At 71.7% G+C, this 226247-nt stretch carries 201 protein-coding genes, 5 tRNA genes and 2 pseudogenes (1 of these 208 running past the window's edge); 111 read left to right on the top strand and 97 right to left on the bottom strand.

The genetic code is table 11. The annotated features are described in order from the left end of the window. Positions 1-39 precede the first annotated feature (39 nt). The 3 genes from ABTZ58_RS04735 to ABTZ58_RS04745 form a co-directional block, all read right to left on the bottom strand. Positions 40-360, bottom strand: coding sequence for a hypothetical protein (locus ABTZ58_RS04735; protein ID WP_351350418.1), 321 nt, complete (start codon positions 358-360; stop codon positions 40-42). Between the two features lie 63 nt (positions 361-423). After that, positions 424-2508, bottom strand: coding sequence for a 4-alpha-glucanotransferase (malQ, locus tag ABTZ58_RS04740; protein ID WP_351350420.1), 2085 nt, complete (start codon positions 2506-2508; stop codon positions 424-426). After that, on the bottom strand, positions 2509-2766 hold the full coding sequence (locus tag ABTZ58_RS04745; RefSeq protein ID WP_351350422.1) for a hypothetical protein: 258 nt from the start codon (positions 2764-2766) through the stop codon (positions 2509-2511). A gap of 223 nt (positions 2767-2989) precedes the next feature. Here ABTZ58_RS04745 and ABTZ58_RS40100 point away from each other — a divergent pair. The 6 genes and pseudogenes from ABTZ58_RS40100 to ABTZ58_RS04770 form a co-directional block, all read left to right on the top strand. Further along, positions 2990-3817: pseudogene (locus ABTZ58_RS40100) on the top strand (glycoside hydrolase family 20 zincin-like fold domain-containing protein); the annotation flags it as partial. A 28-nt stretch (positions 3818-3845) separates the two neighbouring features. Next, the gene (locus tag ABTZ58_RS40105) at positions 3846-4526 is read left to right on the top strand and encodes a discoidin domain-containing protein (protein ID WP_502996007.1); all 681 of its coding nucleotides are present in this window, start codon (positions 3846-3848) and stop codon (positions 4524-4526) included. Between the two features lie 254 nt (positions 4527-4780). Further along, positions 4781-5200 carry a hypothetical protein gene (locus ABTZ58_RS04755; RefSeq protein ID WP_351350424.1) on the top strand — a complete coding sequence of 140 codons (420 nt, stop codon included), beginning with the start codon at positions 4781-4783 and terminating at the stop codon, positions 5198-5200. Positions 5201-5269: 69 nt separating this feature from the next. After that, complete coding sequence (locus ABTZ58_RS04760; protein WP_351350426.1) at positions 5270-6550, top strand: hypothetical protein; 1281 nt, start codon at positions 5270-5272, stop codon at positions 6548-6550. Continuing rightward, on the top strand, positions 6505-7125 hold the full coding sequence (locus ABTZ58_RS04765; protein WP_351350428.1) for a hypothetical protein: 621 nt from the start codon (positions 6505-6507) through the stop codon (positions 7123-7125). Before ABTZ58_RS04760 ends, ABTZ58_RS04765 begins: the two co-directional genes overlap by 46 nt. Continuing rightward, a complete protein-coding gene (locus ABTZ58_RS04770) occupies positions 7122-7865 on the top strand; it encodes an ATP-binding cassette domain-containing protein (RefSeq protein WP_351350430.1) in 744 nt (247 codons plus the stop codon). The genes ABTZ58_RS04765 and ABTZ58_RS04770 overlap by 4 nt, the downstream gene beginning before the upstream one ends. Before the next feature lie 70 nt (positions 7866-7935). On the opposite strand, the gene ABTZ58_RS04775 is transcribed toward ABTZ58_RS04770, so the two are convergent. Then, positions 7936-8472 carry an HNH endonuclease gene (locus ABTZ58_RS04775; RefSeq protein WP_351350432.1) on the bottom strand — a complete coding sequence of 179 codons (537 nt, stop codon included), beginning with the start codon at positions 8470-8472 and terminating at the stop codon, positions 7936-7938. 312 nt (positions 8473-8784) lie between these two features. On the opposite strand from ABTZ58_RS04775, the gene ABTZ58_RS04780 reads away from it, so the two are divergent. The 14 genes from ABTZ58_RS04780 (at position 8785) to ABTZ58_RS04845 (ending at position 27838) form a co-directional block, all read left to right on the top strand. Beyond that, complete coding sequence (locus tag ABTZ58_RS04780; RefSeq protein ID WP_351350433.1) at positions 8785-9894, top strand: mechanosensitive ion channel family protein; 1110 nt, start codon at positions 8785-8787, stop codon at positions 9892-9894. Positions 9895-10097: 203 nt separating this feature from the next. Beyond that, complete coding sequence (locus ABTZ58_RS04785; protein ID WP_351350435.1) at positions 10098-11309, top strand: ROK family transcriptional regulator; 1212 nt, start codon at positions 10098-10100, stop codon at positions 11307-11309. Between the two features lie 55 nt (positions 11310-11364). Then, the gene (locus ABTZ58_RS04790) at positions 11365-12687 is read left to right on the top strand and encodes an ABC transporter substrate-binding protein (RefSeq protein ID WP_351350437.1); all 1323 of its coding nucleotides are present in this window, start codon (positions 11365-11367) and stop codon (positions 12685-12687) included. A gap of 3 nt (positions 12688-12690) precedes the next feature. After that, positions 12691-13635, top strand: a complete 945-nt coding sequence (locus tag ABTZ58_RS04795; RefSeq protein ID WP_351350439.1) for a carbohydrate ABC transporter permease — start codon at positions 12691-12693, stop codon at positions 13633-13635. Continuing rightward, complete coding sequence (locus ABTZ58_RS04800; RefSeq protein ID WP_351350441.1) at positions 13632-14528, top strand: carbohydrate ABC transporter permease; 897 nt, start codon at positions 13632-13634, stop codon at positions 14526-14528. Before ABTZ58_RS04795 ends, ABTZ58_RS04800 begins: the two co-directional genes overlap by 4 nt. Positions 14529-14532: 4 nt before the next feature. Next, on the top strand, positions 14533-15798 hold the full coding sequence (locus tag ABTZ58_RS04805; protein ID WP_351350443.1) for a 6-phospho-beta-glucosidase: 1266 nt from the start codon (positions 14533-14535) through the stop codon (positions 15796-15798). After that, positions 15789-16760, top strand: coding sequence for an N-acetylglucosamine kinase (locus tag ABTZ58_RS04810; RefSeq protein WP_351350445.1), 972 nt, complete (start codon positions 15789-15791; stop codon positions 16758-16760). The genes ABTZ58_RS04805 and ABTZ58_RS04810 overlap by 10 nt, the downstream gene beginning before the upstream one ends. Before the next feature lie 265 nt (positions 16761-17025). Then, on the top strand, positions 17026-18498 hold the full coding sequence (locus ABTZ58_RS04815; RefSeq protein WP_351350447.1) for a GlnX family signal transduction membrane protein: 1473 nt from the start codon (positions 17026-17028) through the stop codon (positions 18496-18498). Between the two features lie 29 nt (positions 18499-18527). Further along, a complete protein-coding gene (locus tag ABTZ58_RS04820; RefSeq protein ID WP_351350449.1) occupies positions 18528-19565 on the top strand; it encodes a glutamate ABC transporter substrate-binding protein in 1038 nt (345 codons plus the stop codon). Between the two features lie 70 nt (positions 19566-19635). After that, positions 19636-20970 carry a coiled-coil domain-containing protein gene (locus ABTZ58_RS04825; protein WP_351350451.1) on the top strand — a complete coding sequence of 445 codons (1335 nt, stop codon included), beginning with the start codon at positions 19636-19638 and terminating at the stop codon, positions 20968-20970. A 17-nt stretch (positions 20971-20987) separates the two neighbouring features. Next, the gene (locus ABTZ58_RS04830; RefSeq protein WP_351350969.1) at positions 20988-23651 is read left to right on the top strand and encodes a serine/threonine-protein kinase; all 2664 of its coding nucleotides are present in this window, start codon (positions 20988-20990) and stop codon (positions 23649-23651) included. Between the two features lie 3 nt (positions 23652-23654). Then, positions 23655-25070, top strand: coding sequence for a PP2C family protein-serine/threonine phosphatase (locus ABTZ58_RS04835; RefSeq protein WP_351350453.1), 1416 nt, complete (start codon positions 23655-23657; stop codon positions 25068-25070). 99 nt (positions 25071-25169) lie between these two features. Beyond that, the gene (locus ABTZ58_RS04840; protein WP_351350455.1) at positions 25170-26516 is read left to right on the top strand and encodes a vWA domain-containing protein; all 1347 of its coding nucleotides are present in this window, start codon (positions 25170-25172) and stop codon (positions 26514-26516) included. A 32-nt stretch (positions 26517-26548) separates the two neighbouring features. Continuing rightward, positions 26549-27838: an FHA domain-containing protein gene (locus ABTZ58_RS04845; RefSeq protein WP_351350457.1), complete on the top strand. Its 1290-nt coding sequence runs from the start codon at positions 26549-26551 to the stop codon at positions 27836-27838. 20 nt (positions 27839-27858) lie between these two features. Here ABTZ58_RS04845 and ABTZ58_RS04850 read toward each other — a convergent pair whose 3' ends face one another. Beyond that, positions 27859-28839 carry a methyltransferase domain-containing protein gene (locus ABTZ58_RS04850; RefSeq protein WP_351350459.1) on the bottom strand — a complete coding sequence of 327 codons (981 nt, stop codon included), beginning with the start codon at positions 28837-28839 and terminating at the stop codon, positions 27859-27861. Positions 28840-28910: 71 nt separating this feature from the next. On the opposite strand from ABTZ58_RS04850, the gene ABTZ58_RS04855 reads away from it, so the two are divergent. Further along, positions 28911-29324 carry a globin gene (locus ABTZ58_RS04855; protein WP_094055540.1) on the top strand — a complete coding sequence of 138 codons (414 nt, stop codon included), beginning with the start codon at positions 28911-28913 and terminating at the stop codon, positions 29322-29324. 27 nt (positions 29325-29351) lie between these two features. Here ABTZ58_RS04855 and ABTZ58_RS04860 read toward each other — a convergent pair whose 3' ends face one another. The 7 genes from ABTZ58_RS04860 to ABTZ58_RS04890 all read right to left on the bottom strand — a co-directional run bounded on the left by ABTZ58_RS04860 (position 29352) and on the right by ABTZ58_RS04890 (position 38689). Beyond that, the gene (locus ABTZ58_RS04860) at positions 29352-30020 is read right to left on the bottom strand and encodes a DUF8010 domain-containing protein (RefSeq protein WP_351350462.1); all 669 of its coding nucleotides are present in this window, start codon (positions 30018-30020) and stop codon (positions 29352-29354) included. Then, positions 30017-30430 carry an acyl-CoA thioesterase gene (locus tag ABTZ58_RS04865; protein ID WP_351350464.1) on the bottom strand — a complete coding sequence of 138 codons (414 nt, stop codon included), beginning with the start codon at positions 30428-30430 and terminating at the stop codon, positions 30017-30019. The genes ABTZ58_RS04860 and ABTZ58_RS04865 overlap by 4 nt, the downstream gene beginning before the upstream one ends. A 2-nt stretch (positions 30431-30432) precedes the next feature. Then, positions 30433-32097 carry an energy-dependent translational throttle protein EttA gene (gene ettA, locus ABTZ58_RS04870; protein WP_037765916.1) on the bottom strand — a complete coding sequence of 555 codons (1665 nt, stop codon included), beginning with the start codon at positions 32095-32097 and terminating at the stop codon, positions 30433-30435. A gap of 799 nt (positions 32098-32896) precedes the next feature. Then, a complete protein-coding gene (locus ABTZ58_RS04875) occupies positions 32897-34303 on the bottom strand; it encodes a Cys-Gln thioester bond-forming surface protein (RefSeq protein ID WP_351350466.1) in 1407 nt (468 codons plus the stop codon). A gap of 275 nt (positions 34304-34578) precedes the next feature. After that, positions 34579-35055, bottom strand: coding sequence for a single-stranded DNA-binding protein (locus ABTZ58_RS04880; protein ID WP_351350468.1), 477 nt, complete (start codon positions 35053-35055; stop codon positions 34579-34581). 202 nt (positions 35056-35257) lie between these two features. Beyond that, positions 35258-37078, bottom strand: a complete 1821-nt coding sequence (locus ABTZ58_RS04885) for a YfjP family GTPase (protein ID WP_351350470.1) — start codon at positions 37076-37078, stop codon at positions 35258-35260. A 3-nt stretch (positions 37079-37081) separates the two neighbouring features. After that, entirely contained in the window at positions 37082-38689 is a 1608-nt protein-coding gene (locus ABTZ58_RS04890; protein WP_351350472.1) for a dynamin family protein, read from the bottom strand. Between the two features lie 321 nt (positions 38690-39010). Here ABTZ58_RS04890 and ABTZ58_RS04895 point away from each other — a divergent pair. Both ABTZ58_RS04895 and ABTZ58_RS04900 read left to right on the top strand, forming a co-directional pair. Beyond that, a tRNA-Arg gene (locus tag ABTZ58_RS04895) sits at positions 39011-39086 on the top strand. 524 nt (positions 39087-39610) lie between these two features. Further along, positions 39611-40576 (top strand): D-2-hydroxyacid dehydrogenase family protein, encoded by a 966-nt coding sequence (locus ABTZ58_RS04900; protein ID WP_351350474.1) that lies wholly within the window; start codon positions 39611-39613, stop codon positions 40574-40576. Positions 40577-40900: 324 nt separating this feature from the next. Here ABTZ58_RS04900 and ABTZ58_RS04905 read toward each other — a convergent pair whose 3' ends face one another. The 3 genes from ABTZ58_RS04905 to ABTZ58_RS04915 form a co-directional block, all read right to left on the bottom strand. Then, complete coding sequence (locus ABTZ58_RS04905) at positions 40901-41767, bottom strand: tyrosinase family protein (protein ID WP_351350476.1); 867 nt, start codon at positions 41765-41767, stop codon at positions 40901-40903. Then, complete coding sequence (locus ABTZ58_RS04910; protein ID WP_502996008.1) at positions 41751-42158, bottom strand: tyrosinase family oxidase copper chaperone; 408 nt, start codon at positions 42156-42158, stop codon at positions 41751-41753. The genes ABTZ58_RS04905 and ABTZ58_RS04910 overlap by 17 nt, the downstream gene beginning before the upstream one ends. A 302-nt stretch (positions 42159-42460) precedes the next feature. Beyond that, positions 42461-42742, bottom strand: coding sequence for a hypothetical protein (locus ABTZ58_RS04915; RefSeq protein ID WP_351350480.1), 282 nt, complete (start codon positions 42740-42742; stop codon positions 42461-42463). Between the two features lie 482 nt (positions 42743-43224). On the opposite strand from ABTZ58_RS04915, the gene ABTZ58_RS04920 reads away from it, so the two are divergent. The 8 genes from ABTZ58_RS04920 to ABTZ58_RS04955 are packed head-to-tail and all read left to right on the top strand — an operon-like array spanning position 43225 to position 52642. Beyond that, complete coding sequence (locus tag ABTZ58_RS04920) at positions 43225-44436, top strand: glycosyltransferase (protein WP_351350482.1); 1212 nt, start codon at positions 43225-43227, stop codon at positions 44434-44436. Beyond that, positions 44433-45905, top strand: a complete 1473-nt coding sequence (locus tag ABTZ58_RS04925) for an exopolysaccharide biosynthesis polyprenyl glycosylphosphotransferase (RefSeq protein WP_351350484.1) — start codon at positions 44433-44435, stop codon at positions 45903-45905. Before ABTZ58_RS04920 ends, ABTZ58_RS04925 begins: the two co-directional genes overlap by 4 nt. Positions 45906-45910: 5 nt before the next feature. Continuing rightward, positions 45911-47266 carry an O-antigen ligase family protein gene (locus ABTZ58_RS04930; RefSeq protein ID WP_351350486.1) on the top strand — a complete coding sequence of 452 codons (1356 nt, stop codon included), beginning with the start codon at positions 45911-45913 and terminating at the stop codon, positions 47264-47266. Then, positions 47263-48900, top strand: coding sequence for a murein biosynthesis integral membrane protein MurJ (gene murJ / locus ABTZ58_RS04935; RefSeq protein ID WP_351350488.1), 1638 nt, complete (start codon positions 47263-47265; stop codon positions 48898-48900). The genes ABTZ58_RS04930 and murJ overlap by 4 nt, the downstream gene beginning before the upstream one ends. Beyond that, positions 48884-49651, top strand: coding sequence for a polysaccharide deacetylase family protein (locus ABTZ58_RS04940; protein ID WP_351350490.1), 768 nt, complete (start codon positions 48884-48886; stop codon positions 49649-49651). Before murJ ends, ABTZ58_RS04940 begins: the two co-directional genes overlap by 17 nt. 8 nt (positions 49652-49659) lie before the next feature. Next, positions 49660-50853 carry a glycosyltransferase gene (locus ABTZ58_RS04945; protein ID WP_502996009.1) on the top strand — a complete coding sequence of 398 codons (1194 nt, stop codon included), beginning with the start codon at positions 49660-49662 and terminating at the stop codon, positions 50851-50853. Next, positions 50850-51524 (top strand): YveK family protein, encoded by a 675-nt coding sequence (locus tag ABTZ58_RS04950; protein WP_351350492.1) that lies wholly within the window; start codon positions 50850-50852, stop codon positions 51522-51524. Before ABTZ58_RS04945 ends, ABTZ58_RS04950 begins: the two co-directional genes overlap by 4 nt. Before the next feature lie 5 nt (positions 51525-51529). Then, positions 51530-52642, top strand: coding sequence for a GNAT family N-acetyltransferase (locus ABTZ58_RS04955; protein ID WP_502996018.1), 1113 nt, complete (start codon positions 51530-51532; stop codon positions 52640-52642). A 40-nt stretch (positions 52643-52682) separates the two neighbouring features. On the opposite strand, the gene ABTZ58_RS04960 is transcribed toward ABTZ58_RS04955, so the two are convergent. The 17 genes from ABTZ58_RS04960 to ABTZ58_RS05040 form a co-directional block, all read right to left on the bottom strand. Next, entirely contained in the window at positions 52683-53930 is a 1248-nt protein-coding gene (locus ABTZ58_RS04960; protein WP_351350496.1) for a glycoside hydrolase family 26 protein, read from the bottom strand. 238 nt (positions 53931-54168) lie between these two features. Then, entirely contained in the window at positions 54169-54987 is an 819-nt protein-coding gene (locus ABTZ58_RS04965) for an LPXTG cell wall anchor domain-containing protein (RefSeq protein ID WP_351350498.1), read from the bottom strand. A 664-nt stretch (positions 54988-55651) separates the two neighbouring features. Next, positions 55652-55915, bottom strand: coding sequence for a hypothetical protein (locus ABTZ58_RS04970; protein ID WP_351350500.1), 264 nt, complete (start codon positions 55913-55915; stop codon positions 55652-55654). A gap of 79 nt (positions 55916-55994) precedes the next feature. Continuing rightward, positions 55995-56255, bottom strand: coding sequence for a hypothetical protein (locus ABTZ58_RS04975; RefSeq protein WP_351350502.1), 261 nt, complete (start codon positions 56253-56255; stop codon positions 55995-55997). Positions 56256-56456: 201 nt separating this feature from the next. Then, a complete protein-coding gene (locus ABTZ58_RS04980; RefSeq protein WP_351350504.1) occupies positions 56457-56714 on the bottom strand; it encodes a hypothetical protein in 258 nt (85 codons plus the stop codon). Between the two features lie 276 nt (positions 56715-56990). Further along, on the bottom strand, positions 56991-57248 hold the full coding sequence (locus ABTZ58_RS04985) for a hypothetical protein (RefSeq protein WP_351350506.1): 258 nt from the start codon (positions 57246-57248) through the stop codon (positions 56991-56993). Positions 57249-57453: 205 nt separating this feature from the next. After that, positions 57454-57798: a hypothetical protein gene (locus ABTZ58_RS04990; protein ID WP_351350508.1), complete on the bottom strand. Its 345-nt coding sequence runs from the start codon at positions 57796-57798 to the stop codon at positions 57454-57456. A 394-nt stretch (positions 57799-58192) separates the two neighbouring features. Further along, entirely contained in the window at positions 58193-59059 is an 867-nt protein-coding gene (locus ABTZ58_RS04995; protein WP_351350510.1) for an ABC transporter permease, read from the bottom strand. After that, a complete protein-coding gene (locus ABTZ58_RS05000) occupies positions 59056-61713 on the bottom strand; it encodes a CocE/NonD family hydrolase (protein WP_351350512.1) in 2658 nt (885 codons plus the stop codon). Before ABTZ58_RS05000 ends, ABTZ58_RS04995 begins: the two co-directional genes overlap by 4 nt. Before the next feature lie 186 nt (positions 61714-61899). Next, positions 61900-63297, bottom strand: a complete 1398-nt coding sequence (locus ABTZ58_RS05005; protein WP_351350514.1) for an APC family permease — start codon at positions 63295-63297, stop codon at positions 61900-61902. A gap of 198 nt (positions 63298-63495) precedes the next feature. Next, on the bottom strand, positions 63496-64998 hold the full coding sequence (gene mmsA / locus ABTZ58_RS05010; protein WP_351350516.1) for a CoA-acylating methylmalonate-semialdehyde dehydrogenase: 1503 nt from the start codon (positions 64996-64998) through the stop codon (positions 63496-63498). 14 nt (positions 64999-65012) lie between these two features. After that, positions 65013-66890 carry a 3D-(3,5/4)-trihydroxycyclohexane-1,2-dione acylhydrolase (decyclizing) gene (iolD, locus tag ABTZ58_RS05015; RefSeq protein ID WP_351350518.1) on the bottom strand — a complete coding sequence of 626 codons (1878 nt, stop codon included), beginning with the start codon at positions 66888-66890 and terminating at the stop codon, positions 65013-65015. After that, positions 66887-67699: a 5-deoxy-glucuronate isomerase gene (iolB, locus tag ABTZ58_RS05020; RefSeq protein ID WP_351350520.1), complete on the bottom strand. Its 813-nt coding sequence runs from the start codon at positions 67697-67699 to the stop codon at positions 66887-66889. The genes iolD and iolB overlap by 4 nt, the downstream gene beginning before the upstream one ends. A gap of 10 nt (positions 67700-67709) precedes the next feature. Then, positions 67710-68591 (bottom strand): Cgl0159 family (beta/alpha)8-fold protein, encoded by an 882-nt coding sequence (locus ABTZ58_RS05025; protein ID WP_351350522.1) that lies wholly within the window; start codon positions 68589-68591, stop codon positions 67710-67712. Then, positions 68588-69538, bottom strand: a complete 951-nt coding sequence (gene iolC / locus ABTZ58_RS05030) for a 5-dehydro-2-deoxygluconokinase (RefSeq protein WP_351350524.1) — start codon at positions 69536-69538, stop codon at positions 68588-68590. The genes ABTZ58_RS05025 and iolC overlap by 4 nt, the downstream gene beginning before the upstream one ends. A gap of 146 nt (positions 69539-69684) precedes the next feature. Then, positions 69685-70074, bottom strand: coding sequence for a cupin (locus ABTZ58_RS05035; protein WP_351350526.1), 390 nt, complete (start codon positions 70072-70074; stop codon positions 69685-69687). A gap of 47 nt (positions 70075-70121) precedes the next feature. After that, positions 70122-71018 (bottom strand): alpha/beta hydrolase, encoded by an 897-nt coding sequence (locus ABTZ58_RS05040; RefSeq protein ID WP_351350528.1) that lies wholly within the window; start codon positions 71016-71018, stop codon positions 70122-70124. Between the two features lie 94 nt (positions 71019-71112). Here ABTZ58_RS05040 and ABTZ58_RS05045 point away from each other — a divergent pair, with 94 nt between their 5' ends. Further along, positions 71113-72147: a helix-turn-helix domain-containing protein gene (locus ABTZ58_RS05045; RefSeq protein WP_351350530.1), complete on the top strand. Its 1035-nt coding sequence runs from the start codon at positions 71113-71115 to the stop codon at positions 72145-72147. A gap of 262 nt (positions 72148-72409) precedes the next feature. After that, positions 72410-72610, top strand: a complete 201-nt coding sequence (locus ABTZ58_RS05050) for a helix-turn-helix transcriptional regulator (protein ID WP_094052395.1) — start codon at positions 72410-72412, stop codon at positions 72608-72610. 89 nt (positions 72611-72699) lie between these two features. Here ABTZ58_RS05050 and ABTZ58_RS05055 read toward each other — a convergent pair whose 3' ends face one another. Then, positions 72700-73743, bottom strand: coding sequence for a zinc-dependent alcohol dehydrogenase family protein (locus tag ABTZ58_RS05055; protein ID WP_351350532.1), 1044 nt, complete (start codon positions 73741-73743; stop codon positions 72700-72702). 185 nt (positions 73744-73928) lie between these two features. Between ABTZ58_RS05055 and ABTZ58_RS05060 the strand changes: the two genes are divergently transcribed. Beyond that, positions 73929-74168: a heavy-metal-associated domain-containing protein gene (locus ABTZ58_RS05060; protein WP_351350534.1), complete on the top strand. Its 240-nt coding sequence runs from the start codon at positions 73929-73931 to the stop codon at positions 74166-74168. 137 nt (positions 74169-74305) lie between these two features. Then, positions 74306-76543 (top strand): heavy metal translocating P-type ATPase, encoded by a 2238-nt coding sequence (locus tag ABTZ58_RS05065; RefSeq protein WP_351350536.1) that lies wholly within the window; start codon positions 74306-74308, stop codon positions 76541-76543. A gap of 651 nt (positions 76544-77194) precedes the next feature. Here ABTZ58_RS05065 and ABTZ58_RS05070 read toward each other — a convergent pair. The 4 genes from ABTZ58_RS05070 to ABTZ58_RS05085 form a co-directional block, all read right to left on the bottom strand. Next, positions 77195-78484 (bottom strand): citrate synthase, encoded by a 1290-nt coding sequence (locus ABTZ58_RS05070; RefSeq protein WP_309095463.1) that lies wholly within the window; start codon positions 78482-78484, stop codon positions 77195-77197. A gap of 178 nt (positions 78485-78662) precedes the next feature. Further along, on the bottom strand, positions 78663-80948 hold the full coding sequence (gene recD2, locus ABTZ58_RS05075) for an SF1B family DNA helicase RecD2 (RefSeq protein WP_351350539.1): 2286 nt from the start codon (positions 80946-80948) through the stop codon (positions 78663-78665). Positions 80949-80982: 34 nt separating this feature from the next. Further along, positions 80983-81186, bottom strand: a complete 204-nt coding sequence (locus ABTZ58_RS05080) for a DUF397 domain-containing protein (protein WP_351350541.1) — start codon at positions 81184-81186, stop codon at positions 80983-80985. Continuing rightward, positions 81173-81997, bottom strand: a complete 825-nt coding sequence (locus ABTZ58_RS05085) for a helix-turn-helix domain-containing protein (protein WP_351350973.1) — start codon at positions 81995-81997, stop codon at positions 81173-81175. Before ABTZ58_RS05085 ends, ABTZ58_RS05080 begins: the two co-directional genes overlap by 14 nt. 339 nt (positions 81998-82336) lie before the next feature. Here ABTZ58_RS05085 and ABTZ58_RS05090 point away from each other — a divergent pair, with 339 nt between their 5' ends. Further along, the gene (locus ABTZ58_RS05090) at positions 82337-82627 is read left to right on the top strand and encodes a hypothetical protein (RefSeq protein ID WP_351350542.1); all 291 of its coding nucleotides are present in this window, start codon (positions 82337-82339) and stop codon (positions 82625-82627) included. Positions 82628-82629: 2 nt separating this feature from the next. Here the strand turns inward: ABTZ58_RS05090 and ABTZ58_RS05095 are convergent, their stop codons facing one another. Beyond that, the gene (locus tag ABTZ58_RS05095) at positions 82630-83277 is read right to left on the bottom strand and encodes a dihydrofolate reductase family protein (RefSeq protein WP_351350544.1); all 648 of its coding nucleotides are present in this window, start codon (positions 83275-83277) and stop codon (positions 82630-82632) included. Between the two features lie 82 nt (positions 83278-83359). After that, positions 83360-83725 (bottom strand): cupin domain-containing protein, encoded by a 366-nt coding sequence (locus tag ABTZ58_RS05100; RefSeq protein WP_351350546.1) that lies wholly within the window; start codon positions 83723-83725, stop codon positions 83360-83362. A 215-nt stretch (positions 83726-83940) separates the two neighbouring features. On the opposite strand from ABTZ58_RS05100, the gene ABTZ58_RS05105 reads away from it, so the two are divergent. The 5 genes from ABTZ58_RS05105 (at position 83941) to rbsD (ending at position 89781) form a co-directional block, all read left to right on the top strand. Beyond that, a complete protein-coding gene (locus ABTZ58_RS05105; RefSeq protein WP_351350548.1) occupies positions 83941-84957 on the top strand; it encodes a LacI family DNA-binding transcriptional regulator in 1017 nt (338 codons plus the stop codon). Then, the gene (locus ABTZ58_RS05110; RefSeq protein WP_351350550.1) at positions 84954-86480 is read left to right on the top strand and encodes a sugar ABC transporter ATP-binding protein; all 1527 of its coding nucleotides are present in this window, start codon (positions 84954-84956) and stop codon (positions 86478-86480) included. Before ABTZ58_RS05105 ends, ABTZ58_RS05110 begins: the two co-directional genes overlap by 4 nt. Further along, positions 86470-88419: an ABC transporter permease/substrate-binding protein gene (locus tag ABTZ58_RS05115; protein ID WP_351350552.1), complete on the top strand. Its 1950-nt coding sequence runs from the start codon at positions 86470-86472 to the stop codon at positions 88417-88419. The genes ABTZ58_RS05110 and ABTZ58_RS05115 overlap by 11 nt, the downstream gene beginning before the upstream one ends. A gap of 73 nt (positions 88420-88492) precedes the next feature. Further along, positions 88493-89395, top strand: a complete 903-nt coding sequence (locus tag ABTZ58_RS05120; RefSeq protein WP_351350554.1) for a ribokinase — start codon at positions 88493-88495, stop codon at positions 89393-89395. Beyond that, complete coding sequence (gene rbsD, locus ABTZ58_RS05125) at positions 89392-89781, top strand: D-ribose pyranase (protein ID WP_351350556.1); 390 nt, start codon at positions 89392-89394, stop codon at positions 89779-89781. Before ABTZ58_RS05120 ends, rbsD begins: the two co-directional genes overlap by 4 nt. A 1501-nt stretch (positions 89782-91282) precedes the next feature. Here rbsD and ABTZ58_RS05130 read toward each other — a convergent pair. Both ABTZ58_RS05130 and ABTZ58_RS05140 read right to left on the bottom strand, forming a co-directional pair. After that, on the bottom strand, positions 91283-92086 hold the full coding sequence (locus tag ABTZ58_RS05130) for a sugar phosphate isomerase/epimerase family protein (protein WP_351350558.1): 804 nt from the start codon (positions 92084-92086) through the stop codon (positions 91283-91285). Positions 92087-92667: 581 nt separating this feature from the next. Next, positions 92668-93717, bottom strand: coding sequence for a LacI family DNA-binding transcriptional regulator (locus ABTZ58_RS05140; RefSeq protein ID WP_351350975.1), 1050 nt, complete (start codon positions 93715-93717; stop codon positions 92668-92670). A 278-nt stretch (positions 93718-93995) separates the two neighbouring features. Here ABTZ58_RS05140 and ABTZ58_RS05145 point away from each other — a divergent pair, with 278 nt between their 5' ends. The 4 genes from ABTZ58_RS05145 to ABTZ58_RS05160 all read left to right on the top strand — a co-directional run bounded on the left by ABTZ58_RS05145 (position 93996) and on the right by ABTZ58_RS05160 (position 98490). Further along, positions 93996-95147: a Gfo/Idh/MocA family protein gene (locus tag ABTZ58_RS05145; protein ID WP_351350560.1), complete on the top strand. Its 1152-nt coding sequence runs from the start codon at positions 93996-93998 to the stop codon at positions 95145-95147. Then, positions 95144-96313, top strand: a complete 1170-nt coding sequence (locus ABTZ58_RS05150) for a dihydrodipicolinate synthase family protein (RefSeq protein ID WP_351350562.1) — start codon at positions 95144-95146, stop codon at positions 96311-96313. The genes ABTZ58_RS05145 and ABTZ58_RS05150 overlap by 4 nt, the downstream gene beginning before the upstream one ends. Before the next feature lie 35 nt (positions 96314-96348). Continuing rightward, entirely contained in the window at positions 96349-97146 is a 798-nt protein-coding gene (locus ABTZ58_RS05155) for a sugar phosphate isomerase/epimerase family protein (RefSeq protein ID WP_351350977.1), read from the top strand. A gap of 159 nt (positions 97147-97305) precedes the next feature. Further along, on the top strand, positions 97306-98490 hold the full coding sequence (locus ABTZ58_RS05160; RefSeq protein WP_351350564.1) for a hypothetical protein: 1185 nt from the start codon (positions 97306-97308) through the stop codon (positions 98488-98490). Here the strand turns inward: ABTZ58_RS05160 and ABTZ58_RS05165 are convergent. Continuing rightward, positions 98456-99376: an EamA family transporter gene (locus ABTZ58_RS05165; RefSeq protein WP_351350566.1), complete on the bottom strand. Its 921-nt coding sequence runs from the start codon at positions 99374-99376 to the stop codon at positions 98456-98458. The genes ABTZ58_RS05160 and ABTZ58_RS05165 overlap by 35 nt on opposite strands. Before the next feature lie 87 nt (positions 99377-99463). Here ABTZ58_RS05165 and ABTZ58_RS05170 point away from each other — a divergent pair, with 87 nt between their 5' ends. From ABTZ58_RS05170 to ABTZ58_RS05180, 3 genes are all read left to right on the top strand, one after another. Then, positions 99464-100381 carry a LysR family transcriptional regulator gene (locus tag ABTZ58_RS05170; RefSeq protein WP_351350568.1) on the top strand — a complete coding sequence of 306 codons (918 nt, stop codon included), beginning with the start codon at positions 99464-99466 and terminating at the stop codon, positions 100379-100381. A 376-nt stretch (positions 100382-100757) separates the two neighbouring features. Beyond that, a complete protein-coding gene (locus ABTZ58_RS05175; protein ID WP_351350570.1) occupies positions 100758-102593 on the top strand; it encodes a glycoside hydrolase family 3 protein in 1836 nt (611 codons plus the stop codon). Positions 102594-102705: 112 nt separating this feature from the next. Continuing rightward, positions 102706-103368, top strand: a complete 663-nt coding sequence (locus ABTZ58_RS05180) for a hypothetical protein (protein ID WP_351350572.1) — start codon at positions 102706-102708, stop codon at positions 103366-103368. Between the two features lie 54 nt (positions 103369-103422). On the opposite strand, the gene ABTZ58_RS05185 is transcribed toward ABTZ58_RS05180, so the two are convergent. From ABTZ58_RS05185 to ABTZ58_RS05195, 3 genes are all read right to left on the bottom strand, one after another. Further along, on the bottom strand, positions 103423-104853 hold the full coding sequence (locus ABTZ58_RS05185) for a S28 family serine protease (protein WP_351350574.1): 1431 nt from the start codon (positions 104851-104853) through the stop codon (positions 103423-103425). Positions 104854-104938: 85 nt separating this feature from the next. Continuing rightward, positions 104939-105331 carry a hypothetical protein gene (locus ABTZ58_RS05190; protein ID WP_351350576.1) on the bottom strand — a complete coding sequence of 131 codons (393 nt, stop codon included), beginning with the start codon at positions 105329-105331 and terminating at the stop codon, positions 104939-104941. A 109-nt stretch (positions 105332-105440) separates the two neighbouring features. After that, the gene (locus ABTZ58_RS05195) at positions 105441-109160 is read right to left on the bottom strand and encodes an ABC transporter ATP-binding protein (RefSeq protein ID WP_351350578.1); all 3720 of its coding nucleotides are present in this window, start codon (positions 109158-109160) and stop codon (positions 105441-105443) included. 291 nt (positions 109161-109451) lie between these two features. On the opposite strand from ABTZ58_RS05195, the gene ABTZ58_RS05200 reads away from it, so the two are divergent. Continuing rightward, positions 109452-109577 (top strand): hypothetical protein, encoded by a 126-nt coding sequence (locus tag ABTZ58_RS05200; protein ID WP_351350580.1) that lies wholly within the window; start codon positions 109452-109454, stop codon positions 109575-109577. Here ABTZ58_RS05200 and ABTZ58_RS05205 read toward each other — a convergent pair whose 3' ends face one another. After that, on the bottom strand, positions 109578-110543 hold the full coding sequence (locus tag ABTZ58_RS05205) for an esterase-like activity of phytase family protein (protein ID WP_351350581.1): 966 nt from the start codon (positions 110541-110543) through the stop codon (positions 109578-109580). A 58-nt stretch (positions 110544-110601) separates the two neighbouring features. Beyond that, positions 110602-111453, bottom strand: coding sequence for a serine hydrolase (locus tag ABTZ58_RS05210; protein WP_351350583.1), 852 nt, complete (start codon positions 111451-111453; stop codon positions 110602-110604). 266 nt (positions 111454-111719) lie between these two features. Here ABTZ58_RS05210 and ABTZ58_RS05215 point away from each other — a divergent pair, with 266 nt between their 5' ends. Then, positions 111720-112340 carry a DUF7691 family protein gene (locus ABTZ58_RS05215; protein WP_502996010.1) on the top strand — a complete coding sequence of 207 codons (621 nt, stop codon included), beginning with the start codon at positions 111720-111722 and terminating at the stop codon, positions 112338-112340. A gap of 123 nt (positions 112341-112463) precedes the next feature. Further along, the gene (locus ABTZ58_RS05220) at positions 112464-112871 is read left to right on the top strand and encodes an ATP-binding protein (RefSeq protein ID WP_351350587.1); all 408 of its coding nucleotides are present in this window, start codon (positions 112464-112466) and stop codon (positions 112869-112871) included. A 61-nt stretch (positions 112872-112932) separates the two neighbouring features. Here the strand turns inward: ABTZ58_RS05220 and ppk2 are convergent, their stop codons facing one another. The 5 genes from ppk2 to ABTZ58_RS05245 form a co-directional block, all read right to left on the bottom strand. Beyond that, complete coding sequence (gene ppk2 / locus ABTZ58_RS05225) at positions 112933-113889, bottom strand: polyphosphate kinase 2 (RefSeq protein WP_351350589.1); 957 nt, start codon at positions 113887-113889, stop codon at positions 112933-112935. A 30-nt stretch (positions 113890-113919) separates the two neighbouring features. After that, entirely contained in the window at positions 113920-114162 is a 243-nt protein-coding gene (locus ABTZ58_RS05230) for a DUF6411 family protein (protein WP_351350591.1), read from the bottom strand. A 101-nt stretch (positions 114163-114263) separates the two neighbouring features. Beyond that, the gene (locus ABTZ58_RS05235; protein WP_351350593.1) at positions 114264-115949 is read right to left on the bottom strand and encodes a thiamine pyrophosphate-binding protein; all 1686 of its coding nucleotides are present in this window, start codon (positions 115947-115949) and stop codon (positions 114264-114266) included. Further along, positions 115946-116926, bottom strand: coding sequence for an agmatinase (gene speB, locus ABTZ58_RS05240; RefSeq protein ID WP_030838119.1), 981 nt, complete (start codon positions 116924-116926; stop codon positions 115946-115948). The genes ABTZ58_RS05235 and speB overlap by 4 nt, the downstream gene beginning before the upstream one ends. A 57-nt stretch (positions 116927-116983) precedes the next feature. Further along, positions 116984-118450: a sodium:solute symporter family protein gene (locus ABTZ58_RS05245; protein ID WP_351350595.1), complete on the bottom strand. Its 1467-nt coding sequence runs from the start codon at positions 118448-118450 to the stop codon at positions 116984-116986. A gap of 132 nt (positions 118451-118582) precedes the next feature. On the opposite strand from ABTZ58_RS05245, the gene ABTZ58_RS05250 reads away from it, so the two are divergent. Beyond that, positions 118583-120061 carry a PucR family transcriptional regulator gene (locus tag ABTZ58_RS05250; RefSeq protein WP_351350597.1) on the top strand — a complete coding sequence of 493 codons (1479 nt, stop codon included), beginning with the start codon at positions 118583-118585 and terminating at the stop codon, positions 120059-120061. 198 nt (positions 120062-120259) lie between these two features. Next, on the top strand, positions 120260-121048 hold the full coding sequence (locus ABTZ58_RS05255) for a phosphatase (protein ID WP_351350599.1): 789 nt from the start codon (positions 120260-120262) through the stop codon (positions 121046-121048). A gap of 124 nt (positions 121049-121172) precedes the next feature. On the opposite strand, the gene ABTZ58_RS05260 is transcribed toward ABTZ58_RS05255, so the two are convergent. The 3 genes from ABTZ58_RS05260 to ABTZ58_RS05270 all read right to left on the bottom strand — a co-directional run bounded on the left by ABTZ58_RS05260 (position 121173) and on the right by ABTZ58_RS05270 (position 124164). Continuing rightward, positions 121173-122057, bottom strand: coding sequence for an acyl-CoA thioesterase (locus ABTZ58_RS05260; protein ID WP_351350601.1), 885 nt, complete (start codon positions 122055-122057; stop codon positions 121173-121175). A 45-nt stretch (positions 122058-122102) separates the two neighbouring features. Continuing rightward, entirely contained in the window at positions 122103-123260 is a 1158-nt protein-coding gene (locus ABTZ58_RS05265) for an acyl-CoA dehydrogenase family protein (protein ID WP_351350603.1), read from the bottom strand. Between the two features lie 304 nt (positions 123261-123564). Next, on the bottom strand, positions 123565-124164 hold the full coding sequence (locus ABTZ58_RS05270) for an SACE_7040 family transcriptional regulator (RefSeq protein ID WP_351350605.1): 600 nt from the start codon (positions 124162-124164) through the stop codon (positions 123565-123567). A gap of 86 nt (positions 124165-124250) precedes the next feature. Between ABTZ58_RS05270 and ABTZ58_RS05275 the strand changes: the two genes are divergently transcribed. From ABTZ58_RS05275 to ABTZ58_RS05325, 11 genes are all read left to right on the top strand, one after another. Further along, positions 124251-125867 (top strand): carboxyl transferase domain-containing protein, encoded by a 1617-nt coding sequence (locus ABTZ58_RS05275; RefSeq protein ID WP_351350607.1) that lies wholly within the window; start codon positions 124251-124253, stop codon positions 125865-125867. 14 nt (positions 125868-125881) lie between these two features. Continuing rightward, entirely contained in the window at positions 125882-127798 is a 1917-nt protein-coding gene (locus tag ABTZ58_RS05280) for an acetyl/propionyl/methylcrotonyl-CoA carboxylase subunit alpha (protein WP_351350609.1), read from the top strand. Beyond that, positions 127795-128745 (top strand): hydroxymethylglutaryl-CoA lyase, encoded by a 951-nt coding sequence (locus tag ABTZ58_RS05285; RefSeq protein ID WP_351350611.1) that lies wholly within the window; start codon positions 127795-127797, stop codon positions 128743-128745. Before ABTZ58_RS05280 ends, ABTZ58_RS05285 begins: the two co-directional genes overlap by 4 nt. A gap of 5 nt (positions 128746-128750) precedes the next feature. Next, a complete protein-coding gene (locus tag ABTZ58_RS05290; protein WP_351350613.1) occupies positions 128751-129911 on the top strand; it encodes an acyl-CoA dehydrogenase family protein in 1161 nt (386 codons plus the stop codon). Between the two features lie 279 nt (positions 129912-130190). Continuing rightward, entirely contained in the window at positions 130191-130424 is a 234-nt protein-coding gene (locus ABTZ58_RS05295) for a hypothetical protein (RefSeq protein WP_351350615.1), read from the top strand. A 197-nt stretch (positions 130425-130621) separates the two neighbouring features. Then, the gene (locus tag ABTZ58_RS05300; RefSeq protein ID WP_351350617.1) at positions 130622-131665 is read left to right on the top strand and encodes an ABC transporter substrate-binding protein; all 1044 of its coding nucleotides are present in this window, start codon (positions 130622-130624) and stop codon (positions 131663-131665) included. 123 nt (positions 131666-131788) lie between these two features. Next, positions 131789-132643 (top strand): siderophore-interacting protein, encoded by an 855-nt coding sequence (locus ABTZ58_RS05305; RefSeq protein WP_351350619.1) that lies wholly within the window; start codon positions 131789-131791, stop codon positions 132641-132643. A 155-nt stretch (positions 132644-132798) separates the two neighbouring features. Then, positions 132799-134241, top strand: a complete 1443-nt coding sequence (gene desA, locus ABTZ58_RS05310) for a lysine decarboxylase DesA (RefSeq protein ID WP_351350621.1) — start codon at positions 132799-132801, stop codon at positions 134239-134241. Continuing rightward, on the top strand, positions 134225-135502 hold the full coding sequence (locus ABTZ58_RS05315; protein WP_351350623.1) for a lysine N(6)-hydroxylase/L-ornithine N(5)-oxygenase family protein: 1278 nt from the start codon (positions 134225-134227) through the stop codon (positions 135500-135502). Before desA ends, ABTZ58_RS05315 begins: the two co-directional genes overlap by 17 nt. Then, entirely contained in the window at positions 135499-136029 is a 531-nt protein-coding gene (locus ABTZ58_RS05320) for a GNAT family N-acetyltransferase (protein ID WP_351350625.1), read from the top strand. The genes ABTZ58_RS05315 and ABTZ58_RS05320 overlap by 4 nt, the downstream gene beginning before the upstream one ends. Beyond that, entirely contained in the window at positions 136026-137798 is a 1773-nt protein-coding gene (locus ABTZ58_RS05325; RefSeq protein ID WP_351350627.1) for an IucA/IucC family protein, read from the top strand. Before ABTZ58_RS05320 ends, ABTZ58_RS05325 begins: the two co-directional genes overlap by 4 nt. Before the next feature lie 110 nt (positions 137799-137908). Here ABTZ58_RS05325 and ABTZ58_RS05330 read toward each other — a convergent pair whose 3' ends face one another. After that, on the bottom strand, positions 137909-139507 hold the full coding sequence (locus ABTZ58_RS05330) for a beta-N-acetylhexosaminidase (protein WP_351350629.1): 1599 nt from the start codon (positions 139505-139507) through the stop codon (positions 137909-137911). 80 nt (positions 139508-139587) lie between these two features. On the opposite strand from ABTZ58_RS05330, the gene ABTZ58_RS05335 reads away from it, so the two are divergent. Beyond that, positions 139588-140472: a DUF4429 domain-containing protein gene (locus ABTZ58_RS05335; RefSeq protein WP_351350631.1), complete on the top strand. Its 885-nt coding sequence runs from the start codon at positions 139588-139590 to the stop codon at positions 140470-140472. A 26-nt stretch (positions 140473-140498) separates the two neighbouring features. Here the strand turns inward: ABTZ58_RS05335 and ABTZ58_RS05340 are convergent, their stop codons facing one another. Next, positions 140499-140657, bottom strand: a complete 159-nt coding sequence (locus ABTZ58_RS05340; protein ID WP_351351003.1) for a hypothetical protein — start codon at positions 140655-140657, stop codon at positions 140499-140501. 147 nt (positions 140658-140804) lie between these two features. Here ABTZ58_RS05340 and ABTZ58_RS05345 point away from each other — a divergent pair, with 147 nt between their 5' ends. Together ABTZ58_RS05345 and glmS are read left to right on the top strand one after the other, a co-directional pair. Then, on the top strand, positions 140805-141062 hold the full coding sequence (locus ABTZ58_RS05345) for a hypothetical protein (protein WP_031130491.1): 258 nt from the start codon (positions 140805-140807) through the stop codon (positions 141060-141062). A 12-nt stretch (positions 141063-141074) separates the two neighbouring features. Continuing rightward, complete coding sequence (gene glmS, locus ABTZ58_RS05350) at positions 141075-142892, top strand: glutamine--fructose-6-phosphate transaminase (isomerizing) (RefSeq protein ID WP_351350633.1); 1818 nt, start codon at positions 141075-141077, stop codon at positions 142890-142892. A gap of 177 nt (positions 142893-143069) precedes the next feature. Here the strand turns inward: glmS and ABTZ58_RS05355 are convergent, their stop codons facing one another. Continuing rightward, complete coding sequence (locus tag ABTZ58_RS05355; protein ID WP_351350635.1) at positions 143070-143630, bottom strand: GPR1/FUN34/YaaH family transporter; 561 nt, start codon at positions 143628-143630, stop codon at positions 143070-143072. Positions 143631-143750: 120 nt separating this feature from the next. After that, a complete protein-coding gene (locus tag ABTZ58_RS05360; protein WP_351350637.1) occupies positions 143751-144278 on the bottom strand; it encodes a universal stress protein in 528 nt (175 codons plus the stop codon). A 353-nt stretch (positions 144279-144631) separates the two neighbouring features. Here ABTZ58_RS05360 and ABTZ58_RS05365 point away from each other — a divergent pair, with 353 nt between their 5' ends. The 4 genes from ABTZ58_RS05365 to ABTZ58_RS05380 all read left to right on the top strand — a co-directional run bounded on the left by ABTZ58_RS05365 (position 144632) and on the right by ABTZ58_RS05380 (position 147869). Next, entirely contained in the window at positions 144632-144964 is a 333-nt protein-coding gene (locus ABTZ58_RS05365) for a hypothetical protein (protein ID WP_351350639.1), read from the top strand. A gap of 377 nt (positions 144965-145341) precedes the next feature. Continuing rightward, positions 145342-146586: a helix-turn-helix domain-containing protein gene (locus tag ABTZ58_RS05370; protein ID WP_351350641.1), complete on the top strand. Its 1245-nt coding sequence runs from the start codon at positions 145342-145344 to the stop codon at positions 146584-146586. Positions 146587-147078: 492 nt separating this feature from the next. Further along, on the top strand, positions 147079-147681 hold the full coding sequence (gene orn, locus ABTZ58_RS05375; protein WP_309093962.1) for an oligoribonuclease: 603 nt from the start codon (positions 147079-147081) through the stop codon (positions 147679-147681). Between the two features lie 115 nt (positions 147682-147796). After that, positions 147797-147869, top strand: a tRNA-His gene (locus ABTZ58_RS05380). A 113-nt stretch (positions 147870-147982) separates the two neighbouring features. On the opposite strand, the gene ABTZ58_RS05385 is transcribed toward ABTZ58_RS05380, so the two are convergent. Next, a complete protein-coding gene (locus ABTZ58_RS05385; protein WP_351350643.1) occupies positions 147983-149038 on the bottom strand; it encodes a LacI family DNA-binding transcriptional regulator in 1056 nt (351 codons plus the stop codon). Between the two features lie 411 nt (positions 149039-149449). On the opposite strand from ABTZ58_RS05385, the gene ABTZ58_RS05390 reads away from it, so the two are divergent. The 4 genes from ABTZ58_RS05390 to ABTZ58_RS05405 all read left to right on the top strand — a co-directional run bounded on the left by ABTZ58_RS05390 (position 149450) and on the right by ABTZ58_RS05405 (position 154261). Continuing rightward, positions 149450-150772, top strand: a complete 1323-nt coding sequence (locus ABTZ58_RS05390) for an ABC transporter substrate-binding protein (protein WP_351350645.1) — start codon at positions 149450-149452, stop codon at positions 150770-150772. A 5-nt stretch (positions 150773-150777) separates the two neighbouring features. Next, the gene (locus ABTZ58_RS05395; protein ID WP_309093959.1) at positions 150778-151791 is read left to right on the top strand and encodes a carbohydrate ABC transporter permease; all 1014 of its coding nucleotides are present in this window, start codon (positions 150778-150780) and stop codon (positions 151789-151791) included. A 12-nt stretch (positions 151792-151803) separates the two neighbouring features. Beyond that, positions 151804-152709, top strand: coding sequence for a carbohydrate ABC transporter permease (locus ABTZ58_RS05400; protein ID WP_351350647.1), 906 nt, complete (start codon positions 151804-151806; stop codon positions 152707-152709). A gap of 115 nt (positions 152710-152824) precedes the next feature. After that, a complete protein-coding gene (locus tag ABTZ58_RS05405) occupies positions 152825-154261 on the top strand; it encodes a GH1 family beta-glucosidase (RefSeq protein ID WP_351350649.1) in 1437 nt (478 codons plus the stop codon). A gap of 105 nt (positions 154262-154366) precedes the next feature. Here ABTZ58_RS05405 and ABTZ58_RS05410 read toward each other — a convergent pair whose 3' ends face one another. Both ABTZ58_RS05410 and ABTZ58_RS05415 read right to left on the bottom strand, forming a co-directional pair. Next, positions 154367-155752 carry a HAMP domain-containing sensor histidine kinase gene (locus ABTZ58_RS05410; protein WP_351350651.1) on the bottom strand — a complete coding sequence of 462 codons (1386 nt, stop codon included), beginning with the start codon at positions 155750-155752 and terminating at the stop codon, positions 154367-154369. Beyond that, on the bottom strand, positions 155749-156453 hold the full coding sequence (locus tag ABTZ58_RS05415; RefSeq protein ID WP_351350653.1) for a response regulator transcription factor: 705 nt from the start codon (positions 156451-156453) through the stop codon (positions 155749-155751). The genes ABTZ58_RS05410 and ABTZ58_RS05415 overlap by 4 nt, the downstream gene beginning before the upstream one ends. Before the next feature lie 133 nt (positions 156454-156586). Here ABTZ58_RS05415 and ABTZ58_RS05420 point away from each other — a divergent pair, with 133 nt between their 5' ends. Continuing rightward, the gene (locus ABTZ58_RS05420) at positions 156587-157108 is read left to right on the top strand and encodes a hypothetical protein (RefSeq protein WP_351350655.1); all 522 of its coding nucleotides are present in this window, start codon (positions 156587-156589) and stop codon (positions 157106-157108) included. A 15-nt stretch (positions 157109-157123) separates the two neighbouring features. Here the strand turns inward: ABTZ58_RS05420 and ABTZ58_RS05425 are convergent, their stop codons facing one another. Together ABTZ58_RS05425 and ABTZ58_RS05430 are read right to left on the bottom strand one after the other, a co-directional pair. After that, the gene (locus ABTZ58_RS05425; protein ID WP_351350657.1) at positions 157124-157993 is read right to left on the bottom strand and encodes a spermidine synthase; all 870 of its coding nucleotides are present in this window, start codon (positions 157991-157993) and stop codon (positions 157124-157126) included. Positions 157994-158535: 542 nt separating this feature from the next. Next, on the bottom strand, positions 158536-158931 hold the full coding sequence (locus ABTZ58_RS05430; RefSeq protein WP_351350659.1) for a hypothetical protein: 396 nt from the start codon (positions 158929-158931) through the stop codon (positions 158536-158538). 300 nt (positions 158932-159231) lie between these two features. Between ABTZ58_RS05430 and ABTZ58_RS05435 the strand changes: the two genes are divergently transcribed. Beyond that, positions 159232-160683 carry an NsdA family TPR-like regulatory protein gene (locus ABTZ58_RS05435; RefSeq protein ID WP_351350661.1) on the top strand — a complete coding sequence of 484 codons (1452 nt, stop codon included), beginning with the start codon at positions 159232-159234 and terminating at the stop codon, positions 160681-160683. A gap of 8 nt (positions 160684-160691) precedes the next feature. Here the strand turns inward: ABTZ58_RS05435 and ABTZ58_RS05440 are convergent, their stop codons facing one another. After that, on the bottom strand, positions 160692-161285 hold the full coding sequence (locus ABTZ58_RS05440) for a histidine phosphatase family protein (protein ID WP_351350663.1): 594 nt from the start codon (positions 161283-161285) through the stop codon (positions 160692-160694). A 189-nt stretch (positions 161286-161474) separates the two neighbouring features. Here ABTZ58_RS05440 and ABTZ58_RS05445 point away from each other — a divergent pair, with 189 nt between their 5' ends. The 7 genes from ABTZ58_RS05445 to ABTZ58_RS05475 all read left to right on the top strand — a co-directional run bounded on the left by ABTZ58_RS05445 (position 161475) and on the right by ABTZ58_RS05475 (position 167691). Next, positions 161475-162428: a phosphatase PAP2 family protein gene (locus ABTZ58_RS05445; RefSeq protein ID WP_351350665.1), complete on the top strand. Its 954-nt coding sequence runs from the start codon at positions 161475-161477 to the stop codon at positions 162426-162428. Beyond that, positions 162379-163500: a hypothetical protein gene (locus ABTZ58_RS05450; RefSeq protein ID WP_309093948.1), complete on the top strand. Its 1122-nt coding sequence runs from the start codon at positions 162379-162381 to the stop codon at positions 163498-163500. Before ABTZ58_RS05445 ends, ABTZ58_RS05450 begins: the two co-directional genes overlap by 50 nt. Then, entirely contained in the window at positions 163491-165083 is a 1593-nt protein-coding gene (locus ABTZ58_RS05455; protein WP_351350667.1) for an amino acid adenylation domain-containing protein, read from the top strand. Before ABTZ58_RS05450 ends, ABTZ58_RS05455 begins: the two co-directional genes overlap by 10 nt. Continuing rightward, positions 165080-166414 carry an AAA domain-containing protein gene (locus tag ABTZ58_RS05460; protein WP_351350669.1) on the top strand — a complete coding sequence of 445 codons (1335 nt, stop codon included), beginning with the start codon at positions 165080-165082 and terminating at the stop codon, positions 166412-166414. The genes ABTZ58_RS05455 and ABTZ58_RS05460 overlap by 4 nt, the downstream gene beginning before the upstream one ends. Positions 166415-166536: 122 nt before the next feature. After that, a complete protein-coding gene (locus tag ABTZ58_RS05465) occupies positions 166537-166887 on the top strand; it encodes a DUF8844 domain-containing protein (RefSeq protein WP_309093945.1) in 351 nt (116 codons plus the stop codon). A 143-nt stretch (positions 166888-167030) separates the two neighbouring features. Next, positions 167031-167627, top strand: coding sequence for a bifunctional DNA primase/polymerase (locus ABTZ58_RS05470; RefSeq protein ID WP_502996011.1), 597 nt, complete (start codon positions 167031-167033; stop codon positions 167625-167627). Next, positions 167618-167691, top strand: a tRNA-Lys gene (locus tag ABTZ58_RS05475). The genes ABTZ58_RS05470 and ABTZ58_RS05475 overlap by 10 nt, the downstream gene beginning before the upstream one ends. A 68-nt stretch (positions 167692-167759) precedes the next feature. Here ABTZ58_RS05475 and ABTZ58_RS05480 read toward each other — a convergent pair. Next, entirely contained in the window at positions 167760-169055 is a 1296-nt protein-coding gene (locus ABTZ58_RS05480; protein WP_351350671.1) for a M6 family metalloprotease domain-containing protein, read from the bottom strand. Between the two features lie 277 nt (positions 169056-169332). On the opposite strand from ABTZ58_RS05480, the gene ABTZ58_RS05485 reads away from it, so the two are divergent. Then, complete coding sequence (locus ABTZ58_RS05485) at positions 169333-171198, top strand: putative bifunctional diguanylate cyclase/phosphodiesterase (protein ID WP_351350673.1); 1866 nt, start codon at positions 169333-169335, stop codon at positions 171196-171198. On the opposite strand, the gene ABTZ58_RS05490 is transcribed toward ABTZ58_RS05485, so the two are convergent. Both ABTZ58_RS05490 and ABTZ58_RS05495 read right to left on the bottom strand, forming a co-directional pair. Continuing rightward, entirely contained in the window at positions 171168-172265 is a 1098-nt protein-coding gene (locus ABTZ58_RS05490; RefSeq protein WP_351350675.1) for an LLM class flavin-dependent oxidoreductase, read from the bottom strand. The genes ABTZ58_RS05485 and ABTZ58_RS05490 overlap by 31 nt on opposite strands. 95 nt (positions 172266-172360) lie before the next feature. Further along, a complete protein-coding gene (locus tag ABTZ58_RS05495) occupies positions 172361-172630 on the bottom strand; it encodes a hypothetical protein (RefSeq protein WP_351350677.1) in 270 nt (89 codons plus the stop codon). Between the two features lie 297 nt (positions 172631-172927). Here ABTZ58_RS05495 and ABTZ58_RS05500 point away from each other — a divergent pair, with 297 nt between their 5' ends. Both ABTZ58_RS05500 and ABTZ58_RS05505 read left to right on the top strand, forming a co-directional pair. Further along, the gene (locus tag ABTZ58_RS05500) at positions 172928-173092 is read left to right on the top strand and encodes a hypothetical protein (RefSeq protein WP_351350679.1); all 165 of its coding nucleotides are present in this window, start codon (positions 172928-172930) and stop codon (positions 173090-173092) included. Further along, positions 173092-173361, top strand: a complete 270-nt coding sequence (locus ABTZ58_RS05505; RefSeq protein WP_351350681.1) for a hypothetical protein — start codon at positions 173092-173094, stop codon at positions 173359-173361. Before ABTZ58_RS05500 ends, ABTZ58_RS05505 begins: the two co-directional genes overlap by 1 nt. 24 nt (positions 173362-173385) lie before the next feature. Here ABTZ58_RS05505 and ABTZ58_RS05510 read toward each other — a convergent pair whose 3' ends face one another. Together ABTZ58_RS05510 and ABTZ58_RS05515 are read right to left on the bottom strand one after the other, a co-directional pair. Next, complete coding sequence (locus ABTZ58_RS05510) at positions 173386-174117, bottom strand: maleate cis-trans isomerase family protein (RefSeq protein ID WP_351350683.1); 732 nt, start codon at positions 174115-174117, stop codon at positions 173386-173388. After that, positions 174114-174451 (bottom strand): annotated as a pseudogene (locus ABTZ58_RS05515) (maleate cis-trans isomerase family protein); the annotation flags it as partial. The pseudogene ABTZ58_RS05515 and the gene ABTZ58_RS05510, both read right to left, overlap by 4 nt. 258 nt (positions 174452-174709) lie before the next feature. Between ABTZ58_RS05515 and ABTZ58_RS05520 the strand changes: the two are divergent. The 8 genes from ABTZ58_RS05520 (at position 174710) to ABTZ58_RS05555 (ending at position 181372) form a co-directional block, all read left to right on the top strand. Further along, on the top strand, positions 174710-175657 hold the full coding sequence (locus tag ABTZ58_RS05520) for a D-2-hydroxyacid dehydrogenase (protein WP_351350685.1): 948 nt from the start codon (positions 174710-174712) through the stop codon (positions 175655-175657). Between the two features lie 17 nt (positions 175658-175674). Next, entirely contained in the window at positions 175675-177078 is a 1404-nt protein-coding gene (locus ABTZ58_RS05525; RefSeq protein WP_351350687.1) for an amidase, read from the top strand. 106 nt (positions 177079-177184) lie between these two features. Then, positions 177185-178114, top strand: a complete 930-nt coding sequence (ehuB, locus tag ABTZ58_RS05530; protein ID WP_351350689.1) for an ectoine/hydroxyectoine ABC transporter substrate-binding protein EhuB — start codon at positions 177185-177187, stop codon at positions 178112-178114. Continuing rightward, a complete protein-coding gene (gene ehuC, locus ABTZ58_RS05535; protein ID WP_351350691.1) occupies positions 178111-178812 on the top strand; it encodes an ectoine/hydroxyectoine ABC transporter permease subunit EhuC in 702 nt (233 codons plus the stop codon). Before ehuB ends, ehuC begins: the two co-directional genes overlap by 4 nt. Then, the gene (ehuD, locus tag ABTZ58_RS05540) at positions 178809-179459 is read left to right on the top strand and encodes an ectoine/hydroxyectoine ABC transporter permease subunit EhuD (RefSeq protein WP_351350693.1); all 651 of its coding nucleotides are present in this window, start codon (positions 178809-178811) and stop codon (positions 179457-179459) included. The genes ehuC and ehuD overlap by 4 nt, the downstream gene beginning before the upstream one ends. Further along, entirely contained in the window at positions 179449-180246 is a 798-nt protein-coding gene (gene ehuA, locus ABTZ58_RS05545; RefSeq protein WP_351350695.1) for an ectoine/hydroxyectoine ABC transporter ATP-binding protein EhuA, read from the top strand. The genes ehuD and ehuA overlap by 11 nt, the downstream gene beginning before the upstream one ends. Before the next feature lie 197 nt (positions 180247-180443). Beyond that, positions 180444-181202, top strand: coding sequence for an IclR family transcriptional regulator (locus tag ABTZ58_RS05550; protein WP_351350697.1), 759 nt, complete (start codon positions 180444-180446; stop codon positions 181200-181202). A gap of 96 nt (positions 181203-181298) precedes the next feature. Then, positions 181299-181372: transfer RNA gene (locus tag ABTZ58_RS05555), tRNA-Lys, on the top strand. Between the two features lie 85 nt (positions 181373-181457). On the opposite strand, the gene ABTZ58_RS05560 is transcribed toward ABTZ58_RS05555, so the two are convergent. From ABTZ58_RS05560 to ABTZ58_RS05575, 4 genes are all read right to left on the bottom strand, one after another. Then, on the bottom strand, positions 181458-181925 hold the full coding sequence (locus ABTZ58_RS05560) for a hypothetical protein (RefSeq protein WP_351350699.1): 468 nt from the start codon (positions 181923-181925) through the stop codon (positions 181458-181460). A gap of 98 nt (positions 181926-182023) precedes the next feature. Continuing rightward, on the bottom strand, positions 182024-182629 hold the full coding sequence (locus ABTZ58_RS05565) for a lytic polysaccharide monooxygenase auxiliary activity family 9 protein (protein WP_351350701.1): 606 nt from the start codon (positions 182627-182629) through the stop codon (positions 182024-182026). Positions 182630-182730: 101 nt separating this feature from the next. Beyond that, positions 182731-183852, bottom strand: coding sequence for an SPFH domain-containing protein (locus ABTZ58_RS05570; RefSeq protein ID WP_351350702.1), 1122 nt, complete (start codon positions 183850-183852; stop codon positions 182731-182733). 194 nt (positions 183853-184046) lie between these two features. Next, positions 184047-185354, bottom strand: a complete 1308-nt coding sequence (locus ABTZ58_RS05575; protein WP_351350704.1) for a peptidoglycan-binding protein — start codon at positions 185352-185354, stop codon at positions 184047-184049. 200 nt (positions 185355-185554) lie between these two features. Between ABTZ58_RS05575 and ABTZ58_RS05580 the strand changes: the two genes are divergently transcribed. From ABTZ58_RS05580 to glxA, 4 genes are all read left to right on the top strand, one after another. Further along, positions 185555-185628: transfer RNA gene (locus ABTZ58_RS05580), tRNA-Lys, on the top strand. 136 nt (positions 185629-185764) lie between these two features. Next, complete coding sequence (locus tag ABTZ58_RS05585; protein WP_351350706.1) at positions 185765-186478, top strand: FadR/GntR family transcriptional regulator; 714 nt, start codon at positions 185765-185767, stop codon at positions 186476-186478. A gap of 324 nt (positions 186479-186802) precedes the next feature. After that, positions 186803-188800: a glycosyltransferase family 2 protein gene (locus tag ABTZ58_RS05590; RefSeq protein WP_351350708.1), complete on the top strand. Its 1998-nt coding sequence runs from the start codon at positions 186803-186805 to the stop codon at positions 188798-188800. Then, positions 188797-190737, top strand: coding sequence for a radical copper oxidase GlxA (gene glxA / locus ABTZ58_RS05595; RefSeq protein ID WP_351350710.1), 1941 nt, complete (start codon positions 188797-188799; stop codon positions 190735-190737). Before ABTZ58_RS05590 ends, glxA begins: the two co-directional genes overlap by 4 nt. 77 nt (positions 190738-190814) lie before the next feature. Here the strand turns inward: glxA and ABTZ58_RS05600 are convergent, their stop codons facing one another. The 6 genes from ABTZ58_RS05600 to ABTZ58_RS05625 form a co-directional block, all read right to left on the bottom strand. Beyond that, positions 190815-191855 carry a glycoside hydrolase family 6 protein gene (locus ABTZ58_RS05600; protein WP_351350712.1) on the bottom strand — a complete coding sequence of 347 codons (1041 nt, stop codon included), beginning with the start codon at positions 191853-191855 and terminating at the stop codon, positions 190815-190817. Between the two features lie 330 nt (positions 191856-192185). After that, positions 192186-192857, bottom strand: coding sequence for a class F sortase (locus tag ABTZ58_RS05605; RefSeq protein WP_351350714.1), 672 nt, complete (start codon positions 192855-192857; stop codon positions 192186-192188). Positions 192858-192859: 2 nt separating this feature from the next. Beyond that, on the bottom strand, positions 192860-193792 hold the full coding sequence (locus ABTZ58_RS40110; protein WP_502996012.1) for a hypothetical protein: 933 nt from the start codon (positions 193790-193792) through the stop codon (positions 192860-192862). 124 nt (positions 193793-193916) lie between these two features. Next, entirely contained in the window at positions 193917-194696 is a 780-nt protein-coding gene (locus ABTZ58_RS05615; RefSeq protein ID WP_309093920.1) for an HAD-IIA family hydrolase, read from the bottom strand. Between the two features lie 133 nt (positions 194697-194829). After that, positions 194830-195603 carry a hypothetical protein gene (locus ABTZ58_RS05620; protein WP_351350716.1) on the bottom strand — a complete coding sequence of 258 codons (774 nt, stop codon included), beginning with the start codon at positions 195601-195603 and terminating at the stop codon, positions 194830-194832. A gap of 333 nt (positions 195604-195936) precedes the next feature. Next, positions 195937-197388, bottom strand: a complete 1452-nt coding sequence (locus ABTZ58_RS05625) for an ROK family protein (RefSeq protein WP_351350981.1) — start codon at positions 197386-197388, stop codon at positions 195937-195939. A 96-nt stretch (positions 197389-197484) separates the two neighbouring features. Here ABTZ58_RS05625 and ABTZ58_RS05630 point away from each other — a divergent pair, with 96 nt between their 5' ends. The 3 genes from ABTZ58_RS05630 (at position 197485) to ABTZ58_RS05640 (ending at position 200031) form a co-directional block, all read left to right on the top strand. Beyond that, positions 197485-198552: a Gfo/Idh/MocA family oxidoreductase gene (locus ABTZ58_RS05630; RefSeq protein ID WP_351350718.1), complete on the top strand. Its 1068-nt coding sequence runs from the start codon at positions 197485-197487 to the stop codon at positions 198550-198552. Beyond that, positions 198549-199076 carry a heme-degrading domain-containing protein gene (locus ABTZ58_RS05635; RefSeq protein ID WP_351350720.1) on the top strand — a complete coding sequence of 176 codons (528 nt, stop codon included), beginning with the start codon at positions 198549-198551 and terminating at the stop codon, positions 199074-199076. The genes ABTZ58_RS05630 and ABTZ58_RS05635 overlap by 4 nt, the downstream gene beginning before the upstream one ends. Before the next feature lie 88 nt (positions 199077-199164). Beyond that, complete coding sequence (locus ABTZ58_RS05640; RefSeq protein WP_351350722.1) at positions 199165-200031, top strand: LLM class F420-dependent oxidoreductase; 867 nt, start codon at positions 199165-199167, stop codon at positions 200029-200031. 106 nt (positions 200032-200137) lie between these two features. Here ABTZ58_RS05640 and ABTZ58_RS05645 read toward each other — a convergent pair whose 3' ends face one another. The 3 genes from ABTZ58_RS05645 to ABTZ58_RS05655 form a co-directional block, all read right to left on the bottom strand. Continuing rightward, positions 200138-200989: a fumarylacetoacetate hydrolase family protein gene (locus ABTZ58_RS05645; RefSeq protein WP_351350724.1), complete on the bottom strand. Its 852-nt coding sequence runs from the start codon at positions 200987-200989 to the stop codon at positions 200138-200140. A 147-nt stretch (positions 200990-201136) separates the two neighbouring features. Then, positions 201137-201850, bottom strand: a complete 714-nt coding sequence (locus ABTZ58_RS05650) for a YidC/Oxa1 family membrane protein insertase (RefSeq protein ID WP_351350726.1) — start codon at positions 201848-201850, stop codon at positions 201137-201139. Between the two features lie 89 nt (positions 201851-201939). Further along, positions 201940-202251, bottom strand: a complete 312-nt coding sequence (locus tag ABTZ58_RS05655) for a DUF6412 domain-containing protein (protein WP_351350728.1) — start codon at positions 202249-202251, stop codon at positions 201940-201942. A gap of 253 nt (positions 202252-202504) precedes the next feature. On the opposite strand from ABTZ58_RS05655, the gene ABTZ58_RS05660 reads away from it, so the two are divergent. From ABTZ58_RS05660 to ABTZ58_RS05670, 3 genes are all read left to right on the top strand, one after another. Beyond that, positions 202505-203980, top strand: a complete 1476-nt coding sequence (locus tag ABTZ58_RS05660; RefSeq protein WP_351350730.1) for a glycoside hydrolase — start codon at positions 202505-202507, stop codon at positions 203978-203980. 118 nt (positions 203981-204098) lie between these two features. Beyond that, the gene (locus ABTZ58_RS05665; RefSeq protein ID WP_351350732.1) at positions 204099-205115 is read left to right on the top strand and encodes an SEC-C domain-containing protein; all 1017 of its coding nucleotides are present in this window, start codon (positions 204099-204101) and stop codon (positions 205113-205115) included. 276 nt (positions 205116-205391) lie between these two features. Further along, positions 205392-205856 (top strand): very short patch repair endonuclease, encoded by a 465-nt coding sequence (locus ABTZ58_RS05670; RefSeq protein ID WP_351350734.1) that lies wholly within the window; start codon positions 205392-205394, stop codon positions 205854-205856. Here the strand turns inward: ABTZ58_RS05670 and ABTZ58_RS05675 are convergent. The 4 genes from ABTZ58_RS05675 to ABTZ58_RS05690 form a co-directional block, all read right to left on the bottom strand. Then, a complete protein-coding gene (locus tag ABTZ58_RS05675; RefSeq protein ID WP_351350736.1) occupies positions 205785-207134 on the bottom strand; it encodes a DNA cytosine methyltransferase in 1350 nt (449 codons plus the stop codon). The two genes, ABTZ58_RS05670 and ABTZ58_RS05675, sit on opposite strands and share 72 nt — an antisense overlap. Before the next feature lie 93 nt (positions 207135-207227). Beyond that, entirely contained in the window at positions 207228-209099 is a 1872-nt protein-coding gene (locus tag ABTZ58_RS05680; RefSeq protein ID WP_351350738.1) for a DEAD/DEAH box helicase, read from the bottom strand. Next, the gene (locus ABTZ58_RS05685; RefSeq protein ID WP_351350740.1) at positions 209096-210532 is read right to left on the bottom strand and encodes a hypothetical protein; all 1437 of its coding nucleotides are present in this window, start codon (positions 210530-210532) and stop codon (positions 209096-209098) included. Before ABTZ58_RS05685 ends, ABTZ58_RS05680 begins: the two co-directional genes overlap by 4 nt. A gap of 18 nt (positions 210533-210550) precedes the next feature. After that, positions 210551-211249 carry a KpnI family restriction enzyme N-terminal domain-containing protein gene (locus ABTZ58_RS05690; protein WP_351350742.1) on the bottom strand — a complete coding sequence of 233 codons (699 nt, stop codon included), beginning with the start codon at positions 211247-211249 and terminating at the stop codon, positions 210551-210553. 292 nt (positions 211250-211541) lie between these two features. On the opposite strand from ABTZ58_RS05690, the gene ABTZ58_RS05695 reads away from it, so the two are divergent. Together ABTZ58_RS05695 and ABTZ58_RS05700 are read left to right on the top strand one after the other, a co-directional pair. Next, complete coding sequence (locus ABTZ58_RS05695) at positions 211542-212462, top strand: hypothetical protein (protein WP_351350744.1); 921 nt, start codon at positions 211542-211544, stop codon at positions 212460-212462. 329 nt (positions 212463-212791) lie between these two features. After that, the gene (locus ABTZ58_RS05700) at positions 212792-213490 is read left to right on the top strand and encodes a KpnI family restriction enzyme N-terminal domain-containing protein (RefSeq protein ID WP_351350746.1); all 699 of its coding nucleotides are present in this window, start codon (positions 212792-212794) and stop codon (positions 213488-213490) included. A 150-nt stretch (positions 213491-213640) separates the two neighbouring features. On the opposite strand, the gene ABTZ58_RS05705 is transcribed toward ABTZ58_RS05700, so the two are convergent. Continuing rightward, complete coding sequence (locus tag ABTZ58_RS05705; protein ID WP_351350748.1) at positions 213641-214285, bottom strand: ATP-binding protein; 645 nt, start codon at positions 214283-214285, stop codon at positions 213641-213643. A gap of 204 nt (positions 214286-214489) precedes the next feature. Here ABTZ58_RS05705 and ABTZ58_RS05710 point away from each other — a divergent pair, with 204 nt between their 5' ends. Together ABTZ58_RS05710 and ABTZ58_RS05715 are read left to right on the top strand one after the other, a co-directional pair. Further along, complete coding sequence (locus ABTZ58_RS05710; protein WP_351350750.1) at positions 214490-215338, top strand: helix-turn-helix domain-containing protein; 849 nt, start codon at positions 214490-214492, stop codon at positions 215336-215338. Between the two features lie 32 nt (positions 215339-215370). Next, positions 215371-215550, top strand: a complete 180-nt coding sequence (locus ABTZ58_RS05715) for a DUF397 domain-containing protein (RefSeq protein ID WP_351350983.1) — start codon at positions 215371-215373, stop codon at positions 215548-215550. Between the two features lie 181 nt (positions 215551-215731). Here the strand turns inward: ABTZ58_RS05715 and ABTZ58_RS05720 are convergent, their stop codons facing one another. The 5 genes from ABTZ58_RS05720 to ABTZ58_RS05740 all read right to left on the bottom strand — a co-directional run bounded on the left by ABTZ58_RS05720 (position 215732) and on the right by ABTZ58_RS05740 (position 218766). Further along, positions 215732-216106 carry a VOC family protein gene (locus ABTZ58_RS05720; protein ID WP_351350752.1) on the bottom strand — a complete coding sequence of 125 codons (375 nt, stop codon included), beginning with the start codon at positions 216104-216106 and terminating at the stop codon, positions 215732-215734. Between the two features lie 77 nt (positions 216107-216183). Continuing rightward, positions 216184-216672, bottom strand: coding sequence for a MarR family winged helix-turn-helix transcriptional regulator (locus ABTZ58_RS05725; protein ID WP_351350754.1), 489 nt, complete (start codon positions 216670-216672; stop codon positions 216184-216186). A gap of 57 nt (positions 216673-216729) precedes the next feature. After that, positions 216730-217542, bottom strand: a complete 813-nt coding sequence (locus tag ABTZ58_RS05730) for an alpha/beta fold hydrolase (RefSeq protein WP_351350755.1) — start codon at positions 217540-217542, stop codon at positions 216730-216732. 235 nt (positions 217543-217777) lie between these two features. Beyond that, positions 217778-218227, bottom strand: a complete 450-nt coding sequence (locus tag ABTZ58_RS05735) for a DUF2267 domain-containing protein (RefSeq protein WP_309098050.1) — start codon at positions 218225-218227, stop codon at positions 217778-217780. A 116-nt stretch (positions 218228-218343) separates the two neighbouring features. Further along, positions 218344-218766 (bottom strand): Hsp20/alpha crystallin family protein, encoded by a 423-nt coding sequence (locus ABTZ58_RS05740; RefSeq protein WP_351350758.1) that lies wholly within the window; start codon positions 218764-218766, stop codon positions 218344-218346. A 178-nt stretch (positions 218767-218944) separates the two neighbouring features. On the opposite strand from ABTZ58_RS05740, the gene ABTZ58_RS05745 reads away from it, so the two are divergent. After that, the gene (locus ABTZ58_RS05745; RefSeq protein WP_309098048.1) at positions 218945-219256 is read left to right on the top strand and encodes a hypothetical protein; all 312 of its coding nucleotides are present in this window, start codon (positions 218945-218947) and stop codon (positions 219254-219256) included. Between the two features lie 501 nt (positions 219257-219757). Here the strand turns inward: ABTZ58_RS05745 and ABTZ58_RS05750 are convergent. Beyond that, a complete protein-coding gene (locus ABTZ58_RS05750; protein WP_351350760.1) occupies positions 219758-221221 on the bottom strand; it encodes an MFS transporter in 1464 nt (487 codons plus the stop codon). 53 nt (positions 221222-221274) lie between these two features. After that, a complete protein-coding gene (locus ABTZ58_RS05755; protein ID WP_502996013.1) occupies positions 221275-222615 on the bottom strand; it encodes a DUF445 domain-containing protein in 1341 nt (446 codons plus the stop codon). Between the two features lie 193 nt (positions 222616-222808). Here ABTZ58_RS05755 and ABTZ58_RS05760 point away from each other — a divergent pair, with 193 nt between their 5' ends. Further along, positions 222809-224140: an SGNH/GDSL hydrolase family protein gene (locus ABTZ58_RS05760; RefSeq protein WP_351350764.1), complete on the top strand. Its 1332-nt coding sequence runs from the start codon at positions 222809-222811 to the stop codon at positions 224138-224140. A 657-nt stretch (positions 224141-224797) separates the two neighbouring features. Here the strand turns inward: ABTZ58_RS05760 and ABTZ58_RS05765 are convergent. Together ABTZ58_RS05765 and ABTZ58_RS05770 are read right to left on the bottom strand one after the other, a co-directional pair. Continuing rightward, positions 224798-225490, bottom strand: a complete 693-nt coding sequence (locus ABTZ58_RS05765; RefSeq protein WP_351350766.1) for a DUF1707 SHOCT-like domain-containing protein — start codon at positions 225488-225490, stop codon at positions 224798-224800. 33 nt (positions 225491-225523) lie between these two features. Further along, positions 225524-226247, bottom strand: the 3' portion of a protein-coding gene (locus ABTZ58_RS05770) for an ABC transporter ATP-binding protein (protein ID WP_351350768.1). 254 nt of this gene lie beyond the right edge of the window; the window shows 724 of its 978 coding nt (coding positions 255-978); its start codon lies beyond the right edge, outside the window — the gene reads right to left on this strand; it ends in the stop codon at positions 225524-225526.

A 226247-nucleotide genomic window follows, 5' to 3' on the forward strand; every position in this document is an offset into this window, starting at 1 on the left:
GTTCTGGAAGCAGTGCGCCGGTGTCTTCGGTGTCCTCGCCTACTCCCTGGTCGTCTCCGCGGTCCTCGCCTTCCTCCTCGACAAGACGATCGGGAAGTCGGCCTTGGTGGTGATGTTGGAACTCGTCGGGTCCTTCTTCTTGTGCGACTTGTCGCCGACCATCACCAGTCCGGCGATGACCAGGTACAGCACGATCGGGGCCACGACGAACAGACCCAGCGTCTCGATGACGCTCAGGCCCGTGCCGGGGTCGTCACCGTCGTCGCGCGTGAGCGCGGAGGCGGGGGACGACATGAGCAGCATCATCAGCGTCGTTCCGGCTGCCAGGGCGCCGGCGCGCAGGGCGTTCTTCTTGTCCACGGTGTCAAAGTATCCAACGCCCCCCGGGCCCGCGCGCCCGGGGGTGCCGTAAGAGGCCCGGCGTCAGGGTCCGGCCTCCCCGAGCACCTCCATCAGCGCGCGCAGCCGCGGCGAGGCAGCCAGCTCCTCCAGCGTCACCGGGCGCCCCTCGGCGTCCGCGACCGGCAGGCGCCAGTTCGGGTACTGGTCCCACGTCCCCGGGAGGTTCTGCGGGCGGCGGTCGCCCACCCCGTCCGGGAGCCAGACGCCGACCATGCGGGCCGGGGTGCGCAGCAGGAAGCGGTGCACGGCCTGGATCCCGGCCTCCTCCGAGGAGGTGTCGGTGCCGCCGCCGGTGCCGTGCAGCAGGCCGAGTTCGGACAGCAGGGACAGCCACTCCGCCGTGTCGGCGGCCGCCTCGGCGCGCTCCTCGGCGAGCGGGCGGGTCAGCAGTCCGAGGCTGTCGCGGAGCTCCACGTGCTCGCCGGTCAGGCGGGCCGCGGTGGAGGGCAGGTCGTGGGTGGTGGCGGTGGCCAGGCAGTCCGCGCGCCAGCTCTCCGGGGGCAGGGGGCGGCCGTCGCCCTCCCAGTCGCGTTCGAACCACAGCACGGACGTACCGAGCACCCCGCGCTCGCGCAGCGCCTCGCGCACCCCGGGCTCGACGGTGCCGAGGTCCTCGCCGATCACCAGCGCCCCGGCCCGGGATGCCTCCAGGACCAGCACCGCGAGCATGGCCTCGGCGTCGTAGCGGACGTAGGTGCCCTCGGTGGGCGGGTGGCCCTGGGGGACCCACCACAGGCGGAACAGGCCCATGACGTGGTCGATGCGCAGGGCCCCGGCGTAGCGGAACAGGGCGCGCAGCAGCTCGCGGAAGGGGGCGTAGCCGGAGTCGGCCAGCCGGTCGGGCCGCCAGGGCGGCAGGCCCCAGTCCTGACCGCGGGCGTTGAAGGCGTCCGGCGGGGCGCCGACGGACATGCCGGCGGCGAAGTGGTCCTGCTGCGCCCAGGCGTCGGCCCCCGCCGGGTGCACGCCGACCGCCAGGTCGTGCACGATCCCGACGGGCATGCCCGCCTCCCGGGCGGCGCGCTGCGCGGCGGTGAGCTGGGTGTCGGTGAGCCAGGCGAGCCGGGAGAAGAAGTCGACCCGGTCCATCAGGCCGTTGCGGGCGCGGGCCGTCTCGGCCGAGCGCGGGTCGCGCAGGCCGGTGGGCCAGCGGTGCCAGTCCGAGCCGTGCACCTCGGCGAGGGCGCACCAGGTGGCGTGGTCCTCCAGGGCCTGGCCCTGCTCGGCGAGGAAGTCGCAGTAGGCGGCGCGCCTGCCGGGGCCGAGGGGGACGTCGCAGAGCAGTTCGAGCGCCTCGCGCTTGAGCTCCCAGACGGCGTCCCGGTCGATCAGGGCGCCCTTGTGCAGCACCGCCTCGCGCAGCCGGGCCGCCCGCTCCAGCAGCGCGCGCAGCCGGTCGGGGTCCTCGACGTGGGCGGCCTCGGGGACGTCCTCGATCCGCAGGTGGACCGGGTCGGGGAAGCGGCGGGAGGAGGGGCGGTACGGGGAGGGGTCGGTGGGGTCGCCCGGCACGGCCGCGTGCAGCGGGTTGACCTGGACGAAGCCGGCACCGAGCGACCGCCCGGCCCAGCCGGCCAGTTCGGCGAGGTCGCCGAGGTCGCCCATGCCCCAGGACCGGCTGGAGAGCAGGGAGTACAGCTGGACGAGGAGTCCGTACGAGCGGCCGGAGGCGGCGGGCAGGCGCTCCGGCGCGACGATCAGGTGGGCGTGGGCCGTGCGGCCGTCGGGGGCCGTGGCGGTCAGCCGGTGAACGCCATGCGGCAGTTGCCCGGCCGAGGCGCGGGTCTCGCCCTGCTCGGTCTCGACGCGCAGCCGGGTCCCCTCGGGGAGGGCGGCCAGGGCGGCCGGGGGGGTCGCGCCCCAGGCGACGACGGTCGGCGGCAGCAGCCGCGCGGCCAGTTCCCGCTCCCGGGCCGCGAGCGCGGCGCGGACGGCGCCGGGCGTGCTCGCGTCCACGCCGAGCGCGGCCAGGACGAGGGTGACCGCGGTGGCCGAGGTCTCGACCGTGCGGTCCGGGGAGGGGCTGTAGGAAGGGGCCACGCCGTGCAGGGCGGCGAGGCGGGACAGGTCCTCGGAGAGCGGTTCGGCCGCCCGGGGAGCGGTCATCTAGAGCCTCGTGAGGTCCGGGACGAAGGCGGGGGGCTCGCTGGTCAGGGGGGCGGCTTCGGCGAGCGGCGGCTCGCTGGTGAGGGGCTCGGCGTCGGGCAGCGGCGGCTCGCTGGTCAGCGGCGGCTCGGTGCAGGCGCTCTCGGAGCTGAAGACGCAGTACCGCGGGTCGTGGTGGGGGTCGTCGAGGTCGGCGGACGGGTCGTCCGCCACGGGTTTGGACGGGGCCGGGAGCGGGAGGAACGTCATCGCAGCCACGGGGGCTCCTTTTTCGGGTACGGCTTGCGGGTTATCGCAGCCCTACCCAGTCGGCGCGCGGGCAGACGCCCTTCGCCGAACATCGTGCTCCTGCTCACATTCCACTCCCCTCCACTCCTTCCATACTCCGGGCAGAAGCCGTCACATCGGCCACTCTCGTTGACACCCTCGCCGGGACGGTGGTGGGCTCGTTCCGCTGGTCGAACACACCTGGAGGGGGCCTGTGGGACTGCGGCACGGGAAGCGGGTGGCGGCCCTCGCGGTCGCCGTCGTGGCCGGAAGCCTCGGGGCCGTGCCCGCCGCGGTGGCGGCCCCGTCCCCGCCCGGCACGGCCGCGTCCCCGCCCGGCCCGGCCGCGGCGCCGGCCCTCGGCGTCACCGACGCGGGCCCGTCCGTCTGGCCGCGTCCGCAGTCCCTGCGCCGCAACGGCGCCCCCGTCGCCGTGCCGGACCGGGTCGCGCTGCTGTCCGATGCACACGCCGATCCGTACGCCCTCGACGCACTGCGTGCGCTCCTGCGGCACGCCGGGGCACGCCGGATCACCGGCACCGCCGAACCGGGCGCCCTGGTGGTGCGCGCGCGGACGCAACCCGCCCGCCCGGGCGACCGGCACGCCCTGCCCTCCGGCGGCTACGAGCTGTCGGTGGGCGGGAACGGCGTCTCCCTCACCGGCACCGGCGCGGACGGCCTGTTCCACGCCGTGCAGACGCTGCGGCAACTGCTGCGCGCGGACGGCACGATCGCGGCGGCCGTCGTGCGCGACTGGCCCGGCACCGCCGTCCGCGGGGTCACCGAGGGCTTCTACGGCACCGCGTGGACGCACCGGCAGCGCCTGGCGCAGCTCGACTTCCTGGGGCGCACCAAGCAGAACCGCTACCTGTACGCCCCGGGCGACGACCCGTACCGGCAGGCCCGCTGGCGTGAGCCGAACCCGGCGGCGCAGCGGGCGGCGTTCCGGGAGCTGGCCGAGCGGGCGCGCCGCAACCACGTCACGCCGGGCTGGGCGGTGGCCCCGGGCCAGGCGATGTGCTTCTCCTCCGACGACGACCTCCCTGGGCCTGGACCGGGACCGCGCGGACGTGGAGACCGGTCGCACCGAGCGGCTGACGGCGCGGCTGGACTCCCCGCGGCCCGCCGGCACGCGCGGCAGGCTCACGGTCGAGGCACCGCCGGGCGTGCGGGTGCGGGTGCCGCGCGCCGAGTGGGTCGTACCGCGCGGCACGACCGTCGAGGTGCCGGTCGAGGTGACCGTGGAGCGCGGCGCCCCGACGCGGTCCTACGACGTCCGGCTGCGTTTCGCGGGAGCCGCCCGCACCCTCACCGTCCGGGCGTTCCCGCCCACCGGCGGACCCGACCTGGCCCGCACCGCGACGGCCCGCTCCTCGGCCGACGAGACGCCCGACTTCCCCGCGTCGGCGGCGAACGACGGCGCCCCGGGCACCCGCTGGTCGTCCCCGGCCGACGACGGCGCCTGGTGGCAGGCCGAGCTGCCCCGCCCGGCGCGGCTCGGGCGGCTCGTGCTCCGCTGGCAGGACGCCCACCCCTCCGCCTACCGCGTCCAGGTCTCGCCGGACGGCCGCCGCTGGCGGACGGCGGCCATGGTGCGCGACAGCCGGGGCGGCCGCGAGAGCGTCCGCATGGACGAACGGGACGTGCGCTTCGTCCGCGTGCAGGGCGAGAAGCGGGCCACGCCGTACGGGTACTCACTGTGGTCGGCGGAGGTGTACGCGGTCACTGGTGGGCATCCGCCCGAAGCCTGAGAAGCATCACCGGACATCAAGGTCAATACTGACCACGCCGACATATTGTCCCGACGGGAAAACGAACCCAAACAGGGCACCGAGTGACGGAAATGCAACCATGCAGAGAATATAAAGTTGACGCTCTGTGAACTCCGTCGGTAGAGTTCACCGCAGGTCATACCCCTTGGCCTGCACGGGGGAAAGGGGACGTGGGGGGATAATGTTCTCACAAACACCTGTCCCGTGCTCTACACACGAAGGGACGGGGAAATATGAAGCGCGGCGCGCGTTTTTCCATGGTGATCGGTACGGCAGCGGCGGCGACTCTCGCACTGGCTCCGATAGCCGAGGCCAACTGGAGCAGCTCCATCAGTGGCGCCAGCGTGGGCTTCGAATCTCGGCGCTGGTCGGACGAGCTGTACTCGCAGGTGCTTTTCACCGGCTGCACCACTGACGGCTCGAAGAGCACCGACGTTCAGATGTGGAACGACATCTCGTTCCAGCCTGACGAGGCCTACGACAACAAGACGTTCACCGCTTGCTTCAGCGGCGGCACCAGCAACGGCGAGTGGACCGACCTTCCGTCGGGTATGCGCGACTACTATTTCAAGATTGCGAAGATCGGCGGTTCGACCTTCGGCCCGCAGCTGAGCGTGAGCTCGGTTTCGGTCGACACGACCAAGGCCGACTGACAATCCAGCATTCAGGGGTGCCCCGCCGGGGCACCCCTCTTCGGCCGAAAAGCGGTTCGGTGAGATTCCATGAACTTCAGCACCGCCCTGCGCAGCGGTAGCGTACGGTGGGCTGCTCCCATCGTTCTCCTGTTGACTGCTCTTTACTATCTCTCAGGAGAAAAGGCCCCCCTTTCAAGCTATTACCATTACGCGCCTACCATCGTCGCAGAGCCTCTGATGACTCTTTATGCATTGGCTTATGCGACGGCCGCCGCACTGGCCTGCTGGGAGAGCGGACGTCTCAAGAACGCACGGATTTGGGCACTGGCACCCGCCCGCACCCGCTACCGGATCGCAGCCAATGTCCTAGCCCCGGTGATCATGCTTTCGTGGCTGGTGCTGCTCGTTCCTCCGGCCGTATCGCTGGCCAGGTCGGCGACCATGCCCAGTCTCGACAGTATGCGTCTGCCCCTGGCCGCGATGACGGTGGCCGTCGCGCACGCCGTCATCGGATTCGCCGTCGGCTGCTGGGTTCCCCGCATCATCGCCACACCGATCCTCGCCGTGGCCGACTGGGTCGTCGTCGCCTTCACCAGGGCGGTACTGCCTTACTGGCCTCGCCATGTCTCCGGCCAGTTCGGCAGCATCGGTTTCGGTGAGGTTCCCGAACTCGTCACCGTAGTGGTACCCGTACTGCTGGCTGGGGGCATAGCAGCGGGGTTGATGATCCTTTGGTTGCCCTACGGATGGCGGGTGCTGCGGGTTGCGGTCGCGGTCGCCGTAGCGGCGAGCGGTGCTCTCGGCGCCTACCGCACGGCCGCTGACTGGCCAGCCGCCCCACCGTTGACCACGGGGAACGTCGCCATGGAGTGCGCCGGCAGTTCGCCGCGCATGTGTGTACCGGAGTTCAACGCGCGGCATCTACCCCAGGTCCAGCGTGACACCGCCAACGCCCTGCGGGTGCTTCGCGCCGCAGGGGCGACGTCGGCGAAGCCCCGCCTCATCACCGACGGCTACGTCAACGGCCGTCACCAGAAACCCTCCACGGATACGGTGTGGCGCATGATGCTGACCCGCCCGGTCCCGAGGGGCGATGCCGTGTACCAGGTCGTGGTGCGCGCCTTGCGCTTCCACTGCAAGGAAGTCGACGTCCGCACCGCCCACTCCGTGTGGCTGTGGGCGGCAATGAAGACCGGTCAGGAGAAGGCCTACCAGATGCGCCGGGAACAGGAAGGTCTGAATCCTGCGGGCCGACAAGTCGAAGAGCAGGTCCGGGCCGACGTCGCCCGGGTGCTGGCAAAGCCGCAGACCGAGCAGACCAAGTGGATCAAGCGGACTCTTGCCACCTGCAAGGCCAAGACGTCGTGAGTTGGTGGTTCAAGGCCCGCAAGGGCCACATCCTGCTGCCACTCGCCCTGGTCGTCTTCGCCGTCGCGTTGTTCGCCGTCCAGGACACCACGGTGCTGCTGCCCTCGATCACCGGGAGCCCTCGGGTCGCGCTCTCCCTGTTCGTGCCCGTGCCGCTGCTCGCCCTCTTGATGGCGATGTTGGAGTCTCGGCTCCCCGCGGCGGAGGTCTCCGGAACACGACCCATCACACGGATGGACAATGCCCTCGTCATTGCAGTCATGGGCGCGGCAGTGCTGTGCAGTGCTGTCATCGCCGCCCTGCAGGGCACAGCAGCAGCCACCACCGGGGGACGTAACGCCGTCTTCCTGACCGGCCTGATGCTGCTCGGACGGGCGTGGGCCGGCTCGGCGGCCGTCATGTTCCCCGTGGGATGGCTGGTCACCGTAGCGGTCGTCGGATTCCGCGGAAACATTCCGCGCCCTTGGACCGTCATCGCACTCCCCGCGGACAGTACGTTCGCAGCAGCCGCCTCCCTGGCAGCGTTCGCCATCGGCCTCGCCGCCCAGATCCGCTCGTCGAGGAAAACAGCGTGACACTGGAACTCAGCAACTGTACGTACGGCTATCGGCGCTGGAAGCAGCCGGTTCTACAGGATTTCTCGTACGCCCTGCCGGACGGCCTGACGGTCCTGCTGGGACCCAACGGCGCCGGCAAGTCGACCTTGCTCAGGCTCGCTGCGTCGGTGACCAAGCCACAAAGGGGGCACATCACCCTGTCCGGTGCTCCCGCGGGTACCTCCGCGTACCGGCGGGCAGTGGCCTGGATGCCGCAGGACATCGTCCCCATGCCGACGCTCACGGCGCGCGAGTACGTCGCCTACATCGGCTGGCTCAAGGGCATGCCCCGCGCCGACGCCTGGAAGCAGGCCCGCAGAGCCTTGGCACGGGTGCAACTGACCGACAAGACCGACGCCCGCACGGGCCAGCTCTCCGGCGGCCAGCTGCGGCGCGTGGGCGTCGCCGGAGCTCTCGTGCACGGGGCCAAGTTCCTGTTGCTGGATGAGCCGACCGCTGGTATGGATCCCTACCAGCGCCGCGTGTTCCGCGACATCCTGCGCGGTCTGACCGACGACGTGCGGGTTCTGCTGTCCACCCATGACGTCGCCGACCTGGCGGAAGAAGCGGACCATGTCACTGTTATGTACGGAGGGACGATCCTGCATCATGGGAACACCCGTACGTTTCTGACCCACACCCCGCCCGGAACCGTTGAGGGACGCGCCGCCGAGGCGGCCTACACCGCCCTGCTGAGAAGCCGGGGCGTAGCCGCCTGAGCCCGCGGCCTCCCTGTCGGGGGCGACCGCGGACGGTCCGGACGGCGCCTACACGAAAGCCCGGATCGTCTCAGGCGGAAATGCCGTCGATCCGGGCCAAGGCGTCGTCCGCGCCGTACGGCTGCAAGTACGGCAGCCAGCGCGGGTCCCTATGACCGGTCCCGATGATGCGCCAGGCCAGGCCGGTGGGCGGGGCGGGTTTGTGACGCAGCCGCCAGCCGATCTCGACCAGGTGCCGGTCGGCCTTCACGTGGTTGCAGCGGCGGCAGGACGCCACCACGTTGTCCCAGACGTGCTTGCCCCCGCGGCTGCGCGGGATGACGTGGTCGACGCTGGTTGCGACGCCACCGCAGTACATGCACCGGCCCCCGTCGCGGGCGAACAGCGCCCGGCGGGTGAGCGGAACGGGCCCCCGGTAGGGAACCCGCACGAATCGCTTGAGCCGGACCACGCTGGGTGCGGGGACTGTGACGGACGCGCTGTGCAGATAGGCGCCGGTCTCCTCGAGGCAGACGGCCTTGTTCTCGAGGACGAGGACGAGCGCGCGGCGGAGCGGTACGACGCCTAGCGGCTCGTACGACGCGTTGAGGACCAGGACATGCGGCACGGATGCCTCCTTGGACGCCGGCGGCGCGTGGCTCGCGCCGGGACGATTCGTAGCCAGTCTCCCCTCATGCCTGGTGGAAGCGCCACCATGTCCCCGTAACGGGCTGGGAGTGTTTTCGACCACATCCGAAGGATCCCCCGGAGCATGGCCTGTTCAAGCCCAGGTGAGCCCGGTCTCTCCTTCACACATCCGTCAGAGGCACACACAATGCCCCGTTAGTGTGGTGGTTCTGCCCCTTCGGTGACCCAGCCGTGACCTTGACCCCCCGAACCACCGCACCGGGGCAGACCGCTGCACCTGGAGGTACCTGCCGTGTCCTTGTCCGTTGTGGACGCCGTCCTGTCGGCCGCCGGCCCGTCGCCGTCGCCGTCGCCGACCCCGTCGGATACGCAGTCCCCGAGAGTGCCCTCGCTCCAGGACGCCCAGGAGAGCGCGACGAACGCCGCCGGCTGGGTCGAGCAGAACTGGTCGACCTGGCTCGCGATCGGTCTGCAGGTCCTGCTGGTCCTGGTCATAGCGGCCGTGCTGAGGGTCGCGGTACGGCGGGCGATCACCAAGCTCATCGACCGCATGAGCCGCGCGGCGCAGAGCTCGGACGGGAGCCCGCTGGGCGGCCTTCTGGTCAATGTCGAGCGCCGCCGTCAGCGCTCGCAGGCGATCGGCTCGGTGCTGCGCTCGGTGGCCAGCTTCCTCATCATGGGCACCGCGGCCCTGATGATCCTGTCCGCGTTCAACATCAACCTGGCCCCGCTGCTGGCCTCGGCCGGTGTCGCGGGCGTGGCGATCGGCTTCGGCGCGCGCAACCTGGTCACGGACTTCCTCTCGGGCGTCTTCATGATCCTGGAGGACCAGTACGGCGTCGGCGACACGATCGACGCGGGCGTCGCCTCCGGCGAGGTGATCGAGGTGGGCCTGCGCGTGACCAAGCTGCGCGGCGACGACGGCGAGATCTGGTACGTCCGCAACGGCGAGGTCAAGCGCATCGGCAACCTCTCCCAGGGCTGGGCGACGGCCAACGTCGACGTCACGGTCGCCGCCTCGGAGGACCTGGACAAGGTCAAGGCCACGCTCGACGAGGTCGCCGAGAAGATGGGCGCCGAGGAGCCCTGGAACGAGCTGCTGTGGGGCCCGATCGAGGTCCTCGGCCTGGACAGCGTCCTGCTGGACTCCATGGTCGTGCGGCTGTCGGCCAAGACGATGCCGGGCAAGTCCCTGACCGTGGAGCGCGAGCTGCGCTGGCGCGTGAAGCGGGCCTTCGACGCGGCGGACATCCGGATCGTCGGCGGCGCCACGGCCCCGGTGGAGGAGACGCCCGCCGACCCGACGGCGGGCATGGCCGCGCCGTCGGCGTACGCCAGCACCACCTCGCCGCAGTCCCAGGCGGCGACGCCCCTGACACCACCGCCGAGCGTCACCAAGTAGCGACCAGCGCGGCACGGAGGGCCCCCGGCATCGCCGGGGGCCCTCCGTCGTTCCTGCGCCCCCGGTCATCCGGCCCCTTGACGCGGGCTTCGCGGCACCCTACGGTCCTCGCATCCGATAGGTAAGTTTCCTAACAATGATCGGTGGACTTCCCTCCCCGATCACTGAGAAGCTGAGCAGCCGAAGGGCAGGTGTGGACACGCATGGCAGGATTCGCCGGAACGCCGGGCACCCCGCGCGTCCTGCGCGCCATGAACGACCGGGCCGCCCTGGACCTGCTGCTGGAGCACGGGCCGCTGTCCCGCACGCGGATCGGCAAGCTCACCGGCCTGTCCAAGCCGACCGCCTCGCAGCTGCTGGCCCGCCTGGAGGCGGCGGGCCTGGTCCTGGCCACCGGCACCACCGCGGGCCGCCCGGGGCCGAGCGCCCAGCTCTACGAGGTCAACCCGGCGGCCGGGCACGCCGCCGGACTCGACGTCACCCCCCAGCGGATCCTCGCCGCGGTCGCCGACATCACCGGCCGCACGATCGGCCGCTTCGAACTGCCCACCCCCGGCAGGCGCACCGGCACCCCGGTCGTCCAGCAGGTCACCGACGCCCTGGACGGCGCGGTGAAGGCGGCGGGCCTGGCCCGGGACGACATCCACCGCCTCGTCATCGGCACCCCCGGCGCCTTCGACCCCACCACGGGCCGTCTGCGCTACGCCTCCCACCTGCCCGGCTGGCACTCCCCGACCCTCCTGGACGAGCTCGCCGCCGCCCTGCCGATGCCGTTCGAGTACGAGAACGACGTCAACCTGGTGGCGCTCGCCGAACAGCGCCTGGGCGCGGCCCGGGGTCACGAGGACTTCGTACTGCTGTGGAACGAGGAGGGCCTGGGCGCCGCCCTGGTCCTGGGCGGCCGGCTGCACCGCGGCTGGACCGGCGGCGCCGGCGAGGTCGGCTTCCTGCCGGTGCCCGGCGCACCCCTGGTCCGCCAGGTCACCAAGGCCAACAGCGGCGGCTACCAGGAGCTGGCCGGCTCCCAGGCCGTCCCGCGCCTGGCCCGTGAACTCGGCATCGACGACATCCCCCAGGGCCCGTACGCCGAGGCCGCCGCCCACCTGCTGGCCCGGGCCGCGCAGTCCGGCGACGACGCCCACCGCGCCCTCCTGAGCACCTACGCGACACGCCTCGCCACCGGCCTGGCCTCCCTCGTGTCGGTCCTCGACCCCGAGCTCGTCGTCCTGGGCGGCGCGGCCCTCACCTCGGGCGGCGAGCCGCTGCGCGCCCTCGTCCAGGCCGAGCTGGAGGAACTGGCCGCGTCCCGCCCGCGCCTGGTCGTGGGCGACGTCCGTGAACACCCCGTGCTGCGCGGCGCGCTGGAGAGCGCGCTGACGACGACACGGGACGAGGTCTTCGACACCTCCCGCTGACCCCACCCCCGCCCGCGTCCCCCCTTCCTTCCCCCGCACCTCAGGGAGCTTCGCCATGCCCGGAATGCCCCGAAAAGCGGCCCTCGCCCTCGCCGCCTCCCTCGCCACCGCCTGCACCGGCCGGCCGGACTCCGGCGCGAACGACGACGCCTCCAAGGAGACGACCCTCACCTTCTGGCACGCGTGGAGCGCGCCCTCGGAGGTGAAGGCCGTCAGGGACCTGGTGGCCGGTTTCGAGAAGGCGCACCCCCACATCCGCGTCGACGTCGTCGGCAACATGACGGACGACAAGATCAACCAGGCCCTGCGCGCCGGCGGCGGCAAGGCCCCGGACGTGATCTCGTCGTTCACCACGAACAGCGTCGGCAAGTTCTGCTCATCCGGCGCCCTGGTCGACCTCGACCCGTTTTTCGAGAAGTCGGGCGTCGACCCGGCCAAGACGTTCCCGAAGGCGATGAACGAGTACACCCGGTTCGAGGGCAACCGCTGCGCGGTGCCGTTGCTGGGCGACGCGTACGGCCTCTACTACAACAAGACGGCCTTCGAGAAGGCCGGCGTCACCGCCCCGCCGAAGACCTGGTCGCAGTTCGAGCGGGTCGCGAAGAAGCTGACGATCCATCAGGGGGACACCTTCGAGCAGCTCGGCTTCATGCCGAACTACCACGGCTGGGAGACCACCACCGAGCACTACCTGGGCCAGTTCTCCCCCACGTACTTCGACAAGGACGGCAAGTCGAACGTCGGCAAGGACCCCGCCTTCGAGAAGGCCTTCAGGATGCAGAAGAGGCTGGTCGACACCCTCGGCGGCTACCGCAAGCTGGAGACCTACCGCTCCGGCCTGGGCGACGAATGGGGCCCGAAGCACCCCTTCCACACCGGCCAGGTCGCCATGCAGCTGGACGGCGAGTGGCGCCTGGGCATGGCCCTGGCCACCAAGCCCGAGTTCGAGATAGGCGTGGCCCCGCTGCCCGTCCCCGACGACCAGGCCGACCAGTACGGCAAGGGCTACATCACCGGCACCATCGCCGGCATCGCCGCGACCAGCGAGAAGCAGAACGCGGCCTGGGAGCTGGTGAAGTACATGACCACGGACACGGACGCGGTGGTGAACTTCTCCAACGCGATCCACAACGTACCCTCGACCCTCCAGGCCCTGAAGTCCCCGAAGCTGAAGTACGACCCGCGCTTCAAGACGTTCCTGGAGATCGCCGCGAACCCGAACTCCACGACGGCCCCCGCCTCGGTCAACGGCGGTGTCTACCTCACCACGATCCAGCAGTTCGGCTACGACTACGAGAGCGGCAAGGCCACCGACCTCAAGGCGGGCCTGCGCAGGACGGCCGAGCAGATCGACACGGACATCGCGCAGGCGAAGTAACCCATGAGCACCCTCACGCTGCGCGCCAGACACCGCCGCTCGGCCCTGCGCACCCTGGCGTTCCTGTCCCCCTGGCTGGTCGGCTTCTCGGTCTTCTTCGCCTACCCCCTGGTCTCCACCGTCTACTTCTTCTTCATGCGCTACGACGGCTTCGAGCCGCCGGCGTGGGTGGGCACGAGGAACTGGGCGTACGTCTTCGAGCACTACCCGCTCTTCTGGCCCGCCCTGCGCAACACCCTCTGGCTGGTCGTCGTCACGGTCACGCTCCGGGTCGCCTTCGGCCTGGGCGTGGGCCTGCTGATCACCAGGATCAGGACGGCGACGGGCGTCTTCCGCACCCTGTTCTACCTGCCCTACCTGGCCCCGCCCGTGGCGGCCACGATGGCCTTCGCCTTCCTGCTCAACCCGGGCACGGGCCCCGTCAACTCGATCCTGGAGGGGGCGGGCCTGCCGGCCCCGGGCTGGTTCAGCGACCCGGCCTGGTCCAAACCGGCCCTGACCCTGCTGGCCCTGTGGGGCATCGGCGACCTCATGGTCATCTTCATGGCGGCGCTGCTGGACGTACCGAGGGAGCAGTACGAGGCGGCGGAACTGGACGGCGCCTCCCCCTGGCAGCGCTTCCGCTACGTCACGCTCCCGAACATCTCCCCGATCGTCATGTTCGCGGTGGTCACGGGCGTGATCCAGACGATGCAGTACTACACCCAGCCACTGATCGCCGGGAAGGTCGCCTCGGGCGTGATCCAGGGCGCGGGCACGCAGTTCGAGCCCGGCTACCCGGACAAGTCCACCCTCACCCTCCCCCAACTCGTCTACAACCTGGGCTTCCAGCGCTTCGACTACGGCTCCGCCTGCGTGGTCGCCCTGGTCCTGTTCGCCCTCTCCATGGCCTTCACGGCACTTCTGATGCGCCGCAGGGGCGGCCTGATCCAGGCAGGTGACCGATGACCCAGGTGCTCGACACACCCGTGGACCTGAAGAAGGCACCGCCCACCCCGGCGGAACGCAGCGCCCGCCGCAGGGCCCTGCTGGAATGGATCGCCGTCCACTCCCTCGGCATCGCGGCGGCCCTCTTCTTCACGCTGCCCTTCGTCTTCGTGTTCCTGACCTCCCTCATGAGCGACTCCCAGGCGCTCAGCCGCGACCTGGTCCCGCACACCTGGGAGTGGGGCAACTACGCCAAGGTCTTCGACACCCCCGGCTTCCTCACGTGGTGGCGGAACACCCTGCTCTACGCGGGCCTGGGCACGGTCCTCACGGTCGTCTCCTCGATCCCCGTCGCCTACGCCCTGGCCAAGTTCCGCTTCCGCGGCCGCAACCTCGCCCTGATGCTGGTCATCTCGATGATGATGCTGCCGCCGCAGGTGGTCGTCATCCCGATGTACCTGTTCTGGGCGAAGCAGCTGGACCTCTCCGGCACGCTGTGGCCCCTGATCATCCCCATGGCGTGCGGCGACGCGTTCTCTATCTTCCTGCTGCGCCAGTTCCTCACCACGATCCCCGACGAGTACGTGGACGCGGCCAAGGTGGACGGCTGCGGCGACCTGCGCACGCTGCTCCGGGTCGTTCTCCCGATGGCCCGGCCGGGTATAGCGGCGGTGGCGCTCTTCCAGTTCTTCTACGCGTGGAACGACTACTTCGGCCCGCAGATCTACGCCTCGGAGAACCCGGGCGCCTGGACGCTCTCCTACGGCCTGGAGTCGTTCAAGGGCGCCCACCACACCGACTGGAACCTCACCATGGCCGCCACCGTGCTGGTCATGGCCCCCGTGATCCTCGTGTTCTTCTTCGCCCAGAAGGCGTTCGTCGAGGGTGTCACGCTCACCGGAGTGAAGGGTTAGGCATATGAAACTCACCGTGGTCGGCGGAGGCTCGACCTACACCCCCGAACTCGTGGACGGCTTCGCCCGTCTGAGGGACACCCTGCCCATCGAGGATCTGGTCCTGACCGACCCGGCGCAGGACCGCCTGGACCTCGTCGGCGGCCTCTCCCGCCGCATCCTCACCCGCCAGGGCCACCCCGGCCGCATCACCACCACGACCGACCTCGACGCGGCGGTCGACGGCGCGGACGCGGTCCTGCTGCAACTGCGCGTGGGCGGTCAGGCCGCCCGGCAGCAGGACGAGACCTGGCCCCTGGAATGCGGCTGCGTGGGCCAGGAGACCACCGGCGCCGGCGGACTGGCGAAGGCCCTGCGCACGGTCCCGGTCGTCCTGGACATCGCGGACCGCGTCCGCCGCGCCAACCCGCACGCCTGGATCATCGACTTCACCAACCCCGTCGGCATCGTGACCCGCGCCCTGCTCCAGGCGGGCCACAGGGCGGTCGGCCTGTGCAACGTGGCGATCGGCCTGCAGCGCAAGTTCGCGGCCCTGCTCGCCCTGGAGCCGTCCGAGCTCCACCTGGACCACGTGGGCCTGAACCACCTCACCTGGGAGACGGGCGTACGCCTGGGCGGCCCCGGGGGCGAGGACGTCCTCCCCCGGCTCCTCACGGACCACGGCGCGACGATCGCGGCCGACCTGCGCCTGCCCCGCCCCCTGCTCGACACACTGGGGGTGGTCCCCTCCTACTACCTGCGCTACTTCTACGCCCACGACGAGGTCGTACGGGAACTGCACACCAAGCCCTCCCGGGCGGCCGAAGTGGCCGACATGGAACGGCGTCTGCTGGCGATGTACGCCGACCCGGCCCTGGACGAGAAGCCGGACCTGCTCGCCCAGCGGGGCGGGGCCTACTACTCGGAGGCGGCGGTGGACCTGGCCGCGGCCCTGCTGGGCGGCGGCGGCACGCCGTACCAGGTGGTGAACACCTACAACCAGGGCACGCTCCCGTTCCTCCCCGACGACGCCGTGATCGAGGTCCAGGCAGCCGTCGGCGCCAAGGGCGCGGCCCCACTCCCCGTACACCCCGTCGACCCCCTGTACGCGGGTTTGATGGCCGACGTCACGGCCTATGAGCACCTCGCCCTCGAAGCCGCCCTGCACGGCGGCCGGAACCGCGTCTTCCGCGCCCTGCTCTCGCACCCCCTCATCGCCCAGTACGAGTACGCCGAGACGCTCACCGACCGACTGATCGCACACAACCGGGAGCACCTGGCGTGGGCCTGACCGCACATGTCCTCGCGATCGACGCGGGCAACAGCAAGACGGACGTGGCGATCGTGACGGCGGACGGAGAGGTCCTGGCCACGGCACGCGGGGGCGGCTTCCGCCCGCCGGCCGTGGGGCTGGACACGGCGATGCGGGACCTGGCCGCGCCCGTCACCCAGGCCCTCACCACCGCCGGGCTCACCTCGGTCACCCACGTCTCGGCCTGCCTGGCCAACGCCGACTTCCCCGTGGAGGAGGAGCAACTGGCGAGAGCGCTCCGGGCCCACGGCTGGGCCGAGACCGTGACGGTCCGCAACGACACGTTCGCCATCCTGCGGGCCGGCGTCACCGAACCGCGCGGCGTGGCCGTCGTCTGCGGCGCCGGCATCAACTGCGTCGGCATGCGCCCCGACGGCCGTACGGCCCGCTTCCCCGCGCTCGGCCGCGTCTCGGGCGACTGGGGCGGCGGCTGGGGCCTGTCCGAGGAGGCCCTGTGGCACGCCTCCCGGGCGGAGGACGGCCGCGGCGCCCCCACCGCCCTGACCCGCACCCTCCCCGCCCACTTCGGCCTCGCCTCCGTGTACGCCCTCGTCGAGGCACTGCACCTGGAACACATCCCGGCGCCGCGCCGCCACGAGCTGACACCGGTCCTCTTCGCGACGGCCGCCGCCGGGGACGAGACCGCCCGAGCGCTCGTGCGCCGCCAGGCCGAGGAGGTCGTCGCCATGGCGGTGGTGGCCCTCACCCGCCTCGACCTGCTGTCCGAGGAGACCCCGGTCCTCCTCGGCGGCGGTGTCCTGGCGGCCCGTCACCCTCAACTGGACGACGACATCCGCCACTTGCTCACGGAGCGCGCCCCCAAGGCGGTCCCCCAGGTGGTGACGGCGAGCCCGGTCCTGGGAGCGGCGCTGCTGGGCCTGGACAGCGTGGGCTCCAACGCGCAGGCACAGCAGCGGCTGCGCGGGCACTACGAGGGGTGAACCGGCGCGAAACGCACCCGCACCCGCAGGACGACGGAAGGGGCCACCACCGGCGTCAGGCGAAGACGCGACGCGCCCCACCCCACCCGCACAGGCCGCCGCAGGCACCCCCAACCACCACGGGAACCGAACACCCACCCCGCACGTGTACCTGGACAGGGGTGGTACTCCACGCTGCGATCGGATCAAGATCAGGCAAGCCCGGTGCGAATGTCAGTCCCGGCGGCGATACTTGCGGCGACGGATGACCATGGGGGAGGTCACAGTGACGTACACGCCGAAGAGCAGCGCACCACCACCAGCGGGCTCCGGCCTGCCCATCCTGCCGGCCGTACCGGCCCAGACCGGCCCCCCACCACCCCAGGCCCTCCAGTCGTCCCAGCCACCGCACGCACCGCAGACACCGCAGGCACCGCAGTCCCCCCGCCGCACCGCCTTCGCCGAGGGCCTGGACCAGCTCCGCACCGCCGCCACCACGGAACCGGGCCGCCTGCGCATCATCGGCGCCCTCCTGGCCCTGCTCGTCATCGCCTTCGGCTCCGTCACGGCCTGGCAGATGACCGACCGCGCGGCCGCCGCCGACGACGTCCTCACCAGCAGCCAGCCCCTCACCTCCGACGCGGCCGACATCTACCGCTCCCTCGCGGACGCCAACACCGCCGCCTCCAGCGGCTTCCTCGCCGGCGGCCAGGAATCGGCCACCACCCGCGACCGCTACGAGAAGGACATTCGCACGGCCGCCGGGAAACTCGTCAACGCGGCCGCCAACGCGAACCCCGACTCCCCCTCCACCGCGACGATCGCCGAGCTCAACCGACTCCTCCCGGAGTACAAGGGCCTGATCGAACGCGCCCGCACCTACAACCGCCAGGGCTTCCCCGTCGGCGGCGCCTACCTCCGCTACGCCAACGAGAAGATGCAGCAGCAGATGCTCCCGGCGGCGGAGGACCTCTACACGAAGGAGAACCAGCGCCTGGAGGCGGACTACGCGGACGCCCGCCCCTACCCCTGGGCGGCCATCGCCCTCGGCGTCCTCGCCCTCGCCGCCCTCGCCTGGTCCCAGCACCGCACCTACCGCCGCACGAACCGGGTCCTGAACCACGGCCTGGTCGCCGCCACGGCCACCGCCACGGTCGTCCTGCTCTGGCTGGTCGTCGGCCACAGCGTAGCCCGCGCCGCCCTGGACGACTCCTACGACCACGGCGTCCGCTCGCTGAACGTGCTGAACGACGCCCGCATCGCCTCCCTCAAGGCGCGGGGCAACGAGAACCTCACCCTGGTCGCCCGGGGCGCGGAGACGAAGAAGGTCGGCGACCGGACGTACGACGCCTACGACCACGACTTCGGTGCGGACATCAAGGCCCTCGGCGCCCACCTCGCGGCCGCCGGGAGACTCGCCGACGACGCCCCGGGCGAACGCCCCGTCGCCACGGCCGTGGGCAGCATGAAGGAGTGGCAGAAGCGTCACTCGGCCGCCCGCGAACAGGACGAGAACGGCAACTACCAGCAGGCGCTGGACCTGGTCATCGGCGCCAGGGGCGCGACCGGAGAGTGCTTCGACAGCGTCGACGCGAACCTGCGCGCGGCACTGGCGCACGAGGAGACGGAGTTCAAGCACGCGGCGCGCGACGGCCGGGACGCGCTGACGGGCCTCCCGGCGGGCGCCGCGGTCCTGGCGGTCCTGGGCGCGGCGGGCGCGGTGCTCGGCATCGGCCGCAGGCTCTCGGAGTACCGGTGAACGGGCAACGGGCGAAAGGAGGAGGCACGATGCGGAGCAGTCTCAGGGGCTGGGGCGGAGTGACCGCGATGGCGTTCGTCTGCGTCCTGGTGGCGGTCCTCGCGCTCTGCCTCCCGAAGTCGGCCGTGACCCCGGACTCCACCCGCACGGCGGGCAGCACCGCGACCACCTCGACCGGGACCGCGACCACCGGATCGGCGGCGGAGGAGTGCGACGATCCCGAGAAGCAGACCCTGTCCCCCTCCTCCGCCGACGGCCCCGTTATCCAGAAGATCAAGAACCGCAAGGGCGAGAAGCGCAAGCTGGTCGTCGGCGTCGACCAGAACAGCTACCGCTGGGGCTACCGCAACCCCAACAGCGGCGAGACCGCGGAGCTCGAAGGCTTCGACATCGACCTGGTCCGCCGCATCGCCGCAGACATACTCGGCGACGCGGAGGCCGTCCAGTTCAAGGCGATCCCCACCGACCAGCGCATCCCGGCGATCCAGGCCGGCCGCGTGGACATGGTCGTCCGCACGATGACGATCAACTGCGCGCGCATCGAGGACGTCGCCTTCTCCGCGCCGTACTTCAAGACGGGCCAGCAGGTCCTCGCCCCCAAGTCCTCTCCCGTCAAGGGCTACGACGGCACCCTCGCGGACAAGAGGATCTGCACGGCGGCCGGTTCGACGGCGTACTCCACGCTGGAGGCGGACAAGAAGAGCGGCGACCTCCCCGCGACGACCGACATCTCCACCACCGTCGCGAACCAACTCGACTGCCTGGTGCGGCTCCAGCTCGGCGAGGTCGACGCGGTCGTCACGGACGGCGCCCTCGCGGCGAGCCAGGCGGCACAGGATCCGACGGTCCAGCTCAAGGGTGACGCCTTCACTGCCGAGTACTACGGCGTGGCGATGAAGAAGGACGCCGACGATCTGGTACGCCGGGTCAACCAGATCCTGGTGGACTACCGCAAGGACACCGCGAACGGCTGGCAGGCGTCGTACCGGAAATGGCTGTCGGCGACACTGGGCAAGGATGCGAAGAAGTCGGAACCCCCGGCACCGGAGTACCTCCGCACCGGCTGAGGGTGGCCGGGACCGAAGAGTGAACAAGCCCCAACCCCCCGACCGGCACGAAGGCAGCGAGAGGTGATCGATGGGCGTCACGGGACCCGCCGGGCCGGTGATGGACCGGGACGAGGTGGACCGTGCGCTGGCGCGGCTCGGCGCGGAGCACGAGGCGATCGAGACCTCGCTCCTCGCCCTGCAGGACCACGCGGGCCGCAGACTCCTGGAGGGCGCCGAACTCACCGGCGTGACCCGGGAGCGCTGGGCGTCCACGGAGGCGTCGATCACGCTGCTGTGGACGTACTTCGACGCGTACACGGACGCGCTGCGCTCCGCCCGCGACATCCGTGCCCGCCGCCGCTGGTCCAGCCGCGAGGACCTGGCGGAGCTGACGGAGCTCCTCAACGGCGAGTCGGTCACGGTGGCGGGCAGCGCCGCCGCGACCGCCGGCGCCACGACGCCGCACGGCACCGCGGGCAAGCTCAGTGAGCGCTACTCGCTCGCCACGCTCGTCGACCGGATGAACGAGCTGTACGCGACGAGCCTGGACATGGTGGTCGCCGCCGACGCGGTCTGGTCGGCGCTGCCGGCCCGGATCGACCTGCTGGCGGCCGAGTTGCAGCGCACCCGCCGGCTCGCCCACTCGGTCGGGGTGCGGCCCGGCGAGCATCCGGCGGGCGACGACCTGGAGCGCATCACGCGCACCCTGACGAAGCTCCGGGAGCAGGTGGTCTCGGACCCGCTGGCGTTCTGGCAGCCCGCCGAGGGCAGTTCGGCGCCCGGCGGCGGCCGGCCGGACACGACGGTGTACGACCGTGAGGCCCGCGCCCTGGAGGACGTCCGGCGCGAGATCGACGCCGTACTGACGGTCCGTCAGGACGCGGAGAAGCGGATCGTCGCGCTGCGGGACGTCCTCAGCCGCGCGGACCGCACGCTGGCCGAGGCGCGCACCGCGCGCGGCGAGGTCCTGGCGAAGATCGCCGCGACGGAGGTGCCGGTCGTCAGCGGCCCGCCCACGGCGCTGCAGGAGCAGCTGGCGACCGCCGCGGAGTACCGCCGGCAGGGGCAGTGGCACCGCCTGTCCCCGCTCCTGGAGTCGCTGGAGCAGAAGGCGGAGGACGAACTGCTGCGCGCCCGGGAGTCGTTGACGGCCGTCACCGCGCCGCTGGCGGTCCGCGCCGAGCTGCGCGGCCGGCTCGACGCGTACAAGGCGAAGGTGGCCCGGCACGGCTTCGCGGAGGACACGCTGCTGGTGGAGCGCTACGAGAAGGCGCGCCGCATGCTGTGGAGCGCCCCCTGCGACCTGCGCGCCGCCGAGCAGGCGGTGCTGCGCTACCAGCAGGCGGCCGCCGAGCTGCTCGGCGGCCCGCGGGTGCCGGACCAGGGCGGGCCCGAGGACGACCGGAGGGGGCCGGGCGCATGAGCGACGAGGGGGAGTCCATGAGTCAGGCACCGCAGGAACCACCCGGCCCCGCGCGCGGCTGCCAGCGCCCCTCCTGCGAGGGCGCGTACGAGGACGTGGGCGGCGGCGAGCTGTACTGCGACACCTGCGGTCTCGCCCCGGTCGTCGCGCCTGCCCCCTCCGGGGAGGGCATGGTCGGCTCGCCCCCCACCGGCATCACCGCCGGCGGCAGGGGCGGCTCCCGCGGCTCCGGCAGCGCCGGCTCCCGCTCCAGCGGCCGCAGCTCCCGCACGTCCTCGCAGTCGTCGAAGTCGCGCCGGTCGGTGTCGGGACGGCTCTCGCGCTCCCTGTCGGGCCGGTCGACGGGCCGCTCGGTGTCGGTGCGCAGCTCGGGATCCGCGGCCGGTTCGTCGTCCCGGGGGCGGCTGGGCGCCGGGCTGGTGCAGGTGCCGCCGATCCCGCGGCCCGATCCGCGCGCGATGGTCCTGGACCGCCCCGAGGTGCCCGAGCGGAAGCGGTTCTGCTCGCGCTCGGACTGCGGCGCTCCGGTGGGGCGGGCGCGCGGTGACCGGCCGGGGCGTACGGAGGGCTTCTGCACCAAGTGCGGCCACCCGTACTCGTTCGTGCCGAAGCTCAAGGCCGGGGACGTGGTGCACGGCCAGTACGAGGTGGTCGGCTGCCTCGCGCACGGCGGTCTGGGCTGGATCTACCTCGCCGTCGACCGGGCGGTCTCGGACCGCTGGGTGGTCCTCAAGGGCCTGCTGGACACGGGCGACCAGGACGCGATGGCGGCGGCGATCTCCGAGCGGCGCTTCCTCGCGGAGATCGAGCACGCCAACATCGTGCGGATCTACAACTTCGTGGAGCACCTGGACCAGCGCACGGGCTCGCTCGACGGCTACATCGTCATGGAGTACGTCGGCGGCAAGTCCCTCAAGGAGATCGCCAACGCCCGCCGCACGGCGCAGGGCAGGCGCGACCCGCTGCCGGTGGAGCAGGCCTGCGCGTACGGCATCGAGGCGCTGGAGGCACTCGGCCACCTGCACAGCCGCAACCTCCTCTACTGCGACTTCAAGGTCGACAACGCCATCCAGACCGAGGACCAGCTGAAGCTGATCGACATGGGCGCGGTGCGCAGGATGGACGACGAGGAGTCGGCCATCTACGGCACGGTCGGCTACCAGGCCCCGGAGGTGGCCGAGGCGGGCCCGTCGGTGGCCAGTGACCTGTACACGGTCGCGCGCACCCTCGCCGTCCTGGCCTTCGACTTCCAGGGCTACACGAACGTCTACGCCGACTCCCTGCCCGACCCGGACCACATCGAGGTCTTCCGGCAGTACGAGTCGTTCTACCGCCTGCTGGTCCGCGCCACGGACCCCGACCCGGCCCGCCGTTTCGCCTCCGCGCAGGAGATGACCGAGCAGCTGACGGGCGTGCTGCGCGAGGTCGTCTCCCTGCAGACGGGCCGCGCCCGGCCCGCGCTGTCCACGCTGTTCGGACCGGAACTGCGGGTCACGGACACGGAGTTGTTCCCGACGCTGGACGGAGAAGTGTCCCGGCTGGGAGCCCGTACGGTACGCACCGGGCGCCGCCCCACCGCCGCGCTCCCCGCCCCCGGCACGCCCGCCGCCGCGCTGTCCACGGCGGCCCCGGCTCCCGCGCCCCCGCTCCCCGCCGGGGCCGGCCGGTACGGCGTCGCACCCGGTGCGGCCCGCACGCACAGCCCGCCCCCGGCCGCCGGCCCCGCCGCACCCGGCCTGGTCAAGCCCGTCGACACGGCCGCCGCCGCCCTGGCCCTGCCCGTCCCCCGCGTCGACCCGACCGACCCCAACGCCGGTTTCCTCGCGGGTCTGATGACCTCGGCCCCGGCCGAGCTGCTCGGCGCCCTCGCGGCCGCCCCGGCGCCGTCGACCGAGACCCGGCTGCGGCAGACCCGGGCATGGCTGGAGACGGGCGATCCGGGCGCCGCCCTGCGGACGCTGGCCGCCCTGGAGGGCGAGCGGCCCGACGACTGGCGGGTGGTCTGGTACCGGGGCCTGGCCGCCCTGGTCACGGGCGACGACGAGGGTGCCGCGCTGGCCTTCGACGCGATCTACGACGCCTTCCCGGGCGAGATCGCGCCCAAGCTGGCGCTGGGGCTGTGCGCGGAGGTGCTGGGCCAGCTCGACAACGCCGCCGAGTACTACCGGCTGGTGTGGTCGACCGACCCGAGCTATGTGAGTGCCGCGTTCGGCCTCGCCCGGGTGCAGCTGGCGACCGGGGACCGGCGCGCCGCCGTACGGACACTGGAGTCGGTGCCGGAGTCGTCCATCCACTACACGGCCGCGCGGGTGGCGGCGGTCCGGGCCCGGCTGCGGCAGCGCACGGCGACGGCGCCGGACGGACCGTTCCTGGAGGACCTGACGGCCGCCGCCGCGCAGGTCGAGGCGCTGGAGGCGTACGGTCTGGATCCGGCGCGCCGCGAGCGGCTGTCCGCCGAAGTCCTCGGTTGCGCCCTGGACTGGGTACTCTCCGGGGGCCAGGGTTCCGCCCCTCCCGCCGCCGGAGGACGGACGCTGCTCGGCAGCGGCCTGGACGAACGGGGCCTGCGCTTCGGCCTGGAACGTTCGTACCGCACGCTGGCCCGGCTGGCGCGGGGCGGCGAGGAGAGGATCGACCTGGTGGAACGTGCCAATCGTTACCGCCCCCGGACGTGGGTGTAGTTGATGTCGCAGATGCCCCAGTTGTCCGCCTGCCCGAGTTGCGAGGAACCGCTCGAATCGGGTGACCGTTTCTGCGGCGCGTGCGGATACGACCTGTCCGCCGTGCCGTCACGGCCTCAGGACAACCCGACCATCGCCATGAACGGTTCGGTGCCCGCGCAGGGCGCTCCGGCCGGCGCGTACCCCGAGCCCCCGTCGGCGCCCCCGGGCGACGTGGCCTGGCCCGCCCCCGGGCCGGGCGGCCCGGGCGCCCCGGGTCCGGTGCACCTGCCGACGGACCTCCCGGGCACCGAATCGGGCGGCTCCGCCCTGCCCCCGGGCACGCCCCCGCCCCCGAGCGCCCCGCCGGCCCCGGCCGCCGGCGTCCGCTTCGACCGGCCGGCGGAGCCCGGCGGTCACACCGTCCCGGCCGGCGCCGGGCGGGCCCAGCCCGACGAGTACCTCCTCCAGGCACCGGACCCACGGGTGTCCGCCGACCCGGCGGCGCGGGCCGACGGCGCCGGCGGCAAGGTCTGCGTCGCCTGCCGAGCCGGCCGCGTGGACGACGACGGCTACTGCGAGAACTGCGGCCACGCCCAGCCGCGCGAACGGGACCACATGGAGCAGGAGTCCGGCCCGGTGGCCGCGGTCAGCGACCGCGGCCTGCGCCACCACCGCAACGAGGACGCGTTCGCCATCGGCAGCACCGCGCTGCCCGACGGCTCCCCCGCCTCCGTGGCGATCGTCTGCGACGGCGTCTCCTCGGCGACCCGCCCCGACGACGCCTCGCTGGCGGCCTCGAAGGCGGCGAGCGAGTCCCTGCTGGCCGCGCTGCCCCGGGGCACGCACCCGCAGCAGGCGATGCACGACGCGATCGTCGCCGCCTCCCGCGCGGTCAACTCGCTGGCCGAGGAGCCCGCCACGGCCCGCGAGCACGCCCCGCACCAGAACGCCCCCGCGTGCACCATCGTCGGCGCGGTGGTGACGTCCGGCCTGCTGATCGTCGGCTGGGTCGGCGACAGCCGCGCCTACTGGGTGCCGGTCGACCGCGCCGCTCCCCCCGCCCGGCTCACCGAGGACGACTCCTGGGCCGCGCAGATGGTCGCCGCCGGCCTGATGAACGAGGCCGAGGCCTACGCCGACGAGCGCGCCCACGCGATCACCGGCTGGCTCGGCGCCGACGCCTACGAACTGGAACCGCACACGGCCGCGTTCAAGCCGGACCGCCCGGGCGTGGTGGTGGTCTGCACGGACGGTCTGTGGAACTACGCGGAGGCGGCCGACGAGATGGCCCGGGTCGTGCCGCTCGACGCGGCCGCGCATCCGCTGCACAGCGCCCGGGTGCTCGTCGGCCACGCCCTGGACGGCGGGGGCCACGACAACGTAACAGTGGCCCTCGTGCCGTTCCCGGCCGTCTCCCAGGGGGCAGGATCGGCCTGAGGCCACGTACGGGGACGCCTCTGCGGACCGGAGGGGACTGGTCCGCGTCCTGTCGTCACCCCGCCGCGGCGGGGGCTTTGAAGGGGGAGCGAAGCAGGCATGGCCAATTTCTCGAAGTCGAACGTGCCGCGGTTCTCGGTGGACGTGTACCAGAACGAGTACCTGCCGGAGGGCTCCGGCGAGGTCAACGCCATCGTCACGGTGACGGCGACCGGCGGCGGCACGATCGGCAGCGCGGTCGCGTCGCCCCACCTCTACGCGCCCGGCCAGGGCCCGTCCGCCGCCGTGGCGATCATGGTCGACTGCTCGGGGTCGATGGACTATCCGCCGACCAAGATGCGCAACGCCCGGGACGCCACTGCCGCCGCGATCGACACCCTGCGCGACGGTGTGCACTTCGCGGTGGTCGGCGGGACACACGTGGCCAAGGAGGTCTACCCGGGCGGCGGCCGGGTCGCGGTCGCCGACGCCACGACCCGGGCCCAGGCCAAGCAGGCGCTGCGTTCGCTGAGCGCGGGCGGCGGTACGGCGATCGGCACCTGGCTGCGCCTGGCCGACCGCCTGCTGTCCTCCGCGGACGTCGCCATCCGGCACGGCATCCTGCTCACCGACGGCCGCAACGAGCACGAGTCGCCCGAGGACCTGAAGGCCGCGCTCGACGCGTGCGCCGGGCGCTTCACATGTGACGCGCGCGGCGTGGGCACCGACTGGGAAGTGAAAGAAGTCACAGGGATCGCCTCCGCCCTGCTCGGCACGGCCGACATCGTCGCCGATCCGGCCGGGCTCGCCGCCGACTTCACGCGGATGATGGAGACGGCGATGGGCAAGGAGGTGGCGGACGTCTCCCTGCGGCTGTGGACCCCGGTCGGCACGACGGTGAAGTTCGTCAAGCAGGTCGCCCCCACGGTCGAGGAACTGACCGGGCGGCGCACCGAGCCGGGCCCGCGCGCGGGTGACTACCCCCTGGGTTCCTGGGGCGACGAGTCCCGTGACTACCACGTCTGCGTCGAGGTGCCGCCCGCCGGCCTCGGCCAGGAGATGCTGGCGGCCCGGATCTCGCTGGTCGTCCCGCAGCCCGACGGCAGCGTCCAGAACCTCGGCGCGCAGGGCCTGGTCCGGGCCGTGTGGACGGACGACATGGTCGCCTCGACGTCGATCAACCCGCAGGTCGCCCACTACACCGGGCAGGCCGAACTGGCACAAGTCATCCAACAGGGGCTTGATCTGCGCAAGTCAGGCGATATCGACGGAGCAACGGCCAAACTGGGCCGGGCCGTTCAGCTCGCGAGTGCCTCCGGGAACGCCGATACTGCGAAACTGCTTGCGAAGGTGGTGGACGTGGTCGACGCCGCGACCGGTACTGTGCGACTGAAGGCGAAGGTCGAGGAGGCCGACGAGATGACGCTCGAAACCCGGTCCACCAAGACTGTTCGCGTGAAGAAGTGACCTAGAAGAGATCGAAGGAGGGACGCGCCGACATGCCGACCTGCCCGAACGGACACCAGTCGGGTTCCGACGACTGGTGCGAGGTCTGCGGTCACCGCATGGCGGGTGCCGTGCCTCCGCCTCCCCCGCCGCCCCCGCCCGGCGGCGGCTACGGCTTCCCGCCGGCCGCCGGTCCCGGCGGCCCGGGTGGCCAGCCCGGCGGTCGCCCGCCGCACCTGTCCGCCGTGCCGAACGCCGAGCCGGAGCTCTGCCCGCAGTGCCGTACGCCCCGGGAGGGCGGCGCGCCGTTCTGCGAGGAGTGCCGGTGGAACTTCCTGACGAACACGGCGACCTCGTACACCCCCGCTGCCCCGCCTCCGCCGGCGCCCGGCCAGGGCGTGCGCTTCCAGCAGCCGGGCCGGCCCGGTCCGGCAGGCCCGTCGTACGGCGGCGGTGACGGGTTCGACTACCAGAGCTCCCGCCCCTCGCAGATGAACCGCCCGGCCGAGCCGATCCCGCCCTTCGGCGGCGACCCGTCCGGCCGGCCCGGCCAAGGCGGCCCCGGCGGCCACCCCGGACCCGGGGGTCCCGGCGGCCCGCCCGGATTCGGTCCCGACCCGTCCCGCCCGGTCCCGCCCCCGCCCGGTCCCGGTGGACACGGCGGTCCCGGTGGACACGGTGGCCCCGGCGCTCCGCAGGCCTACCACCAGTCCGGCCCGCCCGCCCCGCCCGGCTACCCGCAGGAGACCCGGCGTCCGCCGCAGCAGGGCGGTCCGTCCTTCGGCGGCGGTGACGACGACTGGGTGATCTCCCCGCCCTCCGGCGGCCCGGGCGGCCCCGGTCAGGGCGGTGGCTACGGCTACCCGCAGCCCGGCACGACCCAGGCCCCGCCCGGACCCGGCGGCTTCCCGCAGCAGCCCCAGGCCCCTCAGGGCCCGACGACGTGGACCGCGACGATCGGCCCGGACCGCGAGTACTTCATGGCGATGATGCAGCGCTCCGGCCCCGAGGCAGCGGGTCTGAACCTGCCCGCGTACTCGCCCGAGCAGCAGCGCACGCTCACCGGCAACCAGATCACGATCGGCCGCCGCCGGCACTCCACCGGCGACACCCCCGACATCGACCTGTCGACGCCTCCCGAGGACCCGGGCGTCTCGCACCAGCACGCGGTGCTGGTCCAGCAGCCGGACGGCAGCTGGGCGGTCGTCGACCAGAACTCGACGAACGGCACGACGGTCAACGGCTCGGAGGAGCCGATCCAGCCGTTCGTCCCGGTACCGCTGCAGGACGGCGACCGGGTGCACGTGGGCGCCTGGACGACGATCACGATCCGCCGCGGCTAGAGCCGGCCCGTACATACGGGTCAGGAGGGCGGGAGGGGCCAGGCGTACGGCCCCTCCGGGTCGTCCAGCCAGGCCCACTCCCGGTCCCCGCTGACGGTGATGCCGTAGCGCTCGCGCTGTGGCCTGCCCTCCTGCTCCCACAGCGCGTGCGCCTCCTGCGGGTCGAGGCTGCCGCGGGTCAGGGCCAGCAGGAAGCGGAACAGGTCGTCCTCCCGGGCCCGGTGCGGCACCCCGCCCAGCTGGAGCGGTTCGCCCACGGGCCGGCCCCCGCCGCGCAGCGGGACGAAGTAGGCGGGCGTGTGCAGGAACCGCCCCTCGGCGTGCCCGGCGTCGCCGACCGTGAGCACGATCAGGCCGGTGGCGAGCGGCAGCAGGACGCGGCCACCGGGACGGCATTGGGCGAGCCAGGCCCGCGGCACCGTGCTCAGGGCGCAGGTGGCGATGATCCGGTCGAACGGCGCCCGCTCGGGCACGCCCCGGGCCCCGTCGCCGGTGACGACGACCGGGCGATACCCGGCCGCGGCCAGGTGCCGGCGGGCCGACTCGGTGATCTCCGGGTCGAGGTCGACGGTGGTGACCCGGTCGTCACCGAGCCGGTGGGCCAGCAGCGCGGCGTTGTACCCGGTCCCGGCCCCGATCTCCAGCACGCAGTGCCCGTCATGCACGTCCAGCGCGACCAGCATGTCCGCCATCAGGGACGGCTGGCTGCTGGACGACAGCAGCTCACCGTCGCGCAGCCGGGTCGCCAGCGGGGTGTCCTCGTAGGCGCCGCGCAGCCACCGCTCGCGTGCCTCGCGCTCCGGGCTCTCGCCCCAGCGGCGTTCGAAGCCCCCGGCGACGCCGACGTAGTAGTACGGCACGAAGAGGTGGCGCGGCACCGCCGCGAACGCCTCCCGCCAAGCCGGGTCCGCGGCCCAGGCTCCGCTCGCCTCGATCCGCCGTACCAGCGCCGCCCGCGCGGAGGCGGCGAGTGAGTCGAGTTCCCTGCCGTGGCCGCCCATGTCTCCACAGTAAGGCGAGGATCTTCGGGCCGGTCCTAGGTCTTGAGTCCTATGTCTGCGCGTCTGAGACCATGGACGGCGTGAAAGAGATTCGGCGCGGCACGCTTCAGGAGCAGACCTTCTACGAGCAGGTCGGCGGGGAGGAGACCTTCCGTCGGCTCGTCCACCGTTTCTACGAGGGAGTCGCCGAGGACCCGCTGCTGCGGCCCATGTACCCCGAGGAGGACCTGGGCCCGGCCGAGGAGCGCCTCACGCTCTTCCTCATCCAGTACTGGGGCGGCCCCACGACGTACAGCGAGAACCGCGGCCACCCGCGCCTGCGGATGCGGCACGCGCCCTTCACGGTCGACCGCGCGGCGCACGACGCCTGGCTGAAGCACATGCGGGTCGCCGTCGAGGAGCTCGGCCTGTCCGAGGAGCACGAGCACACGCTGTGGAACTACCTGACGTACGCGGCGGCGTCGATGGTGAACACCCCGGGCTGACCGGACCGGCGCCCACCGAGGAGCCGGTCAGCGGACACTGACGTCCAGCGCCCCGAGCCCGGCCCGCCGTACGGCTGTCGACCCGTAGGGCGTGCGCAGCCGGAGCCAGGCGCCCGACGAGAACAGGGCCGGCGGCGCCCCGGGCCGCAGGAAGCCGAGCGACTGCGCCGCGTGCACGGCCCGGACGGGGAGCCGGGTGTCGCCGACCGTGCGGGACCAGATGTCCCGGCCGATCCGGTCCAGCTCGCCGCGGGTGCGCCGCTCGTCGGGCAACTCCTGCGTGCGGGAGCGGAACTCGGCGACCGCGGCGGCCACCAGGGACCGCAGCGCCTCCGGCGCGGGCAGCCCCGGCTCGGGCCGCCAGCCGCCGCGCGGCGGCAGCACACCGGCCCACGGCGGCCCGGTCACCGCGCCCGGCACGACGGCCGTGGCGCCCTTCTCGTCCACCGACTCCAGCAGCTCACCGGCGGACACGGTCACGTCCAGCGTGACGTCGAGCCCGTTCTCGTACGGCTTCGCCAGCCGGACCGCGCGGATCGCCAGCACCTCGAAGGACGGCGGCCGCCCGAAGGCGGCGAGCGCGGTGCCCGCGGCCTGCAGACGCACCGCGGCCCCGCGGTCGTAGTGGAGCAGCCGGGAGAGGAAGGCGGCGAGATCCGCCGCCTCCCCCTCGTCGGCGAGGTGGAGCACCGTCATGCGGCGACGGCCTCCTCCTCGTCGTCGTCCATGTACTCGCGGAGGAACTCCCGCTCCTCCGCGGTGATCCGGCGCGGGCGCTGCGCCTCGAAGTCGAACGGCACGATCACCGTCGAGGCGCGCACGTAGATCTGGTCGCCGTCCTTCACCTCGTAGGTGAGGGTGAAGGACGCCGCCCTGATCTCCGTGACCCACAGCTCGACGTCCACCGGGTGGTGCCGGTGGACGAGCTGCCGCTTGTAGTCGATCTCATGGCGAGCCACCACGGACCCCTGCTGAAAGTCCTTGTCCGGGCGGAACAGGAAGTCGATACGGGCCTCCTCCAGGTAGCGGAGGAACACCACGTTGTTGACGTGGCCGTACGCGTCCATGTCCGCCCAGCGCAGCGGGCAGCGGTAGATGTGCCGCAAGATCAGCCCCGGGTCAGCTTCTTGTAGGTGGCGCGGTGCGGACGGGAGGCGTCCGGGCCGAGCCGCTCGACCTTGTTCTTCTCGTAGGACTCGAAGTTGCCCTCGAACCAGAACCACTTGGACTCGCCCTCGTAGGCGAGGATGTGCGTGGCGATGCGGTCCAGGAACCACCGGTCGTGGGAGACGACGACGGCGCAGCCGGGGAACTCCAGCAGCGCGTTCTCCAGGCTGGAGAGGGTCTCGACGTCGAGGTCGTTGGTCGGCTCGTCGAGGAGCAGCAGGTTGCCGCCCTGCTTGAGGGTGAGCGCGAGGTTCAGCCGGTTGCGCTCACCGCCGGAGAGCACGCCGGCCGGCTTCTGCTGGTCCGGCCCCTTGAACCCGAAGGCGGAGACGTACGCGCGGCTCGGCATCTCGACCTGGCCGACGTTGATGTAGTCCAGCTCGTCGGAGACGACGGCCCACAGGGTCTTCTTGGGGTCGATGTTCTCGCGGCTCTGGTCCACGTACGAGATCTTGACGGTGTCGCCGACCTTGATGGAGCCGGAGTCCGGCTCCTCGATGCCCTGGATCATCTTGAACAGGGTGGTCTTGCCGGCGCCGTTCGGGCCGATGATGCCCACGATGCCGTTGCGCGGCAGGGTGAAGGAGAGGTCGTCGATGAGCAGCTTGTCGCCGAAGCCCTTGGTGAGGTTGTTGACCTCGACGACGACGTTGCCCAGACGCGGGCCCGGCGGGATCTGGATCTCCTCGAAGTCCAGCTTCCGCATCTTGTCGGCCTCGGCGGCCATCTCCTCGTAGCGGGCCAGACGCGCCTTGGACTTGGCCTGACGCCCCTTGGCGTTGGACCGCACCCACTCCAGCTCTTCCTTGAGCCGCTTCTGCCGCTTGGCGTCCTTCTGCCCCTCGACCTTGAGGCGGGCGGCCTTGGTCTCCAGGTACTTCGAGTAGTTGCCCTCGTAGGGGTAGAGGCGACCGCGGTCGACCTCGCAGATCCACTGGGCGACGTTGTCGAGGAAGTACCGGTCGTGGGTGACCGCGACGACGGTGCCCGGGTACTTGGCCAGGTGCTGCTCCAGCCAGTTCACCGACTCGGCGTCGAGGTGGTTGGTGGGCTCGTCGAGCAGCAGCAGGTCGGGCTGCTCCAGCAGCAGCTTGCACAGCGCGACGCGGCGGCGCTCACCACCGGAGAGGTTGGTGACGGCCCAGTCGCCGGGCGGGCAGCCCAGGGCGTCCATGGCCTGCTCCAGTTGGGCGTCGAGGTCCCAGGCGTTGGCGTGGTCGAGCTGCTCCTGGAGCTTGCCCATCTCGTCCATGAGCTCGTCGGAGTAGTCGGTCGCCATCTGCTCGGCGATCTCGTTGAACCGGTCGAGCTTGCCCTTGATCTCGGCGACACCCTCCTGGACGTTCTCCAGGACGGTCTTCTCCTCGTTCAGCGGCGGCTCCTGGAGCAGGATGCCGACCGTGTAACCGGGCGTGAGGAAGGCGTCACCGTTGGACGGCTGCTCGATGCCGGCCATGATCTTCAGGATCGTCGACTTGCCGGCGCCGTTCGGGCCGACGACGCCGATCTTCGCCCCCGGCAGGAAGCTCGTCGTCACGTCGTCGAGGATCACCTTGTCGCCGTGCGCTTTGCGCGCCTTGCGCATGGTGTAAATGAACTCAGCCAAGAGAAACCGTCCGGCAGCTTGAAACTGGCAGTGGGCAGATACACCCCATCTTGCCGTACCGCCACCCCTGGGTGGAAACGCGTATGGGCGGGGGTCTGTGACCTGGGGGTTCGTGACCGGCGCCCGGTGCGAGCACCTCGGCTGCGTTCCGGCCGGTGGTTGTACTGTGCCGCCCAGCAAAGGGGCGCCGGCGGGCGTCAGGGGGTTGTGTGTACACGGACATGGCCCGTCCGCCGGGCCGGGCGGCGCGGCGCGTGGTGCTCTCCGTCCGGTCGGACGTCACCTCTGCGCCATGCATCTGAGCGGTGCGATCCTGCTGCTCACCTACCTCGTCCTCCTGCCTCAGCCGTCGACGCCTACGGCGCCGCACCGGCCGGCGACCCCGTCGGCGGGACGTGCCCCGTTCGTGATCTTCGCCGTGATGCTGCTCCACTGCGCGGGCGTCCACCTGCTCGTGCAGATCCCCTCCGGTCCCCTGGGGACGAGGCTGGGCCTCCGCCACGGTGGCTGGACCAGCTACGCCGCGGCCATGGCGACCGCGAGAGTCCTCACCGTCCTGGTCCTGCCGGTGGCCCTGCGGGGGTGCCGGGCAGCTCCCGCACCTGCGGGCCGACTTCATGGCGTTGCTCACTCGGACTGGCGGGCTGTGTGTGGACGGTCCGGCGATCGCGAGAGGAGAGGTCGAGGACGACGTGAGGCGGGACGGGTGTCCCTTCTCGGATCCGCGCCGCCGGCCGGCGCACGGCACCGGAGTCTCCCGAATCGGCAGGGTGCGGAACCGTGAGTCGTGCGCCCCGGGTCAGTCCCCCGCCGTCGTCTCCCTGCGCCGCAGCACGATCAGCGTCGCCCCGCCGATCACGACCAGGCCGATGGCGATGCCGCCGATCAGGGGCGTCAGACCCGAGCCGCCGGTCTCGGCGAGGTTGCTGTCCGTGGCGGAGCCCTGCACGGCCGGGCTCGGTTCGGTCAGGGTCTGCGTGCTGGTGTCCGGCTCGGCGCCCTGGACCTGGCAGTCCAGCAGGCCCGTGAAGCGCTGGGTGAGACCGCCGGGCCCGTGGACGGTGAAGTCGTAGGCCTGATCCTCCTGGAGCGGCACCGTGATCGTCCTGGTCTCGCCGGGCGCGATCGTGTGCTCCAAGCCCACCAGGTCGAACGTGAACGGCTCGTCGCCCTTGTTGGCCGCGGTGACGTCGACACCGCCCTCAGCGCAGTTCTTCACCGCCGACAGGGCCGGTATCGCGCCCTCCTTCGCCCAGCTCGCCCCCGCCGTCGCCGACACCGTCGACTCGCTGGAACCGGCCAGGATCTGCGTCTGGCTGCGGCTCTCCGAGGCGAAGGCGCGACCCACCGGCACGGTCGTCGAGGCCTGCACGGTCAGTTCCGCCGAGCCGGCCACCGCGTCCTCGGGCACCTCGAAGAACACCTGCCCGCCGTCGGACGCCGACGTGACCTCCTCGCCACGCCGGTCGACGATGCGCACCCCGGTCGTGGCGGCGTCCGCGGGCGGGGTGAGCGTCGCGGCACCGGCGTTGGTGCGCACCGTCACCGGGCCGATCCGCTCGCCCGGCCGGCCGGAGACGGCCGGCGGGTCGAGGGTCAGCGAGGCCTGGGGCTCGGGCAGGGCGCGGGCGTTCTTCTGCAGGTAGTCGGCGAGCTGCTCGGCCTGGGGGTCGAGCGCGTCGACGGCCACGTCGTCCGAGTAGCGCCAGATCGCCACCTGCGTGCCGGCCGCCGCGTCCTGCTCGGTCAGCGCGCCACGGACCCCGGCCTTCCGGGCCAGTGCCGCGAGGTCGTTGACCTGCGGGTAGGAGTTCTGCAGGATCCAGCGGATCCTGCCGGCGTCCCGGTTGACCCCCAGGGACGTCCCGCTCCAGGGCGTCTCGTGGTACTTGGCGTCCCGCTGGGTGGGGTTGTGCAGGTCGACGCAGTACGTCTGCAGCGTGCCGCCGCCCTCGACGGACATCTCGAACAGGCCCGCCGAGACCTGCTGTTCGCCGGTGGCGCCCTGTATGACGGCGGTGCCGTACGTCTTGAGCCCGGCTATCGTCGCGGTCGCTCCGCCCTGGCTGCGCGTCGTCTCGTCGGCGGCCGCCGGGCCGGCACCGGCCAGCGCGCCCGCGGCGACGAGGCCGGTCACCAGCGTCGTGGCGGCGAAGCGGGCCGCCCCTCGCCTGCGTGCGAACACCGCCGACACCGAAGCAAACACCACATCTCCTTCGAGCGGGACCTGTGACGTGGGGGGACGGTCCCACCTGCAGATTTCGAAAGCCTCTATGGCCCCAGGAGCCTCAAGAGCCATTCCGGCATCCTAGGGAGGCTGCGGAGCCCGCCCGCCGGTCAGACGGTCCGATGAGTATTCCGACTCGGAATCGTTATCGCCGAGACCCCTGGTGAGCAGGGCTTATCGACTTGTCCGCCCTGGTCGTTCGGGTGCGGACCCGTCGATAAGCCGCAGTTCGGACGGAGCGGCGGTGACTGACGTCACGTCAAGAGCGCTGCCTCGTCAGCCCGTTGCGGGACGGCCTCCCGGGAATCGCCCGAACCGTCCGGCGGTGTCTCCCAGTTGGGTTCCGGCCGGGGCGGTGGCGCCGTCGCCTCCTGCTTGCCTCCGCGCCGGAAGGCGGAGGTGCCCCAGGCCAGGTCATGGCCGATCGCGACCGCGTCGATGTCCGCCGAGGTCCAGCTCTGCCCCTCGCGCACATCGGTGCGCACCTTGAGCCTGCCCTGCACGATCACCGGCTCGCCCACCGTCAGCGACGCCGCCGTGTTCGTGGCGAGCTGGCGGTTGGCCCACACCGTGAAGAAGTTGGTGTGCCCGTCCGTCCACGTGTTCTTCTCGCGGTCCCAGTAGCGCGCGGTCACCGCCAGCCGGAACCTCGCCGACGGCCCGGACGCCATCTCCCGGTACACCGGCTGCGTCGCCACCCTGCCGACCGCGCACACCATCGTCTCGTTCATCGCGTACCCCTCCCTCGCCCGGCTCCGACTCCGGGCCGGCACACCTACGGGCCCGCCCCGTACGGCTGTGTCCCCCAGACTGCCGCCGCCGGGCCCGGCCCGCTGAACGCTGTGGACCGCCCTCTCACCTGTGAATAACTCCGTCACCCGCACGGGTGACGCGGAGCGGCATCAGAGGAGGGGCGGGCTCCCCGCCGGGGCCTCAGGCCCCGACCACCCTCCCGTACTGTTCCCGCACCTCCTGGTACCGCAGCAGCTCCGCCGCCACCGGATCCAGCACCCGCGCCCTGCCGCACCCGGCCGCCGCCTCCCGCAAGCGCCGCTCGGCCTCCAGGCCGTAGCGCCGGCCCGGGCCGCGGGCCGCCATCTTGCAGCTCCACTCGATGAGCGGGCCGCCGACGATGCCGACCACCATCAGCAGCACCGGCACGCCCAGGTTCGACGCCATGATCCCGACGATCTGGCCCAGCAGCCACAGCCCGCCGGCGAACTGCAGGATCGTCATCGATGCCTGGGCCAGCACGGCCACCGGCCACCACCCCGGCCGCGGTGGCCGCCCGGAGGGCACGCCCGCGCGCACGGACAGTTCGTCCAGCGCCTCGGGCAGTCCCTGCGCGCCGCGGGCGGCCGCCTCGCGCACCGCCTGGGCCCACGGCGCGGGCAGTCCGGCCGAGGCCCGGTCGGCCACCGTGCGCACGGCCTGCTCGACCCGCTGCCGCGCGGTGGCCTCCTCGTCGGCCTGCGTGCGGGAGGTGATCCGGCCGGTGGCGGGTTCGCCACGGTCCTGGTACCAGCGCCACAGCCGCAGCCAGGGCGTGCCGCAGGCGCGGTTGGCGTTGCGCAACCAGGCCCGTTCGGCCGCCTCGCCCGCGGCGGTGGCCCCGACCGCGTCCGCGAGCCGGTCGGCGAACTCCTCCCTGGCCTGTTCGCTGAGCCCGGTCCGCCGCCGGGTGGCGTAGACGGGCCACAGCCGGGCCGCCGCGATGTCCACGTCGGCCGCGATGCGCCGGGCCGGTGCGCCGCGCTCGGAGACGAACTGGCCGAGTGCCTCGCGCAGTTCGCCGACGCCGTCCCCGGTGAGCGCGGAGAGCGCGAGGACGGTCGTACCGGGCTCCCCGTACTCCCCGAGGGCGATGCCGTCCTCGTCGAGGAGCCGCCGCAGGTCGTCCAGGACCTGCTCGGCGGCCTCCCCGGGCAGTCGGTCGATCTGGTTGAGGACGACGAACATGACCTCGGCGTGTGCCGCCATCGGCCGCAGGTACCGCTCGTGCAGGACGGCGTCGGCGTATTTCTCCGGGTCGACGACCCAGATGACCGCGTCGACGAGCGCCAGGATGCGGTCGACGTGCTCGCGGTGCTGTACGGCGGCGGAGTCGTGGTCGGGCAGGTCGATCAGGACGAGTCCGCGCAGCGGCGACTCGCCGTCCCCGGCGGGCAGCGGCCGACGGCGCAGCCGGGGCGGGATGCCGAGCCGTTCGATGAGGCTCGCGGCCCCGTCGCTCCAACTGCACGCGATGGGCGCGGCGGTGGTGGGACGACGTACTCCCGTCTCCGAGATGGCCACCCCGGCGAGCGCGTTGAACAGCTGTGACTTGCCACTGCCGGTGGCGCCCGCGATGGCGACGACGGTGTGCTGACCGGACAGTCTGCGCCGGGCGGACGCCTCGTCGAGGACCCGGCCGGCCTCGGACAGGGTCCGGCTGTCGAGCCGGGTACGGGAGAGGCCGACGAGCTCGCGCAGGGCCTCCAGCCGGGAGCGCAGCGGTCCGTCGTAGACGAGCGGGGTGACCGTCGCCGGGGCGGCGGAGCGGCTGTCCAGCGCGGGGAACGCGGGCCCTTCGGGGCTCTCGGTGACCCGGCGGGCGATGAGTCCGTCGTCCCAGGACTCAGGGGAGCCCGTACGGGCCGCGCGCTCGCCCGGCGCGGTGCCCGGGGCCGGGCTTCCGGCGCCGCGTGCCCGGTTCGCCTCGCCGTCCGGCTGATCGGCGTGCTCGGTGGGGTCCTGGTCAGTGATGGCGGTCACCGGTCACCTCTCCTTCTGCAGTACGGACAGTGCGGCGATGAGTTCGGCCTGCGGTTCGGGATGGACGTCGAGGGCGTCGAGGGGGGCGAGCCGGCGCTCGCGTTCGGCGTGCAGGACCCGGTCGACGTGCTCGGCGAGCAGCCGTCCGGCCCGGTCGCGCAGCCGCAGCGCGCCGTGGGCGCCGATGCGTTCGGCGAGCCCCTCGCCGGCCGTCCGGCCCCGGCGGCCGCCGAGCAGGGAGGTGGCGACCAGGGCGGCGACCACCTCAGGATCCGGTGCGAGGGCACGGTCCAGTTCGCGCACCTCGTCCTCGGCGTGTTCCTCCAGCTCGCGCCGCCAGCGCCGGACGGCGAGCCCGATCCGGTGCTCGACGCTGTCCGCCGCGGGTTCGCGCGCGGCGAGTTCCGGGGCTGCCGAGGCGGGTTCGCGCCGCCAGGCGTCGTCCACGCGCTCGTCGGCGGCGGTGACGGCGCACAGCAGCAGCGCGCTCAGGCTCTCCACCAGCGCGTCGAGGAGTTCGCCGGCGGTGCAGTCCAGGGGGAAGGCACGCCACCGCTTGAGCGCGTCACCGGCGAGCACGGCCCCGGCCTGCAACCGGCCCCGCACGCGCGCTCGCTCGCTGTCGTACGCCGACTCGACGGCGGAGGTGAGGCGCAGCGCGGCGGCGTACTGCGCGGCGGCGGCACCGGCCAGCTCGGGCATCCGGGAGGAGAGGGAGTCGAGGACGCCGTACGCCGTACGGGCCAGGACCTGCCGCCGGGCCGCGGGGTCCTGGGCCTGGTGCAGGAGCCAGTTGCGCAGCTGGGCGACGGCGGAGGCCGGCAGCAGACCCCCTCCCCAGGCTGACTCGGGCAGTTCGGGCACGGTGAAGCGCGGCACCTCGCCGAGCCCGGCCTTGGTGAGCAAGGCCCCGTACTGCCGCGACACCTCGTTGACCACCTGGTGCGGCACCCGGTCGAGCACGGTCACGAGGGTGACGTCGTACTCCTTGGCGGTGCGCAGCATGTGCCAGGGGACGGCGTCGGCGTAGCGGGCGGCTGTGGTGACCATCACCCAGATGTCTGCGGCGCAGATGAGTTCGGCGGCCAGAACACGGTTGTCGGCCACCAGGGAGTCGATGTCGGGAGCGTCGAGCAGGGCGAGGCCGGGGGGCAGGGTCTCGACGGTCTCGACGCGCAGCACGCGCGCCGGGTTCTCGCCCGGGAGCAGCAGGTCGTCCATGGCGTCCTGCTGGGGCACCCACACGCGGGTGAGGTCGGGCAGCACGCGCATCCCGCTGAACCAGTGCTGGTCCTCCGGATGGCAGACCAGCACCGGGGTCCGGGTCGTCGGCCGCAACACGCCCGCCTCGCTGACGCGCCGCCCCACGAGGGAGTTCACCAGGGTGGACTTGCCGGCCCCGGTGGAGCCGCCGACGACGGCCAGAAGTGGCGCTTCGGGGTCCCTCAGCCGGGGCACCAAGTAGTCGTCGAGCTGCGCGAGGAGTTCGTCGCGGTTGGCACGCGCGCGTGGGGCCCCGGCCAGGGGCAGCGGGAAGCGTGCGGCGGCGACACGGTCGCGCAGGGCGGAGAGTGCGTCGAGCAGCTGAGGCCGTACGTCCAAGGTCACCACATGTGAAGAATGCCCAATTTTAGGGGAATTCGGAAGCATATGAGCATGCCTGCGCGCCGATAGGACACAAGGGGCGGAAGGGACGACTGGGACGCGGGCACAGTCCAGGCATAACGAGTGCACAACACCCGATGCGTCAGGCGCCAAAAGCGATGCACGATTCGTACCTGCCTGCGATTATCAGGACCGCTTCACCGAACCTCCACATCGAGCCACGGAGGTGAAGCAACAGGGACGAGGACGCGGGAGCCCTATCCTTGTCCCCGGCAACGTCACGGATCGGCCCACACCCGGGCACCCAGACAGAGGCCACCACACCCGGCCCCCGTAGCTCAGTGGATAGAGCAGGCGCCTTCTAAGCGCTTGGCCGCAGGTTCGAGTCCTGCCGGGGGCGCCACCTCCTACCAGTAAAAACGTCCCAGAGGGGATCTCCCCTCCAGGGCGTTTCGTGTCTCTGACGGCAACGCTGACGGCAACGACCCCGTCACTCGCCGGACAGCAGGTCTCCCAGCTCGTCCAGAGCGGCCCGGTTCTCCGTCATGGCGGCGTGCGCGCAGATGTTCATGGTCACGTTCAGGGCGCTGTGCCCGGACGATGTACGGCGGGCTCCTCAGGCCCGGCAGCAGGGACACGCAGGTGGGGCGCAGGTCAGGGAAGCGGACGTCCAGACCGAGCCGTTCGGGGGACGGATGGAAGTGCCGGTTCAGGTTCCTGTCGCGACGGGCACCCTCGCGGGGCCGTCCGGCCCTGCGGAGCGCCACGGCCGCACCGAAGGTCCCGGCCAGGGCTGTCTCCCCTGTCCACCCCCGTCCGCCCCCGCCCCTCGACCGCTCCCCTCCACGCTGCCAGCAGCCTTCCCACCGCCCCGTACATCCGCGATCATGGTCCGTGGAAGCGGATCAGGCTGTGAAGAGGTGTGCCGTGCGGTTGCGCTGTGCTGTGCTGGACGACTTCCAGAAGGTGGCGACCGAGGTCGCCGACTGGTCGGTGGTCGCGGACGACGTGGAGGTCGTGTCCTTCGACCGGCACATCGACGGCGAGGGCGCCCTGGCCGCGGTCCTGGCCGACTTCGACATCGTGGTGACCCTGCGCGAGCGCGTGCCGTTCCCCGGGTCGCTGATCGCCAGGCTGCCCCGGCTGAAATTGATCGTCGCCTCCGGCATGCGGAACTCGGTCATCGACTACGCGGCCGCCGAGGCGCACGGCGTCACAGTGTGCGGTACGGCCAGTTCCTCCACCCCGCCCGTCGAGCTGACCTGGGCGCTGCTGCTGGGCCTCGCCCGCGGCATCGTCGAGGAGAGCGGCGCCCTGCGCTCCGGCGGCCCATGGCAGAGCACGGTCGGCGCCGACCTGTACGGACGGCGTCTCGGGCTGCTCGGCCTGGGGAAGATCGGCAGCCGCGTCGCCCAGGTCGGCCTCGCCTTCGGCATGGAAGTCCACGCCTGGAGCCAGAACCTGACCCGTGAGCGCGCCGACGAGGCCGGCGTGGAACTCGCTCCCTCCAAGGAAGACCTTCTCGAAAACAGCGACTTCGTCTCGGTCCACCTCGCGCTGAGCGACCGCACCCGCGGCCTGCTCGGCCCCGCCGAACTCGCCCTCCTGAAGCCGACCACGTACCTGGTCAACACCTCACGCGCGGCCATCGTCGACCAGGACGCCCTGCTCGCCGCACTGTACGAGGGCCGGATCGCCGGCGCCGGCCTCGACGTCTTCGACATCGAACCCCTGCCCGCCGACCACCCGATGCGCAGGGCTCCCCGCCTCCTCGCCACGCCGCACCTCGGTTACGTCTCCCGCGCCAATTACGCGACGTACTACGGCCAGGCGGTGGACAACATCCGCGCCTACCTGGCCGGTTCGCCTGTGCGACTCCTCTCGGCAGGCTAGGCGTACCGACCCACGGGCTTGTCGACGCGGCTGATCGGTGGGGGTCCGCCGCGTACGGTGTGGCAGCGGTGGCAGGGGCGAGCCGGGCCCGGCGGTTGGGGCCGTTCCGGACCAGGAGGTGTGCGCGGTCGAGGCGGGCAGGAGCCGGGCCGATGCGGGCCGGGTCCCGGGCCCGTGCCCGGTCCGCGGGCGCAGACGTGGGCCTCGACCGCGGCGGGCGTCCGGTGCGGTGTCGTGCGACCAGGGACGTCGTCCGAATCGTCCAAGGACCGCGGGATGGTCAGGCACTGTCATTCGGAGTCGGGCTGATCTCGAGCGAAAGCCCTAGGCGTACCGGTAGATCCGGCTGTGGTCCTCCAGTTCGCCGGGTGTCACGTCCCACGGCGGCAACTTCTCCTGCCGTGCGACGACCCGGCCGCGTTGGGCGTCGCCCCGGGCGAGCGGCTTCGCCGGGAGATAGCGTGCGCCCCGGTGCCTGCGCTGCCAGCGGGACCAGAGGAGGTCGACGAAGGCGTGGTGCATCCAGAAGACGGGGTCGTTGACGGAGGCGCCGCCGACCATGTGGCCGCCGACCCAACGGTGGACCCGGTTGTGGGTGTGCCACGAAACGGCGCCCCGCCCTCGCCCCCACCCCTCCAGCTTGTTGCGGAACCCCTTGACGGACGTGGAGTCCCAGGGGGCCGTGTCGTAGACGGGGTCGTCGAGGGCCCGCTGCACGTCGTCGGCCGTGGGCAGAGCGATCGGGTCCCGTGAGCGGCCGAGGTCGCGCGTGAGGAACTCCGTTTTGGTGATTCCCACCTTGATCGTCCACTTGCCGTTGCGGTAGGCGAAGGGGCCGGTCATGACCTGCCGGTCGGACCGGCGCCCGGTGCCGCCGAGCAGGTCCTCGGTCCAAGGTACGGCCGTGGGGGTGCGGGTGCGCGTCCAGTCCCAGTACGGCACGGTCACCGACTCGTCGACCCGGCGCAGCGCGGCCTCCAGGTCCAGCAGGAACCTGCGGTGCCAGGGCAGGAAGGAGGGTGCCATGTGGGCTGTCCGCAGTCTGCGTTCACCGTCGGAGACGTAGTACTCGATGTGCGTGCGCACGAACTCGTCGTACTCGCCGCGGCGTTTGACCTCGAGCAGCGCGTTGACGAACCGGCGCCGCTCGGACCGGGTGAAGGTGCTGACGTCCTTACGCGTGTACACCATGGTGATGCTCCCCCTCCATTCCCTTGCCTCCGCCCGCCGTACGGCAGTGCTCCGTGCCGCTGCCCCTGTCGTCCGGCGCGCCCAGTTGTTCGGTGGGGCCGAGTTCGTCGACGGCCGCGCGTGCGGCGGCGAGCGGGGTCGGATACGAGCAGTAGTGGTCGACCATGCTCAGCCAGCTCCCGTCCGCCCGCCGCATCAGATGCAGCGGCCGCCCGTCCACGGTGACGTGCCACGCGCCGGAGCCGTCGCCCCCGGCCCGCTCGTCGCCGTCCCTGACGCCGACGACACGGCGCCCGCGATACGTCTCGGCGAACCGCGCTTCCTCCGCTCCGGCCGGCCTCGACGCCACCAGGAACGGCGCGAACACCCCGCCGACCGCCGACGCGGACAACCCTCGCAGCACCCGCCGCCGTCCGGTGGCACGCGGGAGACCGGCGACGGCTGACGGGCGGTCGTCAGCGGACCCGGCCTCACCCTGTGCCGATGGACGCCGGAGTGGTCTGTCGGTTCGCAACGGTCTGTCTCCTCCTCGGCACAACAGGCACCTGACAGCCAAACGGCTGACACTCTCAGGGCCGATTCCGCACGCGACAGAATCGGCCCTGGGACGGTCATAGCGCCCACCACAAGTCCAGCAAAAAGCCCGGATGAAGGTCCGAGCGAAAGCCTGAGACGAAAGAGCGCCTGAACCGCTCAGACCTGCAGGGTACGGCCGTCCAGCAGCTGGCCCTTGCCCTTCTGGTTCAGGGTGTCCTTCGCGCCCTCGACGGCGTCGGGCAGGAGACCGCCCTTCCCCGTGCCGAGCCCCTTCGCCTGGTCCAGCAGCCTCAGGTCGGCCGGGTCCTTGGCGAGCGTGTTCACCACTCCGGTGACGTCGGGATTGATGTCCACCGCGTCCAGAGCGACGGCGGGAGCCGCGATGCCGGCCACGACCATCGAACCGGCAATGACAGCGGCAACCTTCAAAGACTTCATCGTGTTCCTTTCTTCGGCAACTGGAAAGTCACCAGGGGGAATTGCGTCATCGCCTCTAACGAGCCCCGGACGCCGTGGAAACCCTGTGCACAGAAAATTCCGGCACCCGCGAGCAATCTCACCCGAATGAAGGGCATGTCTTATCTGGGTTTCTCATCCTCTTATGAACGCGGGATCTTGCGCCTTGCGCAGATCGGGAGCGCATCGACTCCGACGGGGCGAACCCCTCCCCTGCCGGCAGGGCGGGAACCCGGCGTGAGGCAGGGGGATTTCGACACACCTACCCCTCTTGCCCGTTAAGGGAGAGAATCCGGGATAGAGTGATGTGTCCTGATTCAGTCAAGAGTTGATGTCCATCGCGAAAGGGCAACGCCGGTCATGCGTCCCGCCCGGAGTCTTTCCACTGCGACACGTACGTGGATCCATCTGTCCGACGGCCCGCCAGCGCGGGACGCCCGCCGTTCACGTCGTCCCGCACAGTGATGACCGTCCGGTCTTCAGGATCGTTGTGCGGAGCGACACGGGCGGCTACGCCACACGTCCTCCATGTGACCCAGCCGGTGGACGGCGGCGTCGCCCGAGTGGTCACCGAACTGGTGCGTGCGCAACGTGCGGCCGGTTTCGGCGTCACGGTCGCGTGCCCCGAGAGCGACCTCGCACAGACGCTGCGCGAACTCGGCACGAACGTACGGCACTGGACCGCCACGCGGGCACCGGGACGGTCGCTTACCCGTGAGGTGCGTCGGCTCGCGCGCGTCGTCGACGAGGTCCGGCCCGACGTGCTGCACGCGCACAGCGCCAAGGCCGGTCTCGCGGCCCGGCTTGCGGTACGGGGGCGCGTCCCGACGGTGTTCCAGCCGCACGCCTGGTCGTTCGAGGCGGTCGGCGGAGTCACGGCGGCGACCGCGGTGGCATGGGAGCGGTGGGGGGCACGGTGGGCCGCCCATGTGGTCTGTGTCAGCGAGGCGGAGCGGGAGCGAGGTGTGCGCGCCGGAGTGCGTGCCCACTGGCGGGTGATCCCCAACGGTGTCGACCCGGCGCGCTTCCATCCCATCCCGGTCACCACCGCACGAGCCGCCCTCGCGCCGCTCGCCGGCCTCGATCCGGCCGCTTTGCTGGTGGTCTGCGTAGGGCGGCTGTGCCGGCAGAAGGGACAGGATGTGCTGCTCGAGGCTTGGTCCTCGGTGGTGCGGCGGGTTCCCGAAGCCCGGCTGGCGCTCATCGGGGACGGGCCGGAGGAAGCACGACTGCGGCAGCGCGCGCCCGAGGGCGTCCTGTTCGCCGGGGCCGTGGCCGATGCCGTCCCCTGGTACCAGGCGGCCGACCTGGTGGTGCAGCCGTCGCGCTGGGAGGGCATGGCGCTGGCCCCGCTGGAGGCGATGGCGTGCGGGCGTGCCGTCCTGGTCACGGACGTGGTCGGAGCGCGCGAGAGCCTGCCTCCCGGCCACCGGGCGCACTGTCTGGTGCCCGCCGGCCGGCCGGGCCCGCTGGGCGACGCGCTCACCCGGGCTCTGCTCGATCCGCTGCTGCGGGAGTCGCTCGGCCATCAGGGGCGCCGCCACGTACTGACCGCGCACGACGTGCGGCACTCGGCCGAGGCGGTCGCGGCTCTCTACCGCGAACTCCTCGGCGCCGGGCCGGCGGTGACCCATCGCGCGGAACACACCGAGTGCAGGGAGTCCATCCGCTCGTGACCGCCGAACGTACCGTCGCTCCTCCCGGCAACCAGCCACCGGAGCACGAATTCCCACCCGTCTCGGTCCTTCCCCCACGCGGGACCTCCGACGGCTTGCGGCGCGCCGCAGTACAACGCCCCGCGGCGCGGCACGCCCCGAAACTGCCACTGCTCGCCGTGGACGCGACCGCCGCGCTCACCGCCGCTCCCGCGCTCCCGCATCCCCTGCTGACCGCGCCCCTGCTGCTCGCCGTCCTCTTCCTGAACGCACGGGCGGCGCTGTACCGCCCCGCCGCCGTGCCCGCCCTGCTGAGCGAAGTCCCCGCCCTGTGCGCCCGGATCACGGTGAGCTGGTGTGCGCTCGCGGCCCTGGTCGCGGCGCTCTCCCCGGCGCATGCCCTGTCCGTCCGTACGCTGCTGACCGGCTGCGCCCTGCAGGCGGCGGCGAGCTGCACGGGCCGCGGCATGGCGCACTGGCGCCGCCGCCGGACACTGGTCCGCCACCCCGCCGCGGCCCTCGTCGTCGGCCCCGCCGCCACAGCCCAGCGCGTGGCCGCCGCATTCCTGCGGCACCCCGTGTGTGGCCTCAGGCCGGTGGGCGTCCTCGCCGACGACCCGGCCGGCGGCGAGGGACTGCCGGTGCTCGGCACCGACGAGGAGGTGCACCGGGCCGTCATCCAGAATGGCGTGCGGGCCGTGCTCGTCGTGGGCCCGGTCGGCCAACGCGGCGCGCTGCTGCGGGCGTTGGCCGACTCGGGCTGCGCGTTGTGGGAGGTCGACGCGGACGCACCGGCGTACGACGGGGCGACGAGCACCGCGTATGACGAGGCCGGACGCGCGGTCCGCGGCCGGGTGCCGCGTGAACGGATCGCCGGCTTCTCCTGCCGCCGCCTGGAGGCGGGCCGGCACCGCGGTGGCCCCGCCAAGCGCGCGATCGACGTCCTGGTCTCCGGGACCCTGCTGCTGCTGGTCAGCCCGGTGCTGCTGGCGTGCGCGCTCGTGCTGCGGGTCAGCGACGGGCCGGGCGTCGTCTTCCGTCAGGAGCGCGTCGGCAGGGACGGCCGCCCCTTCACGCTGCTGAAGTTCCGCACCCACCGCCCGTCCGACGCACACGAGGCCGCCACCCGCTGGAGCGTGGCGGGCGAGCGGGACATGAGCCGCTTCTGCCGTTTCCTGCGCCGCAGTTCGCTCGACGAGCTGCCCCAGTTGTGGAACGTCTTCCGGGGCGACATGTCCCTGGTCGGGCCGCGCCCCGAACGCCCTTACTTCGTCGCCGCGTTCAGCGAGACCTACCCTGGTTACGCCGCCCGCCACCGTGTGCGGACCGGCATCACCGGGCTCGCTCAGATCCACGGGCTGCGCGGCGACACCTCCATCGAGGACCGCGCCCGGTTCGACAACGCGTACATCGACGACTGGTCGCTGTGGCAGGACACGTGCATCCTGCTGCGCACGGCCGCCGCGCTGGTCCGCGGGACGGGGAGCTGAAGCCCGTGAGCCACGCATCCACCCTGCCCGGCGCACGCCGGCCGGCGCCCGTCCTGCCGGTGGTGGCGGTGATCGCCCTGCTCGCGGTGCCCGTCGCACCGGGCGGTGAGGGAGGCGCGACCCCCGCGGACGCCGCGTCCGGTGTCCTCGTGCTGTGGTGCGTGGTACGTCTGCTGCTCCACCGGCGGCGCCCCCTGTCGCGTGGAGCGGCCGTGGTGCTGGGCCTGCCCGTGGTCGCTTTCGCGGCGGCGGCGGGGGCCGCCGTGCCGGGCGCGGGGGTCACCGGCTTCGTGCGCTGGGTGCAGGTCTTCGTCCTCGTCCCGGCCGCCGTCCTGCTGCTCATCCGTGACCGGCGCGACGTCCGGCTGGTGGCCTGGGCGATGGTGGGGCTCGCGCTGTGGCAGGGAGCCGTCGGGGTACACCAGTACGTGACCGGGACCGGCGCCTCGTACATGGGCCGGGAGATCCGCGCCGTCGGCACTTTCGGGCCGGGCGACGTCATGGCGATGGCGAGCGTGGTCGCCTTCGGACTGGTGTGCGCGGTGGGGCTGGCGCTGGGGCCCACGCCGGTACGGAGGGAGCACCTCCCTGCCCGAGCGCGGCCAAGAGCCTGGGGCCGGGTGTGGGCCGTGGTGTGCGCGCTGCTGCTGGTGGTGCCCCTGGCGGTGTCCTTCAGCCGGGGCGCCTGGATCGCCACCGCCCTGGCCTGCGGGGCACAGCTGGCGCTGGCGGGCATACGGCGGGCGGTGAAGGCGGGAGCGGTCGTGGCCGCCGTCGCCGGGCTCCTCGTCGGCGGGTTCGGTGTCGGCTCCGCGCTGCTCCAGGAGAGGTTGAGCACCATCGGGCAGGTGGCCGACGCACCCGACCAGTCGGTCACCGACCGGTACACGATGTGGGCGGCGGCCGCCGGCATGTGGCGCGAGCGGCCGCTGACGGGCGTCGGCCTCAAGGGGTTCCCCGAGCACCGCGACGGGCACGCTTCGCTGGCCCTGTCCTCAGGCAGCGACACCGAGGGCGCGGGTGCGGCGTACCGGAAGCAGCCGCTGCTGTCGCCGCACAACATGTACCTGCTGGCACTCAGCGAGCAGGGACTCGTCGGGCTGCTGGCGCTGGCGGGGAGCTGGCTGGCCCTGCTGGTGCTCGGGCTGCGGCGGCTGGTCCGCGTGCGCAGAACGCAGGGCCCCGGCCTCGACTGCGCGCTCATCGCCTGCGGGCTGCTGATCTGGCACCTGATCGACTTCGCGTACGCCGACATCGGCGGGCCCACGACCGTCCTCACCGCCGTCTGCTTCGGGGTGACGGCTTGGTGGGCGCTGGCGAGTGACGGCCCGGCCGCCTCCCGGAAGCCCGTGGCACGATGACGACCATCCCTCCCGACGCCAGGGACGCAACGCTCCCCCCGGCACGCGCCGGCACGGACACCGGCAGCCCCGGACCCGTCCCGCGGGGTTTCCTCGCCCGGGCCGCCCTCGTCACCGTCGGCCTCTCCCTGGCCGGTGCGCTGCTGGGTCTCGGCCGGGACCAGGCGCTGGCGCACCTCTTCGGGGCGGGGAGCGAGACGGACGCCTTCCTGGTCGCCTGGACCGTGCCGGAGTTCGCAGCGACGCTGCTGATCGAGGACGGGCTGGCCTTCGTGCTCGTACCGGCGTTCAGCGCCGCCGTGGCCCGCCGCGCCCAGGGCGGTACGGGCGACCCGGTGCGCACCCTGGTCCGCAGTACGCTGCCCCGCCTGTCGCTGGCGTTCGCCGCTGTGTCGGCGCTGCTCGTCTGGGGCGCCCCGTACGTGGTCGAGACCCTGGCGCCGGGGATCCCGGAGCCGGGGTTCGCGGTGGACTGCACCCGGCTGACCGGCACCTGTGTCCTGACCTTCGGTCTCGCCGGTTACTGCAGCGCGTTCCTGCGCGCACACCGCCGGTTCGTCGCGCCCGCGGCCATCTACGCCGCCTACAACGCCGTCATCATCGCGGCGATGTTCGCCCTCGGCGCCCGTTGGGGCGTGAGGGCGGCGGCGGTCGGCGTAGCGGTGGGCGGGGCCATCATGGTCGTCACCCAATTGACGTCCGCGGTAGGCCAATTGCGCCGCAAAAGGCCCTCCCTCCCGACGGACGTGACGGACCCGGCGGACCGGCACGCCATGAACCTCACCCTCATCGTCACCGTCCTGCTCTTCGCCCTGTGCCGCCAGTCCCAGGTCCTCATCGAGCGCTTCCTGGCCTCCCCACTCCCCGCCGGCGCCATCTCGCACCTGAACTACGCCCAGAAGGTGGTCCAGATGCCGATGGTGCTCGCCCTGATGCTGTGCACGGTCACCTTTCCGGTAGTGGCGCAGGCGCTGGCCGAGGGCGACACCGAGCGGGCCCGCGACCGCGTCGAACGCGACCTCTCGGTGGTGTCGTGCGTCGTGCTGCTCGGCGCCGCAGCCGTCGCCGCGTGTGCCCCGCAGCTCATCCAACTGCTGTTCCAGCGCGGCGCGTTCACCGCACAGGACACCGCGGCCACCGCCGCCGTCATGCGCGTCTACGCGCTCGGGCTGCTCGGCCACGCACTGGTGGGTGTGCTCGTCCGCTCGTACTTCTCGGCCGGGCGGCCCACCTGGTACCCGCTGGCTGCCATGGCCGCCGGGATCGTCACCACCTCATGGCTGGGCTCGGTGACGGCCGGCTCGTGGGGCGTGCTGGGGATCGCCGCGGCCAACGCCGCCGGCATCACCCTCACCGCCCTGATCCTGCTACGCGGCATGAAGACGCGCGGAGTGCCGATCCGCACGCGGCCGGTACTGACCGAGATGGGCAAGCTGCTGCGGGCCGCGGTCGTCGCCTGCGGTGTGGGCGGGTTCTGCGCGGGCCGCATCGACTCCCCCGCGCTCGGGCTCGCGGCAGGTGGCACGGCCGTGATCGTCGTCTTCCTCCTGCTCGCCCGGCCCTTGGGCGCGCACTACCTCGCACCCGCACTGCGCACCGTCTCCCGGAGGCTTCCGCATGCCCGTTTCCGTTGACCGCGACCCTTCCACCGCACCCACGCCGCCGTCCAGGATCGGCCCTCCCCCGTGGGTGGCGATGTACCACTCCGTGGGCGACTGTTCCCACGACCCGTACCGCGTCACCGTCTCGCCCCGCCGTCTGGACCGGCAGCTGGGCTGGTTTCGCCGCCGGGGCCTGCGCGGCGTCGGCATGCGGGAGCTGCTCGCCGCGCGCGCCCGGGGCGCGGGACAGGATCTGGTGGGGCTGACCTTCGACGACGGGTACGCGGACTTCCTCACGCACGCCCTGCCGCTGCTGCATCGCCACGGCTGCGGGGCCACCCTGTTCGTGCTGCCGGGCAGGCTGGGCGGTGACAACGCCTGGGACCCGCTCGGCCCGCGCAAGCCGCTGCTGTCGGCGGAAGGCATCCGGCGGGCCGCCGCCGAGGGGATCGAGATCGGCTCGCACGGCCTCACGCACGTCGACCTGACCCGGGCCGACGACGCGCTGCTCCGCGCCGAGGTGAACGACAGCAAAGATCTGCTCTCCGACGTGACCGATGCTCCCGTCAGTGGCTTCTGCTATCCGTACGGGAAGGTCGACCGCCGCGTCATCGACACCGTGGACAAGGCGGGCTACGCCTACGCCTGTGCCACCGACCCCGGCCGCCTGGCGGGCCCCCTCGCCCTGCCTCGCGTCCACGTCGGCGAGCGGGACACGGCCTGGCGGCTGTACCTCAAGCGGAGACTGCACCGGTCGCTCCGCCACCCCGTCGAAGGGGTGTGAACTCCGCGATGCCCGTGCTGAAGGCCCTGCACATCATCACCGGCCTCGGCGTCGGTGGCGCGGAACAGCAACTGCGGCTGCTGCTGGGCCACCTGCCCGTCGACTGCGAGGTCGTGACGCTCACCAACCCCGGCGCGGTCGCCGCGGGCCTGTCGGCGGACGGCGTCCGTGTCGTCCACCTGGGCATGGCCGGCAACCGCGATCTGACCGCCGTGCCGCGCCTGGCCCGCCTGATCCGGTCCGGCGGCTACGACCTCGTGCACACCCACCTCTACCGGGCCTGCGTGTACGGCAGGATCGCCGCCCGCCTGGCGGGTGTCCGGGCCGTGGTGGCCACCGAACACTCCCTCGGTGCCTCGCAGATGGAGGGCCGCGCCCTGACCGCCGGCGTGCGCCGTCTGTACCTGGCCAGCGAGCGGCTGGGGCACGCCACGATCGCGGTCTCCTCCACGGTGGCCGACCGACTCACTCGCTGGGGCGTACCGGAGCCGCGCATCGAGATCGTGCCCAACGGCATCGACGTGGCCCGCTTCCGATTCGACCCGGTCAGCCGCGCACACACCCGCCGTCGGCTCGGGTTGCCGGAGAGCGTGTACGTCGTCGGCGGCATCGGCCGGCTGACCGCGGGCAAGCGGTTCGACGTCCTGATCGGCGCTCTCGCCCGACTCCCCCGCGACTGCGTGCTGTTGCTGGTCGGCGACGGCCCGGAGGAGAAGGCGCTGCGGCGCACCGCCCGGCGGGCCGGAGTGAGCGACCGGGTGATGTTCACGGGCGAACGGCCGTACCTGCCCGACGGCACCTGCGGCCCCGACCTGGCGTCGCTGACCTCGGCGATGGACGTGCTCGTCTCGCCGAGCCCCGAGGAGGCCTTCGGTCTCGCCGTCGTGGAGGGCTTGGCGGCGGGGTTGCCGGTGCTGTACGCCTCCTGTCCGGCCGTCGAGGATCTCCCGACGCGTCTCGCCGCCGGGGCCCGCCGGGTGCGGGGCGGCGCGGACGCGTTCGCCCGCGCCCTTACCGAGACCCGCGCCTCGACCGGGCCCCCCGCCCGGGCCGAGGCCGGCCGGCCGCGCCCGCAGGTCCGCCCGCCCTCGGCCGCCGCCCGCCACTACTGCATCACGCGCAGCGCCGCACGGCTCATGGACGTGTACGCGGCCGCCCTCTCCTGCTCGTCCCCGTCACCCCTGGGAGTGATCCCCCGATGACCTCCACCACCTCCAAGGCCGCACCCCCGGCACCCCCGGCCCGGCGGCACCCGGCGCTCCGGCGCCTGAAGGCGCTGCCGCCGTGGTCCCTGATCGTGGCCGGCACCCTCGCCGGAGGGCTCGCCGCAGGCACGTACGGCGTCCTCACGCCGCCCGCCTACTCGGCCACGGCGTACGTCATCGCCGTACCGACCGCCACGTCGGACCCACAGACGGCACTCGGCTTCGCCCAGGCGTACGGCCGGGTCGCCACGCAGCCCGCGGTGCTCAGGGACGCCCAGGTGCGGGCGGGCGTGCCAGTGAGGACGCTGCGGGAGAGCGTGCGGTCGGCGACCTCACCGGACGCGCCGATGCTGGCCGTGACGGCCACATCCGCGCACGCCGGTCTCGCCGCCGACATGGCCAACGCGGTCGCCCGCTCACTGACCCGGCACGCCAACGACGCCAAGCGCGCCACGCACGTCGAACTCCTCCCGTTCACCCGGGCCGTCAAGCCCACCGAGCCGTCCTCGGCGTCCCCGGCACTGACCGGCCTGGTGGGCGCGAGCGCGGGCGGCCTGCTGGGCGGTCTCGCGCTGCTGGTCCGTCCCCGGCGCGTCGCCGCCCAGGGCGCGCGCCCGGCCACCGTGCCCGGTCCGGCCCCCGCCGCCGATGCACAGGGGCAACTGTGAGCGCGCTGCTGCGGACCGACGTCGACACGCTTCGGGCCGAACTGTGCACCGACGATCTGGAATTCGCCGCGCTGGGCCCCGCCTGGGAGCGCCTGTACCGCAGGTGTGCCGCGGCGACTCCGTTCCAGAGCCACGCCTGGCTGCACTCGTGGTGGACGTCGTACGGAAACCCCGGCCGCCTGCGGCTGGTGCTGGTGCGCGACGGCGACGAACTGCGGGCGGCGGCGCCGCTGATGCGGGTCGGACGGACGCTGCCCCGGCTCGTCCCGCTGGGCGGGGCGATCTCCGACTACGGCGACGTCCTGCTCGACGACGAGCACGCCGACCGGGCGGCGCCCGCGCTCGCCGCAGCGCTGTCGTCGGCCGCCCGCACCGCACTGATCGACTTCCGCGAGGTCCGTCCAGGCGGCGCGGCCGAAAGCCTCTACGCGCACTGGCGAGGACCGCGCCGCCGGGTGGGCGACTCGCTCTGCCTGGAACTGCCCGCCGTGCCGCTGGAGGAGCTGACGGCCCGGCTGCCCGGGGTGAAGGCCCGGCGGGCGCGGGCCCAACTGCGGAAACTGACCGCACTGGGCGTGACGCACCGGACCGCGCCCCCCGACCAGGTGAACGCGGCACTGGGGCGGCTTCTCGCCCTGCACCGGCTGCAGTGGGAGAGCCGCGGGGTGACACCGGAGCACCTCCGGGAACGGTTCGCCGCGCACCTCGAGCGCGCGGTCGGGTCTCTGGTGCGCTCAGGAGATGCGGTGATCACCGAGTTCCTGCTGGACGGCGAGGTGGTGGCCGTCGACCTGACGCTGCTGTCGCCACGCCTGGCGGGCTGCTATCTGTACGGCGTCCATCCGCGGCTGCGGGAGCGGAAGGCGGATGTCGCCGTGATGCTGCTGAACGCGGGCACCCGGCACGCCGTCGCCGGGGAGCGCTGCACGCTCAGCCTGCTGCGCGGCGACGAACCGTACAAGCGCCGCTGGCGACCCGAGCCCGTGGTCAACCAGCGGCTGCTGCTGGCCCGGCGGCGCACCGTCCCGCTGCTCTGGGCGGTCGTCTGCGAGGTCGCCGCGCGCGGCCGGGGCAGGGAACTGGTGCGCGGGTGGAAGGCACGGGGCGGCAGGGCCTGAGCCTTCCGCCGCCCCTGTCCGGCCGCTGAGGACAACGGGGTCACCGGGTGCGCGACCACCGGTCGAGGCGGACGCAGAGCCTCCCGCCGTGCCAGTACTCGACCCAGTCGCCAAGGTTCAGCGGCCAGCAGCCCGGTCGGTACAGCGCCGTCGGCACGGACTGGGGCGTCGGAACGGGGCTGAGCAACGGCACGGGCTCGGGTTCGGGCTCGGAGCGACCGGAGAGCACGGTCCGGTACACCTCGGCCGCCTTCGGGTTCTGCCCGCACTGCCACACGCCGTGCGGGCAGTAGTCGGTGATCGTGTGGTACAGCGGCCTGTGTGCGTCCATCCAGGCGAGCATGCCCCGCATGTACTCCGGGTTGTCGCCGTTGCGGAACAGGCCCCACTCCGGATACGAGATGGGTTTGCCGTGTTCCTTCGCGAACTCCACGTGCTCTTGCAGGCCGTACGGCTCCGTCACCTGTCCGTCGAAGGACAGCCCCTGCGGCTGGTCGTACGCGTCCATGCCGATGATGTCGACCGTGGCGTCCCCCGGATAGCAGTCGGTCCAGGGGACGGCGTCACGCCCGCGGCTCGGTGTGAAGTCGAACCGGAACCTCTGACCCGGCACCGAGCGCATGGCGGTGACGATCCTGTTCCAGTACGTCTTCCAGGCCTCCGGGTCCGGTCCGCATCGGTGAGTGTAGGTGATGCCGTTCATCTCCCAGCCGAGCACGAGGATGGTGTCCGGCACCCCCCACTCGACCAGCCGCTCGGCCAGACGGCGGTAGTGCGGGTCGAACTCCCCGGCCGCGCCCCGGCGTAGCAGGGCACGGACCTCGACGTCGGAGAGGCCCTCCTCGTTGCGTTCCAGCATGGGCACGTTGAGGACGAACATCCGGTCGGCCCTCTCCCGGCGCCAGTTCGCCCAGGCGGTGAGGAAGCCGGGGGGGCCTTCGATGTTGCTCCAGCGGTCACCCGGCAGATAGCTGCGCCCCACGCGCGGTTGAGTGCCGTTCAGCCACCGGCTGATCCCGGCCATACGGAGCACGCCGAGAGAGCTGTAGTGGAGGTAGGCGCCGAAGGCGGGCTTCGGGTCGGGGGGTGCGGGCAGTGCGGGTGGGACGACGGGGGCCGTCGGCACCGAGACCGCCGGTACCGGCGTCAGCGGAACAGGCGTCTCGGCGACCTCTTCCACCACGGCACCCACGGCGAGCCCGGGTACCAGTGTCAAAGAGGCCGACACGAGAAGACCGGCCGCGACGCACACGGCCCATCTTCCGCGGCGCCGTTGCTGAGTGGCCATGGCTGCTCCTATTCTCCGCCTACTGGCAGCAGCCGGAGCGTGCGCTGCCACTCGTTCATCCGTATCCGCCCCCGTTGACCGGTCATATGCATGCCCCCTTGGCGACTTGGCTCTGCCTGCGCACACTCCGATCACCCGCACGAGTGAGCTGCTGCCGAGGGAGTCAGGGCGGACTCCGGGAGAGGCCGGAACGCACCAGGGTGCCGGACGCGGTACGTCCGGCACCCTGAGCGCTCTACTACCGGCGGGACGCGGCTCGGCCTCGTCGGTACAGGACGGCGCCGCTCGTCAGCAGCATTGTGGCGACGCCGGAAGCCGCGAGCAGCTGCTGGTCGCTGCCGGTCTCGGCAAGAGAGGGCGGCTCGGTCGAGGGCTCGGTGTGCGGTGGGGATGACGCAGGCGGCGCGGCCGGCCGCTTCGTCTCCGCCGGCGGTGTGGTGGACGGTGAGGTCGGTGGCTCAGTCTCCGCCGGCGGCTGCGTCGTCGGCGTGTCGCCGTAGCCGCCACCCTCCTCGTCGCCGTAGCCGCCTTCCTCCTTGTCGCCGTAGCCGCCTTCCGCCCCGTCGCCGTAGCCGCCACCCTCCTCGTCGCCGTAGCCGCCTTCCGCCCCGTCGCCGTAGCCACTTTCGTCATGGCCGTAACCGACGTCGCCGCCGCCGTAGCCGACGTCACCGTTTCCATAGCCACTTTCGTCGCGGTCATGGTCGGCGTCGTCGTCGCCGTATCCGCTCTCTTCGCCCGTGGTGGCCAGTGACGTCGACGATGTCGTCTTCACCGACGGCTTGGCCGAGGGCTGCGTGGCGGGAGCGATGCCAGAGCCGCCGGCGTCGCCGTAACCGGCCTCGTCGACGTCACCGCCGCCGTGGCCGTAGCCGTCGTGCTCGCGGTCGTCACCGGAGCGGGAGGCAGGGCCGCTCGTGCACGAGGTCCCGGAGGACGGGTCCATCGCGGTCTGCACACCGATGGATTCGCCACAGGCCTTAGAAACCTCGGAATGTGATGCCGCGAACGCCTGGATACCGTACATGGGCAGGATGCTCGTCGCGGCGGCGGCCACGACCATCCCCCTGCTCAGTTTTTTGCGCATTCTCGTCGTCTTCCTGCTTGAAGGGGAAACGCCTACTCCCGTACCGGTGCCCACTGCGGGATGAGGGAGGACTGGAACTCGTCAGCCCTTGCCCCTTTTCTTACGACTGTGTCCCGAGGCGGCTTCCCGCCTCCCGTAATTCCGCCTCCACTTGATCTTCTGGCTGGTCCAGTGATGAGATCCGGTGAAGTGCCAGTGCCGACAGTCCGAGCATCGGTAGATACGGTCCGGAATCCTGCTCAGAAGTGGCTGCTTGATCAGCCACAGCCTCGCCTCGGATTCAGTACGGAACGACGCTTTTCCTGTCTCCGGGCAACGCGGCAGGGTGATCAAATCGGCCATCTTCCCTCCGAGGCGGCCTTCCACTCACATACTTCTTGGGCACCGGCGAGAACCGATACTGCATCAGCAGGAAATCCCCCGGCAAGCAGGTGACACCCTTACGGACGAGTAATCATCCAACTTCACCCGCATGGCCCTGTATACAGAAAGGAGGCAGTGACCATCTGGAGGATGGCCACTGCCGATACCGAGGCGAATGTGCAAAACCGAGTGGAAGACTTCGATGACTCCGCCGACGGATCTCTCGGCCGACCTGGTCAAGCCGTGTCCAGATCACCCGACATTCAGCCGCTCATGGGCGTGGACCGACCCGCGAGCAGAAATTGCCGAACTTCATGACGTTGTCGCCCGATGCGGTGATCGGCGCGTTGATCATGACCAGAGAGGCGTTGAATGTCTGTTCGCATTTCAGGAGCTGCGTCTCACCGGTGCCCGCGTCGGGCAGATCCTCACCGGCATCGCCGGCCTGGGCTGCTCCGGCACCCGTGACACCGGTGCTGCTGATGGCAGCGGCCATCAGCATGGCTTTCCTGAAACTGCGCATGTGCATCTCCACGGGCTGACACTAGGCGATTACGAGAGGAGCGGGCCGCGCACCGAAAGCGCGAGGCCCGGTTCTTCACAGTGCCGCGGAATCAGTCCTCGACGGGCCCGACCACCGTGCAGAAGTTGCCGATCGCCTGGGTGTTGTCACCGAGAACCGCGATCTGGACGGGGGCGAAGGCAAGGCCGCCGTCGAACTCCTGGTCGCACTCCACGACCTGCAGGTTGTCGATGGCGATGCCAGACGGCTTGTCGTCCGACTTGCCCTTGTCACAGGCGTGGGCGACTCCGCCGCTGAGAGCCATGCCACCCACCATGACCGCTACGGCAGTGGCCTTCTGGAACTTGTTCATTACTTCTCCGATTTTCTTGGCGCGCCCGGATCCATTACGGACCGTGCTCGGACAGATACAGAAGATAACACGCGGTTCACGCGACGCCGCATTTTCGATACGCCATATGGGTTAATGGCATCGGTGCAGTCGATGCGGCCGGGATGAGAAGCGGGTCTCGCACCCAAGGGCGCGAGACCCATACTTCGCAACGTCGCGGAATCAGTCCTCGACCGGCCCGATCACCGTGCAGAAGTTGCCGATCACCTGCGTGTTGTCGCCGGTGCCCGTAGCCTGGATGGGCGCAAAGAGGGCGCCACCGTCGAAGTCCTGGTCGCACTCCACAATCTGCACGTTGCCGAGGACGATGTCAGCCGCGTCCTTGTAGTCGTGGCCGCCATCGGCGTGGGCGACCCCGCCGCCGAGAGCCATGCCGCCGACCATGACCGCTACGGCCGCGGCCTTCTTGACCTTGTCCATCACTTCTCCGATTTCTTCGCGCGCTCGGGCCAATTACGGTCCGTGCTCGGACAGTTACAGACCTTAACACTTGGCTCGATCGACGAGGCATTTTTCGATACGCCAAATGGGTAAGGATGAGTGCTCACCCTCTCCCCGCCCTCCGGGACGCGCTCACCGGGCTCCCCAGAAACACCGATCGGCCAGGAAAGCCGCGACAACGAGAGGGATGGGGCCCCAAACGTAGAGCGGGTCTCGCGCCGAAGGCGCGAGACCCGCTCTCACAATGCCGTGAAATCAGTCCTCGACCGGGCCGACCACCGTGCAGAAGTTGCCGATCACCTGGGTGTTGTCACCGGTGACCGTGACCTGAGCGGGCGCAAAGGCCAGGCCGGCGTCGAACTCCTGGTCACACTCAACGGCCTGCAGGTTGCCAATGACGATGTCACCCACGTCCTTGTAGTCGTGGCCGCCGCCAGCGTGGGCGACCCCGCCGCCGAGAGCCATGCCGCCGACCATGACCGCTACGGCCGCGGCCTTCTTCAGCTTGTCCATCACTTCTCCGATTTCTTCGCGCGCCCGGGCCAATTACGGACCGTGCTCGGACAGTCACAGACGATAACACGCGAAACGCGTAACGCTGCATTTCCGGCACGCCGCATGGAGTACGACTAATTGCTTCATATGTGTTTATTGGATGTTGGCAGGAGCGGGAGGCGGGCCGACCGCGCCCGTGAGGCGCCGTCGGCCTGAGGACCCGTCAGGGGGTGCAGAGCGTGGTGCTCGCGCCGTCCGTCTGCAGCGTGGCGCAAGCTCGCTGAACTCTGGGCACGGTGACGGTGACGCTCTGCTGGACGCCGGCCTGCACGGTCTGCTGCAGGCTCATGAGTTCAGCGTCGTCCGCGGTGATACGCGCGCTGACTGTGCGCGTGTCGCCGCATGTGACGCTGACAGTGATCGTGCTGGTCACGGCGTTGCTGACGTTCTGGATGCCCACGGCGCAGGGGAAGGTGTGCTGCGGAGCGGCCTGCGCGGGCGCTGCGACCACGATCGGTGCGGAAGCCAGCAGCGCGGTGGCCGCCGAGCGGAGCATGCGATGAGGCATTGGCCCTCCATCTGTCGAGGAGGGCCAACCGCTACAAGCCGTCAACCCTCGATTGAGTCCCAAATGTTCCTTTGGGGCATTTTCGAGGAGATGTGATCACGGACACACGGTGTGCGCAACACCTTCAGCGCCGCCCAGTCGGTCGTCCGACGTCGGTGGCAGGGTGCTCGCGGCGCAGGCGCCGTCGGCGCGGCGCCCGGAGTCCGGGGCGAGACACCAACGGCGCCTGGTAGGCGCACCGTTGAGCGAGTCCCGATGGTCCGGCGGTGACCTCACGAGGGCTCTGGCCAACGGTAGCGGCGGCGCCCTACGGGCGGTTGTCCAGACGCAGCACGGCACCGCCGGGCCGTCGCCTGTGCCGGCGAAGCACGCAGCGGATTCCCGGCTCAGGACACTAGGACACCACGTCCTTGCGGGCGAAACCGCGGAAGGCCAGGGCGAACAGCACCAGCGCGTAGGTCACGGAGATCGACGTGCCCTGGATCATGTCCGACCACTCCAGCTGCGGCCGGACGGCGTCGAGCCAGGCGTACTGCCAGTGCGCGGGCAGGAAGTCGCGCCAGTCGCCGAGGGCCGTCACCTCGTCCAGGACGCTGCCGATGATGGTGAGGAACACCGCGCCGCCGACCGCGCCGAGCGGGGCGTCCGTGCGGGTCGACAGCCAGAACGCGAGAGCGGCGGTGACCAGTTGGGACACCATGATGTACGCGACGACGATCAGGATGCGCTGGGCCGCCGTGCCGGTGGGGAGACTGCCGCCGGTGGGCAGTTCGAGCGGGCCCCAGCCGTAGGCGGCCGTGCCGACGGCGAGGGCGACGACCGGGAGCAGGACCATCGCCGCGAAGCTCAGGGTGAGCCCGACGACGAGCTTGGACCACAGCAGCCGGGCCCGGGGCACGGGGGCCGCGAGCAGGTAGCGCAGGGACGACCAGCCGGCCTCCGAGGCGACCGTGTCGCCGCAGAACAGGGCGACGGGTATGACGAGCAGGAAGCCGGCGGCGGAGAAGAGGTTGACCGCGGCGAAGTTCATCCCGGACGCGGTCGCCGTGTCCATGAGGTTGACGCGGTTGTTGCCGCCGCCCGGGTCGCCGCCGACCTGGAAGGCGATGAGCAGGATGACCGGCAGGGCGAACAGGACGCCGCCCATGACCATCGTGCGGCGCCGCTTCAGCTGCCTCACCAGCTCGACGCGGAAGGGCAGGGTGCGGCCCGCGCGGTAGCCGTCGGCGACCTCGACGGGCGGGTCGGCGAGCGTGCTCATGCTTCGGCTCCGATCAGGGTGAGGAAGGCGTCCTCCAGGCGGCGGTGCGGGCCGACGGACGTGACCGCCACGTCCAGCCGTACCAGGTCGGCGACCAGGCGCTGCGGGGTGCCGTCGGCGCCGAGCCGGACCAGCAGGCCCTCGTCGGCGCGCACGGCCGAGGCGACGCCCGGCAGGGCGGCGACCTTCTCCACGACGGGCTCGTCCACGGGCGTGGCCGTGCCCACCAGGAGCGTGTCGCCCGAGCCGACGATCTCCGCGACCGGGCCCGTCTGGACGAGCTGTCCGTGGTCCATCACGACCAGGTGGGTGCAGGTCTGCTCCACCTCGGACAGGAGGTGGCTGGAGACGATGACCGTGCGTCCCGCGGCGGCGTAGCGGATCATCACCTCGCGCATCTCGCGGATCTGGGGCGGGTCGAGGCCGTTGGTCGGTTCGTCGAGGATGAGCAGGTCCGGCAGGCCGAGCATGGCCTGGGCGATGGCCAGGCGCTGGCGCATGCCCTGGGAGTAGGTGCGCACCGCGCGGGCGAGGGCGTCGCCCAGGCCCGCGATCTCCAGGGCCTCCTCCAGGTGCGCGTCCTCGGCGGGGCGGCCGGTGGCGCGCCAGTACAGCTCCAGGTTCTCGCGGCCGGACAGGTGCGGCAGGAAGCCCGCGCCCTCGACGAAGGCGCCGACCCGGGAGAGGACCGGGGCGCCGGGGGCGATGGCGTGGCCGAAGACGCGGATCTCGCCGCCGTCGGGCTTGATGAGGCCCATCAGCATGCGCAGGGTGGTGGTCTTGCCGGCGCCGTTGGGCCCGAGCAGGCCGAGCACCTGGCCCTTCTCGACGCGGAAGGAGAGGTCCTTGACCGCGTACCGGTCCGAGGCCTTGGCGTAGCGCTTGGTCAGGTCGGTGATCTGCAGGGGGACCTCGGCCAGTGCCGGGTCCGGCGGGGCGGGGGCGGCCGTGCGGCGGCGGCCCGTGACGATCAGGGCCAGGGCGATCGCGGCGCCCGCCAGGGGCAGCCACCACACCCACGCGGGCAGCGCGCCCTGGGTGTCGCGCTGCCCGAGCGCGGAGGGCACCTTCAGGTCGCCCTTGAGGGAGACGGTGTACGTCGCCGGGGCGGTCGGGGAGGCGTAGCCGAGGTCGGTGGAGGCGAGGACCAGGCGGAGGCGGTGGCCGTCGTCGATCTCGTGGTCGATCGCCGGGAGGGTGATGCGGACGTCCTTGCCCGCCTTGGCGCCCTCGACCCGGAGGGGTGTGACCAGCTGGGAGGGCAGCACCTGCCGGGTGCCGCCGCCGGGTCCGACGTCGTAGAGCTTCGCGAAGAGCACGGCGTCGTCGCTGGTGGACTTCACGTGGACGGTCACGGTCGGCGAGCCGGTGATCTGCAGGTCCTCGCGCTGCGGCGCCGACTCGAACGCGGCGAACTGGCCGGGGAAGTCCAGGGAGACGCCGATGCCGAGGCTGGAGAGCTGGCTGAGGCCGCCCGCGCCGCCGAGGCCGGGCAGGGCGGAGACACCGGGCGGGCTGGCGCCGGGCGGGTTGGCGAAGCTCTGCTCGCGGCCGGTCAGGGCGAGGGGGCGCCGCTTGCTCTCCAGGCCCGGGTAGCGGTCCGAGGTCACGCCGGTCAGGCGGGGTTCGCCGTCGCCGGAGCCCGTGCCGAGGGTGCGGGTGACGCGGAAGGCGGGGCCGGTGTCGACGGCCTTGTCGTCCTTCAGGTAGCGGTCGAACCAGGTCGTCACGCGATCCTGGACGCGGCCGGTCTCCATGTCGCCGCCGTCGTGGCCGCCGGCGATCCAGTCGACGTCGACGGGGGCGCCGCCCGCGCGGATGGTCCTCGCCGCCTGGTCGGCCTGGCCGAGCGGGAAGAGGGAGTCGGACTGCCCCTGCAGCAACAGGGTCGGCACCTTGATGTCCTTGCCGACGGCGGACGGCGACCGCTGCTCCAGCAGCTCGCGGGCCTCGGCGTCGGGCGTGCCCGACTCGGCGACCCGCTCATACATGCGGCACAGCGCGGGCTCGAACTTCTCGCAGCCGCCGCCGGAGTTGACGAAGATGCCGGCCCAGAGCTTCTTGAAGACGCCGTTCGGGAAGAGGGCGTCGGCGAGGTTCCAGTACGTGATGGCGGGGGCGATGGCGTCCACGCGCCGGTCGTGTCCGGCCGTGAGCAGGGCGATGGCGCCGCCGTAGGAGCCGCCGGCCATGCCGACGCGCGGGTCGCCCTTCTTGTCGAGTTCGACCAGGGGCTGCGTCGCGAGCCAGTCGAGGAGCTTCGAGACGTCGGCTACCTCGCCCTTCGGGTCGTTCAGGCCGATCTTCCCGGTGGACCTGCCGAAGCCGCGGGCCGACCAGGTCAGGACCGCGTAGCCGTCCCGGGCGAGGTCCTCGGCCTGCTGCCGGACGTCCTTCTTGCTGCCGCCGAAGCCGTGCCCGAGCAGGACGGCGGGGCGGCGGCCGTCTCCTGCGGAGGTGAAGAAGGATGTGTCGACGCGCACCCCGTCCCCGGTGTCCAGGAGCCGGTCCGTGCGGTGCACCGGGGGCGCTTCGTCGCCGGCGACGGCCGTCCACGTCCCCGCGCCCGCGAGGACGACGACGGCGGCCCCGGCGGCGAGGAGCCTCCGGGGCCGCCGAAGCAGCCCGTTCAATCCGGGCAGTCGAAGATCCATGCGTCAACGGTACGGGGTGAACCTGTCGATGAGGTGTCGACCGGAGACCGAAGTACGGGGCCTTCCAGGGGTGTACACGGGGTTTTCGGCGTACTGCGGGTGGTGTACGGCTTCGAGCTCGGCGGGGGGGGGTGTGCGTTGCCGGGTGCGGGTGCTTGGTGGCTGTTCGCGCAGTTCCCCGCGCCCCTAGGCCTGCTGATCCTCCGGGATCGAGACGAGCCAGCGCGTCTGCCTGCGCGGGCGCAGGTACAGGGCCCAGTACAGGGTCGCCGCCGCGGTGATGCCGCCCGTCCAGAGCAGGTACGCCGGCTCCTGCCGCACGAGGACGTAGACCAGGACCATGATCAGCAGGAGCGGGGCCGCCGGCCACAGGGGCATGCGCCAGGCCCGGGTGTGCCGGTGGGTGCCGCGGCGGGAGAGCAGGGCGGCGACGGCGACCAGCAGGTACATGCCCGTCACCGAGACGCCCGTGACGCCGTACAGGGTGTCCAGGTCCACGAAGCACAGGGCCGCGCCGGGGACGCCGACCGCGAGGGTGGAGACCCAGGGGGAGCCGAAGCGGCCGAGGCGGGAGAAGAGGGTGTTGACCGGGGCGGGCCAGGCCTTGTCGCGGGCCGAGGCGAACAGCACGCGGGAGTTCTGGACGACCATGACGATCCCCGCGTTGATGATCGCGAGGGCCACGCAGAGGCTCACGAACGTGCCGACGGCCGTGCTGGACCAGGCGGTGACCATGGTGGAGATGTCCCCGCCGGTCAGGGCGGCGAGGTCGGGGGCGCCCAGGGTGATGGCCGCGACCGGGACCAGGATGATCACGGCGGAGATGGCGAGGGTGGCCAGGACCGTGCGGGCCACCGAGCGGCGGGGGTCCTCCAGTTCCTCGGAGAGGTAGACGGCCGTGGAGAAACCCTGCGTGACGAACAGCGCGATGGCGAGGCCGGAGACGACCAGGAGGGCCGTCACCGTGTCGGGAGCGCCGTCCGGGCCCGCGACCCGCAGCGAGACCAGGCTGCCGACGCCGCGCTCGGCGTGCGTGAAGCCCAGGACCGCGACGACCGCCGCCGCGATGACCTCCAGGACCAGGAAGACGCCGGTGATCCAGGCGTTGGCCCTCAGGTCGAGCAGGCCGGCGAGGGTGGCGAGGAGCATCACCGAGGCGCCCGTCCAGGACGGGTCGAGGTGGACCAGCGGGGCGAGGTAGTCGGCGGTGCCCATCGCGATGACCGGCGGGACGATCATCACGACCAGCAGGGACAGCACGAACACCAGCCAGCCGGCGAGGCGTCCGGCCAGCGTGGAGACCATGGCGTACTCGCCACCCGCGCTGGGGACGAGGGTGCCCAGCTCCGAGTAGCAGAACGCCACGGCGACACAGAGCAGGGAGCCGATGGCGATCGTCAGGGCCGTGGCGGTGCCGAGGGTGCCGAACAGGTCCGGGACGACCACGAACAGCGTGGAGGCCGGGGTCACGCAGGAGAGGGTCAGCAGGGTGCCGCCGACGACTCCGATGGAGCGTTTCAGCTTCTTGGGGCCGCCCGACGCCTGCGCGACGGCGGCCTCGACAGGGGTGAGGGTGTCGGTCACGTGAGGGATGCAACATCGACGGAAACCATCACGTCAATGGCTGTTCACATACGAAATCCGTAGCACATGGACGCTCATTCGCGCGTTAGCGTTGCATCAGGGCTTCTGCGCCACGGGCCTGGCGGGTGCGGGAACCGCAGGCCGGGCGCGCAAAAAAGGCGGGGCCGTCCGCGATGCGGACGGCCCCGGGAGCAGGTGTCAGTGGTTGCGCGGGAAGCCCAGGTCCACACCGGCCGGGGCGTCGGCCGGGTCGGGCCAGCGTGTGGTCACGACCTTGCCACGGGTGTAGAAGTGCGTGCCGTCGTTGCCGTAGACGTGGTGGTCGCCGAAGAGGGAGTCCTTCCAGCCGCCGAAGCTGTGGTAGCCCACGGGGACCGGGATCGGGACGTTCACGCCGACCATGCCGGCCTCGACCTCCAGCTGGAAGCGGCGGGCCGCACCGCCGTCCCGGGTGAAGATCGCGGTGCCGTTGCCGAACGGCGAGGCGTTGATCAGGTCCAGGGCTTCTTCGTAGGTCTCCGTGCGCAGCACGCACAGGACCGGGCCGAAGATCTCGTCCTGGTAGGCCTTGGCGGAGGTGGGGACCTGGTCGAGCAGGGAGATGCCGATCCAGTGGCCGTCCTCGTGGCCGTCGACGGTGTAGCCGGTGCCGTCCAGCACGACCTCGCAGCCCTCGGCCGCCGCGCCCTCGACGTAGGAGGCCACCTTGTCGCGGTGGGCCTTGGTGATGAGCGGGCCCATCTCCGACGCCGGGTCGTCGCCGGGGCCGATCTTGATCTTCTCGGCGCGCTCGCGGATCTTCTCCACCAGTTCGTCGCCAATGGCACCGACCGCGACGACCGCGGAGATGGCCATGCAGCGCTCGCCGGCGGAGCCGTAGGCGGCCGAGACGGCGGCGTCGGCCGCGGCGTCCAGGTCGGCGTCCGGGAGGACCAGCATGTGGTTCTTGGCGCCGCCGAGCGCCTGGACGCGCTTGCCGTTGGCGGAGGCGGTGGTGTGGATGTAGCGGGCGATCGGAGTCGAGCCGACGAACGAGACGGCCTTGACGTCCGGGTGCTCCAGCAGGCGGTCCACGGCCACCTTGTCGCCGTGGACGACGTTGAAGACGCCCTCCGGGAGACCGGCCTCCGCCAGCAGCTCGGCGAGTTTGACCGACGCCGACGGGTCCTTCTCGGACGGCTTCAGCACGAACGTGTTGCCGCAGGCGATGGCGATCGGGAACATCCACATCGGCACCATCGCCGGGAAGTTGAACGGCGTGATGCCCGCGACGACGCCGAGCGGCTGGCGGATGGAGGAGACGTCGACGCGGCTCGCCACCTGCGTGGACAGCTCGCCCTTGAGCTGGACGCTGATGCCGCAGGCCAGGTCGACGATCTCCAGGCCGCGGGCGACCTCGCCGAGGGCGTCGGAGTGGACCTTGCCGTGCTCGGCGGTGATCAGCTCGGCGATCTCGTCGCGGTGGGCGTCCAGCAGCGCCCGGAACCGGAACAGGATCGAGGTCCGCTGGGCCAGCGAGGACTGGCCCCAGGTGGTGAAGGCCTCCTTGGCGGCCGCGACCGCCGCGTCCACCTCGTCGACCGAGGCGAACGCGACCTTCGTCGTGACCTCGCCGGTCGCCGGGTTGGTCACCGGCCCGTGCGTGCCCGAGGCGCCTTCGACGGTCTTGCCGCCGATCCAGTGGTTGACGATCTTCGTCATGGCCGGGAACTCCTTCACAGATGGCGGCGTCGGGTGGAGACGTGCCGTTCGTACAGCTCACGTGCCTTGACCGCGGACGGCCGTGTCGCGGTCTCGGCCACGGGTACATCCCACCAGGCCTGCGCCGGGGGCGCGCCCGACACTGTGTCTGCCGTTTGGGTCTCCACGTAGACACATGTGGGAGTGTCGGCGGCCCGGGCCTCGGCGAGGGCCTCCCGCAGGGCCCGCACGGTCTTGGCGCGCAGCACGCGCATGCCGAGGCTGGCCGCGTTGGCGGCGAGGTCCACCGGCAGCGGCGGGCCGGTGAACGAGCCGTCCTCGGACGGGTAGCGGTAGGCCGTGCCGAAGCGCTCGCCGCCGACCGACTCGGACAGGCCGCCGATGGAGGCGTAGCCGTGGTTCTGGATGATCAGGACCTTGATCGCGACGCCCTCCTGCACGGCCGTGACGATCTCCGTCGGCATCATCAGGTACGTGCCGTCGCCGACCAGCGCCCACACGGGCCGGTCCGGGGCGGCCAGCTTCACGCCGATGGCGGCCGGGATCTCGTAGCCCATGCAGGAGTAGCCGTACTCCAGGTGGTACTGGTCGCGGGACCGGGTCCGCCAGAGCTTGTGCAGGTCGCCGGGGAGGGAACCGGCCGCGTTGATCAGGATGTCCGAGGCGTCGACGAGGGCGTCCAGGGCGCCGAGGACCTGCGGCTGGGTGGGGCGGGTGTCCGGTTCGTCGACCTCGTAGCAGGCGTCGACGCGCTGCTCCCAGCGCTCCTTGTCCTCGGTGTACTCGGCGGCGTAGGTGCCGGCGACCCGGTGGCCGTGCGGGCGCAGGGCGTTGGTGAGCTCCCGCAGTCCGCTGCGGGCGTCCGCGACCAGGGGCTGCCCGGCGAGCTTGTGGGCGTCGAAGGGGGCGATGTTGAGGTTCACGAACCGCACGTCCGGGTTGGCGAAGAGGGTGCCGGAGGCGGTAGTGAAGTCGGTGTAGCGGGTGCCGACGCCGATCACCAGGTCGGCGGTGCGGGCCAGTTCGTCCGCCGTGGCCGTGCCGGTGTGGCCGATGCCGCCGACGTCCTGGGGGTGGTCGTGGCGCAGGGAGCCCTTGCCGGCCTGGGTGGAGGCGACCGGGATGCCGGTGGTCTCGGCGAACTCGGCGAGGGCCTCCTCGGCGCGGCTGTGGTGGACGCCGCCGCCCGCGACGACCAGGGGCCGCTTCGCCGCCCGGATCGTGCGCACGGCCTCGGCGAGTTCCGCCGGGTCGGCGCCCGGACGCCGTACGGTCCACACCCGCTCGGCGAAGAACTCCTCGGGCCAGTCGTACGCCTCGGCCTGCACGTCCTGCGGCAGGGCGAGGGTGACGGCGCCGGTCTCGACCGGGTCGGTGAGCACGCGCATCGCGTTCAGCGCCGAGGGGATCAGCGCCTCGGGACGGGTGATCCGGTCGAAGTACCTCGACACCGGGCGCAGGCAGTCGTTGACCGACACGTCACCGGCGTACGGCACTTCCAGCTGCTGCAGGACCGGGTCGGCGGGGCGGGTGGCGAAGGTGTCGCCGGGCAGGAGCAGCACCGGCAGGTGGTTGACGGTCGCCAGGGCCGCTCCGGTGACCAGGTTGGTGGCGCCCGGGCCGATGGACGTCGTCACCGCGTGCGTGGACAGGCGGTTGGACTGACGGGCGTAGCCGACCGCCGCGTGCACCATGGCCTGTTCGTTGCGGCCCTGGTGGAACGGCATCGCGCCGGCGTGCTCCAGGAGTGCCTGGCCGAGGCCGGCCACGTTGCCGTGGCCGAAGATGCCCCAGGTGGCACCGATGAGCCGCTGCCGGACACCGTCGCGCTCGGTGTACTGGGCGGCGAGGAAACGGACCAGTGCTTGTGCGACGGTCAGGCGGGTGGTCATCGGTACCCCTCCGTGTGGTCCGGGTGGAAGCAGATCCGCCACTCCCTCGTCTCCCCCGGGCCGGCCATGACGTTCAGGTAGTACATGTCGTGGCCGGGCTGGGCGATCGACGGGCCGTGCCAGCCGTCCGGGACGAGGACGGCGTCGCCGGAGCGGACCTCCGTGAGGACGTCGGATCCGCCCTCACGCGAGGGGAATACGCGCTGGTAGCCGAAACCGTTCGGGCCGTCGATCTCGAAGTAGTAGATCTCCTCCAGCTCCGACTCCTCGCCGGGCCGGTGCTCGTCGTGCTTGTGCGGCGGGTAGGAGGACCAGTTGCCGCCGGGTGTGATCACCTCGACCGCGATGAGCTTGTCGCAGTCGAAGGCGTCCGCCGAGGCGAAGTTGCGGACGCGGCGCAGGCAGGTACCGCTGCCGCGTTCCTCGACGGGGACCTCCGGCGCGGGGCCGTAGCGGGCGGGGAGTTGTCGCTCGCACTTCGCTCCTGCCAAAGCAAAGCGGCCTCCCGCGCCGGAGGCGATCTGGACCCGGGCGTCCCGGGGCGCGTACGCGAAGTCGGTGACCGACGCGAACACGTTCTCCCGGCCCGAGAGGGTGAACTCCTGGTCTTCCACACGCACCGTGCAGCCGCCCCGCAGCGGCAGGACGATCCACTCGCTGTCGCCGGTGCTGAAGGTGTGCGTGCCGCCCGGCGGGAGCTCCACGATCCGCAGGCTGCTGTGCGTCCAGCCGGCCCGCTTGGGGTCGATGTCCAGGACGTGGTTCACGTCGGAGGTGGTGCCCTTGGGGACGTACAGCCCACTGGTCATGAAGCGGCCCTCACAGCAGTCCTACGGCGGTGTCCACGGCGGCGGCCACGTCGCCGTCCGCCGGGTACAGCAGGGAGCGGCCGACCACCAGCCCGCACACGGTGGGCAGTTGCAGGGCGCCGCGCCACTTCTCGTACGCCCCGTCCTGATCGTCGCCGACCTCGCCGCCGAGCAGGACGGCGGGGAGCGTGGAGGTCGCCATGACCTCGGCCATGTCGTCGGGGTTGGCGGTGACCGGCACCTTCAGCCAGGTGTAGGCGGAGCTGCCGCCCAGGCCCGAGGCGATGGCGATCGACCGGGTGACGGCTTCGGCGGACAGGTCGTTGCGCAGCCGTCCGCTCTCGTCGCGGCGGCTGATGAACGGCTCGACGAAGACGGGCAGCCTGCGCTCCGCCATGGCGTCGACGGCCCGGGCGGCGGACTCCAGCGTGGTCAGCGAGCCCGGGTCGTCGTAGTCGATGCGCAGCAGGAGCTTGCCCGCGTCGAAGCCGAGGCGCTCGATGTCCTCGGGGCGGTGGCCGGTGAAGCGGTCGTCGAGTTCGAAGCGGGCGCCCTGCAGGCCGCCCCGGTTCATCGAGCCCAGGACGACCTTGCCGTCGAGCGCGCCGAGCAGCAGCAGGTCGTCGAGGATGTCGGCGGTGGCGAGGACGCCGTCCACGCCCGGGCGGGACAGCGCCAGGCAGAGGCGTTCGAGCAGGTCGGCGCGGTTGGCCATGGCGAGGCTCCGGCCGCCGACGCCGAGGGCGCCGCGGGCCGGGTGGTCGGCGGCGACGATCATCAGCCGGCCGTTGTCGTTCAGCAGCGGCCGGCGGGTGCGGCGGGCGGCGGCCTCGGCGATCGCCTCCGGGCGGTGGCTGCGCAGCCGGACGAGTTCGGAGACGTCGACGCTCACTTGACGGCCCCCGCGGTGACGGCCGCCTCGATCTCGTCCGGGGTGGGCATCGCGGAGGAGCACTCCAGGCGGGAGGCCACGATGGCGCCGGCGGCGTTGGCGTGCCGCATGATCTTGTCCAGGTCCCAGCCGGCCAGCAGGCCGTGGACGAGGCTGCCGCCGAAGGCGTCCCCGGCGCCGAGGCCGTTGAGGACGTCCACCGGCAGCGGCGGCACCTCGGCGCTCTCCCCGGCGCCGTTCACCGCGAGCACGCCCTTGGGGCCCTGCTTGACCACGGCCAGTTCGACCCCGGCGTCGAGCAGGGCGCGGGCGGCGGCGTGGGGCTCGCGCACGCCGGTGGCGACCTCCACCTCGTCGAGGTTGCCGACCGCGACGGTGGCGTGGCGCAGGGCCTCCTCGTAGAAGGGGCGGGCGGCCTCGGGGGCCGTCCAGAACATCGGGCGCCAGTCGAGGTCGAAGACCGTCGGGCCGGCCTTGGCGCGGTGGGCGAGGGCCGCGAGGGTCGCCGTCCGGCTGGGCTCCTCGCTCAGGCCGGTGCCGGTGACCCAGAAGACGCGGGCCTCGCGGATCGCGTCGAGGTCCAGCTCGTGGGCGTCGATCTCCAGGTCGGGGGCCTTGGGCTGCCGGTAGAAGTACAGCGGGAAGTCGTCCGGCGGGAAGATCTCGCAGAAGGTGACGGGGGTGGGCAGGCCGGGGACGGGGGTGACCCAGCGGTCGTCCACGCCGAAGTCCTTCAGGGCCTCGTGCAGATAGGTGCCGAAGGGGTCGTCGCCGGTGCGTGTGATCACCGCCGTGTGCCGTCCGAGGCGGGCCGCGGCGACCGCGACGTTGCTCGCCGAACCGCCGAGGAACTTGCCGAAGGACGTGACCTGCGGCAGCGGGACGCCCGTCTGGAGCGGATACAGATCCACTCCGATCCGCCCCATGGTGATCAGGTCGTACGCCATCGTGTCCCCTCGGTGTTCGGCTCTCCCCGGCTTTGTAGCCCCCTTCCCGAAGCCCTGTCAATGTTTTGTCCGGACATTCGGACCAGATCGTGACAGCGCTTTCGGCACGACCTGGTCCGCGTCCCCTTTTTCCGTGGTCTTCGGCCCTACACCCCGGTCCGCCTCTCCAGGCGGCTGCCGCGCGGCAGGGTGACGGACATGATGTCGCTGGGCGCGTCCAGCGCGATGCGGTGCCAGCGACCGCGCGGCACGACGACGGCGGTCCCCGGCGCCAGGGCGGTCTCCTCCTCCTTCTCCCCCGGCCGCTCGGGGCGCAGGCAGAGGCGGATCCCGCCGGTGAGGCAGGCGACGACCTCGTCGGCCTCGGTGTGGATCTCCCAGTGGTCGCCGTGGACGTCCTCGTCGGTCTCCACGTGGAAGGTCATCAGCTGCCAGGTGTCCTGCTCGGGGTCGAACGCGGGTTCCTCGACGCGCACCTCACCGCCGTCGCCGAGGCGGACGAACGAGGTGAAGAGGCCGAACGGGGCGAGGGTCATGGTCGTGAGGTCCTTTCCGGCTGTCCGGGGTGCGGGGTGCGGCCGGTTCACTCGGCCAGGGCGCGGCGCAGGGCCGCGGCGAGTTCGGCGATCTGCCGCTGCGAGACGTCGGCGGTGAGGATCGCCTGGGAGCCGTGGAAGGTGCCGGGCCACTGGTGCAGCTCGACCGGCACGCCCGCCTGGAGCAGGCGCAGGGCGTAGGCGATGTCCTCGTCGCGGTTCGGGCACAGCTCCGCCGTGGCCACGTAGGCGGGCGGCAGACCGGCCAGCTCGGCGGCCCGGGCCGGGGCCGCGTAGGGGGTGGCGGGCGCTCCGCCCAGGTAGTGCCGCCACGACGCGGCGACCTTGTCGCGGTTCATCCAGGGCGTGTCGGTGAAGTTCCGCTGCGACCACGTCTCCTGCCGGTCGTCGAGTTCGGGCTGGTTGAGCAGCTGGAAGCGGATCGGCGGCCCCTGCCGGTCCCGCGCCCGCAGCGCCAGCGCCGCCGCCAGGCCGCCCCCGGCGCTGTGCCCGCCGACGGCGATGCGCTCGGGGTCGGCGCCGAGCCCGGCCGCGTGCTCGGCGGCCCAGGTCAGCGCGGTGTACGCGTCGTCGAGCGGGGCCGGGAACGGGTGCTCGGGAGCCAGGCGGTAACCCACCGAGATCACCACCGCGCCGGAGGCTGCGGCCAGCCGGGCGGCCCAGGGGTGTTCGGTGTCCAAACCGCCCATGACGAATCCGCCGCCGTGCAGCCAGACGACGGCGCCGTGCGCCTGGTGCGGGCGGTAGACGCGGACCGGCACGTCCGGATCGCCGGGAACGGTGTGGTCCTCGACCTCCATGCCGGAGGTGTCCGGAGCCGGCACCGCGGCGGCCAGTTCGGCGAAGCTCTTGCGCTCGGTGACCGGGTCGGTCAGATCGGCGCGGGGGAACAGCGGTACGAATGCCTCGAGTTCAGGGTCCATGCGGCCATCCTCACCGCCCTCCGATCCCGGAGCATCCGCCAACCGTCGGGCGTAAGCGCCCCGTTGAGCACCGAACGGCGCATATCCTCGCGCCATGGAGGCACTGGCCGTACGACTGTCGCAGCTGGACGCGCAGGTCGAGGGCGCGATCCGCGTCGTGATGTTCTACGACACCCTGATGCGCCGCCGGGTCGACCTGCCGGCCCTGGCCCGGGCGTCGGCGGGCCTGGCCGAGTGCGTGGCCGGGATCCGGCTGCACGGCACGGGGCGGTCGATCCGCTTCTCCCCCGACGGCGGGCAGGCACCCGCTCCGCCCGGGCCCGGGTCCAGCACGGCGGCGATCACCCTCGACGACGAGGAGATCGGCACGGTCTGGCTGGAGCGGCCCGGCCCGCCCCTCCCGCTCGACGAGGTGCTGCTGGACCGGCTCGCCATCGCCGCCGCAGCGGTCGTCGAACGCTACGGCCCGGCCCGCACCACCATGGCCGACCCCGCCCTGGTCGAACTCGTCGTCAGCCGCGGCACCGAGGAGGCGGCCAGGGCCCGTGCGCTGCGGCTGCTGGGCTTCGCCCCCGAGCTGCCGATCCGCGTCGTCGCCGTACGGTCGCAGGTGCCGCTCGACCGGCTCGGCGGCCTGCTCTGCCCGGCCCGGCCGGTGAAGGCGGCACCGCTCGGCGACGTGGGCGTCATCCTGGCCGCTTCGGTGGACCGGGCCGCGCTCCCGGACGGCGTGCGCGCGGGCATCGGCACCGCCGAGAGCCCCGAGGTGTCCTGGCGGCAGGCCCGCACCGCTCTCCGCTTCACCACCGCGCGCCGTCCGGTGGTCTCGCACGCCGACCTGGGGGCGCTGGCGCTGCTCGCCGAGGTCCCCGACGACACCGTGCGCGCCAACGCCGACGTGTCCGCCCTCGCCCGGCTCGCCGGCACCCCCGAGGACCTCCGCACGCTGGAGGCCTACTGCGCCACCGGCTCCCTGCGCCGGGCCGCCGACCAGCTCCACCTGCACCACAGCAGCGTGGCGCGGCGGCTGGAGCTGATCGGCAGGACCCTGGGCTTCGAACTCACCGAGCCGGCCGGTCTGCTGCGCGCCGGTCTCGCCCTGACGGCCTGGCACCTGCTGGACGGCTGAGACACCGCGCCCGGCTTCCGCGTCAAGGCGCCCCGCCGACGCCCCGGCGCACGCCTTTGCCCCGGCTGTGTCACAAACACCTCCTTCCTGTCACACATGTCGCACGCACGCGGGTCTTCCGTCACACCCGCGCACAGGCCCTGCCCCGGGTCACACAGGGTCGTTGACCGGACACAGGCTTGTTGATCGCCGGCGCAGCACCCGGCTCCCCCGGACGGCCGTCCCCGGCCGCCGTCGCGGTGCGCGCGAGGAGGTACACGTCATGACCGACCGAAGGCTCTGGTCCTACAAGGAGATCGCGGCACACATCCGGGTCCAGCCCGACACCGTGCGGTCCTACCGCAAGCACGGCCTGCTGCCCCCGCCCGACCACGTCGAGAGCGGCAAGCCCTACTGGTACGCCGACACCGTCCGGGCCTGGGTCGCCTCCCGGCCCGGCAACCGCAACCGCAGAGCCGACTGAGCCGTCACACCACTGACCTCGTGCCCCACCGCCGGGTGGGGCACGGTCGTCTCCCGGGCCGCCGGCCGGGCCCGGCGGGGCGGGCCGTCTCACCGCCACGGCTCGACGACCGTCACCCCCGCCCCTGCCGCCGTCCCCATGGCAGCCAGGGCGGACGGGGCCTCGTCGAGCCGGATGGTGGACGTCACCAGCAGGTCCGGGCGCAGGACGCCGGCGCGGACCAGTTCCAGCATCGGCGGGTAGCCGTGCGCGGCCATGCCGTGGCTGCCGAGCAGTTCGAGCTCCAGGGCGATCGCGCGGGCCATCGGCACCGGTGTCGTGCCGTCCGGCGCGGGCAGCAGCCCGACCTGGACGTGGCGGCCGCGTCGGCGCAGGCCGTTCACGGAGGCGGCGCAGGTGGCGGGCGAGCCGAGGGCGTCGAGCGAGACGTGCGCGCCGCCGCCGGTCAGGTCGCGGACCGCCGCCGCCGTGTCGGGCACGGCGGTCGCGTCGACACAGTGCGCCGCCCCGAACGTCCGCGCCAGATCGAGGGCCCCGGGTGACACGTCCACGGCCACGACCCGGGCGCCGGAGGCGGCCGCGATCATCACCGCCGACAGCCCCACCCCGCCACAGCCGTGCACCGCGACCCAGTCCCCCGCGGCGACCCCGCCCCGCTGCACCACCGCCCGGTAGGCCGTGGCGAACCGGCAGCCGAGGGAGGCCGCCGTGGCGAAGGACATCTCCCCGGGCAGCGGCACGAGGTTCACGTCGGCGTGGTCCAGCGCCACGTACTGGGCGAAGGAGCCCCAGTGCGTGAAGCCGGGCTGCGTCTGGCGCTCGCACACCTGGTGATCACCCGCCGCGCAGGAGGGGCAGGTGCCGCAGGCGCAGATGAACGGCACGGTGACCCGGTCGCCGGGCCGCCACCGGCCCACCCGGGCGCCCACCGCCTCGACGACACCGGCCAGTTCGTGCCCGGGCACGTGCGGCAGTGTGATGTCGGGGTCGTGCCCCTGCCAGCCGTGCCAGTCGCTGCGGCACAGCCCCGTGGCCTCGACCCGCACGACCACCCCGTGCTCCGCGGGCTCCGGGTCGGCGACCTCCCGGACCTCGGCCGCCTCCCCGTACCGCTCGAACACCACGGCCCGCATGACCCACCCGCCTTCCCCTCGTGTCGTCTCCCCGGCGCAGGGCGCCCCACCGATGCTCCCACCCGGCCGGGCCGGCCCGGCCGGGTGGGCACGTCGTGAATCCGATACCCCCTAGGGGTACAGTGGGGTGAGGTGGGGGCCTCCAGGGCCCCCACGGCCCCACACGCCTCGACGAGGAGAACGACATGACCGCCCAGACCGACACCACGGGCTCCGTCACCACCGTCTACAAGGTGAACGGCATGAGCTGCGGCCACTGCGAGGGCGCCGTCTCCGGCGAACTCTCCCAGCTCTCCGGCGTCAGCTCGGTGACGGCCGTCGCCTCGACCGGCGAGGTCACCGTCGTCTCGGCGGCCCCGCTCGACGACGAGGCGGTACGCGCCGCCGTCGACGAGGCCGGCTTCGAACTGGCCGGCCGGGCCTGAGACCTCCCCGTCCGGCAGGCAGCCAGGTCCGGCCGTCGCCGGTCCTGGCACCCGTACCCGGGTACGGGCCGTACGCCGCCGCCCGCGGCCCGTACGGCCCGTCCGCGCCCGGGCGCGTATTTCCTGGAGTTGAGGACATGACCAGCACCACCGCCAAGGCGCCGGCGGACCGCGAGCCGGCCCTCGCCGAGGTCGAGCTGCTCATCGGCGGAATGACCTGCGCCTCCTGCGCGGCCCGCGTCGAGAAGAAGCTCAACCGCATGGACGGCGTCACGGCCACGGTGAACTACGCGACGGAGAAGGCCCGGGTCACCTACCCGGCGGGCACCGAGGTCGCCGATCTGATCGCCACCGTCGTGAAGACCGGGTACACCGCCGAGGAGCCCGCGCCGCCGCGCGAGGAGGCGCCCGCGGCCGAGGAGGACCCCGAACTGTCGGCGCTGCGCCAGCGTCTCGTCGTCTCCGCCGCCCTCGCCGTCCCGGTGATCCTGCCGGCGATGGTCCCGGCGCTGCAGTTCGACAACTGGCAGTGGCTCTCGCTCACCCTCGCCGCCCCGGTCGTCGTCTGGGGCGGACTGCCCTTCCACCGCGCGGCCTGGACGAACGCCCGGCACGGCGCCGCCACCATGGACACGCTGGTCTCCCTGGGCACGCTCGCCGCGTTCGGCTGGTCCCTGTGGGCGCTGTTCCTCGGCGACGCGGGCATGCCGGGCATGCGGCACCCCTTCGAGTTCACCGTCTCGCGCGGGGACGGCGCCTCCTCGATCTACCTTGAGGTCGCCTCCGGCGTCACGGCCTTCATCCTGCTGGGCCGCTATCTGGAGGCCCGTTCCAAGCGCCGGGCGGGAGCGGCCCTGAAGGCGCTGATGGAACTGGGCGCCAAGGAGGTGGCCGTCCTGCGCGACGGCCGCGAGGTGCTGATCCCGGCGCAGCGGCTGGCCGTCGGCGACCGGTTCGTCGTACGGCCGGGCGAGAAGATCGCCACCGACGGGACGGTCGTCGAGGGCGCCTCCGCGGTGGACGCCTCGATGCTGACCGGCGAGTCGGTGCCGGTGGACGTGGCGGCCGGGGACACGGTCACGGGCGCGACGGTCAACGCGGGCGGCCGGCTCGTCGTCGAGGCCACCCGGGTCGGCGCCGACACGCAGCTCGCGCGGATGGCGAAGCTGGTGGAGGACGCGCAGAACGGCAAGGCCGAGGTGCAGCGGCTCGCCGACCGGATCTCCGGGATCTTCGTGCCGGTCGTGCTGCTGATCGCGGCCGCCACGGCCGGGACGTGGCTCGGGCTGACCGGTGACGGCGTCGCCGCCTTCACGGCGGCCGTCGCGGTGCTGATCATCGCCTGCCCGTGCGCGCTGGGCCTGGCCACCCCGACCGCGCTGATGGTGGGCACGGGCCGGGGCGCCCAGCTCGGCATTCTCATCAAGGGCCCGGAGGTGCTGGAGTCCACGCGAAGGATCGACACGGTCGTCCTGGACAAGACGGGCACGGTCACCACCGGCCGGATGACCCTCCAGGAGGTCCACCTCGCCGAGGGGTCCGACGAGAAGGAGGTGCTGCGGCTCGCCGGAGCCGTCGAGCACGCCTCCGAGCACCCCGTTGCCCGGGCGATCGCCCTGGGCGCCGAGGAGCGGGCCGGACGGCTCCCGACGGTCGCGGACTTCGAGAACGTCCCCGGGCGGGGGGCACGCGGGCGGGTGGAGGGCCGCGAGGTCGCCGTGGGGCGGCTCTTCGACGACCTGCCGCCGGAGCTGGCCCGCGCACGGGAGGAGGCCGAGCGGGCCGGGTACACGGCCGTACCGGTCGGCTGGGACGGGACGGCACGGGCCGTGCTGGCCGTGGCGGACGCGGTCAAGGAGACCAGCGCCCGGGCGGTGCGGGAGCTGCGTGCGCTGGGGCTCACGCCGGTGCTGCTGACCGGGGACAACCGGGCGGTGGCCGAGGCGGTCGCCGAGCGCGTGGGGATCGACCGGGTGGTCGCGGAGGTCCTGCCCGAGGACAAGGTCGCGGCCGTGCGGCGGCTGCAGGCCGAGGGCCGGGTCGTGGCGATGGTCGGTGACGGCGTCAACGACGCCGCCGCGCTGGCCACCGCCGACTTGGGCCTGGCCCTGGGCACCGGCACGGACGCGGCGATCGAGGCGGGCGATCTGACGCTGGTCCGCGGCGACCTGCGGGTGGCCGCGGACGCGATCCGGCTGTCCCGCCGGACCCTGGCCACGATCAAGGGCAATCTCGTCTGGGCCTTCGGCTACAACGTGGCCGCGCTGCCGCTGGCCGCCGCCGGGCTGCTGAACCCCATGATCGCGGGGGCCGCGATGGCCTTCTCGTCCGTCTTCGTCGTGACGAACAGTCTCCGACTGCGGACATTCCGGTGAAGTAGCCCCAATTCGCCCCAAGTTCGCGGCGAATGCGATATGAGCCCCTCTGGAGTCCCGGGCCCGGCTCACATAAGCTCTTCACAAGGCTCGCGCATCATCCTTACGCTCGGGCCCCGAGCGGCATATCCGAGCTCATGCGTATCTAACGGACATACGCAGGAGACGCAGATCACAGTGATGTGAACGTAACCATCGAAGGGGTTCGAGGGTCTAAGTTGACGATGTCGGAGAGCGTCTTGGGGGGCGTGATCTGACATCTGGAGATGTCTTGGGGGACGTCTCCGGTTGGGGGTACCTCCCTGCTCGAACGAAGCTGAGAGCTTGGGGGAGCGTTGCCGGGGCACGTACACCGGGAAGCTTTGAGCGGCCCTTCCGGACGTGCGCTGTCCCGGCAGATCGCACCCACCCAGCAGTACGGCGAGTTCTGCTCGTTCTGCTCAACAGCGGTTCAGGCGCTGTCCTCACAGACGCCCGGCCGGATCCCGTGGGGGGAATCCGAACCGGGACTGGGAAGGCGCCCTGGTCGTCGGCCCGTGGGGGGACCGGCGCTCCGGGGCGCCTTCTTTTTTGTCCTCCGCCGCCGTGCCGGGTACGCCAAAGCCCCCGCACCCGGCACGCGGATACGGGGGCCCGAAGCGGTACTGCGGCTCAGCGCTCCTCGACGGGAACGAAGTCGCGCTCGATGACGCCCGTGTAGATCTGGCGCGGGCGGCCGATGCGGGAGCCCGGCTCCTTGATCATCTCGTGCCACTGGGCGATCCAGCCCGGCAGCCGGCCGAGGGCGAACAGGACCGTGAACATCTCGGTCGGGAAGCCCATGGCCCGGTAGATCAGGCCGGTGTAGAAGTCGACGTTCGGGTAGAGGCTGCGCGAGACGAAGTAGTCGTCGGAGAGCGCGTGCTCCTCCAGCTTCAGCGCGATGTCCAGCAGCTCGTCGGACTTGCCGAGGGCGGACAGCACGTCGTGGGCGGCGGCCTTGATGATCTTGGCGCGCGGGTCGAAGTTCTTGTAGACCCGGTGGCCGAAGCCCATCAGGCGGACGCCGTCCTCCTTGTTCTTCACCTTGCGGATGAAGGAGTCGACGTCACCGCCGGAGTCGCGGATGCCCTCCAGCATCTCCAGCACCGACTGGTTGGCGCCACCGTGCAGCGGACCCCACAGGGCGTTGATGCCGGCGGAGATCGAGGCGAACATGTTCGCCTGCGAGGAGCCGACCAGGCGGACCGTGGAGGTCGAGCAGTTCTGCTCGTGGTCCGCGTGCAGGATCAGCAGCTTGTCGAGCGCGGAGACCACGGTCGGGTCGAGCTCGTACTCCTGCGCGGGGACCGAGAAGGTCATGCGGAGGAAGTTCTCGACGTAGCCGAGGTCGTTGCGCGGGTAGACGAACGGGTGACCGATCGACTTCTTGTACGCGTACGCCGCGATGGTCGGGAGCTTGGCGAGCAGGCGGATCGTGGAGAGGTTGCGCTGCCGCTCGTCGAAGGGGTTGTGGCTGTCCTGGTAGAACGTGGACAGCGCCGAGACGACCGAGGACAGCATGGCCATCGGGTGGGCGTCGCGCGGGAAGCCCTTGTAGAAGTTCTTGACGTCCTCGTGCAGCAGGGTGTGCTGCGTGATGTCGTTCTTGAACGCCGAGAGCTGGTCGACCGTCGGCAGCTCGCCGTTGATCAGCAGGTAGGCGACCTCCAGGAAGGTGGAGCGCTCGGCCAGCTGCTCGATCGGGTAGCCGCGGTAGCGCAGGATGCCCGCTTCGCCGTCCAGGTAGGTAATGGCGGATTTGTACGCGGCGGTGTTGCCGTAACCGCTGTCCAGCGTCACCAGACCGGTCTGGGCGCGGAGCTTTCCGATGTCGAAGCCCTTGTCACCGACGGTGCTGTCGATCACCGGGTAGGTGTACTCGCCGTCGCCGTACCGCAGTACTACAGAGTTGTCGCTCACGTCTTCCCTCACCGACGTTGTGCCTCATCTTCGAGGTGCCCTGACTGTCTCTACCATCCCCCACTTGGCTCAGGAGAGTGCACTCGGGGTCGACCATCGGGCCTACTGACGGCACTGAGTGCCGCCAACTTGCCCATCCTGCCCCCTGCCTCCCCCTTCCGGAAGTGCTCTGTGACCTTCACGACTCGTTTGATCGATCATTTTTCTGTCCGGCGAGCCGGAAGTCGAGGGTCGTGCACCTGCGGCCCGCCGAAACCGTACGCACCGCCTGGCCGATCGCCTTGCGCGAACCGACGAGGACGACCAGCCGCCTGGCCCGCGTGACGGCCGTGTAGAGCAGGTTGCGCTGGAGCATCATCCAGGCGCCCGTCGTGACCGGGATGACGACCGCCGGGTACTCGCTGCCCTGCGAGCGGTGGATCGTCACGGCATAGGCGTGAGCCAGCTCGTCGAGCTCGTCGAAGTCGTAGGGGACCTCCTCGTCCTCGTCCGTCAGCACCGTCAGACGCTGGTCGACCGGGTCGAGCGCGGTGACCACGCCGACGGTGCCGTTGAAGACACCGTTCTTGCCCTTCTCGTAATTGTTGCGAATCTGGGTGACCTTGTCGCCGACGCGGAAGACCCGGCCGCCGAACCTCTTCTCGGGCACGTCGGGGCGGCCCGGGGTGACCGCCTGCTGGAGCAGGCCGTTCAGCGTGCCCGCGCCGGCCGGGCCGCGGTGCATGGGGGCGAGCACCTGGACGTCCCGGCGCGGGTCGAGCCCGAACTTGGCCGGAATACGCCGGGCCGCCACGTCCACCGTGAGCCGTCCGGCGGCCTCCGTGTCGTCCTCGACGAAGAGGAAGAAGTCCTTCATGCCGTCCGTGACGGGGTGCTGCCCGGCGTTGATGCGGTGGGCGTTGGTGACGACGCCGGACTGCTGGGCCTGGCGGAAGACCCGGGTGAGGCGGACGGCCGGGATCGGACTGCCGTCGGCCAGGAGGTCGCGCAGGACCTCGCCCGCGCCGACGCTGGGCAGCTGGTCCACGTCCCCGACGAACAGCAGGTGCGCCCCGGGCGGCACGGCCTTGACCAGTTTGTTGGCGAGGAGCAGGTCGAGCATGGAGGCCTCGTCGACGACCACCAGGTCGGCCTCCAGCGGGCGGTCCCGGTCGTAGGCCGCGTCGCCGCCGGGCCTGAGCTCCAGCAGGCGGTGGACCGTGGAGGCCTCGGCGCCGGTGAGCTCGGACAGGCGCTTGGCGGCCCGGCCGGTCGGGGCGGCGAGCACGACCTTGGCGTTCTTGGCGCGGGCCAGCTCGACGATCGAGCGGACCGTGAAGGACTTGCCGCAGCCGGGGCCACCGGTGAGGACGGCGACCTTCTCGCTCAGCGCCAGCTTGACGGCGGCCTCCTGCTCGGGGGCCAGCTCGGTGCCCGTACGTCCCTTCAGCCAGCCCAGCGCCTTGTCCCAGGCGACGGTCCGGAAGCCCGGCATCCGGTCCTCGTCGGTGCGCAGCAGGCGCAGCAGCTGCGCGGACAGGGAGAGTTCGGCGCGGTGGAAGGGGACGAGGTAGACGGCGGTGACCGGCTCCGAGCCGCCGTCGGGGCCGGGGACCTTCTCGCGGACCACCCCGGGGTCGCCGCCGTCCTCGGGGACCTCGGCCAGTTCCGCGAGGCACTCGATGACGAGCCCGGTGTCGACCTGGAGCAGCTTCACGGCGTCCGCGATCAGCCGCTCCTCGGGGAGGTAGCAGTTGCCCTGGTCGGTGGCCTGGGACAGGGCGTACTGCAGGCCCGCCTTGACGCGCTCGGGGCTGTCGTGCGGGATGCCGACGGACTGGGCGATCTTGTCGGCGGTGAGGAAGCCGATGCCCCAGACGTCGGCCGCGAGCCGGTAGGGCTGGTTCTTCACCACGGAGATGGAGGCGTCGCCGTACTTTTTGTAGATGCGCACGGCGATGGACGTGGAGACCTCGACCGTCTGGAGGAAGAGCATGACCTCCTTGATGGCTTTCTGCTCCTCCCAGGCGTCGGCGATCTTCCTGGTCCGCTTGGGGCCGAGGCCGGGGACCTCGACGAGCCGCTCGGGCTCCTCCTCGATGATCTTCAGGGTGTCCGTGCCGAAGTGCTGGGTGATGCGGTCGGCGAAGACCGGGCCGATGCCCTTGACCAGGCCCGAGCCGAGGTAGCGGCGGATGCCCTGGACGGTGGCCGGCAGGACCGTCGTGTAGTTCTCCACGTGGAACTGCTTGCCGTACTGGGGGTGGGAGCCCCAGCGGCCCTCCATGCGCAGGGACTCGCCGACCTGGGCGCCGAGCAGCGCGCCGACGACCGTGAGCAGGTCACCGGCGCCTCTGCCGGTGTCGACCCGGGCGACCGTGTAGCCGTTCTCCTCGTTGGCGTACGTGATGCGCTCCAGCACGCCTTCGAGCACGGCGAGCCGCCGCGGCTCCGCGGCAGTGGGGTTCCCCGCGTGGTTGGGCATGATCCGACGGTACCCGTGGGGTGTGACAGCCGCGTCAGCCCTTGATGTGTCCTTCCTTCACGGCGCGGACGAAGGCGCTCCAGCCTCCGGCCGAGAAGTGCAGGGCCGGGCCGTCGGCGGTCTTGCTGTCGCGGACGGGGACGGTGGTGCGGCCGGGGGCGACTTCGAGGCACTCTCCCTGATCACCGCCGCTGTAGCTGGACTTGTACCAGCCGGTAACGCCTTCAGTGGTGACCATGTGCGTGTTCCTCCGCTGCCGCCCTGACGAGGGCGAGTGACTCCTGTTGCGCCGACGCGTCGCTCAGGGCCAGAGAGTAAGCGGTCTGACAGGCGCTCACCAGAGCCGGGTCGTCCATCAGATTCCCGGTCTGAAAGCCCTCGACGTAGGCCACCGGGGCCGAGTCCTCGAACGTCATGAGCGTGAGGAGACTCTGCATCAGCGCGTGGGCGCCCACGCCGTAAGGAAGGACGTGCAAGCGCAGACGTCCCGCCTCGGCCATGTCGGCGATCCTGTGCAACTGCTCGCTCATGACCCGCGGACCGCCCACACAACGGCGGAGGACCGCCTCGTCGAGCAGCGTCCAGACCACGGGCTGCGTCGGTCCGTCGAGGATGCGTCGGCGCTTTGTTCGGATGACAACGAGTTCGTCAAGTTCCCCGCTCGTGTGGTTCGGTCGGTACGCGCGGAAGAGGGCACGGGCGTAGTCCTCGGTCTGGAGCACTCCTGGGACCAGCGTCAGTGCGAACTGCTGGATCAGCACGGCCAGTTGCTCAAGCTCGGCCACCGCGGCGAAATGGTCGGTGTACTTCGACTCCAGATCCTCCAGCCACCGCGCGAAGAACCCGTCCGTCCCCAGCGCCCGGTCGATCCGCTGGGCGTCATCGGGTTTCGGAAGCCGCCTCCCGGCCTCGAAGTGGCTGATCAGCGTGGAGGAACACACGACCTGCTCCCCCAGTTCCTCCTGGGTGAGGCGCGCAGCGTTCCGCCTCAGTCGCAGTTCCTCCCCGTACTTCTCCCGCAGCGTTCGAGGCGTACGGCGTGCGTCCATGCGGCAACTCCCCTTCTTGACAAGCGCGATGTCAAGCTCCACCCCCTGGCAGCCTAGCCAGCACCGACCCCACTCTGTGAGTTGTTCGGCACAGAACGCAGTCGCCGCAGGTCGGAAGGCAGACAGACACATGACAGACCTCATCGCCCGAGCCCTCGTAGCGCTCCTCCGCGTCCTGCTCCCGCCACGGGGCCGGCGACGGCGATCCCCGGTACCGCCCCCATGTCCGTACTGCCGCGACGGCGTCGTCGACGCGGTGGTCCGCCGTCCGCAGGATCAGCCGCTGCGCGGCGAGGACAACCGGCTGGTCCGGCCGTACCTGTCGGCGGGGGCAGGCGCATGACGGACGCGGAAGCAGGGCGGCTCCTGCCGTGGACCGGCCCGGAGGGCAAGCCCTGCTACCTGGTGGGGGACGGGACGGGGTACGTGTCGCGGCTCGCCGACGAGATCGAGTACGTGCACCTCGGCATGGCGGACGACCTCCTCGGCCACGCCGCCGAACTCCTGGCGGAACGCCGGGCGACGAGCGCGGAGCTGCGTTACCTGGCGCTGCGGCTCACCGAGTCCCTGCGGGACGTCAAACGGGTCGCGGAGAGCAGAGGGGCCCGTCTCCCCCCGGCGGGGTCGTGACGTCACTTCCTCCAGAACAGGTGGTGGATCACCCCGCTGGGGCTCGGCACCACATCGCAGTGGAAGCGGTCGAACAGCTCCTCGGGGGACTCCCACAGCCGTGAGCCGGACCCGATGACCACGTCGGGCGAGACCGCCACGTGCAGCGTGTCGACCAGGTCGGCGTCGAGGAACTCCCGGACGGTGGCCGCCCCGCCGCCGAGCCGGACGTCCTTGCCGCCGGCGGCCTCGCGCGCCCGCGCCAGGACCTCGGCCGGGTCGCCGCCGACGAAGTGGAACGTGGTGTCGGAGAGCGTGAACGAGGGGCGCTCGTGGTGGGTCATGACGAACACCGGGGTGTGGAACGGCGGTTCGTCGCCCCACCAGCCCTGCCACTCGTGGTCCTGCCACGGTCCGCGATGGGGGCTGAACTTGTTGCGGCCCATGATCTCGGCGCCGATGTTGTTGAAGAAGTCGCGCGTCAGACAGTCGTCGAGGCCGCGGCTGCCGCCGGGTTCGGTGCGGTTCGGCCAGCTCGCCGTGGCACCGGCCCAGGCGAACATCTCCCCGGGATCGGCGTGGCCGAAGGGCCGCTCCAGACTCTGGCCGTCACCGGCACCGAAGCCGTCACCGGATACGTTGAAGTTCTGCACGCGCAGCAGCTGGGACACAGCGTTCCTCCTGTGGTCGACGCGAGGGAAGACCGTCCGGGCGGGCGGAACTCATCGGTGGGGGCCGGGCGATCTTCCCGGCTCACCCGGCCTGCGCCACCACGTGGTCGATCACCCGCTGGAAGTCCTCACTCGGCGAGAACTCCACCAGCTCGCTGTCCTCCAGCGCCACCGGGACGTGCCCGGGTCCCCAGTAGTACGCCTGCCCCGCCTCGTACTCCTCCTCGCCCGCCGCCGTGCGCATCCGGATCCGGCCCTTGAGCAGGTAGCCCCAGTGCGGGCACTGGCACGCGTCGTCGGGCAGGCCCTTCAGGGCCGGGCCCATGTCCGTGCCCCGGGGCAGGGTGAGGTAGCCGACCGACAGGCCGCCGCCGATCGGCATGATCCGCAGTTCCACTCCGTCGCCTTCGAGTGCGACGGGCACGTCGTTCCGGGTCGCCGCCGTCATGACTCCTCCGCTCCGGCCCGGCCGGGCCTTGGGAAAACGGCCTCCCCCTCTCCAGCCTGGACCGCCGGTGGGCCGCCCGCGACATCACGATCCGGTCAAGAGGTGCCCCGGAGGTCTTGCTTTACCGCCGTGTAATCGATTCCATCCATCCGTCGATGTAATCGATTCCACGAACCCGTGACCGGGTTCCGTTTCCACAAGGAGGTGGAGCGGCGATGGCGAGCATCAAGGACGTCGCTGCCGAGGCGGGCGTCTCCGTCGCCACGGTCTCGCGCGTCCTGAACGACCACCCGTCGGTCAGCGCCGAGGCACGCACCCGCGTGCTGGCCGCCGTCGAGACGCTGGGCTACCGCCCGAACGCCGTCGCCCGCTCCCTGCGCACCGACCAGACCCACACCCTCGGCCTGGTCATCAGCGACGTCCTCAACCCGTACTTCACCGAACTGGCCCGCTCCGTCGAGGAGGAGGCCCGCGCACTCGGTTACAGCGTGATCATCGGCAACGCCGACGAGCGGCCCGACCTCCAGGACCACCACGTACGCAACCTGCTGGACCGGCGGATCGACGGTCTGCTGGTCTCCCCCACCGACGGCGGCTCCCCGCTGATGCTGGACGCCGCCCGGGCCGGGACGCCCATGGTCTTCGTCGACCGCTGGATCCCGGGCGTGGACGTGCCGGTCGTCCGGTCGGACGGCCGGGCCGCCGTGCGGGACCTGGTGGCGCATCTGTACCGGCTGGGTCACCGGCGGCTCGCGATCATCGCGGGCCCGGCGGCGACCACGACCGGCCGGGAGCGCGTGGAGGCCTTCCGGGAGGCGCTCGGCGCGCACGGGCTCCCCCTGCCGGACGCCTACACGGGCCAGGGCGACTTCCAGGCCGAGAGCGGACGCCGGGTCACCGAGGGATTCCTCGACCTGGCCGAACCGCCCGAGGTCGTCTTCGCGGCCGACAACCTGATGGCGCTCGGCGCGCTGGACGCCGTGCGGGCGCGTGGTCTGCGCGTGCCGGACGACCTCGCGCTGGCCGCGTTCGACGACATCCGGTGGTTCGTGCACACCGATCCGCCGGTCACCGCGATCGCCCAGCCCACGGGCGAGCTGGGCCGGGCCGCCGTACGGGCCCTGGTCGACCGCATCGAGGGACGGCCCGGCCGGTCCGTGACCCTCCCCGCCCGACTCGTCGTACGCCGCTCCTGCGGCGAGAACCCCGTAACGAACAGGAGCCAGTCGTGAGCAACGCGGACGAGTTGCTGCGCATCGAGGGCCTGCGGAAGACCTTCCCGGGTGTGGTCGCGCTGGACGGCGTCGACTTCGACCTGCGCCGGGGCGAGGTGCACGTGCTGCTCGGTGAGAACGGCGCGGGCAAGAGCACCCTCATCAAGATGCTCTCCGGCGCCTACACGCCCGACGCCGGCCGGATCCTGGTCGGCGGCGCGGAGACCCGCATCCAGAGCGCGCAGGACTCCGAACGGCTCGGGATCGCCACCATCTACCAGGAGTTCAACCTGGTACCCGATCTCACGGTCGCCGAGAACATCTTCCTCGGGCGGCAGCCGCGCCGCTTCGGGATGATCGACCGCAAGCGGATGGAGGCGGACGCCGAGGTCCTGCTGAAGCGGGTCGGCGTGAACGTGTCGCCCCGGGCGCGGGTGCGTGAACTCGGCATCGCGCGGCTGCAGATGGTCGAGATCGCCAAGGCACTGAGCCTGGACGCCCGGGTGCTGATCATGGACGAGCCGACGGCCGTGCTCACCTCCGAGGAGGTCGACAGGCTCTTCGCGATCGTGCGCACGCTGCGCGAGGACGGCGTCGGCATCGTCTTCATCACCCACCACCTGGAGGAGATCGCCGCCCTGGGCGACCGCGTGACGGTCATCCGGGACGGGAAGAGCGTCGGGCAGGTGCCCGCCTCCACGCCCGAGGACGAGTTGGTCCGGCTCATGGTCGGGCGCTCGATCGAGCAGCAGTATCCGCGCGAACGGCCCGGCCGGGGCGCCCCGCTGCTCACCGTCGAGGGGCTCACCCGGGACGGCGTCTTCCACGACGTCGGCTTCGAGGTGCACGCCGGCGAGGTCGTCGGCATCGCCGGGCTGGTCGGGGCCGGGCGGACCGAGGTCGTCCGGGCGGTCTTCGGGGCCGACCCGTACGACCGGGGCAGCGTGAAGGTCTCCGGCGCCCCGGTCGCCCGGCACGACGTCAACGCCGCGATGACCGCGGGCATCGGGCTCGTCCCCGAGGACCGCAAGGGCCAGGGCCTGGTGCTGGACGCCTCGGTGGAGGAGAACCTCGGGCTGGTGACCCTGCGGTCGGCCACCCGCGCGGGACTCGTCGACCTCAGGGCGCAGCGCGAGGCGGCCGCGCGGATCGCCGAGCAGCTCGGGGTGCGCATGGCGGGCCTCGGGCAGCACGTGCGCACGCTCTCCGGCGGCAACCAGCAGAAGGTCGTCATCGGCAAGTGGCTGCTCGCCGACACCAAGGTGCTGATCCTCGACGAGCCGACCCGCGGCATCGACGTCGGCGCCAAGGTCGAGATCTACCAGCTCGTCAACGAACTCACCGCCGCCGGCGCGGCCGTCCTGATGATCTCCAGCGACCTTCCCGAGGTGCTCGGCATGAGCGACCGGGTGCTGGTGATGGCCCAGGGGCGGATCGCCGGTGAACTCTCCGCCGACGAGGCGACCCAGGACGCCGTGATGGCACTCGCCGTCAGCACTCCCACCAGCACGACCGGAACGGAGGCCTCCCGTGGCCACTGACACGCTCAAGAGCACGACGGGCGCGCAGGGCGCCTCCGGGGGCCTGCGCCGCCTCCTGCTCGACAACGGCGCGCTCACCGCGCTCATCGTCCTCGTCATCGCCATGTCGGCACTGTCCGGCGACTTCCTGACGACGGACAACCTCCTCAACGTCGGCGTGCAGGCCGCCGTGACCGCCATCCTCGCCTTCGGCGTGACCTTCGTGATCGTCTCGGCGGGCATCGACCTGTCGGTCGGCTCGGTCGCCGCGCTCTCCGCCACGGTCCTCGCCTGGAGCGCCACCTCGGCGGGCGTCCCGGTCTTCCTCGCCGTGCTGCTGGCCATCGCGACGGGCATCGTCTGCGGCCTGGTCAACGGCGTCCTGATCTCCTACGGCAAACTGCCGCCGTTCATCGCCACGCTCGCCATGCTGTCCGTGGCCCGCGGCCTGTCCCTGGTCATCTCCGAGGGCTCCCCGATCGCCTTCCCCGACTCGGTCTCCCACCTCGGCGACACCCTCGGCGGCTGGCTGCCGGTGCCGGTCCTGGTCATGATCGTCATGGGCCTGATCGCCGCGTTCGTGCTCGGCCGGACCTACATCGGCCGCTCCATGTACGCGATCGGCGGCAACGAGGAGGCCGCGCGGCTGTCCGGGCTGCGCGTGAAGAAGCAGAAGCTCGCCATCTACGCCTTCTCCGGCGTCTTCGCCGCCGTCGCGGGTGTCGTCCTCGCCGCCCGCCTGTCCTCCGCGCAGCCGCAGGCGGCCGACGGGTACGAGCTGGACGCGATCGCCGCGGTCGTCATCGGCGGCGCCTCCCTCGCGGGCGGCACCGGCAAGGCGTCCGGCACACTGATCGGCGCGCTGATCCTGGCGGTGCTGCGCAACGGGCTGAACCTGCTGAACGTCTCGGCGTTCTGGCAGCAGGTCGTCATCGGTGTCGTCATCGCGCTGGCGGTGCTGCTCGACACGGCCCGCCGCAAGGCCGGGGTGAACCCGGTCGCGGGCGGCACGGGCGGCGGCAGGGGCAAGCAGGCGACCACCTACGCGCTCGCGGCCGTGGTCACCGTCGCGATCGTCGGCGCCACGTCCTTCCTGCACAACGGCTCCTCCGCCACGAGCACCCCGAAGATGGGCCTGTCGCTGTCCACCCTCAACAACCCCTTCTTCGTGCAGATCCGGGCGGGCGCCGAGGCCGAGGCGAAGAAGCTGGGCGTGGACCTGACCGTCACGGACGCCCAGAACGACGCCTCCCAGCAGGCCAACCAGCTGCAGAACTTCACCAGTTCGAACCTGGGCGCGATCATCGTCAACCCGGTGGACTCGGACGCGGCGAGCAACTCCGTGAAGGCCGCGGACAAGGCGGGGATCCCGGTCATCGCCGTGGACCGCACCGTCAACAACGCCAGCACCGACACCCTGGTCGCCTCCGACAACGTCGCCGGCGGAGAGCTCGCCGCGAAGACCATCGCCGACAGGCTGGGCGGCAAGGGCAAGATCGTGATCCTCCAGGGCCAGGCGGGCACGTCCGCGGCCCGGGAGCGTGCGGCCGGCTTCGCCAAGGGGCTGAAGGCCTACCCGGGCATCAAGGTCGTCGCCCAGCAGCCCGCCGACTTCGACCGCACCAAGGGCCTCGACGTGATGTCGAACCTGCTCCAGGCCCACCCGGACGTCCAGGGCGTCATCGCCGCGAACGACGAGATGGCCCTCGGCGCGATCAAGGCCCTGGGCTCCAAGGCCGGCAAGTCGGTCTCGGTCGTGGGCTTCGACGGCACGCCTGACGGACTGAAGGCGGTCGAGGGCGGCACGCTGTACGCGTCGGTGGCGCAGCAGCCGTCCCAGCTGGGGAAGATCGCCGTGGAGAACGCCCTGAAGGCGCTGCAGGGCGAGAAGGTCCAGGAGACGGTGAAGGTGCCGGTGAAGGTGGTCACCAAGGAGAACGTGGCCGGCTTCGGCGGCTGACATCGGGGAACGGCGGGCGGTCGCACGGCTGGTGGGACCGCCCGTCCATGTCACTCACGTGGGGAGACGACTCATGTACGACTACGACCTCCTGGTCGTGGGGTCGGCCAACGCCGACCTGGTGATCGGAGTGGAGCGCCGGCCCGGTGCCGGCGAGACCGTGCTCGGCTCCGACCTGGCCGTCCACCCGGGCGGCAAGGGCGCGAACCAGGCGGTCGCCGCCGCCCGGCTCGGGGCCCGTACGGCCCTGCTGGCCCGGGTCGGCGACGACGACCACGGCCGGCTGCTGCTGGACTCGCAGCGGCAGGCCGGTGTCGACACGGTGGGTGTCCTGGTGGGCGGCGCTCCGACCGGGGTCGCGCTGATCACGGTCGATCCGTCCGGGGACAACAGCATCGTGGTCTCGCCGGGCGCGAACGGCCGGCTGACCCCGCAGGACGTCGCCGCCGCCGGGTGCCTGTTCCAGGGCTCCAAGGTGGTGTCGGCGCAGCTGGAGATCCCGCTGGAGACGGTGGTGGAGGTCGTACGGAGCCTGGCGCCGGACAGCCGGTTCGTGCTCAACCCGTCGCCGCCGCGGCCGCTGCCGTCGGAGGTGCTGGCGGCCTGCGACCCGCTGATCGTGAACGAGCACGAGGCGAAGGTGATCCTGGGCGGTTCGGCGGTCGGAGACGCCCCCGAGGACTGGGCGCGGATCCTGCTCGCCAAGGGCCCCCGGTCGGTGGTGGTGACGCTGGGCGAGCGGGGCGCGCTGGTGGCGTCGGCCCAGGGGGTGGAACGGGTGCCGTCCGTGACGGTGGAGGCCGTGGACACGACCGGCGCCGGAGACGCCTTCACGGCCGCGCTGGCCTGGCGGCTGGGGGCGGGTGAGTCCCTGGCCGAGGCGGCGGCGTACGCGGCGCGGGTGGGTGCGGTGACGGTGACGAAGGAGGGCGCGCAGGCGTCCTTCCCTACGGCGGCGGAGGTCGCTGGGCTGTGAAGAAGGCCGGGATACTGAACCGTCATCTCGCCGGTGCGCTGGCCGGGCTCGGGCACGGGGACGGGGTGCTGGTGTGCGACGCGGGCATGCCGATCCCGGACGGGCCGCGGGTGGTCGACCTGGCGTTCCGCGCCGGGGTGCCGGCCTTCGCCGAGGTGCTGGACGGGCTGCTGGGCGAGCTGGTGATCGAGGGGGCGACGGCGGCGGAAGAGGTCCGGCGGGCCAACCCGGAGGCGGCGGAGCTGCTGGAGGGCTGCTTCCCCGCGCTGGAACACGTGCCGCACGAGCGGCTCAAGGAGCTGTCGGCCGGAGCCCGGCTGATCGTCCGCACGGGCGAGGCCCGGCCGTACGCGAATGTGCTGCTGCGCTGCGGCGTCTTCTTCTGACGCCCGGCTCCGGTTCCTCACGCCCGGCTCGTGGTGCCCCGGAACGGTTTCGAGGGGCCCGATCCGTCGATCGGGCCCCTCGGCCTTTCCCCCCGTCAGGTCCCCCGCGATCCCCCCGGATCCCCCTCCAGAAGTCCTGACACCAAGTGTGACCGGCGAGGGGCGGGAAGGGTTGCACGCCGAGGTGAGAATTTCTCGCCGGATTCCTGAGTAGATCACGGCGTCCGTCGGACGAGCACCCGGGTGGGCACGTCGGGCTCCTTTCGGACCGGCCGGTGAACGGAGTTGCGCATCGGATGCGCCGTCGGCGCCGGTCGAGCGACCGGAACCGCGTGAACGGAGGCGATCCGTGACACCGGCTACGGATTTCGTCGCACGCTCCGTCACCCTGAGGAGTGTGATTTGCGCGACGCCCAGCCCTTGAGCTGACACCCCGTTCCCTCATGAACTCCGCGGAACCCGCTGGCTGTTGCGCTGATCGCCACAAGTGTGGCAAGACGAACTCCCCAGCGCGTCACGCCGTGCCAGGCCGGCCCGACCTCGGTAGCCCACAAGGGTGACGTGCGTGGACCGTGGTTGCCTGTGGTGCCCGGTACTGTGTTGGGCTACCACCGCTCCCCGGAGGGTCCTCGACACGTCGTGGGCGTCCCCGCGGGGTTCACGAACGTGGACCGGAAAGGGGGCGGCCCGATGGCTCAACAGCCTGAGGGGCACCAGAACACCAAAGCGGACCGTGTCTACAACAAGGTCCGCTGGCTGGGTCCGATCTACACGATCTACAAGATCGTCAGGGAGGCCCTGGGCCATTAGAGGAAGAACCCCGGCCTCGAGGCCGGGGTCCTGCCCGTTCTGGTGATGCCGGAGGGCCTCATCTCTGCAGCTTGGCAGCGACCGGAGATGGGGCTCTCTTCAGTTGCCCGCGCGTCGAGCGCGCGTTCACCAAGATCCGCCCCGTGTTGACAGTTGTTGACACGGCGCTGCGCCCATCTTGCCCTGCGCACCAGGCGGATGCGAGACCCGATGGCATCTTGAGACGGAAGCGGTCTTTCGCATTCCGGGCCGGAACTGAGCATTCGGCCAGCTCAGAAAAATCGTGCACATGTGAAAGTGGCGCACATCACACTCTTCGCAGTGATGCGGTGCACACCGGTTCGTGCGCGTAGATGCCCTGATCGTCCCGGTCTACCGATGCGTAACCGGTAGATCCCTTACGCGGCCGGGAATCGTACAGGATGGCACCGACGATTGAGCGCGACTGCGGACGACCCGGGTGCACCGTGCAGTTGCACGGTGCAGCGGGGGCTTCACGCCGGGACGGCCTGCGCACTCGTGGGGACACGGCGGTCCCGTGGACCGGCGGGACCGCCGAGGCGATGGTCCTGCGGAGCGGCGTACAGGCGGACACGGAACCGCACGCGTTCGCACGCGGCACGCGTCCGTGCCCGGCGTGCGTCCGTGCCCCGGCGCGCGTCCGTGCCCGGCGCTCGCGCCGGCCCCGGTGCTACGCCGACTCGTTCAGCAGCCTGCTCAGGTGCTCGCGGCCGGGGCCGAGCAGGTCCGGCAGCGGGGCCGCCCCCTCGTACCAGCGCTTCTCGTACTCCCAGCACAGCCAGCCGTCCCAGCCGTGGCGGGAGAGGATCTCGACGCATTCGGCCAGCGGGAGGACGCCCTCGCCCAGGGACAGGGGCGTGGTGTCGTCGGCCGAGACGATGTCCTTCACCTGCACGTAGCCGAGGTGGGGGGAGAGGGCCGCGTAGGACTCGGAGGGCTGTTCGCCGCCGAGCCAGGTGTGCATGACGTCCCAGAGCGCGCCGACCTGGCGGTGGCCGACGAGGCCGAGGACGCGCATGGCGTCGGCCGCGGTGCGGTGGGAGTCATGGGTCTCCAGGAGGATGCGGACGCCTAGGTCGTTCGCGTACTCGGCGGCCGTGCCCAGGCGGCGGGCGGCCGTCGCGTCGGCCTCCTCGGGGGTCTGGGTGTCGGGATCACCGCCGGGGAAGACGCGGACGTACGGGGCGCCGAGGTCGCGGGCCAGGTCGAGGAGGGCGCGGATCTCGGCCAGGACGGGCTCGTCGTCGCCGGGCGCGGCGACCCGCGCGTAGCCCGCGAGGCCGAGGAGTTCCACGCCCGAGCCCTTGAACTCGGCCGCCACCTCGGCCCGCCGGGCCGCGTCGAGGCCGGGGTGGACCGGTTCCTCCGGGTGGGTGCGCAGCTCGACGCCGTGGTAGCCGTGGGTGGTCGCGAGTCGCAGGACGTCGGCCAGGGGCAGGCCGGGGACACCGAGGGTGGAGAACGCCAGCTTCATGTGGACGGACCGTTCCTAATCAGTGGGCAGGAGTGGGTCTTGTACCCATACCAGATCACTGCGGACATCCCGAACGGTGCCGGATGCCCTGGTCGCCCGCGTTCTCGCCGTATCCGGCGGCACGCATCCGGTGCGTGGTCGGGAAACACGGGGGCGGCCCGCGGCCGGAGGCCGCCGACGGGAAACGCCTCACGCCCAGGGGCGCCCGATCCGGCCTGGACGGTCCGATGCGGCTGCACAGCGCTCCGGTGCGCAGGGGGCGGTGTCGTCCGTCGCCGGATCGGGTCGCGCGGGAGAGGTGGGCACCGATGACGACGGCACTGGGACCGGCTCCGGACGCGGGACTCGTCGCCGGGGTGGGCGTCCGTCGGTGTCGGCCCGGCGTCGCGCGTCGGCGTCCGGCCGTGGTGCCGCCGAGGGCGACGGCCGCGCAGGAGGAACACGCGGATGCGTACGGCCAGTTGCGTTGCGTCCCTACGCGCCCCGGAGGCCCGGGGCGGCAGCCCCCGCGGGCAGGACGACGGCGTCCGGCTCAGCGCAGGCCGCGGTACCTCAACCGGCTCACCGCACGCGGCGGTACCTCAAGAAGTCCGCGGCACCCCGGAGGACCCCCGCACCATCAACTCCCCCCGCACCGACGCGATCCCTCCGGGCGGCGCCTCCTCGCGCCCCATCGCGATCCGCCCGGCCCGGGCCCCGGCCTCCGTCAGCGGCAGCCGCACCGTCGTCAGCGAGGGCACCGCGTCGATGCTGAACGGCAGGTCGTCGAAGCCCGCCACCGACACGTCCTCCGGGATCCGCAGCCCCGAGTCCCGCAGCGCCGCGCACGCGCCGAGCGCCACGGAGTCGTTCGCCGCGACGACCGCCGTCAGCGACGGGTCCCGCCGCAGCAGCTCCAGCGTCGCCTCGTAGCCGGAGCGGCGGTCGTAGCGGCCGTGCACCGTCCAGCGTGGGTCCTCCTCGATGCCGTGCGCGGCGAGCGCGGCCCGGTGGCCCTCCAGGCGGTGCCGGGTGGTGGTCCGCTCCTCGGGGCCCGCGATGTAGCCGAGCCGCCGGTGCCCGAGCCCGATCAGGTGCTCGGTGAGTTCCCGCCCGCCCCCGCGGTTGTCGAAGGTCAGCGCGATCGCCCCGGTCTCCGGGGCCGGCGGGCGCCCGCACAGCACGACCCGCGTCCCGGCGTCCGTCAGTTTGCGCACCTTCGCGTCCATGGCCGCCTTGTGCGCCGCGTCCTCGATGGCCCCGCCGGTCAGCACCACGGCCGCGGCCCGCTGCCGCTGCAGCAGCGTGAGATAGGTCAGTTCCCGCTCCGGGGAGCCGCCGGTGTTGCAGACCACCGCGAGCCGCTCCCCGCCCGCGCGCCCGCCCGGCCCGCCGATCTCCGCCTGGATCGCGCTCGCCATGATCCCGAAGAAGGGGTCGGCGATGTCGTTCACCAGGATCCCGACCAGGTCCGAGGTGGCGGCGGCCAGGGCGCTCGCGGGGCCGTTGAGCACGTAGTCCAGCTCGTCGACGGCTTTCAGCACCCGCTCGCGGGTGGAGGCCGCGACGGGGTAGTTCCCGTTCAGCACGCGCGACACCGTCGCGGGCGAGACCTGCGCGCGGGCCGCCACGTCCGCCAGGGTCACCGTCATCTCGTCGTCCTCCGGTCGCGCATCTCGTCGTCCGCCCTCGTACACATGCAGACCTGTGGCCATGGTTCCGAGCAGACCTTAAGCCCCAGGCCCCCGGTTGTTCGCCCCCTCGAACAACTCGTCCTGGTCACGGTCTTGTCCGGACCGCCGTCAGAGGCTAGCTTCTTCCTGTATAGAAAGCGCTTGCTGTCACGCTCACCAGTCCACGGGCGGATCACCGGCTCCCCGGTGACGGGTGGGGCGTACGCGGCGCGACGACCGCGTACGAAGGGAACGACGTGACACGCAAGACGGTGCGTATCGCCATGAACGGCGTGACCGGGCGCATGGGCTACCGCCAGCACCTGGTCCGCTCCATCCTCGCCCTGCGTGACCAGGGCGGCCTCGACCTCGGCGACGGCACCGTGCTGTGGCCCGAGCCGATCCTGGTCGGCCGCCGCGAGCACGCGCTGCGGGCCCTGGCCGAGCAGCACGGTCTTGAGCACGTCTCGACCGACCTGGACGCGGTCCTCGCGGACGAGACGGTGGACATCTACTTCGACGCCCAGGTCACCTCGGCCCGCGAGGAGGCCATCAAGAAGGCCGTGGCGGCGGGCAAGCACATCTACACCGAGAAGCCCACGGCCACCGGACTGGAGGGCGCCCTCGAACTCGCCCGGCTGGCGAACGAGGCCGGCGTCAGGCACGGCGTCGTCCAGGACAAGCTGTTCCTGCCGGGCCTGCTGAAGCTGAAGCGCCTGATCGACGGCGGCTTCTTCGGCCGGATCCTGTCCGTGCGCGGCGAGTTCGGCTACTGGGTCTTCGAGGGCGACTGGCAGACCGCGCAGCGCCCGTCGTGGAACTACCGCGCGGAGGACGGCGGCGGCATCGTCGTCGACATGTTCCCGCACTGGGAGTACGTGCTGCACGAGCTGTTCGGCCGGGTGAAGTCGGTCCAGGCCATCGCCACCACGCACATCCCGCAGCGCTGGGACGAGGACGGCAAGCCCTACGACGCCACGGCCGACGACGCCGCCTACGGCGTCTTCGAGCTGGAGGGCGGCGCGATCGCCCAGATCAACTCCTCCTGGGCCGTGCGCGTCCACCGCGACGAGCTGGTGGAGTTCCAGGTCGACGGCACGGAGGGCTCGGCGGTCGCCGGGCTCAGGAACTGCCGGGTCCAGCACCGCTCGGCCACCCCCAAGCCGGTGTGGAACCCGGACATCCCCGCCACGGAGGTCTTCCGCGACCAGTGGCAGGAGGTCCCTGACAACGCCGAGTTCGACAACGGCTTCAAGGCCCAGTGGGAGCTGTTCCTCAAGCACGTCTACGCCGACGCCCCCTACCACTGGGACCTGCTGGCCGGTGCCCGCGGTGTCCAGCTCGCCGAGCTGGGCCTGAGGTCCTCGGCCGAGGGCCGTCGCCTCGACGTGCCGGAGATCTCGCTGTGACCATCCGACTCCCGGGCCCGGGCGGGGCGCTGCGCACGTACGAGCCGCGCACCGAACCCCTGGCCGTCACCGCCGGAACGCCCTTCACCTCCCGTACGGTCTTCTCGGCGGCGCACGTCGTGGCCGACCCGTACGCGGACGTCTCCCCCGACTCGCCCGCCGCCGTCGACTGGGACGCCACCCTCGCCTTCCGCCGCCACCTGTGGTCGCACGGGCTGGGTGTCGCCGAGGCCATGGACACCGCCCAGCGCGGCATGGGCCTGGACTGGGCGGGCGCGGCGGAGCTGATCCGCCGCTCGGCGGCCGAGGCCAAGGCGGTCGGCGGCCTGATCGCCTGCGGCGTGGGCACCGACCAGCTGCCGGTCACCGAGTTCGGTCACCCGTACGGCCTGGCGGAGATCCGGGCCGCCTACGAGGAACAGCTCGCCCTCGTGGAGGAGTCGGGCGCCCAGGCGATCCTGATGGCCTCGCGGGCGCTGGCCGCGGTCGCCAAGGGGCCGGAGGACTACCTGGAGGTGTACGGGCACCTGCTGCGCCAGGCGTCCGAGCCGGTGATCCTGCACTGGCTGGGCCCGATGTTCGACCCGGCGCTGGAGGGCTACTGGGGTGCCACGGACCTGGACGCCGCCACCCGCACCTTCCTGGACGTCATCGCCGCGCACCCCGACAAGGTCGACGGCGTCAAGGTCTCGCTGCTGGACGCCCAGCGGGAGATCGACCTCCGCCGCCGCCTGCCGAAGGGCGTGCGCTGCTACACCGGCGACGACTTCAACTACCCGGAGCTGATCGCGGGCGACGACCAGGGCTTCAGCCACGCCCTGCTCGGCATCTTCGACCCGCTGGGCCCGCTGGCGGCCGAGGCGGTCCGGGTCCTGGACACGGGTGACGTGCCGGGCTTCCGGGCACTGCTCGACCCCACGGTCGGGCTGTCCCGCCACCTCTTCCAGGCCCCGACCCGCTTCTACAAGACGGGCGTGGTGTTCCTGGCCTGGCTGGCCGGGCACCAGCGGCACTTCACGATGGTCGGCGGTCTGCAGTCGGCCCGTTCGCTGCCGCACTTCGCCACGGCGTACGAGCTGGCCGACGGCCTGGGGCTGTTCCCCGACCCGAAGCTGGCCGAGGAGCGGATGAGGACGTTGCTGAGCGTGTACGGGGTGGACCAGTGAGCACATCCGGGTCGGACCGTTTCTCCATCAACCAGATGACGGTGAAGCAGCTGTCGCTGCCGGAACTGGTCCAGGCCTGCGGCGACCTGGGCGTCCGCAACGTCGGCCTGTGGCGGGAGCCGGTGCGGGCGCACGGTCTGGAGGCCACGGCGAAGCTGGTCCGGGACGCGGGCCTGACGGTGACGACGTTGTGCCGGGGCGGCTTCCTCACCGCGATCGACCCGCGGGAGCGGGCCGGGGCCCTGGCCGACAACCGCCGCGCGATCGACGAGGCGGCGGCCCTCGGCACGGACACCCTGGTGCTGGTCTCGGGCGGGCTCCCGGCGGGTTCGAAGGACCTGCACGGGGCGCGGGAGCGCATCGCGGACGCCCTGGCGGAGCTGGGCCCGTACGCGGAGCGGCACGGGGTCCGTCTGGCCATCGAGCCGCTGCACCCGATGTACGCCTCGGACCGCTGCGTGGTGTCCACGCTGGCCCAGGCCCTGGACCTCGCGGAACGCTTCCCCGCGCACCAGGTCGGGGTCACGGTCGATACGTACCACATCTGGTGGGACGACACGGCCCCCGCGCAGATCGCCCGCGCGGGACGGGGCGGACGCATCCACACCTTCCAGCTCGCCGACTGGACGACCCCCCTGCCGGAGGGCGTCCTCACCGGCCGCGGCCAGATCGGCGACGGCGCGATCGACATGCGCGCGTGGCAGGGGTGCGTGGAGGACGCGGGGTACTCCGGGCCGATCGAAGTCGAGCTGTTCAACGCCGGGTTGTGGGCACGGGACGGACGCGAGGTCCTGGCCGAGACGGCGGAGAGGTTCACCGCCCACACCCGCTGACCCGCGTGGCGCATCACGGCCGCCGCCCGTCCTCGTGCGGGGACGGGCAGTGGCCGTCGCTCCGGATGCAGGCGTCTTCGGGGCGTGACACGCTGTCCTCAAGGACTCGGCCGGCCGTACCGCTCTCTCTTCCCCTCACTCCTGATCCGGAGAGCAGCCATGGCCGATTTCCATGTGAACACCACGACAGCCGGCGACCAGTTCCAGCCCGCCGTGGACGCCCTGTTCGGCACGCAGTACCTGGAACTGTGGTCCGACGAGAGCGACTTCGTCATCAAGGGCCAGTTCCTGGGCACCGACGGGGACAAGCTCGGAGACGAGATCGCGGTCAGCAGGCAGCCCGCGGAGGGGCAGGGGGTGCGCCCGCTGTGGCCGTCCGTGCTGTCCGCCGGGATCAGCGGTCAGTTCGCCGTCTGGCTGGAGACCCCCTTCAACGCGCCTCCGCCCGCCCCGTCCGTGAAGCTCCAGCGGTTCGCGGAGGGCCGGATGGCCGGTCCGCAGACGCTGGTCACCGCGGACGCGGATCCGCGGGTCCGGCCCTCCCTCACCTTCATGATCGACGGCGGGGTGCTGGTCACGTGGGCGAGCCCGCGGGCCGACCAGCGCATCCGCGCACGGCGGTACCGGCCGGACGGCAGCCCGGCGACCCCGGAGTTCACGGTCAGCACCACCGAGGGCTTCCACGAGAAGCCCGCCGCCACGGTCCTCGCGGACGGCAACGTGGTCGTCGCCTGGTCGACCGACCCCTCGTCCGTCGGCGGTGGCCGGCTCACCCTGCGGTTCTTCGACTTCGAGGGCAACGCGCTGACGGAGGAGATCCGGCCCAACGTCGGAGGCTTCACCGGTGTCAACGGGCTCACGCTGCTGGACACCCAGCGCTTCGTCGTCACGCACATCGAACGCGTGCCGGACAGCGACCTGGGCCAGCCGCAGACCACGGTCGCGGCGAGCGTCTTCGAGGCCGACGGCACGGAACTGTTCGACATCACGGCAGGCTCCCCGGTGGGCTTCACCCGGACGTCACCGGCCGTGTCCCATCTGCCCGGCGGGCGCTTCCTGATGACGTGGATCGAGCAGAGCGCCGACACCTTCGACACGGTGCCCACGGTGATGGCCAAGGTCTGCTCGGACTCGCAGGGTTCACTCGGTGACAAGGTGCAGGTCAGCACGGCGGCCGCCGGGCGGCGGTTCCACACCTGCGCGGCCACGGCCTTCGGCGACGGCCCGGAGAGCGCGCTCGTCACCTGGGCCGACGACAGCGGCCTCGACGGCGACCCGGGCCTCGGCGTGCGGGCGCGCACCTATCACGTCAACGGGCCCGGGCTGCTGGTCGACGCGTCCTGACGACCGCCGCCGGCGCCGTGGTGGGCCGGGTGCGGCGCGGCGTCAGGGACGTCAGCGCCACCCCGCCCACCAGCAGGGCCGCCGCGCACCACCGCAGGGGGCTCACCGGCTCGTCGAGGAACAGCGCCGCCGACGACATGCCGAAGACCGGGACGAGGAGGGAGAAGGGCGCCACCGTGGAGGCGGGGTGGTGGCGCAGCAGGAAGCCCCAGACGCCGAAGCCGAAGACCGTCGTGATCCAGGCGACGTAGACGACCGTGCCCGCGCCCTGCCAGTCCAGGGCGCGCAGGGCCGCCAGGTCGCGGGAGGGGCCTTCGACGAGGAGGGAGAGGGCCAGCAGGGGCAGGACCGGGACCGTGCTGACCCAGACCATGAAGTTCAGCGCGTCGGCGGGGGCCGCCTTCCGGGTGAGGACGTTCGACGCGCCCCAGCAGGCCGCGGCGGCGACGACCAGCGCGAAGGCGCCGAGCGGGCCCGAGGCGCCCTCGTCGACGGCCGCCACGGCGATGCCGGCCAGGGCGACCAGCATGCCCAGCAGGCGGATGCCGGTGGGTCGTTCGCCGAGGGCCGCGGCGGCTATCACCGCCGTGAACACCGCCTGGATCTGCAGCACCAGGGAGGACAGACCCGCCGGCATGCCGGCGTCCATCCCCACGAACAGCAGGCCGAACTTCGCCACCCCCAGGACGAGACCCACGGCCACGATCCACTTCCAGGCCACCTTCGGGCGGCCGACGAGGAACACCGCCGGGAGCGCCGCCACGAGGAAGCGCAGGGCGGAGAAGAGCAGCGGCGGGAAGTGGTCCAGGCCGATCTCGATGACCGTGAAGTTGACGCCCCAGACGGCGGCGACCAGGACGGCGAGGGTGAGGTGTGCGGGACGCATGACGTGAGCATCGCGCCCTTCGACCGTGAAGCACCAGCGATGATTCCTGCATGGTTGGATGAAGCATCGCTGATCAGAGGAGGGCCCATGCTCGATCTCCAGCGGCTGCGCGCCCTGCACGCCGTCTCCGTGCACGGCACCGTCGGCGCCGCCGCCGTCGCGCTCGGGTACACGCCCTCCGCCGTGTCCCAGCAGATCGCCAAGCTGGAGCGGGAGACCCGGACCGTCCTGCTGGAACGCGCGGGCAGGGGCGTCCGGCTCACCGACGAGGCACGGCAACTGGTCGTCGCGGCGCAGGAGTTGATGGCCATCGTGGAGCGGGCGGAGACCGCGCTGGAGGAGCGGCGGGGACGGCCGGCCGGCCGGCTGACCGTCGCCGCGTTCGCATCGGCGGCGCGCGGGCTGATGCCGGGCGTCCTCGCCGAGCTGGCCCGCAGACACCCCGCCCTGGACGCGCGGCTCACCGAGCTGGACCCGCATCTGTCCGTCGACCTGGTGGCGAAGGGGGCCGTCGACCTCGCCGTCGCGCACGACTGGGACATCGCGCCCCTGCCCGCGCCGCCCGGCGTGGAGCAGGCGTTCATCGGGGACGACCTGTGCGATCTGCTCGTGCCCGAGGGGCACCCCTTCGCCGGGCGGGACGCCGTGAGGCGGGAGGAGCTGGGGGGCGAGCGGTGGATCTGCCAGCCGCCGGGCCGGGTCTGCCACGACTGGCTGCTGCGTACGCTGCGCGCGGCCGGGCACGAGCCGGACCTCGTGCACCAGGCCGACGAGAACCCCACCCTGGTCGCCCTCGTCGCGGCCGGACTCGGCGTCGCCCTCATCCCACGGCTGGGACGCGGGCCGCTGCCCGCCGGAGTGGTGGAGGTGCCCCTCGACCCGCTGCCGGTGCGGCGCCTGTACGCCCTGTGGCGAACGGGAGCGGCCCGACGACCGGCCATCGCGGAGACCGTACGGGTCATCACCGAACACTGGCCGAACGCGTCGAGGCGTACGCGTGGCTGACCCTTCGTCGAGGCGTCCGGCCGGGCCCGGCTCGCCGTCCCGTCCGTCCCTCGGTTCTCCCGCGTCCCTACTTGCGGAAATGCGGGCCGGGTCGGGAACCCGGACCGGATGCGGGGCGTCCAATCGCAGGCCGCCGGAGAGTCACCACGGTGCGGTGTCGGCCCTCGCTGCTGGCTGCGATCGCTGACCACCCTCTCCGCCGTACCGGGGCCGGCGGCACCGCCGCCATCGGCGCGCCCCCCTCCAACCGCGCCGGTGGCGGCCCCTCACTGGTTACTGTGCTTTCCCTTGACTGGCAGAAACTTCCCGGTTATTGGTGATCTCCTGGAAGTTTCCTTCAGCGGATCCCAGCGGATCACCTCCCAAAGGAGCGCACGTGCACGACACCGGCACGGCAAGCACGGGAAGCACCGCACAACCCTCCAGACGCACCCTCCTCGCCGCCGGCGCCGGCCTCACCGCCGCCCTCGCGGCCGCCGCGCCCGCCTCCGCGGCCGGCGCCCCGGACGACAGCGCGCTCGGGGCCCTCGTCTCCCGCATGACGCTGGAGGAGAAGGTCGGACAGCTCTTCGTGACGCGGGTCTACGGCCATTCCGCGACCGCCCCCGACCAGGCCGACATCGACGCCAACCTCAAGGAACTCGGCGTCCGCACGGCCGCCGAGCTGATCGAGAGGTACCGGGTCGGCGGCATCATCTACTTCGCCTGGGCGCACAACACCCGCGATCCGCACCAGATCGCCGACCTGTCCAACGGCATCCAGCGGGCCTCCCTCGGCCTGCCGCGCGGCCTGCCCGTGCTCATCTCCACCGACCAGGAGCACGGCATCGTGGCCCGGGTCGGCAAGCCCGCCACGCTGTTCCCGGGCGCCATGGCCGTCGGAGCGGGCGGGTCGCGCCCGGACGCCCGCGCGCTGGGCCGGATCGCGGGTGCCGAGCTGCGGGCGATGGGCATCCGGCAGAACTACTCCCCCGTCGCCGACGTGAACGTCAACCCGGCCAACCCGGTCATCGGCGTACGGTCCTTCGGCGCCGACCCGCGGGCCGTCTCCGCGCTGGTGGCGGCCGAGGTCGCCGGGTACCAGGGCTCCGGGGTCGCCGCCACGGCCAAGCACTTCCCCGGACACGGGGACACCAACGTCGACAGCCACACCGGCTTCCCCACCATCACGCACACCCGCGAGCTGTGGGAGAAGCTGGACGCCCCGCCGTTCCGGGCCGCCATCGCCGCCGGCATCGACTCGATCATGACGGCACACCTGATGGTCCCGGCCCTGGACGACTCCGGCGACCCGGCCACCCTCTCCCGGCCGATCCTCACCGGCATCCTGCGCGAACGCCTCGGCTACGACGGCGTGGTGGTCACCGACTCCCTCGGCATGGAGGGCGTCCGCACCAAGTACGGCGACGACCGCGTGCCGGTGCTCGCGCTCAAGGCGGGCGTGGACCAGCTGCTCAACCCGCCCGACCTGGACCTCGCCTGGAACGCCGTGCTGACCGCCGTACGGGAGGGCGAGCTCACCGAGGCGCGGCTCGACGCATCGGTTCTGCGGATCCTGCGGCTGAAGGCGAAGCTGGGACTGTTCCGCGCGCCGTACGTCAGCCGGGCCGGTGTCGACCGGACCGTCGGGACCGGAGCGCACCTGGCCGCGGCCGACCGGATCACCGAGCGGACCACCACGCTGCTCGTCAACGAGGGGCGGTTGCTGCCGCTGTCCCGGCGCCGGCACCCGAAGGTGCTGGTGGTGGGCGCGGATCCGGCCTCTCCGTCGGGCACGACCGGTCCGCCCACGGGTGTGCTCGCGGGCGCGCTGACCCAGCTGGGCTTCACGGCCACCGCCCTGCCGACCGGCACCGCCCCCTCCGCGGCGACGATCGCGAAGGCCGTCGCCGCCGCCGGGGAGGTGGACGCGGTGGTGGCCGCCACGTACAACGTCACCGCGGGCAGCGCGCAGCAGGCGCTGGTCGAGCAGCTCGTGGCGACCGGCAGGCCGGTCGTGGCGGTCGCGATCCGCAACCCCTACGACGTGGCCCGCCTGCCGTCCGTACCGGCCTTCCTGGCCGCCTACTCCTGGACCGACGTCGAACTGCGGGCCGCCGCCCGGGTGATCGCGGGACGGGCGAAGCCGCGCGGGCGGCTGCCGGTCCCGGTGCAGCGGGCGGATGATCCGGAGCAGGTGCTGTACCCGGTCGGGTACGGGCTGACGTACTAGACGTACGTCATGGAACGGGCGCACCACCCCCAAGGTGCGCAAACCGCCCCAGGTGCCTGGCGTGCGCCCGCCCGTGCGGGTCACGCTGGGCGAGGGACTCGGGGGGTCGGCGATGCGTGTGAGAAGTGCGGCGGGGGTGGTGTGGGGGCTGCTGGTGCTGTTCGGGGCGCTGCTGACCGGGTGCCAGAGCCCGTCCGGGGGCACTGCGGAGGACGGCCGGCTGGGCGGGCCGGCCTCCGGGACCGGCCGGACCTCCACGGTGTCGCCGGCGCCGACGCGGCCGTCGGGGTACGGGGCGGTGTTCCTGGCGGTCGGCGAGTGCAGCTCGTTCGGGACGACCAGCTTCTCCGAGGTGCCGTGCGCGGGGGAACGGGCGGCGGCGCGGGTGGTGACGCGGCACGACGGCACGGTGCGGGACGGGCCGCGCTGCCCGGCGACCACGGACTTCGTGCTGCACATCAGCGAGCAGCGGCCCTCCTCCGACGAGGACGGCGACGGGGCGGTGCCGCAGGGCTACGCCTGCATGCGCAACCTCCAGCCGCCGCACCCGGGCGATCCGGGCGGCGGGGGCGGGCCGCGCACCATCGTCGGCGACTGCGTCTACAGCTCCGGCGAGGGCCAGGTCCGCGAGACCGCGTGCGACGGCGAGGGCGGGCGGGAACCGGAGTACAAGGTGACGCGGGCGGTCACCGCCCGGGCCGACTGCCCCGCCTCGACGGCCCTGTACGTCCGGCTCGGCGGGGACCGGCCCGTGGGGTGCGCCCGGCCGCTGTGAGCGGCGGCCGGGCGCGGTGATCACGCCATCACGCGTGATCAGGGGATCACGCGATCACGGCCGCAGCGTCATCTCCCGCTGCACGTCCCGCTTGTCGAGCTTGGCGTCGTACTTCGCCAGCGGCTTCGCCGCCCGCGGGTCGGCCTGCACCGCGCTCGGGGCGACACCGGCCCAGTCGAGGATGCGGGCGGTGGCGAGCGCCTTCTGCTCGGGCACCAGGCTCGCGACGTTGGCGCCGTGGTTCATGCCGGGGGCGGTGAAGACGTAGGAGTCCTTCGCGCCCTTGCCGAGGCGGAACGGCTCCGCGCTCCACGGATCGTTCTGGCCGTTGACGAAGAGCATGTGGCGGGCGTTGTGCCGGACCCAGGTGTCCACGTCCCGCATCGCCGACGGCTGGAACCGCATCGGGATGTCACGCGGCACGAAGTTCCGCGGCGGCTGGTAGCCGTAGCGGATGTACCGCTTCTCGATGTGCGGGAAGTGGATCGTCGGCGCGCCGAGCTGCGTGCCGGCCTGGTAGTAGTACGGCGTGTAGTTCGACAGGCCCTGGTCGGCGTAGGCGGAGAAGCCGGAGATGGTGTCGACGGAGGTCCAGATCTCGTCGTCGGTGGCGTTCTTCGCGTCGGCCGGGATCTGGTCGCAGTCGGACAGCAGGCTGTACTGCCAGAAGCCCCACACGTAGTCCAGGACGGTCGCCTCGTAGGCCTTGTCCAGGCTGCCGATGGTGGTGAAGGTGAGGCCGTTCTCCTCGGCGAAGGCGGCGTACCTCCGCTCCAGCGGCTCGCGGCGCACCAGTGCCTCGCGCTGCACGCCGTTCAGCCGGTCGCGGCACTCCTCGGTGCCGACGCGGGCGAAGAACCGGTCGTAGGCCGAGTCCTCCTTGTTCACCACGTCGTTGGGGGCGACGTAGGCGACGACGCCGTCCATGTCGCGGGGGTAGAAGCGCTCGTAGTAGGTGGCGGTCATACCGCCCTTCGAGCCGCCCGTGGAGATCCACTTCTTGCCGTAGACGTCCTTCAGGGCCTTGAAGACGCGGTGCTGGTCGCTGGCGGCCTGCCAGATGTCCAGCTTCGACCAGTCGGCCGGCTGGGGCCGGGACGGGGTGAAGAAGCGGTACTCCAGGGAGACCTGGTTGCCGTCCACGATCTGCGTGGGCTCGCTGCGGCGGGGCGTCGTGGAGACGTTGTAGCCGCTGGTGAAGAAGACCGTCGGGCGGGCGACGTCCTTGTGCAGCACGGTGACGCGCTGCTGGAAGGTGCCCTTGGACGGCTTGCGGTGGTCGATCGGCTGCGTGTAGTTCAGGACGAAGAAGCGGTAACCCGCGTACGGCTTCTCCTCGACCAGGCTCATGCCCGGTACGGAGAGCAGTCTCTCCTTGATGTCAGTGGTGCCGGCCTCCGGCTCGGCGGCGGTGGCCGCCCCGGCCGTGCTCAACGTGCCTATGAGCACCGTGAGCGCCAGCAGCCATCTGAGCGCCTTGCGCATGCGCACTCCCCTGTGAGACAGATGTGCGCCGGAAGCTAGCGGACCAACTCACCCGAGCACCAGGGGACATAGGGAAAACCCTGTGTCAGCACAGGATCCAGCCGGAGCTGTAACGCCCCGCCCCCACCCTGCCCTTGAGCCAGACGCAGCGGCGCCCGGCGTGCACGGTCACCGGGCCCGCGTGGTGCGCGTACCTGCCCTGGTCGACCACCGGCCGGTTGCCGCGCGCCTGCACGCTCACCGACATCGTGCGCTTCGTGCCGGGCCGCTTGGCGAGCGTCACGGCGCAGACGTAGCCGCCGCGCTTGTAGACGAGCACGGTGCCGGTGGAGAACGGCAGCGTGCGGACCTTGCGGCCGGGACAGTAGGCGGAGGATGCGGCCTGGGCCTCGCCCGGCGCCACGACCGCGAGCAGGCCGGAGGCGGTCAGCACGGCCAGGCCGAGCGCGAGCCGCCGGCGTATCGCTCCACTGTCCACTGTCGTCCTCCCGTACCGCGTCGTCCGCGACCATCGGCGTACGGCAGTACGGACGCATGACGTATGTCGGATGGTTGCACGGGCGTTACGGAAGCGCTGTGAGTGGCTCTCAACGGGAGGCGCCGACCGGCTCCTCCGGCTCGGCGGCGCCGACGAAGGTCCGCCACAGCCGCGCGTACCGGCCGCCGCGTGCGAGCAGTTTTTCGTGCGTGCCGTCCTCGGCGACCCGGCCGTGGTCCATGACGACGACCCGGTCGGCCCGGGCGGCGGTGGTGAGCCGGTGGGCGACGACGAGGGTGGTGCGGCGGCCCGCGATCCGGTCGGTGGCCTGGTTGACCTGCGCCTCCGTGGCCAGGTCGAGGGCGGCCGTGGCCTCGTCGAGCAGCAGCACGTCCGGGTCGACCAGCTCGGCCCGGGCCAGGGCGATCAGCTGGCGCTGCCCGGCGGAGAGGTTGCGGCCGCGCTCGGCGACCTCGTGCAGGTAGCCGCCCTCCAGCGTGGCGATCATGTCGTGGGCGCCGACCGCGCGGGCCGCCGCCTCCACCTCGGCGTCGGTGGCGTCGGGACGGCCGTAGGCGATGGCGTCGCGGACGGTGCCCTGGAAGAGGTACGCCTCCTGCGGGACGACCCCCAGACGGTGCCGGTACGAGGTGAGGTCCAGGGTGCGCAGGTCGGCGCCGTCGACGGTGACCCGGCCGCCGGTCGGGTCGTAGAAGCGGGCCACGAGCTTGACGAGCGTCGACTTGCCCGCGCCGGTCTCGCCGACGAACGCGACGGTCTGCCCGGCCGGGATGCGCAGATCGACCCCGACGAGCGCCTCCTCGTCGTCGCCGTACGCGAAGTGCACGTCCTCGAAGGCGATCTCGCCCCGCAGCGACAGCACCTCGCGGGGTTCGTCGGCGGACTTCGTCGACGTCGGCTCCTGGAGCAGCTCCTGGATGCGGCCCAGCGAGACGGACGCCTGCTGGTAGCCGTCGAAGACCTGGGAGAGCTGCTGCACGGGCGCGAAGAACAGGTCGATGTAGAGCAGGTAGGCGACCAGGGAGCCGATCGCCAGCGTGCCGTCGTCGACCCGGGCCCCGCCCACGATCAGCACGGCCGCGGCCGCCACCGACGACAGGAACTGCACGAACGGGAAGTACACGGAGATCAGCCACTGGCCCCGGATGCGGGCCTGCCGGTAGCTGTCGCTGTGCTCGGCGAACCGCCGCCCGCCGTCCCGCTCGCGCCGGAACGCCTGCACGATCCGCAGCCCGGACACCGACTCCTGCAGGTCGGCGTTGACCACCGACACGCGCTCGCGGGCCAGTTCGTACGCCTTCACGCTCGCCCGGCGGAAGAAGTACGTGGCGATGATCAGCGGCGGCAGCGTCGCGAAGACGACCAGCGCCAGCTCCAGGTCGATCACCAGCAGGGCGCCCATGATGCCGAAGAAGGTGACGACCGAGACGAAGGCCGTGACCAGGCCCGTCTGCAGGAACGTCGACAGCGCGTCGACGTCGGTCGTCATCCGGGTCATGATCCGGCCGGTCAGCTCCCGCTCGTAGTAGTCGAGACCGAGGCGCTGGAGCTGGGCGAAGATCTTCAGCCGGAGCGCGTACAGCACCCGCTCGCCGGTGCGTCCGGTCATCCGGGTCTCGCCGACCTGGGCCGCCCACTGCACGGCCACGGTCACCAGCGCGAGCAGGGACGCCGCCCACACCGCGCCGAGCGAGGCCTGCGTGACGCCCGAGTCGATGCCGTGCCGGATCAGCACCGGCAGCAGCAGGCCCATGCCCGCGTCGGCGGCGACCAGGGCGAGGCTGACCAGCAGCGGCAGCCCGAAGCCGCGCAGCAGCCGGCCCAGGCCGTAGGACTCCTCCGGCTGGACGGCCCGCGCCTCGTCGACGTCCGGCACGTCGGTGGCCGGGGGCAGCGCCTCGACCTGGGCGAGGAGCTCGGGGGTGGCGGGGCTCTCGGCGAGGGCCGGGTCCTTGCGCTCGCGGTCGCCGGTCCACAGCCGCGGGGTGACCCCGCGCTCGGCGTCGAACTCGGCGTCCAGCTCCTCCCGTACGGAGACGTCCTCCCGGGGGCAGGCGGGCGGGGTGTGGCCCGGGGAGACCGCGCCCAGTTCGTCGGGGTCGGTGAGCAGGCGCCGGTAGAGCGCCGAGCGCTCCTGGAGTTCCTCGTGGGTGCCGATGTCGGCGAGCCGGCCGCCGTCCAGCACGGCGATGCGGTCGGCGAGGTTCAGCGTGGAGCGGCGGTGGGCGATCAGCAGGGTCGTCCGGCCGCGCATGACGCCCTTGAGCGCCTCGTGGATCTCGTGCTCGACCCGGGCGTCGACGGCGGAGGTGGCGTCGTCCAGGACCAGCAGGCGCGGGTCGCTGAGGATCGCGCGGGCCAGGGCGATGCGCTGGCGCTGGCCGCCGGAGAGGGTGAGGCCGTGCTCGCCGACGGTGGTGTCGTAGCCGTCGGGCAGCTCCGCGATGAACCGGTCCGCCTGGGCCACACGGGCGGCCTCCTCGATCTGCTCCTGGGTGGCGTCCGGGCGGCCGTAGGCGATGTTGTCGCGGACGGTGTCGGAGAAGAGGAACGAGTCCTCCGGGACCAGCCCGATCACGGACCGCAGCGACTCCAGGGACAGCTCGCGCACGTCGTGCCCGCCGACCAGGACGGCACCGCGGGTGACGTCGTAGAAGCGCGGCAGGAGCAGGGAGACGGTGGACTTGCCGGAGCCGGAGGAGCCGACGACGGCCAGGGTCTCGCCGGGGCGGATCTCGAAGGAGAGGCCGTCCAGGACCGGGCGGCCGGGTTCGTAGCCGAAGGAGACGTCGTCGAACTCCACGGTCGCGGGGGCGTCCGCGGGCAGCTCCTTGGTGCCGTCGGTCAGGGACGGCTCGGTGTCGATCAGCTCCAGGACCCGCTCGGTGCCCGCACGGGCCTGCTGGCCGACCGTGAGCACCATGGCGAGCATGCGGACCGGGCCGACGAGCTGCGCGAGGTAGGTGGAGAAGGCGACGAACGTGCCGAGGGTGATGTGCCCGCGCACCGCCAGCCAGCCGCCGAGGGCCAGCATCGCGACCTGGCCGAGGGCGGGGACGGACTGCAGGGCCGGGGTGTAGACGGAGTTCAGGCGGATGGTGCGCAGCCGGCCCGCGAAGAGCCTGCGGCTGACGTCCCGGAGCTTGCCGGTCTCCTGCTCCTCCTGCCCGAAGCCCTTGACCACGCGCACGCCGCTGACGGCGCCGTCGACCACGCCAGCGACGGCTGCGGCCTGGGCCTGGGCGTACCAGGTGGAGGGGTGCAGCCGGGTGCGGCTGCGCCTGGCGATCCACCACAGGGCGGGCGCCACGGCCAGGGCGACCAGGGTGAGCGGCACGGACAGCCACGCCATGATCACCAGGGAGATCAGGAAGAGCATGAAGTTCCCGATGGTCATCGGGAGCATGAAGAGCAGGCCCTGGATCAGCTGGAGGTCGCTGGTGGCGCGGCCGACGACCTGGCCGGTGGACAGCTCGTCCTGGCGGCGGCCGTCGAGCCGGGTGATCGTGCCGAACATCTCCGTCCGCAGGTCGTGCTGGACGTCGAGGGCGAGCCGGCCGCCGTAGTAGCGGCGGACGTAGGTGAGGACGTAGACGACCAGGGCGGCGCCGACGAGCAGGCCGGCCCAGGTGGTCATGGACCTGGTGTGGTCGGTGATGACGTCGTCGATGATCACCTTGGTGATCAGCGGGACGAGGGCCATCACGGCCATGCCGGCGAGGGAGGAGCCGAGAGCGAGGACGACGTCCTTCGGACGGCGCCACGCGTACGCCCACAGTCGTCGTGCCCATCCCCGTTTCGGTGTCACGCCGGTACCCTCCATCCGTCCTGATCTGCCGGAAGGCACCAACGCGCCGGGCAGCGGATTTCATCCCGCGCCGGTGCTTTCCCGACCAGCGACCGAGGAACACCCGTCCGAGGACGTAGGTCCGCGCCAAGGTCGTCCGATCATGCTCCTCTCCCTCGTGCAGCCAGGACGGCGGCCGCGCTTCGCTGCGGCCGAGGCCGTGGTGAGCCTGTGCGCCGCCCTGTGCTGGCGCGTGCCGGCCTTCGCGATGGACGCGGAGGGCTACGACCTGGACCGAGCGCGCCGCGCCAGGTGTCCGGCGAGGCGGAGATCGCCCGCCTGGCGCTGCGGCTCGCCGCGGTGCTGCTGCTGTCGGCGGTGCTGGCTCTGGCCCTGCTCACCGGGGCCCGTGTCCCGCTGCTGGGCTGGGAGATGTGATCACAGGCGTACCCGCAGTGCGTAGAAGCGGGTCGTCTGGGCCGGGTTCTCGTTGTCGTCGCTGGCCAGCAGGACCCTCAGGGTGTTCTTGGTGCGGCCCGTGATCGTCATGGCCTCGATGTTGTCGAGGAGCGGGTTCGGCTGGGGCTGCCTGGCCGTGGCGCCCAGGTCCGGGCAGGTCACGAGGTCGGTGAGCAGGGTCTTGCGCATGCCGTGGCGGGGGTCGGCCAGGTAGAGGCGGACCGTGTTGCCGACGCCGGCCGTGAAGCCGCGCTCCAGGACCAGGAGGCGGCCGTCGGGAGTGGCCCGGATCTCGGGGACGCCGAGGCCCGGGTCCGTGCGGTAGGTGTACGGAGCGCCGAGCCGGAAGCGGGAGCCCTGGCGCTGCCAGGTCTGGAAGCGGACGGTGTCGGCCGGGTCGCCGGCCAGGGGGTACTCCATGGAGGCGACGAGGGTGCGGCCACCGGGCAGCAGGGTCAGGCCCTCGAAGGTGCCGTTGGCCCGGCCCCGGCCGGCGGGGGCCACGCGCAGCTCGTCCGGGACCGGGAGGCGGTCGAGGATCTCGCCGGTGCGGGAGTAGCGGCGTACCGACGGCTCGGTCTCGGAGGAGACGAGCCAGGTGCCGTCCCGGTCCACGACCAGTCCCTCGGAGTCGAGTGCGGCTCCGTTCTCGTCCGTGAGGGGGAGCACGGACCTGGGCCGCAGCGTCCGCGGGTCCAGGCGGAACAGGGACGAGCGGTCGGAGAGGGCGGCCAGGGAACCGTCCCGGTCGACGGCCAGCGCGGAGAGGTTGCCGACGACGGTGTTCTCGTACGTCGTCTTGTCGAGCGCGTCCGAGAAGCGGTCGATGGACACGGACGGCGAACAGGCGTGGGGAGCCGACGCCTGGGCGGGGCCGGCGGCGGTCAGGCACGTGGCCGCCGCCAGGCCCGCCGTGAGGAGGGCGAGGTGGGTTCTCAAGGGCATGGGCGTCACCGTAGGACCGGTCGGTGACGCGCGGTGGGCGGCGCGGTGAAGCGCCGGCTCAGCTCGCCGCCAGGTCCCGGTGGATGACCTTGGCGACCGCCTGGATGGTGGCGATGCCGTAGTTCATCGTGCTGTTGCCGTGGGTGAGCACGGTCATCGTGTAGTCGTGGCCGCCGCCCTTGAACGCGCCGATGCTGTGCACCCGCCAGCCGTTCGTGGAGCGCTGCAGCCAGCCGTTCTTGACGGCCACGGTCACGCCCGCGGGCACTCCGTACGGCGTGCCCCAGCGCTGGGACGAGACGACCTGGCTCATCAGCTTGAGGATGTAGGCGCGGGAGTTGTCGCTCAGGACCGCGTTCACGCCGGTGATGAGCTTGAGCAGCTTCTGCTCGTCGGTGACGGTGATCTGCGTCAGGCCCCAGTAGCCGTCGGCGCCGGGCTTGGTCTGGGTCATGCCGGCCGCGGCGAGGAAGCCCTTGATCTTCGTCATGCCGAGCTGCTTCCACAGGGTGGAGGTCGCGGCGTTGTCCGACTTGGTGATCATGGCCTTCGCGAGGGTGTTCTCGCGGTCGGTGAGGTAGCGGCCGGTCTTCTTCGCGTCCCACAGCAGCGTGGCGAGCACGGTGACCTTGACGACGCTGGCCGAGTCGTAGGCGGTACCCGCACGCAGGGTGCAGGTGGTGCTGGTGCTGCGGTCGTGGAGGCCGACGGCGACCGTGCCCTTGCGGGTGGCGAGCGCGGCGGTGATGTCCTTCGTCAGCTTGGTGGCCAGGCCGGCCTTGGCCGAGGTGCAGGTCACGGCCGGCGTGGCGGCGGCCGCGGGCGTGGCGGCGGCGACGAGCGGCACGAGGACGCCCGTGCCCACGGTCGCCGCCAGCACTCTCGCGCGGCGGGATGTCCCAGAAGTCATGCACGTGTCGACTCACGGGCCCGGGGCAATGGTTGTAGGCGTTGCCCAACGCTTGTGCGATTCGTTACCGGGCGCGGTGCGGTCTCCCAGGCGGCGGCCGGCTCCCGCACAGCGGCCACCAGCCGTGGAACCCGTCCGACGCCGGCTGACACACCGTCATGCCGCCCGCCCGCACCGGCGAACGGCCCCGGCCCCTCGGTCCGGGGCCGTTTCGGCGTCCCCGATCATGGACACGGTGTCCGGCGACCGGCTGAAGGGGAGCACAGGTGGGCTACTGCCTCGAAATGAGCACCGGCGACATGAGAACGGTGGTGCGGCTGCTCACCGCGGTGGAGCGGACCGAGGAGCAGGAGCGCACGCTCGCCCGGATCCGCGCGGAGTGCCAGCGCACCGACGCCCGGTTCGAGGAGCAGGGCATCGAGCTCGACGTGTCCATCGGCCGGGCCCTGGACGAGCTGATCGAGGGCGCTCCGAGCACCGACCGCTGCCCGGCCTACAGTTACGCCTTCTACCAGGTCGTCGCGGCGCACTTCTCCGACCCGACGGACCTGGGTGCCTGGCGGCGTCCGTCGTGGTTCCACACCCTGGACGACGAACTGGCCCGGCACGGCGTGCCGTCCGACCTGCTCCCCGGCACCTTCCTGTTCGGCGGCCCGCCGCTGCGCCTGCCCCACCCGGGCCACGTGGTGCCCGCCGTCGGCACCCTGCCGGCCCGGCGGGCCGCCGCGCTCGCCGACGCCTACGCGTCCGTGCTGGACCGGCTCGACCCGCAATTCCGCGACGCGGCCCGCCGGTTCACCGACGTCATGCGGTTCGAGGCCGAGGAGTGGGAGAACGCGCGGGGGCCCGGGACGACCCCGGACACGCTGCTGTTCTGGTTCCACTGACCCCCTGCGGGAACTCCCGTCGCCCGTCCGTCAGTACGAGGCCGTCCGCATGTCTGGTGGTGATGCTGTCGGGTACTCGCCCGGGGCACGGCAACAGTGGACGAGGGAGATGAGGTCGGGGCAGTGACGGTGAAGGCGATGGGTTGGGCACATTCGTTCCCCATGTCCGAGGGCGTACGGGCCGGGCGGGAGTGGACGCGCGAGCGTCTCGCGTCCCTGCCGTGGGCCGCAGCGGAGCCGGACACGGTGGACGCCGTCGTGCTGGCCGTCTCCGAGCTGATCACCAACGCGCACGTCCACGCGCACAGCGACGCCCACCTGGCGCTCACCTGGGACGGCGACTGCCTCCACGTGAGCGTCCACGACGAGGATCCGACGCTGCCGCGCCCGCGCCGGTCGGAGCCGGGCGACGTCGGCGGCCGGGGCGTGGCGATCGTGCGGGAGCTCGCCGACGACTGGGAGATGCGCTGCCAGCGCCACGGCAAGGCGGTGACGGCGTGCTTCCGCCCCGCCGACCCCGCCACCGAGTGAGCATCGGACGTGGGAGGGCCGGGGAGCGGCGATGCTCCCCGGCCCTCCCACGTCCGGAGCGTCAGTCCGGCTGCGGGTGCCGTCCGGGGCCCTCGGCGCCGGAGGACAGCGGGGTGGGCGAGAGCGTGGTGTCCTCCTCACCGGGCTCCAGGAGGGTGTCGGCGGCGCCGACGATGAGCGGGTCCGGTGTGCCGACCGCCTCGCTGTCCTTGTTGGCGTAGTCGATACGCGACAGCAGACTGCGCATGGTCTCCAGCCGGGCACGCCGCTTGTCGTTGCTCTTGACGACGGTCCAGGGGGCGTGCTCGGTGTCCGTGGCGCGGAACATGTCGACCTTCGCCTCGGTGTAGTCGTCCCACAGGTCCAGCGAGGCCACGTCGGTCGGGGAGAGCTTCCACTGGCGCACCGGATCGACCTGCCGTATCGCGAAGCGGGTGCGCTGCTCCGAGCGGGAGACGGAGAACCAGAACTTCACCAGCAGGACGCCGTCCTCGACCAGCATCCGCTCGAAGGCCGGGCACTGGTCGAGGAACAGCTCGTACTCGTCCTTGGAGCAGAAGCCCATCACCCGCTCCACGCCGGCCCGGTTGTACCAGGAGCGGTCGAAAAAGACGATCTCCCCGGCCGTGGGCAGGTGCGCGATGTACCGCTGGAAGTACCACTGGCCCGTCTCGCGCTCGGTGGGCTTGTCCAGCGCGACCACGCGGGCGCCGCGCGGGTTGAGCCGCTCGATGAACCGCTGGATCGTGCCGCCCTTGCCCGCCGCGTCACGTCCCTCGCACACGACGACCAGGCGCGCCCCGGTGTCCTTGACCCACCGCTGCAGCTTGAGCAACTCGATCTGCAGGATGCGCTTGGTCCGCTCGTACTCCTTGCGGCTCACCTTGCGGTCGTACGGATAGTTCTCGCGCCAGGTGCGGATGGGACGCCCGTCGGCGTCCAGGACGATCGGCTGTTCGCGTCTGCTGTCGTCGACGGTGAGCCCGTCCAGCAGCTTGCCGGCGTCTTCGGCGTTCATGTCCTCGCTCCCGCTGTGCCGGCGCGCCGGTCAGAAGGGCAGGCGGCCGCGGGTGCGGCGGCCCGCCGAACCGCTGCGGCCGACCGCGCGCGAGCTGGTGTGGAAGGGCTTGCTGAAGAGCCGGCCCAGAGGCCCGGGCGCCTTGCCGCCGGCCCGGGCGCCGGCACCGAGGGTGCGCTGGGTGCCGCGTTCGGGATGGCGCGAGAGGCGGGGGACGAGGAAGGCCAGGATGGCCAGGACGACGCAGACGCCTATGACGGCGGCGATTACCATGATGTGCTCCCCTTCGCTGGGATGGGCGATACACAGGTGCCCAGTCCTGGCCCTCCCATGTGAGGAGCGGGAAACTCCGCCCGGCCGGTCCGGCCGCCGCCTCAGCCCAGATGCGTCGGCGCGAACATCCGCAGCACGGCCGGGAGCAGGATTACCGACGGCCCGGGCGTGCGCAGCGCCTTCGCGAGGTCCTGCTCCAGGTGCTCCGGGGTGGTGCGGATCCCGGGGACGCCGAAGGACTCGGCCAGGGCCACGTAGTCGGGCCGGGTCAGTTCGGTCGCGGTGGCCTCGCCGAACGCGTCGGTCATGTACTCGCGCAGGATGCCGTAGCCGCCGTCGTCGACGATCAGCCAGGTGACGTCCAGGTCGTACTGGCGGGCGGTGGCCAGCTCGGCGATCGAGTACAGGGCGCCGCCGTCGCCGGAGACGGCGAGGACCGGCCGGGTCGGGTCGGCCGCCGCCGCGCCCAGGGCCGCGGGGAAGGCGTAGCCGAGGCCGCCGGCGCCCTGCGCGGAGTGCAGGTGGTTGGGGCCCTTGGCGTCGAAGGCCGACCAGGCCCAGTACGCCAGGATCGTCATGTCCCAGAAGGACGGGGAGTCGGCGGGCAGCGCCCGGCGCACGGACGCCAGCACGTCCTGCTCCAGGGTGAGGCCCTGGCCGGCGATGCGGTCGGCGACCTTCGCGAGCACGTCCCGGACGCGGTCCGCCGCCGCCTTGTCCTCGCGGGGCGACACCGTCTCCAGCAGTGCCTGCAGCGCGAGGCGGGCGTCCGCGTGGATGCCCAGGGCCGGGTGGTTGGACTCCAGCTTGCCGAGGTCGGCCTCGATCTGGATCATCCGGCCGCGCGGCTTGAACGTGTGGTAGTTCGAGGAGAGCTCGCCGAGCCCCGAGCCGACGACCAGCAGGACGTCGGCGTCCTCCAGGAAGTCGGTGGTGTGCCGGTCCTCGATCCAGGACTGCAGGGAGAGCGGGTGGTTCCAGGGGAAGGCGCCCTTGCCGCCGGGGGTCGTGACGACCGGCGCCTGGAGCAGCTCCGCCAGCTGCCTCAGCTTGCCGGAGGCGTCCGCGCGGACCACTCCCCCGCCCGCGATGATCGCCGGGCGGGCCGCGTTCGACAGCAGGTCGGCGGCGACGGCGGTCAGCTCGGGGCGGGGCGGCAGCTCCTCGGGGAAGGCGTCGCCGCCCGTCACCACCGGGATCGCCGTCCCGGCGAGCAGCACGTCCTGCGGGATCTCCACCCACACCGGCCCGTGCGGGGCGGTCAGCGCCGACTTCCAGGCCGCCTCGATCGCCGAGGGGATCTGCGACTGGGTGCGCACGGTGTGGACGGACTTGACCACGCCCCGGAACGAGGCCGCCTGGTCGGGCAGTTCGTGCAGGTAGCCGTGGCGCCCGCCGCCGAGGCCCGCCGTCGGGACCTGGCTGCTGATCGCCAGCACGGGCGCGGACGCGGCCGCCGCCTCCTGCAGCGCGGGCAGGGACGTCAGCGCGCCCGGCCCGGTCGACAGCAGCAGCGGCGCGGCCTCACCGGTGATCCGGCCGTAGGCGTCGGCCGCGAACCCGGCGTTGTTCTCCACCCGCAGGCCGATGTAGCGCAGGTCGGAGCGGCGCAGCGCGTCGAACATGCCGAGGGCGTGCTGGCCGGGCAGGCCGAAGACGGTCGTCGCGCCCAGGGCGGCCAGGGTCTCCACGACCAGGTCTCCGCCGTTGCGGCCGTCAGGAGGATTCAGGGCGGCCTCCGTCTGGGCGGGCGTCGGGCGGAGCACCAGGTCGTGGTCGTGGGTCACTTGGCTTCCGAGTCCTTCCGGGCCGCGGCGATCTGGCGGGACATGATCGTGGTCAGCTCGTACGCCGTGTGGGAGGCGGCCACCGACGTGATCTCCGCGTGATCGTACGCGGGGGCCACCTCGACGACGTCCGCCGAGACCAGGTTGCAGGAGGCCAGTCCGCGCAGGATCTCCAGCAGCTCGCGCGAGGTCATGCCGCCGGCCTCGGGCGTGCCGGTGCCGGGGGCGTGGGCCGGGTCGAGGCAGTCGATGTCGATGGAGATGTACAGCGGACGGTCGCCGATGCGCTGGCGGAGCTGGTCGGCGACCTCGTCGGCGCCGCGCCGGTAGACGTCCGCCGAGGTGACGATGCCGAAGCCCATCTTCTCGTCGTCGGTGAGGTCCTGCTTGCCGTACAGCGGGCCGCGGGTGCCGACGTGGGAGAGCGCGGAGGTGTCGAGGATGCCCTCCTCGACCGCGCGGCGGAACGGGGTGCCGTGGGTGTACTCGGCTCCGAAGTAGGTGTCCCAGGTGTCCAGGTGGGCGTCAAAGTGCAACAGGGCGACCGGGCCGTGCTTCTTCGCGACCGAGCGCAGCAGGGGCAGCGCGATGGTGTGGTCGCCGCCGAGGGTCATCAGCCGGGCGCCCGTGCCGAGCAGGTCGTCCGCGGCGGCCTCGACGGTCTCCACGGCCTCGTTGATGTTGAACGGGTTCACGGCGATGTCGCCGCCGTCCGCGACCTGCGCGAGGGCGAACGGGGAGGCGTCCTGCGCCGGGTTGTACGGGCGCAGGAGCCGGGACGCCTCGCGGATGGCATTGCCGCCGAAGCGGGCACCCGGCCGGTACGAGACACCGGAGTCGAACGGCACGCCCACGACGGCGACGTCGGCGCGGCCGACCTCGTCCAGCCGGGGCAGCCGGGCGAAGGTCGCGGGACCGGCGTACCGGGGCACGCGGGAGGAGTCGACGGGCCCGCGGGGAGTCTCGTTGCTGCTCATTGGAGGAATGCCTTCTTTCCTACGCTTCATCGCGTATGTACTGCTTGCCGTATGACTCTACTGGGAAGCCGGGACCGGTTCGGACGCGAGTTCGGTCGAGCGCCCGGCGAGCCGCTCGCGCCAGGCGGCCAGGACGGCGGCGTCGGTGGCCGGGGAGGCCAGCGAGACGATCACGTAGGCGGCGAGCGAGGCGAGCAGACCGTAGTAGACGGGCTCGTTGGCGAGGATGCCGTGGGTCGCCATCAGCACGACGACCGCGACTCCGCCGGCCGTGACGGAGGCCAGGGCGCCGTAGACCGTGCCGCGCCTCCACACCAGGCCGCCGAGGATCGGCACGAGCAGTCCGCCGACGAGGAGGTTGTAGGCGACGGTCAGGGCCTCCACGACGTTGTCGATGGCGATGGCCGTGCCGATCACCGCCAGGCCCATGAGCAGGATGAAGGCCCGGTTGCCCTTCACCTCGTCGTGGTCGCCGGCCGGCGCGCTCCGGCCGCTCCCCCGCAGCCGGGACCAGATGTCGTTGTTGGCGACGGTGGCGCAGGCGATCAGCGCGCCGGAGGAGGTCGACATCACGGCGGCCAGCGCGGCGGCGAGCACCAGCCCCCGCACGCCGACGGGCAGTTCGTCCTTCACTATGGTCGCGAAGGCGTCGTCCGGGCTGCCGAGCTTCGGGTACAGCACCTTGGCGGCCGTGCCGATGACGGCTCCGGCGAGGGCGTAGACGAGGCAGTAGGTGCCGGCGACGGTCCCGCCCCACTTGGCGGTGCGGTCGCTGCGGGCGGTGAACACGCGCTGCCAGATGTCCTGCCCGATGAGCATACCGAACGTGTAGATCAGCACGTACGTGAAGATCGTCTCGCCGCCGATGCCGAGCGGGTCGAAGTACTCGGTGGGCAGCTGCGCCCTCATCTCGCCGAACCCGCCGGCCTTCACGACGGCGATGGGCAGCAGCAGGAGCAGCACGCCGACGGTCTTGACGACGAACTGCACCATGTCGGTCAGCGTGATGGACCACATGCCGCCGAGGGTGGAGTACGCGACGACGATCGAGCCGCCGAGGACGATCGCCAGGGTGCGGTCGATGTCGAACAGGACGTCGAAGATCGTGGCGTAGGCGATGGTGGAGGTCACCGCGAGCATCAGCGTGTAGGCCCACATGACGAGCCCGGAGATGACCCCGGCGCGGCCACCGCCGTAGCGCAGGTCGAGCATCTCGGAGACGGTGTAGACCTTCAGCCGGGCGATGCGGGCGGAGAAGAACACGGACAGGGCGAGCAGGCCCAGGCCGATGGTGAACACCATCCAGGCGCCGGACAGGCCGTACTGGTAGCCCAGTCCTACGCCGCCGATGGTGGAGGCGCCGCCGAGGACGATCGCCGCCATGGTGCCGGAGTACATGGCCGGGCCGAGCCGGCGGCCGGCCACGAGGAACTCGCTCTTGGACCGGGCGCGGCGCATGCCCCACCAGCCCATGGCCAGCATCCCGGCCAGATAGACGACGATCACGAGGTAGTCGACGGCCATGGGGCCTCCTTCGCACGCGCTCGCTCGCCCGGGGACGAGGGGGACGAGGACTGACCCTAGGTGGCCGGAAAGCGACTGCGAAGTGTACGTTTCATCCATTCGAGGTGGCTGTGGATGGAGGGAACGCACACCATGCCGGAGCCCGTTGTCCCACCCACCCCGCCGGTGGAGCTGCCCGCCCTGCTGGCCCGCGAGGAGCTGGCGCTGCGGCAGATCGCGGGACCGCCCGCCGCGGGCACCGTCGTCCACTGGGTGCACACCTCGGAGATGGCCGACCCGTACCCGTACCTGCTCGGCGGGGAGCTGCTGCTCACGGCGGGCGTGCACGTCCCGGAGGCGGCGGGGACGGGCACCTACTTCGACGACTACGTGTCCCGGATCGTCGCGGCCGGCGGCGCGGCCCTCGGCTTCGGGGTGGCCCCGGTGCACGACACGGTGCCGAGGGCGCTGGTCGAGGCCTGCGACGCGCACGGCCTGCCCCTGCTGGAGGTCCCGCCGCAGACCACCTTCTCGGGCGTGGCCCGCGCGGTGTGGCAGCTGATGTCCCGGGCCCGCCTGTCCGAGCTGCGCCGGGTGACCGAGGCCCAGCAGAGCCTCGCCTCCGCAGCGTCCCGCCCCGACCCGGTCCCGTCCGTGCTGCGCGGGCTGGCCCGGTGGCTGGGCGGCTGGACGGTGCTCCACGGTCCGGAGGGGGCGGTGGTCGCGGACGGCGGGCGCGAACCGGACGCCGTGACGCGTGCGGCGCTGGCCCGCCTGGCCGAGGTGGTCCGGCCCGCCGGGGACGGCGCCGGCCGCCCCGCGCCCACCTCCGCCACGGACACCGTCGCCGGCACGCACCTGGCCTGCTACGCGCTCGGCGCCGGGCACGGCTTCGTGCTCGGGGTCGCCGCCCCGCGCCGGGCGGCCACGGACCACACCATCGCCTCCGTCGCCGCCGTGCTGCTGTCCCTCCTCACCGGGGAGCAGCACAGCGGCACCGGAGCGGCCCATTCCGCCGCGCTGGTACGGCTGCTGCTGGGCGCGTCCCCCGAGGAGGTCGCCGGGCTGCTCGGCGGCGGGCGGTGGCTGGTCGTGCACGGACGGCCGGAGCCGGACGGCGCCCCCGACCCGGTCGCCGCCTCCGCGCTGGGGGCGGCGCTCGGCTCCGCCCTGGTCGACCCGGCCGGCGACGTCGTCCGGGTCCTGGTCCCGGCCGGCCGGGCACCCGCCCCGCTGCCCGGCTGGACCCTGGGCGTCAGCACCGCCGTCGCACCGGCCGACTGGCCCCTCGCCGACACCCAGGCCGCCCGCGCCCTGGCCCGGGCCCGCGCCACCCGGGCCCCGCTGGTCCGGCACGGCGCACGCCCCGCCCTGGCCGACCTGGTGGCCCGCGAGGAGGCGGCGGCCCACGCCCGGGCCCTCCTGGCCCCCGTCGCGGCGCATCCCGCGCTCACCGAGACCCTGCGCACCTGGCTCTCCCTGCACGGCAGCTGGGACCGCACGGCCGTCGCCCTGTCCGTGCACCGCAACACCGTCCGCCAGCGCATCGCCCGCTGCGCGCGGCTGCTGGAGACGGACCTCGACGACCCGGACGTCCGCATGGAACTGTGGTTCGCGCTGCGGCACGTCTGAGGAGACGAGCGGGGATCCTTCCGGCGAGTACGTGAGCGGGGTGCTGCCGGGGAGTACGCGAGCGGGGTCCTTCCGGTGAGTACGTGAGCGGGGTCCTTCCGGTGAGTACGCGAGCGGGGTCCTTCTGAGTACGTGACGCACGTCCCAGCGTTCGATACGCCAGGGACGCCCCCGGACGGCTGCCTCACAATGGATGCCATGCCGATATCCGGGACACCCAGCCGCGCCGAGCTCGTCGAGCACCTCGTCAAAACGCGCATCGCGGGCGACGTCGCCACCCCCCGCGAGAACAACCTCTCCCACTACCGCAAGCTGGCGAACGGCGACCGTCACTACTGGCTCGGCCTGGAACTCGGCGACCGCTGGACCGACGAGCAGGACGTCCTCGCGGTGATGGCGGAACGCGTCGGGGTGAACGACGACCCCGGGCACCGGTACGGCCAGGACACCATCGACCCTGAGCTGACCGTGGCCGGCCTGGAGCGGCTGGCCGCGCGGCTGCGCAAGGCGGCGGACGGGCAGCAGCGGGTCCTCTTCGCCACCGGTCACCCCGGCGGCCTGCTCGACGTGCACCGCGCGACCGCGGCGGCCCTGCGCGCGGCCGGGTGCGAGATCGTCGTCATCCCGGACGGCCTGACGACGGAGGAGGGCTACGTCGTGCAGTTCGCCGACGTGGCGGTCCTGGAGCACGGCGCCACCCTCTGGCACACCCACTCGGGCGAACCGATGAAGGCGATCCTGACGGCCATGGAGCGTGCGGGCCGTCCCCTGCCCGACCTGGTCGTCGCCGACCACGGCTGGGCCGGCTACGCGGGCCGGCACGGCGTGGACTCCGTCGGCTACGCCGACTGCAACGACCCGGCCCTGTTCCTCGCCGAGGCGGAGGGCACCGTCCAGGTCACGGTGCCTCTGGACGACCACGTGGTCAGCCCTCGCCACTACGACCCGATGACGGCGTACCTGCTGGCTGAGGCGGGGCTCGCCTAGGCCCTGCCCGGGTGGATCCGAAGGCCGGGCGGCGGGCCCGGCCTTGTCGGCCCCGGGCGGCGGGCCCGGCAGGTCCGGGGGTGCGGGCCCAGCCGGTCCGCCCCGGGGGTGCGGGCCCGGCGGGTCAGCCCCGGGCGCGGGGGACGCGGACCACGCCCTCCTGGATCACGGTGACGGCCAGCCGCCCGTCCTGCGTGTAGATGCGGGCCTGCCCCAGTCCCCGGCCGCCGTGCGCGGACGGGGACTCCTGGTCGTACAGCAGCCACTCGTCGGCGCGGAACGGCCGGTGGAACCACATCGCGTGGTCGAGGGAGGCCCCGACGACGTCCCCGACGGCCCAGCCGCCGCGCCCGTGCGCGAGCAGCACGGAGTCGAGCAGCGTCATGTCGGACACGTAGGTGGCGAGGACGACGTGGAGCAGCGGATCGTCGATCTCGCTGTCGAGCTTGCCGTTGGTCCGGAACCACACCTGCGAGTGCGGCTCGCGCGGCTCGCCGAACTGTCCGTAGGGCGGCTCGTCGACGTACCGCAGGTCGACGGCGGCCCGGGCCTCCAGGAACCGCTCGACCACCACGGGGTCGAGGTGCCCGTAGCCGCGCAGCCGCTCCTCACCGGTCGGGAGCGTCGCGGGGTCGGGCGAGGCGGGCATCGGCGCCTGGTGGTCCAGCCCGTCCTCCGCCACCTGGAACGACGCCGACAGATGGAAGATCGGCTTGCCGTGCTGGACGGCGACGACCCGGCGGGTGGTGAAGGAACGGCCGTCCCGGATCCGATCCACGGTGTAGACGATGGGCGCGCCGGGATCCCCGGGACGCAGGAAGTACGCGTGCAGCGAGTGCGCGGGCCGGTCCGCGGGGACGGTCCGCCCGGCGGCGACGAGCGCCTGGGCCGCGACCTGTCCGCCGAAGACCCGGGGGACGACGGCGGACCGGGACCGGCCGCGGAAGATGTCCTCCTCGATCTGCTCCAGGTCGAGCAGATCGAGGAGGTCCTGTAGTGCCTGGCTCATGAGGTAGTTGTACCGGCCAGTGATCGCGTGCCGGTGTCGGGGGCCTTACAGGCCCATGTCCTTGGCGATGATCGTCTTCATGATCTCGCTGGTGCCGCCGTAGATGCGGTTGACGCGGTTGTCCGCGTACAGGCGGGCGATCGGGTACTCGTTCATGTAGCCGTAGCCGCCGTGCAGCTGCAGGCAGCGGTCGATGACGCGGTGGGCGACCTCGGTGCAGAACAGCTTCGCAGAGGCGGCCTCGGCGGGGGTCAGCTCACCGGCGTCCAGCGCCTCGGTCGCGCGGTCCGCGACGGCCTCGGCGGCGTCCACCTCGGCCTGGCAGGCGGCCAGTTCGAACTTGGTGTTCTGGAAGTGCGCGACCGGCTTGCCGAAGACCGTGCGCTCCTGCACGTACTGCTTGGCGAACCGGACGGCGGCCTTGGCCTGGGCGTAGGCGCCGAAGGCGATGCCCCAGCGCTCGGAGGCCAGGTTGTGGCCGAGGTAGTAGAAGCCCTTGTTCTCCTCGCCGAGGAGGTCCTCGACGGGCACCTTGACGTCGACGAACGCGAGCTCGGCGGTGTCGGAGGTCTTCAGACCGAGCTTGTCGAGCTTGCGGCCGACGGAGTAGCCCTCGGACTTGGTGTCCACGGCGAACAGGGAGATGCCGTGGCGGCGGTCCTCGGCGGTCGGGGCGGACGTCCGGGCGCAGACGATGACCCGGTCGGCGTGCACACCGCCGGTGATGAAGGTCTTGGCGCCGTTGAGGACGTAGTGCGTGCCGTCCTCGCTGAGCCTGGCGGTGGACTTCATGCCCGCGAGGTCGGAACCGGTGCCCGGCTCCGTCATCGCGATGGCCCACATCTCCTCGCCGGTGACGAACTTCGGCAGGTACCGCTTCTTCTGCTCGTCCGTCGCCAGCATCTTGATGTAGGGCAGGGCGAGCAGCACGTGCACACCGGAGCCGCCGAACTGGACACCGGCGCGAGCGGTCTCCTCGTACAGCACGGCCTCGAACTTGTGCGTCTCCAGGCCGGCGCCGCCGAACTCCTCGGGCACGTTGATGCCGAAGATGCCCAGCTCACCGAGCTTGTAGTAGAAGTCACGGGGGGCCTGGCCCGCCGCGAACCACTCGTCGTACACGGGTACGACCTCGGCCTCGATGAAGGCGCGGATGGTCTCCCGGAACGCCTCGTGATCCTCGTTGAACACCGTACGGCGCACGCCGCCACCTCCACGACCTCTGTCTAAGCGCTTGCTCAGCCAAAGATACCGGCGAGTATTGAGGGGGTCCAGGGTGGGGGTGGGGTGGTGCTCGTCACGGTGGGGTGGGCACAGGGGGGTAGCCCCCGCCCGGGTCCGGAGCAGCACCCCCGAGGCAAGAGCAGCCTCCCGTCCAGCCGCACCGGACGGACGGGCGGGACCCCGGGGCGCAGGGGCGAAGCCCCGCCCGGGCCCGGGGCGGAGCCCCGGGGCGAGGCCGGCCTCCTGGCCAACCGTGTCGGGCGGGCGGGTGGGCAAAGCCCCCTCAGACCCCCACCGCCGCAAACGCCCCCCGGGCCATCCGATGCAGCAACTCCGCCGTAGCCGCCCGCCCGGGCAACGACCCACCCCTCCCCAGATGCGGCGTCGAGTTCAGCAACCCGAACACCGAGTGCACAGCCGACCGCGCCGCCGGCTCCCCCAGCCCCGGGTACACCTCCCGCACCACCCCCACCCACAGCTCCACGTACTGCCGCTGCAGCTGCCGCACCATCTTCCGGTCACTGTCCCGGAGGCGATCCAGCTCCCGGTCGTGCAGGGTGATCAGAGGCCGGTCGTCGAGCGCGAAGTCGATATGCCCCTCGATCAGCGAGTCGAGGACCGCCTCAGCCCCCGCCCCACCCCCGTCCGCCTCGGCCACCCTCCGCTTGGCCCCGGTCAGCAACTGCCCACTGATCCCCACCAGCAACTCCGCGAGCATCGCGTCCTTGCCCGCGAAGTGCCGGTACAACCCGGGCCCGCTGATCCCCACCGCGGCGCCTATCTCGTCGACCCCGACCCCGTGGAAGCCCCGTTCGGCGAAGAGCCGCGCGGCCTCCTTGAGAATCTGCTGACGGCGGGTGGGGGCGTCGGTTCTGGTGGCCATGAAATCGATTCTAGACAGGGAGGTTAGCGGTCGTTAACCTGGAGGAAATGCGTTAACGCTCATTAACAAGTGAGGGGACCCGCAGGATGCACGAGGCACCGGAGCTCACGAGCGCGGCAGACCCCGCGTCGGAGGCCTTTCGGGCCAACGAGGAGGCGCACCGCACCCTCGTGGAGGAGCTGCGCACCAAGCTGGCCGCGGCCGCACAGGGCGGCGGCGAGAAGGCGCGCGCCCGCCACACGGCCCGCGGCAAGCTGCTCCCCCGCGACCGCGTCGACACCCTCCTCGACCCCGGCTCACCCTTCCTGGAGCTCGCCCCGCTCGCGGCCGACGGGCTGTACGAGGGGCAGGCCCCGGCCGCGGGAGTCATCGCCGGCATCGGCCGGGTCAGCGGCCGCGAGACGGTGATCATCGCCAACGACGCCACGGTCAAGGGCGGCACGTACTACCCGATGACGGTCAAGAAGCACCTCCGCGCCCAGGAGGTCGCCCTCGACAACCGCCTCCCCTGCGTCTACCTGGTGGACTCCGGCGGCGCCTTCCTGCCCATGCAGGACGAGGTCTTCCCGGACCGCGACCACTTCGGCCGGATCTTCTACAACCAGGCCCGCATGTCCGGCGCCGGCATCCCCCAGATCGCCGCGGTCCTCGGCTCCTGCACGGCCGGCGGCGCGTACGTCCCGGCGATGAGCGACGAGGCGGTGATCGTCCGCAACCAGGGCACGATCTTCCTCGGCGGCCCGCCCCTGGTGAAGGCGGCCACCGGCGAGGTCGTCACGGCGGAGGAACTCGGCGGCGGCGAGGTCCACTCCCGCGTCTCGGGCGTCACGGACCACCTCGCGGAGAACGACGCCCACGCCCTGCGCATCGTCCGCACGATCGTCTCCACCCTCCCCGCACGCGGCACACCCCCCTGGGAGGTCACGGAGGCGACCGAACCCAAGGTCGACCCGCACGGCCTCTACGGCGTGGTCCCGGTCGACTCCCGCACCCCGTACGACGTGCGCGAGATCATCGCCCGGGTCGTCGACGGCTCCCGCTTCGCGGAGTTCAAGTCCGAGTTCGGCCAGACCCTGGTCACCGGCTTCGCCCGGATCCACGGCCACCCGGTGGGCATCGTCGCCAACAACGGCATCCTGTTCGCCGAGTCCGCCCAGAAGGGCGCCCACTTCATCGAGCTGTGCGACCAGCGCGGCATCCCGCTGGTGTTCCTGCAGAACATCTCGGGCTTCATGGTCGGCAAGGACTACGAGGCGGGCGGCATCGCCAAGCACGGCGCCAAGATGGTCACGGCCGTGGCCTGCACGCGCGTTCCGAAGCTCACGGTCGTGGTAGGCGGCTCGTACGGCGCGGGCAACTACTCCATGTGCGGCCGGGCGTACTCCCCCCGCTTCCTGTGGATGTGGCCGAACGCCAAGATCTCGGTCATGGGCGGCGAGCAGGCCGCCTCGGTCCTCGCCACGGTCAAGCGCGACCAGCTGGAGGCCCGCGGCGAGTCCTGGCCGACGGAGGACGAGGAGGCCTTCAAGGCCCCGATCCGCGCCCAGTACGAGCGCCAGGGCAGCGCCTACTACGCGACGGCCCGCCTCTGGGACGACGGTGTGATCGACCCGCTGGACACCCGTCAGGTCCTGGGCCTGGCCCTGACCGCCTGCGCCAACGCGCCCCTGGGTGACCCCCAGTTCGGCGTCTTCCGGATGTGAGGGGACGGACGACGATGTTCGAGACAGTGCTGGTGGCCAACCGGGGCGAGATCGCCGTACGCGTCATCCGGACGCTGCGGTCGATGGGCGTGCGCTCGGTGGCCGTCTTCTCCGACGCGGACGCCGACGCGCGGCACGTCCGCGAGGCGGACACGGCGGTGCGGATCGGCCCGGCCCCCGCCTCCGAGAGCTACCTGTCGGTGGAGCGCCTGCTGGAGGCAGCGGCCCGCACGGGCGCGCAGGCCGTCCACCCGGGCTACGGCTTCCTCGCGGAGAACGCCGCCTTCGCTCGCGCCTGCGCCGAGGCCGGCCTGGTCTTCATCGGCCCCCCGGCGGACGCGATCGCGCTGATGGGCGACAAGATCCGCGCCAAGGAGACGGTCCGCGAGGCCGGGGTGCCGGTGGTGCCCGGCGGCCGGGACCCGGAGCTGGCCGAGGCGGCCCGCGAGCTGGGCGCGCCGGTGCTGCTGAAGCCCAGCGCGGGCGGCGGCGGCAAGGGCATGCGCCTGGTGCGTGACCTGACCCGCCTGGAGGACGAGATCGCCTCGGCCCGCCGCGAGGCCCGCGCCTCCTTCGGCGACGACACGCTCCTCGTGGAGCGCTGGATCGACCGCCCCCGCCACATCGAGATCCAGGTCCTCGCCGACGGCCACGGCAACGTGGTCCACCTGGGCGAGCGCGAGTGCTCCCTGCAGCGCCGCCATCAGAAGATCATCGAGGAGGCGCCGAGCGTCCTGCTCGACGAGCGGACGCGTGCCGCGATGGGCGAGGCGGCGGTCCAGGCGGCCCGCTCCTGCGGCTACCGGGGCGCGGGCACGGTGGAGTTCATCGTTCCGGGCACCGACCCGTCGTCGTACTACTTCATGGAGATGAACACCCGCCTCCAGGTGGAGCACCCGGTCACGGAGCTGGTCACGGGGCTGGACCTGGTCGAGTGGCAGCTGCGCGTCGCGGCCGGGGAGCCCCTGGCCTTCACGCAGGAGGACGTACGCCTGACCGGGCACGCCGTGGAGGCCCGCATCTGCGCCGAGGACCCGGCCCGCGGCTTCCTCCCCTCCGGCGGCACGGTGCTCAGGCTGCGTGAGCCGCAGGGCGACGGCGTGCGCACCGACTCGGGCCTCACCGAGGGCACGGAGGTCGGCAGTCTCTACGACCCGATGCTCTCCAAGGTCATCGCGTACGGCCCGGACCGGGCGACGGCCCTGCGCAAGCTCCGCTCGGCCCTGGCGGAGACGGTCACGCTGGGGGTGCAGACCAACGCCGGTTTCCTGCGCCGCCTGCTCGCCCACCCGGCGGTGGTCTCCGGCGACTTGGACACCGGCCTGGTCGAGCGCGAGGTGGAGGACCTGGTCTCCACGGACGTGCCGGAGGAGGTCTACGAGGCGGCGGCGGCCGTGCGTCTGGAGGCCCTGAAGCCCGAGCCGGGCGGCTGGACCGACCCCTTCTCGGTCCCGAGCGGCTGGCGCCTGGGCGGCGCCCGCAAACCACCCGCCTTCCACCTCCGGGTGCAGGAACCGCTGGAGTACACCCCGCGCGGCACGGCCACGGTCACCGACGACCGGGTCTCCGTCACGCTGGACGGCGTCCGGCACACCTTCCACCGCGCCGCCGACTGGCTCGGCCGCGACGGTGACGCCTGGCACGTCCGCGACCACGACCCGGTCGCCGCGTCCCTCACCCGGGCGGCGCACGCGGGCGCCGACTCCCTCACCGCCCCCATGCCCGGCACGGTGACCGTCGTCAAGGTCGCCGTCGGCGACGAGGTGAGCGCCGGTCAGAGCCTGCTGGTGGTGGAGGCGATGAAGATGGAGCACGTCATCTCCGCGCCGCACGCCGGCAAGGTCGCCGAGCTGGACGTGGCGCCCGGCACCACGGTCGCCATGGACCAGGTCCTGGCGGTCATCGCACCGAACGAGGAGGCGGCGCCATGACAGTCCCGGGGCTCCCGATGGCCGTCCCGGCCGGGGACCTGCCCGCCCGCGTCCGCATCCACGAGGTGGGCGCGCGCGACGGCCTGCAGAACGAGAAGGCGACGGTCCCCACGGAGGTCAAGGCGGAGTTCATCCGCCGCCTGGCCGGCGCCGGCCTGACGACGATCGAGGCGACGAGCTTCGTCCACCCCAAGTGGGTCCCCCAGCTGGCGGACGCGGAAGCGCTGTTCCCGATGGTCGCCGACCTCCCGGTGGCCCTCCCGGTCCTCGTCCCGAACGAGAGGGGCCTGGACCGCGCCCTGACGCTCGGCGCCCGCCGGGTCGCGGTCTTCGCCAGCGCCACGGAGTCCTTCGCCAAGGCCAACCTCAACCGCACGGTGGACGAGTCCCTGGCGATGTTCGAACCGGTGGTGGCCCGGGCGAAGGCGGACGACGTCCACGTGCGCGGCTACCTGTCCATGTGCTTCGGCGACCCCTGGGAGGGCCCGGTCCCGATCCCCCAGGTGGTCCGGGTCTGCCGCGCCCTGACGGACATGGGCTGCGACGAACTGAGCCTCGGCGACACGATCGGCGTGGCGACCCCCGGCCACGTGGCCGCCCTCCTCGTCGCCCTGGACGAGGCGGGAATCCCCCCGTCAGCCCTCGGCGTCCACTTCCACGACACCTACGGCCAGGCCCTCGCCAACACCCTTGCCGCGCTCCAGCACGGCGTGACGACGGTCGACGCCTCCGCGGGCGGCCTGGGCGGCTGCCCGTACGCGAAGTCGGCGACGGGCAACCTCGCCACCGAAGACCTCGTGTGGATGCTGCGGGGCCTCGGCGTCGACACCGGAATCGACCTCGGCCGCCTCGTCGCCACGAGCACGTGGATGGCCGCCCATCTGGGCCGACCCAGCCCGTCCCGCACCGTCCGAGCCCTGTCCCACGAGGACACCGAGGAGCAGTGACCACCATGGACTACCGCCTTCCCGCCGAGCTGGAAGAACTCCGCCGCACGGTCGAGGAGTTCGCACACGAGGTCGTGGCGCCCAAGATCGGCGACTTCTACGAGCGTCACGAGTTCCCGTACGAGATCGTCCGGGAGATGGGCCGCATGGGCCTGTTCGGCCTGCCGTTCCCCGAGGAGTACGGCGGCATGGGCGGCGACTACCTGGCCCTCGGCGTGGCCCTGGAGGAACTGGCGCGGGTCGACTCCTCGGTGGCCATCACCCTGGAGGCCGGCGTCTCCCTCGGCGCGATGCCCATCTACCGCTACGGCACCGAGGCGCAGAAGCAGGAGTGGCTCCCCCGCCTCTGCTCGGGCGAACTCCTCGGCGCGTTCGGCCTGACCGAGCCGGACGGCGGCAGCGACGCGGGAGCGACCCGTACGACGGCCCGCCTGGACGAGTCGACGAACGAGTGGGTCATCAACGGCACGAAGTGCTTCATCACCAACTCGGGCACGGACATCACGGGCCTGGTGACGGTCACGGCGGTCACGGGCCGCAAGCCCGACGGCAATCCGCACATCTCCTCGATCATCGTCCCGACGGGCACCCCCGGCTTCTCGGTCGCGGCCCCCTACTCCAAGGTCGGCTGGAACGCCTCGGACACCCGCGAGCTGTCCTTCTCGGACGTCCGCGTCCCGGCGGCGAACCTCCTGGGCGAGGAGGGCCGCGGCTACGCCCAGTTCCTGCGCATCCTCGACGAGGGCCGCATCGCCATCGCCGCCCTGGCGACGGGCCTGGCGCAGGGCTGCGTCGACGAGTCGGTCAAGTACGCCAAGGAGCGCCACGCGTTCGGCAAGCCGATCGCTGCGAACCAGGCGATCCAGTTCAAGATCGCGGATATGGAGATGAAGGCCCACACGGCCCGCCTCGCCTGGCGCGACGCGGCGGCCCGCCTGGTCGCGGGCGAGCCCTTCAAGAAGGAAGCGGCCCTCGCCAAGCTCCACTCCTCCACGGTCGCGGTGGACAACGCCCGCGAGGCGACCCAGATCCACGGCGGCTACGGCTTCATGAACGAGTACCCGGTCGCCCGCATGTGGCGCGACTCCAAGATCCTGGAAATCGGCGAGGGCACGAGCGAGGTCCAGCGCATGCTGATCGCCCGGGAGTTGGGGCTGGCCGGCTGACCCGTCCATACAAACGCCGGATACGCCACCAGCTCCAAGCTGGTGGCGTATCCGGCACTTAAGCCCTCACTGCGGCGTCAGCGAACGGGCGCAGCCTCCGTTGCGGTGCGGGCTGACGCCACGGGGCAGCCACAGCACAACAACCTCCCTGTTTCGCCCAGCACGAACAAGCTACTTCAACCCGCTCCTGAGCAAGATCTGCACCTTTGCCGGGACGACGGCCGCGGCGCCAGCACCGCGTTCCCCGCACGCCCGGCCTCGGAGGCCGGCGGTGACTTCGTGGTGCGGGTGCCGGTCACCGAGCTGCCCGCCGGGCTGTGGGAGGGGCGCGTTCACCTCGGGCCGTGGACCGTGCCGCTGCCGTCCACCCCCCTGAACCTCGCCCCGGCCAAGTGGCGCCGCCGCGGCCTCCCTTGGTACGCGAGGCCCGCGGTGGAGAGCGGTGAGGCGTTCACGCTGCGCGTCGCCCGCACCGACCTGGTCCGGGCCGTGACGCGGCGCCTCAACTCGTAGGCGGAGCGGCCGGAAAGGCCCGGCCCTTCGTGATCCGGATCACTGCCTCCCCCGGCATTCCCGCCCCCTCCCCCGGGCACGGATACCAGGGTCCCTCTGGACAAGATCTGAGGTTAGGCTAACCTAAGCCTGATTCCAGCCAGGCGGCTGTCAGCCGCGCCCGCAGTGGCTCCGTACGCATGAAAGCAGACCCACCCATGTCGAACGCCAGAACCGCCCGCTTCTCCCGCCGCGGCCTCCTCGCCGCCGGTGGTGCACTCGGACTCGGCGCCCTCGTGACCGCGTGCGGCAGCGAGGACTCCGAGGACGGCGGCTCGGAATCGACGACCGGTGCCCAGTCCGGCCCGTGGTCCGTCAAGGACGACCGCGGCAAGACCGTCAAGCTCGACAAGGCCCCCGCGAACATCGTGGCGTTCACCGGCGTCGCCGCCGCCCTGTACGACTACGGCGTCTCGGTCAAGGGCGTCTTCGGCCCCACCAAGACCCAGGACGGCAAGCCCGACGTCCAGGCCGGCGACATGGACATCAGCAAGGTGACCATCCTCGGCAACACCTGGGACCAGTTCAACGTCGAGAAGTACGCGGCCCTCGCGCCCGACGTGCTGATCTCCACGATGTTCGACGACGCCGGCACCCTCTGGTACGTCCCCGAGGCCTCCAAGGACAAGATCGCCAAGCTCGCCCCGAGCGTCGGCATCTCCGTCTACGACCGCCAGATCACCGCCCCGCTGCAGCGCATGTGGGAGCTGGCCGAGTCCCTCGGCGGCGACATGAAGTCCGCCAAGGCCACCGACGCCAAGAAGCGCTTCGAGGAGGCCTCCGCGCGGCTGCGCAAGGCCGCCAAGGCACACCCCGACATCAAGGTGATGGCCGGTTCCGCGAGCCAGGAGCTGTTCTATGTCTCCGGCACCAACCTCTCCATCGACCTGGAGTACTTCAAGGCCCTCGGCGTGAACTTCGTCGAGCCGCCGGAGAAGGCCAAGGCCGAGGGCGGCGGCTGGTTCGAGAGCCTGAGCTGGGAGAACGTCGACAAGTACAAGGCCGACATCATCATGATGGACGACCGCTCCTCCGCCATCCAGCCGGCGGACATCACCGAGGCGACCTGGAAGAAGCTGCCCGCGGTCAAGGCCGGCCAGGTCATCGCGCGTTCGGCCGAGCCGATCCTGTCCTACGACAAGTGCGTGCCACTGGTGGAGAACCTGGCGAAGGCCATCGAGACCGCGAAGAAGGTCAGCTAGGCGCTCGGCGCCGCGAGGAATCCGCCCGGCCGGCGCCACGCTCCGCCGAGGCCGGCCGGCCGGTTCCCCGCGCCCCCGAGGGGGCGCACCCCCACACCCTGACGACGACTCAGGAGCCCACCCATGACCACCGCCGTAGCCGCCCCGTTCCGCTTCTTCTCCCTCCAGGTCGCGCGGACGAGGCGGCTCGGGCCGTCCCTGGTCCGTGTCACCTTCACCGGGCCCGATCTGCACGCCTTCCACTCCGACGGCCGCGACCAGTCGCTGTCGCTGTTCCTGCCGCACCCCGGGCAGCCCGAGCCGGTCGTGCCGCTGGAGCTCGGGGACGGCTGGTGGCAGGGCTGGCGTGAACTCCCGGACGACGTACGGGCCGTGATGCGGTCGTACACGCTGCGCGCACTGCGCCGCGATCCGGACGAGATCGACATCGACTTCGCCCTGCACGGCATCGAGCCGGGCGCCGGCGTCCAGGCCGGTCCCGCCTCCCGCTGGGCCGCCCGGGCCGCCGCCGGGGACCGGGTGCTGCTGCTCGGCCCGGCCGTGGCGGATAACCGGGCGATCCGCTTCCGGCCGCCGGGGGACACCGACCTCGTTCTCGTCTGGGGCGACGAGACCGCCGTGCCGGCCGCCTCGGCCATCGTCGAGTCGCTGCCGGCCGGCACCCGTGCCCGGGTCTGGCTGGAGGTCCCGCGCGCCGGGGACATCCAGGACCTGGTGACCGAGGCCGACGCCGAGATCACCTGGCTCGTCCGGGAGCGGGAGGGCGCCGAGGGGTCCCCCATGGCCCTCGACGCCCTCCGCGCGGCCCGGCTTCCCTCCGCCGAGCGCCCGTACGTCTGGATCGCCGGCGAGTCCGGGTGCGTGAAGGAGCTGCGCCGCCACTTCGTGCGCGAGCGCGGGATCGACCGGCGGCGGGTCACGTTCGTCGGGTACTGGCGCCGCGGTGTGACCGAGGAGCAGCTGCGCGCCGAGGGATGACCGGCGGCCTGCTTTCCCCCGCCGCGACCTGAGTGACCACGGTCACGGCAGAGGCCGGTTTCCCGTGATCGAAGTTAGGTTAGCCTTACCTGCGTTAAACGCGAAGCAGCCCGCTCCTGTCCCGCACCGGACTGTCCCCACCGGAGGACCCCCACATGCGCTCGCACCTGCTCAACGACACCACCGCGGAGCAGTACCGCCGCTCCGTGACCGAAGGAGTCGAGCGGGTGGCCGCCAAAATCGCCGCCACCGACCGGCCGTTCACCGGCGTCAGCGTCGACGCCCTCGCTCCCCGCATCGACGAGATCGACCTCGACCAGCCGCTGCACGACACCACCGCGGTGCTCGACGAACTGGAGGAGGTCTACCTCCGGGACGCGATCTACTTCCACCACCCGCGCTACCTGGCCCACCTCAACTGCCCGGTCGTCATACCGGCCGTGCTGGGCGAGGCCGTCCTGTCCGCCGTCAACTCCTCGCTGGACACCTGGGACCAGTCGGCCGGCGGCACGCTCATCGAGCGGAAACTGATCGACTGGACGACGGCCCGCATCGGCCTCGGCGAGAACGCCGACGGCGTGTTCACCTCCGGCGGCACCCAGTCCAACCTCCAGGCGCTGCTGCTCGCCCGCGAGGAGGCCAAGACCGAGGACCTGGCGAAACTGCGCGTCTTCGCCTCCGAGGTCAGCCACTTCAGCGTGAAGAAGTCCGCCAAGCTCCTCGGACTCGGCCAGGACGCCGTGGTGTCGATCCCGGTCGACCACGACAAGCGCATGCAGACCGTCGCCCTCGCCCGGGAACTGGAGCGCTGCGCGCAGGACGGCCTCGTCCCCATGGCCGTCGTCGCCACCGCCGGCACCACCGACTTCGGCTCCATCGACCCGCTGCCCGAGATCGCCGAACTCGCCGCGCAGTACGGCACCTGGATGCACGTCGACGCCGCCTACGGCTGCGGCCTGCTCGCCTCGCTGAAGCACCGCGACCGCATCGCGGGCATCGAGCGGGCCGACTCGGTCACCGTCGACTACCACAAGTCCTTCTTCCAGCCCGTCAGTTCGTCGGCCGTGCTGGTGAGGGACGCCGCGACGCTGCGTCACGCCACATACCACGCCGAGTACCTGAACCCGCGTCGCATGGTGCAGGAACGAATCCCCAACCAGGTGGACAAGTCCCTGCAGACCACCCGCCGCTTCGACGCCCTCAAGCTGTGGATGACGCTGCGCACCATGGGCGCCGACGGCATCGGGCAGCTCTTCGACGAGGTGTGCGAACTGGCCCGGGAGGGCTGGAGGCTGCTCGCCGCCGACCCGCGCTTCGACGTGGTGGTCGAGCCGAGCCTGTCCACCCTGGTCTTCCGCTACATCCCGGCGAACGTCACCGACCCCGCCGAGATCGACCGCGCCAACCTCTACGCCCGCAAGGCCCTATTCGCCTCCGGTGACGCCATCGTCGCGGGCACCAAGGTCGGCGGCCGCCACTACCTGAAGTTCACCCTGCTGAACCCCGAGACGCGGGCGTCCGACATCGCCGCCGTCCTCGACCTGATCGCCGGCCACGCCGAGCAGTACCTGGGAGAGTCCCTTGACCGCGCGTCCTGACAACCCGACCACCACCCATGACTTCGTGGGCATCGGGCTCGGCCCCTTCAACCTCGGCCTGGCCTGCCTGACCGAGCCCATCGCCGAACTCGACGGTGTCTTCCTGGAGTCGAAGCCCGACTTCGAGTGGCACGCGGGGATGTTCCTCGACGGCGCCCACCTCCAGACGCCGTTCATGTCGGACCTGGTCACCCTCGCCGACCCGACCTCGCCGTACTCCTTCCTGAACTACCTGAAGGAGAAGGGCCGGCTGTACTCGTTCTACATCCGGGAGAACTTCTACCCGCTGCGGGTCGAGTACGACGACTACTGCCGCTGGGCCGCGAGCAAACTGAGCAGCATCCGCTTCGGCACGACGGTGACGGAGGTGACCCACGAGGACGACGTCTACGTCGTGCGGACCACGACCGGGGACACCTACCGCGCCCGCCACCTGGTCCTCGGCACCGGCACCCCGCCCCACATCCCCGAGGCCTGCCAGGGCCTGGGCGGCGACTTCATCCACAACTCCCGCTACCTCCAGCACAAGGCGGAGCTGCAGAAGAAGGACTCCATCACGCTGGTCGGCTCGGGCCAGTCGGCCGCCGAGATCTACTACGACCTGCTCAGCGAGATCGACGTCCACGGCTACCGCCTGAACTGGGTGACCCGCTCCCCGCGCTTCTTCCCGCTGGAGTACACCAAGCTCACGCTGGAGATGACGTCCCCCGAGTACGTCGACTACTTCCGCGAGCTGCCCGAGGCCACCCGCTACCGCCTCACGGCCGAGCAGAAGGGCCTGTTCAAGGGCATCGACGGGGACCTGATCAACGAGATCTTCGACCTGCTCTACCAGAAGAACCTCGGCGGCCCGGTCCCGACGCGGCTGCTCACCAACTCCGCGCTGAACGCGGCCTCGTACGAGAACGGCACGTACACGCTGTCCTTCCGGCAGGAGGAGCAGGAGAAGGACTTCGTGCTGACCTCCGAGGGGCTGATCCTGGCCACGGGCTACCGCTACGCAGAGCCGGAGTTCCTCAAGCCGGTCCGCGACCGTCTGCGCTACGACTCCCGGGGCAACTTCGACGTGGCGCGCAACTACGCCATCGACGTCACCGGCCGGGGCGTCTTCCTGCAGAACGCCGGCGTCCACACCCACAGCATCACCAGCCCCGACCTGGGCATGGGCCCCTACCGGAACGCGTACATCATCCGCGAGCTGCTCGGCACCGAGTACTACCCGGTGGAGAAGACGATCGCGTTCCAGGAGTTCTCGGTATGACCTTCACGTTCCGCCCCCTCGACCCGCTGAAGGACGCCGAGCTCCTGCACTCGTGGGTCACCCACCCCAAGGCCGCGTTCTGGATGATGCAGGACGCGCGACTGGAGGACGTCGAGCGCGCCTACATGGAGATCGCGGCCGACGAGCACCACCACGCCGAACTCGGCCTGCGGGACGGTGTTCCCGCCTTCCTGATGGAGAAGTACGACCCGGCCCACCGCGAGCTGGTGGGCCTGTACGAGCCGCAGCCGGGCGACATCGGCATGCACTTCCTCACCCCGCCGACCGACACGCCCGTGCGCGGCTTCACCCGGTCCGTCATCACCGCCGTGATGGAGCACCTCTTCGAGGACCCGGCGGTGCAGCGCGTCGTCGTCGAGCCCGACGTGGCCAACAAGGCCGTCCACGCGCTGAACGAGGCCGTCGGGTTCGTACCCGAGCGCGAGATCCAGAAGCCCGAGAAGCGCGCCCTGCTCAGCTTCTGCACGCGCGCACAGTTCCTGGCCGCCCGAGGAGTAGCCGTATGACCCTGTCCGACGCCGTAGCGCATCTGTCCCCCCACCGCTGGGCGCGGGCCAACCGCCTGATGATCCGCAAGGCGCTCGCCGAGTTCGCGCACGAGCGCCTCATCACACCGGAGGCCACCGCCGAGGGCACCTACGTCGTCCGCAGCGACGACGGCCAGACCCGGTACGCCTTCGCCGCGACGGTCCGCGCCCTGGACCACTGGCAGGTCGACGCCGAGTCGATCACCCGCCACCGGGACGGCACCGAACTCCCGCTCGCCGCACTGGACTTCTTCATCGAGCTGCGCGAGTCCCTCGGCCTGAGCGACAGCATCCTGCCGGTCTACCTGGAGGAGATCTCCTCCACCCTCTCCGGCACCTGCTACAAGCTCACCAAGCCGAGGACGACGGCGGCCGAGCTGGCCCGCGCCGACTTCCAGACCATCGAGACCTCGATGACCGAGGGCCACCCCTGCTTCGTGGCCAACAACGGACGGCTCGGCTTCGGCATCCACGAGTACCTGTCGTACGCCCCGGAGACGGCGAGCCCCGTCCGGCTCGTCTGGCTGGCGGCCCACCGCTCGCGGGCCGCGTTCACGGCCGGCGTCGGCATCGAGTACGAGTCCTTCGTACGGCAGGAGCTGGGCGAGGAGACCGTCGAGCGCTTCCACGGCGTCCTGCGCGAGCAGGATTTGGACCCGGCCGACTACCTGCTCATCCCGGTCCACCCCTGGCAGTGGTGGAACAAGCTCTCCGTCACCTTCGCCGCCGAGGTCGCCCGCGGGCACCTTGTGTGCCTGGGTGAGGGCGACGACGAGTACCTGGCCCAGCAGTCCATCCGGACCTTCTTCAACCGGACGAGCCCCGAGAAGCACTACGTGAAGACGGCCCTGTCCGTCATCAACATGGGCTTCATGCGCGGTCTGTCGGCGGCCTACATGGAGGCCACGCCGGCGATCAACGACTGGCTGGCCCAGCTCATCGAGGGCGACCCGGTGCTGAAGTCCACGGGCCTGTCGATCATCCGCGAGCGCGCGGCGGTCGGCTACCGGCACCTGGAGTACGAGCAGGCGACGGACCGCTACTCGCCGTACCGCAAGATGCTGGCCGCGCTGTGGCGGGAGAGCCCGGTGCCGTCCCTCCAGGAGGGCGAGCAGCTGGCCACCATGGCCTCGCTGGTCCACGTCGACGACCAGGGCGCCTCCGTCGCGGGCGCGCTGATCGAGCGGTCGGGTCTGGCCCCCACGGAGTGGCTGCGGCGTTACCTCCAGGCGTACTTCACCCCGCTGCTGCACAGCTTCTACGCCTACGACCTGGTCTTCATGCCGCACGGCGAGAACGTCATCCTCGTGCTGAAGGACGGGGTGGTGCAGCGGGCGATCTACAAGGACATCGCCGAGGAGATCGCGGTCATGGACCCGGACGCGGTGCTGCCGCCCACGGTGGAGCGGCTGCGCGTGGAGGTCCCGGAGGACAAGAAACTCCTGTCGATCTTCACGGACGTCTTCGACTGCTTCTTCCGCTTCCTCGCGGCGAACCTCGCCACCGAGGGGATCATCCAGGAGGACGACTTCTGGCGCACGGTCGCGGAGGTCACCCGCGCCTACCAGGAGTCGGCGCCCGAACTGGCCGACAAGTTCGAGCAGTACGACATGTTCGCCCCCGAGTTCGCCCTGTCCTGCCTGAACCGCCTGCAGTTGCGCAACAACCAGCAGATGGTGGACCTCGCGGACCCGTCCGGCGCCCTGCAGCTGGTGGGCAACTTGAAGAACCCGATCGCGGAGTTCTGATCCGGACGGACAGGCACCCCGGAGTACGGTCCTCCGGGGTGCCTGTCATCGCCTTGTCTTTCAGGGGCGCGGGGAACTGCGCGCTCAGCCCCCGCCGGCCCGCGGACACATCACTGCGCACCCCACGGCACCTGCGGCGACCGATACCACTGCATCCCCAGGGCGTCCCACCGCTCGGCCTGCGCGGCGAGCCGCACCCTGTACCGCTCCCAGTCGTGCGAGGCCGCCGGCGACCACCCCAGCTCGGCCACGCCGGGCAGCCGCGGGAACGCCATGTACTCGATCTGCCCGGAGTCCTCCAGGGTCTCCGACCACATCGGCGCCTCCACGCCCCGCACGGCACCGGCCGGCACCCCGGGCAGATACGCCCCCGGGTCCCAGTCGTAGGACCGCCGCACCTCGACGTACCCCGCCCAGGACAGCCCCAGCGGCGTGTCCTTCGTGTACTTCATGTCGAGGTACACCCGGTCCGCCGGGGACAGGATCAGCCCCGTCCCGCTCTGCGCGGCCTTCACGACCTGCGCCTTCTCCTCCGGGCTCGTCCGGTCCAGCCCCCAGTACTGCGCGAGGGCGCCCCTGGCCGGGGTGGCCCCGGTCAGCTGGTGCCAGCCGACCACCGTCTTGCCGTACTTCGCGACGACCGGCTGCACCCGGTCCATGAACTTCACGTAGTCCTCGTGGCTGGTGGAGTGCGCCTCGTCGCCCCCGATGTGCAGGTACCTGCCCGGGGTGAGCGCGGCCAGCTCCCGGATCACGTCGTCGACGAAGTCGTACGTGATCTCCTTGCCGACGCACAGCGAGCTGAAGCCGACCTCGGTCCCGGTGTACAGCGGCGGGGCCACGCCGTCGCAGTTCAGCTCGGCGTAGGAGGCGAGGGCGGCGTTGGTGTGGCCGGGCATGTCGATCTCGGGGACGACCTCCAGGTGGCGGGAGGCGGCGTAGCGCACGATCTCCTTGTACTGCGCCTTGGTGTAGTAGCCGCCGGGACCGCCGCCGACCTCGGTGGAGCCGCCGTGGGTCGCCAGGCGCGGCCAGGAGTCGACGGCGATGCGCCAGCCCTGGTCGTCGCTGAGGTGCAGATGCAGCTTGTTGATCTTGTAGAGGGCGAGCTGGTCGATGTACCGCTTGACCTGGTCGACGGTGAAGAAGTGCCGGGAGACGTCGAGCATGGCACCGCGCCAGCCGTAGCGCGGGCTGTCCTCGATCGTGCCGCCGGCGACCAGCCAGGGGCCGGGCTGGACGGTGTCCTTCTCGACGGCCGCGGGCAGCAGCTGGCGCAGGGTCTGCACGCCGTGGAAGAGGCCCGCGGGGGTCCTGGCGCTGATCGTGAGGGACCGGGCGCCGCTGTTCAGGCGGTAGCCCTCGGCGCCGAAGTCGCCGTGCGCGAGCCGGAGCTGGATGCCGCCCCGGCCGTGCGTGGTGACCGGCAGGCGGTAGCCGGTCGAGGGCCGCAGCAGGTCCGCGAGGTACTCGGCGACACCCCGCGCCTCCCGCGAGCCGTCGACGCGGATGTGCGTTCCGCGGGTGATCCGGTACGGGGCGCCGCCGGGCTCGGCCGAGGCCGGCGCGGGGACGACCCGGTCGAGCGGGGTGGGGTCCGCCGCCCGGGCCGGGGCGGCCTGGGTGACGCCGACGCCCACCGCGACGAGCAGCAGGGAGCCGAGAAGGCGAAGTGTTCTGTGGCGCTGTCTGACAAGACCGTCTCTCACAAAACCGTCCCTTCCGTGAGCCGTTGAGCTCCAAGAGGTCTGGACCACTATCCCGGGACTTGGGTGAAACAATCCACCCCATGGCGGAAATCATCCAGAAGGACGGCTCGTGGATCTTCGACGGCGACGCCCTGCGGCTGACCCCGGGGCGGGACAAGAACGTCAGTCTGCTGCGCAGGGAACTGGGTGAACTTATCGTCCCGCTGCGGGCGTTGGCGGGCATCTCGCTGGAGCAGGGCAAGAAGAGCGGCCGGTTGCGGCTGCGCCTGCGTGACGGCGCCGACCCGCTGCTGCACGCGACCGGCGGGCGGCTCACCGAGCCCCACGACCCGTACCAGCTGATCGTCGAGTCCGACCGCTACGGGGTCGCCGAGTACTTCACGGACGAGGTCCGCAACGCGCTCCTGCTGGACCAGGTGCCGTCCGGCCCGGTCACCGAGTACCTGCTGCCGGGCCCGGCCGTGCCGCTGTCGGTCGCCGCCGGGGACGGCACCGCGAGCTTCGACGGTGAGCGCATACGCCTGGAGTGGAACTGGAAGACGGAGGACGCCAAGGCCGCCGCCGGTGTGCGCACGCTCGCGCTCACCGACATCACGGGCGTGGAGTGGCACCCGGCGGTGGGCCTGGAGAACGGCTGCCTCCGCTTCGCCGTGCGCAACGCGCCGTCCAGGACTCCGCCCAAATACGACCCCAACGCCGTGGAGCTGTGGGGCTTCAGGAAGGACCCGCTGATGGCGCTGGTCGCCGCGGCGGTCCAGGCCCGGCTTCCGCACCCGGCCCGGGCCGCCGCCGACGGCGTGGCGGACGCGCGACCGGAACCGCCCTCCCCTCCGGTCGCCTCCGCCGAGGACGACCACGACGCCCTGCTGCGCCGGCTGCGCGAGCTCGGTGAGCTGCACCGCACGGGTGTGCTCACGGACGACGAGTTCGCGCTGGCCAAGCAGGCGGTCCTCAAGCGGATGTAGCTCCTCGCGATGGAACCGCGCGGGTGTTACTTCGCCCGGCGGGCCACCGTGGAGTGGTCCACCTGCTCCCCGCCGCTCTCGGCGATGCCGCGCACCGTCAGGGTGGCGAGGCGTCCCTGCGGGGCGGGGGTGACGTCCACGCGCAGGAAGGAGTGGTCGAGGTAGCGCACCCGGGACCAGGCCACGGTTCCGGGATGCGGGACGTCCGGTGGACGCCTCACGAACAGGCCCTCATGACCGGTTCAACGTCTCCCAAAGAACTCCCACAGGCGCTTGCCCGAATCCGGGCAGAATTCTTGCGAAAGCGTCGCCGGTACCCCAGGATCTAGCGAGTGCACGACGAACTCGTAGATCATCTGACGCGGTCCACCGCCCTCAGCCGGGGCGAGGCGCTGCGCGTGATCCAGGACGTGCTCGCCTACTTCGACGAGACGACCGAGGAGTACGTCCGTCGCCGCCACCGCGAGCTCCAGGCCCAGGGCCTGGTCAACGCGGCGATCTTCGAACGGATCGAGGCGGACCTCAAGTACCGCGCGGTGGCCCCGCCGGAGCTCTCGCTCCGGCAGCTGCGGCGCATCGTCTACGGCTAGGAATACGTATACATGTGCGGAATCGTCGGTTACATCGGGAAGCGTGACGTCGCGCCCCTGCTCCTGGAGGGCCTGCAGCGCCTGGAGTACCGCGGCTACGACTCCGCGGGCATCGTCGTCACGTCCCCGAAGACGTCCGGCCTGAAGATGGTCAAGGCCAAGGGCCGCGTCCGTGACCTGGAGGCCAAGGTCCCGGCCCGCTTCAAGGGCACCACCGGCATCGCCCACACCCGCTGGGCCACCCACGGCGCCCCGTCCGACGTGAACGCCCACCCGCACCTGGACGCCGAGGGCAAGGTCGCCGTCGTCCACAACGGCATCATCGACAACGCCTCCGACCTGCGCCGCAAGCTGGAGGCGGACGGCGTCGAGTTCCTCTCCGAGACCGACACCGAGGTCCTGGTCCACCTCATCGCCCGCTCGCAGGCGACCAAGCTGGAGGACAAGGTCCGCGAGACCCTCCGGCTCATCGAGGGCACGTACGGCATCGCCGTGATGCACGCCGACTTCCCCGACCGCATCGTCGTGGCCCGCAACGGCTCCCCGGTCGTCCTCGGCATCGGCGAGAAGGAGATGTTCGTCGCCTCGGACATCGCCGCGCTGGTCGCCCACACGCGGCAGATCGTCACCCTCGACGACGGCGAGATGGCCACCCTCAAGGCCGACGACTTCCGCACCTACACCACCGAGGGCACCCGCACCACGGCCGAGCCCACCACCGTCGAGTGGGAGGCCGCCTCCTACGACATGGGCGGCCACGACACCTACATGCACAAGGAGATCCACGAGCAGGCCGACGCCGTGGACCGCGTGCTGCGCGGCCGCATCGACGACCGCTTCTCCACCGTCCACCTGGGCGGCCTCAACCTGGACGCCCGCGAGGCCCGGCGCATCCGCCGCGTGAAGATCCTCGGCTGCGGCACCTCGTACCACGCGGGCATGATCGGCGCCCAGATGATCGAGGAACTGGCCCGCATCCCCGCCGACGCGGAGCCCGCCTCCGAGTTCCGCTACCGCAACGCGGTCGTCGACCCCGACACCCTCTACGTCGCCGTCTCCCAATCCGGCGAGACCTACGACGTGCTGGCCGCCGTGCAGGAGCTCAAGCGCAAGGGCGCCCGCGTCCTGGGCGTGGTGAACGTGGTGGGCTCGGCGATCGCCCGTGAGGCCGACGGCGGCATCTACGTGCACGCCGGCCCCGAGGTCTGCGTCGTCTCCACCAAGTGCTTCACCAACACCACGGTCGCCTTCGCCCTCCTCGCCCTGCACCTCGGCCGCACCCGCGACCTCTCGGTCCGCGACGGCAAGCGGATCATCGAGGGCCTGCGCAGGCTGCCCGCGCAGATCGCCGAGATCATGGAGCAGGAGGAGGACGTCAAGAAGCTGGCCCAGCAGTTCGCCGACGCCCGCTCGATGCTCTTCATCGGCCGCGTCCGGGGCTACCCGGTGGCGCGCGAGGCCTCCCTGAAGCTCAAGGAGGTCTCGTACATCCACGCCGAGGCCTACCCGGCCTCCGAGCTCAAGCACGGCCCCCTGGCCCTGATCGAGCCGGCCCTGCCCACGGTCGCCATCGTCCCCGACGACGATCTGCTGGAGAAGAACCGCGCCGCCATGGAGGAGATCAAGGCCCGCAGCGGCAAGATCCTCGCGGTGGCCCACCAGTACCAGGAGAAGGCCGACGAGACGATCGTCGTCCCGAAGAACGAGGACGAGTTGGACCCGATCCTGATGGGCATCCCGCTCCAGCTCCTCGCCTACCACACGGCGTTGGCCCTGGGCAGGGACATCGACAAGCCGAGGAACCTGGCCAAGTCGGTGACGGTGGAGTAAAGGAGCCTCTTCTCGGGGCGCGGGGCTGTATCGATGTGCGGCTCCGCCGCGTGGGCGCGAACAACCCCCGCGCACCCGCACCGGCCGAACAGCGAGGACGGACCCCCACGTGCCGCCAGGGTACGCGGGGGTCCGTCTTCATCGCCGGGGAGCCGCCCAACTCCCCGGCCGGCGCGGCTAACCGGTGGCCGTCACACCCCGGCCCGCAGCGCGTCGCGGAAGCGCCGTCGGCCAGTGCGCCAACGCCGCCGTCGCGGCGTACCAGGCCACCGCACCCGCGGCGACGGCGAACCAGCCCGAGAATTTCGCGAGCCCGTCGTTCTCCGCGAACGCGGCGACCGCGAGGAGCAGCAGCGACACGAAGAACAGCCCGTACACGCCCCGGCCGAGCCGATCCCCGCCCGCCAGCGTGAGGGACAGCGCCGCCAGGGCGAACAACAGCAGGAACAGCCCGGCCTCGTTACCGGAGGCGACCTCGGTCACGGCCCAGGTGAACCACAGCGCCCCGAGTACGGAGAACGCCGTACCACCGGCGGCGTCACCCTCGCGCAGAGCCACCAGTCCGGCGACGAAGAGGGCGACTCCGCCCACGTACCGGGCGACTGACGCCGCGTCAGCGGCCGACACACCGTCGATCACGGCGGTGTTCCCCAGACCGAAGGCCAACAGGGTGATTCCGAGGGCGAGTCGACCGGCCACGATCGTGATTCCGCTTCCCGCGGAGACGTCTTCGTCCACGGCGGGCTCCCTTCGTGCAGTGGTGCGGTGTCCCGTATATGCCCTTCACAAGAGCACAAACACCTCTACGCGTGAGTAGATTCACGCGTCGCACAAGGGAGTCGGCCGACTGCGGCGCGATCAGGGGATGACGACCACGGGCCGCTGCGCCCGCTTGGCGAGCCGTCCCGCGACGGAGCCGAAGATGCGGCCCACGATGCCGTGCGTGGACCCGACGACGATGGCGTCGGCCTCGTACTCCCGCCCGACCTCTTCGAGTTCGTGGCAGATGTCGCCGCCGCGCTCGACCAGGATCCAGGGCACCTCGGCGAGGTAGTCCGCACAGGCGAGCTCCAGACCGAGCACCTCCGTGCGGTGGTCCGGGACGTCCACGAACACCGGCGGCTCACAGCCGGCCCACACCGTGGTCGGCAGCCGGTTGGCGACATGGACGATGATCAGGCCCGACCCGGAACGATGGGCCATGCCGATCGCGTAGGCCAGGGCGCGCTCGCTGGACGTGGAGCCGTCGAAGCCGACCACGACCCCGTGCTTGAAGGCGGGATCGCAGGAATGGCGTGGCTCATCCGCCGCCAGGGGCTCGGCCGCCGTGGGATCGGCGACGGGCCGCTTGCGGTCCGCGGGTTCGAAGAATTCGTGACCGGCCATGGCTGTCTCGGCGTTGTGATCCTTTTATGGGTGGCCCGCGAGCGGAGCTCGCTGACGAGTGCAGCGGTGAGCGGCGGAGCTGTGTCCGGGAATGGTCTTCCCGAGCTCATACCCCCAAGGGTACGGCGGCACGCCTCCTTAGCCCAGATCCCGCCCGCCGTGCGTGCGGGTTCCAGGGAGCATGCACGAGCCGACGCCCGTAACGCAATGGTTGCTGCGCTGTACAGGCGGTTTGCACGGGATTCACTTATCCGCAGGGGTGATCCGGTACCCGCGGGGGTGATCCGGCCGCACAGTGACCGACGCCCCGGCCGCGCGTTGAACCCCGTGAGCCACGCCACAGGGAGCCCACCATGTCCGGACCCCGTCCCGCCTCCGAGGCGGGCCGCGCGACCCCGCCGCCGCGGGACAGCGCCACGGAGGTGGTCCGCTGGGCGGCCTTCAGCTGCCTGCTCGTCCCGGCCGTGCTCCTCGCCTACGGCGCCTCGCTCGCCGGCGCCGTCGGCACGGCCCTCGGGCTCGCCGCCGTCACGGGCGCCTGCCGCGTCCTGCTGCGCCAGTCCGAGCGCGGCGCCGCCCGTCTGGCCGCCGAGGACCGGGCGCCCCACCGGGGCCGGCACCACCGCACCGGAACAGGGTCGCACCGGGGCGGACGGCACACTGGAGGAGATACACCGGTCGGTTGACCGGTTTCCGCGCACGCACGCGTCGGTTTTCAGCCAACTTCCGGCACCCCCGCATCCCCCTGCCGAAACACCCCCCAACCCCCGTTCGACCTGCACGGAAAGGACCTCAGGGGCCCTGCGCACCCTACGTGGATTGGCCACCGCGACAAGGCGCACTTCCCTGCACGCCCCACGAGTGCAACGCTTCGTGATCGAATGCTTCACGCCAAGTTGCCAAGTCGACAATGTGCCGAGTGCCGAACCGGCCACTTCGGCACGACGGGACACAGTAGATTCGATCTTGACTGTCTACGGCGGGGGACTCGTGCAGGACCGAGGGGAAACGTGCAGGAGCGACACAACCGAGGAGCCGCGACCACCGAGGGGGGCTTAGCAGTATGAGCCACGACTCCACTGCCGCGCCGGAAGCCGCGGCCCGGAAACTCTCCGGGCGACGCCGCAAGGAGATCGTCGCGGTGCTGCTGTTCAGCGGCGGCCCCATCTTCGAGAGTTCCATACCGTTGTCGGTGTTCGGGATTGACCGCCAGGACGCCGGCGTGCCGCGCTACCGACTGCTGGTGTGCGGCGGCGAGGACGGCCCACTGCGGACCACAGGGGGCCTGGAACTCACCGCACCGCATGGCCTGGAAGCGATCTCGCGCGCGGGCACGGTCGTCGTGCCGGCCTGGCGCTCGATCACTTCTCCGCCACCGGACGAGGCGCTCGACGCGCTGCGCCGCGCCCACGAGGAGGGTGCCCGCATCGTCGGGCTGTGCACCGGCGCCTTCGTCCTCGCGGCGGCGGGCCTGCTGGACGGCCGCCCGGCGACGACACACTGGATGTACGCGCCGACGCTGGCCAAGCGCTACCCGTCCGTGCACGTCGATCCACGGGAACTCTTCGTGGACGACGGCGACGTGCTCACGTCGGCGGGCACGGCGGCCGGAATCGATCTCTGTCTCCACATCGTGCGGACGGACCACGGCAACGAGGCGGCCGGGGCCCTGGCCCGCCGCCTGGTGGTCCCACCGCGCCGGTCCGGCGGGCAGGAGCGCTACCTCGACAGGTCTTTACCCGAGGAGATCGGCGCCGACCCGCTCGCCGAGGTCGTCGCCTGGGCGCTGGAACACCTCCACGAGCAGTTCGACGTGGAGACCCTGGCGGCACGCGCGTACATGAGCCGGCGTACGTTCGACCGCCGCTTCCGCTCGCTGACCGGGAGCGCGCCGCTGCAGTGGCTGATCACGCAGCGGGTGCTCCAGGCGCAGCGCCTGCTGGAGACGTCGGACTACTCGGTGGACGAGGTGGCGGGCCGCTGCGGCTTCCGCTCACCGGTGGCTCTGCGCGGCCACTTCCGCCGTCAGCTGGGCTCGTCCCCGGCGGCGTACCGCGCGGCGTACCGCGCCCGGCGCCCGCAGGGCGAGCGGCCCCAGGACACCGAGGCCGCCCCGGGCGGTTCCGGGCCCGGCACGCAGGGCCACCCGGGGCACGGCGGGCACCCCGGCCAGTCCGGTCAGCCACCGGCCCCGCTGCATCCCGAGCACCCGGTTCCGCTCCAGTCCCGCCGCACGGCGGCCGCGAGCGCGGTCGGAGCGTCCTCGGCCCTGTCGGCCAGCCTCCCGGGCCAGCGCAGCGCGACGTGAACGGCCGACGGGGCCCGCGAGGAGCGCCCCTCCTCGCGGGCCCCGCGGCTTCTCCCTGCCCGGCTCCGCGCAGTCGCGGGCGGATCGCGGCGACGCGCCCCTGCCGACACACGCCCACCGGACCTCACGGCCTGCCCCCGCCCGGCCCCTCCCGCCGGCACCACCACGCCACGCGGCCCCGCCGTTCCCGGCCGACCTTCCCGGCCCGGCCTCGCCCACGATCCCGCGGCCACTCCCGGCCCGACCCGGACCCGCACCCGGTGAGCTCGCCACCCCGCGCCAGGCGCCGACCCGGCCGGAGCACCCTCGATCGCCGGCCCCTCCGCGCCGGCCCCTCCGCACCGGCCCCTCCGCGCCGGCCCCGGCAGGTGCCGAGACCCCAGCCGCCACAGGACGACTTCCCGCCACACCGCCCCACTGCCCCCACCACCCCCGCCCGTCATTCCCGCTCGGTCGGTTCAGCCCGGGCCGGGGCGCCGTAAGGTTAGGGACATGAACGATCGCATGGTGTGGATCGACTGCGAGATGACCGGCCTCTCGCTGTCGGACGACGCGCTCATCGAGGTGGCCGCCCTCGTCACGGACTCCGAGCTGAACGTGCTCGGCGACGGCGTGGACATCGTCATCCGGCCGCCGGAGCGGGCGCTGGAGACGATGCCGGAGGTGGTGCGTCAGATGCACACCGCGTCCGGACTGCTCGACGAGCTGCCCAACGGCACGACGCTCGAGGACGCCGAGGAGCAGGTCCTGGCGTACGTGAGGGAGTTCGTCAAGGAGCCGGGCAAGGCCCCGCTGTGCGGCAACTCCGTCGGCACCGACCGCGGCTTCCTGCTGCGCGACATGCCGACGCTGGAGGACTACCTCCACTACCGGATCGTCGACGTGTCGTCGATCAAGGAGCTGGCCCGCCGCTGGTACCCGCGGGCGTATTTCAACAGTCCGCAGAAGAACGGCAACCACCGCGCGCTCGCCGACATCCGCGAGTCCATCGCCGAGTTGCGCTACTACCGCGAGGCCGTCTTCGTCCCGCAGCCCGGGCCCGACTCCGACACCGCGAAGACGATCGCGGCGAAGCACGTCCTGCCTGCTCAGTAAGTACGCGAGGGGCCCGTCGGGGGCCGCCCGGAAAGTCGGGCGCGAGCACCCCTTCGGACCCTGTACACTTTTTCTCGGCCGGTCGGGGAACACACTGATCTCCAAGCCGGCCATGGTGGGTGTAGCTCAGCTGGTAGAGCACCTGGTTGTGGTCCAGGATGCCGCGGGTTCGAGTCCCGTCACTCACCCTCGATGACGAAGGGGCCGACCCGGGAGACCGGGTCGGCCCCTTCGTCGTGTCCTCCCTGCGGCAACCCCGCCCACTACAGGCGCCGTTGACCCCACCGGCGGCGCCCCGGCCTCACGACGACGACCGCGGCACCAGCTCCGTGGCCAGGACCAGTTGCCGGCGCTCCAGTCCCCGGGACGCGAGCGGGCGGCGGTCGGCGATCTCCGTGAGCAACAGGTCGATCATCCGGCGGCCCATCTCCTCGATGGGCTGGCGCACGCTGGTGAGCGGCGGGTCCAGGTGGCGCGCTATGGCCGAGTCGTCGTAGCCGACGAGCGCCACGTCGTCCGGGATGCGGCGCCCCGCCTCGCGCAGCGCCTGGCGGGCACCGGCCGCGGTGACGTCCGAGGCCGCGAACACCGCATCCACGTCCGGCCGGCGCTCCAGCAGCGCCGCCATCGCGCGGCGGCCGCCCTCCTCCGTGAAGTCGCCCCTCTCGATCAGCGACTCGTCCACCTCGTGCCCCGCGTCGCTCAGCGCCGCGCGGTAGCCGTCGACACGGCGCTGGGCACCGTAGACGTCCCGGCGGCCGGTGATGTGGGCTATCCGGGTCCGGCCGCCGGACAGCAGATGCTCCACGGCCTGGCGGGCGCCCCCGTAGTTGTCCGAGTCGACCGACGGCAGGCTCTCCGCCGCCGAACGCGGGCCGCTGATCACCGCGGGGATCTCCAGCTGCGCCAGCAGGTCGGGCAGCGGGTCGTCCGCGTGCACCGAGACCAGCAGGACGCCGTCCACCCGGTGGGCCGCCAGGTACTGCGCGAGCCGCTGCCGCTCCCGGTCGCTGCCCGCGAAGATCAGCAGCAGCTGCATCTCCGTCTCGGACAGTTCCGAGCCGACGCCCTTGAGCATGTCGGAGAAGTACGGCTCGGCGAAGAACCGGGTCTCCGGCTCGGGCACGACCAGCGCGATGGCGTCCGTGCGGTTGGCGGCCAGGGCGCGCGCCGCGGTGTTGGGCACGTAGCCGAGCTCCGCGACCGCCGCCTCGACGGCCGCGCGCGTGGCGTCGCTGACCCGGGGCGAGCCGTTGATCACCCGGGAGACCGTGCCGCGGCCGACACCGGCGCGCGCCGCCACCTCTTCGAGGGTGGGCCGGCCACCGCTTCGGCCCCGCGCTCCGTGGCTTGCCATGGGCTCCGCCTTCCCGTACAGACCCGCACTCTGCGACTGGCCTGGAATTTAACAGGCTCGTAGGCTCCGGTGACCCGTACCGGCGGCTTGCCGCCCTGGGCCTTCCGCTTCCGGCCCGCACACCGGTGCCGCCGGCACCCCGACTGGCGCGATACTGCCGACCAGGCACCCAAAGGAACCCCACCCCGGTCCAGTTAACGTCCCGATAACTGAACGCATCTCTCCCTGTCCGGTCCCTTGACACCCCCGCTCCGACCCGCGAACCTTCAACACATCACTGGTGGGAGCGCTCCCACAGTACCTGACACATACACAACCCGCACGTTCCCCGCCCGAGCCGCAGCGAGTAAAAACGGGTCCAACAATGCAGTTGGCCGGGGGGTCGGCACGTCAGGGCAACAGGAGGACGACATGCGAGCACGCATCCGAACCGCCCGCAAGGCGCTGGCCCTCGCGGCCGTCGCGTCGTTGGGCACCGGACTGCTGGCCGGCTGTGCCGACGACGGTGGAGACGACAGCTCCGGCTCGTCGTCCGGCGGCAAGGGCAAGACCACGATCACGCTGGGGCTCTTCGGCACCATGGGCTTCAAGGAAGCCGGTCTCTACGCCGAGTACGAGAAGCTCAACCCGAAGATCAAGATCGCCGAGAACGTCGTCGAGCGCAACGAGAACTACTACCCGGCGCTGCTGAACCACCTGACCACCAACAGCGGCCTGCAGGACGTCCAGGCCGTCGAGGTCGGAAACATCGCCGAGATCGTCAACACCCAGGCCGCCAAGCTGGAGGACCTGTCCAAGGTCTCGGGCGTGAACAAGGCCGACTGGCTGGACTGGAAGTGGCAGCAGGCCACCACCAAGGACGGCCAGACGATCGGCCTCGGCACCGACATCGGCCCGATGGCGATCTGCTACCGCAAGGACCTGTTCGAGAAGGCCGGTCTGCCCAGCGACCGCGCGGAGGTCGGCAAGCTGTGGGCGGGCGACTGGAGCAAGTTCGTCGACGTCGGCGAGCGGTACAAGAAGAACGGCCCCGAGGGCACGACCTTCATGGACTCCCCCGGCGGTCTGATCAACGCGATCCTCAGCAGTGAGAAGGAGAAGTTCTACGACTCCTCCGGCAAGGTCATCTACAAGACCAACCCGGCCGTGAAGAACGCCTTCGACCTGACCGCCGAGGCCGCCGAGAAGGGCCTGGTCGGCGCGCAGACCCAGTTCCAGCCGGCCTGGGACCAGACGATCGCGAACAACAAGTTCGCCGCGATGGCGTGCCCGCCGTGGATGCTCGGCTACATCAAGGGCAAGTCGCAGCCCGACGCCAAGGGCAAGTGGGACGTGGCCGTGGCGCCCAAGTCGGGCAACTGGGGCGGTTCCTTCCTGTCCGTGCCGAAGAACGGCAAGAACGTCGAGGAGGCCAAGAAGCTGGTCGCCTGGCTGACCGCGCCGGAGCAGCAAGCGAAGCTGTTCAAGGTGCAGGGCAGCTTCCCGAGCGCGCAGGCCGCCTTCGACAGCCCCGAGGTCACGGGCGCCAAGAACGACATGACCGGCGACGCGCCGATCGGTGAAATCTTCGCCGAGGCCGCCAAGCAGATCCCGGTCCAGGTGATCGGCCCGAAGGACCAGATCATCCAGCAGGGTCTGACGGACAACGGCGTCATCCTCGTCACGAAGGGCAAGTCCGCGAAGGAGGCCTGGGAGACGGCGACGAAGACCATCGACAACAACCTGGACCAGTGAGCCGCATGGCCACCCGTCACGACACCGCCGCGCCCCCCGCCAAGGAGGGGGGCGCGGCCCCGGGCCGCCCGCCCGCCGCCCCCGTCTCCGAGCAGGAGCAGCGACACCGGGCCAAGCTCTCCCGCCGCTGGCAGCGGGACGTGCGCTGGAGCCCGTACGCCTTCGTCTCGCCGTTCTTCCTGCTGTTCGTCGCCTTCGGCCTGTTCCCGCTGATCTACACGGGATGGGCCTCGCTGCACCAGGTGGAGCTGACCGCGCCCACCGACATGAACTGGGTGGGGCTGCGCAACTACACCCGCATCTTCGACGACGAGTTCTTCTGGAACGCGGCGAAGAACACCCTGACCATCGGCATCATCTCCACGGTCCCGCAGCTGCTGATGGCGATGGGCATCGCCCACATCCTCAACTACAAGCTGCGCGCCTCGACCTTCTACCGGGTCGCGATGCTCGCCCCGTACGCCACGTCGATCGCCGCCGCCTCCCTGGTGTTCGTGCTGCTCTTCGGGCGTGACTACGGCATGATCAACTGGGCGCTGGACTTCGTCGGGATCGACCCGGTCGACTGGCAGGGCGACAAGTGGCCCTCGCAGATCGCCGTCTCGACGATCATCATCTGGCGGTGGACCGGCTACAACGCGCTGATCTACCTGGCCGCGATGCAGGCGATCCCGCAGGACCTGTACGAGTCGGCCGCCCTGGACGGCGCCAGCCGCTGGCAGCAGTTCCTGCACGTCACCCTGCCGTCGCTGCGTCCGACGATCCTGTTCACGGCCGTGGTGTCGACCATCGGGGCCAGCCAGGTCTTCGGCGAGCCGCTGCTGTTCGACGCCAACAAGGGCGCCTCCGGCGGCGCGGAGCACCAGTTCCAGACGCTCGGCCTGTACCTGTACGAGCAGGGCTGGGTGAACCAGCACCTGGGCCGTGCCTCGGCGATCGCCTGGACGATGTTCCTGATCCTGATCGTCATCGGCATCGTCAACTACGTCATCTCGCGCCGGCTGCGCGCCAGTAGTTAAGGAGTTGTGGCCGTGACGACGACTGTGACGCCCCCCGAGACCACACCCGCCCGGCAGACCAGGCGTTCGCGCCTGCCGAAGTCGGCGCGGGCCGGCGGAACCCTGCACGGCGGTCCGATCGCGTACGCGATCCTGATCCTGTTCACCATCGTGTCGCTGTTCCCGCTGGTGTGGACCGCGATCGCCGCCTCCCGTGACAACCAGCGCCTGGCGCAGACCCCGCCGCCGTTCTGGTTCGGCTCCAATCTGTTCAAGAACCTGGAGATCGCCTGGACGGACGCCAACCTCGGCGAGGCGTTCCTCAACACCACGATCGTGGCGGGCATCTCGGCGCTCACCATCGTCGTGCTGTCGACGATCGCCGGGTTCGCCTTCGCCAAGCTGCGCTTCAAGGGCCGCAACGCGCTGATGCTGATCGTGATCGGCACGATGATGGTGCCGCCGCAGCTGAGCGTGATCCCGCTGTACATGATGGTCGCCAAGCTGGACTGGACCGACCAGCTCCAGGCGGTGATCTTCCCGTCGCTGGTGAGCGCGTTCGGTGTGTTCTTCATGCGGCAGTACCTGCTGCAGGCACTGCCCGACGAGATCATCGAGGCCGCCCGGGTGGACGGCGCGAGCAGCTGGCGGGTGGTGTGGCACGTGGTGTTCCCCGCCGCGCGGCCCGCGATGGCGGTGCTCGGCATGCTGATGTTCGTGCAGACCTGGAACGACTTCCTGTGGCCGTTCCTGGTGCTCACCCAGACCGGCAACCCGACCGTGCAGGTCGCCGTGGCCGGCCTCGGCCGCGGCTACACGCCCGACCAGTCCCTGATCATGGCGGGTGCGCTGCTGGGCACGTTGCCGCTGCTGCTCGTCTTCGCGATCTTCGGCAAGCAGATCGTGGGCGGCATCATGCAGGGCGCGGTCAAGGGCTGACGCCCTGTCTCCAGGGGCCGGGCCGACGCCGCTCCGGCCCCTCCTCTCCCTTCTCCTCTTCCTCTTCTCCTCCCCCTCCACCGTCGGTCTCCACGACCCCAATGGGAGCGCTTCCATGCCTGACTCCGAGAACCCGGCCACCCCGGTGACCTTCCCTCCCGCCTTCCTCTGGGGCGCGGCGACCTCCGCGTACCAGATCGAGGGCGCGGTGCGGGAGGACGGCCGTACGCCGTCGATCTGGGACACCTTCAGCCATACCCCGGGCAAGACGGCCGGCGGTGACCACGGGGACATCGCTGTCGACCACTACCACCGCTACCGCGAGGACGTGGCGCTGATGGCGGAGCTGGGCCTGGGCGCCTACCGCTTCTCCGTCTCGTGGTCGCGGGTGCAGCCGACCGGCCGGGGCCCGGCCGTGCAGAAGGGCCTGGACTTCTACCGCCGCCTGGTGGACGAGCTGCTGTCCAAGGGCATCAAGCCGGCCGTCACCCTCTACCACTGGGACCTGCCGCAGGAGCTGGAGGACGCGGGCGGCTGGCCGGAGCGTGACACGGCGTACCGGTTCGCGGAGTACGCGCAGATCGTCGGCGAGGCGCTGGGCGACCGGGTGGAGCAGTGGATCACGCTCAACGAGCCGTGGTGCAGCGCGTTCCTGGGCTACGCCTCCGGGGTGCACGCGCCGGGCCGGACGGATCCGGCGGCGTCGCTGCGTGCCGCCCACCACCTGAACCTGGCGCACGGGCTGGGCGCCTCCGCGCTCCGGTCGGCGATGCCGGCCCGCAACTCGGTGGCCATCAGCCTCAACTCCTCGGTGGTGCGCCCGCTCTCGCAGGACCCGGCGGACCTGGCGGCGGCCCGCCGCATCGACGACCTGGCCAACGGCGTCTTCCACGGGCCGATCCTGCACGGTGCCTACCCGGAGACGCTGTACGCGGCGACGGCCGGCCTCACCGACTGGGACTACGTCCTGGACGGCGACCTGGCGCTGATCCGGCAGCCGCTGGACGCGCTGGGCCTCAACTACTACACCCCCGCCCTGGTGTCCGCGGCGGACGCGTCGGCGAAGGCGCCGCGGGCCGACGGGCACGGGTCGAGCGAGCACTCGCCGTGGCCGGCCGCGGACGACGTCGCCTTCCACCAGACGCCCGGCGACCGCACTGAGATGGGCTGGACGATCGACCCGACCGGCCTGCACGAGCTGATCATGCGCTACACCCGGGAGGCGCCGGGCCTGCCGCTGTACATCACCGAGAACGGCGCGGCCTACGACGACAAGATGGACTCCGACGGCCGGGTGCACGACCCGGAGCGGGTCGCCTACCTGCACGGCCACCTGGCGGCGGTCCGCCGGGCGATCTCCGACGGCGCGGACGTCCGGGGCTATTTCCTGTGGTCCCTGATGGACAACTTCGAGTGGGCGTACGGCTACGGCAAGCGCTTCGGGGCGGTGTACGTGGACTACGCGACGCTGGAGCGCACCCCGAAGACCAGCGCCCACTGGTACGCGCAGGCGGCGCGGACGGGGACGCTGCCGGAGATCGACGCGGTCTGACCAGGAGGCGGGGGCGCGGGTGCCGCGCCCCCGCCGAGCAGTCCGCCCCCGGTCGTCAGTACCGCCGGCAGCTCGGTGCCCTGAGCGCACCGGTGGACGCCGCCTTCAGGACTGTCTGGAGGCGGCCTGCCTGCCGCGCCGTCGGCGCCGCAGCTGCCGGTGGCCTCCCCCGGACGGGGCTCGCCCGTCCAGCTGGATCCAGATCCGCACCTCGGTTCCGCCGAGCACCGAGGAGCCGATGCGGACGTCCCCGCCGGTGGACTCCGCGAGCCGGCGCACGATGTCCAGCCCGAGCCCGGTCGAGCCGTCGCTGCCGGAGCCGCGCCCCCGCGCCATGGCGGCCTCGGGGTCGGGTATGCCCGGTCCCGCGTCGGACACGAGGACGATCACCGCGTCCTCGGCGTTGTGCACGTCGACCGCGAAGGCCGTGCCCTCCGGGGTGTGCCGGAAGACGTTGCCGAGCAGCGCGTCCAGCGCGGCGGCCAGGTCGGCGCGCGCCACGGGGATGCGCACCGGCCGGTCGGCCCCGGCCACCCGCCACTTGCGGCCCTCGTCCTCCGCGAGCGCGGACCAGAACGCCATTCGCTCCCGCACCACCTCGGCCGCGTCGCACCCCGCTCCCGGACCCGCCGCGGCCGTCTGGGGCTTGGCCTCCCGGGCCGTACGGATGATGGTGTCGACCTCGCGCTCCAGCTGCTCGACCGCGGTCCGGGTCTGCTCCGCGGCCGGCCCCTCACCGAGCGAGGCGGTGTTGAGCCGCAGCACGGTCAGGGGCGTGCGCAGCCGGTGGGACAGGTCGGCCGCCAGCTCCCGCTCGTTGGCCAGGAGTTGCACGACCTGGTCGGCCATCGAGTTGAACGCGATCGCCGCGAGCCGCAGTTCGCTCGGCCCCTCCACCGGGACGCGGGCGCCGAGCTTGCCCTCGCCCAGCTCGCGCGCGCCCTCGACCAGGCTCCGGGCGGGCAGGACCATGCGCACCCCGAGCCGGTCGGCGACCGCGACGGAGCCGACGACCAGCGCGAGACCGACCCCGGCGAGCACCGCCCAGGCCGTGCCCACGCCGTTGGTGACCTCGGACTCCGGCACGTACACCTCGACGACCGCGATCTCGCCGGTGCTGAGCGCGACCGGCTGGAGCAGCGTGGAGCCGCCGGGGACGCCGGTGGTGGAGGCCCGGCCCAGTCTCCGCACGGCTTCGATGTCCTGGTCGGCGGCGCGCTGCCGCCCGAGTTCGAGGGCGCGCTGGCCGTCGCCCGCGGGGATGTGCACGGCCATCCCGGCGTCGGAGCCGACCGAGGCGACGACCCGCTCCAGCTGGTCGCGGTCGGTGGTGATGGACAGGGCGGGGGCGACGGCCGCGGCCTCCCGCTCGGCGTTGGAGAAGGCGCGGTCCCGGGCCATCTCGCGGATGACGAGCCCGAGCGGTACGGCGAAGGCGAGTACGACCATCGTGGTCACGGCCAGCGACACCTTGACCAGGGCCCACCTCATCGCGGCGCCTCCGCCCCCGGCGGTTCGAGCTTCACGCCGACGCCCCGAAGGGTGTGCAGATAGCGGGGGTTGGCGGCCGTCTCGCCCAGTTTCCGCCTGAGCCAGGACAGGTGGACGTCGATGGTCTGGTCGTCGCCGTAGGACTGCTGCCAGACCTCGGCGAGCAGCTCCTTGCGCGGGACCACGACTCCGGGGCGGCGGGCCAGGAAGGCGAGCAGGTCGAACTCGCGGCGGGTGAGGTCCAGCCGCGCGCCGTCCAACTCGGCCTGGCGGCGCAGCGGGTCGACGGTGAGGCCGCCGACCCGGAGCACGGGGGACGGCTCGGCCTCCCCGGCTCCGGAGCGGGCGCGGCGCAGCACGGCGGCCATGCGGGCCGAGAGGTGTTCGACCGAGAAGGGCTTGGTGAGGTAGTCGTCCGCACCGGCGTTCAGCAGCCGGACGATCTCCGTCTCGTCGTCCCGGGCGGTGGCGATGATCACCGGTACGTCCGTGATACCGCGCAGCATCTTCAGGGCCTCGGACCCGTCGAGATCGGGCAGTCCGAGGTCCAGGATGACCACGTCGAAGCGGAAATGGGCGACCTCGCGCAGCGCTTCCAGCGCCGTCCCGACACTGCGCACGGTGTGCGAGGCGTCGGCCAGATGCCGGATGAGCGCCGAGCGTACGAACGGGTCGTCCTCGACCACGAGCACACTTGCCATGCGCCGCACCGTACGCCATCCCGAACAGCCGGGTGCGGGCCTGTGGACAACTTCCGTGGTGGGGACAACGAGTGCGCCCGCGGGGGCCCGTGTGTGGACAACGCGTGGGGCCCGTGAGGCAGGATGGCCCGCGATGCGCAGAGGACTCGTTCACGTACTGGCCTGGCTGCTCGCCACGGGCGCGGCGGTCACGCTGTCGTGGTGGGGTGTCCACACGGTGATGGCGGGCACGGCCTACGATCCGCCGCGGGCCCTGCCCATCAAGGCCGCCGAGGGGAGGGCGCCGGAGTCGCGGCCGCCGTCCCCGCCGCCTACGCCGCGGCCACGGACCCCGGAGCCGAAGCGGACCCTCTCGAACCCACCGCCCACGACGCCGAAGCCGGCTCCCTCCCCCACCCGGGCACCCAGCCCCTCCCCCTCACCGGCGGCCACCGGCCGGGTCAGGAGCTACGACACCGACGGCGGCCGGGCGGTGTTCGACCTCGGGACGGCGTCCGCCTCCCTCGTCTCGGCGACTCCCGGCGCGGGCTGGTCGATGCAGGTGTGGAAGACGGAGTCGTGGATCCGCGTGGAGTTCTCCCGGGGCGCGGAGCGCGTGTCGGTGTTCTGCACCTGGCACGACGGGCCGCCGCGCGTGGAGATCGGGACCTACTGATCGCCGCCTGCGGGGTCATCGGAACACCGAGGCGGGCGGGGCCGGGGACGCCACCGCCGCGAGGTCCGTCACGGGCACGGCCCCACCGGTGAAGTCGGTGAGCGTCCTGCCGTGCTCGATTCGGCCCGGATGGGGGTCGGAGGCGGCGCGGCGGGTCAGCTCGGCGATCGGCAGCGGCGCGTCGGAGGCGACCAGGACGGCGTTGCCGAAGCGCTTGCCGCGCAGCACCGTCGGGTCCGCGACCAGCGCGAGCTGCTCGAAGCGGGCGGCGGCGGTGGCGATCTGGCCGCGCAGGTGGGTCAGCGGCGGCCCGTCGGCGAGGTTGGCGGCGTGCACCCCGCCCGGCCTGAGGACCCTGCGGACGTCGTCGAGGAACTCGGTCGAGGTCAGGTGGGCCGGGGTCCGGGCCCCGCTGAACACGTCGGTGATGACGAGGTCGGCCCAGCCGTCGGGCACCTTGGCGAGTCCCTCCCGGGCGTCGGTGGAGCGCACCCGGATGCGTGCGGTGGGGTCCAGGGGGAGTTCGCGGCGCACGAGTTGGACCAGGGCCGCGTCGCGCTCGACGACCTGCTGGGTGGAGCGGGGGCGGGTGGCGGCGATGTAGCGGGCGAGGGTGAACGCGCCCCCGCCGAGGTGCACGGCGTGCAGCGGCCGGCCCGGTGGGGCGACGAGGTCGATGACATGGCCGAGGCGGCGCTGGTACTCGAAGGACAGGTACGCCGGGTCGTCCAGGTCGACGTGCGACTGCGGGGCTCCGTCGATCACCAGGGTCCGGGCGCGGGGCCGGTCGCGGTCGGGGATCAGCTCGGCGAGCCCGCCGTCGACGTTCGCGACGACGGTCTCCGCGTCGGCCTGCCGGCGCCGGCCGCTCCTGGACTTTCCCATGGGGTCATTATCGGGGCGCCCCGATAAGCGGAAGGTACGCCTGCCGGGCAACGGCACGGCACGGCAGCGACACGGCGGCGGCACGGGACGGGACGGCGGCGGCGGCACGGGCGGCACGGCAGCGGCACGGGACGGGACGGCGGCGGCGGCACGGGCGGCACGGCAGCGACACGGGCGGCACGGCAGCGACACGGGCGGCACGGCAGCGACACGGGCGGCACGGCAGCGACACGGGCGGCACGGCAGCGACACGGCGGCGGCACGGGACGGCCCGGGACGGGACGGGACGGCGGCGGCACGGGACGGCGACGGCGCCCCGGGCCCCGCCGGCCGGCAGCCACAGCCGCACCCCGGGCCCCGCCGACACGGCAGCGACCCCCCGCGACCCGTCCAGCAGCAACACCCCACGACCCGCCGACCCGGCAGCAACACCCCCGGCACCCACCCGGCCCGGCAGCGACACCCCGGCAACGACAGCCGCACCCCGTGACCCACCGCCCCGGCAACGACACCCCCTGGCCCATCACCGGCCCGGTCGCGCCTCAGCGGCAGCTGTCGGCCGCCTCGATCGTGCGGGCGGCCTCCCCCAGGGCCCTGCGCAGCACCGCCGGGTCCGTCGCGAGGTCCGTCTCGCCCGGCGGCAGCAGCCAGTCCGAGCCCTCGACCGGGGGTTGGGGCGCGAGGGACAGCCCGCGTCCGTCGGTCTCCGTGCAGGTGCTCCCCGGCACGTCCCAGGCCGCGGCGGTCCCCGGCGGGACGAGGAAGCCGAGCGTGCCGCCCCCGTCGTCGTGCAGCACGGGCCCCACCGCCTCTGCCGGTCCGCGCCGCAGGATGTCGACCGCCTCCAACCCCTGCCGCTCCGGCACCGTCACCACATCGCAGCCGGCCGCCGGTGTACTCGGCGGCGTACGAGGATCGTTGATCCGGCTGGTCTCCATCCCGGCCTCCACCACGAAAACCCCTGCTTGGACGAGCGGTCGGGAGACGGGGGCCTCCTCCCGGTCCACAGGGTTCAACGCGGCGGCCCGTCAACGGCTACGGCACAAGTCAGCCGCAAAGGATGGCACTTCATGGCAGATCACGGATGAGATACCCGGTTTGTAGCCAAACCCGGCGTGAGGAGTCCGCCACAGCAGGTACGTTCTTGCCCGCCGGACACAGGGCCGACGATGCGGACGAACCATCCCAGGTCGCCGTGGTCCGGCATGGTTCGACGGTTCGCACGAGAGGACCCGGCCATGGCGTCGTCAGCGGTGACCTCGTCTCGACCCGACCGGCCGGCACGGCCGAATCTCGCCTTCCGGCTGCTGCGCGGGCAGCGCTCACCGGCCGAGTTCGCCGCGGCGATCCGCCGGGCCGCCCAGGAGATCGGGGAGCAGGTCAGCTGTGACGCGCGCTACATCGGCCGGGTCGAGGCGGGTGAGATCCGCTGCCCCAACTACGCATACGAACGGGTGTTCCTGCACATGTTCCCGGGCCGCACACTCACCGACCTGGGGTTCGCGCCCCGCTCATCGGTCCGCGGACGCCGGGCGCGCGACACCGAGGACGCGCCCTGGACGCGCACCACGAACCCGGCGGACGCCACCCGTGAATCCAGCGGGGCGTGCGAGCCGTATGAAACGCAGAACCCGTACGACCCGCACCACCCGCACGACACCTACGAGGAGAGCGACGTGCTACGTCGCGCGTTCATGACCGGCGGGGGCGCCACGGTGGCCGCCGCCTCACTGGGGCCCGTCGGCCTCGCCCGCGACGCCTCGGCGGCACAACGCCCCGTGCGCCGCGCCGGGGCGAGCGACGCGGGTGCCCTGGAAGAAGCCGTGCGCCGGATCCGGCTGCTCGACGACCGGCACGGCGCCGACGGCCTCTACCGCCGCGCGGCCGCCCCGCTGCGCGCCGCCTACGCCCTGCTCGACGCCGGGGTGACCCGGCAGACGACGGCGGACCGGCTCTACTCGGGCGCCGGGGAACTGGCCATCTCGGTCGGCTGGCTGGCCCACGACTCGGGGCGCTTCGACGACGCCCGCTCCCACTACGCCGAGGCCCTGGCGACCGCCCGGATGACCGGCGACCCGGGCCTGGAGGCGCACGCCTTCTGCAACACGTCGTTCCTCGCGCGCGACGCGGGCCGGCCGCGCGAGGCGGTCCGGGCGGCCCAGGCCGCGCAGCGCGTCGCCCGGCCCGTGGGCTCGGCCCGGCTGATGTCGCTGCTCGCGCTGCGCGAGGCGGGCGGCTGGGCCGGCCTCGCCGACCGCGTCGCCTGCGAACAGGCCCTGGCCCGCGCCCAGGCCCTCTTCGAACGGGGCCCCTCGGACGCGGATCCCGAGTGGATGAGCTTCTACGGCGAGGCCGAGCTGGAGGGCCTGGAGGCGCAGTGCTGGTCCACGCTGGGCGACTGGCCCCGCGCGGCACGGCACGCGCGGCGGGCGGCGGAACTGCAGGACCCGCACTTCACGCGGAACACCGCGCTGTACACGGCGGAGCTGGCGGACGACCTCGCGCGCGGCGGGCGGCCGGACGAGGCCGCGACGGCGGGGATGCGGGTGCTGGACCTGCTGGAGGAGGTCCAGTCGTCCCGGGTCCGGACGATGCTGGCGACCACGGCACGGGTGCTGCTGCCGCACCGGAGGGCTTCGCGGGTGTCGGCGTTCCTGGACCGGTACGCCTCCCTGCCCCGGACGCCTTAGGCAGGGTCCTACGCCAGGTGCCCGAGGTCGTTCCAGCTCTCGATCGCCGGTTCGCCGTAGGCCCAGCCGAGCACCGAGAGGGACGTCGGATTGAGCCGTATCCGGGCCGCGAAGTCGATGGGCAGGCCCAGCCAGCGCGCGCCGATGGACCGCAGGATGTGGCCGTGGGCGAAGATCAGGACATCGCGGTCGGCCGAACGCGCCCAGGCGACCACCTCGTCCGCCCGGGCCGTCATCCCGGCGAGGGTCTCGCCCTCGGGGACGCCGTCGCGCCAGATCAGCCAGCCGGGACGGGCGGCCTGGATGTCCGCCGGGGTCATGCCCTCGTACGCTCCGTAGTCCCACTCCAGCAGCGCGTCCCAGGTACGCGCGCGGTCGCCGAAACCGGCCAGCTCGCAGGTCTCACGCGCGCGTGCCAGCGGGCTGGTGCGCACCTCGGCCCCGGGCAGGCCCTCGTACGGTGCCCGGTGCAGGCGCTCCCCGAGCAGCTTCGCGCCCCGCCGGCCCTCCTCCAGGAGGGGTACGTCGGTCCTGCCGGTGTGCTTGCCGGACAGGGACCACTCGGTCTGTCCGTGGCGGGCCAGCAGGATGCGCGGAGCCATGGGGAACCTTTCCGGAGGAAGAACGCAAGCGGAACTCCTCCATCATCGCGCACCCTGTCCGCGGGCAACCCCGGGGGCGATCTCTGCGTCTTTGAGGGCCGGAGGGCGCCCCCAGGGCGAGCCCGTACGCCGTAAAGTGGCACGACCGGACGGCCGGGCGCCGCGTGAGAAGAAGGGGGAGGGCATCGGATGCCGCACACCGAGACACCGGGCACCGAGGCGGACCCCGCACCGCGGTTGCGCTGGTGGACGGAGCTTCCGCTGATCCTGCTGGTGTACGCGTGCTACTCGGCGGGACGGCTCCTGGCCCGGGGCGACGTCGCCGGGGCGGTCGACCACGGTCTGGCCCTCCTGCGCGCCGAGAAGGCGCTGTACCTGAACTTCGAGCACCCGCTCAACCGCCTCTTCACGCGCGAACCCTGGATAGGCATACCCGCCGACTTCTGGTACGCGTCGTTGCACTACCTGGTGACCCCGGCTCTGCTGGTGTGGCTCTTCCGATCCCGGGCCGTGCGCTACCGGGCCGCGCGCACCTGGCTGATGACGTCCACGCTCATCGGCCTGATCGGCTTCACGCTGCTGCCGACCTGCCCGCCCCGGCTCCTCGACGCGAGCCACGGCTTCGTGGACACGATGGCGCAGTACAGCTCCTACGGCTGGTGGGGAGGCGCCGCGAGCGCCCCGCGCGGCATGGGTGACATGACCAACCAGTACGCGGCGATGCCGAGCCTGCACGTGGGCTGGGCCCTGTGGTGCGGCGTGATCCTGTGGCGCCACGGCGGTACGCGCCTGACGAAGGCGGCCGGTGTCGCCTACCCGCTGATCACCACGATCGTCGTCATGGGCACCGCCAACCACTACTTCCTCGACGCGGTCGCGGGCGCCGCCGTCATGGGCGCCGGGCTGCTGCTGGCGCCGGTCGTGATGCGGACGGCCGACCGGGTCAAGGCACGGTTCGTGCCGCGCGTCGCACCGGTCCCGGCGGACACTTCCGCCGCGGGTTCCTCGATTGTCAGTGCCGGATGCCAGACTTCCGCGGGTGAGCGAATTCCACGGCAGCGCGAGTCGCGGTTCGGAGCGGGAGCCGAGCCGAGTGCCTCCCCCAAGGACGCGGGGGACGGCGCTCCGGCAGCGGCTCGCTGAGCTGCGCGGCCCCGACGTCCCCGCGAAGGCACTGGACGCGCGCGCCCTGGCGGCGCTGGCCGCGAACCCCGGCTGCGCGCGGCGCGCGATCCTCGACGGCGCCGGGGTGAACAAGACGGCCCTGGCGAGCGCGCTGGGCGCCCCGTCGGCCTTCGGGCAGTCACAGTTCGCGCTCACGCGGGGCAACGCCTTCGAGGCGAAGGTCAAGGCCGACGGCGGCGCGGAGCTGCTGCGGCTGGTGCACGAGAAGCTGGACCGCTCGGCCGAGCCGCCCGCCGGGGCGCGGGTGCCCGACCTGACCGCGACCGGCCCCCAGGGGCGCACGGCCCGTACGGCGCTGGAGCTGCGGGAGGCCGCGGCGCACCCCGGCGAGTGGACCCTGCTGGACCACCCGATGCTCGCGCTGGACGTCGCGGGCTCCCCCGCGTTCCTGGAGCCGGACGCGGTGGTGGTCCACCCGGACGGCAGCTGGACGGTCGTGGAGATCAAGTCCTTCCCGCTGCTGGACGGTTCGGCGGATCCGGCGAAGGTCGGGGCGGCGGCCCGGCAGGCCGCGGTGTACGTGCTGGCGCTGGAGGAGGTCGCGGCCCGGCTGGACCCGGCCCCGCGCGTGCGCCACCGGATCCTGCTGGTCTGCCCCCGGGACTTCTCCAACCTGCCGGCGGCGTCCGCGGTGGACGTCCGCAAGCAGCGCGCGGTGACGGCCCGCCAACTGGCCCGGCTGACCCGCATCGAGGACATCGCCGACGCGCTCCCCGAGGGCACGTGCTTCTCCCCGGAGCTGCCCGCCGAGGAGCTGACCGCGGCCGTGGAGTCGGTCCCGGCGACGTACGCGCCCGAGTGCCTGTCCGCGTGCGAGCTGGCCTTCCACTGCCGGTCCCGGGCCCGCGAGGCGGGGGCGGTGACCTCGCTCGGCCGGGCGGTGCGGGCGGAGCTGGGCGGTCTGACGACCGTGGAGGACGTCCTGGCGGCGGCCCGCGGCGAGGCCGGCGATCCCGGTGACCCGGCGGTGGCGGCCCTGCGCCGCGCGGCCGCCCTGCGCGCCGAGGCCCTGGAGGCGGCGTGTCGCTGATCTCCGCGCTGGCCCGCCTGGAAGCCGTCAGCACCGGCCGCGCCCAGCCCGCCGCCACCGTCCGGCACCGCCATCTGTCCGACCGTCCCCTGGTGTTCGTGCCGCTCATCACCGCCGGTGAGGCCGGGGCCCCGCTCGGCGCGCTGGTCGGCACCGACCGGGACGCGCCGCGGCTGCTGGTCGTCCCGCAGCCCCGCGACCGCGACCTCAGGTTCGCGTTCCTGGCCGACCTGGCCGACGTGGTCCTGCCGTACGTCGAGGCGTACGGCGAGGTGGTGGAGGCCGCCGAGCGCACCGAGACCGACCCGGAGACCGGCAAGCGGGTCAAGGTCGAGGTAGACCTGTGCGCGGACGCGCCGCAGCTTCTCGTGCCGAGCCGGGCGGGCGTCGACCTGGTGCGGTTGCTGGGGCGGTCCACGCGGTTCCGGCGCACGGCCGAGCAGGACCCGCAGGCGCCCTACCCGGCGCCGCCGCGGGTGCCGCTGCTCGGGCGGTGGCTGACGCACTTCGGGGAGCGGGCGCGGGTGCCGGGCTCGTCGCTGCTGCTGGCGATGACCGACGTGCTCGGCCGCCACTGGGCGACCGGGCAGTCCACGCTGGAGGACCAGCACCTGGGGGCGCTGCTCGCCTGGATCGACCCGCCCGAGGGCGTCACCGGCGCCGAGGCGGCGCTGCGGGCCGAGCTGGAGCGGGACGCGCAGGGCCAGCTGGTCTGCCCCCCGGCCGGTCCGGCCACCGACCCGGCCTTCGACAACAAGCTCCTCGCCCCGGCCATCGAGCGCTACGACCGTGCCCGCACGGCCCTCGCGGCCGCCGAGGACGGTCTGGAGGCCGACGAACGGCTGGGCGTGCTGACCGCCGCCGAGCGGGAGATCCGCGACCTGGTGCTCAGCCGCACCCGGCCCACCTGGGACGCGGTCTGGCGGGGCCTGGACCTGCTGCGCGAGCTGCCCCCGGGGGCGCATGTCGAGGAGCGCTGGACGCGCGACCGCTGGTCGTTCACCGGCCACCGCGACCGGGTCCTGGCCGGCGAGCCCCCGCAGCCCCGCCGCGACGACGCGGTCACCGCGGCGAACAAACTGGCCACCCGCGAGCGCGAACAGGCCCGGCTGGAGGCGCAGGAGGCCCTCGACGACCCGCTGGTGATGGCGGGCCGGCGGCTGTCCGGTGAGGCGTTCGCGGGCGAGGTCACCGATGTGGTGATGGCGTACAGCGACGGCAAGCGCCCCAGCCCCCGCCCCCTGGTCACGGTCCGCACGGACGACCGGCCGCATCTCGGGGAGCGCGTGAAGGTGTACCGCTCGCTGGGCGGGAAGCCGCAGTCGGCGGAGTTCGTCACGGCCGAGGAGGACGGCGCCTACCTCGTGCTGCGGATCCTCGACAAAATGGGGCGCGGCAAGGAGCCCGAGCCGGGATCGGTGCCGGAGAAGGGCGACCGGGTCTGCTTCACGCTCTTCGAGCACGAGCAGCGCGACGGCGCGAAGCTGCCCGACCCGGAGGAGACCCCGTGGACGCACGGCGGGCCGCCCGGTGAGGCGACCCTGGAGGCCGCCGATCCGGTGACCGAGGAGGACGTGCTGTGACCACGGTGTTCGACCCGTCGGCCGCCGCGGCCCAGGCCACCGACGCGATCCTGCACGACACGCTGCACGGCACCGCGCGCGGAGTCGTCGTGGACTCCCCGCCCGGCGCGGGCAAGTCGACCCTGGTCGTCCGCGCGGCCCTGGAGCTGGCCGGGGCCGGCCACCCCCTGATGGTGGTCGCGCAGACCAACGCCCAGGTCGACGACCTCGTCCTGCGGCTCGCCGGGAAGGACCCCGGGCTGCCCGTGGGGCGGCTGCACAGCAGTGACGCCGACCCCTACGACAAGGCGCTCGACGGCCTGGACAACGTCCGCAAGTCGGCCAAGGCGGCCGACCTCGCCGGGCTGGCCGTGGTGATCTCCACGGCGGCGAAGTGGGCGCACGTGAAGACCGACGAGCCCTGGCGGTACGCGATCGTCGACGAGGCCTACCAGATGCGCTCGGACGCCCTGCTCGCGGTGGCCGGGCTGTTCGAGCGGGCGCTGTTCGTGGGCGACCCGGGGCAGCTGGACCCGTTCGCGATCGTCGGCAGCGAGCAGTGGGCGGGCCTCGCCTACGACCCGTCGGCCTCGGCGGTGACGACCCTGCTCGCGCACAACCCGGACCTGCCCCAGCACCGGCTGCCGGTGTCCTGGCGGCTCCCGGCCTCGGCGGCGCCCCTGGTCTCGGACGCCTTCTACCCGTACACGCCGTTCCGCAGCGGCACCGGACCCGGCGACCGCGCCCTGGCCTTCGCGGTGCCGTCGGACGGCTCGGGCCCGGACCGGGTGATCGACGAGGCGGCGGCATCGGGCTGGGGCCTGCTGGAGCTGCCCGCCCGGCACACCCCGCGCACGGACCCGGAGGCGGTGCGGGCGGTGGCGGCGGTGGTGCGCCGCCTGCTGGACCGCGGCGGTGCGGCGACCTCGGAAGCCTCGCCCGACCCGTCCCCGCTCACGGCCGACCGGATCGCCGTGGGCACGGCACACCGGGACCAGGCGGCCGCGGTCCGCGCGGCCCTGGCCGAGCTGGGCGTCACCGACGTGGTCGTGGACACGGCGAACCGGCTGCAGGGCCGTGAGTACGACGTCACGGTGGTCCTCCACCCCCTGTCCGGCCGCCCCGACGCCACCGCCTTCCATCTGGAGACGGGCCGTCTGTGCGTCCTGGCCTCGCGCCACCGGCACGCCTGCATCGTGGTGTGCCGGGCGGGGGTGACCGGGCTGCTGGACGACTATCCGTCGACGGAGCCGGTGCAGCTGGGGACGGTGGTGAAGTTCCCGGACGGCTGGGAGGCCAACCACGCGGTGCTGGCGCACCTGGCCGAACATCGCGTGTCCTGGCAGCCGTAGCGAACACGCGGTGGTGGTGCCGCCGTATCCACAACGCCGATGCCCACTTGCGCGCCCGCGAGACAATGGACGGTGGCCCGCTCCACCTGACGGGTCAGCGCGACGTACGAGGAGGAGAAGACATGGCGGAGCCCACGCCGCGTCGGAACGAACCGCGGCTACGCCCCGCGCCCCTGCTCTTCGAGCCCGCGGAGGCGGCCTCGGACCCTGAGCACTTCTTCGACCTCGAGTCGATCGACGACCCCCGGGCCCTGCTGGCCCGGGCCACGGAGCTGACGCTGGCCTTCCGGGCCGCGGCGGACCGGGCGGTGGAGTTCCAGGCGATGGCGGCGGCGCAGCTGGCCGATCCGCGGCGGTTCGACCGGCTGACCACGGCGGACATCGCCGAGCGGGCCGAGTGGACCGAGGACTACGCCAAGAAGATGGTCGAGTTCGGACGGGACCTGATGCGGGGCGACGCCGAGAGCCGGTGACCCCCGCGCCCCGGTCCGGGCGGCGGCCCCGCCCGATCACCCGGCATATGCCAGGCGGGCAAGATACCCCCACCCACCCGCTCCTGTCCCGGTTTCCCGCAACCCTGGGGAACCGCACGCTCACGCCCGGTAGACCTGGAGGCATGAGCAGCGCATGGAACGCCTCCCACGTCACCCCGGACGGAGCCGCCTGGCTCGCCTCGGCAGGAACGTATCCGCGAAGCACGCTCGCCCTCTGGGAGGAGCGGCCGGACGCGCCGGTCGTGCTGCCCTGCGGGGCGGTCTTCGACGTGGTGAGCGCGCCCGTGACGTTCGGCCGGCGGATGCTCGACCGGCTGTGGGACGACGGCCCCGGTTCGGGCCCGGTGGCGGAGTACCGCGGCCGGATGCTGCTGTTCGCCGCGCCCGGCACGGCCCAGCGGCTGCCGGCGCTGCTGGAGTGGGAGGAGTGGGGCGCCCACGACCGGGACAGCCGGGGCGCCGGGCAGGGCTGCCGCACGGACGCCGTGCCGCCGCTGCTGTGCCACGGCACCGGGGACGCCGTGACCGTCCCCGCCCCCACGGAAGGCGTCTCCCGATCCCGCTGGCTCGTCGCCCCCGACACCCGGCAGCCCTGGCTCCCCGGCCCCGAGGTCCTGCTGTGGGCGGCGGTGCGGGCCGCCCGGTCGGCCGTGCGGATTTCGATTTTTCCTCCCGCCGACCAGGATGCTAAGGTCTACGACGTCAGCAGGCGCCGCTAGCTCAGTTGGTTAGAGCAGCTGACTCTTAATCAGCGGGTCCGGGGTTCGAGTCCCTGGCGGCGCACGACAGTGAAAGGCCCCTCGCGAGAGCGAGGGGCCTTTCGCGTGCCGCGGGACGGCGTCCGTACGGCGTCAGTGGCCCACCCCGATCTTCACGGTCCACGCCCCCGAGGCCGTCCGCCCCTCCACCTCCACCCGTACGCCCTCCCCCGGCACCGTGAAGCTCTCGCCCAGGGCGATCGGGGCGTCCGCGAGGGGCGGGTAGACCGAGTCCTCCCAGCAGGCCTCGGTGCGCGGGTGGGCGTCGATCACCTCGATCGGTCCGCCCCCGGACTGGGCCCCGCCCCGCACCCGGTACACCAGCACGCCCTGCCGGCACGCGGCGGCGTCGTTGCCCGCCGGTCCCCGCGCCTCGAAGGCGAGCACGCTGTCCCGCCCCGTGCGCACCACCGCGAGCTTGGTGCCCCGCCCGAGCCCGAAGGCCGGCGCCCCGGCGGCGCCCGCCACCGGTACGCCCGGCCCGGCGGCGAGCGGCTCCAGGGTCAGCCGGGCGGGTGCGGCGTCCTGGACGCAGCGCACCTGCCGCGAGTCCAGCCAGCCCAGCTTCCACTTGTGCCAGCCGAACAGATCCGGGGCAAGCCCGAACTGGCTGCCCATCAGGTCCCAGTCGCCGACATGCGTGTCCCAGTCGCCCTTGCCGTCGGCGGGGCGGTGGTACAGATCGGGCAGGTCGAACACATGGCCGGTCTCATGGGCGAGAACCAGCCGGTCCGGTGGATGCTGCTCGAACACCGTGACGATCCGGCGCAGATCGGTGCCGTCGGCCCGCAGCGGGCTCGTGAGGTTCACCACCTTGGTCGCGTCGGAGTCCACGCCGGGCGCGTCCGGGTCGGCGACGAAGTACACGACGTCGTAGCGCGAGAAGTCGACCTGCGGGTCGGCGACGGCGAGGGCGTCGCGCAGGTAGGCGGACCGGTGCCCGGGGCTCCAGTCGCGCTGTATGGCGTACGCCGTGGACGGCTGCGGCATCCGGATCCAGTGCCCGAGCGGGTGCGGGCGCAGGGTGAAGCGGCCGTAGGAAGCCCGTTCGAAGAAGCGGGTGGTCGCCGGGAAGTGGTCGGCGGTCAGCTCCTGTGGCGTGGTCAGCGGATGGGCGTCCGGGAACGACAGGAAGACCATCACCGCGTCCAGGGCCCGGGCCGGGCGCGGATAGTCCGCGTTCCAGGTGTCCAGCCCCTCCGAGTGGTGGGCGTCGGTGCGCGTCAGGGCGCAGGGCGCGGCCGGGTCGGCCTCGGCGGCCGAGGGTCCGGTGCCGAGGGAGGTCGCGGCCAGGGCCGACATGGTGGTGAACACGGCCGCGGTACTGCGCAGTCGGGCGCGCGGAAACGGACGCGGCACGGGGACCTCCGGGTACGGTTCGCGGGACACCGCACCCAGCCTGTGAGCATTTGTCGTACTGCGCCCTGTTTGCCTACACCACTTGGGTGAAGGGCCCGAAAGAATGCGGAAGCCGACATCCCCGAAGCACTCACGGAACGTCACAACTGGTCGGGGGCTTGAAGAAGCCGTCCAGGTGCGAGCAGAAACGATCTGGCAGAAGGGCCGATTGGTCGGGGAGACTGGACACCGGCTGGAAGGCCCTGGGGCCAGCCTCTATGATCGGCACACTTTCCTGACCTTTCCTGCACGGACAGAGATCGAATACATGCGGGAGCGAGCGGTGAGCGGAACCTCCGAAGGGCCGGCGCCCGCGGCAGACCTCGACCGGCCGGTCGTCACAGAGAGTGAGATCGATACGTCTTCCCGTACCGAGCCCCTGCCATGGCCGCCCTACCGGGCCGTCTTCACGGCCGCCCCCCTCGCCATGGCCGTGGTCGACCGCGAGGGCCTGGTCGTGAGCGCCAACGACGCGCTCGCCGCGCTGCTCGGCAGCGCCGCGGACGAGCTGGCCGGATCCGTCGCCGCCGACCTGGTCGACCTCACCTCCGACGCCCGCAGCCGGCACGCCTACCGCGAGGTGCTGCGCGGCCGGCAGTCCCGGCTGCGCTGCACCCGCCGCCTGAAGCACCCCGACGGGCACTCGCTGTGGGTGCAGGTGACGGTCGCGCCGCTGCCCGGGGAGGACAGCGCCGTGCTGCTGTCCGTCGCCGACGTCAGCGCCCGCCGGGAACTCCAGGCGCGGCTGCGGCACTTGCAGATGCACGACCCGGTGACCCGGCTGCCCAACCGCACGCTGTTCTTCGAACGGCTGTCGGCCGCGCTGGATGCGGAGTCGTACGAGCAGAGCGGCACGGGCCGGATCGGGCTGTGCTACCTGGACCTGGACGGCTTCAAGGCCATCAACGACACCCTGGGCCACCGCGTGGGCGACCGGCTGCTGGCCGCCGTCGCCGAGCGGCTCACGCGCTGCGCGGACGAGGCCGGCCGGTCCCGCACCAGCGTCCCGCTGGTGGCCCGGCTCGGCGGGGACGAGTTCGCGCTCCTCGTCGAGGACTCCACGGGCACCGAACAACTGGCCGAGTTGGCCGAAGCGATACTGCGGGCCGTCCAGGACCCGTTCGACCTCTCCGGCCGGCGACTGTCGGTGTCGGCGTCGATCGGGGTCGTCGAGCGGCACGCGGCCGGCACGACCCCCACCGCCCTGATGCAGGCCGCCGACACGACGCTCTACTGGGCGAAGGCCGACGGCAAGGCCCGCTGGACCCTGTTCGACCCGGAGCGCAACGCCCACCGCATGACCCGCCAGGCCCTCGCCTCCACGCTCCGGCCGGCCATCGACCGGGCCGAGTTCCGGCTGGAGTACCAGCCGCTGGTCGGCATGGAGGACGACCGGCTGCACGGCGTCGAGGCGCTGGTCCGCTGGAATCATCCTCAGTTCGGCGTACTGACGCCGAATCGGTTCATCGGACTGGCGGAGGAGGACGGCTCGATCGTCCCGCTGGGCCGCTGGGTGCTGCGCACGGCCTGCGAGCAGGCCCGCCGCTGGCAGCTGGACCACCCCGACGAACCGCCGATCTTCGTCAGCGTGAACGTGGCGGTGCGGCAGATCTGGGACTCCGACCTGGTGGCGGACGTGGCTCAGACCCTGGCGGAGACGGAGCTCGCGCCGCACCTGCTCCAGCTGGAGCTGACGGAGTCGGCGGTGATGGGTTCGGCGGGCCGTCCGCTGCAGACGCTGAAGGCCCTGAGCGACATGGGCGTGCGCATCGCCATCGACGACTTCGGCACGGGCTACTCGAACCTGGCGTACCTGAGCAGGCTGCCGGTGTCGGCGCTGAAGCTGGACGGCTCCTTCGTCCGCGGCTTCCAGTACGACGACCGGGACGCGGCGACCCGGGCGAACCCGGCCGACGAGGTCGTGGTCGAGGCGATGATCCAGCTCGCGCACCGGCTCGGGCTGACCGTCACGGCCGAGTGCGTGGAGACCTCGGCTCAGGCGACCCGGTTGCGGCGCATCGGCTGCGACACCGGACAGGGCTGGCTGTACTCCCGCCCGGTGTCGCCGGACCGCATCTCCGAGCTGCTCGGCACGCCGGACGTTCAGGCGGAGGCGGGCGTCGCCAATCCGTAGGCGTCGGCGATGAGTTCGTAGCTGCGGACGCGGACATCACCGCCGTGCGCGTTGGCGGTGATCATCAGCTCGTCGGCGCCGGTGCGCTTGGCGAGGTCGTCCAGGCCGGAGCGGACCTCGTCCGGGGTGCCGTGGATGACGTTGGCGTTCCAGGAGTCGACGAAGTCGCGTTCCATGGGGCTGAAGGTGTAGGCCTCCGCCTCCTCCGGAGTGGGCACCAGGCCGGGGCGGCCGGTGCGCAGCCGGACCATGCTGAGGGCGGCGGCCAGCACCTGGCGGCGGGCCTCCTTCTCGTCGTCGGCGGCGAGCGCGGAGACGCCGATGAGGGCGTACGGGGCGTCGAGCACGGCGGACGGCTGGAAGGACTCCCGGTACAGGTCCAGGGCCGGGATGGTGTTCTGCGCCGAGAAGTGGTGGGCGAAGGCGAACGGCAGGCCGAGCGACCCGGCCAGGCGGGCGCTGAAGCCGGAGGAGCCGAGCAGCCAGATCGGCGGGCGGTGCGGGGACTGCACGCCGCCGGGGGACGTGGCCTGCACCGGGCCCGGGACGGCGTGGATGCGGCGGTAGCGGTGACCGTCGGGGAAGTCGTCGTCGAGGAACCGGGTCAGCTCGGCGAGCTGCAGCGGGAAGTCGTCGGCGCCGTCGCCCAGCCGGTCGGTGCGGCGCAGGGCGGCGGCGGTGGCGCCGTCCGTGCCGGGCGCGCGGCCGAGGCCGAGGTCGATCCGGCCCGGGGCCATGGCCTCCAGCGTCCCGAACTGCTCGGCGATGACCAGCGGGGCGTGGTTGGGCAGCATCACGCCGCCCGAGCCGAGGCGGATGCGCTCGGTGTGGGCGGCGAGGTGGGCGAGGATCACGGCCGGGGAGGAGGAGGCCACGCCGGGCATGGAGTGGTGCTCGGCGACCCAGTAGCGGTGGAAGCCGCGCCGCTCCGCGAGGCGGGCCAGCTCGACGCTGGTGCGCAGCGCGTCGGTGGCGGTGCGGCCGGCCCCCACGGTGACCAGGTCCAGTACGGAGAGGGGGACGGGGGCGCTGCCCCGCGCTGCGCCGCGAATCTCGTCTGCCGCCACGGTGGGGTGCCTCCTGCTGTGGGCCGTGTGCTGTCGTCCCGGGCCACAACAGGGGACTGTCTCCGCTTATTCCCGGCCGCGGTGTCCCGGGGCGGTCAGGCGGCCTGCTCCCAGTCGCCGCGCGCGCAGCCGGACGGAGGCGGGGGGCCGGTCTTCTCGCGGGCCCGAAGGACGGTCCAGGTGAGCGCGGCGGCGGCGAAGATCCACCACGGCAGGGGCCACACGGCACCCCACCAGCCGGCGCGCGGCTGCCCGAGGGCGTCCACGGCGGCGGTGACCATGGCCGCGGCCAGGCTCCAGCACAGCAGGCGGGCGGAGAGCCGGACAGCGCTTGCGGGGGATCTGAACGGGCCCGGTGCGGCCATCGGGGGGGCATCCTTCACGGCACGACTGGCTGCGGACGTGGACAGTGTGCACGCGATGGACACCGGAAGGGGAACGCGCTTTTGGTCAACTCAAGGGCCCGGTGGTGCGGCGGAGTTGAGCATTCCTCAGCTTCCGGGTGGGGCACGGGAGCACATGCGCCCCGCTTTGCCCCGAATAAGCGGTAGGGCCGATTCCGGCCCGCGTGGCAGGCCCGTCCGTGGGCACCGGCCCCTTCGGCCTGTTGCCGGGAGGATGCCTTGGACTTCATGACGCGGCGTGCGGTGAGATGCCTGAAGGTGACGTTCACGATCGCCGTGAGCCTGAACCTCGTCGAGGCCGTCTCGGACCCGAGCGGGGCGGTGTGGACGGCGATCCGGCTGGCGGCAACCGCGGCCTTCACCCTGGCTCTGGCCGCCTGCGCCGTGCTGTGGGTGCTGCGGTGGCGCCGCGCGGGGGACTGATGGGCGGGCGGACGTACAGAGCCGGTTCGCTCGACCGTCGGCGCGGCGCCCGGGCGGCGGGCGTCTTCGGGGCCGTGGTCGCCGGGCCGCAGGAACTGCTCGACTCCGGTGTCGGCTGGGACTTTCTCCTGGCCGCGGCGGTCGGGGCCGCCGCGGGCGCGGTCGTCGGCTTCGCCTTCCCCTCCGTCCTGTCCCGGCGGCGCCGGGAACGGCCCGCCGTCCCGCCCCCGCCGCATCCCCCGCCCCCGCCGCCCGAGCGGAGGACCTGAGACCGCCTCACAGCAAGGCGGCGCTCATGCCTGCACGATCGGCTCCCGCGTGAACAGCGCGCCCAGCTCCGGGGCGTTGACCCGGCGGTCGGCCAGACGGAGGGCCTCCCAGACCGTGACCTGGTTCGCGGTGAGGACCGGCTTGCCCAGCTCCTTCTCCAGGGCCGGGATGTGCGCCGCCGTGTGCAGGGCCGTGTCGGGCAGGAGGAGCGCCTCGGCGTCGGGGTGGTCGGAGTTCCGCGCCAGGGCGAGGAGTTCCGGCTCGCCCCACGTGGCCGCCTCGGCCGCCGTGATGACGCCCGAGCTGCTGACCGACACGATGTCGACGCCGTCCGAGCGCAGGAACTGCGCGAAGAGCTGCGCCACGTCCTCCGGGTACGTCGCGCCGATCGCGACCCGCCGCACCCCCAGTTCCCGTGCCGCGTGCACGAACGCGAAGGACGTCGAGGAGGCGGGCATGCCGGCCGCCACGGCGAGCGTGCGGACCTGCTCCTGGGCGCCGTCCCAGCCGTGCACGAAGCTGCCGCTGGTGCAGGCCCAGACGACCGCCTCCGCGCCGGCGTGCCGCAGTTCCTGCACACCCGTCGCCAGCCGTCCCGCGGAGCCCCTCTCCAGCAGCGCGTCCACCCGGTGCGCGTCCTCACCGATGTCGGTGTGCACCAGGTCCACCCGGATGTCGCTGCCCAGCAACTGCTCGATGCGGGGATAGTCGTCCTCGGCGAAGTGGCCCGGGTAGAGGAATCCCAGTGCTGTCATGTCCAGCCTTCCTGCTGCTCTTCTTCCGGCACTACGGGACCGGGGTACGCCCCCGGCGGTACGGGACCGGAACGCGCCGCCGGATCGATCAGCGCTTGGTACGGTCCCACCGCACGGGTACCCAGTCGGCGCAGCGCCGCCCACATCGCCGCTTGGTTGGCCGAGATCACCGTGATCCGCAGCTCGGCCTCCGGCTGGGCGCGCAGCCGGAGATCGTCAGGTCGGCCTGGGGGACACAGGCCTCCAGGGACCGGGTGACCGGGACGGTGTACGGCGTCACCAGCGCCACCCGGTGCACCTCCAGCTCCACCAGGGCCTCCGGCAACGCCCCGGCACCCAGCGCCACAGCTCGCGGTCGAGGGCGAAGGGGGCGACGACGCCGACCCCGCGCGTACGCGTCGCCCAGCGTGAGGCCGGTGCCTGCCATGGACACCACTGTTCCCGGCGGGCCCGGCCCCTGTTGACGACGGTGGGTTCGGGTGCGAGCGTGGTCGATCCGCCCGGATCACCCGCCGGCCGGCGCCGGGTCAATCGTCGTCGCCGGCGGCCCCGCGCGGCCCCCGGCCCCGAACGGCTGGAGAAACGGCTGCTCATGCCCACCCCCACCCTGCTCGTCCTGGACGCCGACCCCCTCCCCCGCCTCGGCCGCCTCACCGGCCGCGCGCGTATCGAACACACCGACGCGGCGGGGCTCGCGGAGCGCCTCCCGCGCGCGGATGTACTCCTGGTGTGGGACTTCACCTCGCGCGCCGTCCGGGACGCCTGGCCGGGCGCGGGTCCGCGCCCGCGCTGGGTGCACACCGCGAGCGCCGGGGTGGACCATCTGATGTGTCCGGAACTGGCCGCGTCCGACACGGTCGTCACCAACGCCCGCGGCGTCTTCGATGAGCCGATCGCCGAGTACGTCGCCGCGCTCGTGCTGGCCATGGCCAAGGACCTGCCGCGCACGCTGGAGCTCCAGCGGGAGCGGACCTGGCGGCACCGCGAGTCGCGCAGGGTCGCGGGGAGCCGGGCCGTCGTGGTCGGGTCCGGGCCGATCGGCCGGGCGATCGTGCGCACGCTGAAGGCGCTGGGCATCACCACCGCGCTGGTCGGCCGGGCCGCGCGCTCCGGCATGCACGGCCCGGAGGACCTGGACCGGCTGCTGTCGCGCGCCGACTGGGTGATCGTCGCCGCGCCGCTCACCGAGCAGACGCGCGGGATGTTCGACACCCGCCGCTTCGGCGTGATGCAGCCGTCCGCCCGGTTCGTCAACATCGGCCGCGGCCCGCTCGTCGTCGAGGACGCCCTCGCCGAGGCCCTGCACAGGCGCTGGATCGCGGGCGCCGCCCTGGACGTCTTCGAGACCGAACCCCTGCCCGCGGACAGCCCGCTTTGGCAGGCCCCGGGCCTGATCGTGTCCCCGCACATGAGCGGCGACACCGTCGGCTGGCGCGACGAACTCGGCGCCCAGTTCGTGGAGCTGTACGAACTCTGGGCGTCCGGCGAGCCGTTGCGGAACGTGGTCGACAAGCAGCGTGGGTACGTACCCGGACACTGACGTTCCTGGGAGGGTGGATGACCGAGCTCACCGAGCTGACCGCCGTACGACTGCTCGACGGGTACCGCAAAGGCGAGTTCAGTCCCGTGGAGGCGGCCCGGGCGGCGCTGCAGCGGGCCGAGGCGATCCAGCCGGAGGTGAACGCCTTCGTCCGGCTGACCGCCGAGGACGCGCTGGAGCGGGCCCGGGAGTCGCAGGAGCGCTGGCGGCGCGGTGAGCCACGGGGGCTGCTGGACGGGGTGCCCGTCACGGTGAAGGACATCCTGCTGCTGCGCGGGGCACCGACCCTGCGCGGCTCGACGGCGGTGGATCCGGCGGGGCGCTGGGACGAGGACGCCCCGTCCGTGGCCCGGCTGCGGGAGCACGGGGCGGTGTTCCTCGGCAAGACGACGACGCCCGAGTACGGCTGGAAGGGCGTGACGGACTCGCCGCTGAGCGGTGTGACCCGCAACCCGTACGACCCCTCGCGCACGGCGGGCGGTTCGAGCGGCGGCAGCGCGGCGGCCGTGGCGCTGGGCGCGGGGCCGCTGTCGCTGGGCACGGACGGCGGGGGCAGCGTCCGCATCCCGGCCTCGTTCTGCGGGATCTTCGCCCTGAAGCCGACCTACGGACGCGTGCCGCTGTACCCGGCGAGCGCCTTCGGCACGCTGGCGCACGTCGGGCCGATGACCCGCGACGCGGCCGACGCGGCCCTGCTGCTGGACGTCATCGGGCACCCGGACTCGCGCGACTGGTCGGCGCTCGCCCCGCCGCCCGGCTCGTACGCGGAGGGCCTGGCCGGCGGGGTGCGCGGGCTGCGGGTGGCGTACTCGCCGACGCTGGGCGGGCAGGTGGCGGTGCGGCCGGCGGTGGCGGCGGCGGTGCGGCGGGCGGTGGAGCGGCTGGCGGAGCTCGGCGCGTACGTCACGGAGACCGACCCGGACCTCACCGACCCGGTGGAGGCCTTCCACACCCTGTGGTTCAGCGGGGCCGCGCGGGTCACCCAGCGCCTCGCGCCGCACCAGCGGGAGCTGCTCGACCCGGGTCTGCGGGAGATCGGCGCGCGGGGCGCGAGGTACTCGGCGCTGGACTACCTGGCCGCGGTGGACGTCCGGATGGACCTGGGCCGGCGCATGGGCCGCTTCCACGACACCTACGACCTGCTCGTCACGCCGACCCTGCCGATCACGGCGTTCGAGGCGGGTGCCGAGGTGCCGAAGGGGTCCGGCCACCGGCGCTGGACGGGCTGGACGCCCTTCACGTACCCGTTCAACATGACGCAGCAGCCCGCCGCGAGCGTGCCGGTCGGTTTCGACGGGGACGGGCTGCCGGTCGGTCTGCAGCTCGTAGCCGCCCGGCACCGGGACGATCTGGTGCTGCGGGCCGCCCACGCGCTGTACGAGGCCGGGGCGGCTCCGGGCAGCCGGCCTACGCCCTCCTGAAAGGTCAGCGTCTCCCCCACCGCCCCCGGTCAAGGGCACCCGGAGGGGAGGTGGGGGACTTGAAAAGAGCGGCATGACCAGAAGGCGGTCGGGTAGCCGCGCGCCCATGGCTCCACCAGAGAGAAGCCCACACAGAAGTCCGGAACACCTGTCCAGGCCCGGCTCCGGGCCCACCCGCCGGTCGCTGCTCGCGGGGGTCGCGGCGCTCGGCACGCTGGGCGCGGCCGGATGCAGCCGGGTCGCGACCGCCTCGGACGTCGCGGGCGGCGACCTCCTCGACCGCCTCCGGGCGGCGGGCGTCGTCCGTCTCGGCATCGCCGGCGAGATCCCGTTCGGCTTCATCGACAAGAACGGCGAGCTGACCGGAGAGGCACCGGAACTGGCCAAGGTGATCTTCAAGCGCCTCGGCGTCGACCGGGTCCAGCCCGTGCCGACCGAGTTCGGCTCGCTCATCCCGGGCCTGAACTCCCAGCAGTTCGACGTCGTCGCCGCCGGGATGTACGTCAACCCCGAGCGCTGCGCACAGGTCATCTTCGCCGACCCGGACTACCAGATGCTCGACGCGTTCATCGTCCGCAAGGGCAACCCCAAGGGACTGCACTCCTACCAGGACGTCGTCGAGAAGAAGGCGAAGTTCGCCACCGGGACCGGCTACGCCGAGATCCAGTACGCCGTCGAGGCGGGCTACGAGGAGAGCGACATCCTCGTCGTCCCGGACCAGGTGGCGGGACTGAACGCCGTCGAGGCCGGGCGCGTGGACGTGTTCGCCGGCACGGCGCTCACCGTGCGCGAGGTGGTGAAGAAGTCCGCCAGGGCGGAGGCCACGGAGCCGTTCAAGCCGATCGTGGGCGGCAAGCCGCACGTCGACGGGGGCGCCTTCGCCTTCCGCCCGACCGAGACGAAGCTGCGTGACGCCTTCAACGCGGAGCTGCGCAAGCTCAAGAAGAGCGGTGAACTCCTCCGCATCCTCGAACCGTTCGGTTTCACCGAGGCCGAGATGACGGATCTGACCGCGAAGGAGCTGTGCGGCGGATGACCTCGGGACTCTGGGAACTGGTACTCAAGGGCGTCTGGGTCACGATCCAGCTGCTCGTCTGCAGCGCGCTGCTGGCCGCGGCGGTGTCCTTCGTCGTCGGCGTCGCGCGCACCCACCGGCTGTGGATCGTCCGCTTCCTCGCGGGCTTCTACACCGAGGTGTTCCGCGGGACCTCGGCACTGGTGATGATCTTCTGGGTGTTCTTCGTGCTGCCCCCGGCCTTCGGCTGGCAGCTGGTGCCGCTGTGGGCGGGCACGCTGGCCCTCGGCCTGACCTACGGGGCCTACGGGTCGGAGATCGTGCGCGGCGCGCTGACCGCGGTCGACCCGGCGCAGCAAGAAGGCGGGATCGCGCTCAGCTTCACGCCCTGGCAGCGGATGCGGCTGATCCTGCTGCCGCAGGCGGTGCCGGAGATGATCCCGCCGTTCTCCAACCTCCTGATCGAGCTGCTCAAGGGCACCGCCCTGGTGTCGGTCATGGGCATGGGCGACCTGGCGTTCAGCGGCAACCTGGTGCGTCTGGCGCTGCAGGAGAGCGCGGAGATCTACACGTACGTCCTGCTCCTCTACTTCGTGCTCGCCTTCCTGCTCACCCGGGTCATGCGCTCTCTGGAGAAGAAGCTCAAGGCGGGCGTCGGCAAGGCGCCCGCCGACAAGACCAGGGCTGCCGAGCCGGTCGTGGTGGAGGCGGTCCGATGAACTGGGACTGGAGCGCGGTCTCCGACTTCATGCCCGACTTCTGGGAAGGCCTGCTGGTCACGCTGCAGATCCTGGTGCTCGGCTCGCTGATCTCGTTCGTGCTGGGCCTGGTCTGGGCCCTGCTGACGCGGGTGCCGACGCGCTGGGTGACCTGGCCGGTGGGGGCGGTGACGGAGTTCGTCCGCAACACCCCGCTGCTGGTGCAGCTGTTCTTCCTCTTCTACGTGCTGCCCGAGTGGGGCCTGACCTTCTCGGCACTGGCCACCGGTGTCTTCGCCATCGGGCTGCACTACTCGACGTACACCATGCAGGTCTACCGGGCCGGCATCGAGGCCGTGCCGGCCGGCCAGTGGGAGGCGGCGACGGCGCTGAACCTGCCGCTGCGCCGGACGTGGACCGCGGTGATCCTGCCGCAGGCGGTGCGCCGGGTGGTGCCCGCGCTCGGCAACTACGTCATCGCCATGCTCAAGGACACGCCGCTGCTGATGGCGATCACCGTCCTGGAGATGCTCGGTCACGCGCGCCTGTTCTCGCAGGAGCACTTCCGGTTCACCGAGCCGCTGACGGTGATCGGCGTGGCCTTCATCGTCATTTCCTACCTGGCCTCCCTTGCCCTGCGAGCCCTGGAGCGACGCCTTGTCCACTGACACCCTCCCCGAGCCCGGGACGAACCGCGGGAAGAACCCGGCCGCGAGCGGCGGCGAGCTGATCCGGCTGGAGAAGGTCACCAAGCGCTTCGGCGACCACACGGTCCTGGACCACCTGGACTTCTCCGTGGACGCCGGCAAGCACGTGACGCTGATCGGCCCGTCCGGGTCCGGCAAGACCACGATCCTGCGGCTGCTGATGACGCTGACCAAGCCCGACGAGGGCACGATCACCGTGGACGGGGAGCGGCTGTTCCCGGCGCCCGAGAAGCAGGTCCGCGAGGTCCGCAAGAAGATCGGGATGGTGTTCCAGCAGTTCAACCTGTTCCCGAACATGACGGTCCTGCGCAACATCACCGAGGCGCCGGTCACGGTCCTCGGCCTGTCCAAGGACGCCGCCGAGGAGCGGGCGCGCGAGCTGCTGGAGCTGGTCGGGCTGACCGACCACCTCGACAAGCACCCGGCGCAGCTGTCCGGCGGCCAGCAGCAGCGGGTCGCGATCGCCCGGGCGCTGGCGATGCGCCCGAAGGTGCTGCTCCTGGACGAGGTGACCTCCGCGCTCGACCCGGAGCTGGTCGCGGGCGTGCTCGACGTGCTCAGGGACGTCGCCCGCTCCACGGACATCACGATGCTCTGCGTGACCCACGAGATGAATTTCGCCCGGGACATCTCCGATCAGGTGCTGATGTTCGATTCGGGCAGGATCATCGAGGCCGGTCCGCCGGAGAAGATCTTCAGCGAGCCGGAGAGGAACCGCACCCGGGAGTTCCTCAGCGCAGTGCTCTGACTACGGCCCGTGAACAGGCAGAACGCCGAACCGCCGAACTGGGGCATGCGCCTGGCATGTGCCAGAGTGCCATCGCCCCAGTTCGGATGCCCGGGAATCTTGTCAACCCCCGCCCCCCGCAGCGGCTTTGCCGGTTAACCTGGACACGGTTCACTGACCGGATTGCGGCCCTACAGCAAGCGCAGGGGGAGACCACCGTGGCGCTGAAGCACGAGCCGACCACCCCGCACCACTCGGCCCAGGAAGCGCTGCGCGTCCTGGAGACGGTGGCGCGAAACAGTTCGGGCGTCACCGACGCCGAGCTCGCCCGGCGCACCGGCATCGGCCAGGAGCGACTGACCACGCTCCTGCGCATGCTGCGCCGCGAGGGCTACGTCGAGCAGACCACCGACGGCGCCTACGTCACCGGCGAGACCCTGGCCCGTCTCACCTCCGTCCGCCGGCGCGAGCAGGCCCTGCGCGACAAGCTCCAGCAGACCCTGGACCGGCTGCGCGACTCGGTCGGCGCCGCCGTCTACATGAGCCGCTACGTCGACGGCGAGATCAGCGTCACCCAGTACGCCGACAGCCCGGCCACCCCCAAGGTCAACGAGTGGGTCGACTTCCGCTCCTCGGCCCACGCCACCGCCATCGGCAAGAGCCTGCTCACCCAGCTCGACCACGCGGGCCGCCGCGACCACCTCGCCCGGCACAAGATGGCCCGGCTCACCTCGCGGACCATCACCAGCGACCGGCTGCTGCTGTCCCGGCTGGAGGCCCAGCCGCCGACCGTGCCCGTGCTGGACCTCCAGGAGTACGCGGTCGGCACGGTCTGCGCGGCCGTCCCCATCACGGCCGGCTCCTCCGTCGGCTGCCTGGCCCTGTCCCTGCCCATCGAGCACGCCCACCGCCTGCGCCAGGCCGCGGACACCCTCAACCGCAACGCCGCGCCTCTCCTGCTGTCCATGGCGATCTAGGGCCTGCCGGGTGGGTCCGGAGCACCCCTTCGGACCAGGTACTATTTTCTCCGTCGCCCGCCGCGGAACACGGTTCCAGCGGCCGGCGGGAGTCATGCGCCGCTAGCTCAGTTGGTTAGAGCAGCTGACTCTTAATCAGCGGGTCCGGGGTTCGAGTCCCTGGCGGCGCACGATGATGATGGCGAGGCGTGTTCGCGGAAAGCGCGAACCACCTCGCCATCTCTGTCATTGTGCGCCTTCGGCGTGTACAGGGAGTCAGGGCGCCACGGACGTTCCCCGGTCGACGCCGGAGACGAGGTCGCCGTACGGGCCCGTGGACTGGCTGTAGGCGGTGACGAACCCGGCGCAGGACACGACGACCACGGCGAGGAACGCGAGGACGCCGACCGCGGTCATGGCCCGCCTCGCCCGGCTCGGTGCCTGAGCCGTGGCCACGACACGGCGGCCGCTGGTGTAGCGGACCATGACGTAGTCGCCCTCGACGGTCGTCGCGGGGCCGCCGTCCTCCTCGAAGCGGATCACCCGCCCGTCACGCGCGATGAACTCGTACACGTGGTGGAGCCCGCCCCGCCCCGCCGGATACACCCCGAGGCACCGGCCCTCGGCCGTCAGCCCGCTGTTCCAGGCGCCCCGCAGCCGCAGCCAGCGCCGCACCGCACGGCAGGCCATGCAGACCGCCGGCAGCATGACCAGGGCGGGCACGACGTAGCGGATCACGTCCATCGCGCACCCCCGAGGCCGGTGCGCCGGCCCCGAGCGGCCGGCGTGGGAGGAACCTACCCACGCCGGCCGCGGCGGTGACTCAAGAGAACCTCAGAGGTTCAGAAGGTGACGTCCGAGCAGGCGTAGAACGCGTTGGCCGTGTCGGCGATCGTCCACACCGCGACGATGACGTGCCGGCCGCTGAGCCCGGACGGCAGCCTGCCCGTGTGGGAGAGGGTCTGCGGCGGCCGCTGCCCGTTGTACGGCACCGTGAAGAACGGCGTGAGGTTCAGGTCGGACCGGGACAGGTTGTGGTTCTGGTTCCAGCCCGGCTTGGTGACGTAGTACTTGAAGTCGGTCGTGGCGTGCATGGCCGTGAACTGCCAGCGGAACGTGTAGTCCTGGCCACCCGTCACCTGCGTGGCGGGCCACGCGCCGCCCGACGGCGTACGGGGCGCGCTGAGCTGGCTGAAGTGACCGACGCCGCCGTTGCATATCTGCCCGTCGGCCGGTCCGGAGGCCGGGAAGCCCTTCGGCCCCTCGACGCTCTGCGGCTCCCACTGGATGGAACCGCAGTTGGTCACCGTGCCGTTCTGACAGAGCTTCTGCCGGCTGATGGGGAGGTCGGTGTAGCCGTGGCCACTGGCGCCGCCGGAGGAGAGTACGAGGGCTCCGGTCGTGGCCAGTCCCACCGCGAGTGCGGACAACTTGGTCCTTGTGCGCATGCTGCCGCTCCTGGAGAACGTGGGGGAGATTCACTGAGGCGTGCAGGTAGGTCTAGACCAAGTCTGAGAGTAAGGACGTTACTTGAACATGTCCATACCAATCACGGAGTTGTTTCCCCGCGGCCCGCGCAGAACGCCACCGTCAGGTCCTTCACGAGCACCTTGCGCTCGTAGTCGTCGAGTTCGACGAGCCCTCGCATGGTCAGCCGGGTGACCGTGTCCTCCACCGAGTCCACGACCGAGGTGAGCACGCTCGCCCGGTGCCGGGCGTCCAGGGCGGCGATCCGGCGGCGGTGCATCGCGGCCGCGACCTCGGGTGCGTACTCCACGCGGAGCGGCTGCACGGAGAACACCTCAAGGCCGACCGGGGCGGCGTCCGACGCCACCAGCCGGGTCAGGGACACGGCCGCCGCGTCGCCCGGACCCTTCGCCCCGCCCGGCGTCTCCACCGGCACCCGGGCCAGGGCCGCCTCCACGCACTCGCGCAGATACGACTCGTGGTCCTCGACCCCCAGCGTGGCCCGCGCGGTGTCCCGCACCCGCCACACCACCTGGACGACCACCCGCAGCGCGACCCCGCTCCCGTCGGCGGCCGGCAGCGGCTCACTGCGCCAGTGCCGCAGCCGTACGTCCACCCGGCGGCGCAGCAGCAGCGGGTTGACCCACAGCAGTCCGGAACGCCGGACGGTCCCCCGGTAGCGGCCGAACAGGTCCAGCACCCAGGCCCGGCCGGTGCGGCCCCGGGCCAGACCGCCGAAGCCGAACAGGCCCAGCGCGCCGGCAGCCGCGTACGCCGCCCACTGCGCGGGGCCGAGCCCGGCCCCGGCCTGCGCGGGCAGCCGCAGCGCCTCCACGACGAGCGGCGGCAGCAGCCCGGCCCACCAGGAGGCGGCCGCGCACCCGGCCGCCCCGCACGTCCCGGCCAGCACGCCGACCGCCCCGGGCAGCACCCGCGCGGGCCGTTCCGCCAGGTCGGGGTCGAGCTGCGGCACGGGCCGCGGCGCCGCGGTGGCCGCGCGCCGTGGCCGGGGCTGCTCGCCCGTGCCCGGCCTGCGGCCGACCACCGTGGGCCGCAGCTCCACCGTGGCCGGGCCGGGGTCGTCGCGGAACAGCAGGTGGACGGGGATCTCGGTGGTGGCCTCGTTCTGGATGAGCCGGACGGGCCTGACCGGACCCTCGGCGGGTCCGTCGGGTCCGGACGGGTGGGAAGTGGTCGTACTCATGCGTGCCTTCAGCCTCCGCGCCAGATGCGTCACAACGGTGGTCCCCGGTGCCGGGTCCGGGCCCGGCGGGTGCGAGCCTCACGGACCGGCCGGGGGTCGGATCCGGCCAGGTCGGCCGGGGTGAGGGCCGTCCGGTCCGACCGGCGTTCGAGGCCGGCCGGGTCGGCCCGGGTGTGCGGGGCGGCTCCGCCGGCCTACGAGAAGAGCCGCCGCCAGGTCTCCGGCCCCGGGTAGCCGTCGGCCGCGCCGCCCCGCCAGCCCTGGGTGCGCTGGAACGCCTCCACCGCCCGCCGGTCCGCCTCGCTCCAGCGCGGCCCCGGCCCGGCCGCGTAGAACCTGCCGAACCCCTTCCGCACCAGCTGCCTGCCGAGTCGGGTGACGTACACGTTGTCGGCGCCGGGCCGGAACACCGCCCGCCCCGGGTAGCCCGGGACGCCGTGGGAGGACGGCGGCGGCCCCACCGCACCGCCCTTGACGTCCTCGCCCTCGCCGGTGACCAGCAGTTCCCAGATGCGCGGGCCGGGCAGCCCGTCCGCGTCGGCGCCCGTCCAGCCCTGCGCCAGCTGGAAGGCCCGGGTCGCGCGCAGGTCCGCGTCCGTCCAGCGCGGCCCCGGGCCCGAGGCGTAGGAGGCACCGGCCCCGCGCGCGACGAGCATGCGGCCGAGCAGCGTCACGTACTTGTTGTGCGCGCCGGGGCCGAAATACGCCGCCCCCGGAAACGGCGTGGCCGCCGGGGCGCCCGGCTTGCCGCCGCCCGGCTCCGGGGCCGGCTCCTCGGCCGTGACGCCCTTGTACCGGTAGGGGACGTACCGGTCGGAGTCGCTCCAGTAGGCGTACGGGGTGGACTGCCGGCGGGTGTGCGGGCGGGTCTGCTCGTAGGCCGTGTAGTGGCGGTGCGTGTCGTCCGTCCAGCCGCCGAAGATCGTGACGTGCGATCCGCTCTCGGGGGCGGGCGCATTGTGGAACAGCAGGATGTCGCCCGGCTGGAGTTCCTCCTTGGAAATGGGATCCGCGTACTGGGCGAGGCTGCCCGTCCATTCGTTCCCGGGCAGTTTCCAGGCCATGGAGACATAACCGGAGCAGTCCTGCCGGTAACCGTCGGACCAGTAGGCGTTCACGCCGTACGGCACCTTCGCGGCGACCCAGGTCTCCGCCCGGTCGATGATCTCCGCGCGGGTGATGGCCGAGGGCTTGCGCGGCAGTGCCGGACGGCCGGCCGGGCCGTGCAGCGGTGCCCTGTCCCCCTGGGGAGTGTCGGGCTCCTCACCTGCGGGAACACCCGGCCGGTGGGGGGCGTGCGACGGGGCGGCCGCGGTCGGTGCGGCGTGTCCCGCGCCGAGCGCGGCGGACGCCACGGCCGCGAGGGCGAGGGCCCGGTGGGCGGCCGGGTGGGCGGTTCCCCGGCCGGCCCGGGAATGCGGCAGGACGCGGCGCCAGTGGACACAGCCGGGGCAGTCGCAGTCGCTCGCGGGGTCGGATTCCTCGAATACCGGAGACTCCATGCGATTCCCCTCACACTTCCGGCGGAAAATGCGGTGCCCGTGGACGTCCGGGCGCGCGTCGCCAGTTTCGCAACTGTCTTCCGCACGCGCATGCTGACGGTCCGAATGATGTACGCGCCCCCCTCCCCGGGGGACCCCGCGGGCCCGGCGGAGTGGTCCGGAGCACCTCCGCGCGTCCTGTAGAGTTACGACGTCAGCGCGCGCCGCTAGCTCAGTTGGTTAGAGCAGCTGACTCTTAATCAGCGGGTCCGGGGTTCGAGTCCCTGGCGGCGCACCGACCAGGAAGGCCCCTCGGAGACGAGGGGCCTTCCCGCGTGTCCGGACAGCCGTGCGTCCGGCTTCCCCCTGGCCGGAACTTTTCTGTGGCCGGAACCGGGGCCACCGCACGTTTGGCCGGATACCCTCTCGCCATGGCAGCGCGTGACCTCCAGGAGCGGATCAAGAAGCTCATCATCGACCGCCGGCTGGCCTCCGGGGCCCCGCTGCCGACCGAGCCCGAGCTGATGGAGTACCTCGGCGCGAGCCGGAACTCGGTCCGCGAGGCGCTGAAGGCGCTCCAGGCGATGGGCATCGTCGAGATCCGGCACGGCTTCGGCACCTACGTCGGCCCGATGTCCCTGGCCCCGATGATCGAGGGCCTCGCCTTCCGCACGGTCGCCGGGCACTACCGGGGCGAGGACTCGCTGCTCCAGCTGCTCGAACTGCGCGAGGCCGTGGAGACCGGTCTGGCCTCCCGGCTCGCGGGGCGGATCCCGCAGGACGACCTCGTTGAACTGGACGCGCTCGTGGACCGTATGGAAGAGCAGGCCGCGCAGGGTGCCGGCCTCGCCGAGACCGACCGCGCGTTCCACGCCACCCTCTACCGGGGGCTGGACAACGTGCTGCTGAGCGAGGTGCTGGAGGCGTTCTGGGACGCCTTCCACCGGGTCAGGACGGACCTCGGGGGCGTGCCCCAGGACCCGAAGGTGACCTGTCGGCAGCACCGGGAGATCCTGGACGCGGTGCGGTCCGGCGACGCGATGCGGGCGGAGGAGGCCATAAGGGAGCACTTCGGCAACATCCGTGCCCGCCTGTCCACAACGACTCCACAGGGTCCTCACACGCGCCACAATGAACGCGTATGACCGGTAAACACCGCGTTTCGTATCTTGCGATCATGACGAACGCCGTAGAACCCTGGATTTCTGGTTTTTCAAGATGCTGCGGTTTCGTGGCAGTTGGGGGGATGTGATACCGGTTGCGGACCGGGCGGGGGTAGGGGCCCCGTTCGTGAAGCGATGCCGTGGGGGGCATCATGCAACCGGAAGGTCGCGTTGCCATGTCTATAGGGTGTGGATGACGTGGTGACTGCGACCCACCACTGATACGTCTGTGAAGGTCGAGGGGGACCGCAGCAGACGGTAGGAAGCGACGAAACACGCGGCGATCCGCGTGTGGGGGGATGACTCATGACGTCGAGGCCCACGGGTGCCCGGCAGGACCACGACCCGTCACAGACCACCCAGCTGAGGGTGCCGTCTCACCGGATGAGCACCACGGGGACGTTCCGGCGGATCAAGAAGACGCTGCCGAGATACGACTACGAGCACTACAGCCGGCTCGCGGGACCCCTCACCCAGCCCGATCCGAGCAAGCCGTACAAGGTGCAGTACCGCTCGCTCATCTCCCAGGAGCCGCACCGCATCCGGGTCGCCCTGATGCTGGCGGCGGCCCCGGTGCTGTCGCTGGTGCTGCTGTTCTGGCTGCTCCAGCCCGAGCACTGGACCGAGCGCGACTACCCGGCCTTCGACTGGCTGCCGGCGCTCGACATGGTGATGCTCGTCTCGATCGGCCTGATCGAGTTCTTCCGCTGCATGAACGTGCTGTCCAACGCGCACGCCACGCTGGTCGCCCGCGACCCGGTCCCGGTGGTGCCCGAGGTCGGTACGAGAGTGGCCTTCCTCACCTCCTTCGTGCCCGGCAAGGAGCCGCTGGAGATGGTGACGAAGACCCTGGAGGCGGCGGTGAAGATCCGCCACCGGGGGCTGATGCACGTCTGGCTGCTGGACGAGGGCGACGACCCCGAGGTGAAGGCGGTCTGCGAGCGCCTGGGAGTGCACCACTTCTCCCGCAAGGGCGTCGCGAAGTGGAACCAGGCCAAGGGCCCGCACCGCGCCAAGACCAAGCACGGCAACTACAACGCCTGGCTGGAGGCGCACGGCGACGACTACGACTTCTTCGCCTCGGTCGACACCGACCACGTGCCGCTGCCCAACTACCTGGAGCGGATGCTCGGCTTCTTCCGCGACCCGGACGTCGGCTTCGTCATCGGCCCGCAGGTCTACGGCAACTACGACTCGTTCGTCACCAAGGCCGCCGAGTCGCAGCAGTTCCTCTTCCACGCGCTGATCCAGCGCGCGGGCAACCGCTACGGCGCCCCGATGTTCGTCGGCACGTCCAACGCTGTGCGCATCAAGGCGCTCAAGCAGATCGGCGGCCTGTACGACTCGATCACCGAGGACATGGCCACCGGCTTCGAGATCCACCGCCACAAGAACCCGGCGACGGGCAACAAGTGGCGCTCGGTGTACACCCCGGACGTGCTCGCCGTCGGTGAGGGCCCCAGCGCCTGGACGGACTTCTTCACCCAGCAGATGCGCTGGTCGCGCGGGACGTACGAGACGATCCTCAAGCAGTACTGGAAGGGCTGGTACTCGCTGCCGCCGAGCAAGCTCTTCAACTACACGATGATGATCATCTTCTACCCGATGTCCGCCCTGAACTGGATCCTGGCGGCGCTGAGCTGCTGCCTGTTCCTGGGCCTGGGCGCCTCGGGTGTGAACATCGACCCGGCCGTGTGGCTGATGCTCTACGGCAACGCCTCCGCCCTGCAGATCGGCCTGTACGTCTGGAACCGCCGCCACAACGTCTCGCCGCACGAGCCGGAGGGCTCCGGCGGTGTGGCCGGCATGGTGATGTCGGCGCTGTCGGCGCCGCTGTACGCGAAGGCGCTGATCGACTCCGCGCTGCGCCGCAAGAGCAAGTTCGTGGTCACGCCCAAGGGCGACTCCGCGAGCCCCGACCGCTGGTTCGGGACGTTCCGCTACCACTGGTACTTCATCCTGATCTTCGGCGGGTCGATCGCGGCCGGCCTCGTCTTCGGCCACTCGCACCCCGCGATGATCATCTGGGCGACCTTCGCGATGCTGATCACGGCCACGCCGATCTTCGCCTGGCGCTGGCAGCTGAAGCAGGACGCGAAGAAGCCCGCCGCTCCCTCCGGGGAGCCGCCGCAGGACTCTGCGGGCCCGCACCGGACGCAGCCGCTGCCCGTCCCGCAGCAGCACGCGCCGCACGCCCCGCAGCACAGGCCCGGTTGGGCCGCCCCCGGCGCGAACGGGGAGGTCGGGGGGACCGACCAGACCATGCAGATCGCCCTTGGTGGACTTGGGGGACGTAAGGAATGAACGACCGTGCAGGCCGCCGCCGGGCCCGTCGACTCGCGATCGGCACGGCGGTGGTACTCGCGCTGGCCGGGATGAACGGGCCGTGGCTCTACCGCTTCAGCACCGAGAAATACCACCAGTACAAAATCAACAAGCCGGAGTACAAGGCCGCCAACGGCAAGTGGGAGATCATCGAGTTTCCCGAGGAGTACCGGCAGAACACCATCCACGCGGCGCTGCTGCGCACCGGCAAGGTGCTGCTCGTCGCGGGGTCGGGCAACAACCAGGACAACTTCGACGCGAAGAAGTTCGACACGCGGATCTGGGACCCGCTCAAGGGCACCGTCAAGAAGGTCCCCACGCCCGCCGACCTGTTCTGCACCGGCCACACGCAGCTCGCCAACGGCAACCTGCTGATCGCGGGCGGCACCAAGCGGTACGAGAAGCTCAAGGGTGACGTCACCAAGGCCGGTGGCCTGATGATCGTCCACAACGAGAACCCGGACAAGCCGATCACGCTGCCCGCCGGCACGAAGTTCACGGGCAAGGAGAACGGCAAGACGTTCGTCTCCAAGGACCCGGTGCTGGTGCCGCGCGCCAAGAAGGTCTTCGACAAGGCGACCGGCAAGTTCCTGCGCAACGACCCGGGCCTCGGCCGGATCTACGTCGAGGCGCAGAAGCGGGGCAAGAAGTTCGAGACGGGCACGCAGGACAACTACCGCGTGCACGGCCTGAAGGGCGCCGACGCCAAGAACACCTACGGCATCGCGCAGAAGCTCGCCCTGGACAAGAAGGACTTCCAGGGCATCCGGGACGCCTTCGAGTTCGACCCCGTCGCCGAGAAGTACATCAAGGTCGACCCGATGAAGGAGGCCCGCTGGTACCCGACGCTCACCACCCTGAGCGACGGGAAGATCCTCAGCGTCTCCGGCCTGGACGACATCGGCCAGCTGGTCCCGGGCAAGAACGAGGTCTTCGACCCGAAGACCAGGAAGTGGACCTACACGGACACGGTCCGGCAGTTCCCGACCTACCCGGCGCTGTTCCTCATGCAGAACGGCAAGGTCTTCTACTCGGGCTCCAACGCGGGCTACGGGCCGGACAACGTGGGCCGCGACCCGGGCGTGTGGGACGTGGACACCAACAAGTTCACGAAGATCCCCGGGCTGAGCGACCCCAAGCTGATGGAGACGTCGGGCACGGTGCTGCTGCCGCCGGCGCAGGACGAGAAGTACATGGTGATCGGCGGTGGTGGCGTCGGCGAGTCCCAGCGCTCCAGCGAGAAGACCCGGATCGTCGACCTGAAGAGGCCCGACCCGCGCTTCGTGGACGGCCCGTCCCTGGACAAGGGCACCCGCTACCCGAACGCCTCGATCCTGCCGGACGACAGTGTGCTGATCTCCGGCGGCTCGGAGGACTACCGGGGCCGCGGCGACTCCAACATCTTCGAGGCGCGGCTGTACGACACGGAGAAGAACGAGCTCAGGCGGGTCGCCGACCCGCTGGTGGGCCGCAACTACCACTCCGGTTCGATCCTGCTGCCCGACGGCCGTGTGATGTTCTTCGGCTCGGACTCGCTCTACGCCGACAAGGCCAACACCAAGCCGGGCAAGTTCGAGCAGCGCATCGAGATCTACACCCCGCCCTACCTCTACGGCGACGCCGACCGGCCCTCGCTGGCGGGCGGGCCGCAGACCATCGAGCGCGGCGGCACGGGGACGTTCACCTCGTCGGACGCGTCGAGGGTGGACAAGGTCCGGCTGATCCGGCCGAGCGCCGCCACGCACGTCACGGACGTCGACCAGCGCTCCATAGCCCTGGACTTCAAGGCGTCCGGCGACAAGCTGACGGTGACCGTGCCGAAGAACCGGAACCTGGTCCAGGCGGGCTGGTACATGCTGTTCGTGACGGACGCCGAGGGCACGCCCAGCAAGGCGCAGTGGGTCAAGGTGCCGTAGCGGAACGGCTGCGGAACGGTTGAAAGGGGCGCCCTCCGGTCAGGAGGGTGCCCCTTTCGCATGCCTTGCGGGGTGCGTCAGCCGGTGGCCTTCGCCAGCTTCAGGGCGTAGTCCGCCCACCACTGGCCGGCCTTCGGGCCGCCCTTGCACTCGCCGTCCGACTCGCCGGGCCGCTTGACCCACAGGTACGCGTCGACCAGCGGGTCCGCCGTCTTGGTGGTCGGCGTCTCGCCCAGCGCGCGGCCGGGCGGGTTGCACCAGCGCTCGTCCGGGTTGCCCTCGGTGTACGGGCCCTTGCCGTTGCGGCTGGTGTCGATGACGAAGTGCTTGCCGCCCACCTTGGCGGAGAGCTGCTTGCCGTAGGCGATGGAGTCCTCGGTGGAGTAGAAGTTGGAGACGTTGACCGAGAAGCCGTCGGCCTGCTCGATGCCCGCGCGCTGCAGCGGTTCGAAGATCTGGTCGGGGTTCTGCCAGCCGGCGTTGCCCGCGTCCAGGTAGACCTTGGTGTTCTTCAGGGCCTTCAGCTTGGCGACGGCGCCCTTGAGGAGGTCGTAGCGCTCCTCGTGGAACTGCTCCGGGGTGCAGCCGTCCACGAGGTGGAGCAGGGCGTCCGGTTCCAGGACGACCGTGGCCGGGCGGTCGCCGATGCCCGCCGCGACGCCGTCGAGCCACGCCCGGTAGGCGTCGCCGTCGGCGGCGCCGCCCTGGGAGTACTGGCCGCAGTCGCGGTGCGGGATGTTGTAGAGGACGAGCAGGGCCGTACGGCCGGCCTTGTCGGCGGCCTCGGTGAAGCCCCGGGTCTGCTCCTCGGGGTTGTCCGGGCCGACCCACTCGGCGACCGGCTGCTCGGCGATCTTGCGGATCTGCTCGGCGTCCTGCTTCTTGCCGGCCTTCTCCAGCGCGGCGACCTGCCGGGCCGCCGTACCGTTCGGGTTGACCCAGAACGGGGCGGTCTCCTTCGGCTGCTGGGTGATGCCGGCGCCCGTGTCGGCGCCCTGCTCCGGACCCTCGTCACCCCCGTCGCCGCCCGAACATCCCGCGATCAGCAGTGCCGCCCCCAGCACCACCGCGGACACCCGCCTCCCCGCACGCGCCCCGACCCCCCTGCTGCCGTACATCCAGCTCCCCCTTGGGTGCAGCGTTCCGAGGCTCAATCCTGACATACGTCCCGCAGCACCCACGAGGCCAGACCCGAGCTGCGCGGATGACGCAGCGCCACCGCACCGGGACTTGGCGTCATCCACCTCTAGGCCCGGGCGGTCCTTCGGCTCTAGAGTCTTCCCTGTGGGGCCCGGCCTCCGGCCAGAGATTCACCCACCGTGTCTACCGTGACCTCCCGCGCAGCTCGCCGGGTTACTCCCGCAGCCCGTGCGCGCGGTCGAGGCCGGCCCGGCCGGCGGCTTCAGGGGGAGCGGGCCGCCGGCCGGGTTGGGTGGCACCGCCGGCCGCTACAGGCCGGTTCCGGTCAGGTACGCCGAGACGACCACGTTCGCCGTGTAGCTGCGCGTCGTACGGTCGAAGCTGCCGCCGCAGGTGACCAGCCGCAGCTCGGCCCGCCCCGACTCGCGGGGTCCGTAGGCCTGATGGGCGTCGAAGCGGTCGCGGGTGAGGACCTGGACCGACTCCACGGTGAACTCGGCCACCTTCGCGTCCGCCCGGATCACCCGGATCGTCTGGCCCGGCCGCATGGCGCTGACCTTGTAGAAGACGGCCGGCCGGGTGTCGGTGTCGACGTGTCCGACCAGCAGCGCGGTGCCGGGTGCCCCCGGCGCCGCCCCGCCGGCGTACCAGCCGACCACGCCCGGCTGGTCGTAGGGCGGCGGGTCGAGCGCCCCGCGTGCGTCCAGGCCGCGGGCCACGACGGGGGCCTGGACGCCGAGCCCGGGGATGTCGACGCGCTGTGGCAGCGCGTCGGTCAGGGGACGGTGGGCCGGGGGCAGTTTGACGTCCGGGGGCCGGCCGGCCGCCGCCATGTCGCCCGTGGTGGGGGCGGATATGCCGTGCCGTACGTCGGTGACCTCGCGGCCCCACAGCCACAGGCCGAGCAGCAGCACCACCCAGGCCATACCGGCCAGCAGCCGGCCGGTGCCCGCCGAGTGCCTCCGTTCCTGGTCGGACATGGTCAGCCCGTTCCACGGCTCCGGCGGAACCCGCCCAGCGTGACGACCACGGCGGCCACGCCGGCGAGCACCAGACCGGTCACACCCTGCGCGGTACCGGGCCCGGTACCGCGCTCCTCGGCGGCGACGAGGTCGGCGGCACCGCCCCCGCCGGCCCGGACGGGCGCGACGGGCGAGGCGGGCGCGCCGGGCCGGTGCCCGGCGGACCCCGGCTCGTCGCCCTCGGCGCCGGGATCAGGGGGCGCGGACCGCCCGCCACGGGGGACGGGCGGCGGCCCGCCGGTCCCGGGGGTGCGGGGCTGACCGTCGGTGCCGAGGGTGCGGGGCTGACCGTCGGTGCCGGAGGTGAAGGGCTGACCGTCGGCACCGGAGGTGAAGGGCTGACCGTCGGTGCCGGAGGTGAAGGGCCGACCGTCGGTGCCGGAGGTGAAGGGCCGACCGTCGGTGCCGGTCGCGAGGGACGACCGGTCGCCGGTGTCGGGGGCGGGCGCCTGCCCCGCGCTTGCGGGGCCCGGCTGCTGCCCGTCCTCCCCGGGTGCGGGCGGTCGCAGGGCCGGGCGCCCGTGGGCGGTGCCCTTCCGGACGGTGAACGTGCCGGTGCGGTCCGTCTCCCCGCACGGGACCCGCACGGTGTACGTGCCCGTTGCGAGCGTGGAGCGGACGCGGCTCTCGCCGGTGAGTTCGCGCGGGGCGTCCGCGACGGTGAGCCGCGCGTCCGTGACGAAGGCGGGCGAGACGGCGACGGCCGTGCGGTGGGGGCAGCCGGTCACGCGGAGCGTGACGTCCGTGCCGGGCGCGGCGGTCGCCGGGGACACCGACACGCTGCCCGCTGTCCCCGTCGCCCCCTTCTCCCCGGTGTCCGCCGCGTACGCCGTCGGCGACAGGGCGGCCGCGGCCAGGACACCCGTACAGAACGTGACTCTCAGGGAACCCATCGTGAACCTCCAGATGTCTGGAGCCTCTCCCGCGCGGCCGGTCACCGCATCCGCAGCGACGCGGTGACTGCTCCGTACGGGTGGCGACGGGTTTGAGGGCGGCGGAGCGTGCCGCCGGAAGGGGTCAGACCCGTTCGACGAGGTCCGCGATCGAGTCCACGACCTGCGACGGACGGTACGGGAAGCCCTCGACCTGGTCGGGCCGGGTCAGGCCGGTGAGCACCAGGAACGTCTGCATCCCGGCCTCGATGCCGGCCAGCACGTCGGTGTCCATGCGGTCGCCGATCATCGCGCTGGTCTCGGAGTGCGCCCCGATGGCGTTCAGCCCGGTGCGCATCATCAGCGGGTTGGGCTTGCCCGCGAAGTACGGCTTCTTGCCGGTGGCCTGGGTGATCAGCGCGGCCACCGCGCCGGTCGCGGGCAGCGGGCCCTCGGTGGAGGGGCCGGTCTCGTCGGGGTTGGTGGCGATGAACCGCGCGCCGCCGAGGATCAGCCGGACCGCCTTCGTCATGGCCTCGAAGGAGTACGTGCGGGTCTCGCCGAGGACGACGTAGTCCGGCTCGTGGTCGGTGAGGATGTAGCCGATGTCGTGCAGGGCGGTGGTCAGGCCGGCCTCGCCGATGACGTACGCCGAGCCGCCCGGCCGCTGGTCGTCCAGGAACTGGGCGGTGGCCAGCGCCGAGGTCCAGATGCTCTCGATCGGCACGTCCAGGCCCATGCGCTTCAGCCGGGCGTGCAGGTCGCGCGGGGTGTACATCGAGTTGTTGGTGAGCACCAGGAAGGGCCTGCCGGACTCGCGCAGCTTCTTGAGGAAGGCGTCGGCGCCGGGGATCGGTACGCCCTCGTGGATGAGTACACCGTCCATGTCGGTGAGCCACGACTCGATGGGCTTGCGGTCTGCCATGTGCGGGATCTCCTGCCGTACGCGGTCCAGCGTGCGACCCAGCCTAAACAGTGGCGGGATCTTGCGGAATGGGCCGCCGGCCGCGTCCCGACAGGCGGGACGCGGCGTCCCCGTCTCTCCTGCCGGGGGTGCGTCAGGGGCGTCTGCGGACGAGGAGCAGGACCCCGCCCCCGATGAGCAGCCCGGCAGCGGTGGCCGCGGCGATCTGGACGCCGGTTCCGGTGCGGGCCAGTTCCTCGGCGAAGGGGAAGCGGTCCGTCCGGGGCGGGACGGAGGCGTCGGGGTCGGGATCGGGGTCGGCGTCGGAGCGCGGCTCGGTGCCGGTGTCGGTGCGCGGCCCGTCGCCCTCGATGCGGAAGCGGTAGTCGTTGGACTGGCCGACCCAGTCGCCGTCGTCGTCGTGCCGCTGCACGACCGCGGCGTTGGCGGTCACGTCGTTGGGTGCGGCGTCGGAGGTGACCGCGAGCCTGACCTTCACGGTGACGGTCCTGCCCGGGCCGACGGTGAACCCGCCGAAGCGGTCCTCCTCGCCGGTGAACGCCCCGACGAGTTCGTCCTCGCCGGTCTTCTCGAACCGCACGGGGTGGGCGCGGGTCCCTTCGAAGAACTCCAGCCGGGGCTGGGACGGTTCCAGGGCGCGCCGGTCGTCGACGAGCACGACGACGGGGTGGATGGCGGAGCAGGTCCGGTCGGTGGTGTTGGTCAGGTCGAGGTACCAGGTCCCGAACCCGCCCCCGGCCGTGTAGGCGTCCGGCCCGCCGCGCAGGCGGGTGGTGAGCGGGAAGGTGTGGTCGTCGGGCGCGGCACAGGCGGGTGCCGGTTCCTCGGCGTACGCCGGGGGAGCACCCGTGAGCAGGGCGGCGGCTGCCGCCGCCAGGCAGAGACGAGCGGGCGTGCAGAGTCGCATGATGATGTGACATAACCGGGAAACGGCGGAGGGAAGTCGGCCGGGCCGGGAAGCACCCCGAACGGCGGTGCGGATCCGCCCGGTCGGCGGAACAGCTTCGGGACCGGCGGAGGCCCGGCCTTTACCCGTCTACCCGTCCCCCTCCCGAACCCCGGCCCCAGCTGCGCCGCCCCGGCCGCCGCGGCTCACCCCGCGCATCACCCGCTCCGGCGGACAGACCTGGGACCGGCTCCTCACCCATACACCGGCCCCAGCCCCAACTGCGCCACCCCCACCGCCACGACTCACCCCCGCAGATCACCCCGGTCGGCCGACAGGCCTGAGGCCGGCTCCTCACCCCTCACCCCGCCCGAACACCGGCCCCAGTACCAGCTGCGCCGCCCCCGCCGCCACGGCTCGCCCGCCCCCCGGCGCGAGCCGTACCGGCACCGCGTCCTGGCCCGTTCGGCGGGCCCGTTCCTCCAGCACCGCGCCGACCCCGCGGAGGAACGGCTCCGGTGCCGAGGTCACCGTGCGGCCGCCCAGCAGGACCACGTCGATGTCGAGCAGGCCCACCAGGTTCGCCGCGCCGGCGCCCAGGACGCGTGCCGCCTCCTCGATGTCGCCGCGCGCCACCGCACCGAGGCACAGGGCCTCCACACAGCCGCGGTTGCCGCAGCCGCAGGGCGGGCCGTCCAGCTGGATCACCTGATGGCCGAACTCCCCCGCCCCGGTCCTGGCGCCGCGGTGCACGCTGCCGCCGATCACCAGCCCGGCCCCCAGCCCCGTGCCCAGGTGCAGATAGGCGAAGGAGCCGCCCTCACCCCCGACGGCCAGGCCCAGCGCCGCGGCGTTGGTGTCCTTGTCGACCACGACCGGCACCCCGAGCCGCCCGGCCAGGGCCTCCCGAAGGGGAAAACCGTCCCACTCGGGGAACCCCGTCACCCGGTGCAGCACCCCCCGCGCATGATCGAGCGGCCCGGGCAACACGACCCCGACCCCCAACAGCGCCCCATCGCCCCTGCCCCGCACCACACCCGGCAGCAACCCGGCCGACCTGCTCGGCGACGCCACGTCGACGTCGGCATCACCCGGCGCCGCCCCCTCGGCGCCACGCGGCAGGGCCACATCCGGCCGCCTCGGGAACGCCACGTCCGGCCCGCCCGGCAGCGCCCTGCCATGCCCGTCCGGCGCCACACCATCGCCCTCGCCTGACGCCCCTCCATCGCCCTCGCATGACGCCCCTCCATCGCCGCCGCCCGGCGCCGCCCTGTGATCCTGGCCCGGCGGCACACCACCGACGCCGCCCGCCAACACCCCGTCAAGCCCGCCCACCGGCGTCCCGTCAGGCGGCCCCGCCGACCGCCCACCCGTCAGGACTCCCGCCACCGCCTCCGTGACGGCTCCCAGCACGGCCTCCGCCCCCGCCCCCAGGTCCAGCGCGCTCCGCCGTTCCCCCACCACGGCACCCCGCAGGTCCACCAGCACGACCCGCAACTCGTCCCGGTCCAGGTGGACTCCGACCGCGTGCCCGGCCTCCGGCACCAGGCGCAGTACCGTGCGCGGTTTGCCCCCGGTCGACGCCCGCCGCCCCGCCTCCGCCGCGAGACCGTCCTCCCGCAGCCGTGCCGTGATCTTGCTGACGGCCTGCGGGGTGAGCCCGGTCCGCTCCGCCAGCTCCAGCCGGCTGATGCCCTCGGCCCCGGCCGCCCGCAGCAGGTCCAGCACCAGCGCGGTGTTGTGGCTGCGCAGGGCGAGCAGATTCACCCCGGCCGCTGCCCTCGCCCCAGCCCCCGCCCCGCGCATGCCGGCCGCTCCGGCCGTACCGTCGTTCGCCCTGTTCACGCCCTCCATTGTCCCCGGCGCTTGCACTTTGGCAACAGCGTTGCGAAAGTGGACGGCATGACTGGCACACCCCTCCGCGTCGGCCTCGTCGGCTACGGCCTCGCCGGCTCCGTCTTCCACGCCCCGCTGATCGCCGCCACCGAGGGCCTCGTCCTCGACACGGTGGTCACCTCGAACCCCGAGCGGCAGCAGCAGGCCCGCGCCGAGTTCCCGGACGTACGCCTGGCCGCCTCGCCGGACGAGCTGTTCGACCGGGCCGCCGAGCTGGACCTGATCGTCGTGGCGTCCCCGAACAAGACGCACGTGCCGCTCGCGACCACCGCCCTGGAGGCCGGCCTCCCGGTCGTGGTCGACAAGCCCGTCGCGGGCACGGCCGCCGAGGCCCGCGCGCTCGCCGCCCTCGCCGAGGAGCGCGGCCTGCTCCTCTCCGTCTTCCAGAACCGCCGCTGGGACAACGACTTCCTGACCCTGCGCAAGCTGCTGGCCGAGGGCGAGCTGGGCGACGTGTGGCGGTTCGAGTCCCGCTTCGAACGCTGGCGGCCGAAGCCGAAGGGCGGCTGGCGCGAGTCCGGCGACCCGGCAGAGATCGGAGGTCTGCTCTACGACCTCGGCAGCCACGTCGTCGACCAGGCCCTGGTCCTCTTCGGCCCGGCGGCCGCCGTGTACGCGGAGACGGACGTCCGCCGCCCGGGCGCCGAGACCGACGACGACACGTTCATCGCGATCACGCACACCGGCGGCGTCCGCTCCCACCTCTACGTCTCCGCCACGACCGCCCAGCTCGGCCCGCGCTTCCGCGTCCTGGGCTCGCGGGCGGGTTACGTCAAGTACGGCCTGGATCCGCAGGAAGCGGCCCTGCGCGAGGGACTCCGCCCCGGCCCGGACTGGGGCGCGGAGCCCGAGTCGCTGTGGGGACGCGTGGGCTCCGGCGAGTCCCCGGTGACCGGCGGCGGCCGCCCCGAACCGACCCTCCCGGGCGACTACCCCGCCTACTATGCGGCCGTGGCGCAGGCCCTGCTGGCGGGCGCCCCGAACCCGGTGACCGCGCTGGAGGCGGCCGCCGCCCTGGACGTACTGGAGGCGGCCCGTCGTTCGGCCCGCGAGAAGACGGTGGTGACGCTGTGACGCCCAAGAGCCCGCACGGTTCCTCGCACGACCAGGAGCTCACCCCGAAGTTCCATCCGGAACTCACCCCGAGCCTTGAGGAGCTGGAGAAGGAGGAACGCCGCCTGGTGTTCCGCCGGTTCACCCACGACGACGCCTGGGAGCTCGGCTCGCTGCTGGTGGAGCTGGCCCGCGAGCGGCAGGCGCCGGTCGCCATCGACATCCACCGCGCCGGCCAGCAGCTCTTCCACGCGGCGCTGCCCGGCTCGACCCCCGACAACGACGCCTGGATCGCCCGCAAGCGCCGGGTCGTCGAGCGCTACGGCTCGGCCTCCTACCTGGTCGGCGCCCGCTTCCGCGCCAAGGGCAGCACGTTCGAGGAGTCCTCGCGCCTGGACCCCGACACGTACGCGGCGCACGGCGGCTCCTTCCCGATCACCGTGGAGGGCGTGGGCGTGATCGGCGCGGTGACGGTGTCGGGCCTGCCGCAGTTGCAGGACCACCGGCTCGTGGTGGAGGCCCTGGAGCGGTTCCTCGGCCGCTGAGCCCCGGCCGGAATCATCACCGGTTCCCTCCGGTTGGCACCTGCGTACACGTGATCACGCAGGGCGCCCACCGGAGGAAACCGAACAGATGAGCACTCCCGTGAAGGAAGCGGTCGGCAGGTACGGGATCTGGAGCGTGGGACTGCGCTCGGAGGACCCGGACCGCCGCGGTGAACTGGCCGAGGCCGCCGCCGAACTGGAGGAACTCGGCTACGGCGCCGTCTGGCTGGGCGGCAACAGCTCCGCCGCCCACGCCGCCCCGCTGATCGAGGCGACCTCCGGCCTCACCGTCGGCACCAGCATCCAGAGCATCTGGCAGCACGAGCCGGACGCGGCCGGCACGGCGTTCGCCGAGCTGGAGGCGGCCCACCCCGGGCGCTTCCTGCTGGGCCTCGGAGTGAGCCACGCCAAGCGGGTGGAGCAGTACGCCCGCCCCTACTCGTCCCTGGTCACCCACCTGGACGGCCTGGACGCCGCCGGAGTGCCGGCCGACCGGCGCCTGCTGGCCGCCCTCGGCCCGAAGTCGCTGCGGCTGGCCCGCGACCGGGCGGCGGGCTCGATCCCGTACCTGGTCACACCCGAACACACCGCGCACGCCCGGGAGATCCTCGGCCAGGGGCCGCTGCTCGCCCCGGAGCTGGGCGTCGTCCCCGAGCCGGACCCGGCCCGGGCCCGCGCTCTGGCCCGCGGGTTCTTGGAGACCTACCTCCCGCTGCAGAACTACACCAACAACTTCCTGCGCCACGGCTTCACCGAGGAGGACCTGGCGGGCGGCGGCAGCGACCGTCTGGTGGACGCCCTGTTCGCCTGGGGCGACGACGAGGCGATCCGCGCGAAGATCGACAGCTTCTTCGAGGCGGGCGCGGACCACGTGGCCCTGCAGGTGATCGAGGAGGGCGCACGCGACGCCCTCCCGCGCAAGACCTGGCGCGACCTGGCGGCCCTGCTGGGCTGACGTGTGCGCAGGGGCCGCGTCAGGGGCGCGGGGAACTGCGCGACAAGCCACACACACCCCGCGGCCGAACCACGACCGCAGTTCCCCGGCTCTCCCCAGCGGAGCGCTACGCGTCCTTGAACTCCTGCCGCTGCCGCCCCAGCCCCTCGATCTCCAGCTCCACGACGTCCCCGGCCCGCAGGAACGGCTTGGGCTCGGGCGCCCCGAGCGCCACCCCCGCCGGCGTGCCGGTGTTGATCACATCGCCCGGGTACAGCGTCATGAACCGGCTGAGGTACCGCACGACCTCCCCCACGGAGAAGATCTGCTCGGCCGTCGTCCCGTCCTGCTTCAGCTCCCCGTTGACCCACAGCTTCAGGGAGAGGTCCTGCGGGTCGGGCACCTCGTCCGCCGTCACCAGCCAGGGCCCCAGCGGGTTGAACGTCTCGCAGTTCTTCCCCTTGTCCCAGGTGCCGCCCCGCTCGATCTGGAACTCCCGCTCGGACACGTCGTGCGCCACGGCGTACCCGGCGACATGCGCCAGCGCCTCCCGCGCCGACTCCAGGTACCGGGCCGTACGTCCGATGACGACGGCCAGCTCGACCTCCCAGTCGGTCTTGAGCGAGCCGCGCGGCACGAGGACGGTGTCGTTCGGCCCGACGACCGTGTCGGGGGCCTTCATGAAGACCACGGGTTCGGCGGGCGGCTCGGCGCCCGTCTCGCGCGCGTGGTCGTGGTAGTTCAGCCCGATGCAGACGATCTTGCCGATCCGCGCCAGCGGCGGCCCGATCCGCAGCCCGGTGGCGTCCAGCACGGGCAGTCCGCCGGCGGCGGCCCGGACGCGGGCGAGCGCCTCCTCGTCGGCGAGCAGCGCGCCGTCGATGTCCGCGACGACGCCCGACAGGTCCCGCAGGGTCCCCTCGGCGTCGAGCAGCGCGGGCCGCTCCGCCCCCGCCGTACCGACTCGCAGCAGCTTCATGATCAGTCTCCCTCGATCGCGGGCGCCCGCCCGATACGCGACCCGGGTGCGGCGGGGCAGCCATCGGAGGACTGGTCGATCCTCCAAGCCCGGTGTTCGCTCCGCAATACCCCGTTCACGTACTGGACCGCCAGCTCACGGGCCGGGCTACCGGTACAGCACGGCCCGCTCGACGACGCTCCACGTCGTACTGGTCACCACGTACAGGGCGGCGGCCAGCGGCACCACGGCCACGGTGACGAGCGTGAAGAACGACAGGAACGGCATCACCCTGGTCACCGCCCCCAGCCCCGGCACCTGCTCCCCGGCCGGGACGGCCGGGACCGCCGGGTTCGCGGCCATCATGCGCTTGCTCAGGCGGTAGCCGAACGCGGCGACACAGGCGACGACCGCGAACAGTCCGGCGTACACGAGCCCCGCCCCGCCGAAGAGGCCGTCCTGGAGCGCGTCGGACCACCGTCCGCCCAGCGGCGCGGCGAACAGTTCGTGGGCGAGCAGCCCGTTGGCGCGCCCGCCGATCGTGTCGCTGGAGAACAGGTGGTACAGCAGGAAGAACGCGGGCACCTGGAGCAGCCCGGGCAGGCAGCCGGCCAGTGGGGAGACCTTCTCCTCGGCGTGCAGTTCCAGGACGGCCCGCTGGAGCTTCTCGGGGTTCTTCCCGTGCTTCCTCCGCAGCTCGGCGATCTTCGGCTGCAGGGCGGTCCGGGCCTGCTGACCGCGCGCCGCGGCCCGGGACAGAGGGTGGACGAGGAGCCGTACGAGAGCGGTGAACAGGACGATCGCTGCGGCGGCGGCGGACGCGCCGAACAGCGGCTGGAGCAGGTCGGCGAGGTGCTCGACCAAGGTGGCGAAGACGGACATGGGTGAGCCCTCCGGGGGTCTCGTCGTGCCGGAACGAAAGACAGACGGCATGACGACCCGCGCGGGGTCACCGAAACGCTGGTGGGGCCCTACGCGACGGTCGCCCGGAGGGCGTGGCCAGGTGCGCGGGGACGGGTGCGCCCCCGGGCGTCGGGATCGCGCTGAGGCAGGAAGGCCGTACGGCGGTCGCGGTCGCGGAGGGCCGTGCGCACCCGGGTGCGCGGCACGGCGGGCGCGCAGCGCGAGGCGACGACGGCGCACAGCGCGAGGGCGGCCGAGGCCGTGGCGGTCGCGGCCAGGGCGACGGTGGCCGAGAGGCTGCCGGTGTCGAGCAGCGCCACCTGGACGATCAGGAAGAGCAGCACGAGAGCGGGACGCAGAGCCGTCCAGCCGCGGTTCATCGGCCACCCCTCCCCTCGTACACGTGTATGCCCTGCCGTCGGTTATACAGGATCAGCCTCCCGCGCGGACCGGCCACTTCATAAACGGGTTTGAGAAAGCCTCGTCGGAACCCTCGACAACCCACCCGCCACACCCGATGCTTCTCGATGCCACCGGCCCGTCGCCCCGCACGGGCCCCCACCCGCGACGCCGGTCCGGGAACCGGCGCCTGCCCCGAAAGCCTCTGGGCCCGAATCCCTTTACGGAGGAGCCGTGATCCGACGCAGATCCCTGCTGGCCGCAGCGGGGGGTACGTTCCTCGGCAGCGCCCTGGCGACGGGCACCGCGCACGCGGACGCCACGATCGCCGTCAACCCGTCGACCACGTACGGCACCTGGGAGGGCTGGGGCACCTCCCTCGCCTGGTGGGCCAACGTCTTCGGCGCCCGGGACGACTTCGCGGACCTCTTCTTCACCACCAAGTCGGTGACGTACAACGGCAGATCGCTCCCCGGCCTGGGCCTCAACATCGCCCGCTACAACCTCGGCGCGTGCAGCTGGAACAGCGTCGGCGGCGAGACCATGGTGGAGTCGCCCAACATCCCCGGCTTCAAGCAGATCGAGGGCTTCTGGCAGGACTGGAACAACGAGGACCCCACCTCCTCCGCCTGGAAGTGGACGGCGGACGCCAACCAGCGCGCCATGCTGGTCAAGGCGGTGCAACGGGGCGCCGTCACCGAGTTGTTCGCCAACTCCCCCATGTGGTGGATGTGCGCCAACCACAACCCCTCGGGCGCGGCCGACGGCGGCAACAACCTCCAGACCTGGAACTACCGCCAGCACGCGAGCCACTTGGCGGCGACCGCCCTGTACGCGAGGTCGAACTGGGGCGTGAACTTCGCGACGGTCGACCCCTTCAACGAGCCGGCCTCCACCTGGTGGACCGCGACCGGCACGCAGGAGGGCTGTCACATGGACCCGGCCGTCCAGGCCGCCGTCCTCCCTCACCTGCGCGGCGAGCTGGACAAGCGCGGCCTGACGGGCATCCGCATAGCCGCCTCGGACGAGACCGACTACGACACGGCCCGCTCCACCTGGGCCTCCTTCGACTCGTCCACCAAGGCCCTGGTCTCCCAGGTCAACGTGCACGGCTACCAGGGCTCGGGCGGCCGCCGCGACCTCCTCCACACGGACGTGGTGACGACGTCCCGCAAGAAGCTGTGGAACTCCGAGACCGGCGACAGCGACGGCACCGGCCTGACCATGGCGTCCAACCTCTGCTACGACTTCCGCTGGCTGCACCCCACGGCGTGGTGCTACTGGCAGGTCATGGACCCCTCGCCGGGCTGGGCGATGATCGCCTACGACCCGAACACACTCCAGCCGACCACCGTCCAGACCAAGCACTACGTGCTGGCCCAGTTCAGCCGCCACATCCGCCCTGGCATGACGATCCTGGACACGGGGGTGAGCTACGCCGTGGCCGCGTACGACGCGCGGTCCCGCCGCCTGGTCCTGGTCGCGGTCAACACGGCCACCACCCCCCAGACCCTCACCTTCGACCTCTCCCGCTTCACGACGGTGACGGGCGGCTCCTCAGGCCTGGTCCCCCGCTGGAACACGGTGACCACGGGCGGCGGCGACCTCTACACCCCCCGCTCGGACATCCGCCTGTCCGGCAAGTCGGTCAGCGTCCCCTTCGCCGCGAAGTCGGTCCAGACGCTCCACGTCGACGGTGTGACGCCGTAACCGGACCCGGCGACCGTTCGGGGCGAACGGTGAAGCCCCGGTGATGAGCGTGCGAGCTGACGCGGCCTGGCCTGCGCATCTCTCACGCTCGTCACCTCCCGGCAGTACGGTGTCCCCCATGCGCCCCGACACGCCTGCCGAAAACGTCGACCACACCGCCGAGGCGGCACGCCTGGAGCGGACCGCCGGCCTGTACCCCGAGGACGCCGAGGCCCTGCTGCTGCGGGCGGCGGCCCACCTGGAACTATCCGGCGACCGCCCCACCGCGACGAAGCTCTACGACCGCCTCCTGTCCTCCCCCGAGGCCCTCGACCACCCCCACCTGGTGCGGTCCCTCAAGGCCTCGAACCTCTGGGAGTACGGCCACGAGGCCGAGGCCCGGGCGATCATCGACGGCGTCCGGGCGGCGGCCCCGAGGGACCCGGCCCCCTGGGTGATCGTGGCCGAGGCCCTGGAGTCGCACGACGAGCTGGAAGCGGCGCACGACACCTTCACGGAGGCCGTGCGCCTCCTGCTGACGGACGTGCCGCGGCCCCCGCAGCCGACCCACCCCCTGCTCTTCGGCCGCCACCGGGTCCGCCGCATGCTGGGCCGCTCCCACGACGAGTGGGACGCGCTGGCCGACACGGTCCACTCCCTCCCGGTCTCCCTGGACGAACTCCACGACCCCAAGCGCGTGTGGTCCCTGGGCTCGGAGAACCCGGCGGAACTGGAAGCGGAGATCCTCCGCCTCCGCGCGGAACTGGGCGCCTACCGCGAGGCCCTCTCCCGCCCGTTCCCGGTGGCGATCCTGCATTGGCCGGCGTCCGAGCTGACGGAACTCCTGGAGGCGTATCCGCCGCTGGCCGAGGAGTACCCCTCCCACGAGGAGCACCTTTCCTCGATAGAGCGCGCCCTGCGCGAACTCGCCGCCTCCGGCACGCCGAACCTTGGCATCGTCACCGGCACGGTCCCGTCCTACGAGGCCTTCGCGGCCTCGGAGGGCTCCTCCCCGGGCGACGCGACACTCCTGCCCCAGTACGCCACGACCCTGGCAGCCCGGGGGCGGGCGGTGGCTTGGCCGCCGCAGGACAGCGCGAGCTGCTGGTGCGGATCGGGGCGCGCTTATGGGGAGTGTCACGGCAGCACTGCCTGAACCGGCCCAGCAACGGGACACGAACACCCCACAGGCAGGTTGCCGCCGAGCCGCCCCGCCATGCGCGGAATGCTGACGCACCCGCGACGCCGGGCGGCCGGACAACTCACCACTGCACTAGGAACGCTCGGCACAGCTTCCCGGGCCGCTTGGTCGCTTCTTTCCCGTGCTGGAGCGTCCTCGGGACGGGGCGCGGAAGCACGACACTGACCAGAGATCGCGCGGCCCCCGGCAGCGCCTGTGAACCCTGTCCTGGCGCGGACTACCCTCTGCCGTGTGTCCGAAGATCCGACTTGGGAAGCGCCAGAGGGTTCCTGGGCTTCGTCCGCCGCCCGCCGTCGCAACATGCAGGCCATCCGCAGCCGCGACACCAAGCCCGAGAAGCTGATCCGTCGGCTGGTGCACGCACACGGCCTGCGCTATCGCGTCGCAGCCCGTCCGCTTCCCGACCTGCGCCGCACAGCCGACATGGTCTTCCGTTCAGTAAAGGTCGCTGTATTCATCGACGGTTGCTACTGGCACGGCTGCCCAGAGCACTACGTGCCTCCCAGGACCAACTCCGGATACTGGTCAGAGAAGGTGCTCCGCAATGTGGAACGCGACCGAGACACTGACCAGCGACTCAAGGAAGCCGGGTGGCTCGTCCTCCGTTTCTGGGAGCACGAGCCCTCAGACAGATGCGCCGACAAAATTGCTGCTACGGTCATAGCCCGCCGTACCAGCCCCGGGCAAAACCCCTGACACAGGAATTTCCATCTGCTCAGCGTCCGCTGTGGTAGCGGGATTTCCGTCGCCCTCCATGACGTAACCCTCAAGCAACTCTTTTCGGTGCTCTGGCCGCAGGACCGCAGCAATAGCACGCCCCACGGCTTCAGCAACGGGGGGCGGGAATGCGTTACCAACTTGACGGTATCGAGCGGTCTTCCGCCCCTGAAAATCCCAATCCCGCGGGAATCCTTGGATGATGGCAGCCTGCTCGACTGTCAGCATCGGCCCAGCGGCCCTGAAGAGGTCCCTCTTGGGGTCACATTCCTTGCGATCGTTAGCAACACCCATAGCGTTGACACCCATCGCCGCCCATGCACGCTTCGCCCGGGTTGGACCAAGGTCTGCCCCGCCGTGCTTTCTTGATCCGCCCACAAGGGTTGGCGCTACGCCCCTCCCCGCATCCCTGGCGTTCTTCGCCTCCATCAGCCATTTATAGAATACGTCTCTCCCGGTCCAATCACCGGGCATGGCCAACTCGCCGTCCTCGTTTTTATCCCAGAAGTCCTCGCAACGCTCCCTCATGGTCCTTCGGAGCTTGCCGACCACGGAAACTTGCCTTCGCGATACCCGCTGCGGCCACAGAAATTCCACGCCTTCCTTGATCACGTCCTCATGGATCGCAACCAAGATGGCACGGGGACGCAACTGAGGAACTCCAAAATCGCTTGCGTCCAGCCTGCGCCAAACGCGTCGCATCACTTTATCCTGGTAGCGAGGAGTTTCAGAGATGTCGATTTCCGGAACCATATAGCCCAGGTCCCGAAGTCTGTCGAGGATCCACATACGGTACTCGATGAAAACCTCGGGCGGCTCCAGAATACCTCGAACATTTTCAATCATCACAGCCCTCGGACGGAGCGCCTCAGCAATGTCCAGGGCAGCAGGAAACAAGTCCCTTTCGTCATCCTTTCCGAGCCTCTTCCCTGCCAGGGAGAAGGGAGGACAAGGAACGCCGCCAGCCAGCAGATCCAGCCTTCTGCCATCAAGGCCGAGTTCCTTGTACTCCTCGGAGTCAAGGAACTTCTTGACATCCATAGGCCTCAGTGCCTTCGCTCGCTCCGTGGTCCAGCCGGGCCAATCGCCCACGTTCGCACGGAGCGTGTCCACCGCATCCGGCTCCCACTCGACGAGCGCCAAGTGGTCGAAGCCGGCGTTGTGCAGCCCAACAGCCTGTCCGCCTGCCCCTGCACAGATCTCGATCGAGGTCAGTGGCGTAGCGAACTGCGGACGCTGCTGGCCGCTGGGGCGCATGTGCGCTCCTTCCGGAGGTGACTCAAAACTGTTGCCAAGTCTTACAGAGACGATGATCGTGCACCGCGTAAGGCAACAAGAGTCTCGCACTGCTCACGATTCCCGGCCCAATCCGGGGCTGAGGCGGGCCGGGAGGGCTGCCCGACGCCAGCCGCCGCCGATGTGCCTGAGCAGGGCCTCAATGTCGTTCGGCGCGAGGCCAGCCGCCACCGCTGGCTCCTCCTGCAGGTCGGCAAGCTGCTGCACGGTGGGGTCGTCGAGGATCTTGCCCATGAACTCCAGCTTCTGGTCCAGGCGTGCCGTGACGACCTCGTCGATGGTGTTCCGGACAGCCAGAACGGTGACACGAGTGTCTGTCCCGGGCGCCAGCCCCAGCCGATGGATGCGGTCAAGGCTTTGCAGGAACCGCCCTGCCATGAAGTCACGGTCCACGTACACAGCGTCATGGCAGATCTGGTGCAGGCTGATGCCCTCCCCCAGAGTCGCCGGATTGGAGATCAGCACTGTGCAGCCCGGGTCCTCGCGGAAGCGCCGCAGCTGCTCGTCCCGGTCAGGCGTGCCACCGTAAACGACCGCGGGACTGTACTTCTCCAGCATCTGCTCCAGAGTCGTGAGGCTACGGACGAACGTCGTCCAGACCAGCGTCTTGCGGCCTTGTGCGGCGTTCTCCGCCACGATGGCCACCGTCTCCTTGTACTTGGGCGACAGCTCATAGTCCGGCAGGTTCTGCAGGAGCGAGTACAGGGAACTGCCTTCCGGAACCTCCAGCGGCGGCAGCTGATATGCCAAGGGCTCGTACCGGCTACCGCCTTCCAGGAGGAGCGCTGGGCTGGTGGCCGCCATCAGCAGCCGCAGAGCTGTCTTGCCGAGTGAACTCAAGTCATCCCGGGCAGCGCGGCTGCTCTCACCACCCACCAGCGAGCTGTAGATCTCGTTGTGCAGCGGAGGCATGTCGACGTACCGCATTCTCAGCCAGACCGGGGGAAGGCCAAGTTCCTGCTTCGTCGTCCGGGTGAACAACGGCCGGAGGACGGAGCTGGCGTAGGCAAGGTCCCCACCTGCCACGGCCTGTACTACCGTTCGCTGCCCATGCCCTGGCCAGACGAAGCCGAGCAGATTCTCCAGGTCCTTCGAACCATTGGGCGCCGGCGTGCCGGTGAGAATCATCCGCCTCTCAGCCAGAGGACCAAGAGCCATGCATGCGGCACCGTACGTTCCCCGGGCCCCCAGTTTCATCCGGTGCGCCTCGTCGAGGACGATCATCGAGGGGCCCGACTTCAGCCAGCTGGCCAACGTAGCCAGAGAGCGGTCAAGCCGCTCGTAGTTGACGATCAGTACTTCCGCCCACTGATCCATGGAGCCGTCGAGAACGTGGGTGCGCAGCGGGTAGCTGAAGCACACGGCTGTCTCATAACGCCACGACTCGTACGCCGACTTGGGGCAGACCACCAAGAGCCGGCTCACGCGGCCCTCAGTTTTCTGCGCCGCATACACCGCTAGGGCTACACGCGTCTTCCCCGCTCCGGGAACGCTGAAGTTGGCACCATGCTGAAGTGTCAGCAGCTTCGCGATGTCCCGGAGCTGGAACTCGCTGAGCTCAGCCTTCCACGTCTCGCCCAACAGGCGCGGTACCTCGTCTGGGCTGACCTCCCCTTGAACCTTGGAACCGTCGAGACGTTCCTTGACGGTGTTGGCGTCACGGACCACCCCCGCTACGAGGTTTCGGAGCTCAGGAGCCCATTCCACCCCCTGGTGATGCGGCCAACCGCTCAGAACACTGAGGTCCGCCAGCAATTCGTCGAGGGCAACCGACGCAGCGAGCGGGCCGAGCTGGCCGCCCGTACGGAAACGGGCGGCCAGCCGGACAAGATCTTGTTGATACTGGTCGGTCGTCCTGAGGACGACACGGGTGCGCGTCTCATCGAAGCCGAGATGCAGAGACGTTCCGGGCGCGTTCCCCGTCACTGGCGACCCTCCGCGGCTGCGGCTTCCAGCAGCCAGGCCACCCCGTCACCGGGGCTGGGGAGGCCTCTGCCAGCCTGCTGTGCGAGCTTGCGAAGGCTGGCACGCAGCTTCAGCACGGCTTCGTCGAAAGCCTCCTCGTCCAGACTCCTGGAAGTACGGGCCTGGACGAGGTCCATCACGCACTGATCGATACTCGCGCAGGCTTCCGCGAGCCGCGTAGGCGCGAGCTGCTTCCGCTTACGCAGGCGCGCACTGCGGCCGGCAGCTTCGATCGCGTCATCGAATGCCCTCTTGGCATCGTCCAGCACAGCCTGGCCCTGTGCTTTGTCGCTGTCAGGCAACGGCGAACTCCCGCTGCGGATCGCGGCGCTGGCCCGCAGAATCTGGTCGTTCAGCGCTCGCGCCCGGGACACGGCAGATGAGGCCGCTGGAACCGCGAGATCAAGCCCAGGGATTGCCACCGTCTCCTCAACGGCCGAACCGCTGTCTGACGCGGCTAGCGTGGCCGGCAAGGTACGAGCAAGATGATCCTCCTTCAGGAAATCCTCATCAATGTGCCGCACGTCCGTCTTCGAGAAGTCCAGAAGGATGGCAGCCAATCGCCACTCCTTGAGGATCTCCGCTTGGTCCCGGTCGACAGACTCAAGCTTCACGTAGAGACGATGAAGCTCCTTGAGGCGTTCCTGGGCGCCTTCCCAGTCCACGAGCCGCAGCGTCACGCCTCCACCGCTCTTGCTGCGGTCGATGAGCTCCCGGATGGTGCTCAGGATCCAGCGCTCCTGGTGATAGGTCTTCACCTGGATGCGGAAGGCCTTGGCGATCTGTTCCGGAGTGCGACCGAGCGCAGCCTGCTCCTCCATCGCAAGAAGCCGGTTGATGTACGAGTAGTCGCGACGGTGGTCCTTGCGCAGCTGGAGTGACAGCTCGACAGCGTTGATGTCCGCCCATGTGAACGACTCGGGCAGCACGCCGACACGCATCGACTGCGCACCGAGCTCCTGCAGTGCAGCGGCCCGAGTGTTTCCGTTCACGAGCACGCCCTGATGTGTCACAAGGCCGGGATCGTTCTGTCCGAACTGCTCCAAGCTCTCCTTGAGCTTGTCAAAGTCGGTGTCACGGATATTCGGATCGGCCGGCGAAGCCTTCAACAGGAAGCGCAGGTAGTCCTGGCTTTCTGCGCACCAAGGATCCTTCTCGAGCAGCTCATCACGGGTTGTGTCATGGCTGCGCTGAGCCCGGATCCGGTGCGTACTGGGGTTGAAGTACAGCCCGCTGAGAGGCAGGTCGACGACCTCGACATGAGCCTGCTGCTCGTTCCAGTCAACCGTGACGGTCTCCCTGGTGCCGCCGGCTGCCTTGACCTCCTCCACCTTCTTCTTGATCAGCTCACTGAACTCAGCCGCGCGCGGCGGCGGCGGGAGTTCCCGCAGCATCGTTCTTCCCCGTCCTGTCTAGTTGTCCTGATCGTCCATGTCGTGCAACGCGTCGGCGACGGCCTTGCGGGACTCCTCTGGGAGAGTCCGGTAGATGCCCCACATCTTCTCCATGGGACTGAGCGACCTCTGGTCGGCCGCGATCCATGCCAGGAAGATCTGCCGCTCCATAGGAGCGAGCGATTCGGCAAGGTCCAGGATCATGCCGAGATCGACCTCGCGATCGGTGCTGCCGGCCCCGCAACGCTTGCACTCGGTGACAAACTGGTAGTCGTCCCCGCCGTCTGGCAGCACAACCTTTCTGCGGGCCACATTCAGAACCGACAGCGTGATGCCATCCTCGTATGCTTCACCACCAGCGATTCCGCAGGACCGGCAGAGGTGGTTGTCAGCCTGGAAGATCTTGAGGCGCTGTGCAGTCGTCAGGCTGTTCTTGTGCTTAGGCGCCTTCGACTTGCCCGGGACCCAGACATCGGCGCCCCGCGCTACGAAACGCTGTTCCTGCTGCTTCAGAGACACGTCATCGCGACTCGTGTCGATCCGCCATCCATGGTCTCTGAGATCCCGGGTCCGCCGGTCGATCTGAGCGACTTCCGGAAACGCCGCCCGCAGCTGAGGCTTCGTGAAGACGTTCCCCTCCCCCACCACCTGTAGCAGCCATAGAGCCGCACGCGCCATGCTTCCCAGTTTTGGGTCCTGCCACGACGGCAGCGTCATCTATCGCCTCCGGTCATATCAAAACGGCATACCGCAATCAGCCGTGCATGGCGATAGAAACCGACACATACCCGGCCCGCTTCCCCCCGCTTGCTTCTCGGGCGGCTGCCTCACCAGTCTGGCACCACCACCCGAAAGGAAGTCCAGCAGTTGAACACTTGCTCCGCAAATAGCAAGCGGCAACTCTCGTCCCTTCAGGCACAATTGCCGGACAGGCTCAGGGTCGACCACCAGGGGCTTCGCAGGCGAGGACGCTGACCAGGAACCAGAAATACGGGTGAGGAAGAAGCTCATGGGCCGAAGCGAGGCCGTCCCAGCCGGACGCAACTGGATAGACAAGAAGGTTCGCAGTGACGTTCCGCCGGGTCAGCGAGCCTTGGCCAGAGCCCTCCAGGATCTATGCCGCCACATCACACCGCCACCATCGAGCAAATCACCACAAGGAGCTCCCACTCAGGCGGACGCAGCCCGGCACCTACTGTGCAGCGAAAGCTCACTCTCCAGATTCCTGAGCGGACAGTCGGTTCCGCGGCTGCCCTCCGTAGAGCATCTGTACAAGACGGCCGTCGCCGATGCTGGCGGCGAACACGTTCTCGGCATCAGCCTCGATGACCTGCGGAGACTTCACAAGACCGCGTTAGATGAGCGGTGCCAGAGCTGCGTTGCCCTGCGGTCACAGCTGGCATCCGCTGAGGCGCAGACAACAACAGCAGAAGCGGAGCTGGCCTCACTACGGCAGTCAGCCTCAGACAGCGCGGCTGAACTGGAGTCTCTCCGGCGAGAAGTCAAGTCGCTCAGGAATGCCGTCTTCGAACTGCAAGCCACCAGGGCCGGCTTGCAAGCACGGCTCACCACTCAGGCGGCGCTGGCTCCGCTGCCGGTCCCCCGCCGGAGAGGGGACCGGCAGCGGAGCAAGAACGATGTGTCGGCAGCACGGCAGGTAGCGAAGCGGGCAGCCGAGTTGCGGAGTGGCGGTCGGCAAGACGCCGCACTGGCATTGCTGCGTCACACCACAGAAGTTCTCAGCCCTGTAGAGATCGCGGCGTTGTTCAGAGCACTCCGCCAGGAACGGCAGAACGAACTGGTGGACAACTTGATTCACATCTTTGGCCGCGACCGCCGAGATCAAGAAGTGATGCACGTGACCTGGGAACTTCATAAGCAGGGCGCAGCAGATGACGTCGGCGCCCTGCTCCGGGCAGCGATGGAGTGATACGCCGGCGCCGCAAGGCGGCGCTCCTGCCCAGGAGGGCCACAGAGAGACGCCATACGGCTTGGCACCCCCGCTGGCCGCGCCCCAGCCAGACGGAGGGATCACTAGCAACCGTGCCCTTAACCGGGGGTTCCGATGCCCGGCCCGGTCGGCTCCATGACAGTCCCTCTCCCGCTCGCCCCCGACGGGCCGCCACTCCGCCTTCTCACGCTTGCCGAACGTTGCCGAACGCTGACGGCTGTACTGTCCGAGGGACGGCGGTACAGTTGTTCGGGCCGACACCACTTCGAGTGGCGACGGCGTACCTCTGCATGCCCTGAGGAGATGGAATGACACAGGAGCGCGCCGTAAGGCGTTCATCGAAGGTGAAGGTCGCGGAATTCCTGGCGGCCAAGGGTGAGGGCAAGGTATTCAAGAAGCTCGAACTGTTCGAGGGTGTCCCCGGGGTGGCTCAGGTGGATCGCCGTATGCGCGACCTACGCGAGCTGGGCTGGCAGATCGACAACTACAAGACGGACCCGCACCTCCAGCCCGACGAGTACCGGCTCACAGCGATCGGCACTCGTATCGACCTTGGTGAACAGCCTGAGCGCCCTTCACGGCCGCGGATCTCCGCTAGTCGCCGCCGGGAAGCCATCGAAGCAGTCGGCTCTCTGTGCCAGTTGTGCGGCACAAGGGCCGGCGAGGCTTTCCCGGATGACAAGGACGAGAAGGCGGCCCTGGGTGTTCACCTCATCGATCCGAGCCCGCCAGCGAACACGGAGCTGTCGAACCTGCGCGTGGAGTGTCAGCGTTGCAGCCGCGGAAGCGGGGCCGGCAAATCGCTGCCGACTCGCGAAGAGATCCTGGAACACGCCTCTAGCCTCAGCAGTCGTGCCGAGAAGCGACGCCTGTACCGGCTTATGCAGTCAGGGCAGCCCGAGCGTGATGAAGTAGAGCAGATCTTCGTCCAGTGGCTCCGGTTGAAGCATGACGACAGGGTGGAGGTCATGCTGAAACTCGCAGGCGCTCTGATCGAGGAGGACTGACGTCCCCTCCCACACCCGGGATGACCGGTGCGCTTCGAGGCGCCGGTCACTCCTGCCGCTCTGAACCAGCCCGAGTGAGTTGGCGCGATGCCCCAGAACCGGCAGCGCCGGCACTGCTGGCGCCGCCCAACGGCAGGGTAGTCGGCTCGCTCACCGACCCTGCCGCAGGGCCACCTGCTCGGCTTCGAATCGCGTCTGCGCCCGGTCGAGCATGTCGTCCGCGTCCCGGCCATGGGCTTGGAACCAATGAAGGAAGTCGGTGATCGCCGCGATCGCTGTCTCTTCCGCCACGGTCGAGGCCAGCCTGTTCACCTCTGGCCGGTGAGACGACTGCACCGCGGCGGCGTAGCCGAGGAGGGCTTCGGCTCGCGTCACACCGGGAGCTGTCATGTGACCGTTGTGCGCCGTCAGGTTCGTCGCCAGTTCGCACCATGTGACCTTCCGGTCCGGACGCAGCAGCACACCCCAGCGATCGGCGAGGGCGTCCACGAGGGCCATTCCTCTGCCACCCTCGGAGTCCGGGCCGGCATCACCGAGGACGGGCAGGGCGCGGGTGTCCGGGTCGTGCACTTCGATGCGCAGATGCGTGCCGTTGAGAGAGACGGCCAAAGTCGCTGGAGTGCCGGGGCCGACGTGCGTGATGACGTTGGCGACCAGCTCGCTGAGGCACAGCTGGGCCTCGTCCACAAGGTCGTCCAGTCCCCAGACGCCCAGGTGCATCCGCATGATCCGGCGAAGTGCGGCCACCTCCGCGGGTTCGGCCGTGAAGGCGATGTCCCACGGCTTGCGCGGCATGCAGGCTTCCTGACACACGGGGACCCCCCTGATAGCAGTCGGCGACGCAACGTCACAGGCGTTCACTGAGCGTTGCTCTCGGAAAAGAGTGCGGTGACCACATCCCGTCATGCAATGTGCAGCGAAGGATTCCCACTTCTGAGTGATGGGCAGGCACACCCCTTGGCGCAAGACTGAATGCCCGCTAGTTGAAAGAGGGTTGGGATGGCCGGATCACCCACGGCACGCCGTCGGCGCCTCTCGATCGAGCTCAAGAAGCTCCGCGAGAAGAGCTCCCTCACCTGCGCCCAGGTCGGCGAGGCCCTGGACTGGAGCGGATCCAAGGTCAACCGGATGGAGACGGGCAGCGGACGCGTCCAGCCGTCGGACATCGACGCCCTGTGCCGCTTCTACGGCACGAGCGATGAACTGCGCGAATTCCTCAAGTCACTGGCCCGGCAGGCAAAGGTGCGCGGCTGGTGGCAGGTGCACGGCGCCGGCGTTCCCGAGTGGTTCAACATCTACATCGGCCTGGAGCAGGACGCCTCTACGTTCCGCCAGTACCAGTGCGAGGTCGTGCCGGGTCTGATGCAGACGGAGTCGTACGCGTCCGAACTCCACCGGGCCGGGGGACACATGCCCGCCGAGGACACCGCGAGAGCAGTCCGAGTGCGTATGGAGCGGCAAGCCCTGCTGCGACAACCGGATGCCCCGGATGCCTGGTTCATCGTGAACGAGGGTGCTCTGCGCCACATCATCGGCGACCGGGCCTTGATGCGTGAGCAGTTGGAACGGCTTCTCGAGACAGCCGACCAGCCGAGCGTGACCCTCCAGGTTCTTCCTTTCGATGCGGGGACCTATCCGACCACCGGTTCCTTCACCATGCTGGGCTTCCCCGCTCCGGAAGACCCGGATGTCGTGTACCGAGACGGCATCACGGAGGCCGTGTACCTGGAAGGCGAGCATCATGTGCGTGAGTACACCAGGGCGTTCGACGGCTTGCGGGCAGCAGCCTTGAGTCCTCAACGCTCGGCCCGGTTGATCGAGTCGATTGTGAAGGATTACGCACAGTGATATTGCCCGAGTCCGGCGGTGGTAGCCGTCTGATGTGGTTCACGTCGTCCTACAGCAACGGCGCAGGGGGTGAGTGCGTCGAATGCGCCCTCATCGAGGACGGGGCCCTGGTCCGCGACACGAAGGTCGCTGAGGCGCATGTCATTTCGGTGGGCTGTGATGCTTGGCGGTCCTTCCTGCAAACGCTGAAGTGCGGAGGGGCGCCCGGATAGAGCGGGCTGAATCGCTGGTTTGCCAGGATGCACTCACGGCCGCCCCGTTCTTCCTAGGTTGGCGGTGGAGGGTCGGGGCCGGGCGGTTGGGTGCAGTGTGCGTCGCCGGGTGCCGGCCCAGAAAAATCTTCTTGGGGCTCGTCCGAAGGCTCCGGCAGGTGTTTCTCGCAGCCCTGCGGTTTCAGCCCCGCTCCCCCCGTTCGATGCAGAACTCGTTGCCCTCCGGGTCGGTCATCACGACCCAGCCTCGGCCGTTCGGGAGGGTGCGGTCCGTTTCGATGCGGGCGCCGAGGGTGATCGCGCGTTCGACCTCCTCCGCGCGGGTGCGGCCCGTGGGCGCTAGGTCGAAGTGGAGGCGGTTCTTTGTCTTCTTGGGGTCCCCGGTCCTCACGAAGAGGAGGCCGGGCGTGCCGGCCGGGAGTTCGATCAGCACCTCGTCGTCGCCGGGCTTGTCCGTGTCGGAGATCGGGTGGCCGAGGAAGTCGGACCAGAAGCGGGCCAGTTCGTACGGCTCGCCCGTGCAGTCGAAGGTGATGTGGCGGAGGTTGGGATTCAACGGCCGGTTCCGTCCCGTCGGTTGGCCAGTGCTGGCGTGTGTTCCGCAGCATCGTCGACAGGGCCGGGGCTGTCGAACTATTTCGGGTTCTCGGGGAGGTTCCCGTCGCCGCCCAGGTTGGCGACCATGCGGCGCAGGACGTTGATCGTGGTAATGAAGTCGGCCTGGGAGATGCCCTGATGGGTCTGGTGGTGGACGCGGAGGTTGCGTTCCCTGGCCCGGAGGCGGGCGGCCTCGCCCTCGTCCGTGAGGGTCAGGCCGCCTGTCGTGTCGTCCTCGGTGAGCCAGCCCCGGGCCGTCAGGTCGTCGTAGACCGCGTCGAAGTCGGTGTGCTGGTCGTCGTAGGGGGTGAGGCGAGCGGTGAGGGTGGCGCGGGTCCAGGTGCCCGGGGCGCCGGAGGCGTGGTTGAGGGTCCACCAGTGGGGCTGGGTGAGGTTCTCCACCGCCAGTTGGGCGCGGATGGCTCCCACGACCCTGCGGTAGGCCTGGCCGGTCCATGAGCCGATCGGCTGGGCGGCCAGTTCGTCCTGGGGGTAGTCCTTGAGTTCCTCGACGTGTGGGGTCATGGGTCCTCGTTGTCCCGTCTGTGCCGTGGTCGGTCGGACGCGATGAAAACTAGGACCTCAAGCAAGGTCGAGGTCAAGGACGAAGGTGCGGATCGCCTCGTGGAGGCGGGCCGGCTGGTCCAGATGGACGTCGTGGCACGCGTCGGGGATGCGGACCACCTTGGTGCCGGGGCGGTGAGCGAGCATCCTCGCCGGTTCGTCGGGGCGCATCGTGCCGTGTTCCCCCTGGACGAGGAGGGTCGGGCGGGTGATGCGGGACCACTCGGACCAGTAGGCGGTGGTGGCCAGTTCGGCGACCGTGTCGATGATCGTGGTGCGGTCGAAGGCCGGGTGCCAGCCGTCGTGCTTTCTCTCCAGGGTTCTCGTCCATGCCTCGTGGCCCAGGAAGGCTGCCGCCTCCCGCAGGGACGTGAAGGGGGTCGGCCAGCTGTCCAGCCAGGTCGCGATCCGGGTGGGAAGGTCGGGGGCCGGGCCTGCCGGGCCCGCTTCGACCAGGATCAGGGAGTGCACGAGGTGCGGGTGCGACGCCGTCAGCAGCATCGCCGTGTGGCCGCCGAGGGACTGGCCGAGCAGGGTCACGGGGGCCAGGTCCAAGTGCTCGATCAGGGTGACGGCGTCCTCGACGTGCGCCGCGCGGGTGGTGGCCGGTGGGGTGCGGGTACTGGCGCCGTGGCCTCGGGCGTCGTACGTCACGACGCGGTGGCCGTCGGACAGCAGGCGTGCGGTGAGGGTGTCCCACTCGCCCTGGTGGCCCGCCAGGCCGTGCAGGAGGAGGAAGGTGATCTCCGGGTCTGCGGCGGGGTGGTGGTCGGTGTAGGCGAGGCACGTGCCGTCGGCGGTGGTGAGGGTCGCGGACGTCGGAGGGGGCATGGGCGGCTTCCTGGCATCGACGGCCGAACCGGGCGGCTCTGGTCGCCTCGGGGACCCCGGTGGCTCCGGTGACCCGGTGACCCCGGTGGCTTTGGTGATTCCGGTGCCTTGGTGACCCCGGTGGCTTTGGTGGCTTCGGCTGTTGCGCGACGGCCACCGTCGGTTTCCTCGCCTTGGTCACCGTGATGGCCGTCGGTTTCCTCACCGTGGTGGCCGTCGCGCACGGCACCGGAGCCTACGCCGCCGGGCTCAGGTCCGCTCGGCCGAACAGGAGGGCGTAACCCGGGGGGAGTTGGGCCAGGATGCGGGTCACCAGATCGTCGCCGATCAGGGGTGGGAGCACGCTGAGGACGGAGCTGACGTCCCAGCGGGCCGTGGCGGGAGTGGCTCCCGGGGTGCGGGACGCCACCTCGTCGACGAACCTCGCGGCGGTCAGCCGGTGCGTGGCCGGGATCTGGGCGGCGATCAGGCGGGCCGCCTCTTCGGGGAGGGCGCGGGCGAGGTCGACCCGTTCCTCGCCGATGACATGGGCACCGAGGGCCGCCAGGACGGTACGGGTGACCTGTTCGGCCTTGGTCCGGGTGTCGTACTGGCCCGACGCGCGGACTGCCTCGACGAGCCGGGGCCAGCCGTTGTCGTCATCGTGGTCTCTCGCGGTCACACCGGGCACTGTCGCCGTGCTCATGTGCGGGTTTTTCCTCCGGGTGCGTGGGTGCGGTCCTCCCGGGGCGCGCCACCGTGCGTGCGTACCGCACGCGGTGGCGTGCCCCGGGGACGGGCGGTGTTCGCGGGGTGGTGCGGTCAGCCGCTGATCTGCTTACGGCTGTCGCCGCCCGTGATGTGGATGCGGCGGGGCTTGGCCTGCTCGGCCACGGGAATGCGCAGGGTCAGGACACCGGCCTCGTACGAGGCGTCGATGCGCTCCGTGTCGAGCGTGTCGCCGAGGAAGAGCTGGCGCGTGAAGGTGCCGGTGGGACGCTCGGCGACCAGCGTTTCCGCGCCCTCGGGGGCGGGGGACCTGCGCTCGGCTCGCACGTTGAGGACGTTGCGTTCGACGTCCAGCTCGATCGTCTCGGGGTCGATGCCGGGGAGGTCGAAGTGGACGAAGAAGTCGTCCCCGGAGCGGTAGGCGTCCATCGCCATCGCGGACGGGCGGGTGGCGGAGCCCAGGACCTGCTGGGTGAGCCGGTCGAGTTCACGGAAGGGGTCCGTGCGCATGAGCATCACGGGTCACTCCTCTCTTCAGGCGCTGTGAGTGCGATGCCCTACGTTCTATGACTTCTTATATAACTCGGAGGAGGAAACTTGACAACCCCCGACTCAGGTTGGAGTGCGGGGTGGCTCGGGGCGTGTTCCGCGCGGGGTTAGCCTCGTGATCTCGCAAGCGAGGCAGGAGGCAGATATGGCGAAGGTTCCCAGCGCGGTGGTGGCCGCGAGCGGGCTCGTGGGCGGGTACGGCGTGGCCCGGTGGACCAGGCAGCGGCCGCTCGGCGGGGTGGTGCTCGCCGCAGCCGGTGCGGCGGCCGCACGGCAGTGGCGGCAGCAGGCCGGCGGGGTGGCCGCGGGGGCGTTGTCGGCCGCCTATGTGGCCGCGTTCGCCGGGTCTCACCCGCTGGCCCGGAAGGTGGGGGCCTGGCCTGCCGTGTTCGGCGTGGCGGGGGCCGTGGGGCTGGCGTCGTGGGTGGTGGCGGACCGGCGGCGGGGTGGGGCGTAGGCCCCGGGAAGCCGCGCGGCCCGCGGCCCGGCCTCGTGCCGGCAGGCCGGGCCGCGTGGGCACACGGTGATGGGCATACAGTGATGCGCACACAGCGAAGAACCCGGCCCTGTCATCAGGGCCGGGTTCTCGTATGGAGCGCCGGGCAGGCCTTGCACCTGCATCTCCCCACAGGAAGTGGGGCGTCTTTCCTTGGACCACCAACGCATCGTCCCTCTGCCGGAGTTCGGCGAGCGGGCGCAGATCAACTATAGCGCAGGTTCCGGTGCCGCCGGCCCGCCGGACCTTGCGTGGGCGGGCAGTTGCCCCGCTGCCCGCCCACGTCCGGAACGTCGAGTACTGCGCCGACCGTCGGGGCTTCGCCGACCGTCGGGCTACGCGACCGTCGGTGCTACGCCGTCGCCGGGCTGGACCCCGGCGCGCCCGGATCCGAGCCCGGACTCGACCCCGAGCCCGGACTCGACCCCGGGCCCTGGGAGCGCCGTGGCCGCGGACGCCGGGCTACGCCTTGCCCGCCGCCGCCGTCAGCGGCTTGGCGATGTCCTCCAGGGAGCGGCGTTCGGCGTTCACCGCCAGGAGCATCGCCACCAGGCCCGCCAGGCACATCAGCGTCGCGCCGATCGAGAAGGCGAGGACCGTCTCGCCGACGACGCCAGATTCCGTGAGCTTGGCGAACAGCAGCGGGCCGCTGATGCCGCCGGCCGCGGTGCCGATGGCGTAGAAGAAGGCGATCGACATCGCGCGGGTCTCCATCGGGAAGACCTCGGAGACCGTCAGGTAGGCGCTGGAGGCGCCCGCCGAGGCGAAGAACAGGACAGCGCACCAGCACGCCGTCATCGTGGCCGCGCTCAGGGAGCCCTGGTCGAAGAGCCAGGCCGTGCCGAACAGGAGCAGGCCGGACAGGATGTACGTGCCGGAGATCATCACGCGGCGGCCGACCGTGTCGAACAGCTTGCCCAGCAGCAGGGGGCCGAAGAAGTTGCCGAGTGCGATGACCGCGAAGTAGTAGCCGGTGCTGCCGCTCGGGACGTCGAAGAACGTCGTCAGGATCGCGCCGAAGCCGAAGGTGATCGCGTTGTACAGGAACGCCTGGCCGATGAAGAGGGAGAAGCCGAGGATGGCCCGCTTGCGGTAGTCGGAGAAGACCGTGCGGCCGATCTCCAGGAAGGAGACGCTGCGCCGCTGGTGGATGGTGATATCACCCTCCGGGGGCGGCAGCGGCTTGCCGCTCTCCCGTTCGATCTCCTGCTCGATGGAGGAGACGATGCGTTCCGCCTCTTCGTCCCGGCCGTGGATCAGCAGCCATCGCGGGCTCTCCGGTACGTGCCGCCGCACGAGGAGGATGACCAGGGCCAGGACCGCGCCGAGGGCGAAGGTCAGACGCCAGCCGACGTTCGCCGCGAAGATGTCGGTGTCCAGGGCGACGATCGACAGCAGGGAACCGAAGACCGCGCCCAGCCAGAAGCTGCCGTTGATCATCAGGTCGACGCGGCCGCGGTACTCCTTGGGGATCAGCTCGTCGATCGCGGAGTTGATGGCCGCGTACTCGCCGCCGATGCCGAAGCCGGTGAGGAAGCGGAAGAGGAAGAACCACCAGGTGTCGAAGGCGATCGCGGTGAGGGCGGTGGCGGCGAGGTAGACCGCCAGGGTGATCATGAAAAGTTTTTTGCGCCCCCACTTGTCGGTCAGGCGGCCCCAGAACAGGGCTCCGATGCAGGCGCCCGCCACGTAGAGGGCGGCCGCCATGCCGGTGACCTCGCCCGAGGTGATGGGCAGGCCGCTGCCCGGTTCGGACAGGCGGCTGGCGATGTTGCCGACGACGGTGACTTCGAGACCGTCGAGGATCCACACGGTGCCGAGGCCGATGACGATCGTCCAGTGCCAGCGCGACCAGGGGAGGCGGTCGAGTCTGGCGGGAATGTCGGTGGTCAGGGTCCGGCCGGTCTCGGCCTGCGCGGTGGTCATGGGCTCCCTCCTCGTCGAGAAGAACCCCCTTCGTCTGCCCTGACCATCTTTCGTTACGCCCCGAGCGCGTGCGTCACCGTGTAGATGAGCAGGCCCGCCAGGGAGCCGACCACCGTGCCGTTGATGCGGATGAACTGCAGGTCGCGGCCGATGTTCGCCTCGATCTTCTTCGTGGTGTGCTCGGCGTCCCAGCTCGCGACCGTGTCCGTGATCAGGGACGTGATCTCCTTGCGGTAGGTGGTGACGACGTAGACGGCCGCGTCCTCCACCCACTTGTCGACCTTGTCCTGCACCTTGCGCTCGCCCGCCATCCGGGAGCCCAGCGACAGCAGCGAGGCCCGTACGCGCAGCCGCAGCTCGCTGCGCTCGTCCTCCGCCGCCGCGACGATCATGGACCGGACGGCGGTCCAGGCGCTGGCGATGAGGTCCTGGACCTCGCCGCGGCCGAGCACCTCGCCCTTGAGCCGTTCGACGCGGGCGCGGGTGTCGGTGTCGGACTGCAGGTCGGAGGCGAAGTCGGCGAGGAAGCGGTCCAGGGCGCCGCGCGCGGGGTGGGCGGGCATGTCGCGCATCTCGGTGACGAAGCGCAGCAGTTCCTTGTAGACGCGCTCGCCGACCTTCCTGTCGACGAACTTCGGGGTCCAGCCGGGGGCGCCGCCCTGTACGGCGTCCATGACGGAGTCGCCGTGCAGCACGAGCCAGTCGTGGGCGCGGGTGACGATCAGGTCGACGACCCGCCTGTGGCCGCCGTCGGCGACGACCTTCTCCAGCATCTTGCCGATGCCGGGCGCGATCTCCTGGGCGCCCGCGCGGCGGGTGATGGCCTCACCGACGACGGCCTGGACGTCGGAGTCGCGCAGGACGGTCAGGGCGCCGCGCAGGGCGGTGGACAGCTCGGCGGTGACCCGGTCGGCGTGCTCGGGGACGGCGAGCCAGGCGCCGAGGCGGCTGCCGATGCCGACGGCGCGCAGCCGCTGCCGTACGACGTCCTCGGAGAGGAAGTTCTCGCCGACGAACTCGCCCAGGGAGACGCCGAGCTGGTCCTTCTTCTTGGGGATGATCGCCGTGTGCGGGATGGGGATGCCGAGGGGGTGGCGGAAGAGGGCGGTGACGGCGAACCAGTCGGCGAGGGCGCCGACCATGCCCGCCTCGGAGGCCGCGGCGACGTAGCCCGCCCAGGCGCCGGCGCCGGAGTTCTGGGCGATCTTGGCGAGGACGTAGACCACGGCCACGAACAGCAGGAGTCCGGTGGCGGTGAGTTTCATCCGGCGTACGCCGCGCTGTTTCTCCTCGTCCGCAGGGCTGAAGGTCGTCATCGCACGGTTCACGGTGGCGCCGGGGCGGGCATGCTCCCCGCCGACGCCGACCTTTTGTCCCGTTTCAGTCCGTTCCATCCGCTCCACCCGCTCGGTGATCCCGCACACATTGTCCCTTCCTGACCGACTCCTGGAACGGAACAGGAGTTCCCGGCGTCTGTCGGGAGGGGGTATCGCCACGGGGTCCTGTGAGCCTCCCCCGGTCCATGACGCATCATGGGCACATCAGATCGGAGCCTGGGCTCCCATCGCCCGAGGAGAACTACACAGCATGACCCGAGGACGTGGCTACGCCCTCTTGGCCCTGGTCGTCGCAGCGATCGTGGCCCTTTCCACCGCCCTGTACGTCGGGGTGGCGTCCGACAACGGCGAGCCGGGCCGTAACGCCCTCGGTGACGGCCGCGCCCCGAACTCCGCCGCTCCCGCCTCCACCGGCACCTGGGTCAGCACGTGGTCCACGTCCCCGGCCGCCGGCGAGCCCGGCACCGAGACGACGGGCATGGCGGACCGTTCGGTGCGCAACGTCGTCCACACCAGCGTCGGCGGTACGAGTGCCCGCGTGACGCTGTCCAATCTCTACGGCCGGTCCCCGCTGAGCATCACGGGCGCGTCGATCGCCCTGGCCGCGGGCCCCGGCACGCCGGCCGCGCTGCCGGACACCCTGCGGCAGCTCACCTTCAACGGCGGCCCGACGGTCGTCATCCCGCCGGGCCGGCAGGTGATGAGCGACGCCGTGCGCATCGCCGTCCCGCACGACTCGGACGTCCTGATCACCACGTACACGCCGGCCGGCTCCGGCACGGTGACGTACCACCCGCACGCCCGGCAGATCTCCTACCTCGCGCAGGGCGACCACACGCGGGACACGACGGGCGCGCCGTACACCGAGCAGACCAAGAACTGGCGGTACCTGACAGCGCTGGACGTGCTGAGCAATGAGTCCGAGGGGACGGTCGTCGCGCTCGGCGACTCGCTCACGGACGGCATCACGTCCACGATGAACGCCAACAACCGGTGGACCGACGTCCTGTCCGACCGGCTGCGCGCGGAGATCGCCGCCGGGCGGGACCTGCCGCGCTACAGCGTCGTCAACCAGGGCATCAGCGGCAACCGGGTCCTCACCGACGGGCTGGGCCGCCCCGCGGACAACCCCAGCGGCCTGAACCGCTTCTCGCGGGACGTGCTGCAGCGGACGAACGTCAAGGTCGTCGTCATCGACCTCGGCGTCAACGACATCCTGCGCAACCCGCGGCTCGCCGACCCCCAGGCGATCCTGGGCGGCCTGCGCACGATGGTGGGCCAGGCCCACGCGCGCGGCCTGAAGGTCGTCGGTGCGACCCTGATGCCGTTCTACGGCCACCGCGGCTACACGGACGCGCGGGAGTCGGTGCGCCAGGCCATCAACGCCGAGATCCGTTCCGGGCGGGTCTTCGACGCGGTGGTCGACTTCGACGAGGCGCTGCGCGACCCGTACGACCCGCGCCGGCTGCGCGCCGACTACGACTCGGGCGACCATCTGCACCCCAGCGACAAGGGCTACACGCGGATGGCAGAGGTGTTCGACCTGGAGTCCCTGAAGGGCTCGGCGCCGGCGGAGCTGTAGTCCGACGGCGGTGCGTCGGCGGGCGGCCGGGCCCGGGCCCCGGGCACGTCGCTCCGGCTCACGGAGGCGCGCTCCCCCTCCGGGGGCGGGCAGCTCCCCGCGTCCGGCCGCTGAGGAAGACGACCGGGCCCGGTGACGCCCGCCATCCGCCCGGCACGGCGTTCCACCGCCGCAACCGCCGCACGGGCCCGGGCGCAGGCGTCCTCGGTTCCGACCGGGCGCAGGCGTCCTCGTCCGACCGGGCGCAGGCGTCCTCGGTCCGACCGGGCGCAGGTGTTCTCGGACCGACCGGACGCAGGCGTCCTGGGACCGGCTCGGCGTTCGACTGCTGCACACGCCGGGCAAGCTCAGGCGCCAGGCACGCTTCGCTCGCTCACCGAGGCGCGCTCCCCCTCCGGGGGCGGGCAGCTCCCCGCGTCCGGCCGCTGAGGAAGACGACCGGGCCCGGTGACGCCCGCCATCCGCCCGGCACGGCGTTCCACCGCCGCAACCGCCGCACGGGCCCGGGCGCAGGCGTCCTCGGTTCCGACCGGGCGCAGGCGTCCTCGGACCGACCGGACGCAGGCGTCCTCGGTGGTCCGACCGGGCGCAGGTGTTCTCGGACCGGCTCGGCGTGCGACCGCTGCACGCGCCGGGCGGGCCCCGGCGGCACCTGGTTCAGTCCAGTTCCCGGCGTTCCGTTCCTCGGTCCAGTTTCCCCTGGCGCCGGGCCTCGCGGATGCGGAGTTTCTCCGCGCGGGTGAGCTTGCGCTGGACCCCGACGCCGCCCCAGAAGGCGAACCCGGTCACGATCACGCGCGGGGCCCCGGGTTCGCCCGGCACGCCCTCCTCGCGGTGGTCGAAGCCGCCCATGACGCCGATGCCGCGGACGACGACCTCGACGCCGGGCGGGACGACGACCTCCACCCCGCCCATGATCGCGATCGCGTTGATCTCGACCTCGCGCTCGGTGAAGTCCGCCTCGCGCAGGTCGATCTCCCCGCCGCCCCAGAAGGCGAAGCAGGTGAACCGCCGGGGCATCGTCCAGCGCCCCTTGCGCTGGAAGCCGGACATCACGGCGACGGCCCACGTCGAGGACCCCTCGCCGCCGACGATCCGCCCGGACCAGCCCGGCCCGGCGGCGGGCTCCTTGCTCAGCGACACCACCGGGGCCGTGACGCCCGGGACGGGCAGGTCCCGGGTGATCGGGGCCAGTTCCCCGTACGTCCGGGCCCGGTACGTCGCGTCCAGGCGCTCCTCGAACTCCGCCATGTCGAGCCGGCCCTCCGCGAGGGCGTCCCGCAGGACGTCGGCGACCTTCTCACGGTCGGCGTCGGAGGCGCGGAGGTCCGGGACTGCGTCGTCGGTCATACCCAGCAGCCTACGAGTCGCCCCTGCCGCGCACTACGTGGTCGCGCGCTCCGCGTACATCTTCGCGATGACCGCCTCGATGTCCGGCTCCCGCACCGACAGGTCGACCAGCGGGTACCGCGCCGCGATCCGCGCCACCAGCGGCGCCGCCGACTCGGCCGCCGGGAACACCAGCCACTGCCGCGGCCCGTCCACCCGGACGACCCGCGCGGGCGCCGGCGCCTCGATGGGAGGCAGTTCCCGCTCCAGGTCCACCACCAGGGTCCGCTCGCTCTCCCCGGCCTCGTGCAGCCCGGTGAGCGGCCCGTCGTACATCAGCCGCCCGCGGTCGATGACCATCACCCGCCTGCACAGCTGCTCGATGTCCTGCAGGTCGTGCGTGGTCAGCAACACCGTCGTACCGCGCTCGGCGTTCAACTCCCGCAGGAACTCCCGCACCTTCGCCTTGGAGACGACGTCCAGCCCGATGGTCGGCTCGTCCAGGTACAGCACCTCCGGGTCGTGCAGCAGCGCCGCCGCGATGTCCCCGCGCATCCGCTGCCCGAGTGAGAGCTGCCGCACCGGCACCTCCAGCAGATCGGCCAGGCCGAGGAGTCCGACCAGCCGGTCGAGGTTCTCGCGGTAACGGGCGTCGGGGATGCGGTACATGCGGTGCATCAACCGGTAGGAGTCGATCAGCGGCAGGTCCCACCACAGCGTCGTACGCTGCCCGAACACCACCCCGATGCGGTGCGCGAGACGGACGCGGTCCCGGGAG

It is taken from the genome of Streptomyces sp. NPDC094143 (assembly GCF_040303825.1).
Lineage (GTDB): Bacteria > Actinomycetota > Actinomycetes > Streptomycetales > Streptomycetaceae > Streptomyces.

What these genes read in the sequence shown, in the direction of transcription:
- malQ (WP_351350420.1), bottom strand. Translation starts at nt 2,508, where the DNA reads ATGACCGCTCCCCGGGCGGCCGAACCGCTCTCCGAGGACCTGTCCCGC.
- ABTZ58_RS04755 (WP_351350424.1), top strand. Translation starts at nt 4,781, where the DNA reads ATGAAGCGCGGCGCGCGTTTTTCCATGGTGATCGGTACGGCAGCGGCG.
- ABTZ58_RS04760 (WP_351350426.1), top strand. Translation starts at nt 5,270, where the DNA reads ATGAACTTCAGCACCGCCCTGCGCAGCGGTAGCGTACGGTGGGCTGCT.
- ABTZ58_RS04785 (WP_351350435.1), top strand. Translation starts at nt 10,098, where the DNA reads ATGGCAGGATTCGCCGGAACGCCGGGCACCCCGCGCGTCCTGCGCGCC.
- ABTZ58_RS04790 (WP_351350437.1), top strand. Translation starts at nt 11,365, where the DNA reads ATGCCCGGAATGCCCCGAAAAGCGGCCCTCGCCCTCGCCGCCTCCCTC.
- ABTZ58_RS04795 (WP_351350439.1), top strand. Translation starts at nt 12,691, where the DNA reads ATGAGCACCCTCACGCTGCGCGCCAGACACCGCCGCTCGGCCCTGCGC.
- ABTZ58_RS04800 (WP_351350441.1), top strand. Translation starts at nt 13,632, where the DNA reads ATGACCCAGGTGCTCGACACACCCGTGGACCTGAAGAAGGCACCGCCC.
- ABTZ58_RS04805 (WP_351350443.1), top strand. Translation starts at nt 14,533, where the DNA reads ATGAAACTCACCGTGGTCGGCGGAGGCTCGACCTACACCCCCGAACTC.
- ABTZ58_RS04820 (WP_351350449.1), top strand. Translation starts at nt 18,528, where the DNA reads ATGCGGAGCAGTCTCAGGGGCTGGGGCGGAGTGACCGCGATGGCGTTC.
- ABTZ58_RS04825 (WP_351350451.1), top strand. Translation starts at nt 19,636, where the DNA reads ATGGGCGTCACGGGACCCGCCGGGCCGGTGATGGACCGGGACGAGGTG.
- ABTZ58_RS04830 (WP_351350969.1), top strand. Translation starts at nt 20,988, where the DNA reads ATGAGTCAGGCACCGCAGGAACCACCCGGCCCCGCGCGCGGCTGCCAG.
- ABTZ58_RS04835 (WP_351350453.1), top strand. Translation starts at nt 23,655, where the DNA reads ATGTCGCAGATGCCCCAGTTGTCCGCCTGCCCGAGTTGCGAGGAACCG.
- ABTZ58_RS04840 (WP_351350455.1), top strand. Translation starts at nt 25,170, where the DNA reads ATGGCCAATTTCTCGAAGTCGAACGTGCCGCGGTTCTCGGTGGACGTG.
- ABTZ58_RS04845 (WP_351350457.1), top strand. Translation starts at nt 26,549, where the DNA reads ATGCCGACCTGCCCGAACGGACACCAGTCGGGTTCCGACGACTGGTGC.
- ABTZ58_RS04850 (WP_351350459.1), bottom strand. Translation starts at nt 28,839, where the DNA reads ATGGGCGGCCACGGCAGGGAACTCGACTCACTCGCCGCCTCCGCGCGG.
- ABTZ58_RS04855 (WP_094055540.1), top strand. Translation starts at nt 28,911, where the DNA reads ATGGACGGCGTGAAAGAGATTCGGCGCGGCACGCTTCAGGAGCAGACC.
- ABTZ58_RS04860 (WP_351350462.1), bottom strand. Translation starts at nt 30,020, where the DNA reads ATGACGGTGCTCCACCTCGCCGACGAGGGGGAGGCGGCGGATCTCGCC.
- ABTZ58_RS04880 (WP_351350468.1), bottom strand. Translation starts at nt 35,055, where the DNA reads ATGAACGAGACGATGGTGTGCGCGGTCGGCAGGGTGGCGACGCAGCCG.
- ABTZ58_RS04905 (WP_351350476.1), bottom strand. Translation starts at nt 41,767, where the DNA reads ATGGTGTACACGCGTAAGGACGTCAGCACCTTCACCCGGTCCGAGCGG.
- ABTZ58_RS04915 (WP_351350480.1), bottom strand. Translation starts at nt 42,742, where the DNA reads ATGAAGTCTTTGAAGGTTGCCGCTGTCATTGCCGGTTCGATGGTCGTG.
- ABTZ58_RS04920 (WP_351350482.1), top strand. Translation starts at nt 43,225, where the DNA reads ATGACCGTCCGGTCTTCAGGATCGTTGTGCGGAGCGACACGGGCGGCT.
- murJ (WP_351350488.1), top strand. Translation starts at nt 47,263, where the DNA reads ATGACGACCATCCCTCCCGACGCCAGGGACGCAACGCTCCCCCCGGCA.
- ABTZ58_RS04940 (WP_351350490.1), top strand. Translation starts at nt 48,884, where the DNA reads ATGCCCGTTTCCGTTGACCGCGACCCTTCCACCGCACCCACGCCGCCG.
- ABTZ58_RS04945 (WP_502996009.1), top strand. Translation starts at nt 49,660, where the DNA reads ATGCCCGTGCTGAAGGCCCTGCACATCATCACCGGCCTCGGCGTCGGT.
- ABTZ58_RS04950 (WP_351350492.1), top strand. Translation starts at nt 50,850, where the DNA reads ATGACCTCCACCACCTCCAAGGCCGCACCCCCGGCACCCCCGGCCCGG.
- ABTZ58_RS04960 (WP_351350496.1), bottom strand. Translation starts at nt 53,930, where the DNA reads ATGGCCACTCAGCAACGGCGCCGCGGAAGATGGGCCGTGTGCGTCGCG.
- ABTZ58_RS04975 (WP_351350502.1), bottom strand. Translation starts at nt 56,255, where the DNA reads ATGAACAAGTTCCAGAAGGCCACTGCCGTAGCGGTCATGGTGGGTGGC.
- ABTZ58_RS04980 (WP_351350504.1), bottom strand. Translation starts at nt 56,714, where the DNA reads ATGGACAAGGTCAAGAAGGCCGCGGCCGTAGCGGTCATGGTCGGCGGC.
- ABTZ58_RS04985 (WP_351350506.1), bottom strand. Translation starts at nt 57,248, where the DNA reads ATGGACAAGCTGAAGAAGGCCGCGGCCGTAGCGGTCATGGTCGGCGGC.
- ABTZ58_RS04990 (WP_351350508.1), bottom strand. Translation starts at nt 57,798, where the DNA reads ATGCCTCATCGCATGCTCCGCTCGGCGGCCACCGCGCTGCTGGCTTCC.
- ABTZ58_RS04995 (WP_351350510.1), bottom strand. Translation starts at nt 59,059, where the DNA reads ATGAGCACGCTCGCCGACCCGCCCGTCGAGGTCGCCGACGGCTACCGC.
- ABTZ58_RS05000 (WP_351350512.1), bottom strand. Translation starts at nt 61,713, where the DNA reads ATGGATCTTCGACTGCCCGGATTGAACGGGCTGCTTCGGCGGCCCCGG.
- mmsA (WP_351350516.1), bottom strand. Translation starts at nt 64,998, where the DNA reads ATGACGAAGATCGTCAACCACTGGATCGGCGGCAAGACCGTCGAAGGC.
- iolD (WP_351350518.1), bottom strand. Translation starts at nt 66,890, where the DNA reads ATGACCACCCGCCTGACCGTCGCACAAGCACTGGTCCGTTTCCTCGCC.
- iolB (WP_351350520.1), bottom strand. Translation starts at nt 67,699, where the DNA reads ATGACCAGTGGGCTGTACGTCCCCAAGGGCACCACCTCCGACGTGAAC.
- iolC (WP_351350524.1), bottom strand. Translation starts at nt 69,538, where the DNA reads ATGGCGTACGACCTGATCACCATGGGGCGGATCGGAGTGGATCTGTAT.
- ABTZ58_RS05035 (WP_351350526.1), bottom strand. Translation starts at nt 70,074, where the DNA reads ATGACCCTCGCCCCGTTCGGCCTCTTCACCTCGTTCGTCCGCCTCGGC.
- ABTZ58_RS05040 (WP_351350528.1), bottom strand. Translation starts at nt 71,018, where the DNA reads ATGGACCCTGAACTCGAGGCATTCGTACCGCTGTTCCCCCGCGCCGAT.
- ABTZ58_RS05045 (WP_351350530.1), top strand. Translation starts at nt 71,113, where the DNA reads ATGGAGGCACTGGCCGTACGACTGTCGCAGCTGGACGCGCAGGTCGAG.
- ABTZ58_RS05050 (WP_094052395.1), top strand. Translation starts at nt 72,410, where the DNA reads ATGACCGACCGAAGGCTCTGGTCCTACAAGGAGATCGCGGCACACATC.
- ABTZ58_RS05055 (WP_351350532.1), bottom strand. Translation starts at nt 73,743, where the DNA reads ATGCGGGCCGTGGTGTTCGAGCGGTACGGGGAGGCGGCCGAGGTCCGG.
- ABTZ58_RS05060 (WP_351350534.1), top strand. Translation starts at nt 73,929, where the DNA reads ATGACCGCCCAGACCGACACCACGGGCTCCGTCACCACCGTCTACAAG.
- ABTZ58_RS05065 (WP_351350536.1), top strand. Translation starts at nt 74,306, where the DNA reads ATGACCAGCACCACCGCCAAGGCGCCGGCGGACCGCGAGCCGGCCCTC.
- recD2 (WP_351350539.1), bottom strand. Translation starts at nt 80,948, where the DNA reads ATGCCCAACCACGCGGGGAACCCCACTGCCGCGGAGCCGCGGCGGCTC.
- ABTZ58_RS05080 (WP_351350541.1), bottom strand. Translation starts at nt 81,186, where the DNA reads ATGGTCACCACTGAAGGCGTTACCGGCTGGTACAAGTCCAGCTACAGC.
- ABTZ58_RS05085 (WP_351350973.1), bottom strand. Translation starts at nt 81,997, where the DNA reads ATGGACGCACGCCGTACGCCTCGAACGCTGCGGGAGAAGTACGGGGAG.
- ABTZ58_RS05090 (WP_351350542.1), top strand. Translation starts at nt 82,337, where the DNA reads ATGACGGACGCGGAAGCAGGGCGGCTCCTGCCGTGGACCGGCCCGGAG.
- ABTZ58_RS05100 (WP_351350546.1), bottom strand. Translation starts at nt 83,725, where the DNA reads ATGACGGCGGCGACCCGGAACGACGTGCCCGTCGCACTCGAAGGCGAC.
- ABTZ58_RS05105 (WP_351350548.1), top strand. Translation starts at nt 83,941, where the DNA reads ATGGCGAGCATCAAGGACGTCGCTGCCGAGGCGGGCGTCTCCGTCGCC.
- ABTZ58_RS05120 (WP_351350554.1), top strand. Translation starts at nt 88,493, where the DNA reads ATGTACGACTACGACCTCCTGGTCGTGGGGTCGGCCAACGCCGACCTG.
- ABTZ58_RS05130 (WP_351350558.1), bottom strand. Translation starts at nt 92,086, where the DNA reads ATGAAGCTGGCGTTCTCCACCCTCGGTGTCCCCGGCCTGCCCCTGGCC.
- ABTZ58_RS05140 (WP_351350975.1), bottom strand. Translation starts at nt 93,717, where the DNA reads ATGACGGTGACCCTGGCGGACGTGGCGGCCCGCGCGCAGGTCTCGCCC.
- ABTZ58_RS05155 (WP_351350977.1), top strand. Translation starts at nt 96,349, where the DNA reads ATGACGGTGAAGCAGCTGTCGCTGCCGGAACTGGTCCAGGCCTGCGGC.
- ABTZ58_RS05160 (WP_351350564.1), top strand. Translation starts at nt 97,306, where the DNA reads ATGGCCGATTTCCATGTGAACACCACGACAGCCGGCGACCAGTTCCAG.
- ABTZ58_RS05165 (WP_351350566.1), bottom strand. Translation starts at nt 99,376, where the DNA reads ATGCGTCCCGCACACCTCACCCTCGCCGTCCTGGTCGCCGCCGTCTGG.
- ABTZ58_RS05170 (WP_351350568.1), top strand. Translation starts at nt 99,464, where the DNA reads ATGCTCGATCTCCAGCGGCTGCGCGCCCTGCACGCCGTCTCCGTGCAC.
- ABTZ58_RS05180 (WP_351350572.1), top strand. Translation starts at nt 102,706, where the DNA reads ATGCGTGTGAGAAGTGCGGCGGGGGTGGTGTGGGGGCTGCTGGTGCTG.
- ABTZ58_RS05185 (WP_351350574.1), bottom strand. Translation starts at nt 104,853, where the DNA reads ATGCGCAAGGCGCTCAGATGGCTGCTGGCGCTCACGGTGCTCATAGGC.
- ABTZ58_RS05205 (WP_351350581.1), bottom strand. Translation starts at nt 110,543, where the DNA reads ATGCCCTTGAGAACCCACCTCGCCCTCCTCACGGCGGGCCTGGCGGCG.
- ABTZ58_RS05210 (WP_351350583.1), bottom strand. Translation starts at nt 111,453, where the DNA reads ATGACTTCTGGGACATCCCGCCGCGCGAGAGTGCTGGCGGCGACCGTG.
- ppk2 (WP_351350589.1), bottom strand. Translation starts at nt 113,889, where the DNA reads ATGAACGCCGAAGACGCCGGCAAGCTGCTGGACGGGCTCACCGTCGAC.
- ABTZ58_RS05230 (WP_351350591.1), bottom strand. Translation starts at nt 114,162, where the DNA reads ATGGTAATCGCCGCCGTCATAGGCGTCTGCGTCGTCCTGGCCATCCTG.
- speB (WP_030838119.1), bottom strand. Translation starts at nt 116,926, where the DNA reads ATGAGCAGCAACGAGACTCCCCGCGGGCCCGTCGACTCCTCCCGCGTG.
- ABTZ58_RS05245 (WP_351350595.1), bottom strand. Translation starts at nt 118,450, where the DNA reads ATGGCCGTCGACTACCTCGTGATCGTCGTCTATCTGGCCGGGATGCTG.
- ABTZ58_RS05250 (WP_351350597.1), top strand. Translation starts at nt 118,583, where the DNA reads ATGCCGGAGCCCGTTGTCCCACCCACCCCGCCGGTGGAGCTGCCCGCC.
- ABTZ58_RS05255 (WP_351350599.1), top strand. Translation starts at nt 120,260, where the DNA reads ATGCCGATATCCGGGACACCCAGCCGCGCCGAGCTCGTCGAGCACCTC.
- ABTZ58_RS05260 (WP_351350601.1), bottom strand. Translation starts at nt 122,057, where the DNA reads ATGAGCCAGGCACTACAGGACCTCCTCGATCTGCTCGACCTGGAGCAG.
- ABTZ58_RS05270 (WP_351350605.1), bottom strand. Translation starts at nt 124,164, where the DNA reads ATGGCCACCAGAACCGACGCCCCCACCCGCCGTCAGCAGATTCTCAAG.
- ABTZ58_RS05275 (WP_351350607.1), top strand. Translation starts at nt 124,251, where the DNA reads ATGCACGAGGCACCGGAGCTCACGAGCGCGGCAGACCCCGCGTCGGAG.
- ABTZ58_RS05280 (WP_351350609.1), top strand. Translation starts at nt 125,882, where the DNA reads ATGTTCGAGACAGTGCTGGTGGCCAACCGGGGCGAGATCGCCGTACGC.
- ABTZ58_RS05285 (WP_351350611.1), top strand. Translation starts at nt 127,795, where the DNA reads ATGACAGTCCCGGGGCTCCCGATGGCCGTCCCGGCCGGGGACCTGCCC.
- ABTZ58_RS05290 (WP_351350613.1), top strand. Translation starts at nt 128,751, where the DNA reads ATGGACTACCGCCTTCCCGCCGAGCTGGAAGAACTCCGCCGCACGGTC.
- ABTZ58_RS05300 (WP_351350617.1), top strand. Translation starts at nt 130,622, where the DNA reads ATGTCGAACGCCAGAACCGCCCGCTTCTCCCGCCGCGGCCTCCTCGCC.
- ABTZ58_RS05305 (WP_351350619.1), top strand. Translation starts at nt 131,789, where the DNA reads ATGACCACCGCCGTAGCCGCCCCGTTCCGCTTCTTCTCCCTCCAGGTC.
- desA (WP_351350621.1), top strand. Translation starts at nt 132,799, where the DNA reads ATGCGCTCGCACCTGCTCAACGACACCACCGCGGAGCAGTACCGCCGC.
- ABTZ58_RS05320 (WP_351350625.1), top strand. Translation starts at nt 135,499, where the DNA reads ATGACCTTCACGTTCCGCCCCCTCGACCCGCTGAAGGACGCCGAGCTC.
- ABTZ58_RS05325 (WP_351350627.1), top strand. Translation starts at nt 136,026, where the DNA reads ATGACCCTGTCCGACGCCGTAGCGCATCTGTCCCCCCACCGCTGGGCG.
- ABTZ58_RS05335 (WP_351350631.1), top strand. Translation starts at nt 139,588, where the DNA reads ATGGCGGAAATCATCCAGAAGGACGGCTCGTGGATCTTCGACGGCGAC.
- glmS (WP_351350633.1), top strand. Translation starts at nt 141,075, where the DNA reads ATGTGCGGAATCGTCGGTTACATCGGGAAGCGTGACGTCGCGCCCCTG.
- ABTZ58_RS05360 (WP_351350637.1), bottom strand. Translation starts at nt 144,278, where the DNA reads ATGGCCGGTCACGAATTCTTCGAACCCGCGGACCGCAAGCGGCCCGTC.
- ABTZ58_RS05365 (WP_351350639.1), top strand. Translation starts at nt 144,632, where the DNA reads ATGTCCGGACCCCGTCCCGCCTCCGAGGCGGGCCGCGCGACCCCGCCG.
- ABTZ58_RS05370 (WP_351350641.1), top strand. Translation starts at nt 145,342, where the DNA reads ATGAGCCACGACTCCACTGCCGCGCCGGAAGCCGCGGCCCGGAAACTC.
- orn (WP_309093962.1), top strand. Translation starts at nt 147,079, where the DNA reads ATGAACGATCGCATGGTGTGGATCGACTGCGAGATGACCGGCCTCTCG.
- ABTZ58_RS05385 (WP_351350643.1), bottom strand. Translation starts at nt 149,038, where the DNA reads ATGGCAAGCCACGGAGCGCGGGGCCGAAGCGGTGGCCGGCCCACCCTC.
- ABTZ58_RS05390 (WP_351350645.1), top strand. Translation starts at nt 149,450, where the DNA reads ATGCGAGCACGCATCCGAACCGCCCGCAAGGCGCTGGCCCTCGCGGCC.
- ABTZ58_RS05395 (WP_309093959.1), top strand. Translation starts at nt 150,778, where the DNA reads ATGGCCACCCGTCACGACACCGCCGCGCCCCCCGCCAAGGAGGGGGGC.
- ABTZ58_RS05405 (WP_351350649.1), top strand. Translation starts at nt 152,825, where the DNA reads ATGCCTGACTCCGAGAACCCGGCCACCCCGGTGACCTTCCCTCCCGCC.
- ABTZ58_RS05410 (WP_351350651.1), bottom strand. Translation starts at nt 155,752, where the DNA reads ATGAGGTGGGCCCTGGTCAAGGTGTCGCTGGCCGTGACCACGATGGTC.
- ABTZ58_RS05415 (WP_351350653.1), bottom strand. Translation starts at nt 156,453, where the DNA reads ATGGCAAGTGTGCTCGTGGTCGAGGACGACCCGTTCGTACGCTCGGCG.
- ABTZ58_RS05420 (WP_351350655.1), top strand. Translation starts at nt 156,587, where the DNA reads ATGCGCAGAGGACTCGTTCACGTACTGGCCTGGCTGCTCGCCACGGGC.
- ABTZ58_RS05425 (WP_351350657.1), bottom strand. Translation starts at nt 157,993, where the DNA reads ATGGGAAAGTCCAGGAGCGGCCGGCGCCGGCAGGCCGACGCGGAGACC.
- ABTZ58_RS05430 (WP_351350659.1), bottom strand. Translation starts at nt 158,931, where the DNA reads ATGGAGACCAGCCGGATCAACGATCCTCGTACGCCGCCGAGTACACCG.
- ABTZ58_RS05435 (WP_351350661.1), top strand. Translation starts at nt 159,232, where the DNA reads ATGGCGTCGTCAGCGGTGACCTCGTCTCGACCCGACCGGCCGGCACGG.
- ABTZ58_RS05440 (WP_351350663.1), bottom strand. Translation starts at nt 161,285, where the DNA reads ATGGCTCCGCGCATCCTGCTGGCCCGCCACGGACAGACCGAGTGGTCC.
- ABTZ58_RS05445 (WP_351350665.1), top strand. Translation starts at nt 161,475, where the DNA reads ATGCCGCACACCGAGACACCGGGCACCGAGGCGGACCCCGCACCGCGG.
- ABTZ58_RS05465 (WP_309093945.1), top strand. Translation starts at nt 166,537, where the DNA reads ATGGCGGAGCCCACGCCGCGTCGGAACGAACCGCGGCTACGCCCCGCG.
- ABTZ58_RS05470 (WP_502996011.1), top strand. Translation starts at nt 167,031, where the DNA reads ATGAGCAGCGCATGGAACGCCTCCCACGTCACCCCGGACGGAGCCGCC.
- ABTZ58_RS05485 (WP_351350673.1), top strand. Translation starts at nt 169,333, where the DNA reads ATGCGGGAGCGAGCGGTGAGCGGAACCTCCGAAGGGCCGGCGCCCGCG.
- ABTZ58_RS05495 (WP_351350677.1), bottom strand. Translation starts at nt 172,630, where the DNA reads ATGGCCGCACCGGGCCCGTTCAGATCCCCCGCAAGCGCTGTCCGGCTC.
- ABTZ58_RS05505 (WP_351350681.1), top strand. Translation starts at nt 173,092, where the DNA reads ATGGGCGGGCGGACGTACAGAGCCGGTTCGCTCGACCGTCGGCGCGGC.
- ABTZ58_RS05510 (WP_351350683.1), bottom strand. Translation starts at nt 174,117, where the DNA reads ATGACAGCACTGGGATTCCTCTACCCGGGCCACTTCGCCGAGGACGAC.
- ABTZ58_RS05520 (WP_351350685.1), top strand. Translation starts at nt 174,710, where the DNA reads ATGCCCACCCCCACCCTGCTCGTCCTGGACGCCGACCCCCTCCCCCGC.
- ABTZ58_RS05525 (WP_351350687.1), top strand. Translation starts at nt 175,675, where the DNA reads ATGACCGAGCTCACCGAGCTGACCGCCGTACGACTGCTCGACGGGTAC.
- ehuB (WP_351350689.1), top strand. Translation starts at nt 177,185, where the DNA reads ATGGCTCCACCAGAGAGAAGCCCACACAGAAGTCCGGAACACCTGTCC.
- ehuC (WP_351350691.1), top strand. Translation starts at nt 178,111, where the DNA reads ATGACCTCGGGACTCTGGGAACTGGTACTCAAGGGCGTCTGGGTCACG.
- ehuD (WP_351350693.1), top strand. Translation starts at nt 178,809, where the DNA reads ATGAACTGGGACTGGAGCGCGGTCTCCGACTTCATGCCCGACTTCTGG.
- ABTZ58_RS05560 (WP_351350699.1), bottom strand. Translation starts at nt 181,925, where the DNA reads ATGGACGTGATCCGCTACGTCGTGCCCGCCCTGGTCATGCTGCCGGCG.
- ABTZ58_RS05565 (WP_351350701.1), bottom strand. Translation starts at nt 182,629, where the DNA reads ATGCGCACAAGGACCAAGTTGTCCGCACTCGCGGTGGGACTGGCCACG.
- ABTZ58_RS05570 (WP_351350702.1), bottom strand. Translation starts at nt 183,852, where the DNA reads ATGAGTACGACCACTTCCCACCCGTCCGGACCCGACGGACCCGCCGAG.
- ABTZ58_RS05575 (WP_351350704.1), bottom strand. Translation starts at nt 185,354, where the DNA reads ATGGAGTCTCCGGTATTCGAGGAATCCGACCCCGCGAGCGACTGCGAC.
- ABTZ58_RS05585 (WP_351350706.1), top strand. Translation starts at nt 185,765, where the DNA reads ATGGCAGCGCGTGACCTCCAGGAGCGGATCAAGAAGCTCATCATCGAC.
- ABTZ58_RS05590 (WP_351350708.1), top strand. Translation starts at nt 186,803, where the DNA reads ATGACGTCGAGGCCCACGGGTGCCCGGCAGGACCACGACCCGTCACAG.
- glxA (WP_351350710.1), top strand. Translation starts at nt 188,797, where the DNA reads ATGAACGACCGTGCAGGCCGCCGCCGGGCCCGTCGACTCGCGATCGGC.
- ABTZ58_RS05600 (WP_351350712.1), bottom strand. Translation starts at nt 191,855, where the DNA reads ATGTACGGCAGCAGGGGGGTCGGGGCGCGTGCGGGGAGGCGGGTGTCC.
- ABTZ58_RS05605 (WP_351350714.1), bottom strand. Translation starts at nt 192,857, where the DNA reads ATGTCCGACCAGGAACGGAGGCACTCGGCGGGCACCGGCCGGCTGCTG.
- ABTZ58_RS40110 (WP_502996012.1), bottom strand. Translation starts at nt 193,792, where the DNA reads ATGGGTTCCCTGAGAGTCACGTTCTGTACGGGTGTCCTGGCCGCGGCC.
- ABTZ58_RS05615 (WP_309093920.1), bottom strand. Translation starts at nt 194,696, where the DNA reads ATGGCAGACCGCAAGCCCATCGAGTCGTGGCTCACCGACATGGACGGT.
- ABTZ58_RS05620 (WP_351350716.1), bottom strand. Translation starts at nt 195,603, where the DNA reads ATGCGACTCTGCACGCCCGCTCGTCTCTGCCTGGCGGCGGCAGCCGCC.
- ABTZ58_RS05625 (WP_351350981.1), bottom strand. Translation starts at nt 197,388, where the DNA reads ATGCGCGGGGCGGGGGCTGGGGCGAGGGCAGCGGCCGGGGTGAATCTG.
- ABTZ58_RS05630 (WP_351350718.1), top strand. Translation starts at nt 197,485, where the DNA reads ATGACTGGCACACCCCTCCGCGTCGGCCTCGTCGGCTACGGCCTCGCC.
- ABTZ58_RS05640 (WP_351350722.1), top strand. Translation starts at nt 199,165, where the DNA reads ATGAGCACTCCCGTGAAGGAAGCGGTCGGCAGGTACGGGATCTGGAGC.
- ABTZ58_RS05645 (WP_351350724.1), bottom strand. Translation starts at nt 200,989, where the DNA reads ATGAAGCTGCTGCGAGTCGGTACGGCGGGGGCGGAGCGGCCCGCGCTG.
- ABTZ58_RS05650 (WP_351350726.1), bottom strand. Translation starts at nt 201,850, where the DNA reads ATGTCCGTCTTCGCCACCTTGGTCGAGCACCTCGCCGACCTGCTCCAG.
- ABTZ58_RS05655 (WP_351350728.1), bottom strand. Translation starts at nt 202,251, where the DNA reads ATGAACCGCGGCTGGACGGCTCTGCGTCCCGCTCTCGTGCTGCTCTTC.
- ABTZ58_RS05665 (WP_351350732.1), top strand. Translation starts at nt 204,099, where the DNA reads ATGCGCCCCGACACGCCTGCCGAAAACGTCGACCACACCGCCGAGGCG.
- ABTZ58_RS05675 (WP_351350736.1), bottom strand. Translation starts at nt 207,134, where the DNA reads ATGCGCCCCAGCGGCCAGCAGCGTCCGCAGTTCGCTACGCCACTGACC.
- ABTZ58_RS05685 (WP_351350740.1), bottom strand. Translation starts at nt 210,532, where the DNA reads ATGCTGCGGGAACTCCCGCCGCCGCCGCGCGCGGCTGAGTTCAGTGAG.
- ABTZ58_RS05690 (WP_351350742.1), bottom strand. Translation starts at nt 211,249, where the DNA reads ATGACGCTGCCGTCGTGGCAGGACCCAAAACTGGGAAGCATGGCGCGT.
- ABTZ58_RS05695 (WP_351350744.1), top strand. Translation starts at nt 211,542, where the DNA reads ATGGGCCGAAGCGAGGCCGTCCCAGCCGGACGCAACTGGATAGACAAG.
- ABTZ58_RS05700 (WP_351350746.1), top strand. Translation starts at nt 212,792, where the DNA reads ATGACACAGGAGCGCGCCGTAAGGCGTTCATCGAAGGTGAAGGTCGCG.
- ABTZ58_RS05705 (WP_351350748.1), bottom strand. Translation starts at nt 214,285, where the DNA reads ATGCCGCGCAAGCCGTGGGACATCGCCTTCACGGCCGAACCCGCGGAG.
- ABTZ58_RS05710 (WP_351350750.1), top strand. Translation starts at nt 214,490, where the DNA reads ATGGCCGGATCACCCACGGCACGCCGTCGGCGCCTCTCGATCGAGCTC.
- ABTZ58_RS05715 (WP_351350983.1), top strand. Translation starts at nt 215,371, where the DNA reads ATGTGGTTCACGTCGTCCTACAGCAACGGCGCAGGGGGTGAGTGCGTC.
- ABTZ58_RS05725 (WP_351350754.1), bottom strand. Translation starts at nt 216,672, where the DNA reads ATGACCCCACACGTCGAGGAACTCAAGGACTACCCCCAGGACGAACTG.
- ABTZ58_RS05730 (WP_351350755.1), bottom strand. Translation starts at nt 217,542, where the DNA reads ATGCCCCCTCCGACGTCCGCGACCCTCACCACCGCCGACGGCACGTGC.
- ABTZ58_RS05735 (WP_309098050.1), bottom strand. Translation starts at nt 218,227, where the DNA reads ATGAGCACGGCGACAGTGCCCGGTGTGACCGCGAGAGACCACGATGAC.
- ABTZ58_RS05740 (WP_351350758.1), bottom strand. Translation starts at nt 218,766, where the DNA reads ATGCTCATGCGCACGGACCCCTTCCGTGAACTCGACCGGCTCACCCAG.
- ABTZ58_RS05745 (WP_309098048.1), top strand. Translation starts at nt 218,945, where the DNA reads ATGGCGAAGGTTCCCAGCGCGGTGGTGGCCGCGAGCGGGCTCGTGGGC.
- ABTZ58_RS05750 (WP_351350760.1), bottom strand. Translation starts at nt 221,221, where the DNA reads ATGACCACCGCGCAGGCCGAGACCGGCCGGACCCTGACCACCGACATT.
- ABTZ58_RS05755 (WP_502996013.1), bottom strand. Translation starts at nt 222,615, where the DNA reads ATGGAACGGACTGAAACGGGACAAAAGGTCGGCGTCGGCGGGGAGCAT.
- ABTZ58_RS05760 (WP_351350764.1), top strand. Translation starts at nt 222,809, where the DNA reads ATGACCCGAGGACGTGGCTACGCCCTCTTGGCCCTGGTCGTCGCAGCG.
- ABTZ58_RS05765 (WP_351350766.1), bottom strand. Translation starts at nt 225,490, where the DNA reads ATGACCGACGACGCAGTCCCGGACCTCCGCGCCTCCGACGCCGACCGT.